The following is a 208978-nucleotide window of genomic DNA, read 5'->3' as shown; positions in this document are numbered from 1 at the left end:
CCGAACCCGGGTGATCTAACCATGGCCAGGATGAAGCTTGGGTAAAACCAAGTGGAGGTCCGAACCGACTAATGTTGAAAAATTAGCGGATGAGCTGTGGTTAGGGGTGAAATGCCAATCGAACTCGGAGCTAGCTGGTTCTCCCCGAAATGTGTTGAGGCGCAGCGGTAGTGGAAGTTTAGTCGGGGTAAAGCACTGTTTCGCCGCGGGCTGGGAGACCGGTACCAAGGCGAGGCAAACTCTGAATACGGCTAAAAAAACTACCAGTGAGACGGTGGGGGATAAGCTTCATCGTCAAGAGGGAAACAGCCCAGACCACCAGCTAAGGTCCCCAAATGATAACTAAGTGAGAAAGGAGGTGGGAGTGCATTGACAACCAGGAGGTTTGCCTAGAAGCAGCAATCCTTAAAAGAGTGCGTAATAGCTCACTGGTCAAGCGCTCCTGCGCCGAAAATGAACGGGGCTAAGTTATCTACCGAAGCTGTGGACAGTGAGCGTAGGCGAACTGTGGTAGGGGAGCGTTCTATAGGGGGTGAAGCAGTAGCGGCAAGCAGCTGTGGACTCTATAGAAGTGAGAATGTCGGCTTAAGTAGCGAAAATGTGGGTGAGAATCCCACACCCCGAAACCCCAAGGTTTCCTCCGCAAGGCTCGTCCGCGGAGGGTCAGTCAGGACCTAAGGCGAGGCTGAAAAGCGTAGTCGATGGACAACGGGTTAACATTCCCGTACCGATTAATGATTGTGCCGGAGAACGGAGAAGGTCAACGTCAGCTGGATGTTGGTTACCAGTGCAAGCAGTCGAGGCGATGAGAGGTGGTGAAAACACCTGGAGCTAAGACGCGAGTCCCACCTCCCACGGGAGGGAAGTGGCGCTGATCAAGCTTCCTAGAAAAGCCCGAACCACGTTAATCATTAATTGCCTGTACCCGAAACCGACACAGGTGGGGAAGTAGAGAATACTAAGGGGCGCGAGATAACTCTCTCTAAGGAACTCGGCAAAATGACCCCGTAACTTCGGGAGAAGGGGTACCCTCGCAAGAGGGTCGCAGTGAATAGGCCCAGGCGACTGTTTACCAAAAACACAGGTCTCCGCCAAGTCGTAAGACGCAGTATGGAGGCTGACGCCTGCCCAGTGCCGGAAGGTTAAGGAAGTTGGTCAGGACTGAGCTTGTCGAAGTCTAAAGCTGACGACCGAAGCCCCGGTGAACGGCGGCCGTAACTATAACGGTCCTAAGGTAGCGAAATTCCTTGTCGGGTAAGTTCCGACCCGCACGAAAGGCGTAACGATCTGGGCACTGTCTCGGAGAGAGACTCGGCGAAATAGGATTGTCTGTGAAGATACGGACTACCTGCACCTGGACAGAAAGACCCTATGAAGCTTTACTGTAGCCTGGAATTGGCTTCGGGCTTCGCTTGCGCAGGATAGGTGGGAAGCTTTGAAACTCTCCTCGTGGGGAGAGTGGAGCTAACGGTGAGATACCACTCTGGCGAGGCTAGAATTCTAACCCTGACCCCTGATCGGGGCGGGAGACAGTTTCAGGTGGGCAGTTTGACTGGGGCGGTCGCCTCCTAAAAGGTAACGGAGGCGCGCAAAGGTTCCCTCGGTCCCGTTGGAAATGGGACGATAGAGTGCAAAAGCAGAAGGGAGCTTGACTGTGAGACCCACAAGTCGAACAGGGACGAAAGTCGGCTTTAGTGATCCGACGGCACCGCGTGGAAGGGCCGTCGCTCAACGGATAAAAGTTACTCTAGGGATAACAGGCTGATCTCCCCCAAGAGTTCACATCGACGGGGAGGTTTGGCACCTCGATGTCGGCTCATCGCAACCTGGGGCTGAAGTCGGTCCCAAGGGTTGGGCTGTTCGCCCATTAAAGCGGTACGTGAGCTGGGTTCAGAACGTCGTGAGACAGTTCGGTCCATATCCGGTGTAGGCGTAAGAGCATTGCGAGGAGCCTTCCTTAGTACGAGAGGACCGGGAAGGACGCACCGCTGGTGTACCTGTTATCGTGCCAACGGTAAACGCAGGGTAGCCATGTGCGGAGCGGATAACCGCTGAAAGCATCTAAGTGGGAAGCCCACCTCCAGATGATTGCTCTCATGGCATTAAGCCAGTAAGGTCTCGGGTAGACTACCCGTTGATAGGCTCTAGATGGAAGCTCGGTAACGAGTGCAGTCGAGGAGTACTAACCGACCGAGGGCTTGACCTGATTCTTCTTTCACCACTTTTTTCCTAGCTTTTGCAGTCTTGAGGGTTCTACCCTTCCTGGTGTCTTTAACGTGATGGCACCACTCCGATTCCATCCCGAACTCGGTTGTGAAACTTCACCGTGGCCAAGATACTTGTCGGGTTGCCGACTGGGACAATAGCTCGATGCCAGGATTATTCTTTCCTACCCCTCAATCTCACCAGATTGGGGGGTTTGGCTTTTAGGCTAATTATAATACCAATTCCAAAATCTGAAACCGGTTCTCAAAGGGGCAAAACTGTCAATGAATGACTGAAGGCATTCCCAATCACTTTTTGGAAAACCATGTTCCAAGAGCCCAAACGCAATCCCGAAGCTCCACCTTTTCGCCGCAGTCGAATTTGGTAAGCTAAGACGCATTTAAAGCGCTTATTCTTAAGATTAGCCGAATCTCCCCCAATCCCTTTACTGTTGCCTCTTGCCTCTTGCCTCTTGCCTCGTCTCAACAAGCAATTTAAATGCGCGGGCAGCTTATTAAACATTTGCCATCAATCTTCAGGGGGAGCATCCCACTTGTGCAATAAGTATAAATGCTTAAGCGACCAACGAAGCTACGCCTGGGGCTATAGCACCATTGAGATAAGCACAACGGAGCTTTAAATATTGTGGCACATTTTCCGCTTTCCACTGCGCTCCTACAATTTTCATCCGAGAGCTAATCTGCTTAATCGTTGACTCGACACTGCCTGAGCCGATACAGATTCCCAATTCCTGATCCAAACCGTAATCAGGTTAAATTAAAAATGGATTTTAGGTTCGATCCCCCCTGCCCCCCTTGATAAGGGGGGTGCCGATAGGCGGGGGGATCTGATAATTTTTAACGCCTACCTACTTAATAGGTTTTTAAGAACCAATAAATCTCACTTTTTCTACTCCTTCAATCATCTCTAAAGCCAATTGTGCAGAGGTAAATGAGCTACTATTGTCCACTTGTTCTTTAATCCTGTCAGTAAGTGAATTGATATCTATAACTCTTTTTTCTGAATCTTTCCAAGGAATATTATCAACCTTTTTGTCAATTTGCTGACCATCTAAGTTTTTTAATTTTTTGTAAAAGGTTTTATTCTCATCATCCGAGTCTAGTCCAAAATGTAAGGTTTCTGGTTTTTGGTGAATATCTACCGTTTTGATCTCCCCCTTAAATAAACAAATCAAAACATTAGCGGAAAGACGTTCCATCCGTAGTAATTCAATCTTTTTTGTATCATCTTCATTATAACCATCAACGAGTAAACTTGGCCAACCTGACACCACATCTGAACGGAGTAAGAAACCAGTTACTATGGGGTAATTGTTAACAGCAGGATTTGTTTTATTTTCTTGATCGTGTTTATGATCTGATGTAGTTACTCGACCAATACTAAATGCTCCATCTAATAAGCATTCTATCCAAAGGGAATCAAGATAGAAGAAACGAATTGATTCTACAGGTAACATAAGTTCATCGGGAACGAGATAATTAAAGGGTACACCTTTAAGAAGACTTAAATCTTCAAACCAATTATAAATACTCTCAGGAAGTTCTGTATTAGGTTGATTGTAAACGGGTAAATGAGTTTCGATATTTTGTATATTTTGTCTATGAGTGCGTTTCCAATTATAGAGACTAACGGATAAATTTTTACTCTGTAAAGCGAGTAATCTTCCTAATTCCCAAGCAGCAGAGTATGAAACATCAAACATACCATTATCAGGATTATATATGATTAATTCATCTGCGGTACGAATGGGTAAGGTGCAGAAACGTTGAATCCTGTAATAAAACTTTACATTGACAAGCATAATACCCCTATAACATCAAATTTTAAATTGAATAGACAATCCTCCGGAACCAGTGTACATAGCTAATATGTTGACACATGAAACTCTGTAAATAGCGCAGTTTGTCTAATAAGCTTTTCCCAAATCCTTCTTCAATATCTATTAGCTGTAGAATCAGATAAGCGATAATGCAACTATAGATCTGTAGGCGGATTCCGTTCTCGTTTTTAGTGATTAGATTATCCAACTTTAGATGCATTTTTAAAAATTTCCACAGCAGTTCTATTTGCCATCTTTGGATGTAAATTTCGGCAACTTCTTCATTACTAACTGCTCCTTCTCCTTCTAGAGGTAAATCTGTCGCCAGCCGAAATTCTGTTTGACTTTCTAGGTCGCAAAAAGCGACTACTCTTACTTCTATTTGTCTTTTATCTTTTCCGAGTTTACACTTGCCATTTTCGAGCATCTCTAGGCTAATATTATTTTTCACTCTCAAGACAAAATGCTTGTCACTACTCTCTAATAATTCGGTGATTCTTTGATTAGACGCAAATCCTCTATCCATTGCTCCAACTCCATTTACAGGAATTGCTTCTATCGTTTTTCCTCCTTCTTTTGAGTCATGACCTTGACCAAAATGGATGAGTATTCCGACCACCTCTGTTGTGATACTATTAAGACCAGAGAATAGTTTTACTTGATGCCATCCCTGGGACCATAGTAATTTACTGGTTAAGCTAATTATTGTTGAGTCAATAGGAAATAAAGCTCGCGCATTCTCTATTCCTTTTTTGGCAACTAAACGCTTATTTAATTCGACAATGACTTTCTCAAATGGACTTGTTTCTCTAATTTTGCTTGCCTTAGAAAATGTGGATAAATTTACATTAATTCCTTGAAGTACCATTCTACTGCATAAGTCCCTCATACTGACGATGCTTTTATCTAAAGCAAAACCAATCCAACAGGACAAAAATGTAAAAGTATCTAAAGCGGGGTAGTCATTTTTAGGCAGTGGTTTGAGAAGCTCTTTTATGAGTTTTGAAAAATTCGTCATCAGGGCAAACTCCCTATTGTGAGGGGAATAAGTTGTCTAGATTCTATCTATAATAGCATTTTTTTTCTGACTTTTCTCAACGTTCAACACTTCTGGGTAAGGTGATGTTATTGTTAGGGTTGTTTCCTGTGATTAAAGGACTATGATACCAAGAGAAGGTTTTCCCTCCTTGTCGTAAAAAATGGGGTAAGGGAACATAACCCATAGATAGATATTTTTCCGCTTCAGTATTATTAACTTGAGGCAATCTTAGGGTACTAGGTTCTCGGTTAAGATTGGTCAAAAGTCCTTGAAAACTTTGCTTTTCATCAACACAAGAAAAATTCCAACTTTTTAGACTAACTAAACGAATATTATCATTATCTCTTGCTCCCTGAAAATCAAACCCATTATTATTATAACGTCCTTCTAAAGAAACCAGATGGACGATACTTCTGCCGTTTTTTTTGGGGAGTCTATTACAAATAATAACGGCTAATTCATCGCCGATTAATTTTCCTTGCTCATCTGTTCCTTGACGAACATGAGCAAGATAAGTTAAGTCTTCTTTAGTGGGTAAAATTTTTTCTAATAACTGTTTCTGGACATCAATAATTATTACTTTATCGTCTTCATGTTGTCCACTTTCTAGGCTAAAATTAGGAAATTTAGCAGTATAAATATTAATATCTTTTAAGGTTTCTAGGGTAATAATTTTGGATTCGGGGTTTTCTGTTTCTTCAAATAATAATAAAGCTAACCAAGCAGTATCATTATTATTACTAACAGATTGACGTTCCCAAGGTAAGGTACTACGGTTTAGGATAATATGGGGTAAAACATTGGAATGTTCTCCTAAGCTACCATCAGGGGGAAATACAGCGTGGATGTCTGTAGGTTTTAATTCAAAGCGTTCTCCTGATACAGTAAAACGAATAGGTTTAGTTTTCTGGTTTGTTGTAATATCTGTTGTAAAAGTAGTTCTAGGTATTTTTGCTCCACTTTCTATGGTTTGTGTAACAGTAATTTCATAGTCACCATCTTTTAAAGCTGGTTGATGATACTGAATAAATTCAATTTTAGTGGGTTCAGTTGTGGTGGTTTCTGGCATTTTTGACTCCTTTAAATAATAATTAATTAACTAAAACCCCAATTTTAGGTGAACCTAATAAATTGTCGGCAATTGTTGCACTGAGATCAATTTTTTCACTGTTTAAATTTAGTGCTTTTAGTAAATTTTCTCTAGAGTTTTTGACTGCGTTATCTACAATAGTGCTACTAATGTCTTTAGTGGTTTCCTCCTGAAAAGTGCTAATTGTTCGCCAATGATAAGCATTATTAATTGAAGTAGTGCTAAATTGTAATTCACTGCGATTAATGGCTTGGGTTGCACCTGGTTCTGGTTGTTTTTTAGGTTTAATTTCTAATCCAGATAGGGTATTTTCAATAAATTGATTACCATTCAAACTAGGGGTTAAAGATTCGCCCCAAAGTGCGACGGGAACTTTTTTAAATAGGGGACTACAAGCAAAATCTTCGTCAAATTCTGCTGAACTTAGAGACTTGCCATCTCTCGTTACACTAATCGTTAAGGTTGAGGTTAATTGACCAGGAGTGACCGCCATGGGGCCAATGCCAAATTGGGTATTAATTCCCTGAGTATTAAGATTAACATGACAAGTTTTAATGGGAATTACTGAATTAGTGACTAAGCATAAATCTTTGGGATTAATGATCCCTAAATCTGTTTTATCATCTTGATTAACTTTTCTGACTAAACCCTCTTTAACGGCAATGGTACAAATAGCATCAGCAGCAGGGAGAAAAGAGGTTTTAAACTCATTCCAGTCAATGGCTGTGGGTGCTTGCGAGGCACTGCTACCAAAGCTCACATCAAAAGAAATAATCCAAAGATGAATATGGGCAATACCTGTAAATTCGGGTCCCCAGATGTGTAAATCTGCCCCTAATTGAACAGTAATATGCTGAGTCCCGAAAAATTGGAAAGTATAGGATACTCCCATATCAACATAGATAGAAATATCGTAGTGATAGGGTTTCCAAGACATGAGAAAGTCTGCCCCGGCGTTAAACCAAGCACTCAGAGGACCACTATTCCAAGTGGCTTGGAGGTGTCCCCCTGCCATAATAGCGGAGGGAGTTAGAGCAAAATAAGCATCGGCTTTGAGGAAAAGTTCTGGGCTAACTTGCCAATTAAGCCCAAGGCGAGGAACTTTCGGATAATGGTCTGGGACTTTAAAGAGGGGATGATAACCCCCTAAAGTGAGGACAAAATCCCCCTCATGGACGTTAGGGGCAAACCAGCCATAAAAGGCAAAACCTCCGGTGAGATGACAAGCTTGGGAAAGGATATAAGAGTTAGGAGTCAGTTGGGCAATAATACCGAGGAAACCTTCGGCGGGCAGGAAACTGGCTTTGAGGGCAAGTTGTACCTCGGCAACAGGGGTTACGTCTGCGCCTACGTTTGCAGGGGCGATGAGGGTGGCTAAACCCAAGATATTCAGTTCAAAGCGGTTGCCAAAGGCGATGGTAAGCAGAACAAAGGCATCAATGGTTTTGAAGGAGTTGAATTTAACGCCAATGGCGAGGAATATTTGCCCAGTTTCGGGGGGGATATAGTCTCGGAGTTTGGTTAGTTCTCCTGTGAGTCGGGCGGCTTGGTCTGAGTTAGAACCCTCAGCCGGAGGAGGGTTAACCGCTTCGGCGACGAGGGGGAAGGTGGCAACTTGGTCAATGGTGGGGACTTTGAGGGCGCGGTTATAGCCAAAGCCGGCGGCTAACCCGGTGACGAAGAAGAAGGAGGGTCCACCGATGGGGTAGTCGAGGAGGGCGTAGATAAAGAGGGAGGGATGTCCTTCAAAATAAGCATAGGACCCAATGGCGGAAAGTTTGAGGGCTTTGCCTTTGACGTTAAATTTGATAACGGCGGCACCGTCGTATTCGTCTATGCCGTTTCGGGTAGTTCTGAGGAATGCGCCTCCTATTTCTAGGGTGTCGCTGCCTTTGTAGTCGATGCCGATGCCTTTAAGGTCAAATTTGGGGTCAAATTGATTGAGGGGGGAGTTAACGCCAAGTCCATCGAGGGAGAGGGAAAGTCCAGCTAGGTTAAGACTAGCATCTAATAAAACCCAGATTTTTGAGTCTTGGTATTTCAGACCAATTCTTTGAAAGTGGACGGGACCCAAGCTTTTTTGCAGTGTAAACCATTTGGTACTATCACTAATTGGGGTGGGAATAGAGGAAGGGGTGACGACTGGGGGAGAAAGGTTATTATCCCGTGGGGGGGTTGTTCCTTCTATTTGACCCGTCTGTTTATTGATGGTGATGGGGAGTTCTAATTGTTGGATTTCGCTTCCGAATTGAAGCGAGGGGATAAGGTCGAGACGTTGGTTAATATCGGTGGTGGGTAGTTTAATGCCTCCGTCGGTGTATAAAGTGTTTAAGGTTTGTAGTTCTGGGGCTGTAAAATTCGCTTTAGTTACTAAGACTTGTAGGGAAATTTTCAGGGTTTCATTGGGAGGAAATTCCCGTCCAACTAAGGGCAGGTTAGAGAGGTTAATGCCACCATCAATATTTAAACCGAAGAGAAAATTAGTTAAGGTTTGTTGTTTAGAATAGGCAAATAAAGCATCTTTTAGTCTGATTTCTAGTCCTTCTGGTATATCCTCTTTTAACTGAGAATCAATATAACCAATTAGGTCTTTAACTTTTACCGTCTGGTCATCATGGTAAGCAGCGAGGAATTTGGTAGAGGTTTGGTCAGTATCGAAAATGAGGGCAAATTTTAAGCTACCAATGGTGATATGCCCATCAAAGTGTTTTTTATAGGAAAGATCTAATTGTCGGAGAATATTAATATTGACCGTAATATCTATATTTTGATGATCAATAGGAAATTGAGACTCACAGGTAAAGGTAAAATCTTTAGTTTTTGTGTTAAATGATACTCCAATATTTTCAATAATTAAGTCTGATACAGATGAAGGTAGGGTTGTATCAGTACCAAATTTTCTAGCTAACTCGTTAATCAGTCTTCCTAAATGAATTTCGTTTCCTGTTGCTGTTTTACCTTCAAATTGCCAGCCATTACCCCTATTTTCTGGAGATTTAGCAATGATAAAAACACTAACATCTACAACCATCAAACTAGCTGTGATTGAACCAGAAATACTATTACCTGATTTCGTTAATTCTAATTCAAGTTCAGCAATTGCTATTGAACTACTAGCAATTTTAAAATCCCAAACATCTTGAATAATTGTATGAATACTATATAAACTTTCACTGGGATAAGCAGTCAAACTCAATTCTGTAATATCTAGTTCAGGAAAATCGTCTGCTTTAGCAAAATAATGCTCAATAAGAGCCTTCAAGCTAATGTTACTATTGCGATCTAAAGAACCAGCAAATTGAAAGTCAGGTAATTGTGTATAAAGATTTATTCTAGCACCGAGAAATGTAATACTGCTGAGTAGTGATACATAAATGATTTTCTTTAAATTGAGATCAAAAGCAATAGTAATATCATCAATAGATATTGCTCCTAGATCAAGATTATTGAGTCCATTCTCGACCGAGTTTTTCAGGGAATCTTTGCCAATAAAATGTGCTAAATCCAATAAGCCAGGCAAAACATTTCCTTGATTAGGAATAATCGTTATTATCCATAAGTTCCCATCTTGAAAAGGGATACTAATTTGATAATCTTGCCCTATATTGAGAGTTGCATAAATATTTCCTCCAAATACTAAAGAAAGTTCATTCCCTATAAAATTGTATTTGGATTGAATAACTATACCCATATTTTTCAGGGTAATTATTTCTGGGATAACTTCCCAATCCTTAGTAGATGTCTCACTATTGATATTAATTAATGTAGGAAGTTCATTTTTAAAACCAAACTCTAGACTTAAATCTTTAATCAAAACAGAGTTAAATAATTCTTCTCCAAGTGGTATAAAATTAACCAAATGAGAATTAGTTGAAAAATCGGCAATTTCTTGAATTTGAAATGTTTGTAATGATTGTTGAGCAAGAGAAAATTCTAAGTTAGAATTTTCTTTCAAATCACCAACAATAATAATATTTTTTTGGTTAATACTGATTTGCCCAGTAATCCCTAGTTTTGCACTTAAAGGGGTATTGGGCTGAATTTCAGTAAAGATTAATGATAGATTTATATTGCTCAGTTGTTTTTTATTTAATCCTTTAACTCCCCATTTTTCCTGAATGTCTCCTATGACAGTTAATTGTTTATCGGCTAGTAAAATCTTGACATTATTAATGAGTAATTGTTGTTGAGGTAGAGTCTCTAAAAAATCAATTAAATTGCCCGAATCAAGTAAAGATTTTATGAGTAAAAGGCTCCCTTGCGATATAGCATCGGTTAGGTTTTTGTTGAGTTGATTCAGTGTTAAAAAATCTGCCATCAGTTTTAAGCTCCAAATTGTATAGTTATAATTTTTTATTAATGAACTCTAGACTGAGCCACAGGACCGGCATCTTGCCAATGAACGGTAAAATTGTTATTACTTGTAGCACTGTTGTTCGACTGTTGGTGAGAGACTGTTATTTTTAAATGCTTACCTCCTACAGGTCCATCAGGATACCCTGGAACCTCGGCAATATTAGCATTGAGAACAGCAGCAGCAGGACGACTAACAGTGGCGCCCAAATCGCTTTCTCCAGTTAAATAATAGTTTAATAACCCATTGACCATTCCGTTATGAACGGAGATAGCTTCTATTGCATTAATTCCCGCTTGATGGGGATGTCCAAATTGATTTTGAGGACCATTAGAAATAAAAACTGCACAAGGTTTCAATCGGTTAATAAATGCTGGCGAAGTTGAGGTGGCAGCACCATGATGACTTAATTTGAGAGCATGAACACGTCCTGCAAAATCGTTGGTAGGGTTCAGGATTGTGTCAAGTGCATTTTCCTGATCCTGTTCCGCATCTCCTCCAATAAAATATTTAAAGTTATTGAACTGCACCAAAAAAATCAGACTTTTTTTATTTTTGCGGCTCTCGTCTGTGCCTCCTATCGCACCAACTAAAGCCGCGTTTCCTTGGCGATATTGATTAGCAGCAATACATCTAATGGTAGGTGCACCAGGGGGGATTAACGCATTTCGATTGATATCGATGGGATTTCCATTGACATCCCAACTACCGTGGTTTCGCTGAGGAGGAGGAAAGATAACTCCTCCTGCATTATAATTGCCATTTGGATCATAATTTCTCTCTATATCATACCGATTGGCCCCTATCCACAATATCTCTTTTCCTATTAACCAGTTAGGCGGTTGCCAATTGGCATTTCCTCCAGCCGTATTGTTAGAATCTACAAAAGCAGTAACTCTCTTTCTATTTCCACGAGAATATATAGAATTACGATAGAGGATATATGGGTTTTCTCTATTGGGTCTGTGGTCCAATCTCTCATCATAGGGACCGAGATTAAATGCCGGAATATTCCCAGGTTCTCCTTGGTCAAAGATAAAAGTGTTGTCATACACATTACTATTCCTTAAAAGCAATGCACGTAACCCATTAAAATGATCTGCGTCATAATGGGTTGCTACCATGACATCTAATTGCTGAATTTGTGCCGTGTTAGTCAGATATTCATGAACAGTAGGGGAATGATTAAAACGACCTCCATCGATTAATGCCGATCTAACAGTTATGGGACTGACTGACGGACACAAGTGGGTCAAAACCTGACAAGACAAGGGTTGCCAAAAAGAAAAATATCTGGGTAGATAGGGAAAAAGCAAGAATCCCTACAAGATGAAAACCGAGAACAGAATCTTCTCCCAAGTTTATTCCTATCTAGAACAAGGAAGCCGATTTGTGGATAAAAGACATTTAACCGTCCTCAGTTGGATGGTGACAGCCCTACTCAGTAGTCAAAGTCTCAATCAAGCCAGATGGGAACCCTTTGTACAAAGCAGAGCCGAACAAGCCAATAGTTATCAGAGACGGTGGAATCGCTTTTGCCAGAATGGAAGAGTAGCGGTGGAAAAGATATACATCCCCTTAATATTGAAAGCCATCGAGACTTGGAAGGAGAAGGGGGAAAGACTTTATCTAGCAATAGATACCACTCTGTTGTGGAATCAATACTGCTTTGTCTATCTAGCGGTGGTCTGCGGGGGGAGAGCCGTCCCCTTGATGTGGATGGGATTAGAACATGGTAGTGCCAGCCTAGCTTTTGAGAAATACGAACCCTTGTTGGACAGAGCCAAAGGCTATCTTCAGGGCTTTGAGAATGTCATGCTGTTAGCCGACCGAGGCTTTGCCAATCAGCAATTAATTCAATGGCTCAGGAAAAATACTTGGCATTGGTGTCTTCGCTTACCTTGCGATACCCTCATTTACGGTGTTCGCCGTCGGGGTTTTGGCTATGAGGTCAGAGAACTCTATCCTCCCAAACGGCAAGCCTGCTTTTATCGCAACGTTCAAGTCTGGCAGGAGGCTAGAATCACTGCTCATCTTGCTTTAGCCTCTGTTCCAGGGGTTAAGGATAATTGGGCAATTCTGAGCCATGAACCTCCTACCCTTGACACCTTCTGGCAGTATGGTCTTCGTTTTCCCATTGAACATCTCTTTCTCGACAGTAAATCGGGCGTTTTTGACGGGGAACATTCTCGTGTTCGCTCTGCTGCTTGTTTAGAACGTCTCTATCTCATTGTTGCCATTTCTATTCTCTTTGCTACTTTAACTGGCATGGCGGTTCAACAATCTGGCTCTCGCCGTCAGGTTGATGCTCATTTTCGGCGTGGTTTGAGTTATTTGAAAATTGGTTTACGTTGGCTGGCGGGAGTTGTTCATAAGGCGCGTCCCTTCTTGCGACTTGACCACTTATTTTCTGTTGACCCTTTTCCCTGTTTTGCTTCTCGCAAAGCTCGTCAGGATTATTATGGCAAAATTACCTTTTCTTTTATTCAGGAGTTTGAGGCTTTCACATAACAGTACTTGTCTTTGTATTGAAAAATGTGTCCGTCAGTCAGGAAACAATCTCCTCGCTGATATGAGCAATATTCGGATTTACGTCTCTTTTTCTATTAAAATAAGGAACTATGCTCAAATCTGCCATCGCCTCTACAACTAGGCGCTCTCTTTTCAGATAGAGAGCATCCAAATGAATAGGAATCATTAAAATACTATTGACCATGTTCTCATTAGGATTACAAGCATTTATTGTTGCTCTGATTCTAATATTTTAAGGGTAGCATCCCACTTTTTCAATAAGCAATTGTACTTAGATGCGAAATACTTATATGGCAAGCCTTTTCGGGAGTTCATAGATTTTCAACGGTTCTTTAAATTGTGTGATTGGAACCAGAATCGTTACTACAAAAGCCTTCTTACCCTTCTGAGCATTTGTACTTATTACATAATTGGGATGCTCCCAATTCTAAGGAAGCATCTCATTTATGCAAGTGAGTGATTATACTTGTCTCTAAAACTGGTTTCTAGCAAGGCTTTCAAAATAGCTTGACATAAAACCTGATTTAGGGGTTACAAAGTTGAGATGCTGCCAATCAGATTGATTTTTTCGGGTGCATCTCACCTTGGCAGAAATACCGACAATCAGCAATTATCAGTCACTCTTAAACTGCTATAAATGTATGACAACCGCGTGTAAGCATCCCACCGAAAAGCTAATGTGCGGGGGGGGTTGGAGGGTTCTACCCCCCAAGAGCCAAGATTGAGTGATAAAATCGCAAGTAACGACCAATTTTGGCAGAGAGTTTCCCTTTAAAAATCCCACCTCAACATGAAAAATCAATTATCTCAGCTTTATGAAACTGATTTTAATTTGTGGCTTGAGCAAACCGTAAACCACTTAAAAAAGGGCAATTTACAGGCCCTTGATTTAGATAACTTAATCGAAGAAATATCCGATATGGGACGTAATAATAGACGGGAGGTATTCGGCCGTTTAAAAGTTCTCTTGATGCACTTACTTAAATGGCAATATCAACCGGAAAAACGGACTAATAGCTGGATAAATACCATTGATGAGCAAAGAGAACAATTAGAGCTTATTTTCAGGGATAGTCCTAGCTTAAAACCCTATTTAGCCGATATTTTCGCAGAATGTTATCAAAAAGCAGTGCGAGGGACGGTAAATGAAACTAATTTACCAAAAGAAACTTTTCCGGTTGATTGTCCTTTTACCCAGGAACAGGTTTTAAATTGGGATTATTTTCCTGAAAATAGCTTTTGAACAATGGATATAAGTACCTAAGCAAAATTAATTACACATATAGCAAAGAGCGGGATAGTTAGGACATAATAGAGAAAAAGAAATGAGGAGAAGCTTTCATGGCAGCACCCTATAGTGATGATTTAAGACAGAAAGCAGTGAGTGCCGTAGAGCGAGGGGAGAAAAAAAGCCATGTCTGTCGCACCCTCAATATTAGTCGTAATACATTAGACCTATGGCTGAAACGGAAGAAACAAACTGGGACGGTGGCCGCTAAAACTAACTATCGTCGAGGGCCGAAGCCCAAAATTGACGATTTAGAAGCCTTTCAAAAGTTGGCCGAACAATATGGGCATTTGACCCAAGAAAAAATGGCGCAAAAATGGGCTAACCCAGTCAGTAGGATGAGAATTGGTCAAGCGCTCAAAAGAATTGGATTTACTAGAAAAAAAAAACTTATGGCTACAGAGAAAGAGATGAAGAAGCCCGAAAAGAGTTTCTCCAAAAAATCAGAGGTTATGCCCCGGAAAGATTTGTCTATATTGATGAAGCTGGAATAGATAACACCATCGATTATCCTTATGGATATTGTCACAAATCAGAAAGATTTGAGGCTTTAAAGTTAGGTCACTGTAGCGAACGAGTTAGTGTGATCAGCGGTTGGTGGCGTGGTTCCACGATCGCGCCAATGGTGTTTGAGGGGTACTGTAATACAGAGTTGGTGTGTGAGTGGATAGAACAATTGCTATTACCCGAACTACTACCCGGTCAAATTATCATCATTGATAACGCCAGTTTTCATCCCAAAGAGAGAATCAAAAAATTGTTAGCTAAAGCGGGATGTGAAGTGCTATTTTTACCCGCCTATTCTCCAGACCTCAACAAAATTGAAAAGTTCTGGGCTAGATTGAAAAACTATGTTAGTCAGATTATCAATGATAGTGAAAACCTTGTGGATGCTGTGAGTAAAGCCTTCAGGCATCTGTCCTAACTAACTCGTTCTATGCCATATCTAACTACCTTTTGCATGAGTGCCTTTTGCATGAGTGCCTATCCTAACCAAGAAGTTAATTTTGTCCTATTACTTAGCAGTTTTATGATAAAATTGCCCTGCTGTCAAGACTGATTTTTTTCTTGCCAAATAGTTAAAGCCATTTGATGAACAGATCGCCAAGGTAGATGATGCTGACGGGCAATTGCGGCACAATCTTCGTATTCTGGTTGTACGGTAATCGGTTGATTAATTGACTCTTTGTAGGCAACTTTTAGCCGAATTTTACCATAGACAGTATCGATCGATTGTATCTCTCTTTTTAAGATCGATCGCTCTTGAATCGTCCTTCTAATGCCTAAAGTTGTGGTTTCCTGAAAGATCATATTTTCACAAATAGCAATTTTATCCAAGCCACAAATTACTGTCAAGAGTATCCCTAAACGAGATTTTTTCATAGTAATTGCTTGACTAAATACATCTAAAGCCCCTGCTTGTAATAAAGCCTCGCTTAAGTAGGCGATCGCTTGCGGATTTAAGTCATCAATTTGAGTTTCTAAAACTGCCACGGTTTCGCTTTCATCTAGCTTTTCCGGTGTTTTTTTCCCTAACCAAAGCCGGACAAGATTGGGAATCGGTAAATCTTTTGTACCTGCCCCTAAACCGACCTTTTCTAACTGCATTTTCGGCGGTTTACCGAAACTTTTAGCTAAAGTTGTCACAATAGCTGCCCCCGTGGGTGTTACTAACTCCGCTGCGATGCCATTACTATAAATTGGTACTTGTCGCTGACTAAACAATTGTACTACTGCTGGCACAGGAACCGGTAAACGACCATGGGCGGCCTGAACTGTACCGCCGCCGGTGGGTAGGGAAGAACAGTATAATTCACTCACCGATAGCCAATCCAAACCCAAACAAGTCCCGACGATATCAATAATGGCATCGGTTGCCCCGACTTCGTGAAAATGCACCTTTTCCGGTGCGATCCCGTGAACGGCTCCCTCTGCGATCGCAAGTTGTTGAAAAACCGCTAAACTCCATTCTTGGACTTTCTGGGGTAAATTTGCCTGTTTAATTAAATTTTCAATCTCTGGTAAATGACGAGCGGGGGTATGATGATGATGGTGGTGATGATCAGCGGACTTCTCGGCAGTGACATCGACGTGAACCTTAGTAGCAATTTGACCGCGACGATGCACTTTTTCGGCCCTTAACTGATATTCATTCTCAATTCCTAAAGTTTTTAGTTGTGCAATCAGGTATTCTAAGGGGACTCCTAAATCTACTAATGCCCCTAAACACATATCCCCGGCGATTCCCGTGGGACAATCCCAATAGGCGACGATTTTGCTATCATGGCTACTATTTACTCTCTCCATCCCGAAAATCCCCAGCAACGTTCTATCCAAGAAATCTGTCATGCCCTTAAAAATGGGGCAATTATGCTTTATCCTACCGATACTGTCTATGCGATCGGTTGCGATCTCAATGTGAAATCCGCCGTCGAACGAGTTCGCCAAATCAAGCAACTATCTAATGATAAACCCTTGACGTTTCTCTGTTCTTCTTTGTCGAATATTTCCGAGTACGCAGTGGTCAGCGATTATGCTTATAAGATTATGCGACGAGTCATACCCGGTCCCTACACTTTTCTCTTACCGGCGACTAAATTAGTGCCGAAAGTGGTGATGAATCCGAAGCGGAAAACCACCGGTATCCGGGTTCCCGATCACGTTATCTGTCGCACTATTCTCGAAACCCTAGAAAATCCCATTATCTCTAGTTCTGCCCATCTTCCCGATCAGGAGGGGGATTTTCCCACCAAGGGATTAGAATCCGCTAGGCTATTCGATGCCCTCGATCATATAGTTGATTTAATTATCGAAGATGGTTCGGCTCCCGGTTCGGAAGTGTCAACAATTGTTGATTTTACCGGCGATCAACCGGAGATTGTGCGTCAGGGTTTGGGTTGGCTGGAATTACAACAATGGTTATAACAAAGGCAGGGGGCAGCAGGCAGGAGGCAAAAGGCAAAAGGCAAAAGGCAAAAGGCAAAAGGCAAAAGGCAAAAGGCAAAAGGCAAAAGGCAGCTTTATTCTCCCATCTCCCCACACCCCACACCCCACACCCCACACCCCACTGATAACTGATAACTGATAACTGTATCGGTTATTGCGACTTTTTGTTTCCTGAAAACCGCCTTGTGTAAGTCAAGTTAGTTGCTTAAGATAGAGACAATCGCAGTCAGAGAAAACCTCTCAAGGAAATTATTACTATGGCTTTCACTCTTTATTCTCCCTTCCTGGAAATTAATTCTGTCCAACGTCAAATCGATCAACTTTTTCAAGAAGTATTACCGACAACTTCATTGGTGTCTCGTCCCCCAGTGGAAATCTCCGTTAACGAGGATTCCGTGGAATTAAAAATCGAATTACCCGGTATGGATATTAAAGATATCGATGTGGAGGTTAGCAAGCAAATGGTGGCTATTAATGGGCAACGTGAATGCGCTGCCGAGGTAAAAAACAGCGAATTTTATTATGGTAAATTTAGTCGCTTGATTACCCTGCCAGTAGAGGTGCAAAATAGCCAAGTTACCGCTAACTATCAAGACGGTATTCTTTATCTCACCCTCCCGAAAGCGGCGACAGAAAAAAATAAAGTGGTTAAAGTTAATCTTGGTTAGATGAGAAAAAGACTGGAGAATTTCTCCAGTCTTTGGTTTTATTTGTAGTTCCCAAATGTTAATGGGGTTCTTTGCCATTTAGGTTGACGGGACGGGGCTGAATAACACCAAAACCGCCGTGATTGCGTTGATAGATAACGTTGATTTCGTTAGTGTCTTTGTTGCAGAACATAAAGAAATCGTGATCAACTAATTGCAATTGTGTTAGCGCTTCCTCAATAGTCATCGGTGGCATGGCAAAGTATTTCATCCGCACTACTTCCGCGGGTAATTCGGGAGTGCGATCACCAATTAGGCTATCATCTAAGGGTTTCTCTTGCACCACCTCGCTAGTTTTAACGGTGGCGTTGGTGCGATGATCCACCAATCTTTCTTTATACTTGCGGAGTTGACGAGCGATTTTATCAGAAACTAAATCAATACTCGCGTATAAATTTTCGCTTCCTTCTTGAGCGCGAATCACTGTTCCATTAGCATAAACCGTTACCTCCGCTTTGTGGCGATCGGGAATGCGTGCATTCTTTTCCACGGAGAGGTGAACATCGACCTTTGTGGTTATGCCGTTAAAATGTTTCACCGCTTTCTCCAGCTTTTGTTCCACATAATCATGAATAGGTTCGGTGACAGCGATATTATTGCCCTGAATCAATAGCTTCATACTCACTACTCCATCTAAAAATTTTGCTATGGACTGCCCACATCAACTATTTTTAAGGGATGTTGATGCCAGGAATTTAATCCTCAAAAAAACTGCTCGATCACGCTGTTGATTGAAAGTCAATTAGAGGTCACAGTCTAGATATTGTCGGTGTTCTCGTTCTCTTTTTTTTGTCGGATCGCGCGGAAAATTCATCGGGTCGAGCGCCTATTTGCAACTGGATTTATCTACCTCTATTCTAACAAGTTTCTCTAAACCTTCTCTTAACAGAAATGCGAAGTTCTGTTAACTTTCATTTAAAGAAACTGATTTTTGCCGCCAGCAAGGGAATCCAGTGATTGTTTCTCCTGTGGGACGGTTAACCTCGGAATAGATGGGATAACCCTAGATTAGCACTTAGTATTCTCCCCAACATCTATATCTTCCCTTCTTTTAATTTTCCTTTGCGCTCCTTCACATTTCTTAAATAATTTGACAAATCTCGCAATAAATGCTCAAAAAATACCTCGTCTCTGTGGGCTAAAAATTCGGGCAATTACTCCCTATGCTCTCGTGGCCACAGCGATCGCTGGTGGCGGCGAGAATTGCTAATCCCGACTTACCCGATATCCTGTTACTACTGGAACATCCCCCCGTTTATACTCTCGCCACTGACTCAGATGTTAAGTTTGTTAAATTTAATCTTGACAAATTTCCAGCACGATTAAGAGCGATCGCTTGTTGCTTTTTTCCATAGACTTCTTACATAATTAATTTTTGAGAGTTCAAAAATGGGAAAAATAAGCATGAAGTTGCAAAAAATCTCTAAATAGACTCTTTAATTGATTATTGTTTATTCTTAATTCTCCTGACTACTGACTACTGGCGACCGACTCCTCGAATAATATTCACTCCCTGTTCAATGGCGGTACTAATAGCACGGGATAAATTCAGGGGATTAATGAAATCATCATTACCGTAGGCAATAGGAATATTAATTACAGTGGCGTTAGAAGCAATTCCTTCTACGGGTGGGTGAATCAGGTTGACCGCAAATAGTGCTGATAATATGATTCGCATGGAAGCGTAAATAGAGACTAGCCCGAATGTTTTCATCTGGGATTGCTGCCTCTATCATTCCCCCTTTGTCTTCATCACTTTTACCGCTACTTTCTATCTCTAAAAAAGCTTGTAAGTGTTGGGGATCGATCAGAAATTCTTCCGCCCAATAGGGATGAAGACGGGTAATATTTGCTCCTTGAAAACAGGCTCGCTCTAAGTCAATCGGTCGATCAAGAACGGCGATTTTGATGCGTGGATCGCCTTTGGTCTGGGAGCGGAGAGCAGTCATTCTGGGGATAGCATTGAGATCGGGCATAGTTTTTACAGATTTTCAAGAACAGTTATAGAATAAAAGTTAGATAACAAAAATAGGGGAATTAAAGATGAGTTCAATGATCCAAGCGGTACAAGCCTCAACCACAATTCAGGAACCTTCGACCACGGTGTATTGCGCTTCCCATTTACCTGATCAAACCCAACTCCCCGATCAAGATGGAAGTTTTGTGAAAAACTATCAAGAGCCTCCCCAAGCAGACCTTTTAACGGATACTATTACACCCCTTTTAGAACAATTACATCCTGATGGTAATTACTGTCTGGGTCGAGATTGTGGGATTTATTGGCGATTGCCAGAGCATCCAGAATCTCTAGAAAAGGGTGCTGTTGCTCCCGATTGGTTTTATGTTCCCCATGTCCCCACGACTATTGATGGTCAAGTTCGCCGTTCCTTTGTGATGTGGAAAGAAACCATTGAACCGGTCATTGCCTTAGAATTTGTCTCGGGCAATGGTGAAGAAGAACGGGATAAAACGCCTGTTAAGGGTAAATTTTGGCTCTATGAGCGAGCGATTCAAATTCCTTTTTATGGAATTTATGAAGTTAACAAGGCCCAGATCGAGATGTACCAGTTAGTTAATGGTCGTTACCAAAAAATGACTCCTAATCAGCGCGGTCATTAGACTTGTTGCTCCCATAAGAAAAAGCCGAATGAATTGTTTTGTGAGAAGTTCAGCTGGCTTCTCCTTTTAATTAATGCTTATGCTGCCGCACCCATAAAAATTCCATAATCCACAAGCCGTTAAGATTAATTGAGCATCAAAATTAGCTACACGATTCCTATAAATATCGGAAACTGCACGGTATCTTTTCACCCCAGAAAAAGCATTTTCACCCACAACTCTTTCTTTGGCTAGTTCTCGATTTTCTTGTTTTTGTTCTGCTGTTAACTCTCCTCCCTTCGGTTTTTTGTGGGGCAAACGGATATTTACATACTGTTTTTGCACTCCCTGAAATCCTGAATCAACCAAGACTGGGATTTGAGCAGGGATGCCGCCAATTAAGTCTTCTTGTTCTTGTATCTTTTTATCATGGGTTTTTCCGCGCTTTCCTAGGGGTTAACAGCAAAATCCTCTTGTCTTCTGCACTAGCTGCTAGGTTTTTTCGGGTGCATCGCTTTTTCTTTCCTGAGTAGTTCTCTTTCTGTTTTTCCGCGTCTTTGGGACGAGCTATCGGTATGAAGGTCCGAGGGACTATCACTTCTTTCACCTCTGGAAAATGTTGGATAAATTCCTCGAGCCTCTCGATTTTTCTAAGGGGCAGTACCTTTTTTTCTCCTAAAACCTTTTCTAAAATTGGTTGTAGGCGATGTACCCATCTATTCGCTTGTGAGCGGTCAAAATCGAACCATACTGCCGCCAAGTCAAAGGTTGGATAGCACTTGAAGTAAAACAGGATATAGAATAATTTCTCTTTGATGCTTTGCAATCTAGCTTTCCTGCCAGCTCCGATTTTTCTTTTTCTTGCCTTTTCCCTGTTGTCTGCTTCCGCCAAATACACCTGTTCAAATTTCTCTAACAAGGTCTCAAACGCTCTTCTATTGAGTCCTGTGGTCGCTCTCAAGAGTCTATCTTGATGCAATATTCGGCCAATGTTCAGCATTCAAGGGGATATCCAATCATTGTTTCTTCCCCATTATGCCACTATTACGCAACAAGTCTTTTTATCTCAAATGTCGGGGTGAAGACCGTTCGGCTGAGCTCACGGCCGAAGCCCTCGCGCTTAGCGCGACGGGATGGAACCCAGACCAATATACAACAGCACTTCGACACATTTCGACAGGCTCAATGTAAAAGCTCAGTGGCCACACTTCGACAGAGCTTCGGTGGCCACTAAAATCTTGACAATCTATGCTGTATAGGTTAATACAAAATAAGTTGTTTGAGGTCGATAAACAATGATTATCCTAGAAATGAAAGCAGTGGTCAAACCAAGTCAGTGTTCTGCCATAGATGAAGCTATTCGTACAGTACAATTCATCCGTAATAAGGCTTTAAGCTGACAGGGGGACAAGAGAGCTGAAAATCTTGTGTAGCCCAAGATACAGAACATCGACTCCAAAAAAAGATAGGTCATATATAGTAAATATGACCTAGAGAACAAAAATGATAACGCGATGTGCAACTAAAAACGACAGAATCAGGGTTCCAGAGGATACTTTATCTCTGCTAATTTCTGAAAGCCTTGTAAATCAAGACTAAAAATATAGTTGCACATCGCGTAATGATAAGTGAATTATACCAGAAAGTGTTAGAAAATGAACTGGGGCGAGCCAGATATCTACTGTTGTTAATGATAGTTGTAACCTTGCAAATATTGAAGCAAGCCAAGTTAGAGATATTAGCTGAAGCACTACCAAGGGGGTAATTGGGCAGAGTGCCATGAACCGCTTAATCCAAGTGCGGGTCGTCTCTAGGCGATAGCTCAGGCTAGGGGGTAGCCAGCCATCGGGTTTTTGGCGGTTAAACCTTTTCTTACGGTAACGAACGTTCCGAGAACGAAGACTGCTTCGGAAACCTGCTCGTTTAGCTAAGGATTCTTTGATTTCAAAGCCTCGATGCTTTAATTCCATGGGAAAGATAATATCTTCTCCGCATTGGATAGCAAAGTCTGTCCAGACGGCTCCTGGGTCGATTTTGAGAATGTATTCCTTGGTATTAGGGCTGTCTATGCCCTGGTGATGAACGATAGCATAAGGATAAGTGCGAAAGGTAGCAGCCTTCCCTTTGGCTTGGAGTTTTCTCCCTCTAGCTGGATGGATCATGTCTAAAGGGCGTTTGTTGGCATCGAGTTGGAACACGTAATTTGGCATTTCTGCTACTCCATTTCTGGGTTAGGTTGGCTTCGACAGCTTAAGGGCTTGTTGATAGCTTTTGGTGTTCCACCTGCTAATGGGCGATGTTCCTTGACCGACGCTTGAGACTAGCTAATCTCATTGGGTCGTGACCCTTAAGCGGCTACATCTAATGATGTGATCTGGCGTGAGAACATAACAGAATTATTCCGTTATGCACCGGATTGCTCCGATTTAGCGCTCACTCTCGATCAGGGGCTGTAAATTGATATCCATCTTGTCTGATTTAGGATAGCGGAATTATTAAAAATTATTAAGTATTATTAAGAGTTATTCTCTGGTAAATATGCAGGATACCTCACCAATCTTAATTGTAGAGTTTTTTGGCTTTTATGGGTTAAGCTAAGACGCATCTTAACCGCCTATCCTTAGATTAGCTGAATCTCGCCCACCCCCCTTGCCTCTTGCCTCTTGCCTCGTCTCAACAAGCAATTTAAATGCGCGGGCAGCTTAATAACTTCAGACTCTGACTTTTTTCCTTGATTGAAAGAAATAGGGGTTTCTCGTTATCCGCAATATTTTTTAAAATTTATGGTCAATTCTTAATAAAAAAATTACAGAAAAGTTCTATCTATAAGTCTAAGTTTGCCATTTTTTGATAGTGATCGCTCTTGCCAAGCTTCTATAATAGTCTTCTAGAGGCTAATAGATAGAAACTCGCTGTTTATTCAAGCAAGAAAATTTAGAAAGAAGATAGGAGATAAATACCCTTAAAATTAATTAGCAGGAGGAAATATTACCAATTAAAGGTTCGCTGCTATGAAATTCCGTCAATTGATGCGGGCAACAGAAAATAAATACAATCGGCTGCTGGCAAATCTAGTCTTGCTCTACATTATTTACCCATTTTTAGTATATCTACCCCTGGGAGATTTGCTGATTTTCCTTTTCTTCTCCCTCTCCCTGATCATCGCCGTCTATCAGATCGATCGCAGTAAATTGGCTTTAAGATGTAATATCGGTCTGTTTTTGATTGCCCTCCTCCTGCGAGCATTCAGCAGGATTATCCCTATTTATAGCGATTTCAACCGTTGGTTCGATCTGTCTAGTACATTAATTTCTCTAGCTTTTATTAGTTTATGCGTGTACTCAATTTTACGAGAATTAATCATCGCCGAACAGGTGACATCCGATATCATCAAGGGGGGAATTTGTGTCTATTTTCTCTTAGGATTTTTCTGGGCATCCGCTTACAGTATTGTCCAGATTTTCGACCCCGATGCCTTTAGCTCCGCCGCTAAAACCGTCAACCAGGCGGATATAATTCATTTCAGTTTTACTACCCTGGCCACGGTTGGCTACGGTGATATAGTTCCTACCAGTAAAATCGCTAGAGTTCTGGCCAATTTAGAAGGAATGACTGGAGTTCTCTATCCCGCCGTTTTTATCGCTCGTTTAGTCAGTTTACACAATGGTCGTTAACCAAAACAATCCATCGCCTTGGAGAATATTAGATGATTATGCGTCGCTTTATCCCGATTCTTTCTTTACTTTTGCCTTGGGTCACTGCCGCAGGAGTCTTGGCGGAAATACCGACTCTATCCCAGGAAATCCGCCCAAAAACGGCAGAACAGGTGATCGAGCAACTCTGTGCTAATTTAACCAAACAGCGATCGTTCACCGTCAATATGGATGTCACCTATGACGATGTACTCGACTCCGGGGCGAAAGTTCAGTACAGTGCCTATCAAAACATCTGGGTAGAGAAACCCGATCGCCTGCGCTCGGACTACACTGGGGATGAACGAGTTACCCGCTTTTTTTACGACGGTAAAACCTTCACCCTCGCGGATCTGGAACGGGATCTATACGTCACGAAACCAGCACCGAATACTCTAGATGAAGCCTTAGACCAAGTAGAGCAAAGGTACGGAATCACCATTCCCATGTCAAATCTAGCAGCCAACGATCCCTGTGCGGCTCTCATGGCCGATGTCAGACAAATTATTTTTATCGGCAACAACATGGTCAATGGTGAACAAATGTATCACCTGCTGCTGATCGGTAGCGATCGCGATTATCAAATCTGGGTCACGCAAGATGCCACCCCCCTACTGAGGAAAGCGATTATCACCTATAAAACTCTACCCGGTTCACCCCAGTACACGGCAATATTATCCGACTGGAATTTTAGTCCCACTACACCCGCCGATACTTTCACTTTCCAACCGGGATCAGAGTCGATCGGTATCGAACTTCTACCCGCTAGGGATAATCAATCCCAGCCATAAAGCCCGTTCATAAGATGCGATCGCTTGTCGGTATTCCCCTAAATCAGCGTTTTGATATACTTTGAATATCTAACGAATTCGAGGTGGGATCATGAAGTCGCAGATTGGACGCTGGGGTAATTCTTTAGCGATTCGGATTCCCAAGTATGCGGTGGCGGCACTGAACCTCAATCCTAAGGACGTTGTTGAATGTTCTGTGGAAAACGGAAAGCTAATAATTGAGCTAATTCAAGCCTTGCCTGAGTTAAGCCTAGAAGAACTACTGGCTGAGGTTGTTGAATCACCTGAGCCGGAAGTGGATTGGGGACGGCCGATGGGAGAGGAGGTTTGGTGACATACATTCCAGAACGTGGAGATTTCGTGCGGTTGAGCTTTGACCCACAAATTGGCCATGAGCAAATGGGTAATCGTCCAGCACTGGTAGTAAGCCCTATTGATTTTAATCGCAAGATTGGTTTTGCCTTTGTCTGCCCAGTGAGCAATAGGCAACGCCAGAACCCTTTCTACGTCAAGATTCCAGATGGAGAGGCGGTGACAGGAGTTATCATGGTAGAGCAACTGCGATCGTTGGACTTCCGAGCGAGAAAAGCGAGCCTTATCGGCAAGTGTCCAGAACAGTTGCTCCAGGATGTTCTCAGAAGAATTAAGCCGATTCTGTTCTGATCGGGACATTCTCAAAAGCCTTAGACATCCATTGTAGCTATCCCTCTCGCTCTTTACTCAAAATTAAGTAGCTGGTTATAATTAAATTAAAAATGGATTTTAGGTTCGATCCCCCCTTAGTCCTAGAGTTGATTCATAGTAGGGTTGATTCATGAATCAACCCTACCCTTAGTCCCCCCTTGATTAGGGTGGTGTCTGATAATTTTTAACGCCTACCTACTTATCGAAAATGTTCCCGCCAGAGTGTGTCTAGAAACAGGAGAGCGTTTTTTTGCACCAGAAACCGTCGAACGCTTACCTAAAATGTCGGATGAATGCCCCCGCTAGATTTTTCGACAAGATACTAACTAAAATTAGCGGGGGATGAAATCCGACCAGAATATCAACCGCGAAGCACAATTTTAATTCTACCATTTGTAGGTAAACTGTGTTATACTTAATTTATCTAAGGTCGAGAATTAATCAATGCTAGTCGTAGAAGCCAAGTTAAAAAATGGGACACCAGAACAATACCAAAAACTTGATGAAGCTATTAGAACTTCTCAGTTTGTGCGTAACTCTTGTGTTCGTTATTGGATGGACAATCAAGGAACAACCCGCAATGATCTCCAAAAACTTTGCTCGGTACTAGCTAACAATAAAGAGACACCATGGGTAAATAAATTAAACTCTCAAGCACGTCAATCTGCTGCTGATAGAGCCTGGCAATCAATTACTAGGTTTTACCAGAATTATCATGCTAATATACCAGAGAAAAAGGGGTTTCCTCGGTTCAAAAAGCATAGTCGTTCTGTTGAATACAAACTAACAGGCTACAAACTCTCTGATGATCGACGTAAAATTAAATTTACCGATGGCTTTAAAGCAGGAGAATTTGATTTATGGTGTAGTCAAAAGACCTTAGTTTATTATTCAGAACAACAGATTAAACGGGTAAGAGTTGTTAGACGTGCTGACGGTTATTATTGCCAGTTTCTGATTGACGTAGAACGGCAAGAATACCATAAACCAACGGGACAAATAACAGGAATTGACTTAGGGTTAAAAGAGTTTTATACCGACGCTCAAGGCAATACTGTAGAGAATCCACGTTATTTAAGAAAGTCAGAAAAACGACTGAAAAAAGCACAAAGGAGATTATCCAAAAAGTTTCGTCAAGGAAAGAAACAGTCTAACAACTATCACAAGCAACGGATAAAAGTAGCCAAGCTTCACCTGAAAGTATCAAGACAACGTAAAGACAAAGCAATTAAAGACGCTTTGGCGTTAGTCCAGTCTAATGATTTGGTAGTCTATGAAGCTTTAAAGGTAAGAAACTTAGTCAAAAACCGTAAGCTTGCCAAGTCGATTTCTGATGCTTCTTGGTATCAATTCACCGAATGGTTGAATTATTTTGCCAAGATTTATCAGATTGTTTGTGTTGCTGTTCCTCCCCATTTTACTAGCCAAGATTGTTCAGTTTGTGGTACGAGAGTTCAAAAAACCTTAAGCACTAGAACTCATCAATGCCCCAATTGTAAAACAGTCTTGGATAGGGATCATAATGCAGCCATCAACATTCTTAAAAAAGGGTTGAAATATTTGGGAAATCATCTCAATGCCTCGACTTCGCTCGGCATTGACACTGAGCGAAGTCGAAGTGTCAACGGTACTGTTGGGCAAACAGAAACCGACCCAAACGCCTTGGGAGAGTCCGGTCTCTGGATTCTTAATGGAGACATTGAGAATCTAAGCTGTCTCGTTGAACAAGGAATTTCCGATAGTGATAGGTCAAGAATCCCCCGTCACAGCGTAGCTTGACGGTGGGAGTATGTCAAAGAAAATAATCTGGGAAGATAAGCAGCCAAGGCGAATAAAAAAATCAAGGAGTCCGGGCTATGAAAAGAGCTTTATGTCAAAACTTATGTGTTCTTGCCGCCCTCCTCTTGGGTACAAGTTTACTGGTAACGGATTATGTGGACGCTCGCGGTGGCGGTGGTGGCGGTAGTCGTGGCGGTGGCGGTGGTAGTCGTGGCGGTGGTGGAGCTTCCCCACGGGTTAGCCGCAGTAGTGATCTGCAAAACCGAGGCAATTTTAGTAATCGTTCCCAACCCTCTAGAGATTTTTCTGGAAGACAGGGGGAACGGCAAACCAGTCAACAAACCCGTCAAGGGGAACGCACGGAAAGACAGGGTGAACGGCAAACCAGTCAACAAACCCGTCAAGGGGAACGCACGGAAAGACAGGGTGAACGGCAAACCAGTCAACAAAACCGGCAGGGGGAACGCAGCGAAAGAACCGATATCCGTCAAGGGGAACGCAGCGAAAGACAGGGTGAACGGCAGCAGCAGGTTGGTGATCGCCAACAGAACCGTCAGAACTTTATTGACGATAATCGCAACGGTTACTGGCGTGGTGGCGGTTGGTACGGTGGCGGTTATTATGTCCCCCCGGGTTGGGGTTGGGTGGGGTTAACCACTGGCTTAGTCATCGGTTCAGCGCTCGCTACTCTCCCCCCCTACTACAATACCGTCTATGTGGGTTCCACTTCCTACATTTACTCGGACGGCATCTATCTTCAGCCTAGCGGTAGTTCCTACACGGTGGTGGCCCCTCCAATCGGTGCGATTGTCACCTATCTTCCCGACGGCTGTACCACAATCACGGCTGACAATACACTTTATTACAATTGCAGCGGTATTTACTATCGGCCCCTGTTTGAGAATGGTTCTACGGTTTATCAGGTGGTTCGCTTCTAATCGGTTTCTTCTTCATCAATAATTGCCGATCGATCTAATAATAATAAATCTCGCAGGCGATCGGTATCTAATTCTGTTAACCAATTTTCCCCAGCATCTACGGTTTGTTCCGCTAATTGTTTCTTGCTTTCGATCATCTCATTAATGCGTTCCTCTAGAGTTCCCGTACAGATGAATTTATGTACCTGAACATTGCGTTTTTGTCCGATGCGGAAAGCGCGATCAGTGGCCTGATTTTCTACGGCAGGATTCCACCAACGATCGATATGAAAAACGTGATTAGCGCGGGTTAAATTTAATCCTGTTCCCCCCGCTTTGAGGGAGAGAATAAAAATCTTTGGTCCTTGGGGATCATTTTGAAAGCGCTCGATCATTTCTACCCGATCTTTTGCTTTAGTAGAACCGGAGAGAAATAATATTTCCTCGGCTAATTTTTTCTGGAGATGGGTTTGTAGGAGTTTTCCCCACTCGGCAAATTGTGTAAAAATTAAAGCTCGATCGCCTTCTGCTATCACTTCCTCTACCATGGCTTCTAAACGTAATAATTTTCCCGATCTTTGACTGGTTTCTAAACTATTTTCTTTCAAAAAATGGGCGGGATGATTACAAATTTGTTTTAGTTGCATTAGCAAGGTTAAAATTAATCCATGTTTCTGAATTCCTTGAGTTTCTTCAATTTTCTGGAGGGTTGTCTCGACTAATTGTTGATAAAGTTGTCCCTGTTCTTTCGATAAACCACAAAAAATATTCATTTCCTGTTTTTCTGGTAAATCTTCAATAATATTTTTATCGGTTTTTAATCTCCGTAAAATAAAGGGACGGACAAGGGAACGCAAATTATGCAGGGATTCTTGATCGCCGTATTTTTCAATGGGAAGGGCAAAACGACGCTGAAAAAAGGCTTGAGTTCCTAAAAAATTGGGATTGAGAAAATCCAAAATTGACCATAATTCTGTCAGGCGATTTTCTACGGGAGTTCCCGTTAAGGCAATCCGAAATCCTGCGGGTATTTTTCGCACTGCTTGGGATTGTTTAGCCGTAGAGTTTTTAATATTTTGAGCTTCATCTAAAACTAAACCTTGCCATTGTACTGCTTCTAAACTGGACAGATCGCGATAGATTAAAGGATAACTGGTAATAACAACCGATTTATTTTTTACCTCTTGAGCAAAAGCTTGACCTTTTAATCTTTTTTCGCCATGATGCACAAAAACGGCCAGGGTGGGAGCGAATTTTCTTAATTCATGTTCCCAGTTATTGACCACAGAAGTGGGAGCCACCACTAACACAGGATTAACTAACATATCCTGTTCTTTTAATGCTAGTAAAAAAGCGATTAATTGCGGGGTTTTTCCTAAACCCATATCATCGGCTAAACAAGCACCTAAACCCCACTTTTCTAGGAAAGCTAACCAACTAACTCCCTTGATTTGATAGGGACGTAATTCCCCCTGAAATTCCCGCGGTGGGTTGATTAACTGAATAGCTTGATTGTTATTTAAATTATCAATTAATTCCTTTAATGCTCCCTCCGCTTGGAAATTGACTACTGGCAGTTTAGCAATTAGATTATTATCTCCTGAACTCAAGCGCAGGGCATCTTCCACCGAGAGATTAAGGGGAGCGATGGTATTATTTAAAATTGCCTGAGCTGCTTTGACATCGCTGGGTTGTAGGATTAACCATTTGCCCCCCACTTCCACCACTGGCGATTTTTTCTCTAATAACTTATCAAAATCTTTTTTCGATATTTCCTGTTCCCCTACCACTAATTTAAGCTGAAAGTTTAACAAACTGGTTAAACTTAATCTTTCTCCTTTTTTGGGAGTTACACTGGCAGCAATCTTAATTCCTAATCTTTGTTCATGACTACCAGCAGTTAAACCCGTTGGCAAAATTACCCCTAATCCCTGCTCTTGCAATTGCCAAGCGATCGAGCGAATAAACTGATAAACTTCGATCGAATCAAGAGAACATTCCTCTGGGTGTCTCTGCTCTAAACTAATTCTAATCGGTTCGTACAATCGCGCCGCTAATCCCAATCCTTTTAAGAGAATTTCCTGAGGATTATTGACAACTCTTTGATAACTATGATAACTTTCTTTGCCCTCTAACCAAATCAACTTGGCACTAATGAGAAATTCTTGATCATCTAACGCTTGTAAATAATAGGTGAGTTTCCATACTGTTCCTAAACTGGGAGGTTGTAAAGATAAACAGACACGGTATTGATTCTCGATTAATTGGCGATTATTGCCATTAACTAAACTTTCTTGGATAGGAAACACCCAATTATTATAAGCATTTTCTAGACGCTGTAAATTCTTGGCTTCTAAAGCAATGTCATGACTATCACCGCTTAAAGATTGTAGCCAGGGTTTCACCATCAATGAGGGGGAAATGTTAACACTACTATCTATCTTTTGTCGCAAACGAGCATCGACAATATTTTTCAAGCAATCGAGAATAATTGTTTGTGGTTCGCTATTTTCTTGATAGGCAAGACAAACCGGGGGGATGGTTTGGATAAACTTAGCTAAACGAGTGCGATCGATGGTACTATCCAGCAGGGGATACCAGCAACTTTCACCCTGATTTATTCCCGCTAAAAATTTCCCCCTTGCTAATAAATCTAAACTCCAACGGTGCAAATACAGCCAAAATCGTAGATCATTGCCGATAAATTCGGCCTTAGCTAGGGGTAATTTCTCCCATAACCGCACTATCATCCCCGCAGAAAAAGTTAATCCCGATACCTGCCATGGTTGCCAAGACAAGGATTTAGCTGTGGGTTCGAGAATTTGCCCCGACAGGAGCGGTAAAAAATATTTTTTCCTGGGGGGAGAATAACTAGGCAGACTGAGCTTGATTGATTCTGGAGAATACCGGTCAAGCTGAGGGAAAAATTTTTCGATAAATTGGGCTAATTGCCCCGATTCTAGACAAAAAGGATGATTTTCCTTTGTTTCACTTAATTCCTTCCCTTGCCACTGTTCACCCCAAAGAAAAAAAACACTATCTTGCGAACCAATCAGCCAATTACCGTGTAGAGTAGTCATTATGAAATAGGGAAATTCCTTTAAAAAACTTGCTGTTGAAAAGGTAACAAATCTCGATTTTGTCGCTTCTTCTGACGTTAAGAGCCTCTAATCTTCTATTTTAGTTGACAAGGGCTGATTTCTCAAGCAAAATCTAGTTCAGCGATTAGCCCCGATCGAATGGGTATTATCAGTAATAATAAATAGAGTTATTTTTAAACTATGTACAAATTGATCGCCCTAACCCTCGCCCTCAGTCTTCCCCTTAACTTGTCCCTAGTTGGTCAGACGGAAGATTTAAACCACCTACAGCAATTATTATCCACCCGAAAATGTCCCCAATGCGATCTGAGCGGTTCGGGGTTAGTGCAATCGAATCTAGTCGGGGCAAAATTAAATGGGGCCAATCTCGTCGGGGCCAATCTTAGTCAAGCTAATTTAAGTGGGGCGGATCTGAGTGGGGCAAATTTAACTGGAGCCTCTCTTTTTGGTGCTAATCTGACTGGAGCGAACCTAACTGGCGCAATCTTGACGGGTGCGGATTTAAGAGGTGCTTATCTCAATAATGCTAACCTCGACAACACCAAACTAGATACTGCATACGTGCAGGGTGCGGTGGGAATTCCCAGTAGTGCCGGTACTCCTGAACTATTCTACGGTCTAGGAATGGTGGAAGGAAAACAGGGACGCACCAGCGCCGCTATAGAAAATTTTAATAAGGCCTTGACAATTAACTCGGAATATGCTCCAGCTTATCTGGCCCGGGCTATGGCTCACTATCGTCTGGGACAAAATGCGCTAGCAGCCCAGGACGCTCAAATGGCTTCGACTCTCTTTCAACAGCAAGGTAACACCCCCGGTTACGAAGCAGCAGAGAATTTTATTAAAGGCATGGAAATCGCCCTAAAACCGCGAGAACAAGGTGGTGGCAACGCTCAATTAGACCAAATGGTGCAGGGGATTGGTTCTCTGCTTTTACAGTTTGTTTTACCCGCTTTGGGACTGTTTTAATCCTCGTCCGCTGGCTCTTCTAAATGTTCCGAGACCGCATAATAAAGGTCAAGAACATGATGATCGGCAAGGCGATAAAAGACTCTCCGTCCCTGTTTTTGGTATTTAACTAATCTTAAGGCTCTTAGGGTTCTTAACTGGTGCGATACGGCCGATTCACTCATCCCTAAGTCGTCGGCTAAGTCACAAACACATAATTCCTGTTTGGCTAAAAGCGATAGAATTCTTAGGCGGTTGGCATCCCCCAAAAGGCTGAAAAATTCGGCCATTTTTTGGGCTTTTTCTAGTTCTAATCCCTGCAAGTGCTGGAATTTCCCCCCTTGGTGATGGGATTCCCCACAAACCGGTGCTATTTTCTCTATGGCCATGTTTTTTCCCGATCGGTTATCAATTCCGATACTTTTCCCCTTCTTTCCAATACTAGGGTTTGCTGAAAGGTTTTTAGATTTATTCAGCAAACCCTAACTAAATTTAACCGCAACCACAGCCCTTGTGTCCACAGCCTTTCTCGTTAACGTGACCATCGGCACAAGCTTGGCAACAGTAGTATTTATCGTTTTTTTCGATGGCATCGGCGATCGATACTACACACAAACAGGATTCACAAGCACACTTCATGGTGGTGACAGCGATCATGGCTACTACCTCTGAACTTCTTTACTGACTTTAGTATAACATCTGAACAGATGTTCATGGATTGAATAAAGTTAAATTTTTCTAAAACTCAGACAGGAAAGTTAGGGCAGTTATCTCAAGGGTGAGGTGGGAAGTTCTCCTTGATGTTTTTAGACGCGGAACAGCCTACCAGCGATCGCCAGCCTCATAAATTGCTAAACGTCCGACTCCTAGATCTAATCCGGGGGAATTCTCTCCGGGGGGATAAGCAGTAATTCCAAACTGATAGACACCACCATAATCGGGATTTCGTACTGGTTTCAGACCGATGGAAACGGTATTACCGGGGGGGACAGGAGGATCAAAAATGACCGTGATCGTCTTAGTCTTGGGGTCAAAGGTAGTGGATTTTAGGGTTAATTTTTCGCCTCGCTGATTGCGATCGCCAAGAAAAGCAAAGGTTTGATCGAGAAGAAAAGCAATAGTTTGAATATTAGGCTGCTGTTGTAGGGTTACTTTGCCCAAGGGCGCCCCGAGGGACGGCGGTAGAGCGATGGTAAGATAGTATTTTGCCCCCCAAGTACGCACGGATTGGAAAGTAGCGAAGAAATTAACCAGAGTGGGAGAACTCTCAAAAAATATTCTGCCATCGGGAAATTGTCCTGCGAGGGAAACAGAAGCATCAAAAGCGAGTATAGCAATCAAAGCGAGCTTATACAGACTTTCAATCTGTTTTAAAGGCAAAAAAGGAATTTTCAAAGCAAAAGCTACTATAAAATATTGATTGTCAAGGGGAATTATACCAAATTCACTTAACCCTCAACCGCTGCCATTATCAGTGATCAGTGATCAGTTATCAGTGATCAGCTGTTTTCTCCCCACTCCCCCACTCCCCCACACCCCACACCCGTTCGGACCTCGGCGTGAGCTTTTGTCGAACGCTGAGCTCACGGCCGAAGCCCACACCCCACACCCCACTTCATAATTCCCCAACCCCCAACTTGCAATGTATCTAGAACACCTGCACCTTCACAGTTTTAGAAATTATGCCGAACAGTTGCTAAAATTCGAGTCCAAAAAAACAATATTATTGGGCAATAATGCTCAGGGAAAATCCAATTTACTAGAAGCGATCGAACTTTTGGCGACTCTCAAGAGCCATCGAGTCAGCAAGGATCGGGATCTGGTGCTAGAATCGGACTCAGAGGCGAGAATTTTTGCTAGGGTTAATCGTCTTTATGGCGCATCAGAATTAAGTTTAATTCTCCGTTCTTCCGGTCGTCGCACCGTGATCCGTGACCGTCAACCCCTGCGCCGTCATCTCGATTTTTTGGGCGTGATTAATGCGGTACAATTTTCTAGTCTCGATCTGGATTTAGTGCGCGGTGGTCCGGAAGCTCGCCGAGATTGGTTAGATACTTTGTTAATTCAATTAGAACCCCTATACGTTCATATTTTACAGCAATATAATCAGGTTTTACGACAAAGGAATGCCCTCTTAAAAGAGATTCGTAAACAGGAATTAGAGGGGAAAGTTTATGGAGATTTATCCCAACTAAAACTCTGGGATTTACAACTAGCAGAAACCGGTTCAAGAGTAACGAGAAGAAGGGCGAGAGTCCTGCAAAGATTAATTCCTTTAGCCCAAAAATGGCACGAAAGTATTAGCGGAAAAACCGAACTTTTAGAATTACAATATATTCCCAATGTGCCTTGGGTAGAAGATGATGTCAATGGGGTACAAAGGGCTTTTTTAGATAAGATTGAAACCCGTCGTTTGGCAGAGAAACAACTAGGGACATCGGTAGTCGGTCCGCACCGGGATGAAGTGGATTTTTTAATTAACCAAAACCCCGCTAAATCCTACGGTTCCCAAGGACAACAAAGAACCTTAGTTTTAGCCTTGAAATTAGCGGAATTACAGTTATTAGAGCAGATTATCGGGGAACCTCCCCTACTACTCCTCGATGATGTTTTAGCGGAATTAGATATCGAACGACAAAATCAATTATTAGATGCGATCGAAGACCGTTTTCAAACTTTAATTACCACCACTCATCTCAGTTCTTTTGAGTCCCGTTGGTTGCAATCTTCCCAGATATTTTCTGTCAAAAAGGGGCATATTTTTTATTAGCCTATAGCCTCTCTTTATTTTGCTCTTTGTCTGTATAAACCGATAATTCGATCCCCCCTCAATCCCCCCTTATTAAGTAGGGTTGATTCATGAATCAACCCTACTATCAATCAACCCTACTATCAATCAACCCTACTATCAATCAACCCTACTATCAATCAACCCTACTATCAATCAACCCTACTATCAATCAACCCTACTATCAATCAACCCTACTATCAATCAACCCTACTATCAATCAACCCTACTATCAATCAACCCTACTATCAATCAACTCTACGCTTATTAAGGGGGGTGTCTGACAGTTTTTAACACCTAACTACTGAATAAAACAGGCCTGCGGGCCTGTTTTATTATTAGATTAAGAATAATTAAGCCTACCTAATCTCGCGGACTACCGGCTTACCGTCGATAATTTCACCGACGAGAATCAGATCAGCAACCCCGACAAATAAACCATTTTCTAAAACCCCCGGCATATTATTAATAGTTCTTTCCAAATCAGCCGGATCATCGATACTATCAAATTTAACATCGATAACTAAATTGCCTTGATCTGTCACCACGGGGCCGGCTTTTTTCACTCCCATGCGGAGGGAAGGTTTACCACCGAGGGCCTCCAATTTCAGCATCACCGGAGTCATGGCCATGGGTAACACTTCCACCGGCAAAAGAAAAGTCGATCCCAGCTTATCCACCAGCTTATTGCCATCCACTACCACGACGAAAATATCGGCGAGACTATCGACAATTTTCTCCTGAGTATGGGCAGCACCGCCACCTTTAATCAGGTTTTTCTGGGGATCCACCTCATCGGCCCCATCGATAGCGATATCCATCTTCACGATGACATCGAGGGTAGTGAGGGGAATTCCGTACTTCCTGGCCAAAACTTGCGCTTGAAAAGAAGTGGGAACCCCGACAATATTGCTGATTTCCCCGCTTTGCAGTCTAGCGCCCAGATATTCGATCGCGTAGGCCGTCGTTGAACCAGTTCCCAATCCCACGACTGAATTAGATTGAACTAGATTAGCGGCGGCCTTACCGACCTCCTGTTTCATGATAATGACCGGATCGATTGCTGTCATGATGCACACTCCTAAAAGCGATGTTTTGAACCTCTTAGTTATCGGTCATCCGTTGCCCTCTTGTCAATGGAATTAGGGGTTAGTGGCCTGAGCTGCTAACATTTCCTTGAGTTTAGCCAATTCATTGGCCCAACGGGGATCTGGCTGTAAAGCGTCACCATCGCTGGTAACTTTCGGGGCATTATTGCCACCCCGTTCAGCCTTGCGTTTTTTGCCGCCACCACCGCCACTGGATTTGCGCGGTGCTGCCGTCGTCGGTTTCGGAGTTGGTCTTTCGACTTTTTCTGGGGTTTCTACGCTGGCCTCCGGCCCTTCTGCTTCTTCTCCTTCTTCTTTACCTCCCTTGCTGCGGGGGAGAGCTTTCTCGATTTTGATCGGGTTTTCCATGAAGGATTGACCGTTGTATTTTTCGATAAACTGGTCGGCTAGTTCATCGCTAGGGACGGTAACGAAGGCAAAACCGCGACATTTGCCAGTTTTGCGGTCTTTGATGACTTTAGTAGTGATCGTATCCCCTTCATCGGCAAAAAGCGCCTGTAATTTTTCGCGCTCTACGGATTCTTTGGGCAAATTACCAACGTATAGACGAACGGACATGATGGATTCCTCCAAGTATAGGTTGATGTAAAAACTTGTGCGACATTCCGTGCCTGTATCCTGATTTTTTTAAGGCAAACAGAGCTAGGGAGAATTTTTCCCAGCGATAAGCTTGTAGTTTCTGCACGATAGCGGCTGTGGCCGTCAATTTCGACTATCCTTAACGATTTCAACGAGAGGGACGGAATCTAGGGGTTACGTTTTTTAGCTGTTAACAGGGCTAACCATTCAACTTACCCGATTTATGTCACTCTCTTCGATTATTACAGAATGTTTACACAATTTGTCAAATATTTTCTCTCGCTCCGGGCTGCCATGGAAAAAAATAAGTATAACTACTTAGGTATTTGTTCACAGTAAGCAAAATTTTATTAAAACTCTTGCTAAATGTATCATTATATGCTTCTTTGCTTTTGGCGGCGGGGTATCCTAGCTAACAGGAGGAAAAAAGCAAAACCCTCTCTACAGATACATTGACACTTTGTCAAGTATTTGTTACATTAGTTAAAGAAAAGAGGTGATACCAATCACCCATCTCGCTTGTTATCAACCACTGTCTTCATCGAGGAGGAACACCATGTCTCAACCGATCGAACTTTCCTTAGAACAACAGTTCAACATTCGTTCTTTTCAGACTCAGGTAGAAAAAATGAGTCAGGAGCAAGCGCAGGATTTCCTGATCAAGCTCTACGAACAAATGATGGTCAGAGAAAATATGTACAAAGCTTTTCTCAAACACCAGTGGGGTCTAGATTCTAATCCCTGGGCCCCCCAGTAACTCATTTCACCCCTGCGGGCGACCTCTTTCTCCGGCTGGGTTTCTGCGGAAACGAGCTAGGGATGCGGGGCGCATTTCTTCACCTTTTTAGCTATTCTTAGGGAAGAATAACCGAATTGCTAGGGGTTAATTTATGTTCGAGCGCGCTTTGATCTGTACAGATCTTTTCGATGGTCTCCATCGTCTTGTCCATTGTGTGCCACACTTAGCCCTGAGCGGCTTAAAACAAGTTATCTTCCTCCACAGTATTCCGGTTTGGGAACAACCCACCCTAGCTGCCGTAGATCAAGGAAAAATTGACGCGGCTAAAGAAAAATTATCCCCAGCTTTAGCAAATATTCCCGACGGTATGACAGTTAGTCTGGAAATCTCTAACCGTCGTCCCGTGGATGCCGTGCGGGAAATCCTCGCCCATCATTCTATCGACGTGATTTTGATGGGAAATCCCCGGCGCGGCGCTGTCCAAGAAAAATTATTCGGTAGTACCAGTTTAGCGATCGCAGGTATTACCGATATTCCGCTGCTGATTTTCCGACCGCAATTATTATCAGTTTATACTCACGATGAATTAGCCCTGCGCTGTCAGCATCTCTGGAAACATTTATTAATTCCCTACGATGGCAGTCCCGACGCGATTTATCTAATTGAACAGATGGAAAAATACGCTCAAACCCGCGCCCCTGGGTCTTTTGAGCAATGCCTCCTCGTCCGGGTAGTGGAAAATATCAGTCGCGATCCCGGTGTCACCGAATCTCGTTTAAATGATGCCCGTCGGGAATTAGAATCGGTGCAAGTGCGACTAGAAAAACTCGGTTTGCAAGTACAGAGCCAAGTGCGACAAGGAACACCTGTATTAGAAGTTTTGACGGCAGCAGAAGAAGATGACATCAGTGCCATCGCTGTGGCCACCTGCCATCGTTCCAATATGTTGGAATGGTTAGCCGTGCGTCGAATTAATGAAGATATTCTTCATCAACTGTGGTTCCCCTTATTATTTTTCTCACCGAAGGGATAGACTGGAAAAAAGACCCTCTTGGGGATAAACCACAAAGGCATAAAGGACACAGAGAGGAAGACAGATTCGAACGCTAAAATCTATCACACAAACGACAAGAGAGCCGAAAATTTTTGGGGAAAATTAACTTAAGTAAGTAGTTATAATTAAATTAAAGATAGATTTTGCCTCTGATCTCCGCTGCCCCCCCCTAGGGTTGATTCATAGTAGGGTTGATTCATAGTAGGGTTGATTCATAGTAGGGTTGATTCATAGTAGGGTTGATTCATAGTAGGGTTGATTCATAGTAGGGTTGATTCATAGTAGGGTTGATTCATAGTAGGGTTGATTCATAGTAGGGTTGATTCATGAATCAACCCTACCCAAACTCCTTGATAAGGTGGGGATCTGAAAACTTTTAACAACTACCTACTTAACTGCTCGATTAATCCGACAACTTTAGCCTTAATTTCATCGCGAACTCGGCGAAAAGTTTCGATGGGTTGACCATCGGGATCATCAATTAACCAATCCTCGAAAATTTCCTGTAAAACCCATCCTTCCGGCAGATTGACACCGCAACCACATAGGGAGATAACGGCATCGTAATCTTCAGGATTAAAATCCCTAATTGATTTGGAAGTTTGGTCAGTAATATCGATACCAATTTCCCCCATAACTTCGATTGCTCCGGGGTGAACTTTGGCCGCTTCTAATCCGGAACTTGTGACGGCAATTTTACCCGCGCCCAAAGTTTTAGCGAAACCTTCGGCGATTTGGGAACGACAGGAATTTTTTCTACAGGCAAACATAACTTTTTTCATGATTTTAACTCCTAGAAATTGATTTAATTAATAGCTTTATGGGCAATTGTGGCTATTTCTTGGGCGGCTTTTTCTTTCCTTTCACTATAGCGATCAGTCAGATAATCTACCTGATCTCGCAGGAGAATGGTAAACTTATAAAGTTCCTCCATCACATCAATAACCCGATCTCGATAGGGGGAATCTTTCATCGTGCCATCCTCGTGAAACTCCTGATAAGCTTTAGCCACAGAAGATTGATTAGGAATAGTAAACATTCGCATCCAACGACCAAGAATTCGCAAAGTATTAACCGCGTTAAAAGATTGGGAACCTCCGCTTACTTGCATGACTGCTAAGGTGCGGCCTTGGGTAGGTCTAACCGCACCAATACTTAAGGGAATCCAATCAATTTGGTTTTTGATGATGCCACTAATATTGCCGTGAAGTTCGGGAGATGACCAGACTTGACCCTCAGACCATTGACTTAATTCTCGTAATTCTTGCACCTTGGCATGAGTATCGGGAACACTGCCATAAATCGGCAATTCACGGGGATCAAAAAAGCGCACTTCTGCCCCAAATTCAGTGATAATTCTGGCCGCTTCTTCTGCTAATAAACGACTGTAGGAACGTTCCCGCAAAGAACCATACAGAAAAAGAATTCTCGGTTTGTGAGTCGATTGGATCATGGTGAATAATTATTTATAAGAACTCAAGCAACGAGGATCGAGAAGGGTGGCTTTTTCTGGATCTCTGGGAAACCAAAAGGCGGTTTTTTTACAGAATTCTACCAACATTAACATCACAGGTACTTCAATCAATACCCCCACTACTGTCGCTAAAGCAGCCCCCGAATTCAATCCGAATAACATCACCGCAGTGGCGATCGCTACCTCAAAATGATTACTAGCACCAATTAAAGCAGCGGGAGCGGCATCTTCGTAAACTAAATTGAGTTTGAGAGCGGCCACATAACTAAGAAAAAAAATCAGATTAGTTTGAATAAAGAGGGGAATAGCAATCAGGAAAATATGCAGGGGATTACTGACGATTAAATCGCCTTTGAAAGCAAAGAGGAGGATTAAGGTTAACAATAAGGCAGTGATTGCCACAGGACTGAGATAGTGAAGAAAACGCGATTCAAACCAGGCCCGTCCTTTATGTTTAAAAATCCAGTGACGGCTATAGATACCAGCAATAAGCGGTAAACCAACGTAGATTAACACAGAAAAAACAATGGTCTGCCAAGGGACTACAAAATTATTAGCCGCCAGTAACCATTTACCTAGAGGAGCGTAGAGAAAAAGCATCGCTAGGGAATTGACTGCTACCATAATTAGGGTATGACCCTGGTTACTGTAAGAAAGATAGCCCCACATCAAGACCATGGCCGTACAGGGTGCAATTCCTAGTAAAATAGCTCCAGCAGTGTAGGAACTAGCTAAACTTACCGTCTGTCCTCGGATAATCTCCGTTTGACTCAACCAAGGCAGAAACAGCCAGCCGAGAAAAAATTGAGCCAGCGCCACCATGGTAAAGGGTTTGATCAGCCAATTAACCACTAAAGTTAAAATAACTGGTTTGGGAGTACGGGCAGCCCGAAGAGCCTGAGAAAAGTCGATCTTAACCATGATCGGATACATCATGAAGAAAAGACAGATGGCGATCGGAATAGAAACGTTATAGATACTCATGGCATCTAAAGTCTGCGCTACGTCCGGAAATAACCGACCGAGGGCAATTCCCGCCAAAATACAGAAAATAACCCAAAGGGTAAGATATTTTTCAAAAACACTAAGGCTACCACCAGCTTTGGCGGCTTTAGGATTGATTTGATTAGTCATCGCACAAAGGTGGAAAGGGAATAATGGGAGATTGGGCAACCCATCTTTATTATTTCAAAAAAAGTTGATATGTCAAGGGTAAAAGCCATTTATAAAGCTTTAATATTTCTAAAAATCTTGATTGGTTACTGATTTTCCTCACAGAAACGAGCGGGGACGAGGGCGGCAAAACGACGATATTCCGATAGATATTCTTCTAGGAGAAGAAATTGAGATAGATTCAGGCTGTAGTAGATCCAACGACCCTCTTGACGACTACGGACTAAATTGGCTTCTTTTAGCGTTTTTAGGTGAAAAGATAGTTTAGATTGGGCGATATCGAGATGGTCGCGCAGTTCACAGACGCATAATTCCTGATGTCGCAACAGTTGCAGAATTTGCAGTCGCAGGGGGTCAGAGAGTGCCTGAAAACCAGTATAAATCTGGGTTAACGAGTCGGGAGATGTGGCCAGAGAGTTGAACATTGAGATTGCCCCTAGTGGGAAGGAAATAGGAAAGCGGGAAAATTCAGAATTGCAACAAAACTTTATGTATTTTTGTATCGAATCAGGAAAACCGGCGAATCATCCCCTGTATGATAGACAATGGTTTTGACCAGATTAGCCCTTAAAATCATTGTAGACAGGTTAGGAGACATCATGGAATTATTTGCGGCTCTCAATTTAGAACCCATTTTTCAACTCACCTTCGTGGCGCTAATCATGTTAGCTGGCCCCTTTGTCATTTTCCTACTAGCTTTTCGTGGTGGCGACCTATAAAAACCGCCTCCCCCCATTGTTATTCGTGCTTTTTTGACTTCTCTCCTCTTTAGGGAGAGATTTTTTGTCTAAAAGACAGGATCTTGATCGGAAAAGCTATAAGCAAAAATTATTTATTGACTCCAGAAACTTGAGAATATTTAAATTAACATTCCGCAATATTTACAAATTCTTAAAAATTAATTGAGAAAGATTTTTATTTAACAACGATGTTATGATGGTAACAGCGATTTTACTGAATTTCACAATGGCTTATCCTTTGCTTTTTTGGGCAGCAATGGTTGAAACCCTTACCACACCTAGAAGGTAATCCTCATTAAGACAGGTAAATGAGTCAATTTCACCCACAACGATGATCTTTTTTTTGTGTAGTTTTATTGCAAAAAAAAAGTTTTTTTGACAAAAAGCACAAAGTGTGCTGCTGTCAACGGACTTCGTGGGTGTTGAGGGGAGAGAGGAGCGGGGGTGTGGGGAGAATAAAGCTGCCTTTTGCCTCCTGCCTCCTGCCTTTTGCCTTTTGCCTCCTGATTATTGATTACTGATCACTGATCACTAATTACTGATTGGGTGTCACCTTATCAATAACCTTGAGAGTGCCGTCATCCTTAACAGTCCAGACATCGTAACTACCGACCACATCGCCATTTTCATCGATATCCACATTGCCACTGGCCCCCTGATAGTTAATATCCTCGCCTTTGCGAATCATTTCCATGGCTTGACAAGCATCGGTTACTTCCGTCCCCGGACCGTTAGCCACCTCACGAATCTTGCTTTGAATCCCTTCACCTGTGTTAGATTTAGCCGCCTCGGCTGCTAACATCAATAAAATCGCCGCATCCCAAGTATGGGGAACAAAAGCGGTGACATCCTTGCCGGTTTTTTCTTTCCAGAGAGTCGTAAAAGCGCTTAAAGCTTGACCGTCGGCCCCAGGGACCGTGCCTAGGGCGCCAGCAATAATTGACTTACCATCGGTTCCTTTCCCCACCTGTTTGGTGAAATCTTCCGAATAAACCCCATCGGTGAGGAGGACGGTAACTCCTTTGGTCAATCCCTGTTTATAGGCCGCTTGTAGTAATAAACTGCCCGTTTCAGCGTAAAGGACTGCCGCTACAGCATCCGGTTGGTTAGCGAAGGCAGCCGCCGCTTCACTATCGAGAGTGGCAGCTTTCGGGTCATAACGGACGGGATTTTGCTTATTAGTGATAGTGCCGCCTAATTTATCGAAAGCGCTCACGAATTCCCGTTCAAATCCGACTCCGTAATCGTTATTGATCACGACGGTTCCCACATTTTGAAAACCCTTTTTCTTAGCTAGGGCCGCTAAAGCTTGAGCTTGGTAGGTGTCTGGGGGAGCCGTCCGCGCCCAAAAACCTTGAAAATCGCCTTTTTTCGCCCTGTCAGTAAATACGGGACTGGTGCTACCCGGAGAGACTAACATAACTTTATTTCTCACCGCCACATCGACGGCTGCTCCCGAGACGCTACTGGCAAAGGAACCGATCACACCGGCTACTTTATCCACCTCCGCTAGTTTCGTCATCGCTGAAGCACCGGCGGCGGGGTCGGTTTGGTCATCTTCTTTCACGAGGGTGACGGGTTTGCCATTGACTCCACCACAGGCATTGATAGTCTCCACCGCTAGGGCGGCTGCTTCGGGCATATTTTGACCAATAGCGGCTAAATCTCCGGTAATGGGCAGTAAGGCCCCTAATTTTAAGCCTTGATCACTGGGGCCAGTGGTGGTGGGACTAGAGGCAGTGTTATCTGGGGTTTTGGCATTATTACAAGCGGTTAAAAAATTAGCTAAGAGGCTGATGCTCAGGGTTAGGGCTAGGGGCGATCGAATATATCTCTGCATGGCAGTAAAATCAAGGATGAGTCAAGGTTGCAAGACTGAAAGGCCCGGACTGGGAAAATTCTAATCGATGTTAGCATTCTCTTAAAATCAAACAGGTTTCCATCTTAATTAGATATTGATGGAAAAAATGGCTAATTTGTTCGATCTATGCCGTCGGGTGTGGGGAAGTGGGGAAGTTTTTTCAGTGTTGCCAAAGGCACGGCGTAGCCGTCCAGTAAACAGTAAACTGAAAACGGTTCTTTTTGTTTGTGTTAGGCAATAAACAGGGCTATAAGGGATAAAACCCTTATATATAAAGACATTGATGCGATCTTTGTCAATTGTTTTCCCACTCTAACGAACTAATCAATTAAGTCTCTTGCCAGATAAGGATTTAGTCGATTTATGCCACCCGATCGAACTATACCAAGTAACGAAGAATCCTGAAAACTCGCATCTGATAACTGGTAACTGATAACTGGTAACTGATAACTGAAAACCCCACTTAGGAAGCTTTGGCTAAAATGGTCTTCTGGTTTAAAAACTGAATCGCCGTTTGGTATTGACTATCTTTTTCGGTGCCGATTTCCTGATATGTGATCGGTTCCTGTGCCACCACTTGATCGGGCATAATTCCTAACTTATGAATATCATGGTGGCCGGGAGTTTCATATTTCGCCACGGTAATCGCTAATCCTGCCCCATCGGGTAACTCGAATAGGGACTGAATTAATCCCTTACCGAAAGTCTTTTCTCCCACTAAAACCCCCCGTTGATTGTCCTGTAATGCTCCGGCTAAAATCTCGCTGGCACTGGCGGTTCCCTGATTGACTAAAACGACTAGAGGCGCATCGGTTAAAGCATTGCCAGCAGCGGCAAAACTGTCGGCAATTCCCTCACGATTAACCGTGTAAACAATCGTTCCCTGATTAATCCACATCCGGGCGATTTCTATACCCGCTTGCAGTAAACCACCGGGGTTATTTCTTAGATCTAAAATATAACCCTTGGCTCCTTGTTTTTGTAGGTTCGTCACTGCTTCCGAGACTTCTTTAGCAGCGTTAGCACTAAATTGATTTAAGCGCACATAACCGATGGGCAAGGAACTAGAATTTTTATCCAAAACCGCTACCACTGGACTTAAAGAAATGCGTTGACGGGTTAAAGATAGGGTTTTTGGTTGACTTTTTTGATCGGGAAGAATCACTAAGGAAACTTCTGTTCCGGGGGTCCCACGCATTTTGGCCGCCGCTGCATCGAGAGTTAAAGTAGTGGTATCGATGCCATCAATAAACAAAATGCGATCGTGGCTAGTCAAACCAGCAGCCTCAGCAGGAGAACCGGCAAGGGGGGCAACCACTTCTAAGTAACCATTGTCGGGATTGATATTAATTTGCAGTCCTACCCCCGATAATTCCCCCGTGGTGCTAATTTGTAGGTTATGGTATTGATCCGGTCGCAAGAGACGGGTAAAAGGTTCATCGAGAGTGGCTAACATCTGTTCGATCGCATTATAGGCCGCCGTCCGATCGTTGAGGGGTTTTTTGATGAATTGTTCCCGCACCTGCCACCAGTTTTGATGATTAAAGGTGTCATCATAATAAGATTGGTTGACTAATCGCCAAGATTGTAGTAGTAATTTTTGTTCTTCGCTAAAGGCGGCTGCTGTGGGTGTCCATGCCATCCAAGTTAGACAAAACCAAAATCCCACCAATAATCCCGCCCACAACGATTTTTTTCTCATCTTGCTTCTCTTATAAATCCAGTGCTGATCTGCTGATTATTTTCAGTATAGTCTTTTCTCTGAAATCGATTCTTATCTGGTAACTCTTTCCCTTGAAGGCATTCCCATAAAAAAGAGGGTAGTTATGGTTAACTACCCCAAAAAATTCTACTAGATCGGCGCTATTAAGCGATCGCTTAATTGTTCAGCCACTAGACAGCCACAACTTTTTTGCTGACTTGGGTTAATTGCCCTTTAGCATATTTGGCTGCGTAGTCATCGAGGGACATTTGTTTGATTTTGCTGGCGTTACCGGCGGTACCAAATTGTTGATAGCGATCAGCACAAACTTTCTGCATATAGGTGATCGAGGGTTTCAGGAAGAAACGGGGATCAAACTCTTTCGGGTTGCTGAATAGTGCTTCCCGAACTGCGGCGGTAATTGCTAAACGGCAGTCGGTGTCGATATTGATTTTACGCACACCACTCTTGATGCCTTTTTGGATTTCTTCCACGGGAACACCGTAGGTTTCAGGGATAGCGCCACCGAATTGGTTGATTAATTCGAGGAGATCTTCAGGAACTGAGGAAGAACCGTGCATGACCAAGTGAGTATTGGGTAAGCGGCTGTGAATTTCTTCAATGCGGCTAATAGCGAGAATTTCGCCGGTGGGTTTGCGGGTAAATTTGTAAGCGCCGTGGCTAGTACCAATAGCTACTGCTAAAGCATCTACTTGGGTTCTTTCGACGAAATCCACCGCTTCATCGGGATCGGTTAACAGCATCGAGTGATCTAATTCTCCCTCAAAACCGTGGCCATCTTCCGCTTCTCCTTTACCGGTTTCTAAGGAACCTAAACAACCGAGTTCTCCTTCCACACTAGCACCGATCGAGTGGGCAACTTTTACTACTTCAGCAGTAACGTTAACGTTGTACTCGTAGGTGGCGGGAGTTTTAGCATCCGCTTCTAAGGAACCATCCATCATGACACTGGTGAAACCGTTACGGATCGCCGAGTAGCAGGTGGCGGGTTCATTACCGTGATCTTGGTGCATCACGATGGGGATATGAGGATAGGTTTCCACCGCGGCGGTGATCAAGTGACGCAGGAAGTTTTCCCCTGCATATTTGCGCGCACCGCGAGAAGCTTGTAGGATAACGGGGCTATCGGTGGCTGCCGCCGCTTGCATGATCGCTTGGATCTGCTCCATATTATTTACGTTAAAAGCGGGGATGCCATATCCGTTCTCAGCCGCGTGATCCAACAATAACCGCATGGGGACGAGTGCCATATCCTTTACTCCTTAATCTATTTCTTGTTTTTTGTCTCTTTAAATTCAAGAAAGTTAATTCTCTTACCTGTTAATCTTAAGATAGTTTTTACACTTTGACGATCCCCAAAAAAAATTTTTCCCAGTTTCGTCCTAAGATGACCACAATCTCCGTTGCGCTGGTCCCTTAAGTAGTTCGTGTGTATCAAATAGCAGCCGGGGAATCGGCAATTTTTCCGGGCAGCGAGGTAAACAATCGCCGCATTCAGTACAATTATTCGCCTTGCGTCCGGGGAACCAGTGACCGGCATTTTCCAGCATTCGATAGCGATACTGGCCAAAATCGGTCATTTCGTAAGCTACTGCCAGATTCCGCAGTCTCAACACTTCAGGGATATTAATATTTTCGGGACAGGGTAAACATTGATAACATTGGCTACATAAATCTGTAGCCAATTTATCGGTTAAATGTGCCTCTAAACGTTTAAAAACGGCAATTTCTGCCGCATCTAGGGGCTGATCTCCTTCGCATACGTTGATAATTGCCTCTAATTCCTCTGGTATCGCTGCCCCGACGCTGAGGGTAGTAATGCGCGGATCGCTCAATAAAAAGCGATAATTTAGCTCTAGGGGTGAAAAAGGGGCGCATAATTCCTCTAGCTTCTTAGGAGGTCTGTGGAGACCACCTCCCTTATCAGCAGGGGAAATAATAAACACACCCATGTCCTTTGCTCTGGCTAAAGCGATCGCCGGTTGCTGTCTTTGCCAAAAAAAATAGTAATGGATATTGACAAAAGCGAAGAAATCTGTATTGATCGTCTCCAGAATAATTTCTAGGGGTGCATGGGTAGAAAAGCCAATATGACCGATTTTTCCAGCCTCTTGGGCCATAAAAACGGCTTTCATGCAGCCTTGCGGGTCTTTAATCCAGTTTAAATGCTCGCGGGTGTTAATACCGTGAATTGCTAGACAATCGAGGTAATTTAATTGTAATCGTTCTAGGGATTCGGCGATCGCTTTTTCCATAGTCTGGCGATCAGCAGTGGGAACCAATTTCGTGGTCAGATAAACCCGCTCCCGCACCCCTTGACGCTGCAGGTAGCGACCGAGAAAAACTTCGCTATTACCGTAACCTCTGGCCGTTTCTAGGTGATTAATCCCCAATTCTAAGGCGCGATCAACTGTTGCAGTAAACACCGACTCTGAGGACAAACAGCGCATTGTCCCCAGGGAAAACAGCGAAAATTGCCAATTAGTACGGCCAAATCGTCGATAACGCATTGATTCAGTTATCAGTTATCAGTTAGAAGCTTTTGAAGGCAAGAGGCAACAGGCAAGAGGCAAAAGACAGAATCTGACAATTCTCCTACCTAAAAAGAAGGTTAGAAACTAAGCACATCAAAGCTTTTAGCTTAACCAATTAGGTCTTAGATTCGGCCCTTGTTATCAGTTACCAGTTAGAAGGTATTGGGGGATGGGGTGATGGGGTGATGGGTGTGGGGTGTGGGGAGCGCCGGAGATGGGAGATCCGGAGAATAAATAAAAATAATCTCCTGACTACTGACTCCTATCTCCTATCTCCTGACTACTGACTCCTATCTCCTGACTCCTATCTCCTGACTCCTATCTCCTGACTCCTATCTCCTGACTCCTATCTCCTGAATTTTCACTGATCACTAAAATCACCGCGACGTTGGATTAGGTCTGAGGGGCTAAGATTGGAGACGAAATTGCGAAAAGCTTGACGTTCCTGCTCATCCGCGTCACGATCGACAGGGATAGAAGCGGAAGCGATCACTTCTTCCATTACCCAGACAGGACTGTTGGTACGCAGGGCAATGGCGATCGCATCACTGGGACGACAATCGATTTCTTTTTTGACTTCGCCGCGCTGGAGACAGAGAACAGCATAAAAAGTATTATCTTGGAGAGAATGGATGATAATCTTTTCTAAATCCATGTCCCAAGCTTTAAAAATATTAACGATCAAATCGTGGGTGAGAGGACGAGGGGGTTTTTGTTGTTCGAGGACGGTCATAATGGCCTTAGCCTGATCTTGTCCGATGTAGATAGGTAGGGCGCGACGCTCGGAACCATCCTTCAGCAGTACAATGGGACTGCGAGTGATAGCGTCTAGGGCAATTCCAGCGACTTTCATTTCGATCATGACTATGGCTTCTCCAAGATAGAGATTCAGCTAGGGAAGGAGTGGGAAAGCAACCTGAATAATATAGTGCTTCGCTACACTCACAGTATGCCCTAAGATGGCAGAGATTAGCCTCATCTTTAATGAAAAAAATACATCAGCTGCCGTCAGGCTTGAATCAGTGATCAGTGATCAGTAATCAGTAATCAGTGATCAGTGATCAGTAATCAGTAATCAGTGATCAGTATTCTCCGAGTCGGGAGTCAGTATTCTCCGAGTCAGTATTCTCCGAGTCAGTATTCAGGAGATTGCTTTTATTTATTCTCCGGCGCTCCCATCTCCGGCGTTCCCCACACCCCACACCCCACACCCCACACCCCACACCCCATCACCCCACACCCCATCACCCCATCACCCCACTTCCCACTTCCACATCTGCCCATCTAAATTACTTAATTTGTGCTATGATAATAGTTTTGGGATAAATTTAAATAGGAGCAGACTGTCTGTATGTCTCGTTATAGAGGACCGCGCTTGCGCGTTGTGCGTCGTTTAGGGGAATTACCCGGCTTAACCCGTAAAAATGCCCGTCGTGCCTATGCACCCGGGCAACATGGCCAGGCCCGCAAAAAACGTTCAGAATATGCCATTCGTCTAGAAGAAAAACAAAAACTGCGTTTTAACTATGGTGTCAGCGAGAAACAATTAATTCGCTATGTCCGCAAAGCTCGCCGGGCTACCGGTTCCACCGGTCAGGTGCTGCTGCAACTCTTAGAAATGCGTCTGGACAATACTGTTTTCCGTCTCGGTATGGCCGGGACAATTCCGGGGGCGCGACAATTAGTCAATCACGGTCACGTCACTGTTAACGGTAGAGTTGTGGATATTGCCAGTTATCAGTGCCGTCCGGGTGATGTGATTGGAGTTAGAAATCAAGAGCGTTCCCAGGATCTCGTCAAAAGAAATATGGAATACCCCGGTTTAGCCAACCTGCCGAGTCATTTGGAATTTGACAAAAACACCCTCGTGGGCAAAGTGAATGGCGTTGTGGAAAGAGAATGGATTGCCCTCTCGATTAATGAACTGTTAGTAGTGGAATACTACTCTCGGAAAGTCTAGGAAAAAAGCCTTTTCCAGATACCTTGAGGACGCAATTGGCAGCGTCCTTATTTTATTCGCTAAATTTAGTATTTTTGATTGTATATAGGGCTGGCTGAATATCAGTGTAACCCTTGCTATAAAAGGGTTTTGCGACTTTTTTAGTCAAAAAAGTGCCAGAAACAAACGTTGAGAAATCGAAATAATTGTGCCTCCCTACTTAGAAGCTGTTTGAAAAGTTAAAGGAATGCCTAACCAGCTTGAGATTTAGGCTTTAATCGTCGAACCATTAAATGTACCATAGCAGCAAGTGCGAAACGTTTAGGCATGAAATAGGGCTGAAATGCCTGAAATAACCGGCTAGTAAGGTATTCAGTCCCCCGACTGAATCTAAAAGGTCAACCCTGACCAACCTTATAACTGTTTATATGTCCCGACATTTAGTATCACCCGATACCAAACTAGGCAAGGGGACTCAAGGTCAATACACTTGTAATAAATCTCTACAAGTTGAGAGTAACGGCGATAGCCACCCCCAATCTCAGAAATCACAACTCTGGGATTGAAGCGGGGAACGGAAGGCCACAGAGGTGTAACCTAACACCAGAAACGAGACCACTGCCAACCATCCAAGATTAGGCGTGAGCCGAATGTCCGACTTGAACCATCGTAAATGCTAAGCAGTGAAATAGGTTGACACACTGCGTTCAAAGAACAAGGGGAAAAGTAAAAGACTAGACTTGTTGCTCCCATAAGAAAAAGCCGAATGAATTGTTTTGTGAGAAGTTCAGCTGGCTTCTCCTTTTAATTAATGCTTATGCTGCCGCACCCATAAAAATTCCATAATCCACAAGCCGTTAAGATTAATTGAGCATCAAAATTAGCTACACGATTCCTATAAATATCGGAAACTGCACGGTATCTTTTCACCCCAGAAAAAGCATTTTCACCCACAACTCTTTCTTTGGCTAGTTCTCGATTTTCTTGTTTTTGTTCTGCTGTTAACTCTCCTCCCTTCGGTTTTTTGTGGGGCAAACGGATATTTACATACTGTTTTTGCACTCCCTGAAATCCTGAATCAACCAAGACTGGGATTTGAGCAGGGATGCCGCCAATTAAGTCTTCTTGTTCTTGTATCTTTTTATCATGGGTTTTTCCGCGCTTTCCTAGGGGTTAACAGCAAAATCCTCTTGTCTTCTGCACTAGCTGCTAGGTTTTTTCGGGTGCATCGCTTTTTCTTTCCTGAGTAGTTCTCTTTCTGTTTTTCCGCGTCTTTGGGACGAGCTATCGGTATGAAGGTCCGAGGGACTATCACTTCTTTCACCTCTGGAAAATGTTGGATAAATTCCTCGAGCCTCTCGATTTTTCTAAGGGGCAGTACCTTTTTTTCTCCTAAAACCTTTTCTAAAATTGGTTGTAGGCGATGTACCCATCTATTCGCTTGTGAGCGGTCAAAATCGAACCATACTGCCGCCAAGTCAAAGGTTGGATAGCACTTGAAGTAAAACAGGATATAGAATAATTTCTCTTTGATGCTTTGCAATCTAGCTTTCCTGCCAGCTCCGATTTTTCTTTTTCTTGCCTTTTCCCTGTTGTCTGCTTCCGCCAAATACACCTGTTCAAATTTCTCTAACAAGGTCTCAAACGCTCTTCTATTGAGTCCTGTGGTCGCTCTCAAGAGTCTATCTTGATGCAATATTCGGCCAATGTTCAGCATTCAAGGGGATATCCAATCATTGTTTCTTCCCCATTATGCCACTATTACGCAACAAGTCTATTGTGTACGGATTTTTCGGAGAGCATAGTAATCTGACACTTTCCAGTCAACAGGAAAGTTTTCGCTGCTAAAACTCCACGTCTTTTGATTTTTTAATAGATCAGAAAAATGAGCAAGTTGGTCTTGCAAGTCTGTAAAAGAGCCGATATTTGTGCTTAAGGATTGTCCTTTCCATTGCCGAACTCCTTGTGCTGCGCTAAAAGGAATCGGATAAGCCTTAACTTTTCCTTGACCAGGATATGCATACTCCAAAGTCTTTTCCGCTTTATTTGGAGTAAATACGATTAAATCATCCTCAGAAGAAAATTGATAGGCAAAACAAGTCCATTTCTCACCATTTGAATTCCCAATTATTTGACCGATCAGTATTCCTATATAATATTGAGAGTATGGAGGTTCTGGAGAGTCTGGTGGCTCCGATTCCCAGAAAAACACACAAAAGATACTAATTTGTCCAGAAGGGAATAAAATGGGCATACACTTCGTTGATACTGCAAAAGCAGAGTAATTTTTGCTCAATGGGTCGAAGTCAATTTTCTCCAAAAAAGCAAAAAAATGTCGTGAGGGTCATCTAACAAAGTAATACTCAGAGTCCAATCATTATCATAAACAAAGCCAAGACCCAATTCGCAATCTCGAAGAAAACCTACCTCGACCCATTTCTTATAAATAGCTCTTGCGTTATCACTAAGGCGAGCAATCGCATTCTTCAATTCTTTCATGGAGAATGTTGTGCTTTCTGCCAGTTTAGCCATCTGTGATGAGAATGAATCAGCAATACTTAAAAAATCGAGATCGCCAACCTTCAAACCTACATCATGGGCGTAGTAATATATTTTACGCAAAGCATCAAAGTCTTGAATAACAGTGCGAAATCGTAGCAAATCCTCAGATTCCTGTGTAGAATCAATGCTATTCAATGAAGCTATTGATAACCAGGGAAATAAATCACTCCAGTTTGCTATCCAAACACCCAGTGGCGTATATTGACCATCGTTCGTATTAGATGTGGTTTCAGCTAATGCCAGAAAATTGGAGCTAATTGCTTCTATCAGTGGCTCATCCACACTATTTTCACGAATATTACTTGGTCCTATAGACGGAAAAGGTGTACTAAGGTGATTTCTGCTCAAGAAGATACCTGATAGATTAAAATAGGGGAAATGGCGAGTAGGAAAGAAAAAAATGGTGTCTATGCCAGAAGATACAGCCTTAACCCCCTCTCAAATCGAAGACTTACGTTTTGCAGCTAAAAAGATGACGGGAGCTTCTCGGCGAGCCTTTCAAGGGAGGATTTGTCAAAAGTATTTTGAAGGGAATGCCAGAAAAACGGAAAAAATCTTGGGTTGGGGGCTCCCGAGCAGTCCAATGGGGATTAGAAGAACAAAGAAGCGGAATAATATGTGTTGGGCGACAGTCAACTCATAGTGGAGCGAAAAAATGGGAAGAGAAACAACCCGAAGCTGCCGAGTCTTTAAGAAAAATAGCCGAGTCATACGCACAACAAAATCCAACATTTAATAACCCCATTGCTGATACTCGACTGACGGCTTCTGAGGCGAGAAAACAATTAAAATTATTGGGATATAAAGAGAGTCAAATTCCTTGTCTAAGCACAAGGGCAGTGGTGTTAAATAGAATGGGCTATCGGTTAAGAAAAGTAGTAAAAGCTCAACCTAAAAAAAAATCCCAGAAACCGATGCTATCTTCTTAAACTTAAAGAAAAGAGATGAAGAAAATTCGGAAAAAGTGAAGCGGATTAGCATGGACTGTAAAGCGACAGTAGAACTGGGAGAATATTACCGTGGCGGCAAAACCAGAGGAAATAATCAGGCTCAAGATCATGATTTAGGAGAAAAAGAAAAATCTATTCCCTGTGGCATTGTTGATGAGGATAAGGGACAACTTTATCTTAACTTTGGAGGTTCTTAAAAAACGAGTGACTTTATGGTAGATAGTCTATATCAATGGTGGGAAACCCTGAGGGAAACCGAAAAACAAGCAACAGAAATTATTCAAATAAAAATGGATAATGGCTTAATGGGACTTAAACAAATTTTAAGCCCAAACAAAGCCTAAACTGGCTTTGTAAGCGGCAAACACATCCAGATTCTCGGTCAGCCACTCAAAGAAACGGAAAGACATCGCTGTCCGAAAAGCTTCCAAGGCTTCCACAAAAGTGTTTAAAGGTCGATTCGCCCACCGCCTTTGCAATCCCCCAGTTAACTTATGCCACAAGATAAATGTATAGGCACAAAACCCCAAGATAAAATGACGAAGTAAGCTTCGTTTATCCCTGACTTGATATTCTCTTAACCCTAACCATCCTTTGGCTTCTCGGTAGAATACTTCCACCCAATTTCTTTCGGTGTAAGTCCTCACTATCCACGACGCTGTTACTGTATCTGCCTCAACTACATTGGTCATGAAATAGTCCACCTCTGTAGCTTTTTCAATTGAACTTGCATTCATGACGATAGCCAAGTTCCTTTCTCCTTCTAGTTGAGATATTTTCGCTCTGAATACCGCTACCCAAACCGGTTTTTCTCGCTCTAGCTGAATAGTTATTTTCTCAAAATCCCCTTCTGATAAGCTTTTTGCTAGTTGCTCAAGCTGGATTTTTTCTTCTCCACCCCCTTCTTTTTCAATAATTACTTTTCGATTTTTGGCTACTCCTCCTAAGTATTTTAGCTTTCTTTCTTCTAGGGCTTTTAGAAAACTCGTGTTGTTGCCATAGCCAGCATCAATTAACACAATTTTCGGTCGATAGCCTCTGGTTAAGCTCCGGTCAATTAAATCTATCGCTATCTCTGGTTTCTTCTGAAATTCTTTGTCTTCTTTCCCCTCCTTTAAAGAACTAGCGTGTTGATAAATTTCAATGTCTAGCGGTACACTTTTTTTGCCGTCATAGAGATGAGTAGTTACGGCGACTATTCCGTTGTCTGTGGGAGCCAATTTCTCCCAGGTACTGCCTCCCAACTCCGGCGGTCAGATTGCCGCTTTTTCGATGTCCTAAGTCATCGACAATCAGGGAAAATCCTCGGGGGATTTGCGTCTGGCGGCATTGGTTCATCACTTGCAAGCGACATTCATTTACCTGACGGTCTGACCAGGGCGATTCGGTCAAAAAGTGATGTAATCGGTTATAAACTACTCCGACGGCATTATTGGCCATTTGAGGGAGGTTTTTCCTCTCACTTTCCCCTAATAATCCTCCTAAATATTGTCTGAAGCCGTTTTTTTGCGCTTCGTTTTTGAAGCAATTGTCAAACCGTCCACACCATCGGTCAAAGCAGGGGGGCATCGCTAGGGGTTGTCTCTTTCATCGCCGATTTCTCAACGTTAAGTGCTTATTCTGTAACGATTATACTCGATTGGACTTTTGTTGAGCGTTTAAGTCCCATTATACCCTCAGTTATCTTTTGTTATCGTTTGAGTCCCGTTAGCGGTAGCGTAACATGAGCCGGACACTTATTCTTAGTTGTGCTTCGCTGTTCTGTGCTCGCCTTTGTTTCATCCCTTCGGTAAAACCGACGATCTTCACCCGACATTTGAGATAAAATTTTGTTACGAGCATTCCACGAGCAATTTTTGCTCAAGATACAATCGAAATAGCCGGGCTGCCATTGGGCTAAAAGTTAAGCAAATTTAAGAGATAGCCATTTCAGAAAAAAATGTGTGATCGATAATGTTGATCTTCCCCAGATAAGAAGCGAGTGAAGATTAATTGTTGAACCGAGCATCAGAAGCTATCTCTACAGGAGGAAATGTTAGAAAGTTATCCCAGAAGGGGAACCATCACTATTGACTTATCTATTTCCTATTGCTTGTCTTCATTTAGTCATCTAACAGCAAGGGATGTAATCTCATTCAGGGGAAAAAGTCGCTATGAACCACCAAATAGAAACCCCTATCCGCTCACCTTCTCAAGCTCGATTCCGTTCACGGGAAGAACGCATCCAGATCGGTAAATCCCTGCGGGAGCGATTGCCGCGTTCTAGCCACGCTATCTGGCAACCCCCCGCAGCCGGTCGGGAGCCGATCGAGATCATCGAAGCATCAAATCGGGGGCGATTACAGGAATTGATTCCCATCCGCTACGGGCGTATGTTGCGGAGTCCCTTTACCTTCCTGCGCGGTTCCGCTGCTTTGATGGCCTACGATCTGGCCACCACTCCCAAAACCGACGTTATCGTGCAGGCCTGCGGAGATTGCCACCTCTTGAACTTCGGATTTTTTGCCACCCCCGAACGCAATTTAGTCTTCGATATTAACGATTTCGACGAAACCCTGCCCGCACCTTGGGAATGGGATCTCAAGCGTCTGGTGGTCAGCTTTGTCATCGCTGGCAGGGATAGCGATCTATCCGATCGAGAATCGAAGGCGGCGGCGATCGATTGCGCTCGTTCCTATCGGGAACACCTGCGGGAATATTCTCGCCTCAGTCCGTTAGAGGTGTGGTACACGCGCATAGGAGTGGAACAGGTGATCGAGATGGCCCCCGACGAAAAGACGCGGAAGATACGGGAACAGATGATGACAAAGGCCCGCGAGCGCATCATCGAACATCTCTACCCCAAGATCGTCACCCAAAGCGGGGGACGCAATCGCTTTGTCGATCAGCCGCCCATTCTCTACCATGTCAACGAACCGGATTGGGAGACTCTCGTGCGTGAGGGTCTGGAAGACTATCGCCAATCCCTGCCGGAGGAACGCCGGGTCCTGTTCGATCGCTACCAGTTAGAGGACTTTGCCCTGAAAGTGGTGGGCATTGGTAGTGTCGGCACCAGATGTTATATCGCCCTATTGTTCTCGGAAGATAACCATCCCCTCATCCTACAAGTTAAGGAGGCTTGCCCTTCGGTTCTGGAACCCTATACCGCCAAGAGCCAGTATGAAAATCAGGGACAACGGGTGGTTACAGGCCAGAGATTGATGCAATCCTCTAGCGACATATTTTTAGGCTGGACCCAGGGAAGACGGGGCAATAACTTCTATTTACGGCAACTGCGGGATATGAAGTTTTCCCTACCCATTGAGGGAGTATCGGCCGTCCAACTGCAACGCTACGCCGAGTTCTGTGGCTGGACCTTGGCCCGCGCCCACGCCAAATCTGGAGATGCGGCCACCATTAGCGGTTATTTGGGGAAAGGAGATCAGTTCGATCTAGCGATGGGAGAATTTGCGAGCGCTTATGCGGAGCAGACAGAACGAGATCACGCCGCTTTGGTGGAAGCGGTCAAAACAGGACGGGTCGAGGCTTTGGTAGAAGAAGATTTATAGCATTAAGCTATCAGCCTGTTATTTCTCGACCTTACAATGGGCGCAAGCGTTGCGCCCCTACATTGCACCTGGTGTGATTGGTGGGGAAGTTCAGCCTGAACTTCCCCATACATATCTACTACAATAGCCGAACACCCTTATCCATCAATGGATACACCCATTAACTTTTCTTAATGTACCCATGTTTATTGTAATATTTTTTTATTGACAGGGATGGAGCATATTTGCTAGGCCAGAATGATAGCCATATATATAGAAAAAGTTCCGGCTCTTCGTTACTCTTTATGCTAAATTAACATACAAAATGCCAAGATAACATACATTTCAATTTTATCTAAAATGTTTTGGGAGCCTTAAATGGGATAAGCTAAAACCTCACTTAGAAACAGCCCAAGAGCGCACTTCTCCTAAGGTTACTGGAGTGCGATCGCTGACATCAATGGTAAAGCGAAAAACTCGTTTGGCACGCAGACCATTTTCGGGATCAAAGAATTTTAATTTCACATCCCAGCATTCACTTCCGTAGCGACAGAAGGGGCTTTTTTCTACTTCAATACTGTGTAGTTCCATTCCCATCGCTACTGCTTGGGAGAAGGTTTGTACGGCTTGAAAAGCGTTAGTAGCCGCAAAATTTAAAGCGCGATCGCGGGCGATTTGTCCGACATTGCGTAAGTCATAATAAATGCGATTTAAGAAACTGGTCAGAGAACGACGCATCCTCGCTTCATCGGCGATTTCATGTTCTGCGCTAACAGTTTCTAGCGCTGATTCAATGAGAGTATTAACTTTCCAGCCATACATTCCCCGGGGACTATTAACCTTGATGACGGGAACAATTTGACCAGAAAAAAGTCTCACGGTTTCCTCGGTCAGCATACCAGGTATACTCACCCTTTCCACATAATCTTCGTCAGCTTCTGGCAATATTTGACCCGCTAACATATATTGCATGACTTGATAAATCTCGGCGGCAAAAGCTCCCACGGGTTTAATTGCATAGATGGGAGTTAGTTCTAAATTGACTGTCCAAATTAAAGACTTAGTTTCTGATAGATTACTTTCTAAATAATCTACCATTTGCCGCGCATCGTAGGGATTGGATGGTAATTCAAGATTATCGATCGTGATGGTTGGCATTAACTGTTTAAAGGTGTCCCGACGCGCTTCTGTGCCGAAGTCATAACCTAAAGTTCCTAACACATAAACCAGGTTTGACCGTTGACTAGGAGTAATGCTTGCTTGACTAGCATTGATCAAGTTTGCAGAAACAGGAGTTGTGACAGCGATATTTGATGATACTTGATTAAGATTTGTGTTTCCACTAACCAGATGGGAATTGAGTTTTATTTCAGATTCCTTGACTAAGGGCTTTTTAAGCTGTTCTAGGTTTTCAATTGCTTGTAATTCTCTTAAAAGAACTTTGGCTGTAGCCGGTCTTTTTTCGGGATCAAGGGCAATTGTCGCTGCAATTAAATTTTTAATGGGTAGTGGTGCATCAAGTTTTTGTAGTGCAGCTAAAACATCTTCATAATTAGACAATTCAACATCAGTCAAACAATCTAACACTAAAATGCCAAAGGCAAACACATCTCTAGTATAGCTGTTTAGCCCATTACCCGGTTCAGGAGGAACATAAATACCTCGCCCAAGTTTCAACAGAGAGACTAAGGTAATATTACTATTATCGTTATTGTCAATTTTCGTGGAAACGTTAAAATCAGCAAGCTTGACATTACTTTGATTGTCAATAAGAATATTTGTCGGATGAATGTCTCTGTGGATATAGTGATGACGGTGACAAAATTCCAGACCTTCAAGAATCGGTAAGGCAATATTTATATAAAAGTCATGCCAATCTTTATAGGGATAAACTTGAAGATAATCTTCTAAATTCCAGTCCATCCATTCAAGCACCAAAAACTCATTATCTGTATGTTCATCAACACCATAATCAAGCAGTTTGATAATTCTAGGATGTTTTAACTCTGTGAGAGCTTGTATTTCTCTCTTTAAGGCTTCATTTGCCATCTCCTTACTCAAGGATTTGAAAAAAGTTTTATTACCAGTTGCTAGTTGTTCCTCCAGATTTAGTTGATATACCTTAATAGCAAGATTTACGCCGGGGTTAGTTGCATCAACAGCTTTATAGATTTTAAAACTTCCCGTTGCTATAGGTTGTGGATCTAAAATGTATTTGCCACTGAGTATAGGTGAGGTGATGGCGTTTTCTGTTATTGAACTGGGTAAGCTTGATAATTTTTGTCCGGTAATTAATTCGTAAGCACCCGCAATATTAATTTTTCCTAATAAACAGCGTTCCGGTTCTTCTACTTGATTAGGATCGCAGGGGATGGCACTATTAATCAAGGCGGCTCTTACTGCTTCTGCATCGGGAGATAACCCCTGTTCTAATTGTAAACTCATTAATAAAGCGGCTGTTCCTGTCACAATGGGAGCCGCGCAGCTAGTCCCTTTTTTGCGGATGGGGTCATCGGTTCCGGGTTGAGCGCCTAAAATATTCTCTCCGGGAGCGAGAATCCCTTGAGTTGCATATTTACCACCAAAATTACTAAATTTAAATGGCTCTCCCGTATCTTTCATCGCTCCCACTGTTAGGACATTTTCTAATACTGCGGGAACACACCAACACTCTCCTTTATCATTACCTCCGGGGGCAATCACTAGGATATTATTAGCTTGAGCCTGACGAATTGCTTTATCAATAAATTCGTGAGCTAATCCGCTTTGAGTTGGGTGACAAGCGGCACAATGGATAATATTAACTCCCTGTTCAATCGCGGTACTAATTGCCCTAGAAAGATTGAGGGGATTAATAAAATCTTCGTTGCTATAGGCGATGGGAATATTAATTACAGTAGCGTTAGGAGCAATCCCTTCTACTGGTGAATCTGGCTGTCCACAAATGGTGCTGATAATATGGTTAGCATGGAAGCGCAAATGCAAACTTTCACGGATGTTTTGATCGGGGATTGCTTCTTTGAACAGATCCTCTTTTTCTTCTTCACTTTTGCCACTTTTTTCTACATCTAAAAACGCTTGTAAGTGTTGCGGATCGATGGGAAATTCTTCCGACCAATAGGGATCAAGGCGGGTAATATTTGCTCCTTGGAAACAGGCGCGGTCTAAGTCAATCGGTCCATCAAGAACGGCGATTTTGATGCGTGGATCGCCTTTGGTATGGGAGCGAAGAGCAGTCATTCCGGGGATAGCATTGAGATCAGGCATAGTTTTTGCAGGTTTTCAAGAACAGTTATAGAATAAAAGCTAGATAACAAAAATAGGGGAATTAAAGATGAGTGCAATCACCCCAACGGCACAACCCTCAACCACAATTCAGGACCCTTCTGCAACGGTTTATTGCGCTTCCCCTTTACCCGATCACACCCAACTCCCCGATAAAGATGGAAGTTTTGTGAAAAACTATCAAGAGCCTCCCCAAGCAGACCTTTTAACGGATACTATTACACCCCTTTTGGAGCAATTACATCCTGACGGTAATTACTGTCTGGGTCGAGATTGTGGGATTTATTGGCGATTGCCAGAGCATCCAGAATCCCTAGAAAAAGGTGCTGTTGCTCCCGATTGGTTTTATGTTCCCCATGTCCCCACAACCATTGAGGGTCAAGTCCGGCGTTCCTTTGTGATGTGGAAAGAAACCATTGAACCGGTTATTGCCTTAGAATTTGTCTCTGGCAATGGTGAAGAAGAACGGGATAAAACGCCTGTCAAGGGTAAATTTTGGATCTATGAGCGAGCGATTCAAATTCCTTTTTATGGAATTTATGAAGTTAACAAGGCCCAGATCGAGATGTACCAGTTAGTTAATGGTCGTTACCAAAAAATGACTCCTAATCAGCGCGGTCATTATCCCATTGTTCCTCTCAAGGTAGAGTTAGGAATTTGGCAGGGGGAATACCAAAATCAATCCTTTCCCTGGCTTCGCTGGTGGGATGGGGAAGGTAACTTGTTGTTAACTTCCCAGGAATCTACTCAACAGGAACGACAACGAGCCGAACAGGAACGACAACGAGCCGATCGCCTAGCGGAACAGTTGAGGGCCTTGGGGATAGAACCTGAAGATTAAGGGCAATACCTTGGATGTCGCTGTTGGGTTGTCCGAAGATGAGGCTGGCAATATGGGTTCCGTGGGTGGACATTTGCCAGGCGGTGGCTTGATGCTGGACGAGGGTGGGTAAACGGGTTAGAGCTGCCCCCTTGAAGCAGGGATGGTCGGTATCAACTACACCATCGAGAATGGCGACGGTTATTTCTGATGCGCCTTTGGTTTGTTTTTGTAGTTCTTTTAATCCTGGAATAGTTGGGAGGTTAGTCATTAGTAATTTTCTCAGCTAGTTGTAATAGTTTTGGCGAGGCTAATTGAATTAAAATGCTATATTTCACTATTAATTATCTCCTAGCTATTCCTAATTGCAAAACCTCTAAAACCTTGGCTAAGTCACCGGCTAGTAAAGCATCCCTATCTAACCATAATCCAGGGAAGATCTGGGAACAAATTATCCCTTCTGAGTTCGGTTCAAGTTTAATATATTCTTCATTTGTTAATCTAAACCAATCAAATTCTCCATCTTCGACTCGCCAGACTAGATATTCTTGCACTTGGTTACGGCGATAAACATTAAGTTTTTGATGTAAGTCAAGGGAGACGGTACTCGCTGCAATTTCGACGATTAACTCTGGCGCACCTTCGACATAACCATCCTCACTAATCGTTGATTGTCCACCATTTTTAATTCTTAATAGTGCATCGGGTTGAGGTTCATTGTCTGCATCAAGACGAACCGTACAATTATCACCTAATTGCAGATTCGGGGTGAAGGCTTGATACAAACCTAACCAGGTGATAATCTGAGCATGAGGTTCACCATGGTTCTTAATTCTTAGGGGAGAAGCCATAATATAAACAATTCCTTCAATCAGTTCTGCCTTTTTCAGCTTTGGCATAGCATTATATCTACGCTCAAATTCACGACGAGTAAGCTTGTCCCCATTTTCTAGGCGTGGAATGGTTAATTGAGGAGAAATTGTTGTAGTTGCTATCATCTAGGGGTTTCCTCCGGTCAAAAAAGGGGTAATTCTAAAGTAAATCCGGGTAAAACATCCTCCCCGGATAAGGTGGTTGGTAATGAGACGATTTCTACTTCCTGATTTTGGCGATAGATGGCTACCTGTTGACTAATGGGATCAATTAACCAACCTAGTCTTAAGCCACTGACGAGATATTCCTGCATTTTTGCTTGGAGTTGACTTAAAGAATCAGTGCGCGACCTTAATTCTATCACAAAATCAGGACAAATTCTCGCAAATTTTTCTTGTTCTTCTCGGGGTAAAGCTTCCCAGCGTTGATTAGCAATCCAAGCGACATCAGGGGAACGTTTACCACCCTTGGGTAAGGTAAATATAGTGGAAGAACTAAACACTTTACCCAGTTTTGTTTGACGATTCCAAATAACCAAATCGGCGTTTAAATCTGCTTCTCGATTTCCACTAATAGCACCAACAGGCGGCATAATGATTAATTCTCCTTCGGCATTTTCTTCAATTCGCCAATCGTCGTTATTATGGCAAAGTTGATAGAATTGCTCATCGCTTAAATTTACGGATTTTAAGTTTAAGGTAATGGGTTCGACGGTAATCATGGGGGTTAATTTGCCTAATTAAATACTTGAGAAACTTTTAAATTAAGTTGACCAAATATAGAAGATTTTACTAAGTCATCACTGCTAAAATTACCAATTTCTGCATAAGTATCTCCTTTTAATTCTAAGACTAAAATAGTTTGAGTTTGAGGATCAACTATCCAGTATTCAGGAATCCCACAAGCTTGATATTGGCTTCTTTTAGCGATGTAATCTCTCTCTCTTTGGATTTCCCCCGGACTAACCACTTCAATGACTAATAAGGGGGGTGACATGGAAAGAAGAATCGTATTTCTCTGGGAGAGTAATTGAATATGTTCTTCTCGAATAATGGTTAGGTCAGGATAACGGTTTTTCGGTTCACCTCTCACTTCTAATTCTAAACCATGTCCTCTGACTCTATCTGTTCCTAGCATCAAAGCAAAGACTAGAAAAAGACGATTAGCAATTTGAAAGTTAAGTCCTGATTCTGGTGGCATTTCTACCAATTCTCCGTTAAATAATTCATAAGATTCCTCTGAATTATCCTCATATTGTAGATATTCGGCAAAGGTTTGAAAGCGGGGTTTTGTGATTAACATAAAATTTACTCCGTTTTAAAGAATTTAAATATGCCCAGAAAACCTCGAAATCTTCAAGCTGGTTATTCCTACCACGTCACCACAGGCTGCAATAACCGAGAGTTCAAACTATCCAAGCGGGAATGCCTGGAGGTATTTCTTTATGCCATCAAGAAGGCTTTAGACAAACACCAGTTTCAGCTTTATGCTCTCTGTATCATGTCTAATCATCTCCATTATCTGATCGAACCTGCCCAACCAGAAGATTTACCCAAAATTATGCACTTTCTCAACTGGTACAAGGCGATGTGATCCCCCCGCCTTCGGCTTCCCCCCTTATCAAGGGGGGCTAGGGGGGATCGCACAGGACACTTTTGGGAAAAACGGTATTTTTGCGATGGCTTCCCTCCTTCCGATAAAGAAAGGGCATTAAATACCTTACGTTACATTCTTAACCGATGATGGCTTAACTCAATGGCATCCTGCTTTTCTTAAACTTGGTGACAGCCTAGAAGAATGCGCCAGAAAGTACAAGGGCTTTTGCCAGAAGTACAAGCCAAAGGAGAAGAACACCGCTATCCGATAACCCTGGGGAAGTAAGCTATTGGCACGGGTTCATCTCCCTGAACCTAAGTCTTCTAGCACTCGTGAGTCAAGGAAAAGGGGGACCGAGAAGAGAAACAACCTCTGCTTCCCTGCTCCCGGGGCTTTTTCACCGATGCCCGGTATCCGAAACTCCCGAATTAACTAGGATTGTGCGTCAATTCCAAGGGAGCAACCGTGCGCCTTGGCAAGGAGAAAAAGACTTTTGACCTGATTTGAGGTTCGTGCTAGAATCAAGGGGACTACTCCGCGTCGTCTCCCGCAAAAGGTATGCGCCGATTGACCCATTGCGGAGCGATCGCATTGCCATCACGAGAGACGGTAGCGTTATTTTCCCGTTGGACAGGAGCAGCGTTACGAGGGGTCAGTTTTTTGGTTTTCATGGGGTATATCCTCCAATGATGTTAATTAATTTAATCAAGCGGCCTTGACATCTTCTTGTCAATAGTTTTCCGTGAAGTTTTTGTGAAGTTTTTGTTAAGCTTAAGCTTAAATTTCCCCGAAGAAAACCCCCACCAGATGCTATTGGGGAACGGGGAAAAATGATACCCTTAGATGGATGCGATCGCTTTTTTAATTAACATCAAACATATAATCCCGAAAATGCGATTAAGATAAAATTAATAAACCTGATCATGAGTACCAATATCAATTAGAATAATTACCTCTTTTTGCTCCTTATCATTAGTTTCTGTTGTTTCCAAAGAAAATACAATTCTACAATCATAACCACAAGAACAAGCTTTTAATCCTAATAATTTTCCTTGTAATGAATGAGTAGCTAACTGAGGTGTAAAAATATCTTCTTGCATTAACTTTAATGTTTCAATAATTTTTTGTTCAAGTTGAGCATTACGCTTGACAAATTTACGAAATGATCGTTTAAACTTCTCTGTTGCAATAATCTCTTTCATTCATCTTCTGTTAATTTGGCTTTTAATTCATTAATAATATCTTCTAAGGGTTGAGGTTTTAATTCTCCTCTTTGAAAAGCCTCCCTTGCTTCTTTAGCATTTTGGGCTATTTCTTCTCGATAGGATTCTATTATTTGATTTTTGATGATTTCTATTAACATTTCTCTCTGTTCAATCGGTAGTTGATTAACTGTTATAAGAGCTTGTTCTAATGTCATCATAATTGATCCTCTCTTGATTTAATTTAAGTAATAAGTTTAACTGATTGGCATCTTGAAGATTAGAATAAGCAATCCGATTATTGATGCTTTCTAAATCTTCTTTAGCAGAAACGTTGAATCCTGTAATAAAACTTTACATTGACAAGCATAATACCCCTATAACATCAAATTTTAAATTGAATAGACAATCCTCCGGAACCAGTGTACATAGCTAATATGTTGACACATGAAACTCTGTAAATAGCGCAGTTTGTCTAATAAGCTTTTCCCAAATCCTTCTTCAATATCTATTAGCTGTAGAATCAGATAAGCGATAATGCAACTATAGATCTGTAGGCGGATTCCGTTCTCGTTTTTAGTGATTAGATTATCCAACTTTAGATGCATTTTTAAAAATTTCCACAGCAGTTCTATTTGCCATCTTTGGATGTAAATTTCGGCAACTTCTTCATTACTAACTGCTCCTTCTCCTTCTAGAGGTAAATCTGTCGCCAGCCGAAATTCTGTTTGACTTTCTAGGTCGCAAAAAGCGACTACTCTTACTTCTATTTGTCTTTTATCTTTTCCGAGTTTACACTTGCCATTTTCGAGCATCTCTAGGCTAATATTATTTTTCACTCTCAAGACAAAATGCTTGTCACTACTCTCTAATAATTCGGTGATTCTTTGATTAGACGCAAATCCTCTATCCATTGCTCCAACTCCATTTACAGGAATTGCTTCTATCGTTTTTCCTCCTTCTTTTGAGTCATGACCTTGACCAAAATGGATGAGTATTCCGACCACCTCTGTTGTGATACTATTAAGACCAGAGAATAGTTTTACTTGATGCCATCCCTGGGACCATAGTAATTTACTGGTTAAGCTAATTATTGTTGAGTCAATAGGAAATAAAGCTCGCGCATTCTCTATTCCTTTTTTGGCAACTAAACGCTTATTTAATTCGACAATGACTTTCTCAAATGGACTTGTTTCTCTAATTTTGCTTGCCTTAGAAAATGTGGATAAATTTACATTAATTCCTTGAAGTACCATTCTACTGCATAAGTCCCTCATACTGACGATGCTTTTATCTAAAGCAAAACCAATCCAACAGGACAAAAATGTAAAAGTATCTAAAGCGGGGTAGTCATTTTTAGGCAGTGGTTTGAGAAGCTCTTTTATGAGTTTTGAAAAATTCGTCATCAGGGCAAACTCCCTATTGTGAGGGGAATAAGTTGTCTAGATTCTATCTATAATAGCATTTTTTTCTGACTTTTCTCAACGTTCAACACTTCTGCTTCTTTAGCTGTTGAAGATATTAAAATAATGGTCATAATTTAATATCCACAATTCTGAAGATTGTTTGCTTTTAATCTGTTGATGACTTCTCTACCATCAAAACTTTCCCCACGTTTCAACTCTTGCACCCCAATCATGACTTCCCGTTTCAATTCTTCAAATCTTCCTCGGTAAATTCTGTCTCTTTCTGCCAATAAACGCAATCCCTCTTCAATAACGGCTAAATCATCTTGATATTTTCCTGTTTTAATTTGTTGAGCAATCAAATCTTCTATTTCTGGTGTCAGTTGGATAGTGTTCATCGCTTCTCCTAATTACCGTGCTATCATCCTGATCGAGTATTATAGCGCAGCCTTTTTAGCATCTTATAGTTTTAACAGATTTTGGACAGACTGCCAGATAGACTGGTTCATCTATCCGAATCTAAGTCTTCTAACACTCGTGAGTCAAGGAAAAGGGGGACCGAGAAGAGCAAAAACCGCTGCTTCTCTGCTCTCCCTGGTCCAGTCATAGTAGGTTGATTCATGAATCAACCTACTATGAGAGCAAAAACCTGTACTCCCCTGCTACCCCCCCTGCTCCCCTATTCTACTTTTGTTATAGATGAAGAAAAAGCTTGATTGGCCTGAGCATAAGTTTTTAACGCCACAGACATTTGTTCTTGTGCAGTTTCTCCCTGGGATTGAAACCAAGCAAAAGTTTCTGCATCTATTTCGACTTTTACAGTAACAATATCTTCCGGTAGTCGCAATTGTGCTTTAACCCAAAAATCTTCTGATAGTGGAGGAATATCAGAAGTATCAATATCCTCATCTTTCATCCCATCAATTCTACTCCAATCTGTTTTTGAGATATTGCTCATAATGTTTTCCTTCGTAAGATAATGCTTTTCTTAAGGATATAATGCGAATTGTTTGAGCGTCAGGTTCAGTATAGACAATAACAACGACTCGTCCATCTAGTAAACCAATAGCCACAAAGCGAGTTTCTCCATAATTCTCTCGCTCATCCAATTCAACAACCATTGGTAAGTTAAAGATACGATAAGCGTCGGCGAAGTCAAATCCATGTTTAATAAGGTTGCTTTGATTTTTGCGTTCATCCCATTCAAATTTCATATATTAATCGTAGCCAAATTGGAGCAGCGTTATGGAGGGTCAGTTTTTTGGTTTTCATCATGGTGTATCCTCCATAATTTTACTAAGTCAAGTTGTACCAGTTCTTTTTTCCCGAGTCAAGAGTTTTTCGGTGAAGTTTTGTTAGGTTTTTGTTAAGTTTAGATCAGCTTAAATTTCCCGAAGAAACCCCCAGCCGATGCTACTGGGGAGCAGGGAAGAATGACACCCTTAGATTGATGCGATCGCTTGCTTAATCAACATCAAACATAGCATCTAAATCTCTATATCCACTGACTACTCTTGCGATTTCAATTCCGGTTTCAAGAGGGAAATAAAAGATCAGATAATCTTCTACTGAAAAACTTCGTAATCTAGGGATTAACTCATCGCGCCTACGTCCCAGATTGGGGAATTTAGCTAATTTTTTACAAGCCTGTTGGATTTTTTCTTTTAAAATTCTAGCAGCTTGCGGATTTTTCCCAGCCAAGTAACTATTAATTTGCTTTAAATCCAATCTAGCTGAGGGTGAGAAAATAATCTTTGACATTATTTCTGACTCATCGGGAAACCCTTAGCCTCTATTTGTTGTAAATCCTCTTCTAATTCTGAAAAAACCTCTTCGGCATTAATTCCTTCCTGTCGTCTTAATTCCTCAACGCCAATCATAACTTCCCGTTTCAATTCTTCAAATCTTCCTCGGTAAATTCTGTCTCTTTCTGCCAATAAACGCAATCCCTCTTCAATAACGGCTAAATCATCTTGATATTTTCCTGTTTTGATTTGTTGAGCAATCAAATCTTCTATTTCCGTTGTCAGTTGGATAGTGTTCATCGCTTCTCCTAATTACCGTGCTATCATCCTGATGGAGTATTATAGCGCAGCCTTTTTAGCATCTTATAGTTTTAACAGATTATACAAGACTTGTCACACCCCCCAGCAAATTACCTGATCGATCAAATCTTGACTGATGCCAAAAAAAATCAGAGAATTAAAACAAATGCTCAAAAAAGCTGGATTTATTGATTTTCCGGGAAAAGGCAGTCACAACCATTGGTTACACCCTCTATATGCAGGGAAAATCACTCTCTCGGGAAAAGACGGAGCGGATGCTAAACGTTACCAAGAATCAAGAAGTCAAAAATGCCATTGAAGAGGTCAGGAGAAAAGAAGATGAAAAAACTTAAATATAGAATAGTGATTCAGTGGTCTGATGAAGACAATTGTTATCTAGTTGGCTTACCCGACTTTCCAGGTCAAAAATGGCGAACTCATGGTAATACTTATGCTGAAGCTGTGAAAAATGCTGAAGAAGTCCTAGTATCTCTGATGCAACTTTATCAGAAATTAGGGGAATCTTTACCTCATCCTGAAATAACTAGGGTTTGCGGCAAAAAGTTTGTTGGTGGGGTTAGGAGTCGGTCGTCAGGAGTCGGTCGTCAGCACCGTCCGCTCGACTGAGCGTTCGACAAAAGCTCACGCGGCTCGACAAAAGCTCGCCGAACGTCCGAAGTCTCGCCGAACGTCCGAAGTCTCACGCCGAGGTCCAAACGGAGTCAGGAGTTTCAGGCTTTGTTGCCCTCTTTCTTTGTACGAGTTAATGTACTATTAAAAGGATAATGCAAGGTTTTTGAAGGTCACAATCCTATTTTCGCAGCATGAACATCGGATTTTAACAGGTCAAAAACCTGGCGTTGTCAGATCAGAATATGAAAGATGCAATGCAATCCTTGCTATCAAAGTAATTTCAGTTCCAAGCTGATTCGGATCATCTTTCAATTTGACAACGCCAAAAAAGCTTTATTTCACTCAATAACCCAGGAGTTATATAAATGTTTATTTTTGACAATAAAACCGATATTTTAATTGATTCTCAGGAATTAACCTTTAAAAGTGAATATTTTTGTGACTTTTCTCGCTATTTTCAGAATCGAGAATTTGTCAACGGAGATGCTTTACAACTCAGTGGTGATCATTTTGAAGGGTATCTTTCAAGGATCATCATCGATGAAGTGATGTTAGAATTATCGCAACGTAATTGTTTAATAAATGTTGTGGGAGTAGTCCATTCTAAAATGTGGGTTTTTGCGATTCCTATTCACGTGAATTCCGTCTTCTTCCAAAATTTGTACTCATTAGAAAATAACTATCTTGGGATTGTCCCCCCTAAATCAGAAATTTCCATTTTTCAACATCCCTTTTCCAATCGTTTTCAGCTTTACGTTCATGATAATTATCTGCAACAATTGTGCCAAACTTTAGAGTTACCAGAAGCGAAAAAGTTTTTAAATTCTTCCGCTTCTTCTATTGTGATTTGCCCATCGGAAAAAATTCGTCATCTCCAACAATCTTGTCATCAACTTTATCAAATGCTATTTAATTTAGATCGTCAACAAATATCTGGGAAAAGAAAAGCATTAAGATTGAATTTTGTCAGTCAAAAATTAAAAGAAGAAATTGTCAAAGATTTTCTTTTGACTTTAGCAGTAACCAAAGATATTAAAATCCCTAAAAACGCTATCAGACGCACCTCTATCCTCAAAAAAGCAGAAGAAATGATGAGAAAAAATCTGCGTTCTGATCTGACTATTCCAGCGATTTGTCAAGAATTAAAAGTAAGTCAACGCACCTTAGAATATATATTTAAAGACTTCTATCAAATGTCTCCTTACAATTATTTTAAATTGCTTCGTCTTAATGCTTTACATCAATCTCTTAACCAAAATAATCAGACAAAATTAGTTTATGAAATTGCCGAAGAATTAGGTTTTTTTCACCGAGGATATCTGGCCTCTGATTATAAAAAACTGTTTGGTTACTTCCCCTCGGAAACCTAAAAAAATAGTAGGGGTAGAAATCAGGATTATTTTTAGATTTATCTGGCTTATTTTTGATTTAGCGGCTCTCCCGCACTTGTTTGGCAGGGGCGTATATTGTACGCCCTTTCTTCGATCCCATAACCTCAAGAGAGCCATTAATAATTAGCCCCATCGAGATTAATTTACTTAATTCCCACTAAAAAAGTTGTACCGATCGCCATAATTGCCAATCCGATGAACTTGCTAATTAGAGTTGCTTGCTTGGCTAATTTTTCCTTGATGACACCGCCAAGGAAAAAAGCTCCAGCTGCGATCGCTAATTGGATGACGGTAAAACCGATTAAATAGGCAACTAAAGCGGCAACTCGCGCCCCGATAATTGATTCTCCGTAGGCATAACCGTGGAAAATTCCCGCGATCATTGCCAGAGTTGCCAGAGCGATCGTATAGAGATTAGAATGAGTTTGTAAACCTTTTTTCAGGGTTAAAATCACGCCAAAAATCACCACAGAAAGGGCAACAATCCCCTCAGGAAAAAGTAAATTTATTTCCTGTAAATGAATGCCCGTGCCGATTAAAGTGGCAATTGCAAAAGCGATCGGAATCAATAAACCCTGTTCCATCCCCACAGCAATTAAACCACTAGCCACCACAAAAGCTAAATGATCTAAACCGATAACTGGGTGAGCTAAACCCGATAAAAATCCGTTCCAAAAATTATCAGGAGTTTGCCCTCCCATAGCATGATGGGCGAGGGTTTTGCTGGCAAAAATTAACAGGAAGAGAGGGACAATAGTTAATATCTTTGTCCAGCTTTGACGAAAAATTATCTTCATTGATTACCTCAAAATTATGATTCGGAAACCCGCGCAACAATCGCCCGATGTCGGGGACTGGTGGGGGTAATGATCGGTGTTTGAAACCCCGCTTCAACTAATGCCCGTTCGATATCGAGAGTAAAATATTGATCGAGATAGGGTTCGGTACTCTTGAGTAAGGTTAGGACATAAGGGGGCATTTTTCGATAAATTTCCGAGCGCGGATTCATATCCATCAGCGTCAAATAACCCCCCGATCGCAATAAACGACGCGCTTCGGCGAAAATTTCTCTAGTAGCCTGTTGGGGTAGTTCGTGGAACATTAAAAACGACGATACCAGATCGTAGGACTGACTGGGTAATTGAGTTTTTTCCGCGGCTGCGTGTTGCCATTGAATCGTCTTTTGTTTTTGTTGAGCTTGGTATTGGGCAACGGCTAAATAGTAGGGAGAGAGATCTAACCCAGTTACCCGCGCTTGAGGATAAGTATCTTGCAGTGCGAAGCTGCTCATGCCGACACTACAGCCTAAATCGACAATATCGTTAATTTCTGCCTTGATTTGCTCCTTCAATATCCGGTGATATTCCCGTCGCAATCGCGGATCGCCGTCAATCCCCGCCCCGGGCCAGATGGTAGAATGGACAGCATAGGCGGCAGATTCTACCTCAAAAGCTGGCAACCAGTCTAAATTGCCCTTTTCGTAAGCGTGGAAAGAACAAACGTAGTATTCGGGATAGACGAGATCGGGATTTTCTACCGCTTGCAGTTCCCGACTCCAATCCCTTTGTTGCCATTGTTTGACGGTTTCTCGCCAAGGTACGCCTAGTTTTTCGGCTCTTTTAATCATCATATTGCGGGCCTGATAGCGAGCGATGTCAAAAAGCGGTTTTATGGCGAGAATACGGTTAACTAGACCAGAAACAGGATTAAAGGAGGCCGGAACGGGTGTAACTGTCATAGAAAAGCTTCGATCGTAAATTTTCCCTTTCTCATCTTATAACAGTGATCAGTGATCAGTAATCAGTAATCAGTGAAAAAACAGCACTGTCACCGCCATTTAATACTGCTCGGTTAATAAGTAGCTGGTTATAATTAAATTAAAAATGGATTTTAGGTTCGATCCCCCCTGCCCCCCTTGATAAGGTAGGGTTGATTCATGAATCAACCCTACCCTTGATAAGGGGGGTGTCTGATAATTTTTAACGCCTACCTACTTACCACTGACTGAAAACTCAAATCTGATTACTGTTTACTGACAACAGCAAAAAGCTCCCTAACCCCCCATCTTGCCAATTTTTATCATGAGAACAATCGCTGAAATCAACGACAAGATCGCTAAAAAAACGGCTGTAGTCTGGACAGTAGAGGAATTAAAAAGCCGTGTTACCGAGATGGGAATTAAGGAGGTTTTTTCCCAAGTAGATGTGGTTTGTACGGGAACCTTTGAACCGATGGAATCGTCGGGGGCAATTATTAATTTAGGTCAGACGGATCCGCCGATAAAAATTCGTCAATGTTGGTTAGATGGGATTCCTGCTTATGCTGGTTTTGGGGCGGTGGATTTATACTTAGGAGCCAGTGCTATTAGTGATCTAGCGGCCAAAAATGAGAATTTAGAGGGAGAAAATCCCGAAAGGGGCGGCGGACATATTATTGAGGATTTAATCGCTGGAAAATCGATTCAATTGCGCGCTGTCGGCCAGGCCACCGATTGTTATCCTCGCACTTCTTTTGAAACGATTATTTCTAAGGATACTATCAATCAATTTTATCTTTTTAATCCTCGCAATCTCTACCAGAATTTTATCGTCGGAGTCAATGGGGGAGAGCGGACTTTATATACTTATTTGGGACCACTACAGCCACGATTAGGTAATGCGGTGTATTCTAACCCTGGAGCAATTTCTCCCCTGTTAAATGACCCCGATTTAGAGGCTATAGGCATCGGTACGCGCATTTTTTTGGGAGGAGGAATCGGTTATATTGCTTGGGAAGGAACCCAACATTTTCCCCTGCAAAAACGCCTACAAAATCGAACTCCTATTGGCCCCGCTTCCACCTTAGCCTTAATTGGTGATGCTAAACAAATGAATGCTCGCTGGGTGCGGGGTTGTTATTTCAAAAATTATGGGGCTTCTTTAATGTTAGGAGTAGCAGTACCGATTCCGATTTTAAGCGAGGAAATCGTTCGACATTGTGGGGTAAAAGATGAGGAAATTGTCGCTCCAGTGGTGGATTTTTCCATTCCCCGGCGAGTCCGTCCTACCTTTGGTTTAATCACCTACGCTAAACTAAAAAGCGGTCGGATTATGATCGAGGGAAAAAGTGTTAGGGTGGCTCCTTTGGCCAGTATTTCCCTGTCCCGGGAAGCCGCTTTAGAATTAAAAGCACTAATCGAATCGGGAGAATTTACCCTCACGGAACCCGTGGCAAAAATTAATCTAGAGCGGACTTTTATCCCCCAGGATCGTTGGGGCGGAAAATTATCAATTGAGTAAAGCCTAAAGATATTATCCAACAAGGTTTTTAGATTTATTCAGCAAACCCTAATTATTCATACTAAATCCGTCGAGTATAAGCTACATATCAGGAGAGGCACTCTTGCAAGTGGAGTGACTCTGAAATTATTACAGATGTATTAGCAGCTGCGTGTAAGCATCTCACCGAAAAACTAATGCGCGGGGGGTTTGGGGGCGGCACTTCGACACGCTCAGTGACCGCGCCACGCCCCCAACGGGGGGTTTGGGGGGTAGAACCCCCCAAAAGCTTGGATTGAGTAATCAGATCTGAAGTAATACTAAATCCCTTGAGTATAGGCTACATATCAGGAGAGGCACTGAGTGGAAAATAGAAGCTGAAATAACGCCAATTCCTCAATCAGAATATTCTCATGCTTGGCGGTCCAACTTTGTCATCAGGACTGCCGACCGTCTCCGTTAACGGCCCAAAAGATTGGCAATATCAGCACATCCCCCCGGAATGGTTGCGCGGGACTTTTCCCCACACCAACGACAACAATAGTGACGTTGTTCCTCGCTCATGTTTTTCACCCCGGTAAAATTGACATTTTCTACCACTGCTCCCGTGTGTTCTCCGCTGTCATAATTGGGGGGAACGGTACGACTGCGGGGGGTAGCATTTTCTAGGGAACCATAAAATAAACGCATCCCTTTCATATCTGCCCCTCTTAAATTAGCTTCGTAGAGAATTGTCCGCGATAAATTTGCTTTCACCAAATCGCTATAACTTAAATCGGCCCGCACCATATTCGCTTCGCTTAAATCCGTCCAGCGCAGATCCTGCCCGGAAATGTCGGCCCCGGCTAACATTACTCCCAAGTGTACTACTCTTGTACCGAACTCTCGATCCTCCGCATAACCCCCTTCCCCGTCTAGAATTGGTCGGCCTAGATAACGATCGCGTTTAATCGGTGATAATAGCCGCGATTGACTCAAAAAACGCAGTATTTTCGCTTTTCCGGAGGCATCGACACTGCTGAGGATGGAAGCGGTGCGACCTTCTGCGATCGCTCTTTCCTGGGGCCAATCTTCTAAAAATCCCTCCTCATCCAAGGCTAAATCGGAAATCCCTTGAAAATAGGAATCGATCGTCTGTTGTTGGGTAATGCGATTTTGTTGTATGGTTAAATCCTTAGAAATAACGTACTGTTCCCAGGCCACATAGACGGCTAACACAGCAATCATAATCTGTCCCAGGGCCCCCACCCACTCGGCCCAGGAACCGAACTCATCGTATTTAAAACTGTCTAACCATCGCAATATGCGCTCGTAAACTCCTAAATATTTCCCTAATCCGGCCAGAGCAGCTATAAAAACTATAAAAGCGAAAACCGTCTGACGTTCAGAGGGGGTGAGATAATGGGCGATCCACTGGCGAATAGAGGGTAAAATCACCTGTAAAGATATTAATATCGCTACTATCGCCCCAGAAAAGCCTAACCAGTCCCAGCTAAAGACCAGGCCGATGGTCATCACCATCAGGGGGGCCAGTAGTAACCCCGCGTTACCCGGTCGAAGATCTTTTAATACTAGGATGCGCTGACGCACGGGATTACGCGAAGATAAAGAGGAGACGTATTCGGAAGCATCGGGGGGCGATAAACTGGTTTTACCGTTATTTTCGGGGTTATCAGCCCTATTTTCCGCGGCGAGTTTTTCTGGTTCTTTGCGATCGCTCATATTAATCCTTGTCAAGAGAAAATAATTCCACACCGAAAACTGAGGCGAAAACTCTCGATAAATCTTGTTGTACTTGCATAAGACTAATATTAGGCAGAAACTGCTGTAAACTGCCCACGGGTTTATTAGCAATCCCACAGGGAATAATCTCGGCAAAACCGCTTAAATCTGGACAAACATTGATGGCAAAACCATGATAGGTAATCCAATGACTAACTTTAATACCGATCGCCGCTATTTTATACCCTTCTACCCATACCCCCGTCAGGCCCGCGATTCTTGCCCCCGACAATCCATAAATAGCGATAGTTTGCAGGATGACTTCTTCTAATTGTCGCAAATACCAGTGTAAATCCTGCTGATAATAGCGCAAATTGAGGATCGGATAGCCCACTAACTGCCCCGGACAGTGATAGGTGACTTCGCCTCCTCGCTCGATTCGGTACACTTCTTTGTCGGTTTTGTCAAGATTAAATTTAATAAACTTAATATCCGAACCGGTACCGAGGGTGTAAACGGGGGGATGTTCCAGCAGCAGCAGCACATCAGGTAAGTCGGGATTAGCGATTCTTGCCTCCACCAGCGATCGCTGTTGCGACCAAGCGCGAGAATAGGGAGTAATTGCCTGAATTTTTAGCCCACAGAGACGAGGTATTTTTTGTGCATTCATCGAGAGATGTGATCGGTCAAATTATTGAAGAAATGTGGAAGAGCGCCAAGGAAAATTAAAAGAAGGGAAGAATAGATGTTGGGGAGAATAATAGGCGCTAATCTAAAGTTATCCCATGTATCATCTCTTGGGATCAGTATCCTCTAGTTTATCCTCATCAGCACCAAAAAAGCACCAAAACAAGTTCAATCCTTGATTGAGCAAACCCACCAACAGGTTATTGACCCTAACACTCAAAGAAATGTTATCGAGTTAATCGAGAAGATTATTATCTACAAATTTCCGCAGAAAAGTCGCCAGGAGTTAGAAGCTATGTTTAATCTCACGGAATGGAAACAAACCAAGTTTTATCAAGAAGCCAAAGAAGAGGGAAAACTTGAAGGGAAACTTGACGGGAAACTTGACGGGAAATTGGAAACAATTCCCCTTCTCGTTAGGTTAGGACTTAATCAAGAACAAATTGCGCGGGAATTAAATTTAAAAGTTGAGATTGTTCATCAATTTATTACCAATCAGAACAACTAAAACTTTTGAGATATTGCTTCGGGGAGGGATTACTTTTCCCCAAAAGGGAGAATCTCTCAATCTCCCCTCGCAATGACAATCTTTCTTTCGGTATCCTGGATAGTTCTGGTAGCAATAGGTGAGAGTAGGTTGACGCTCCCCGAAGCGCTCATGCTCCCGATTCCCTGTTCATCCAGTTACCTTATTTATTAGGCTTTCACTTAATAGACAGTGGGGAGTCTGTAGTCGGGCTTGAATTTCTGTCCGCGGCTCGACAAAAGCTCGCCGAACGTCCGAAGTCTCGCCGAACGTCCGAAGTCTCGCCGAACGTCCGAAGTCTCGCCGAACGTCCTGACAGTATTGGCTTTGCGAAGAATGTTGATAGGGGCGTTTTCATCTCTATCCAAGACACACCCACAAGAACAAATATGTGTTCTTACAGATAATGTTTTCTTGACAATATTGCCACAACTAGAACATTGTTGGCTAGTATATTGTGGATTTACCGCTATCACAAACTTCCCGTGTATTTTCCCAAAGTAGTCTAACCAATTGGTGAACATTGACCAGCTTGCATCTGAAATAGATTTAGCAAGCTTAGGATTTTTCACCATATTGGACACCTTCAGGTCTTCATAGACTACCAAATCGTTAGATTGGATTAACGCTTTTGCTGTCTTTACGGCAAAATCTTTACGTTGTCTAGAAACTTTTAAATGAAGGCGAGCTACTTTAGATTTCTGTTTTAACCTTTTTTGGCTTCCCTTTTTCTTTTTCGAGAGTTGACGCTGTGCTTTTTTCAAGCGTCTTTCTGCTTGACGAAGAAACCGAGGGTTATCAATTTTATCCCCATTAGAATCGGTTAAGAAATGGTTTAAGCCTAAATCAATGCCCACTTCTTTCCCCGTAGAGTTAAAGGGTTCTACTCGCTCAATGTCTAAGACAAATTGACAATAAAAGCCGTCTGCTCGTTGAATAAGCCTGACTCTCTTGATTGTGTATTTATCGAGAATCTCACGGTTAAAAGTGCCAATTAGCTTTAATTTTACTATCCCTGTTTTATCCGTGATGTGGATCAACTTTTTGTCTTCTGTTAGCTTCCAACCAGAAGTTTTGTACTCTACAGACCTTGAGAACTTTTTGAATTTAGGATAGCCTTTTTTAGCTAAATCCCTTTGGCAATTGTCGGAGAAACCGGATATATAAAACCAAGCTCTTTCGGCACTTGCCTGACGAGCCATAGAGTTGAGTTTACCAACAAAAGGTAACTCAAGATTTTGGGTTAAATCTGTGACGAAGCGGCACAAAGTAGCATAGTTTACTTTGTCTTCTTTGGTAGAGTCCATCCAAAATCTTAGACACTTATTCCTAATAAACTGTCCCACTCTTATAGCCTCTTGAATGGCTATTTCTTGGTGTGAATTGGTTTTTAACTTAAACTCTATGACTCGCATTGATTCGACTTTTCAATGTGTTATGCTATGATTATAGCAACTCATCGTACAAAGTATCAAGAGGGTGAAAACTAATTATTTCAAGACTCCTAGGGCTACCTTTAATCTCACTGTTCACATAGTTCTCGTGACAAAGTACCGTAGAAAGGTGTTTCAGAAAGAGCATTTAGAGTTTTTGAAGGTAGCCTTTCATAACATAGCCGAGAAATGGAATGCGAAGGTAATAGAGATTAACGGAGAATCAGACCATGTTCACATTCTTTTAACTTACCCCCCTCATAAACTGTTAAGTGGATTAATAGCCAACTTAAAGTCAACCTCTTGCAAACTAATGTGGGACAGTTTTTCTGACCATTTAAAAAAGATATATGGTCAAGACAAGAGAGTTTTGTGGACAGGGGCATATTTTGTGGCTAGTTGTGGCGGTGTCACAATAGACCAACTTAAGAAATATGTAGAGAATCAGGATTCCCCTGAATATTAGCTGTGCTTCGTGTCACTGAGCCTTGACATTGAGCCTTGACATTGAGCCTTGACATTGAGCCTTGACATTGAGCCTTGACATTGAGCCTTGACATTGAGCCTTGACATTGAGCCTTGACATTGAGCCTGTCGAAATGTGTCGAAATGTGTCGAAATGTGTCGAAGTGTGGACACTGAGCTTTTACATTGAGCGTGTCGAAATGTGTCGAAATGTGTCGAAGTGTGGACACTGAGCTTTTACATTGAGCGTGTCGAAATGTGTCGAAGTGCTGTTTTATACTGGTCGGTTTTTCATCTCCGAGGTGAAACCGAGGGTTCCTTCAAACCGACATTTAAGGTAAACTTCTAAGTATTCTTCTAGTTTTGTTGGCTCTCCTAGACTGGTTATAGCAAATTAGTAGTTTAAATGAGCTTAACCCCTTAAATAGCCTGGAATCCGACAAAGCAAAAAGCTTTTTTTATTAAAATTGCTTTTTTGAATTCTGGCAAGCCTTACTTGGCAAGGCTTGCGTGGATTATTTTGTACTAATATATCATAACTACTCTAGAAGAGCCGTTTTGTTAATTTATTTTGGCAAAATTTCTCTCTTTTTAGTTAGGGTTGGCTGAATAATGGTAAAACCCTTTTAAAATAAGGTTTTTGGCGTTGTCAAATTGAAAGATGATCCGAATCAGCCCGGAACTGAAATTACTTTGATAGCAAGGATTGCATTGCATCTTTCATATTCACGCGATGTGCAACTAAAAACCACAGAATCAGGGTTCCAGAGGATACTTTATCTCTGCTGATTTCTGAAAACCTTGTAAATCAAGACTGAAAATATAGTTGCACACGGGGTTATTCTGATCTGACAACGCCACGCCCTTTTTTTGCCTATCAATTTAAAAACTTGCGTTTTTTGGATCATCTTAGCATAGAGGACTGAGTAGTATTGAGTTACAACAAAGTTGATTTGTTAATTTTGTCCATCAGTGTAATCCCAGTTAAATCTCTCACTTTTTTCCGTTATCAATTACTAAGGAGATTTCGATGGCTAAACAATATATGCCCCTTGAAGATTGCTCTGGGGCTGCGGTATTGGGTGGAGAAATTCCTCAATTACGTCCCCCAGGGTTTTCTGATGACTCAAAATCTACCACATTTAGCTATACCTATTATCCAGGGGTATCAGAAATTTACGAGGCTGTTGCTCCTAATATTAGCACTCGTTTCTATGCGATCGAAGCAGCTATTGATTTCTCCAAAGCTAAAGGGGAATTACAAGCTGTTCTGATGGCGCACGGCGGATATTTTGGTGAACACAGTTTCTACATCTATCAGGGAAAACTATGTTATGTCTATAACTGGTTAGGGCAGCAACAGAAGATCACTTGTGATCTTCCTCGTCTTAGTGGCGAGGTGACACTCAAAGTTGAATTTGCCAAACCAAAGATAATCGCCCCTTCAGATGAAAAGTTGGGTGACAGCACGATAGATAAGATGAAACTGTATATTAATAACATCGAACAAAATGTCGATATTATCAGAACTTTCTCAAATCATACTCCTAACTTCCTAATTCGATATAAACACGAGATTCCTGGCGAGTTTCAAGGTGCGAGGTTGCGAAGAATTATGATTACCATTACCAATGATGTAGTGCGATAAATGATGAGCAATCGTCAGCTTTTTGCTGTGATCAGTAAACAGTGAACACTAATCAGTGATCAGTAAACAGTAATCAGTGAAAAGACAGTAGTGGGACTTAAACACAGAACCGAATTTTTTTAGCTATAATCAAGTCATAGTAGGCTTTCACGTCAAAATACGCCCATGGGAGAAACGACCCCATCCGCTATGCCGCCCTGCTTCGAGAGATGGTGCGCTAGATTCGATGACTGTTTCAAAAACCAGTCGCAAAAAAATGGCTTCCGACACTATTTAGGCGGATTATTAGGAGAAAGCGAGCGAAAAAACCTAACCCAGATGGCGGATAACTCGGTGGGGGTGGTTTATCACCGATTACATCACTTTTTAACCGAGGCTCCTTGGTCGGCGACGCAAATTAACCAACGTCGTCTGGAAGTGATGAACAAATGCTCGCAGACTAGGATCGGCGTGGGCTTCACGATGATTCTGGATGATTCGGGACATCGAAAAAGTGGCAATTTTACCGAGGGAGTCGGAAGACAATACCTCGGTGAGATCGGCAAGACAGACAACGGAGTAGTGGTAGTAACCACCCATCTCTACGACGGGAAAAAAAGCTTACCCTTAGACATCGAGATATATCAACCGGCATCTTCTCTACTATCGGGAAAAGAAGACGAAGAGTTGAAAAAGAAACCCGAACTCGGACTCGAATTAATCGACCGAAGTTTAAAGCGAAAATACCGACCGAAAATTGTCTTGATAGAGGCGGGGTATGGAAACAACACGCCGTTTCTGAAAGAGTTAGAAAAGAGAAAACTAAAGTATTTAGGAGGAGTGGCTAAAAATCGAAAAATTATCCGAAAAACGGAATCAGGAATCGAGGAAGAAATCAGTCTGGAGAAATTAGCAAAAAGCTTGAAGCCAGAGAGTTTTACCCCAGTAATTCTCTCAGTTGAAAAACCGAAAACCCTGTACGTATTTATTGTTTCTGCTCGCATCGCTTCTTTAGAAGAAGAGAGAACTTTTGCCATCGTCATGAACGCGAGTTCTTGGGAAGAAGCGACGGACATCGATTATTTTATCACGAATGTCCAGGCGGAAAAAGTAACCCCGCAGTGGGTAGTAGAAACTTACTCGCCAAGAAATTGGGTAGAAGTTTTCTATCGAGAGGCGAAAGGATGGTTAGGGCTAAGAGAATATCAGGTTCGCGAGAAAGAAAGCCTTCTTCGCCATTTTATCCTGGTGTTTTGTGCCTACACTTTTATTCTCTGGCATCACTTAACCGGGGGACTACAAAGGCGATGGGCGAATAAACCTTTGGAGACATTTACTGATGCTTTGGAGGCTTTTCGTACAGCGATGTCTTTTTGTTTTTTCCCTTGGCTAACGCAGAATATTGATGTCTTTTCCGCTCACAAAGCGGCTTTGGGCTACATTTGGGCTTGAAATTTGTTTAAGTACCAGTAGGAAACTTCTATTTAATACTGCACACTTAAAACTCAAATCTGATAACTGATAACTTACCCACTGATAACTGATAACTGATAACTGATAACTGTCTCCCGTCTCGACTAGGAAATTAATTTTGCACGACTACTTATTTAGCCGAGCGAGCTAAACTTTTTGGCTGAGTTAAAGCTGAAAGTAAACGACACAGGGAAAGGGAGGCTCTCTCTCAACAAATTTGGCGGGCTATTTCCTTGAGTTGACACCAATGATCCTATGCACCCAAAATGTAATATAGATATTTCTACAAAATTGAGATGCACCCATTCAAGATTACCCTTCAATCCAAAGTAACGGAACTAAATCATCGACAAAGCACGATAAGTCCGCAAAATCATGAGGATATTGATTAGACATTCTCTTAAAATCATGTTCTGGGATTGTTCTCATTTTTACCCCAGCAAGTTTTTGAAAATTTGTTACTGATTTAATCTGTTTATAATTATTGGTAGGGGTGATAGAGATTATTACTCCATTACAAGCCATTTCCCAATGATTATTATAGGAACGATTCTGACGAGCTAGGGCTTTTTGTCCGCGACTGCCTATTTGAAACTCTTCTGGCCCCCTGATTCTTCCCCAAGGTTTTCTTCTAATCTTAAAACTGGTATTTATATGATTATTTTCTTGAATAAAATTTTTAATCTTTGCGGCTGTACCTTTCGGAGAACAATCTGTCCAGTCATATTTCAAATGAATATGTGGTAGCTCTTGAGAAGTTTGTGGTTTAAACCCAATAATGATTAATCGTCGAGAAAATTCCCTGAGAAAATTTCGGAAGACTAACTCTGATGGTACAATTTGTGGAGATTTAACTTGTGTTCTATTTAGCAAAGGTTGAAAATGTTTAATTAGATATAGTTCAATTTCATTTAATTCTTCATTATTGCAAACTTGCCAAGCTATTCTTACAGGATAATCTTGATTAATTTCTTGTAATTGATATATACGATGGTGATTTTTCCAGCGAGTTAAAAGATTAACTGCTTGACCAATATAAAGAATTCTATTTTGAGAATCGATAGCAAAATATATGGCCGAACAATCAGGAAGTTGATTTAAATTATCTAGTTCTACTGAAGACATTGCCAAAGGATCGAGCAACATAAACCTAGTCTTATTTTATTTTCAAGATAATAATTTTCTGTAATTGCTATCAATTATAACTCATTGTTCGCTTAATTTTTTAAGGCAAGGGTTTTAAAATTGCTGTAACCTTTATCCTGTATGCTTTTTAGCGAATAAGATAAGCAGAAAAGTGGCGATTCCTTAACCTCAAAATGGTCTTTTTGTACTAATAAATATTCGAGTAGAACGCTCAATGCGTTTGCTAGACTGCATTTGAGACAATTTATCAAATTTTCGGTTCCAGAAATGAGCGAAGGGTGAGTGATAAAATTCATGTCAGCGAAGAAGTCCGTCAAGCTGTGGGAGAAGAAGGAGCCTAAGATAGTTTATTTACATCCTTACTCTCTCGACTTTACCTCGATTGAAAACTATTGAAAACTTTTGCCCAAAAGTCAAGTCTATCTTGGGAAAATTACAACCGAAAAATTATCGAGACTTAGACAAGGCTCTCGAAGAAGCTTTTAAGGCAGTCTCCAAGAAAGACACCCGTAATTGCTGCAATCACTATTGTCATTATACCTCATCTGTCCGAGAAAGGCTGTAAGTATTTATAAAGTAAAATTTAAAATAAATAATGTCGTCGGTTGGTAGAGCTAAAATACTATATAAGATTTCAGGGAGTGTGGGCGGAATTATTCTAATCCCGATACCTGACAGGACTCCACCGAGAATTAACTATTTTTTAGAGCCAGAAAATATAATGACAGAAATTTGGGGTTCCCTATTTATTTTTTTAGTCTGTCCCATAATCGGGGGATTGCCTCTGATCGATTGGATAAATTATCTAGTAACTGGACGTAAATTATCCCAATTAGGGACCGGTAATATCGGTGTAACTGCCGCCTTTTATCATGGGGGTAAATTGGTGGGAATTTTGGCGGTAATTTCGGAAGCAGCCAAGGGAATTATCGTTATTTTTCTAACCCGTTTCTTTTTTCCCACCGGCTCCACTTGGGAATTATTAGCTTTAATTGCCTTAGTCGTGGGGCGCTATTGGTTAGGAAAAGGTGCGGGAACTACTAATGTTTTCTGGGGATTAATCGTTCACGATTTTGTCGCTGTTTTTCTCACCTCAATCATTAGTGGGATTAGCTTTACTATTTTTCGAGAAAAATCTACGGGTAGATTGGTAGGATTATTTTTATTAGCTTTAATTCTCACCTTGCGCCGTCCCCACGATTCAGGTTATATTATAACTGCCATTGCTTTAGCCTGTCTATTAGGGGCAATTTTTCAAAAAATAGCCGACGATTTAGACTTACCCGAAGCAAGTGTTAACAATGAATCAAAAACTATGTTTCGTTTTTTTCGTGGAGATCGATCGATCCAAACTCTTGATGACAATCTGACGGCTTTAAAAGTGGGACAAAAAGCCGCCACTTTAGCCTATCTTAAGCGTGCCGGTTATCCCATTCCTAGGGGTTGGATTTTACCACCGGGGGATGATCCACAGCCGTTAATAGAATCTCTTCATCCTGATATTAATCATCCCTTAGTCGTGCGCTCTTCCGCTATTGGAGAAGATAGTGAAACCGCTTCATCTGCGGGACAATATACTACAATTCTTAACGTCATCGATCAAGAAAATTTAGCGGCGGCGATTTTAAGTTGCCAAACCTCCTATAATAGTCCTAATGCTGTTAATTATCGACTTGATCGAGGTCAAGAAAACACGGCCATGGCTGTGTTAATTCAAGAACAAATTCGAGGAGTTTTTTCGGGGGTTGCCTTCAGTCGTGATCCGATTAATCCTCTCAGTTTAGATGTGGTTATTGAAGCTTTACCCGGAGATGCCACCAGAGTTGTATCGGGAAGAATCACCCCCGAAAGTTATCGAGTCAATTTAGAAGAAAATATCATCATCGGAGCGGGAGATATTCCCCCTGCTATTATTCAACAGGTAGCTAATCTTTGTCGGCAATTAGAAACCCTTGATCATGGCATTCCCCAAGATATAGAATGGACTCATGACGGACAAAAATTATGGTTATTACAGTGCCGTCCTATCACCAATTTACAGCCAATTTGGACAAGAAAAATCGCGGCGGAAGTTATACCCGGGGTGATTCGTCCTTTGCCTTGGTCAATTAATCGCCCTTTAACCTGTGGAGTTTGGGGAGATATTTTCCGGTTAGTTTTAGACAAAAAAGCCCTCGATTTGGACTTCAATGAAACGGCGACTTTACACTATCAAAGAGCTTATTTTAATGCTTCTTTATTAGGAACAATTTTCCGTCGTATGGGATTACCTCCAGAAAGCTTAGAATTCCTGACCAAAGGGGCAAAGTTTACCAAACCACCTTTAACGGCAACCTTGGCTAATTCCCCCGGTTTATTAAAACTTTTAGGACGGGAATTACAGTTAGAAAAAGACTTTAGCCAAGATCAAAAAAACTATTTTATCCCGACGCTCGAAAAAATTAACGCTACTTCCCTAGAAGCTTTATCTTCAGGGGAGATTTTAGAGCAAATTGAGGAGATTTTAACCGTCTTAAAAAAAGCTACCTATTATAGTATTCTTGCCCCTCTTAGCTTCGCCTTGCGTCGCAGTATTTCCCGAGTACCTTTTGAGAAATTGGATAACTCCCAAGCACCAGAAATAGCCTCAATGCGATCGCTGTTTGAACTGAGAAAAAATACGCTCGATCGAGATTTTGACTCAGCTTTTTCCCTCTGGTTAGAAACCTACGGTTATTTAAGCGAAGTAGGAACCGATATTTCGATACCGAGATGGCGAGAAAATCCCCAAGAGCTGCTACAACTCCCCTTAGATAGTCCGGGTAATAATAGCCATAAAAAAGTTAAATCTTCCCATACTGTCCAAAAAAGGTTAAATATCAAAAACCAAGGGACTGAAATTTACTCCCGTCTTTTAGCTCACCTACGCTGGCATTTTCTTGCTTTAGAAACCCTCTGGTTACAGCAGCAAATATTATCGGAGACGGGAGATATATTTTATCTAAATTACTCAGAAGTTACCCAGTTGGGTCAGAATAATAAAATCGCCAATCTTAACCAGATTATCTGCCAGCGTCGCCAACAATTCCAAGAAAACTCTCAATTAACCGATATTCCCTACATCGTTTATGGACAACCACCGAAAAGAGAATTTTTAGTTTCAAATTTAACTGCCAAAAAACGCTTACAGGGAATTGCCGCTAGTGGGGGGACAGTGGAGGGACGAGTCAAAATTATGCCAACCCTACAAAATCTAGAAATTGCCCCTAATACTATTCTCGTTATTCCCTATACTGACTCGGGATGGTCCCCTTTATTATCCCGGGCTGTGGGCATTATTGCCGAGGTGGGGGGACAATTATCCCATGGTGCTATTATTGCCAGAGAATACGGAATTCCGGCGGTTATGGATGTGCATCATGCCATGAAATTGTTAAAAGATGGTCAATTAATTCGTCTCGATGGCAGTCAAGGAATTATTGAAATTCTCTAGGCATTAGGGGACAGGGTGTGGGGTGTGGGGTGTGGGGTGTGGGGTGTGGGAATTATGAATTATGAATTATGAATTATGAATTGGGGGAGACCACTTCGTGCGCGTTGCGGGGGGAAGTGGGGAAATTGAACTAAAACCCCAAAACCCCAAAACCCCAAAACCCCAACACCTAAAACCTATCTCCCGACTTCTGAATACTGACTCGGAGACTCCTATCTCCTGAATACTGACTCCTAACGCAATGTTGGTCAAAGATAAGCAAAAATTATCTATTGACTCTACAAACTTGAGAATATTTAAATTAACATTCCGCAATATTTACAAATTCTTAAAAATTAATTGAGAAAGATTTTTATTTAATAACGATGTTACAATGGTTACAGCGATTTTACTGAATTTCATAGTGGGGTACTCTGTGCTTTTTTGGGCAGCAACGGTTGAAACCCTTGCCACACCGAGAAGGTAATCCTAACTAAGACAGGTAAATGAGTCAATTTCACCCACAACGATGATCTTTTTTTTGTGTAGTTTTATTGCAAAAAAAAAGTTTTTTTGACAAAAAGCACAAAGTATGATAATCCACCAATGGATTTCTAGCCGCAAACAGTAAACAGTAATCAGTGATCAGTAAACAGTAATCAGTGATCAGTGAAAAGACAGTAGGAAACTTCTAGGAAAATTAGGTAATTTACCAGATGAAAATGGGTAAAACCCTACACCCTACACCCTACACCCCACGAGAAACTTTTTGCCGCAAACCCTACTTAACATCTTCCTCAACAGCCAACCCCTAACGCTCCTTTTGCCGAGATTATCTGCTATTTTCCAATAAAAACCTTCTTTCGGCGCGAACAATTGCCTCTCTAGTGGCTAAAACTGCCTCCCTATCCACCGAAAGAGAAGTCACACCCCAAGCAATCAGATCATCGATAATTTCAGGATACTGGACGATGGCCATACCGCAAACGGAACAGGGAATCTGTAAAACTTTTGCTTGAGTGATAATTTGTTTTAAAGCTGCCCTGACTGCGGGATGACGGGCGTTAAAATATTCTGAGAAATGTTCTCGATCGCTACCTAAAAGTAATTGAGTTAAATCATTAGTACCAATAGCGATTAACTGTACCCCCGCTTGCACATAATCCGCTAATTGAAAGATTACCCCCGGTACTTCCACCATTATCCCCAATTGGAAAGAAGGGACTTGAGTGAGTAAAGCCGATTGTACCCGTTGCCGGCAAAAAATAAATTCCTCAACCCCGCGGACAAAGGGAAGCAGTAAATTAATATTGGTGGCGCTGGTGGTTTGTACCCGTCGTAAAGCTTGCAATTCCAGATCGAATAGAGTCGGATCTAATATATAACCATGGGTTCCCCGACTGTCTTTAGTCGAATGTTGAGCATCAAAAGAACGGTAAAATAAAGGCTTAGGCTGGATACTAAGGGCAAATTGTGCGATTAAATCACTTAATCTCTCGAGCAATGCTTCTTGATGCTCTGGCGTTAACCATTCTTCTAGATTACGCTGAGAAAGTAACTCTAAAATCATCCATTCTGAGCGCAATAAACCGATCCCATCAATAGGCAGTTCTTGGATTCCGGCAATACTTTCAGTTTGACTGAGATTAACCATCAAACGGGTAGCAATTGCCGTGCCGTCGGTTTCTCTGGGGGGTGGAGGGGGTAAGGAAATCTGTTCCTGAGATGCTAGAGAAATAATTCCCCTCGTACCATCTACTAAAATTATCTCGCCTGAGCGGATAATTTCCGTGGCATTTTTCACCCCGACAACGGCAGGAATGGCTAATTCCCGGGCTAAAATGGCTCCATGGCTAGTTAATCCCCCCTGTTCCGTGATCATTGCCCGAATTTGGCGTAAATGGGGCAGTTTTTTGGGAGGTAAATTAGTAGTAACCAAAATGCAATCCTGAAAATTTGCCTCTGGGGAGTCGAAATTGCTGATCACTTTTGCCACTCCCGATGCCAACCCTGGGGATGCCCCTAATCCTCTTAAGGGATAATGGCAGGTAGTAGCGGTGATTTCCTGACTGTGACAGTTAAGAATATAAATTTGACCATCCAGCATCATCAGCCATTCTATGCTGGTTAACGTCGGTTTTTCCGTCAGCAGAGATTGAGCCAGCTGACAAAGGCGATCGAGGGCGAAATTATCTAAACAGTAGCTTTCCTGTAAACTGGGTGCTAATAATTGTGGTACGAGCAGATTACTGTCACTATTGAGATAATAAGCCCTGGATTTATTGCCTAATTGCCGACTGCGTAATTGACCAGAGCGATCGATAATGTAGGTATCCGGTGCCACTTCTCCATTAACTAAACTGTGTACTAAACCCCAAACCGCCTGAATTTTCCAGTTATCCTCATTAATCAACAGATTTCCCGCACAATTAGCCGGTAATAACGGTTGTACCAGTAAAGATAATTGAATGTTTTCTAAACCAATTCCCATTTTTCGCCAATAAAATAGACTTCTGGCGGTGAATAACTCCGCCCAAGCTTGTTTTAGGGCATTTTCTAGATTATCTGCTTTAATTCCACTGATTGGGGCGGAAAATAAACCGAGAGTTCGCCGAGCCAGATTAGCTGGTAGGGAAAAGCGCCATACTAGGGTATCCATGGATAATTGTGCCACGGCCGCCCCTAGTTCTTCTAACCAGAGAGGAGGAATTTGCGCTTGTAAAATGGCCCGCCGACTCTCTTTGGCGACTAATTGCAGAGCTTTGGCGTCATCTACGTCTAAATAGAGGGAAGACTGCGGAAAATCAGTCAGAAACGAGTCAGCATTGTTGATAGTTTCCAAAAATTCCGCGAAAATGCGGTTAAAAATGGCAAATCCCCTGATAATTGGGTATCCTCGCTGGTGTAATTCACTGGCAATAAAAGCTTTTTCCCCCACCAGGGGGCGATCAGAAGCACTAATGCGATCGAGCCAGCAGAGAATGGTCACGGGATTTATTAAGAATGGTGAAAGGATTATAAAATCATTGTGTGATTTTTGTAATTTTTTAGTTCTATCTGCTAGTTTAACTCACCGTCACTATCTTGAGGATGATCTGGGGTGTGGGAAGTGGGGAGTGGGGAGTGGGGAGTGGGGAAGTGGGGTGTGGGAAGAACAAAGCTGCCTTTTGCCTTTTGCCTTTTGCCTTTTGCCTTTTGCCTTTTGCCTTTTGCCTTTTGCCTTTTGCCTTTTGCCTTTTGCCTCCTGCCGACCGCCTCCTGACTACTGACTCCTATCTCCTTAGCTGATAAGATAGGATTCGGACAATATTCGATCGCTGCGAGAAATTCATGGATACACCTGCGAAAGTTTTGTTAGTGGATGACGAACCGGGGGTTCGTGAATCTGTGCAAGCATATCTACAGTACGGGGATGACTTCGAGGTAAGAACTGCTAGTAATGCTAACGAAGCCTGGGATTTACTCAATCAAGAAATTCCGGAATTAGTCATCTCCGATATTATGATGCCGCAGGTGGATGGCTATCAGTTTCTCAAGAAATTGCGCGAAGATGCTCGTTTTCAGACAATTCCCGTGGTTTTTCTCACTGCTAGGGGGATGACGAGCGATCGCATTCAGGGTTATAATGCCGGTTGTGATGCTTATTTATCCAAGCCTTTCGATCCCGAAGAATTAGAAGCATTAATCAAGTCTTTAATCGAGCGCCGTCGTCAATCCTTGCAAGCCACCAGCGAAAACGCTAGATTAGAAGAAATTGCCCGAGATATCCGGGAATTAAAACAGCAGGTGGGACAACAGAACACTTTTACTACTACTCCCCCCCCGATTAAAATTGACCTTACCCCCCGGGAACAAAGCGTTTTAGATTTAGTAGCGGAGGGATTGATGAATAAAGAAATTGCCAGTCGTCTAGAAACCAGCGTCAGAAACGTAGAAAAATACGTCAGTCGCTTATTTAGCAAGACTGGTACTAATAGTCGCACGGAATTGGTACGTTTTGCCCTAAAACACGGTTTAACCAGTTAATATAGCAGCTAAGGACAAACTAGCGGGCAACTCTCTTCTTAGAAATATCCCTTGGGGAAAAAGGCAGATGACAAGCAACTGAATTACCGATGGAAAACCAACTTTTGCAGCGAATCACCCTCGATTTAAATATCTGTCATGGCAAACCTTGCCTTCGAGGATTGCGTTATCCTGTTGAATTTATCCTAGAATTACTTAGTTCTGGCATGAGTATCGAAGACATTTTAGCCGACTACGATGATTTGGAACGGGAGGATATTCTAGCCGCGTTATTGTTTGCCACTCGGTTGACTCAGGTAAAAAGTATCTACCAAATTGCACCATGAAGTTTTTAGTCGATAAAATGCCACGACAGATGCAGAAATTAACGCTCTTTCAATTCAACAAAATCGTATTGTTATTACCAAAGACACAGATTTTCTCGATTCATTTTTAATTAGTCAAGAACCTTATAAGCTTCTGCTAGTGACTGCGGGTAACATTACAAATGTCGAATTAGAAGCATTATTTCAGAATAATCTAACCCAAATAGAAGCACTTTTTACTCAACATTCGTTAATAGAAATGAGTCGCAACTCAATCATCGTTCATCATTAGTAGTAGGACAAGCTGAAATTAGCTTTAAGTGCTTCACGAAAGGAATAAAATCTTTATCTGAAAAAAGCAGCGGAAGATTATTTTCAATACAAAAGGAAGCAATAATAACATCAGCAGTTTTCCTAATAGTTATCCCCTTCTTGCGTAACTGGCGATAATTGTCCGCGCTTTTCAATGCCATTCTCAAACCTAGTAAATCATAAATAGTCAATGAAGTTAGTAAGCGATAGGCTATTTGATAATCCTTATCACTCCTAAAACCTTGGAGAACTTCGGTGAGAATAATAAGCTGCCCGCGCATTTAAATTGCTTGTTGAGACGAGGCAAGAGGCACTCTTGCAAGAGGCAACAGTAAAGGGATTGGGGGAGATTCGGCTAATCTTAAGAATAAGCGCTTTAAATGCGTCTTAGCTTATCACCAATAGCTATCGGCTCAACTCCCAGCAGTAAATCAATCCAAACACTGGAATCCACAAGAATCATTGATTGTGCCTCATTTCCTCAAGGTTTCCTTCCCATTTAAGCTTACCTTTAAAGGCTTTAATTTTCTCCTGTTGTTTGAGCCGAATCAAAGTCTTAAGACCCAATTCAACAACTTCTTGTTTAGTCTTTAAACCAGTAGCTTTAAGAGCATCAGCCATGAGTTGGTCATCAATGATAATGTTAGTCATCATCCTATCCCTAGTTGTGTGTAGTAGATTGTTAATATACACATTATATAGGGTTTGCTGAATAAATGTGAGATGTAAGCAAGGTAGAGATTTTGTGGCTTTTCTCGCAAAACAGGTGCAAGATTGTGAGAGAATCGTCGTTCAAAATCTTGCGTCTTTATCGGCCCGCGTCCTGTAGGGGCGAAGCATTCGGACAATAACCTATCGGTGAAACTGTAGATTTTCGGCGTTGTCAAATTGAAAGATGCTCCCAATCAGCACCGGAACGGAAATTACTTTGATAGGAAAGATTACCCTGCATCTTGACAATTAGTGTTTAATGAACGAATAGTGCCGATAGTTGGGCTTAAGTGGGGAACAAGACTTGCCCTGAGCCAAGTCGAAGGGGTCGCTCGATTTAGCAGTGGAATTAGCCCTAAAATCGGCGTAGGGCTAATTCATGAATTAGCCCTACAATCGGCGTTGTCAAATTGAAAGATGCTCCGAATCAGCACCGGAGCATTGCATCTTTCCTATTCTGATATGACAACGCCAGATTTTCTATCCGAATGCTTCGCCCGTACTTTTTGCCGCATACCCTATTTAGGAGAAAACTGCTCGATTCAATAATTTGAGCCAAAACCCAATATTTTTAAAGACATCGGTGCAGTTTCCCGCAAGTATCGCTCATTTTTGATAGACAAAAGTTATTGCTGTCACCCCCAACACAACTTTACTGTCCCACTCGCCAAATTTTGATAGTTTTGTCACCACTCCCACTAGCTAAATAGCGGCCATCGGGACTATATACCACTGACCTAACACTACCAGAATGACCAGTAAGGGTACGCAATTCTTTTCCGGTCGCTACTTCCCAAATTTTGATAGTTTTGTCACCACTACGACTAGCTAAATAGCGGCCATCGGGACTATATACCACTGACAAAACCCCTTCAGAATGACCAGTAAGGGTACGCAATTGTTTTCCCGTTGCTACTTCCCAAATTTTGATAGTTTTGTCACCACTACGACTAGCTAAATAGCGGCCATCGGGACTATATACTACTGACCAAACCACATTAGAATGACCAGTAAGAGTACGCAATTGTTTTCCCGTTACTACATCCCAAATTTTGATAGTATTGTCAACACTCCCACTAGCTAAATAGCGGCCATCGGGACTATATACCACTGACCTAACCCCGCGAGAATGACCAGTAAGGGTACGCAATTGTTTTCCCGTTGCTACCTGCCAAATTTTGATAGTTTTGTCACTACTCGCACTAGCTAAATAGCGGCCATCGGGACTATATACTACTGACCTAACCCAGTCAGAATGACCAGTAAGGGTACGCAGTTCTTTTCCGGTTGCTACCTCCCAAATTTTGATAGTATTGTCATGACTCTGACTAGCTAAATAGCGGCCATCGGGACTAACCATTGGTTCAACAAAGCTACCCATAAGGCTATGGGTAGGCAATTGTTTTCCCGTTGCTACTTCCCAAATTTTGATAGTTCTACCCCCGAACCAGTTGTTCACACTACGACTAGCTAAATAGCGGCCATCGAGACTATATGCTACTGATTCAACTGAGTTAGAATGACCAGTAAGGGTTTTCTCTAAGAAGCGAAGACTAGATAAACCAGATATTAATAATTGAGGACTAGCAGGAAATTCGTCATATTTAAAATAACCGTAAACTTGGGTTATTCCTATCCCTAATAACAAAACGCCACCAAGAGCATTCATTCTATTTCTCAGATTATTATTTTTAACCGGTTGTGCTGGTGTTTTTTTGGGTACAGGTACGGGTGAAACTGGCGGAGAAGAATTAATCTTAGGAATAACTGGCGATTGTTTTTGAGTTACAACAGGCTGCGGATTTGGTGGTGGAGATGTTATAGTAGGAGTTATAGGAGGTAACTTTAATTGCCGTTCAATCTCATCTAAACGTTGTAAAATAACCCTAGTATTAGCCGGTCTATTCTTTGGCAATCTTCCCATCAACTCGTCAATAAAATCCAACAATAACGGGTGAATATTTTCCGTTTCTTCTCGCCAAGGTAAAACATCATTAATCGGATCATAAATTTCTAAAGGATGTTTTCCGGTTAATAAATGCACAAAAGTTCGTCCTAAAGCATGAAAATCTGATTGAATCACTGCTTGACCATGTTGTTGTTCATTGGGGGTATATCCGGCTGAGGTAATACCTGTCACCTGTTGACCTTTTACCTTTTGATGATAGGTTTGGGTTTCTTCCCTTGCTGTGCCAAAATCAATTAACACCAACTCGCCACTATTCCGCATCATGATATTAGGAGGTTTAATATCTCGATGCAGCCAATTCTGTTGATGAATTTTATCGAGAATTAAAGTAATTTCTCTCAGCCATTTTAAGGCTCGTTTTTGACTTAAAATATCATACTGGTTTAGCCACTGTTCTAAATCAATACCCTCCACTTTTTCCATAACTAAACAGTGTAATATTTTCCCTTCTCTCGTGGAATATTGAAAATAGGCATCTGCTCGAGGAACACCGGTGACATTTTGACGACTCAACTCTAATAAAACGTCATATTCCCGTTTAAATAATTCCACTGCTTTCGGTTGATTATTCCATTTTTCTTGTAATACCTTGAGGATTTTGGCTGTAAAACCTTCAAAAGCCTCATAAACAATGCCAAAACCGGTCGTATCACTCAATAACCGACTCACCCTATATTTACCATTTAACAACAATTGAGAGCCGCAACTTTGACAGTAACGAGTATTCGAGTTATTATTACTCGGATGCCCTGGTTGAGAACAATCGGGATTAATGCAGTAACAGGGTTTCATCTCGGCTATCAGTTATTTTATTGAGTGAATAATTGAAAGTTTTCCCTTACCTGTCTTTGAAGGCATTTTATCATAAGTAAGTAGTAGTAGTAACGCACCAAATTAAATTAATGATAGGTGTGGTGCGTTACGACGGATTGTTAGATTCAAGTTTAAGCAGAGATTGTCGCCGTCTAACGCACCCTACATTTTACTAAACTGGGATGAGCCACTCTTGAAAAAGGGGACAATTATTAATTATTATTAAAAGTATATTTACTAATTAACCAAAATACCAGTGAAACTAGCTCAAGCTCAGACGATATTAACAGACACTTTAACCGTATTTTGGGGAGAATGGCTAGATTTAAGGGCGAGAGTCCTTCAGATCGCCGCCACAGGTTTAGTTTCTCCCCTAATCTATATTATCGGTTTCGGGTTGGGGTTGGGAAGCGCCCTCGATCGCTCGATGAAACCCTCGATCGGCGATTCCTATCTAGAATTTATTTTACCCGGAATGGTGGCCCTGTCCTCAATGGCGATCAGTTTCGGGGGAACCACCTTTTCCATCTGTGGCGATCGCTTATTTAGTAAAACCTTCGAGGAATTATTATTGCTTCCCGTCCATCCCCTCTCATTATTTTTAGGCAAAGTTTTCGCGGGGATTTTGCGCGGTGTAATGACTTCTGCATCAGTGATTCTCGTTGCTATCTTATTTACAGGAAAATTTGTCAGTTTTCTCAATCCCCTCTTTTTATTAGTTTTAATCTTAAATTGTGCCGTCTTTGCCGGTTTAGGGGCAATTGTCGGATTGCGAGTTACATCCATCGAAAGTGTCGGTCTGTATAATAACTTTTTAATCGTGCCGATGTCTTTTTTAGGAGCAACTTTTTTCGATCCCCAAACCTTACCCTGGGCATTAAAAATTATTGTTTATGCCTTGCCCCTCACCTATGCTAGTCTGGGATTAAGAGCCGCAGCCTACGATATTAATCAATTTCCTTGGTTCGCTATCCCCATTTTATTAATCGTCGCTATTCTTCTCTCGATTGTCGGTGCTTATCAATTCTCCCATCAACGGGATTAAATCAGTTATCAGTTATCAGTGGTCAGTTATCAGTTATCAGTTAAGTACCTAAGCAAAGTTAATTAAACATATCTAACTACCTCTTGCCTATTGCCTATTGCCTTTTGCCTATTCTAACCAAGAAATTCATTTTGCACAACTACTTATCTCCTGACTCCTTTTTCCCTTGAATAAATATATCCTTTTTTATAAACCCTACGATGTATTATGTCAGTTTACTGATGAAAATGGGCGCTCGACTTTAAAAGATTATATTCCCATCCCAAATATCTATTCTGTCGGTCGTTTAGATAGGGACAGCGAGGGATTATTATTACTCACAGATAACGGTCAATTACAGCATCGTTTGGGTCATCGTCAATTTGCTCATCCGCGCACCTATTGGGTACAAGTCGAAAGAATTCCAGACCTAAACGCTTTAGAAAAATTGCGTCAAGGTCTTCCTATTCAGGATTATCGCACTCGACCGGCAATAGTTAATTTACTAGATTTTGAACCAGATTTACCCCCGAGAGAGCCACCGATTCGTTATCGAAAATCTGTTCCCACCGCTTGGTTAGAAATTACCTTAACTGAGGGAAGAAATCGTCAGGTAAGACGGATGACGGCTGCCGTTGGTTATCCCACTTTAAGATTAATTAGAACAGCCATTACTATTGACAAAAACAATAAATTATGCTTAACAGGATTACAACCCGGTCAATGGCGAGAAGTGACTGAAAAAGAGAGAAAAGCCTTGGAAAGGTTATAATTTCTGTAAGTAACCTTGATAACCAAAGTTGAATGTATATTTTGGAACTTGATCAAATGACCCACAATTATCTATAATCGTGAATATTAAACCTAAGACAAACATGAAAGTTAAAATTAAAAATCTTGGCATTTTAAAACAGGCAGAATTCAGTCTAGGCGACCTCACAATTATCTGTGGTGGTAATAATACAGGTAAAACTTATGCTACCTACGCTTTATTCGGTTTTTTAGACAATTGGCGAAGACTATTAACGGGGCCAAGATTTGGACTCAAAGAAAAAATTGAGCAACTACTTTCTGATGGTGTAATTAGTCTCGATCTACAGGAGTATGTTCAACAGTGTGAAAGTATTATTACTACAGGTTGTCAAAGATATGTTCAACAAATACCTGAAGTTTTTGCGGCTAACGAGGAGAGGTTTAAAAATGTTGATTTTCAGATAGAATTAAATTTTGACAATATTCAATTTCAAGATAAGTATGAAAAGAAAATTAGTACAGCAATATGGGAAATTATCTCGATTAGCAAACCTGAAAATGAGCCTTATTTATCCATTGCATTATTAACAGAAACAGAAACAGAAAAAATAAATCTGGGAGGTGATTTTCTTGAATATATCGAATATATCATTTCCAACAGCATCCAAGATATAATTTTCTCTCAGTTTTTTCCCAGGCCATTTATTGCTAGTGCAGAAAGGACAGGAGCGGCAATTTTTCGCAAAGAGTTAAATTTTGCTCGTAATCGTTTACTGGAAGAAATTAGTAAAAATAGCAATTTTAATCCTAGGGAACTGTTATTTAATGTTTCTCAGGATTATGCGCTACCAGTCAAAAAAAATGTAGATTTTACTAGACAAATAGAAACAATTGTCAAAAAAAATAGCTTTATCGCCGAAAATCATCCCAGTATTTTAGAAGATTTTGCCGATATTATTGGTGGTCAATATATGATTACTAGCAATGATGAACTTTATTACATTCCTAAAGGAAAAAAACTTAGACTATCGATGGATGAAAGTTCTAGTGCTGTACGTTCTCTTTTAGACATTGGCTTTTATTTAAGACACGAAGCTCGAATCGGAGATTTGTTGATAGTAGATGAACCTGAATTAAATCTCCATCCAGAAAATCAACGCCGTATCGCTAAACTTTTCGCTCGACTGATCAACATTGGTATTAAAGTTTTTATCACTACTCACAGTGATTATATTATCAAAGAAATCAACACATTAATTATGCTTAACCATAATAAACCACACCTGAAACAAATTGCCGCAGAAGAAGGCTATAGACAAGAGGAATTATTATCGGCTAATCAAGTTAAAGTCTATATTGCTGAAGAAGATTCAAAGATGTTGAAAGGACAAAAAAGAAAAACCAAATTTAACACTTTAACTCCCGCTAAAATTGATCCAGAAATGGGTATTGAGGCGCGCAGTTTTGATACTAATATCGAAAATATGAATCGTATTCAAACGGCTATTATTTGGGGTGAGGAGTAATGTCTGATATTGCTATCCTCAAAGAAATGATTAGCAAGTGTGCGATAGTAGAGTTGGAATATAAAAAAGAGTACAAACGAGATAGTTATTTACTGAAACTGATAGAAAATCAAGATAACTATTCATTTGTGATTAGTGGAATGCCTGAACCCGATCGAGTTATTGTGATCAAGCTAGATGAGTTTTTTGATGTCCGCAAAATTTTTACTGGTAATAAAGGTGAATGTAAGCGTGCAGATTTTATAATTATCGCTAATACCCCTACTGAAAAAGTTATCCTTTGTTTGGAAATGAAGAAAAGCAGAGATTCTAATTCATCGATAATTAAACAATTAAAAGGAGCCGAATGCTTTGTCTCCTATTGTCGTGAAATCGGACGCTTATTTTGGAATCAACCCGATTTTCTTCAGGACTATCAATATCGCTTTGTTAGTATTAAAAATATCAGTATTTCTAAAACAACCACGAGCAGCCGTAAACCTTCTCAAAAAAGTGAGATTCACGATCAACCAGAAAAAATGTTAAAAATTTCTGCTAAAGCGAAGCACTTTCAAGAATTAATTTAGTCCTATAGCTTGACATTATGACTGATTTAATCTCGATCGAATAACGATCTTTTGCCGAGAGTGCCGAAAGAGCCTTATCGATGCTCATTTTTAAAAACTTCAAACACCTGCCGGCTGAAATATTTTAACTTATCAGCCACCTTAGGAGAAGGTTGATAATTGCCGACTAATTGCCAATTTTCCACCGTAGATAGTCGCCAAGCGGTTCCTTGATGGTTAAAAGCCTGCATTTCTAAGCCAATCAAACGCTGATGCTGATCCTCGCTATCGAGATGAAAACGAATTTGTACCAGAATACTGCGCCCTTGAATTCTGGGACTCCAACCGGGAAAATGGAAAGCGATATCGATCGAGTCGGGATCCGTTAACTCCCTTGTGTGGGGATCATTGCGCCAAGGTTTCAGATCTGCCTTTGCATCGGGGAATTGTTGTTTAAACAGGTTGACGAGTGTGGCGATCTTCGCCGTTAATTCTAATCCTTTTGCCTGTTCCGACGCATTCATGCTCACCTCTGATAATTGCTTATAAAGTAACTATTTATACAGTTTAGCCCTGCTTTTTGCGACTATTGGAACAATTATAACGATATTTTCTCGATCGAGTCCAAAATGCCGCACCTGTCAATCAAGATAGCCGCCACCAAAAAGACAAAATCAAAACTAAACTAGAAAAGAGGATAATCGACAGGAACAGTATTTTCTATGAATCCCCAAGAGTCTCTATTACAATCGATCGAAAAATTAGGCTATCGGGTTACGGTGGGTGATGTGGCGGCAAAATCGGGTTTAGAGATTAACGCTGCACAACAGGGATTATTAGCTTTAGCGGCGGAAGCGGGGGGACATTTACAGGTAGCAGATACGGGGGAGATTATCTATCTTTTCCCTGAAAATTTTCGCTCAATTCTTCTGAATAAATATTGGCAATTGCAGTTAAAAGCTTTCGCCAGTAAAATCTGGCAAGTAGTTTTTTATGTTATTCGCATTTCCTTTGGCATTGTTTTAATTATTTCGATTTTAATCCTCTTGTTTGCTATCCTAGCGATCCTGATAGCCTCAATGTTCAAAGATAGTGACTCAGATAACAATTCTGGAAATAACAACATTAATATTAACTTCTTTCCCACGGACTTTTTCTGGATTTTTTATCCCGATTTTGGTAATAACTACTACGAAAAAAGAGATAGGGAAGTTAAGGCAGAAAAACCCCCTAGTAAGATGAATTTTCTCGAGGCAGTTTTTTCTTTTCTTTTTGGCGATGGCGATCCTAATTTTAATTTAGAGGAGAGACGCTGGCAAACTATCGGTAAAGTAATTCAAAATAATCGTGGCTCGATTATCGCTCCACAAATTGCCCCCTATCTCGATAGTATTACCCCTAGTCAGGAGGAGACAGAAGACTATATACTCCCAGTTTTAACTCGCTTTAATGGGTTGCCGCAGGTGTCCGATCGAGGCGATATTATCTATTATTTTCCCGATCTACAGGTGACAACCAAAGAGAGAAAATTACAAACAGTTTCCCCCTATCTAAAGGAAAAACGCTGGAAGTTTAGCGAAGCAGATAGTGGTCAAATTATCTTAGCTTTAGGTTTAGGGGCGGTTAACTTTATCCTCGCTTTAGTTTTAGGATATTTGCTCAACAGTGATAGTGTTGATTTGAGCGGTTCTCTGGGGTCGATAGTCACAGGTATCTACGGTTTTCTCCTCAGTTATGCCGCTGCTTTTTTGGGGATTCCCCTCGGTCGTTATTTCTTTTTGCAGTGGAGAAATGAGCGGGTGAATCAACGCAATCAAAAGCGAGAAAAAAGAGCAGATCTATTAGCCCAAAATAATCCTGAATTAGAGCAAAAACTGGCCTACTCTCGTCAATTTGCTGACCAAAAAGTGATTAGGGATGCTGATATTAGTTATTCTACGGATCAAGACTATCTCGAACAAGAGATCGAGCGCTCCGATAAAATCGATCGAGAATGGCAAAAACGCTTAGAATCGCCCGATTAAGTAGCTGGTTATAATTAAATTAAAAATGGATTTTGCCTTTAATCCTCCCTTGATCCCCCCTTGATAAGGTAGGGTTGATTCATGAATCAACCCTACCCTTGATAACGGGGGTGTCTGATAATTTTTAACGCCTACCTACTTAATCGCTTTTGCTGTGTGGGAGGTCATTCTGTTATTCTGACTTGAAAGTGGGAAGTGGGAAGTGGGAAGTGGGAAGAAAAAAGCTGTCTCCTGTCTCCTGAATCCTGACGACCGACTCCTAACCCCAGCAACAAACTTTTTGCCGCAAACCCTAACTTAAACGATCGAGAGTGCGATACTGAATTGCTTCGGCAACGTGGGAACTTTTCAGCATTTCACTATCTCCTAAATCGGCAATGGTGCGGGCAACTTTGAGAATGCGATCCATTGCTCGGGCCGATAAACCCAATTTTCGGATTGCCCCTTCTAAAATATGGCGACTGCTATGATCAAGAGCGCAAAAACGCCGCAAATGCTCGGAATTCATCTCCGCATTAGAGCGAATCCCCGTATTCTGAAAGCGATCGCTGGCCTTTTGTCTGGCCCTTTCTACCCGTTGCCGCACTTGCTCAGAAGCTTCTCCCCGACTCTCTTGGGTCATTTCTTCCGGTTTCAGGCGATTTACCGTCACTTGTAGGTCAATACGGTCTAAAAGCGGCCCCGATAATTTCGCCCAATATTGTTCCCGTTGTCGCGGTGAACAGCTGCAGGGTTGCACCGAATCGCCGTAATAACCACAGGGACAGGGATTGGTGCTGGCCACCAGGGTAAAACGGGCTGGAAAAGCGACGGAAAGACGAGTGCGAGAAATGCTCACATAACCATCCTCTAGGGGTTGCCGGAGATATTCCAAGACACTGCGCTTAAATTCCGTTAATTCGTCCAAAAATAAAATACCACGGTGAGAAAGGGAGATTTCTCCCGGTCGGGGATAAGTGCCACCTCCCACCAGCGCTGCCCCGGAAGCGGAGTGATGGGGACTGCGAAAAGGACGCTCGCGCACCAGGGAACCTCGATCTTTCAGTAATCCGGCGACGGAATGAATCTGGGAGACTTCTAGGGATTCGCCAAAGGTAAGCTGGGGCAGAATACCGGGTAAACGTCGCGCTAACATGGTTTTACCGCTGCCCGGCGGCCCGACAAAAATTAGGTTATGACCCCCAGCTGCGGCAATTTCCAGGGCCCGACGACCAATGGCTTGGCCTTTGACATCCTTGAGATCGGGGAGATTTACCTGCGATCGCCCAAATTCTTCGGCAGCGTTAAAAGTCATCGGTGAATAGCGATCGGGTTCATTTAAGAAATTTACCACTTCCGATAGATGACGAAACCCATACACTTGTACGCCTTTGACCACGGCCGCTTCTTTGGCATTATCGGCGGGAACCACTAAACCCTTAATCCCCATTTTTTCGGCAGCGGCAGCAATGGGTAAAACCCCCGCCACGGCACGCAAACTACCATCGAGGGATAATTCACCTAAAAAGAGAAAATCCCCCAGTAAATCGGCTTCTACCTGTTCGGAGGCTCCTAAAATGCCGATACTAATCGGTAAATCATAAATCGGCCCCTCTTTGCGGATATCGGCGGGACTTAAATTGATGACAATTTTGCGGATGGGAAAGGCAAATCCGGCATTTTTTAGGGAAGCTTTTACCCTTTCTTTCGACTCCTGCACGGCGGTATCGGGTAAACCCACCACGGCAATTCCGGGTAATCCCCCCGATACATCCACCTCTACCCCGATTTTAATGGCATCAATGCCGATAATTGCCGCACTCCAAACCCTTGCTAACATTTTGGCTCAAGTAAAAATAAAGTGAGTTCTTAGGAAAATGAAACAGGATGTTAGGCTAGTTTTCCGCATAAAAATGATTTTATCTGGGAATTTACCCAGAAAATCAGCCTATTTATCGGGATAACCTAGCCAGAAAAGCTGAGAGCTTAATGGTATAGTTAAAAAAAAAGCAATTTGTCTATGAGCGAGACTATTTTTAGCAAAATTATCCGGAAAGAAATTCCTGCCTCGATCGTTTATGAAGATGATCTGGTTCTCGCTTTTCGAGATGTTAATCCCCAAGCACCCACCCATATCCTCATTATCCCCAAAAAACCGATTCCGAAACTAGAGGAAGCCAGCGACAGCGATCGCGATTTATTGGGACATTTGTTACTAACTGTTAAAAAAGTGGCCGCCGAGGCTAAATTAAGTCAAGGTTATCGAGTGGTGATCAATAATGGGGAACATGGGGGTCAAACCGTCGATCATCTTCATGTCCATCTCTTAGGCGATCGCCCAATGGCTTGGCCTCCTGGCTAAAACCGTCTTATTTTCCCGCATTTTTGGGGAATTTTAGAGCTAGAAGCGTTCTTTTCCGAGTCGGTCTTCTCGATGTTAAACCCATGAATAGGTCTATTTCTGTGATCGCCTTGTCCAGCACCCTGCTGTTATTTCCCTTCACCACCGCGACTCTCGCTCAATCGGAATGCTTTCTCCAAAGAGCAGATGGACAACACATAGATCTTAGCCGTCTCTGTGGCGGTTCATCCAGAAATAGGAAAAATTCCCCGCAAGTTTATCAGCTACCGATTCAACGCCGGGTTAACGGCATTCCCACGGTGATGGTGGTTTTTAATAACCGTCACTATTATGAAATGCTTTTTGATACGGGAGCTAGTGGCATCGTCCTTACCGATGCCATGGCAAAAGCGATGAAAGTCAAACGGGAAAGGGAAGTACTCGCTCATACCGCTGGCGGTGTCGTTACGGTTTATCTTGGTCGCATTAATTCTGTTAAAGTTGGCGAGGTGGTTTTATCTAATCAGATTGTTGGTATTTCTCCCCAAATGGAAGGATTAGGACTCTTGGGACAAACCTTTTTTGGTTCCTATGATGTCACGATCAAAAAAGATGTGATCGAATTACGTTATCGTTGATAAGTAGCTGGTTATAATTAAATTAAAAATGGATTTTAGGTTCGATCCCCCCTGCCCCCCTTAATAAGGGGGGTGTCTGAAAACTTTTAACACCTACCTACTTAGTCTCATGGGAAAAATGCTCGCTTTTCTGACTCTAATCTAAAGTTCCTCGCTGTATTTGTTCCCGTTCGATCGCTTCAAATAGGGCCCGGAAGTTGCCTTCTCCAAAACCTCTGGCGGCGTGACGTCGCTCGATTAATTCAAAAAAGAAAGTCGGCTGAGAAAAAATTGGTTTAGTGAAAATTTGCAGTAAAGTCGGCTTTTCCGGGAGGGAATAACTATTTTGTTCAAAATCGATGAGAATTTCCCTTTTTTTAATTTCTGACCATTCCCAATCAGCAATATTAAAATCTTTCTTTTGATAGTTAATTTGTTGATAATAACTGTCGGGAACTGATAAAAACTCTACCTTTTTTTCTCTTAATTTTTGAGTTAAGTTTACAATATTTTCTGTTTTTAAAGCAATGTGTTGAATACCAGATTTTTGATTAATATCTAAAAATTCTTGAATTTGAGAACTGTTACTATCTGGTTCATTAATCGGTAATTTTAATTCAGTTTCGGGGTGAACAAGTACCTGAGAATAAAGACCAGAACGCTCCGTTTTAATAGTAAAAGCTTGCCTTTTTTTAAAGCCTAAATTTTCCTCATACCAATTGGATGTTAACTCTAAATTACCCTGAAAAACATTTAAAACTAAATGATCAATTGCCAGAATATCCTGATTATATTGTTCCCTACTATCATACTCAATCAGATTAGGATCGGCTAAAATTGGCGTGATTCCCTGTCTTTCAATCAACGTATGTTTGAGATCAGCAATGCTAGAGATTTGACAGCTTTTTATCTTACCCCTAGCCAAAACAGTTTCCTCAATAAAAATGTCCTGTTTAATTCTCCTAGCTAAACTGTCTAAATCCTCTACTTGAAAAGCTACATCCGCCACCCCTTCAGGATATTTACTTAAAAATTCCGCCACGGGACTAAGGGAATTTAAGGGAGAAGATAAGATAAAAATAATCTGTTTAGTTTTATCTTTTTGGATGCCATTGCCAACTATTTCCGTGTGCGTGTGGAGATTAACTAAACTTGCGATCGCTTGAAAATCCATCACCCGCACAAACCAATCTCGCCATTTTTTGGCCGATTCTACATAAAAATGAATATGATCAATAAACATAGATAAAGTCAAAAAAGCGGTTGAGTGTTAGTAAGTGGGGAGTGGGGAAATGGGGAAATGGGGAAATGGGGGAGTGAGGAGATAGGGTAATTTCAACTAATACCCCAAAACCCCAACTCCCTAAAACCCCAACTCTCAACTCCTGACGACCGACTCCTGACGACCGACTCCTGATGACTAAAAAAAGAGATGACTATCGGGTTGAATATTAATTTCCATGGGGACAGCTTGGGGTTCAGCATTCATGGCAAAATAGATAGCATCGGCGGCGGTTTGAGCGGTTAACATTTTAGTGCGATCAACTTTTAAGCTCACCTGATCCCAAAAAGGAGTATCGACACCACCAAAATAGAATAAAGTCATTTTAATACCATAGCGTTTTAACTCATCAGCCAAACATTTACTAAAACCGACCACCCCGTACTTAGAAGCACAATAAGCGGCAGCCATAGCCATAGAATGCTTACCCAAAATTCCCACCACATTACAGATATGACCGGCCTTATTTTCCTTCATCACATTAGCGGCAGCCTGACAGGTATAAAAACTCCCCTTCAGATTGAGGTCGAGCATTTTATCTAAATCTTCCGGCGTGATTTTATTATATTGTTTCATCACACCGGCTCCGGCCGCATTAACCAACACATCCAACCGGCCGTAATGGGAGACAATTTTTGCCATCAAAGTTTCTACCTGAGTGGGATTGGTGATATCCGTCGGCACAATTAAAGAGGGACAAGACAACTCACTGGCTAAATTAGATAAATTATCGGCATTTCTGGCCACTAATACGAGTTTATGACCATTAACAGCTAGTTTCCGCGCTAAAGTGGCACCGATACCCCCCGTAGCGCCGACAATCAGGACAACTTTTTCGCTCATAATTATTTATAAATTTTTACAAATCTTATTGTAAACTGTTCCAACCGGAAAATCATCGCCAGAGCCAACCCCTTGATTAAGGGTTAACCAACTTCTGATAGGATAAACCGTGACAATGTAAAGAAATTTTTATGACTGTACTGACCGAAGGAATCGCGCCCCACGGTGGGCAATTAATTAATCGTATTGCTACCGCTGCCGAAAAAGCAGAATTTCTGGCCCTAGCTGAAAAACTACCGCGAGTTTCCCTAGATGAACGAGCGCTCTCGGATTTAGTTATGATTGCTATTGGTGGTTTCAGTCCCCTCAAAGGCTTTATGGAACAGGACGACTACGAAAAAGTCGTCGATGATATGCGTCTAATCAATGGTTTACCCTGGGCAATTCCCGTGACTCTTTCCGTTAGCGAAGAAGTGGCGGATCCCCTCAAAGAAGGCAACTGGATTCGTTTAGATGACAGCGAAGGCAACTTTGTCGGAGTCCTAGAACTAACCCAAAAATACCGTTATAATAAAGCCCACGAAGCAGTTAACGTCTATCGTACCGACGACCAGAAACACCCCGGGGTAAAAGTTCTCTACGAACAGGGAGAAATTAACCTCGCAGGTCCAATTTGGTTACTTCAGCGCGATCCTCATCCCCAGTTTCCCAAATATCAGATCGATCCTGTGCAGTCGCGCAAAATGTTCCACGAAAAAGCTTGGAAAACGATTGTCGGTTTCCAAACCCGTAATCCCATCCACCGGGCCCACGAATATATTCAAAAATGCGCCCTAGAAGTGGTAGATGGTTTATTCTTGCATCCTCTTGTCGGCGCTACCAAAAGCGATGATGTGCCGGCCGATGTGCGGATGCGTTGCTATGAGATCATGATGGATAAATACTTCCCCCAAGATCGCGTTATTCTGGCTATCAACCCCTCAGCTATGCGTTACGCCGGCCCCCGGGAAGCAATTTTCCACGCTATTATCCGTAAAAACTACGGTTGTACCCATTTTATCGTCGGTCGTGACCATGCCGGAGTCGGGGACTACTACGGAACCTACGATGCCCAGTATATCTTTGATGAGTTCGAGCCGGGGGAATTGGGAATCGTGCCGATGAAGTTTGAACACGCTTTCTACTGTACCCGCACTTCGGGAATGGCAACCACCAAAACTAGCCCCAGTTTACCTGAAGAAAGAATCCACCTTTCGGGAACGAAAGTCCGGGAACTGCTGCGCAAAGGAGAATTACCACCTCCGGAATTCTCCCGTCCAGAAGTAGCTGCCGAATTAATCCGCGCCATGCAAGGATCTTGACATCCTCGCCGCCCTAAAAGTGCGGCGATTCCTAAACCTCACGATTTAAGTTTCTGCTTCCACCACCGTCGCATACCACAGTTAAAAAACCATGTACTGTCTTACACAGAGTCCACAGACTTTCGCCCCATTTCAGAAGCCCGATTCCGTGTGTCCCACGGTACGTTGACCGCCTATAGCTTCTTGTACTTGTTGCGCGCGACTTTTTACCCGGCCAAGCTTTTCTGGTCGGAACCCCCTAAGCCGAGTTTTCAAGGCTTCGGCCGTGAGCTCAGCCGAACGGTGCTGCGCCGTCCACTTGGTTTTCGAGACTGGCCTTTTAATTCTAACGTAAAGCCGCCGTAGAACGGCGGGGTTTCAGACCCAAAATTTCCGATGAACATAACTAGGCGAGAATTGATCCAGCAGACAGGTTGGGGGTTGCTGACTTTGGCGATTAGTCAAGGGACCCTTAACCGTCATTTGGCCGCTCTCGCCACCCCTAATCCCCGAAAATTGGCTCTTTTAGTCGGTATTGACCAGTATGGTGCGAATATTCCGCCGCTGCCCGGTTGTCTTACCGATGTGGAGTTACAAAAAGACCTTCTCCGTTATCGTTTTGGCTTTCAGGATGCTGATATAGTAACTTTAACAGGACAAAAAGCCAGTCGAGAAGCGATCGAAGCGGCTTTTTTAGAACACCTGATCGCCCAAGCCAGGGCGGGAGATGTGGTAATTTTTCACTTTAGCGGTTATGGCAGTGTTGGGGCCCGAAAAGAGGTTTTTATTACTGCGGATGGGGCAGAAAATGCTTTACTTAAGGAAAATATCCTGCTGATGGCTCGCTGTCTAGCTACGGATAAGTTTAGCTTGATTTTTGATAGTAGTCATCTCCCCCAACCTCAGCCCTATCTCGGTAATCTCCGCATTCGTTCCTATTCTAGAACCATTACTGATCCTAACCCCGCCGAATTAACTTTCGCTGCCGATATTAAAACCCGTTTTAACCTCAAAAATAAGCCTAGTAACGGCGTTATTCTCGCTGCCGCTAAACCAGAGCAAATCGCCCTGGAATTGAGCGGTAATAGCCCCAATGCTGGCTTATTCACCTATGATCTCACTCAGTATCTCTGGCAAGTTTCCCCCAGTCCGACAATTGCGATCGCTTTTCCCCATCTCCGTAATCTCGTCGCTAGTCACAGCAGTGAACAACAGCAGCCGGCAATCCTAACCAGTAATCAAAAAAATAATTCTGCCCCGCCCTATCATACAACGTCAGAAACGTCAAGGGGGGGCGCAGCAATTGTTACAAATCTTATTGATGAACGCACCCTAGAAGTCAATCTGGTCGGCCTGCCCTTAGAAATCCTAGAAAATTACGGAATTAACTCCTGTTTGAGCTTTATTGAGGCGACTGGGGAGGAAATCAGCCTACAAATTCTCTCCCGTCAGGGTTTAAAAGCGAAAGCGCAATTATTATCCCCGGCTGCTTCCCTAGAAATAGGACAGATTCTACAGGAAAAATTGCGGGTTTTTCCGAGTAAAATCGGCTTAATCGTCGGTTTGGATAGTAACTTAACCCGGATTGAACGGGTAGATGCCACCAGTACCTTTGCCAGTTTGCCCGATGTGGCCGCCGTGGTTAATATTGGCGAACAAACGGTAGATTGTATCTTAAGTCGAGTTGGTGGCGAAGAAACTGGCAATTATCAGTTATTATCTGCCAATGGCTCCCTAATTATCGGTAGTTTAGGGGCGGCCAACGAAGCCATTAAATCCGGGATTAAACGACTGCAATCGCAACTAGAAACCCTGCTGGCCTGCAAATTGTGGCACTTGTTGATCAATCAAGAATCCTCCGGTTTAGCCGTCATTGTCACCCTGGAAAGCCTCGATCAAACCTATATCTCCACGGTACAAACCCAAAAAATTGTGGGTAGCAGGGGGAATAATACCGCTAAAAATGACTTAATTCTGCCCGTCGGGACGGAAATTCGCTATCAAATCGAGAATCAAGAAGAACAACCCCTCTACGCACTGATCCTTGTCCTCAACAGCGATCGCCAACCGCTTTTATACTGTTCCTGTTCAGAAACCCCCGATAATTTCAGCAATTCCAGCCCATTAGCCCCCTTTGTCGTGGCGGCTAAAACCAAGGCCACCATCCCCAATGACCGCCAAGGGCATTGGAAAATTAGTCAAGCCAAGGGCATCAGAGAGAATATACTGATCCTCAGTCGCCATCCTTTCCCGAAAACCTTGACCCTTCTCAATGCCACTCAAAGCCTCAAGGGAGAAGCCACCCCACTGCTCACCCTGACTAACCCCCTAGAAATAGCCAGAGCTTTCTGGAGCGATCTAAAATTAGATTTAGGTCTAAAAATGGATAGTTCTGGCAGTGTAATTGATGAATACGCCTTTGATCTAGGAACTTGGTCAGGTTTCCGGTTTATTTATCAAGTTATCGACTAAATCGATAGAATGATTCTATGGAATCCTTAAAAAGAAAAGGTTAAAATCCTAACACAGCTACCCCTAAATTTCCCGATGAATCTTCTGCCCCGGACAACCCAAAGCCGCCTCAAAAAAATCCCACAAATTCCCAGCGTTTGGGAAGGAGATCGTCGTGCTTTATCCTTATCCGAGAGAATGCCCCGGGCCACCCTAGAACCAAATCAAGAAAGCGGTGGCGAGTGCGTGATCTGGGTGGACGGCAGCGAGGGCTGTGTACGCGCTATGGAAGTAGTTTCCCCCGAAACTGGACCGGAGGCCATGGTGAGAACCTTAATCCGCGCCATCGAAACACCCCAAAATCCCGCCCGGCCAGCCAGACCGAAAAAAATTATCGTCCGCGATCGAGAAACACAGTTTTTTCTGCGCGGGGTACTGCAAGATCTCGATATCACCATCGATTATGTCCCCAGTTTGCCCCTGATCGATGATCTCTTTCGCGGATTCGAGGAATTCCAAAATAACCGCCCCCCGGCAATTCCCCCCGCTTGGCAGTCCGCTTTAGTGAAAACCGCTCACGAAATTTGGAAAGCTGAACCCTGGTCCTGTTTAGCTGACTACGATATATTGGAAATTAAGCTCGATCGCCCCGATTTCCCGAATCTTTACGCCTGTGTCATGGGAATGCTCGGTCGGGAATACGGAGTCATTCTCTATCGTTCCCTGGAATCCCTCAAACAATTCCGCCAGTCCGCTTTAGCAGAAAAATCGATGGAAAGATTAGAAAAAGCCTTTCTTTCCCAAGATTGTTGGTTTTTAAGCTATGAATTGGCCGATGATGACGAGGAAGATGACGAGGATGACTACGATCTGGCCTCGGCTGCTCCCTCCCAGATTCATCCGGTTTTCGGCAGCGTGCATCCCTACGAAGGTATTCGCCCCTATTTGGATGAAGAAGAAGCAATCACGGTATATTTAGCTTTAATGGCTCTGTTGCGCTTTTTTAAAGGCAATCAATCCGCTTTATCCGAAGAACCGATCGGAGAATTACAGCGTCGTTTTCGCATTCCCCTCGATCCCGAACAAGCAAAAGGGGAAACCGTGGCGGTGACGGTAGCCACGATGCCCGATCTATGTGCGGAATTTATGCAACTCTTAGAGGACGACGACGACGACGATGATGAGGATGATGAGGATGATGAGGAAGAATCCGTACTCAAGGAGAATCTCGTCCCTGATAATGCACATCTCAGTCTGGGAATGGTTCCCTGGCAATTATTAGATAAAATTCGCAGTCGTCCAAAAATCCATTATCAACCCCAATCCGTACCAACAAAAGGAGAGGGTTTCCCCGTGGTGATGATCCAGACCTCCCGACCGAAAGCCAAGGAACTGATCGAAAAAATCGAACAAGCTGGCGGTTTGGCGGCTATTGGTTTTAACCCCGGCGAAGATCCCCTCGAAGATACCCGTTATGATCTCGGGATTCTGAAAATGGCTAACGGTGATCTCTATCTGTTTGGGGAATTCGAGCAAGATGATCCCGACCACCGTAATGCTCGCCGCAATTGGCAAAAACGCATCAAAAATACCGAGGGTTATTGTGGTTTGATTGTTGCCATGGGGGTAACTGGTTCCTCCTGCGGTAATCCCCAATTAAACGATATGTTAGCCCTCTACGAGGCAAAATCGATCGATAGTAAAGATTTAGACTTGGGAGTTTTGACTCTTATGCCTCACTTCGGTTAATTTGAACGGGCAGCGGCGGAGCTTTTTCAGTGAACAGTAATCAGTGAACTGAAAACTCTGATCTGATCACTGAAATCCCCAAAATTAAGCGACAATGTAAAGTAAGGTAAAACTTTCTGGACAAATTCTTATTATGGTGTTATTCGGATTCGGAAAAAAATTAACTTTGCCCACGGCAAGGGAGGCCCTACCCGGGCGATCGGAAAAAATGCCCGTACCTAGCACCCACTACGTTAACGGTCATCCTTTGCAGCCCCCCTTTCCCGCCGGTATGGAAACCGCAATGTTTGGTTTAGGCTGTTTTTGGGGAGCAGAGCGGAAATTTTGGCAATTAGAAGGTGTTTACACCACGGCCGTAGGTTATGCGGCTGGTATCACCCCCAATCCCACCTATCAGGAAGTGTGTACCGGCATGACTGGGCATAATGAAGTGGTCTTAGTGGTCTATGATCCCAGGGTGATTTCCTACGAACAACTGTTAAAGGTTTTCTGGGAAAGTCATAATCCCACCCAAGGAATGCGTCAGGGTAATGATACGGGAACCCAGTATCGATCGGGTATCTATACCTATAGTCCCCTGCAAAAGCAATTAGCGGAAAAATCTCGATCGATCTACCAAGAAGCCCTCAATAAAGCGAACTACGGTCAGATTACCACGGAAATTCTCGACGCACCTGAATTTTATTATGCTGAAGTTTATCATCAGCAGTATTTAGCTAAAAACCCCGGCGGTTACTGTGGTTTAGGGGGAACGAAAGTGGAATGTCCGATCGCTCTTGATCTGAAGTTAAATTAAGTAGGGTTAGCCGTCAGTGATCAGTTATCAGTTATCAGTTATCAGTTAAGTAGTCGTGCAAAATAAATTTCCTAGTGAAGAAAGGCAAAAGGCAAAAGGCAAGAGGCAAGGGGGGGTTAGATATGTGTAATTAATTTTGCTTAGGTACTTATCAGTTAAGCTGTTCATAATTCAGATCACAAAATATCTTTTCTTTTTTGCAACCAATAGGTAAGGAGAAAATAAATAAGGGAATGAAGAATTAACACTCCCCAATTCAAGAACAAATTATTGAAAGATAATTGATAAACTTGATTGGCATCCTCAAAGGGTAAAGGGAAATTAAAACTATTTTGTTCTTTCGCTTCTGCAATCATAGCTTCCACCTCTACTAATACCCCGTAGGCACCAATTGACCAGCGACTAATCATCAACCATGATAGATATTTTCCCAAACCTTCTAAGCTAAATAATACCCCTGCAAAGATAATCTGAGGAATTAAAATTAAAGGTAAGGCGCTATTTGCTTGGGTGATATTACTAACGCCAGCAGAAATTAATAAACCGAGATTAATCGCCGCAAATATAGTTAAAAATGTGGTAATAAAACAGCCAGTTAACCAGGTCATTAATTCTGGTTGCGGGTCGGTAAATCCCCAAAATATTACGCAGGTAATGACAATTGTTTGCAGAAAAGCTAAGACCGCTAAAACCAGAATTTTTGAGAATAAATAGGGTAATAATCCCAGATTAACTAATCTTTCTCGCTGATAAATTGCCGATTCTTTGACAATTTCCTGTAGGGAACAGGCAAAACCTACCCACAATTGCGCGCAGGTAAAAACAAAGAGAGTTTTTAAGGCTAAAGGTGCGGATTGGATAGCCTCATTAAAACTGGGATTATCCCCCAAAAATAAAGGATTTTTGTCCCCTAAAACCACGGACATTAAGAAAATTCCGATCGGGGCGGTTAATAGGTATAAAATTAAACTAAATTGATCACGGATAATTAACTGGCTATAGCGTTGACATAAAACCTGTAGTTGTTGCCAAAAAGATTGTTGAACCTGTTGTGGTTTACTATTATTTTGCTGAAATATTTTACCGATTCTTGCTTCAATATTATTTTTGTAGTAGTCGGATTGTTGGAAACGTTGGCATTCTTGCTCAACTTTTTCGCTAGTTTCCAGATGAATATAAATATCGGCAAAATCCCCCTGAGGTAAAGAGAAAAAATTTAAGGCCTCCCCCGGAGAACCAAAATAACATAAATTGCCCCCTTGACCAAGAAAAACTAATCGATCGCAGAGATTGATATTATTAGTAGCATGGGTGACTAGGAGAATTGTTCTGCCTTCTTTGGCCAATTTTGCCAGCAATTCCATCATCTTTTTATCTAAACCGGGGTCTAATCCCGAGGTGGGTTCATCTAAAAAGAATAATTTGGGATTGGCTAATAATTCTACCGCAATACTCACCCTTTTTAATTGACCACCGCTTAAGTCTCTGACTAAAGTATTTCTTCTTTCTAATAATTCCACCTGCTGCAGGGTTTTCTCGATCACTTCTTGGCAATTAAGATCGGGAGGTAGCCTTAATTTAGAAGCGTAATATAACACTTCTCCCACAGTTAAATCCCTGTGGACGATATCGTATTGGGGAACATAACCGATTTGGGTGCGATAGATATTAAAATTCTGGCGCAGCTCTTCCCCATTCAGATAAACAGTTCCCGAGGTGGTGGGTTCAATTCCCAATAAAGTCTTTAATAAAGTCGATTTTCCCGCACCGCTTCCCCCGACAATCGCCACTAATTGACTCGGTTCGATCGGTAAGGAGATATGATTGAGAATTATCAAAGGTTGTTTCTTTTTATCCCGCACCATCCTGACGATATTTTCGGCATCCAGACGGATATTATCCCCCGTATCTAATAAAACTAATTCATCTCCCTGCAACCGAAAACTATAGGGGCCGATTCTCACTGTACAACCGTTGGTTAGAATGGCACTACCCGATACTTTTTCTCCGTCGATAAAGACTCCATTGGTGCTTTTGTCGTAGAGAATATAACGATTTTGGTTATCGCTGTCGATAATCGCGTGTTGTCGGGAAATTGTCGGTGCGTCTAAAACCACAGTAGCAGCATTATCTCGTCCTAAAACTACACTGCGATGGCCGAGGGAAACCGATTTAAAAGCGAAAGATTGGCTTTTTACCGGTTGGTTAGGATGATAATAGGTAATCTTGACCGAATTTTTGACATCTTGACCGATATTAATCTCATCCCCATTTCGTAAAAGATAGCCCTCTTTGGGAGTAATGACGCGATTGTTGATAAAAAGTTGATTGGAACTAGGATTAGTCCCGTCTCCATCGTAGATATAGTAATCATCTCCCTGACGACGAAAACAAGCTTGTACTCGACTCACCACCGTCCAGTGTTGGGGAACAACTAAATCCACCTGTTGACCATCCCGCCCCAATTTATAATTAGGACGACTCAGATTAATAGAAGGCAGAAATTCTCCCTGATTGTTAAGAATAATGTAGGGTTCTTGACTAATAACCGTTTTAATGGTGGGAGAATTGGTCATAAAAAGTTGATCGGTGGGTGGCGTTCGCGGGGGACGGTAAGAAGCTAAGATAGAATTAAGGTCTCGATCGCTACTGTTAACCTCAGAGTCTGGAACGAACTCTAGAGATCATGTTAGTAAAACTTCTTAGGATCGATCGAGCTTGTCTAAATTCCTATTCCTAAGACCTATCCACAGGTTATCGTGCTGTTAGACGATGGTTACAACTCCTATTTCTCCTACCGCCAAGGTTTCTAAAGTCGAAGGTATCAAAGAACGCAGTAATTATCTACGAGAACCTTTGGCCAGTGAACTCCTCGAAGATACAACCCATTTTACCGATGCGGCGGTGCAGATCCTCAAGTTTCACGGTTCCTATCAACAGGATAATCGCGACAATAGAGCCAAAGGTCAAGAAAAAGACTATCAAATGATGTTGCGTACCCGCAGTCCGGGGGGTTTTATTCCCGCGCAACTATATCTTACCCTCGATAGTTTGTCCGATCGCTACGGTAACAGCACTTTACGGGTGACAACTCGCCAAGGCTTCCAATTACACGGCATTTTAAAGAAAAATCTCAAAGCTACCCTCGGGGAAATTATCCGCAGTATGGGATCCACTTTAGCGGCCTGTGGTGATGTTAACCGCAATGTCACCGCACCGCCAGCCCCCTACAAAAATCGCCCCGAATACGGCTATGCTTGGGAATATGCCAATAATATCGCCGATTTGCTCACTCCCCAAACTGGCGCTTACTACGAAATTTGGCTCGATGGCGAAAAAGTGATCAGTGCAGAAGAAGCGCCAGAAGTCAAGGCATCGAGACAAAAAGATACAAATGGCATTAACAAAAACGATCCCATCGAACCGATCTACGGTCAACATTATATGCCCCGTAAGTTCAAGATCGGTGTCACCGTGCCGGGGGACAACTCCATCGATATCTACACCAATGACCTCGGTTTGGTGGTGATTACCGACGCAAACGGTCAATTACAGGGTTTTAACATCCTTGCCGGGGGTGGACTGGGAAGGACCCACAATAAGGAGGAAACTTTCCCCAGAATGGCCGATCCGATCGGTTATGTGGACAAAGAAGATGTGTACGATCTGGTAAAAGCGATCGTGGCAACCCAAAGGGATTACGGTGATCGCGGCGATCGTCGTCATGCGAGAATGAAATATATCCTCGAAGAATGGGGAGTAGAGAAATTCCGCAGCACTGTTGAGGGTTATTTCGGCCAAAAAATCGCCCCCTACCAACCCCTCCCCGATTGGAAATATCAAGACTTTTTGGGATGGAATGAACAGGGAGACGGAAAATTATTTTTTGGTCTTTCTGTGGAGAATGGCCGGGTCAAAAATGAAGGCAGTTTTCAGCTAAAAACCGCCTTAAAAGTGATTATCGAGCGTTTTCAGTTGCCCATGCGCTTGACGGCTAACCATAATATCATTCTCTACGACATCGAACCCCAGGATCAGCAAGCGATCGAGGCGATCCTGAAAGAACACGGAATGATCACCGATCCCGCCGAAATTGACCCTTTAACCCGTTATGCCATGGCCTGTCCCGCTTGGCCCACCTGTGGATTAGCGATTACTGAGTCAGAAAGAATTTTACCCAGCGTGATTGAACGCATTCGCACCCTGCTTAATCGCTTAGGATTAAGCAAAGAGCAATTTGTCATCCGCATGACAGGATGTCCCAATGGCTGCGCGCGTCCCTATATGGCAGAATTAGGATTTGTGGGTAGCGCCCCCAACTCCTACCAACTCTGGTTAGGGGGAACGGCCGATCAAACTCGACTAGCGCGCCCCTATTTGGATAAAATGGCGATCGATGATCTAGAAAAGGTCTTAGAACCGATTTTCGTTTACTTCCAACAGGATCAACAAAATAACGAAACCTTCGGAGAATTCTGTCATCGAGTCAATTTCCCTGCTTTACAAGCATTTTCAGCCACCTACACACCTAAAATGACCGAAACTACCACCACTGAATCAAAACCCAAACGCGTCCGTAAAAATCAAAACCGTGTCAGCGTCCCCGATGATATGTTTGTCCGTCTCAAGGAAGCTTCGGAAACGGAAAAACGGCCGATGAATCAAATCATCAATGCGGCACTAGAGGCCTATTTCAGTCAAAAATCCTAATCAGTTATCAGTGACCAGTTATCAGTGACCAGTTGCCAATTGAAGAAAATTAACTTTTGGGAGTTATCGGGGAAGATTACCAATAACTCTTAATTCTCGTATATATCCTCAGTCTATGCTTAAAAATGATTGGATTAAACTCATTAACGCTATACGTCTCCGCAAGCTCTCCTATAGTGGCGAAGATGGCGAGCTAAGTTATTATTGTCAGTATCAAAAGAAGGAAAATGGGACAAGATCGTATATAGATGATAATGATGGGGTTAATTATAAACATGAAGAATATAACTTTAGCATAAGTGAGAAAAATCCTAATTATAGTAACGGTTCACAGCAGATATTTAGACTTACCTTTATTTATGGGCATGAAATACATCCTTGTCGTCCCAAATTAGCATCCTATCCCTTAGAGAAAATCATCAAATCCCATTCTCAAGAAGTTTTTGTCCCTCATATTCGCATATTGGGGTATGGGGGGGGAGCTTTTGGGAATAGACCCAATAGTTATTCTCAGGATTTTCTTTATAAAAGTGGTTTCTATGCTGCCGCTTTTCTTTATGCGTTTGATGTGCAAGAGCCTCGTTTACAGTTAATCGAACGAGAATGGATAGTAATTGATTAACAGATGGGATATTCAGATTTTTCTGTCTATTTTATGAATGCGCGAGTTATCCCAGTAAAATTGCCAATACCTAAATTTATTGAGCCGCAAAAAATGCCAGTTTTAAAATTAGCCGAGGCAGTAGAGATAACTGATACTTGGAGTTTTTATTCCTCATCTTCTGATGATTATGCAGAAGTTGCCAGAAGTTTAAACGAAATTAGAAAAGAAATTAGCTCTCAGAATAATACTGATTGATTTATCGCTGAACTTCCCCCATAATTATCTACTACAATAGCCGAAAACCCTTATCCATCAATTGCTGGCTTGTCAAGTTTTTCTGATTTGTTAAGTTTTTAGTATTTATGTATGGGGGAAGTCCAATTATAATAACTATCACCTAACACTTTGATTGTTGCGAGATAGAAAATAAAAACTGATCGTAAGCTCGATTAATTTTTTGCATAATTTTAATCGCCATGGCCGAGGAATTGTGATCGGGGTGATACTGACGAGCAAGCTGATAATATCTTTGTTTAACTTCTGGCCAACTGGCATTCTTAGAAACTTCTAAAACCTCCCACCAATCCTCGGAATCAGGGGGTAATATTTCTAATTTTTCTAATATTTCTGACCATATTTTTACCTTACCTCCATAACTACCTGTAATTAAAAATTGACCATCAGGACTAAATTTTAAGGGAGCAGTTACCCGTAAAGTTTTAATTAATTCTCCAGTTTGTCCTTGCCAAATTTTAATTTCTGTTCGGGAAGCACTAGCAATTAAATGACGATGAGGATTAACAGCAATACTGATAATTGCCTGCTCGTGTGCCTGCCAACTTTTAATAATTTCTCCTGTCTTGATATCCCAGATTTTAATCGTTTTATCCCCACCGCCACTAATTAGATATTGACCATCATTACTAAAAGCTAAACTGTTAACGGCTGCCCTGTCACCGATAAAAGTTTGATAAGCATAGCTATGATCAAATCGCCATAATTTAATAGTTTTATCATCACTACCACTAGCAATAATTTGGCTATCAGGACTAATAGCGCAGGTATTAACTGCCTCCTCATGACCAATTAAAGTTCGCTTTAATTCTCCTGTATAATAACTCCAGATTCGCAGAGTTTTGTCATTACTAGCACTAACAATAAATGTTTCATTGGCAGCAAAAGCTAATTGTAAAATTACACCATTGTGGCTATCAGGAGCATTGACACGAGCGAAAAAACTACTTTTATACTGCTTAGTTTCTAATTGCCACTGACTAATTCTGCCATCCAATCCACCAGCAATAATCGATTTACCGTTAGGACTTATAGCCAAAGTTTGGATCGGCTCATTAACTCCCACAAAGGAATAAATTAATTTACCCGTTTCTCGCTGCCAAAGTTTTATGGTTTGATCTTCTCCCGCACTAGCGATAATTTTACCATCAGGGCTAATATCGATCGCTCCAATATTTGCCTGATGACCTTTAAGAGTTTGGAAACACTGCCAAGATAAATGCTCTGGAATAGTAATTTCTGTAGAATATAACTGTGGATTTTCCTGAACAGATACTGCTGCTGACAGTTGCTGTAATTCTGCCTCTAGATTTTCATATTTTCCCGTAACTTCTTGCCAAAATAAAGCTTCTTCGTACTCTCTAGTAATGCGATCAAAAAATTCTAGATTGTCATAAAAATTATTGTCGGAGTAGGTGGGAGATAACATTTTCATCAGTCCATAGACTCCTAACCCGGCTACCCCACCAGCGATCGCCATAGAACCGACACCAACAGCGAAAGCTGTACCTTTAACTGCGACTCCCACACCCCCCAAGGTAGAGTAGATACCGATTCCGCCAAGGCTTCCCATCCCCAAAGCTAACCCCACGGTGCGATCGTTTGTTTCTAGTCCTTGCAGACTGGCATAAATTGCCGAACTTGTCAGGATGCCCATCCCCGTCATTCCCACTAAACCGACGCTTATCCCGCCAAATCCGCCGACTAAGCCGATATTTCCCAGATAAGCAGATAAATTGGCTCCTGCGACTCCACCGATGGCGGGAACAACAAAATCAAGCTTTTTAGCCATATTTTTGCGAAATAATGCAGTTAGTCCTGGCGTTTCTCCTCTAGAGTGTAGCCTAGTTTAGAGCCAATTCAAATCTGAATTGCATCACTATCTGATCCTATTTCATAAAATACCTCAAAGGGGGTTCGATGGTCAAGACATTTTCGGGGACAATTGTTAATTAACCCGACAACTTTTGCCACTTTCTCCCATTGGGGTTCCTAGACTGATTAGAGAAAATTAGTAGTTTTAATGAGCTTAAAAACTTAGATAGTATGGAATCGAATAAAGTAAAAATATTTTTGGTTAGAATTAATAGACCTGCTGCCAAAGTAAGTTCTCGAACCGCTATCGGGTCAAAATATCTAAAATCACAGATAAATTTGACATAATATTAGGTTTTATGAATAGTATAGTTGTCTCTTGTCTTTTTTCTCCTCCTGTCTCGGATTATCCTCACCTTTTTTGATTTTTACAGGAGAGCTTTTGATCTCAAACAGCCAAGCTAACTCGATACAATAAAAATTAATGGCAGTAAGGAGATAAAATTTATGGCTGAGTCAAAAAGCTGGGATTTTCAGAGATTTTGGCAAACTCTAGACTATTTTGATAGTATTCCCCTCTGGAGTTGTCTGCAAAGGCTGCTCGGTTTCGGGGAAGATAAAAAAATTCAGCTAACAAATGAGCAAGCAATGAAGACTATTTTAGTCATTGGTGGGGAAAATGCGATCGGTAGAAAGGTAATCACTCAACTACAGCAGCAAAACTCTCAAATTCGCGCTTTAGTCGATAATATTGATGATGCTCGTCAAGTATTCGGCGAAAATGTCGATTTATTCGCTCTGCAAACCCCGCAATTATTCACGGGGATTGATGAGATTATCTACTGTCAAGGGGAGAATAACCGCCATAGTTTAGCTAATTTACTCGATTTACTGAAAAATACCGGTATAACCGCCGAAAAAACCCTCTTTGACTTTAGCAATCCCAGCAGTGATATTAAAGAAATCTGGGGTGCGGTGGATGATGTGGTAATGGGAGGAGTGAGTGAGAGTCAGATAACCCTAACCGGAGGACGCTCGCTCTTTTCTGGTATCGTTAGAACCGAAAATAACGGCGGTTTTGCCTCAGTTCGTACCAGAAACCTGAATCCTCCCCTAAATTTATCTAACTACGAGGGGATTGAATTAGAGGTAGAAGGGGACGGAAAACGCTATAAATTAATTCTGCGTTGTGAAGGACGTTGGGACGGCATCGGTTACTGTTATTCTTTTGATACACTTGATCGCACCCAGCAAAGGATTTCTATTCCCTTTCGCGATTTAATCCCAGTAGTGCGCGCCAAAACGATGAGAGATGCAGTACCCTTTGATAGCAGTAGCGTCTATGCTTTGCAGTTAATGCAGAGTAAATTCGAGTACGATGGGGCCTTAAATCCCCGTTTCTTTCCGGGGTTATTTGCTTTAGAAATTGTCACAATTAAAGCCTACGGTGGCAAAAACCGCTTAATTATCGTTAAGGAAGGAGAAATCGCCGAAAAAAGCCTTTTAGATGCCAGTGGTTATCCCTACGAAGCGATCGATTCTGCTCAGATTTTCGCTAAACTTAATTAATTTATATAAGCTTGCATCTCAAGTTACACTACAGAACATCGGGTTAAGATCATGACTATCGGGAGCATAATTAAGGAGGTATGTTCATGAGTGAACAGAATCCCTACGAACAACTTGGGGTTACTGAAGAATCCTCTTTTGAAGAAATTCAAGAGGCCAAACAAAGACTGGTGCAACAGTATCAGAATGATAGCAAAATTGTCGAATCGATCGAGGCGGCCTACGATTCTGTCCTCATGGATCGACTGCGGATGCGACAGGAGGGTAGAATTAAAGTTCCCGATCGCATTCGTTTTCCCGAACGTCTGACGATTCCGGTGGAAAGTAAACCGGTTACTAGCGGCAAATCTCCTAACTGGTGGCAAAGCTTAATCGATACACCTTCTGCACAGGATATCGGCGTACCAGCAGTGATTTACGCTTGTTTAGGAGCAATAACCCTGTTAGTTCCCGATCCCAGTGGCTCCCTCTTACCGCTGCTCTTAGCTTTTGGCGTTTTCGTTAATATCTATTTTTTCAACCACAAAGAAAAACGTTTTGGCCGCGCCTTGCTATTCACTCTCGCTGGTTTAGTGCTAGGAGTCGCTCTGGGAGCGGGATTAGTCAGTTTAGCGGCCAAGGCTGATTTGAATATTTTCGCCGATCGCCAAATTTATGCGCTCGTCACTTTTCTGATCTTTTGGGTGATTAGTAGTTTTTTCCGTTAACCAATCGCTCGTAGGGAGCCTAAGATCACGTCCACTGCTTCCCCAAGGTTATTGACGATATAATCAGGCTCGTAGCTCTCTAAACGGGAACGGCTGCGAATCCCCGATAATACGCCAATAACCTTAATATTTTGGCTCTTAGCGGCGGCAATATCCGCTTCCGTATCCCCCACCATCCAAGTATCGGCAGCCGCTGGCAGTTCTTTAGCGGCCTTAGCCATAAGCAGGGTTTTGTCGCGCACGTCGTTGGTTTTGGTGTAATTGTTATTTAGACAATAACGACGATTAGCGGCGAAAAAACGACCGATATCGTAGCGATTAAAGGCATGATCTAGCTCGGATACCCGTCGCATCGTCATCACGACTAAATCGATCTTTAACTCTTGGATTTTCTGGAGAGTTTCCAAAGAACCAAGCACCGGGCGATCGTGGACAAGATAGGGTAAAGTATGAACAGTTTGACGACGAAGATGGGCAAATTTCCGGGCCTGATCTTCATCTAATCCTGACATTTCCCCGATACGCTTCTCAGAAACCTGATCCCGTTTTAACTGCCAGAATTCCGCTTTCGATAATTCCCCAATAATTTGACCTTTATAGGCGGTTTTCTGTAAACAGTATTGATAAACTTGGTAATATCGCTCCGATACGTCCATTATCGGGCCGTCAAAGTCGCTAATTAGTCTCAACATCGTTCTAATACTTCTCGCTTTATTAATTTTTATATACAAGTTACCCTAGAGTCTTGACAATTACAAGGGTTTTGTCGGGAAAAAGATTAGGGAAGTGGGAAGTGGGAAGTGGGGTGTAGGGTGTGGGGTGTAGGGTGTGGGGTGTGGGGTGTGGGGGGAGATGGGGAAATTTCAACTAATACCCCAAAACCCCAACCTCCAACCCCTCACTGTTTACTGATCACTGATCACTGATGCTTCCCCTTCCCTAGTCTGGACGGTTAGCTTAAAATAAATGTAAGGATATGTAAACTTTCGTAACTATCTCGCCAATTGGCTAACCAATGATCCCAACAACTTCTTTATTCGCACCCGTTGACGATGATCTCCGTCTTTTGACCGATAACTTAAAAAACCTCGTCGGCGCTCGTCATCCCATTTTAGCGGCGGCAGCAGAACATTTGTTCGAGGCCGGTGGTAAACGCGTTCGACCGGCGATCGTGTTGTTAGTCTCCCGCGCTACTATGTTAGACCGGGATATCACTCCCCGTCATCGTCGATTAGCGGAAATCACGGAGATGATCCACACTGCCAGTCTCGTCCATGATGATGTGGTAGATGAGGCGGAATTGCGCCGCAGTGTTCCCACCGTTAACAGTTTATTTGACAATCGTGTGGCGGTTTTAGCGGGAGATTTTCTTTTCGCTCAATCCTCTTGGTATCTAGCTAATTTAGATAATTTAGAAGTGGTAAAATTGCTCTCGGAAGTGATTCGCGATTTTGCTGAAGGGGAAATTCAACAGGGAATTAATCGCTTTGATACCAGTATCTCCTTAGAAGCTTATCTAGAAAAAAGTTACTACAAAACTGCTTCTTTAATTGCCAACAGTGCCAAAGCAGCTGGGGTATTAAGCGAGCAATCGGCCGAAGTTAATCATCATTTATATAATTATGGTCGTGATTTAGGATTAGCTTTTCAAATCGTCGATGATATTCTCGATTTTACCTCCCCCACGGAAGTATTAGGAAAACCCTCTGGCTCCGATTTGATCAGTGGTAATATCACCGCTCCTGCTCTCTTTGCCATGGAGGAAAATCCCTATATAGAAGTGTTGATCGAACGGGAATTTAGTCAGGAAGGAGACATCGAAAAAGCTCTTGACTTTATTCACTCTAGCCAAGGTATTCCTCGCTCAAAAGAATTAGCTAATCAATACGGACAAAGTGCCTTAAAACACCTTGACTGTTTAGCTTCTTCTCCCTCAAAAGATGTGTTAATTGAGCTAGTGGATTACGTTTTGAGCCGAATTTATTAGGGAATAATAGTTCTCGCCGTAGCAATAGTCCAAGCATCGACTAATAATAAAAATAGGGTGAGAGTAAAAAGAATTCCATACATCCAAGGCTGAGAAAGGGGGCGAATATCGGTCATATCCAGGTTAGTTTTTTCCTCGATTATTTTGACCATGCGATTAAATCCCACTACTCGCATCGGCAATAAATAGGCTTTTTCTGCGGAGCGATCAAGGAAATAATAAACTAAACCACCCTGTCCCGTACTGCGACATTTAAGTTCTTTTATATCTGTCCAATTTAACCACCAACCAGAGCGAAGAAAAGCGGGAAACCATTGGGGATAGGTAACTTGTATCCCTGTCTCTGATAAAATCACTCTTTCACTTAAAGCTCCGTATAAAGCGATTAATCCTAAGCTAATTCCTACCCAAAGAAAATTGGGACTAACAGGGGAATTAGTGACTTTTGCTAAAAAGGGTAAAGGGATGGTTAACGCCACATATAAACTTAATAAAGTTACCCGAATTATTGGTGATATCCGAAAAGTTGTTGTCTCGTTCATTTGATAACCTTAATCAGTAAACAGTAAACAGTGAAAAGAAGGCTCCGAACTTGCCACTTAATACTTTAACACTTTAATACTTAATACTGCTCACTGATAACTGATAACTGATCACTGATCACTGATCACTGATAACTGATCACTGAGTCTCCCTGTCCCCAAAAACCATCGTATTTAGTCACTTCGATATCACCAAAAACTTTGACTTGACAAGCAAGACGACGGTTATTATCGGGGTTATGGGGAGGTAAAGAAAGACGCGCTTTTTCCTGCCAATTGATAGCAGAAACTTCGCCCACAATTGCCACCGCACAGGTCCCACAGCTGCCGATGCCGCGACAATTGATTAACTTGGAACCGCCGTTATACAAAGAAATGTCATGTTTTAATAATACGCGACGGAGATTTGCACCTCGATCGCAGGTGATTGTTTGACCGTAAACTGTTATTCTAGGCATTAGGGGCGTGATTTTAAGTCGCTACAGTTATTAATTAATATTAACACTTATTGACTATTTCTATGAACAATGGTAAGCGCATTTGGGTCTATGACACTACTCTCCGGGATGGGGCCCAGCGAGAAGGTATTTCCCTCTCCCTAGAAGACAAAATTAAAATCGCCAGGGAATTAGATAGAATGGGTATTCCTTTTATCGAAGGCGGTTGGCCGGGCGCAAACCCAAGAGACGGTCAATTTTTCTGGAAACTGCACGAAGAACCCCTAAAACAAGCGGAATTAGTCGCTTTTTGTTCCACTCGTCGCCCCCATATCGAGGCCCGGGAAGATCCGATGTTAACCGCCATTCTCGCCGCTAGAACCCGTTGGGTGACAATTTTCGGCAAATCTTGGGATCTGCACGTCACAGAGGGCTTAAAAACCAGTCTGGAGGAGAATTTAGCCATGATAGGAGATACGATCGAGTATCTACGCTGTCAGGGAAAACGAGTCATTTATGATGCCGAACATTGGTTTGATGGTTACAAAAATAACCCCGAATACGCCCTTTTAACCCTCAAAACCGCCAAGGATGCCGGGGCCGAATGGTTAGTTTTCTGTGATACCAACGGCGGCACTTTACCCCAAGAAATCGCCCCGATTGTGGAGAAAGTGCGGGAGCAATTGGATATCGATCCTGATGATGAAAATGCGCCTCAATTAGGCATCCATGCCCATAATGACGCGGGAACCGCCGTAGCCAACTCCTTAGCGGCAGTTAACGAGGGCGCACGCATGATTCAAGGCACAATTAACGGTTATGGGGAACGCTGCGGCAATGCCAATTTATGTACTTTAATTCCCAATCTTCAGTTAAAAATGGGATTTTCTTGCCTAGAAGAAAATCAATTAGGCCGATTGACGGGAACTAGCCGAAAAATCAGCGAAATGGTCAATTTAGCCCCGGATGATCATGCTCCCTTCGTCGGACGCTCCGCTTTTGCCCATAAAGGCGGCATTCACGTTTCTGCGGTGGCGAAAAATCCCCTTACCTACGAACATATTAATCCAGAAGCGATCGGGAATCAGCGCCGCATCGTCATTTCTGACCAATCGGGATTAAGTAATGTGTTAGCGAAAGCGCGCAGTTTTGGCATCGATTTAAATAAAGATGATCCCACCTGTCGGCAAATTCTGGAACGTTTAAAAATCTTGGAAAGTGAGGGTTATCAATTTGAGGCAGCCGAAGCTAGTTTTGAGTTATTAATGCGGGAAGCTTTGGGACAGAGAAGCCACCTTTTTGAATTAAAAGGATTCCAAGTTTATTGTGATATGCTCCGGGATAGTGGTAATGCGATCGCTACAATTAAAGTACGGGTAAAAGAGGAAGATTTATTAGAAGTGGCCGAAGGTAACGGGCCGGTGGCTGCTTTAGATCGGGCTTTAAGAAAGGCTTTAGTCAAATTCTATCCCGAAATTGCTAACTTTCACCTGACCGATTATAAAGTGAGAATCCTCGATAGTGGTTCGGGGACGGCAGCGAAAACTAGGGTTTTAATCGAGTCCAGTAACGGTCAACAAAGATGGACTACCGTAGGAGTGTCTAGTAATATTTTGGAAGCTTCCTATCAAGCAGTGGTGGAAGGAATTGAATACGGTTTATATCTGCTGCAAAACAATAAACTAGAATTATCGGGTCAATTTTGTCCTTTGGGGATAATTTAGAGAACAGTAATCAGTAATCAGTAATCAGTATTCAGGAGATTATTTTTATTTATTCTTCCCATCCCCCCACACCTCACAACCCACTTCCCCACTTCCTGCTCCCCTTTCTGGGATTGAATGTTTCCTAGGATAATAATCTAGTGACGACAGAATTTTGCCAACGACGAGCTAGGGCCCGCAGATACATATTAACGGGAAACTGATAATATTCGATCATTAACCAGAGTAAACAAATAGCATGGCAAATAAAGGTTAAAATCGACCAAAATAGAGGCACCCATGACAAAGGACTCCCCTCGACCGGAGGAAAAAGATAGGCTCCCGTAGCCACAATTGCTGTGGGAAAAATCACAAATCCTAAACCGATAATTAAGTAAAAACCTGCCATCTCCATGCCTTCTCTCGGTAAACCCTGCCAATACTTACCATTCCAATACCAAGTTAAGGGTAATTGACTATCGGCCATTTTTAAAACCTGTTGTTCTAAATTAGCAGTAAAAATGTGTTGACAAAAGTTACAAGCATAGGCTTCCATTAGGGGTAAAGTGGCGATTTTACCATGGCGACAGACGGGACAAGAATAGGTATCATGATAGTTTAATCGGGTTGGCTCGGTCATGGTAATGTGAGTGAGAGTAAAAAAGGCAATTGCAGATAATTAACTTTTCCCTATTGATAACGATTGAGTTATGCGGCGCTCGCCAACACTATGGCTCATTAGTATCAAACGGGTTCAAATCTTGTGGATGAGTTATGGTAATACTTGATATACCCGCAAAATCACTGGGATTAAAGGTCAACAGATGTGTAATTTCATTGGCAAGCATAGCCGCAACGAGACGAACATCATGAGTGCGTTTACCCATCACTCTGTTAGTTGTGACTAAGTTCAGCCAATTTGTAAAAATCTGCCGAGATTCTGCCAAGACTGGAAAACGAGCGAGAAGTTGATCTATCATGCTTCTGGTTTGTTCTACAGACCAACCCAAACCATTGACTTCAGTTGGTCTGGTGGCAACAACCCAAAACTCAATTATTACTTGTGTCGCAAGGAAACATTCATCTGATTGCATGAGCAGACGAGAAACTGCATTGGTTGCCAGCTTATGCTGTAGGTCGGAACAATTGCACAATCGCATAACAATATTAGTGTCAAGTAAATATCTCGTCATCATTCGTAAATACTATCGCGACTAAAGGCTTCATCTCCTAGACTCGGACTATCTTTGGGAAGTTGTAACACCCATTCACGCAATTCCCTAGCTCTCTGGGATGGTGTTGCTCTTTGCCAAAGCGGAACAGACGATGGGACTTGTCCAGACTGAAACTCAAGGTCGGCTATGAAATCAGCAATCTTTTTCAGTTGATCATCGTTTAGTTTATCTAATTCTTTCTTAAGATCTTCTCGCAGCATAGGTCGGTTTTGAGAAAATAGACACTCTCTATAGTAACCGATATGCTCCTAGCCGTTTGGCTCAGGTGCTTGTTTATACGATCGGCTCTAAATAATCTCCCTGATTAGGCTAGACTCAAGTTGCCAGCTTAAAAAGTCTCTGGTGGTAATGCTAAATCTCGTTATTACAGACTGATTATCTATTTCTTCTTTTGCCTATTGCAAGAGTGCCTATTGCCTCTCCTGATATGTAGCCTATACTCAACGGATTTAGTATGACATCTAATTCGCCTTGATTAAGGATAACTAATTAAGCAAGATTGGCAGGAATTGTCCCCAGTTTTTGCAGTTGTTTTTCAATATTAGCCTTTAATTGGGTCCGGGAGATTTCTTTTCCTGTTTGAGCGGTGTGTGCATTTTCCAGAAAAATAATACTATCTACTTTTTCTACGGCAAATAATTGGAATAAAAGATGGGTTACGGGAATCAGGAGCGTTGATAGGGGTGAATTAGCAGTATTTTGAGCAGATAGGGCCATTTTTTCCGTAGCAAAGGCATAGATCACCCTTTTTTCCTGTTGCGGCTGCTGCCGATGGGCTAAAGTGGTTAGTAACCAATCACCCTGGCTATTCTGAACTACATAGTATTGTAAATGTTTTAACTGTCTAGCAAAAGCTGCAAGGACGGGATTAACCGCTTCTTCCATGACCACGGTTGCCAGTCCATAATTGACCGCTTCTCGACTTAAAATATGCAGTTGGGCCTTTAATTTCATGGCTAATAATGTCTATAAACTAATCGATGGCGATGACATTCATACCTTGATTCGCCAAGGCCATTTAAAATTGTCGTCGTGAAAAGATGAGGATGGAGATACCCAATAATAGACCAGTATAAACGAGACTGTAGAGGGCATTACCGATTAAGACATCAGCACTAGGGAGCAAACCATAAACGGCCTCGTTTCTAAAATTTAATCTCTCCAAATCTGGGAGAATTAGATAAATATTTTGGGTGATAGCGAGAATATTGGGATTTTTGCTGATTATACCCAATTGGATCAGATCTTTGCTGATGTGACCCATGAGATAGACCCCAAAAGTCATTAACGTGGCTAAAATTGAACTGGTAAATACCCCAAAAGCGATCGCCAGGGCTGCGATCAGAATTAATTCCAAACCGAGATAGAAAACCGAGACAATCAGGGGTAAAGCTTGAAAAGATACTTTCATCCCCAGCAACATCAGCAGGTAAATCACCAACATTACCCCCAACATCACCGCTAAAACCCCAGACAAACCCAAGTGTTTACCGAGGATAAATTCGGCCCGACTCAGGGGTTTGGGAATCAAAACTAAAATAGTTCTCTTGTCAATTTCCTGATTAATTAGCCCTGTACCCACAAAAACCGCGACAATTACCCCTAATAACCCGATAGCGGCTAATCCCAAGTCAAGAAAGATTTTCTGATGGGTTCCTATCGCAATTTCTGGTAATAAACGCCAAGCGAAGGCCATCAACAAGGCAAAAAACCCGATAAAGTAAAGAATGCGATCGCGGATAACCTCGCGAAAACCATTAGCTGCGATCGCCCAGATTCTCAGGATGCTGATACCCATAGCCTTTCATCAAAATAATATCTATCTTTCCTTTTGAGATTACCCATTTCCGTGACAAAAGTGGACTTCCTCTAAAAATCAAAAATTGTCACGGTTGGTTAGCAGTCCCTAGGGATAACTGGGTGTTGTTAAATTAGCTAAAAAAGCAGCTAATCCTTACTGTTCCAGTATTACCTTATCTTTGTCGAAATCTACCATCAAGAATCAGCCTAGGATAAATTGATCTCTAATAACCCCGGTGGTGGCGAGATCTCGATGCGTGCCGCTTTCAGATCCACCAGTGGCACAATTTCTTTGACAAAGGGAACCAGGACCGTGGCTTTTGAGTCGGAAGAAGGGCTTTTTTTCTTGACAGAGGCGAGATTTGCTTCTAGTTGCACTGCTAAAATGTCATTACCAGCCCAGAAAATATCTACTACAACCCCGATTTTTTCTCCTGTCAGGTGATGATAAACCTCTAAGTTTACTAGCTCACTAACATGATATTCATCGGCTTTTAGGCGAGGTTTTTCTAGTTTATTCGCCCATAATTTATATCCGCGCAAAGCTTCAGCTTGTTCCCGATTTTCAACCCCCTCTAACTTGATAACATAAATATTTTTGCCCGGTAGATCACGTCCCCTGAGCAGAGTAATTTCTCGGATTTCTCCCCCTTTTGGCCCTTGTATTCCCCTAATACCTCGCTTCTGAAAACGTTCGGGAAAATCTGATACCGATAAAACTCGCAATTCTCCCTCCAGTCCCTGGGGTGCTACTATTGTCCCAATTTCTAGCCAATTTTCTTCCATTGTCTCGACATTTTTTGCTATAGCTTTCCCTAGTATATAGCCTTTTTTGTCTCGCTCCTAGATTAGACCTCTTGTAAAAATCAAAAATTGTTGTTAGGGTTAGGCTTCGGCCGTGAGCTCAGCCGAACGGAGTCAGGAGTCAGTAGTCAGTAGTCGGTCGTCAGGAGAATTAAGAATAATACTAAATCTGGTTATTAAAGACTGATTATTTATTCCCCTTTTTGCATGAGTGCATGAGCAGAAAACGGGTTTCTCCGAGAAACCCGTTTTCTGTGCGTTACTTAAAAGTCCTGGTAAGGTAAAATTTTTAGTTGACCTCTACTCCTGACCATTTTTTGACTTTTTACTGGTGGCTTTTTACTCAATTATGACTATTTGGCAAGCGGATTTTTATAAATCTTCATCTTCCTCCCCTCTTGAGACAGTCTGGCAATTGTTAATTTACGATCCTCTCGGTCATCTTATTTATGAAAATTCCTGTCCCCAATCCCAAGCTAATAGCGACTGGTTAACCCAACAGTTACAGCAAGCTTGTCAAGTCTCCTCCCCAGAAATTATCCAAGTTTTTCGCCCCCAATGCGCCAATTTATTTCTCCTCGCCGGTCAAAATTTACAGATCAAAATTGAGTTAACCCGTCACGTTAATGCCCTGAAAAAACAGCTAGAATTACGCCAAATCTCCATCAATATCGACTCCCCTCCACCGCAACCCCTACCAGACCAATTTTTAGGTCAAGAGTGGCGTTTTGCTCGCTTTCCCGCCGTTGATTTAGTCAACTTTTTTGGCGATCGCCGAATACCGATTCTTTCCCTACCAGAGGCCTTTTCTCCCTTAAAATTAGGTTTAGCCTCCACTTTAATGATCCCCGGTGTGGTTATTACCGGTGGTAAAAAATCTCTGGCGATCGCTCGTTGGTTGGAGGAAATTAACCCGGTATTTATCGATCATATTCCCACAGAAAGGGGGCGATCGGGCGGTTTAGTCTTGGAATCGGGTCTAAATGAGCGTTGGATTTTCCTAACCTACGAGGATGAAGATGTAGCCCGGGCAGCCAATGTTTATCAAGCAACCAAACAGGAAAGCCAAGGTTTGCACTTTCTCCTGATACAACCGGATGATTCTGGTCGCACTTTTACCGGCTTTTGGCTACTGAAACAAGTTTAACCCCCAAGCTGTCCCCAAGAGGCAAAGAATACCCGCTAACCCCGCTAAAGGTTGGTTATAGATACCTTTAACCCAAGCTAACCCAGAATCGCTGTAAGACATCAATTCGGCACTGTCTAGCAAGGCCAATCCCCATACCCAACCGCTATGAAGTCCCCAAGCTAATCCTAAACTACCATGATCGATCGCCCGCGCCCAGACCAGAACCATGCCCATCAGAAATAAACCGGGTAGTTGCGGCAGCGTTTGCTGACGCTCCCAAAGCAGGTGCAGCAGGGCAAAAATTAGGCTAGAAATGGCTCCCGCCACCCAAAAACCGTATTCTTGGCTTAATTGGCTCAAAAAGATGCCCCGAAAGATTAATTCCTCGGTAATACCCACCCAGAGGGCCACTATCAACAGGGGTAAACTCAAGGCAAAAGCACGAGTTAGATTTTTGGGCTGCCAATGTACCCAGGTCAAAATCCCCTCTAGGAAAAAAATTATCCCTAATCCCACCACTGCCAGGATTAATCCTTTAGTTAGGGAGATAAATAGGGAAAATGACCAAATTAATCCGTAATTATCGAGGCTGCTCCCCTCTATCTTTAATAATCCCCAGATAACTAAGGGAGCCAAAACGTAAAGAGAGGCCACCAGGGGCAATTTCTGCTCAGGTTTTGTCCCTTGCAGCGGTTGCCATCCCAAACGACTCCCTAAACCAATGGCAATGGGCAGCCAGAGAATTAACCAGGCCAACAGGAAGATAATAATTTTGATTAAGGCAGCCATGTCCATTGTCAATTAGGTGCTAAGGAAGTGGGGGTGTGGGGTGTGGGGTGTGACCCCCCCAACCCCCCCGACATCGGGGGGGCAGGGGGGGTGTGGGGTGTGGGGTGTGGGGTGTAGGGTGTAGGGTGTGGGGTGTGGGGAGAAGGGAGAATAAATAAAAATAATCTCCTGTCTCGGAGTCTCCTGTCTCGGAGTCTCCTGTCTCCTGATGGCTAAAACAACAAACCCTCTAGGGACAGAATAACTGTGGAACTTTGCTCTGGAAAAGCCTAGCTCCCACAAAAATCCATCCCTAGGGGGTTGCGAAAAAGAACAAAAAGTGCTTAGGGAAAACCCCTCGAGTTGATAAAAGAGGCGGTCAGGGGTTAGAATTAGGGATAAGAATCTATATTGTCTTTTTGGTCGGTCTTGTCAAAACTAGCCCTTTTGACTGCCGATTTTTTTTGTCCTTATCCCTACTCCCTAACCTATTTAAGCTTCTACCGGTTCTTCTGATTCCGTTTGTTTGAGGTGGATGTGCTTGTAGCCAAGTTTGATTTCAAATTCATCCCCGGGCTGCAAGTTCATTTGTTCGGTATAGGTGGAACCGATGACGATTTGACCATTTTTATGGACACTAACCCGGAAAGTGGGTTCGCGGCCGCGGCCATCTTTAGTCCCTTCGGGATCGAGGGGAACCCCTTTTGCACCTAAAACAGCATCGTAAAAGTCGGTTAAATTGACCCGAACTTGACCATCTTTACTTTGGGAGTAGTAACCACAACGTTTTGCCGTTTCGCGACGGGGTAAGTGGGATAACTCTTTGACTTTTTGTAGTAGAGCTTTCCCGGTTAGGGGAGTAGGAGAGATATCACTCATGGTACTTTTTAATGTTCCTTGATTTTTGACTGACTGTCAATTAAGTTTACACTGACAAATTGATCATACCAAAAATCTCGCCAAAAATGTCTAGAGGGGAATAATAAATTTTTTAAAACTGATGGTTCGGTGATGACAATCGTGCTAAGAAGACCCCAGACTAGGTAGTAAGTGTAAACCTTGTGGGGGAGAGGAAATTTTTGGTCAAGACTCTGGCAATTTTTGGTCGGGTGCGAGGAAAACAGGAGGAGAAAGTAAGGACATAAAATGGATTAAGCTATACCTAGCAAGGAATTGAGAAACTATACTTGTGGTTGGAGTTGGCAAAAAAGTAATGACCCAGAGCAGTAAATCCGGGGTGATTAAACTGTTTTCGATCGACTTCCCCATCTATCATTAGGCCTAGATACCCACCCCTTGGCTCAACCGACCAGGGCAAATCTTAAGGATTAATTACCATTACTAGCTCCCCCTTGGCCCGTTAACATCGATTATCCTGAGTATTAGGAGTCCCTCATCCCCGTGCCGAGTATGGAAGTTTATTTTAAAATTCTGCGTCAACGACCCAACGACACCCCCTACCTAGAAAATTTTACCCTAGAGGTGGAGGCGGGAAATACAATTCTCGACTGCCTTAATCGCATCAAATGGGAACTTGATGGAACTTTGGCCTTTCGCAAAAATTGCCGCAACACAATTTGTGGCAGCTGTGCTATGAAAATTAACGGTCGTTCGGCCCTGGCTTGTCAACAAAATATCGCCAGTGAATTAAACCATTGTAGCCAAAAAGATGCCGGAGAAATTCCTGAAATCACGATCGCGCCCCTAGGCAATTTACCGATTATCCGGGATTTAATCGTTAATATGCAACCGTTTTGGGACGATTTAGAAAGGGTTGAACCTTATATTAGTAGTCAAGCGCGCACCATTCCCGAACGAGAATTTCTGCAAACTCCAGAAGAAAGAGCCAATCTCAATCAGATGGGTAACTGCATTATGTGCGGGGCCTGTTATTCGGAATGTAATGCCAAGCAAGTCAATCCCGATTTTGTCGGTCCCCACGCTTTAGCAAAAGCACAGCGCACCCTAGCAGATTCCCGCGATGGTAATCAGGAAAGTCGCCTAGAACTTTATAACCAAGGCACCGCAGGGGTTTGGGGTTGTACCCGTTGCTATTTCTGTAATGCGGTTTGTCCCATGGCAGTGGCCCCCATGGATCAGATTAGTAAAATTAAACAGGAAATACTCGCCCGCAAGTCGGACGATAGTAGTCGTCCCATTCGTCACCGGAAAGTTTTAGTGGAATTAGTCAAAGCAGGGGGATGGGTTGATGAACGCAAATTCGGCCTCTATGTGGTGGGCAATTATTGGCGCGATTTACAGGGTTTATTAAGTATTGCCCCCTTGGGATTGCGGATGATTGCTAAGGGTAAATTTCCCACTTCCTTTGAAGCTTCCGAGGGAACCGAGGAAGTGAGAGGTTTAATTACTGCCATTCAAAATTCTCGCTCTTGATCACTCTCGATAGTTAGAGCAATTTTCAGATGTATTATGAGCTATATTCTATTTGACTGGAGAACCCCTTATCATGTTCGATCAAGATAGTATCCGTGGTTTTTCTGCCCTAATCACCCTTGTGGGAGTCGCTTCTAGTTTGGGTTTTAGCTTCAACGCACCGGCTTTCTCCCAAGCTACCTCTAACAATTTACCTTTACTCTTAGCCCAAAAAAGCGAAAAGGTGCGAGTAGCGGTTTTAGACTTCGATTATAGCGGTCTCAGTAATCCCCAGTGGTTAACATTTCTCAATGGTGGGGCCAGTGGTGTCAGCGATATTCTCGTCAATAAATTGGTGGAAAGTGGTCGCTATACAGTCATTGAGCGCAGTCGCATTGATGCTGTCCTCAGAGAACAGAATTTCGGGGCTTCGGGACGGGTAGATGCCGCTACCGCTGCTCAAATCGGGCAAATTTTGGGGGTAGATGTGGTGATTATCGGTTCGATTACCCAATTCGATTTACAAAAAAAACAATCCGGTGGCTCGTTTATTATTTTTAGCACTGCCAAGACAGAAACCGATGCTTTTGTCAAGTTGAATGTCCGGGCAATTAATACCACCACGGCCGAAATTATTACCACCGCTCAGGGAGATGGTACTGCCAATCAATCCGATGGTTCAACCGTGGTTTTAGGAGTTGGGGGTGGTTCCCAAACCTCCAACGAAGGGAAATTACTCAGTATTGCCACCGATAAGGCAGTGGCGCGGGTGGTGGATAATCTCAATGATAAAGCCGACCAAATCGCCGCTACACCTCGCTCGCTCCCGACTGTCACCGCTTTAGTGGCTGCCGTGGCGGGAAATCAGGTAATTCTCAATAAAGGTACGGGAGAAGGTTATCGTGTCGGTTTACGCATTTCCATCGAACGGACGACTCAAACGGTCAAGGATCCGCAAACGGGTAAGGTTATCCGTCAGATTACTCAACCGATTGGCACTCTCGAAATTGTCGAAGCTGATGGTCAATCTAGCGTCGGTCGCATCATTACCGGTAATGGTTTTAAAGTCGGTGATTTAGCTAAACCCATTCGTTAGTTATGAATTATGAATTGGGGAAGTGGGGAAGTGGGGAGATCGGTAAACTTAAATCTGATAACTGATCACTGATAACTGATAACTGATTACTGATAAGTGAACACTCACGAAAATTTGAAGTTATTTGACACTCCCGTCGCACTAAGCGCTTCGGGATTCTTAGTTCAACGAGTCCACTTAAATTAGATGCCTTGCGTTATCCAACCCAGAGGTGGTTCTCTCCCTAAGCGTTACTTTTCGTATGCCCTACGATAGTCCCCCTTGCCCCCCCCGACGTCGGGGGGGGGCAAGGGGGGGGTACAAAGTTTGCTTGAATTGAAACGTTAGCTTCAAATACTGCTTTGTCTATTTCCTGTAAAGATTTTACATCACGAGCAGGGGGAAACTAGAACTATTGAGTAGAACCCCATATCTTTAATTGTCAAGGTGCAGATAGCGTAGTGGTTAGACTACATGGGTTTTTAAAGCGGTTGATTACCCTATCCGCTCTACTTACATGGTAGCTATTTGGCCTGAGTAGGTCAAGACCCTTACAAGAAGAAGTTATTCGAGATTTTGTCAGGAGACTGGACGCTTATTTTTAATCGTGCTTCGTGTCACTGAGCCTTTACGTTGAGCCTTTACATTGAGCCTGTCGAAATGTGTCGAAGTGCTGTTTTATATTGGCGCTTGGTTTCATCCCGTCGCTTTTAGGGACGGGATGAAACCCCGACATTTGAGATAAAATTTATAATCGGAATCCCTTGGATATTCCCTAGACCAGAGCGATTAACGAAAACTATCAAAAAATGGTACAAGATCAAAAACCCACGGTGATCATTACTGGGACAACTTCTGGAGTCGGTCTCTACGCCGCTAAATCCCTTGCTCAAAGAGGTTGGTTTGTGGTTATGGCCTGTCGGGATATCCCGAAAATGGAACAGGCTGCCAAGGAATTGAACATTCCCCGGGATAACTACTGTATTGAATTTATCGACCTCGGTTCCCTCGATAGCGTCCGGCGCTTCGTTAAAAATTTCCGGGCCTTGGGCAGACCCCTAACCGCTTTAGTCTGCAATGCCGCTATCTATCTGCCTTTGCTCAAAGAACCCTTAAGAAGTCCCGACGGTTATGAATTGAGCATGGCCACCAATCATTTAGGTCATTTCCTGTTGTCAAATTTGCTCTTGGAAGATCTAAAAAATTCCCCTTCTCCCGACCGCCGTTTAGTCATTCTCGGCACTGTCACCCATAATCCCGATGAATTAGGCGGTAAAATTCCTCCTCGTCCCGATTTGGGCGATTTGGAGGGGTTTGCCAAGGGTTTCAAAACCCCGATTACTATGGCCGACGGCAAAAAATTTGAATCGGTCAAGGCCTACAAAGATAGTAAGGTGTGTAATGTTCTCACCATGCGGGAACTGCACAAACGCTATCACCAATCGACCGGAATCACTTTTACTTCCCTCTATCCGGGTTGTGTGGCCGATACACCCCTTTTCCGCAACCATTACCCCTTTTTCCAGCAGTTTTTCCCCTGGTTCCAGAAAAATATCACCGGTGGCTATGTTTCCCAAGAATTAGCCGGGGAAAGAGTCGCTATGGTGGTGGCTGACCCCGAATACCGTCAATCTGGTGCTTACTGGAGTTGGGGCAACCGTCAGAAAAAAGAGGGTAAATCCTTTGTGCAAAGGGTTTCTCCTCAAGCTCGCGACGAGGAAAGAGGGGCAAAAGTGTGGGAATACAGCGCTAAATTAGTCGGATTAGCCTAATTTCTGATTTTGAGACTAAAAAAGGACACAAGTTAACTTGTGTCCTTGTGGAAGCGGGGAGCGCCGGAGCAGCAAGAAACAATCCATAACTGGGTTTTTAAAGTTTGATTGGCAGTTAATGATATTATTAAAAACGGATTTGGTATTATTCCGATTTTACTGTAAGCTTTTGCCAATCTTGACGGACAAGATTAGTAAACTTTCCTCAATGATCACTTGATCGGTAAAAATTTTTAAGTCAGAAAATTCAAAAATTGCTGGATGACAAAAGCATTAGACAAATCAATAAAAAATGCCCCCACCAAAGGAACAATAATAAATGCTTGGGGAGAAGCCCCAAAATTTTCCGTTACTGCTGTCATATTTGCGATCGCTGTGGGAGTTGCCCCTAGAGTTAAACCCAAATAACCGGCGCAAACTACTGAAGCATGATAGTTTTTTCCCATTACGGGAAAGACCAGTAAAACAGTATAAATAATGCTGAGTGAGAACTGCACTAATAACAGGATAGCAATCGGTCCGGCCAAATCGATCAATGTCCATAATTGTAAACTCATCAAGGACATTGATAGGAATAAACCGAGACTAACATCAGAAATTAAGGCTAAAGAGGGCGTATTAGCGGGCCAAGGAAAGCGTTTCAATAGCAAAGGTACGGTATTAGTCAGGATAATTCCTGCCAATAAACAGGTGACAAAATCCGGTAATTTTAAACCAAGGGGAGTTACCCAGTAGTTAATCTGATTACCTAAACCGATAGTTAAACCAATCACCAAGATTGAATGGAGCATTGTATTGTAATCGATATTGACATTCCTCTGGCTTTGTTTAATTCCCACCGTTAAATCTTGGTCCTGATTATTGGCTCGCAGTCGATTTCTAGTAATTAACCATTTAGCCACCGGTCCGCCAATAATTCCCCCTAAAACTAGCCCAAAAGTAGCACTGGCTATACCGATTTCTGATGCTTTGGCGATGCCATAATTATCACGAAAAATAGAAGCCCAAGCAATGGCAGTCCCGTGACCGCCACTCAAAGAAACGGAACCAGCAATCAAACCGATGCGTAAATCCAATCCCATCACTTTTGCCACTCCTAACCCGGCTAAATTTTGTAGAATGAGATAAACCACCGCGGTTATCAATAAAATTAGCAAGGGTTTCCCCCCTTGCAGCAGGGTTTTTAGTTTTGAGGACAGCCCGATAGTAGTAAAAAAAACGATTAACAGGGCATCCCGAACATTGAGGGTAAATTCGATTTGCCATTTAAAAACAGCAAAAAATAGACCGAAAAATAAGGAAGCTAAGACACCACCAGCAACGGCATCAGGAATGTTATAATCTTGTAGAAATTTGATATTTTGGCTTAAATACTTACCGAGATAGAGGACTAGAATAGCAATAATAATTGTCTGGCGTTGGCTAAATTGATAAATTTCCATTTTCTTAATCTTAGTTCTCCAAGATGGTTTACTTAAGTTTAGTCCTAATTTTCAGTAACAGCCTTATCTGTAAGAAAGCCGCAATGAAAAAAGGACACAAGTTAACTTGTGTCCTTGTCGGAGCTAGGAACTTAATTTTTATTTAGTGTCGGAGAATTCCGCATCGATGACATCATCGCCACCACCAGCACCACCAGAGGGGCCATTGTTATTGCCACCGGTGGGATTGCTAGGGGCTGCTTGCTGATAGATACGGGTACCGATCTCGTAGAGGACTTGTTGTAATTCCGGTAGGGCTACTTTGATCTTACCATCATCCTCTTGAGCGATCGCTTCTTTCAGTTCTTTAATCAACTTTTGGGCTTTCGTTTTCTCTAATGGGGGAACCTTATCGCCTAACTCGAATAACTGCTTCTCAGCTTGATAAACCAGGGAATCAGCTTGATTTTTGCGTTCAATGCGTTCGCGACGTTCTTTATCAGCCGCGGCGTTCGATTCTGCCTCATTTACCATGCGTTCCACTTCATTTTGCGGCAAGGTAGAAGCGCCGGTGATGCTGATCGATTGTTCTTTTCCTGTACCTTTATCCTTAGCGGTGACATTTAAAATACCGTTAGCATCGATGTCGAAAACCACTTCGATTTGAGGCAGACCACGAGGAGCGGGAGGGATGCCATCGAGTCGGAAAGTTCCCAAACTCTTGTTATCTCTGGCTATTTCCCGTTCCCCTTGCAGGACGTGGATTTCTACGTTAGTTTGTGAGTCTACTGCCGTAGAGAAAACTTCCGATTTTCTGGTGGGGATAGTGGTATTGCGGGGAATAATCCGCGTCATCACACCGCCGAGGGTTTCCACACCCAGAGACAGAGGAGAAACATCAAGCAGAAGAATATCTTTGACTTCACCGGCAAGAACACCACCTTGAATAGCGGCACCCACAGCTACCACTTCATCAGGGTTAACGCTTTGGTTAGGCTCTTTGCCCAGAACTTGTTTAACTAATTCTTGAATGGCGGGAATCCGGGTTGAACCACCGACGAGAACCACTTCATCGAGGGCAGATTTATCGATTTTGGCATCACGGACGGCATTTTCTACGGGACGCCGACAGCGATCAATTAAATCGCCACAAATTTCCTCAAATTTAGCTCTGGTTAAGGTAGTATCTAGGTGTTTTGGTCCTTCGGCGGTAGCGGTGATGAAGGGCAGGTTAATTTCCGTTTGGGTAACGCTAGAAAGCTCAATTTTGGCTTTTTCCGCCGCTTCCGTGAGACGTTGCAGGGCTTGTTTATCTTGACGGAGATCGATTCCTTCAAATTTTTCGAATTCTTCGGCTAAATAATCAACGATTTTTTTATCGAAGTCATCACCCCCGAGATGAGTATCTCCAGAGGTAGCGAGAACTTCAAAGACACCATCACCCACTTCCAGAACCGATACGTCAAAGGTTCCCCCACCCAAGTCAAAAACGAGAATGGTTTCGTTAGCTTTTCTCTCTAATCCGTAGGCAAGAGAGGCGGCGGTGGGTTCGTTGATAATGCGGAGAACTTCAATCCCGGCAATTCTCCCCGCATCTTTGGTGGCTTGACGTTGGGAGTCATTAAAATAAGCAGGTACGGTGATGACTGCTTGGGTAACGGTTTCGCCGAGGTATTTACTGGCATCTTCCACCAGTTTCCGCAGTACCTGGGCGGAAATTTCTTCGGGGGCGAATTGTCTGCCCTGGGCCGGACAGTCTAATTTAACGTTGCCGTTGCCGTCTTGAAGAGCTTTGTAGGATACTTCTGTGGCTTCCTTGCTAACTTCGTTGAATTTCCGGCCGATGAAGCGTTTGACGGAATAAAAAGTATTGTACGGGTTCATTACCGCTTGACGTTTGGCGATTTGTCCTACTAGGCGCTCGCCATTTTTGGCGTAGGCGACGACTGAGGGCGTTGTTCTAAATCCTTCGGCGTTGGCGATAACGGTGGGTTTACCCCCTTCCATAACCGCGACGCAGGAGTTAGTCGTCCCTAAGTCAATTCCAACTACTTTTCCCATAATCTTTGTGCTGCTCCGATACAACTATAGTGAATTCTAGAATCGGAACTGTACTCGGTTTTTAGGCGATACCTACCCCTATCAGTTCCTTCGTTATCTCTATAGTGCAAAATAACCCCGCTTTCTCGATAGTGTAGGTATCCGAACCTTTTTGGTAGTATTACAGTAGTCGGTAAACCTCCGGTGAAAGTGAAAAATTCTCCTGGGGGCAGTCTGAACGAGTAATTTATACTAAATCCTGTTTAAAAAGTATAGGATAGTGGGGTGTGGGGTGTAGGGTGTAGGGTGTGGGGAGAAACAATTCATAACTTGGGAGTTAATCACACTATTAAAAACGGATTTGGTATTAGATAGTCAACAGCTTATCCTCTGGTGCTAAAATACGATCGCCGATAACAATTTATCTAAATTTATCGCAGAATCTCCATTGCCTTATTGTCTTGGTTGTATCCGCTTTTTATCTGATTATTTCATAAAAAATATGACTTACGAAACTCTGGAACTTTCCACACCGACACCGATTTTATCTTGGGCGGGGCATGAATTGGGACCCCAAGAAACCCAAATGGCCAAAAATGTCGCTTCCCTACCTTTTGTTTATAAACACATTTCTTTAATGCCCGATGTTCACTTGGGTAAAGGTGCTTTAGTCGGTTCGGTTATTGCCACCAAAGATGCCGTAATTCCCGCCGCCGTCGGGGTCGATATCGGTTGCGGCATGGCTGCCCTAAAAATGCCTTTCACCGGTGAACAATTGCAGGGAAAACTTAAAAAAATTCGCCTCGATGTGGAGGCGAATATTCCCGTCGGTTTTGCGGAAAATAAAGAAGTGGATCGGGAAGTAACTAAATGGCCAAAATGGGCGGAATTTAAACAGATTCATCGAGGCGTACAAAACCTAGAGAAAAAAGCCCTTAAACAAATGGGTTCTCTGGGGGGTGGTAATCACTTTATCGAAATTTGTTTAGATACAGACAATCAAGTTTGGTTAATGCTCCATTCCGGTTCTAGAGGTATTGGTAATCAACTGGCCCAATGTCATATTGATACTGCCAAAGAGTTAGCCAAACTAGCAGAATGTAAATTACCCGACCTCGATCTGGCCTACTTTGTCGCCGGTACAGAAGAATTTGCCGCCTACTGGCACGATCTACAATGGGCCCAGGAATATGCCCGTTATAATCGGGAAATTATGATAGCTAGATTTAAACGCATTGTTGAAAAACATCTAGCGGGAGGCAAACCAACTAAACCCCTCTTAGTAGTTAATTGTCATCACAATTATGCCGAAAAAGAAATTCATTTTGGGGAGGAGGTTTATGTCACCCGAAAAGGAGCCGTCCGCGCTAGAGAAACCGATTATGGTATTATCCCCGGTTCCATGGGAGCGCAATCTTATATTGTCAAAGGCAAAGGGGAACATAATAGCTTCTGTTCCTGTTCCCACGGGGCTGGGCGCTTGATGTCGAGAAATCTGGCTAAAAAAATCTTTACTCTTGATGATTTAATCGCCCAAACCGAAGGGGTTGAATGCCGCAAGGATGAGGGCGTTATTGATGAGATTCCGGGAGCTTATAAACCGATCCAACAGGTGATGAATCAACAGGCTGATCTCGTGGAAATTGTCGCCACTCTCAAGCAGGTGATGTGTGTCAAAGGTTAACAAATCATGGCAAGAGCGATCAATTTTTGTCGTTTTTTCCCTAGCATGAAAAAGATAGGAATCGATCGAGGATTATAAGCGATGAGTCTGACTATTGCTGCCGAATTAGGGCAAATTCCCGCCCATCATCTCAATATCATGGGCTATGTGGATGAATCCGCCGTTAACGGCCCCGGCTGTCGGGCGGTGGTCTGGGTACAGGGTTGTTCTCGCCAGTGTCGGGGTTGTTTTAATCAAGCTTCCTGGTCCTTCGAGATCAATCAATTAATTACTGTTGAGTCTCTAGCTGCCAAAATTTTGGCTAATCCCCGCAATAGAGGCCTAACTTTCTCCGGAGGTGAACCTTTTTGGCAAGCAAAAGCCTTGACAGAATTAGCTAAATATGTTAAGGAAAAAGGCTTAAATGTGATGTCCTTCACGGGATTTACGATCAAACAATTGCGCTCAACCCAAGCACCGCCCCACTCTCAAGAATTATTGGCCCAGTTAGATATTTTGGTGGATGGGGCCTATGTGGAATCCCTGGCTATTCATTCCCCCGATTCTCCCGTTTCTTCTAGCAATCAACGGATTCACATCCTCAATCCCGCTTGGGAAGATCAGATTAATTGGGCATCGGATCAAGTGGAAATTCATATTCTCAAAGACGGAACCCGAATTTTTACGGGATTTTGGGGACAGATTATTTCTTGATCGGGCCCAGAATCAGTGAACAGTAATCAGTAAACAGTAGTGCGAAACGTTTAGGCATGAAATAAGGAGCCATAGACCTGAAATAACCGCTTGACCGACCTTATAACTGTTTATCTGTCCCGACGTTTAGTATCACTCGATACCATTTTTCTTTATTCTTGGCAGGTATCTTACCCCCCCTGCCCCCCCTGCCCCCCCGATGTCGGGGGGGCAGGGGGGGTGGGGGGCAGGGGGGGGTTAGGGGTGAGGGCAATTAACCATCTCTGCCATTACTTGTGAAAAATGGTAAGCTAAGACGCATTTAAAGCGCTTATTCTTAAGATTAGCCGAATCTCCCCCAATCCCTTTACTGTTGCCTCTTGCAAGAGTGCCTCTTGCCTCGTCTCAACAAGCAATTTAAATGCGCGGGCAGCTTATCACATCTGACAACTCACATCTGATAACTGATAACAGGGCCGAATCTAAAACCTAATTGGTTAAGCTAAAAGCTTTGATGTGCTTAGTTTCTAACCTTCTTTTTAGGTAGGAGAATTGCCAGATTCTGTCTTCTGCACGAGTGCCTGTTGCCCCTTGCCTTCAGAAGCTGATAACTGATAACTGAAATCCCCAACCCCCAACCCCGATCGAGAAAAAATTTTTTTGTACAGGGAATCCTTAAAATAGAAAGGGGACACAAAACCAAGTTGCCGGTATTTTTTCCCTGGGCATGGTGGCGCAGTTTATAGAATTTAGCTGGAATTTATGAATCATTTTCTGCATTCTTTCACTGTTTTTCCTGATTCTGCCCGAAAATCTCGCTCTTACTCCCTAGGTAAACTTCGACGACCGTTAATCTTCCTGTTTACCGTTGGTTGTCTGACTAGCGTGGTCGGTTATCGTTTCTATAATCAGCCGAAATTGGCCGTCGGGACTATTTCTCCAGTCACAATTATCGCCCCCGAAGATGCCCGTTTTGAAGACCAAGAAACCACCGCCCTCAAACGCCAAAAAATTCGGGCTGGACTGCTTCCCCGGCTGAAAAGAGACCCCCAAACCACCGCCCAGATTGAGCGATCGCTGCGGGACACTCTAGGGCAATTAAGTCAAATTAGCCCAATTCTGCGAAAAAATTCCATTTTAATGGGCAGGACTATTTCTGACGCCACAATGGAAACGCTGCTCACCTTTTCTGCCGCTCAATGGTCAACTCTACAAAGCCGCCTCAACTATGAAGAATCTTTTACGAAACTCTTGACAAAAGAGCAGGAATATGCTATATACGAAATCCAAGCCTATGGTCAGCGCGTGGCGAAGGGGAAATTTGAGCAATTTATCGATCGATTAGGTCAATTACGGCAAATAAAGGAGCAAACCAGCCAAAATTATCGGCATTCCAGCTTAAATAAACTCAAATACGCCGATCTGATCGCAGTGGCCCAAATGGGCGATCGAGAGTGGCAAAACCTAGAAACAGCCATCCTGCAAGCGGAGCGCCGGATTTTGGTACAGGGCATTCCCCCGGGGATTTCCACCAGTCACCTACAGGATACCATCGCCGTGCAGATTAGCAGCGATCGCCTCACCCGTCGCCAGCAGTCTTTAGCCGAAAATATCCTTCTGGCAGCCCTAGAGGGACAAACGAACCTGATAGAAGATCGGGAGGCAACCAAAGAACAAGCCACTAAAGCGGTGGAAGCGGTAGATATGGTCATGTCTAACGCCCAAACTGGTCAAATTATCGTTAAAGCAGGTGAAACAATTACTCAAGCTCAGTTTGTTCTCATCGATGGCTTTGGTTTGAGCGAACGGGGCATTAACTGGATGGGTTTAGGGTCAACGGCAATCCTTGTCACCAGTGCGATCGGCACTTTTTGCCTCGTTGCCCAGCGTCTCCATCGGCCTCTGCGTCACCGGGATTTTCTTCTCTTGGGTTTACTAAGTTTTACCACACCGATCCTAGCGATCGCCAATATTCCCTTTACCAATCTGGCCGCCGTGGGTTTATTAGTCAGCAGTTTCTACGGCCCGACTCTGGCCGTCACCCAGGTCCTCTTAACTGCCGGTCTTTCCCTATTCAGCATCCAAGGTATCAGCGCCGATTTAATCGCCGGGACGATAGGGGGACTATTAGCGGCTATGATAGCGGGAAAATTGCGCTCCCGGGATGAATTATCGCTGCTAGGGATGGGAATCGGAGTCAGCCAAGGGGGTGTTTATCTGCTCACTTACCTAATCGTTAGCGCCACGGCCAGCACGATCATCTATACTCTACTACCCACGGCCCTCGTCTATGGTCTATCGGGGATAGCTTGGACGGTAATCGCCCTAGGATTATCCCCCTATTTGGAACGCTGTTTCGATGTGGTCACTCCCATTCGTCTGGTGGAGTTGTCCAATCCTAATTGTAGTTTGCTCAAACGTTTGGCCACGGAAGCACCGGGTACTTTTCAACATACCCTTTTTGTCGCCTGTTTAGCTGAAGCGGCCGCCCGAAAACTGCACTGTAATGTGGAATTAATTCGCACGGGAACCCTCTATCACGATATCGGGAAAATGCACGATCCTCTCGGTTTTATTGAAAATCAAATGGGTGGCCCGAATAAACACGATGAAATTAACGATCCCTATGTCAGCGCCGAGATTATTAAAAAGCACGTTAGTGAAGGGTTAGTCATGGCCCGCAGACACGGTTTACCGCGAGTGGTCCGCGATTTTATTCCCGAACACCAAGGCAATCTCTTAATTTCCTATTTTTATCAGCAAGCTTTGCAAAAATCCGCCCAAAATGGTCAAGAATTCGTCGATGAGGCGGCCTTTCGCTACGATGGTCCGATTCCCCAATCGCGAGAAACGGCGATCGTCATGTTAGCCGATAGTAGCGAGGCCGCTTTGCGATCGCTGAAGGAGGCCTCCCCAGAACAAGCCATGGATATGATCAAAAAGATTTTTCAGGCCCGATGGCGCGATCAACAATTAGTAGATAGTGGTATTCGTCAGGAGGAATTACCAATTATTGCCGAGGTTTTTGTGCAAGTTTGGCAACAATTCCACCATCAACGCATTGCCTACCCGAAAGCAGTTTTAGAAGTCTCCTCAGCCAAAAAAATATGAAAAAAGATACTTGGCTAAATCAGTTACAATTTCTCTACGAACAAGATGAACATCTCTGGTTGACTGAAACAATTAAACTTCTCAAGGAAAATCGTCTAGCTGAGTTAGATATTCAACATTTAATCGAGGAGTTGGAGGCTTTGAGCAAACGGGATAAAAATCGAGTTGAGAGTTTTTTAAGACAGATAATTATTCATCTTTTGCTCTGGCAATATTGGTCAGAAGAATTTGAATTACATCATCGGCATTGGCAAGGAGAAATAGCTACTTTTAGAGTGCATCTAAATGGATATTTAAGTACAAATTTAGAAAAATATCTCCTAGATAACCAAGAAAGAATTTATCAAGATGCCGTTTTTATTGTCGGGCAAAAAACTGAAATATCTCCTCACAATTTTCCTCTAAATTGTCCCTATTCTCTCGAACAAATGCTTGATAGGCATTGGTTGCCAGAGCGAAATTAGTTAAATCCCACAGCTAAAAATCAAGGATAATTACCAAAATGCTACTAATTACTCTCAACGAAAATACTTTATCTTTATCTCCTGGCAGTCAAGTTATTTTTACCCATCAGACTTGGGAAGATTACGAAAGATTGCTGAGTTTACGTCTCCAAAAAACCTATCCCAAACTCTATTTTAATCGCAAAACTCAAGAAATTAGGCTTATGTCTCCTTTACCAAGTCATGGCAATCGTGTTGATACATTAAGGGATTTAGTAAAAATTATCCTCCGTCGCCAAGGCAAAGACTGGCAATGTTTTGATCCGATTACCTTGAAAATGCCGGGGGAAGCAGGAGTAGAACCAGATACTTGTTTTTATATTGATAATAGACAGGCAATTTTAGGCAAAGAGAGAATTGATTTAACTGTCGATCCTCCTCCCGATTTAGCTATAGAAGTGGATTTTACTTCCCTGACTGATGTAGAGGCTTATCAATTGTTGAAAATACCCGAATTGTGGGTTTATCGTCGGGAAGAATTAAAAATATATCTGTTAATAGAAGACAGTTATCAAGAAAGCGAAAACAGTCGTCTCTTTCCCGATATAAATATCAAGAAACTTTTTCCCTATTATGTAGAATTAGGCTGGAGCCAAGGTTCTAGTCTTGCTTTACGTCAATTTGAAGCTTTAGATAGGGCTTGCTGAAAAAGTTTGTTGGTGGGGGCAGGGTGTGGCCCCCCCAACCCCCCCCCGACATCGGGGGGGTGGGGTGTAGGGTGTGGGGTTTTACCGATTTTGAGGTAGTCAGTTACCTAATTTTCAGGGAAAAAGCACCTGAATTTTCCCCCCGATCACTCCAATGGTCGGCACTTTTTGAGGTCAAAAAAGTCTAAAAGCCTTATCCAACAAGGTTTTTAGATTTATTCAGCAAGCCCTAGATAATTTTAGTTAATAATCAATGCTGGTTATGGTGGTTTTCTCAACTAGACTCAGTGAGACTAACGATTAGAAGTCATTCCAGCCTGTTAGTAATTGCTCTTGGGTTTCCTGAACAAGTTTTTGAATTGGCGTTGTAATAAACAAGAGAGCGGCTTATATTACCCAAAAAATCTCCACAGACAACATCAAATAAATTTATTTTTATCAATTCAAATACTAAGTAGTCGTGCAAAATTAATTTCCTAGTCGAGACAGGAGACAGGCTTCGGCCGTGAGCTTTTGCGTTCGACAAAAGCTCACGCCGAGGTCCGAACGGAGACGGTCGTCAGGAGACGGCAGACGGGAGACGGGAGACGGGAGACGGGAGACAGCTATTAGGGATCGGATTTGAGTTTTCAGTTCACTGTTTCCTCACACCAGAAGTCTGACGGAGTAGTGGCTTAGATGTGTAATTAATTTTGCTTAGGTACTTAGAAGAAACAACTCTAGCAGTTATCTTAAGGGTGAGGTACGAAGTCTCTGGTTTTAGGAAACACTGGAACTAGAGATGATGCTAAATCCCGTAATACTTCGTCATTACCACAATTTAGGCATTTTGTCAAAAAAAATTTGACTTTGCAACAAAACTACACAAAAATTAGATCAACGTTGTTAGGGAAAAAAGGGATAATTGGCGAAAGTGTTTGGTTTGGCTAAAAGGGAAAGTCTAGATTTAGCAATGGTTTCAAGGCAAGCTAGACCTTGAAAACTCCAAAAAAGCACAGAAAAATCCACCATAGCATAATGCAAAATTATACCAGAATCGCTGGAAGTATTGCCACCTCGTCAATAAATAAAAATTATTCTCAATAAATTCTTAAGTAAAAATAAATATTACCAATTGTAAATTTAAATATTTTTAAGTATTGAAGGTATTTACATATAAAATACTGATCATTTTGACCCGATCGCCTCTAACTTGTCCCTGCCCACAGCAATCACAGGATAGATATACTTGATACTGTCATAATCTGAGATTTATTAAACTTCTGAAATCGGAGAGTGAGCAAGGAATCAAGTTCTTTTTATGTTTCATCCCAAATCCGTTTTTAATAGTATAGAGTTCTTGCATAATTAATTTTTGATAGTTCAAAAATGAGAAAAATAGGCATAAAATTGCCTAAAATCCCTAAATAAAGCATTTAATTGATTAATGCTCATTCTTAATTCTCCTGACTTGAAAGAGGGTGTAGGGTGTGGGGTGTGGGGAAGGAAACCTCTTTCATCTGTGGGGGTGAAAATTTTTTCATCGGGACTGACTACTGACTACTGGCTCGGAGACTCCTCACCTAAGGTCAGATTTTTGATTTTTGCCAGAGGTCTTATGATTAACTCCTAAGTTATGGTGTTTCTTCCATCTCCCCACTTGTCACTTCCGTTCGGACCTCGGCGTGAGCTTTTGTCGAACGCAAAAGCTCACGGCTGAAGCCCACTTCCCACTCTCCTACACTTTTTAAACAGGATTTAGTATAATCTCATACTACTCCTAATCACTTCTTCTCTCTTGACAATGACCTTAAAAACCGATCACGGTAAAAGCCATCCCGTCGGTGCGACTGTCTTGGCTGATGGTGTCAACTTCTCACTATTTTCTAAGTATGCCACTGCCATAGAATTATTATTATTTGATGATACTAATTCTCCCGTACCTAGCCGGACTATTCTCCTCACCCCGCAAACAAACCGCACCTTTTTCTATTGGCATATTTTCGTTCACGGCATTGGAGTCGGTCAAGTGTATGCTTATCGAGTCTATGGTCCGGATAATCCGGCCCGGGGTCATCGCTTCGATCCTGATAAAGTAGTTCTTGATCCCTATGCGAAAGCGATTGTCGGTGCGGAAATTTATGATCGACAAGCTGCCAGCGAAAAAGGCGATAATTGCCATCGAGCTTTGCGGGGTCTGGTAGTGGATCCGAGCCGCTACGATTGGGAAGATGACGCACCGCTACGCACTCCCTACTCTGCCAGTTTTATCTACGAAATGCACGTCGGTGGCTTTACTCGTAACCCGAATTCCGGTGTTAGCGAGGAAAAAAGAGGTACTTTTGCGGGATTAATCGAAAAAATACCCTATTTGAAAAACCTAGGCATTACTGCCGTGGAATTGTTACCGATTCATTACTTTGATCCCGCTGCGGCCATGCCGGGGTTAACTAACTATTGGGGTTATAGCACGATCGGCTTTTTTGCGCCCCATGCCGGCTACAGTAGCGATCGCTCACCGCTCGGTCCTTTGAATGAATTTCGCGATCTGGTGAAAGCGTTACACAAAGCGGGGATCGAAGTGATTCTCGATGTGGTTTTCAATCATACCGCCGAGGGAGACGAAACCGGGCCGACTCTTTCCTTGAAAGGTATCGATAATCGCACCTACTACATCCTCGATGCGGTCGATAAAAGCCTCTATAGCAACTATACCGGCTGTGGTAACACCCTCAAGGGTAGTCATCCGATTGTTGGCAAAATGATTCTCGATTGTTTGCGCTATTGGGTGTCGGAAATGCACGTCGATGGTTTTCGCTTTGACCTAGCGGCCGTATTATCGCGCAATGTGGACGGGGAACCGATCCTGCAAAAAGGTTATAACATGATCTGGGCGATCGAATCGGATCCAGTCTTAGCCGGGACAAAATTAATCGCCGAAGCTTGGGACGCGGCAGGATTGTATAGTGTCGGTCAATTTGTCGAATTTGCCGATTGGTTTTCCGAGTGGAATGGTCCTTTTCGCGATGATGTGCGCGCTTTTGTCCGGGGAGATACCGGCATAGTCACGAAATTAGCGGCGCGGATTTTAGGAAGCCCCGACATATACCACAGACCTGACAACGATGTCAATAGAAGTATAAATTTTGTTACCTGTCACGATGGCTTTACCCTTAACGATCTAGTGTCCTACGACGAGAAACACAACGAGGCTAACGGTGAGAAGAATCGGGACGGTTGCAACGATAATTTTAGCTGGAATTGTGGGGTAGAAGGGGAAACCAATAACGAGAGGATTAAAAACCTGCGACTGCAACAAATAAAAAATCTCTTAACGATCCTGTTCATTTCCCAAGGAACACCTATGCTGTTGATGGGGGACGAAGTGCGACGCACCCAAAAGGGCAACAATAACGCCTATTGTCAGGATAACCAGTTAAGTTGGTTCGATTGGAGTGCGGTAGAGCAAGAGTTCGATCTTTGGTGTTTCGTAAGGAGACTGATCGATTTTAATAAAAAATTAGCTCTTTTCCGTCAGGAAAAATTGCTAGAAGTCACCTATACCAGTCTCGAACCCCATCTGAGTTGGCATGGCGTACAGTTGAGTAAACCCGATTGGTCGGAAGATTCCCGCAGTTTAGCTTTTTCCCTGCGTCATCCCAAGGCGAACGAGTATTTACACATTATGCTCAACGCTTACTGGGAATCTCTCGACTTCCAGTTACCCCCCCTATTCCCAGAGGAAAAATGGCATCGCGTCATCGATACTGCTTGGCAATTGTCCGAGGCAGCCTGTGATTTAGATGCCGCCGCCGCTATTGAATCGGAAACCTATCGGGTGCAAGCGCGTTCGGCGGTAGTTTTAATCGTTAAACCAGTATAACAAGGGGAGAGATATTGCCCGATCAACCGATGTTGAATGCTTTAACTAATGAACAATGGCATCAATTCAATCGTCAAGTGGAAAAACGTTATTTATTTGCGGAGCAATAGCTGAAATGATGCGGCTTTCATTAGCGAAACGGGTATCGATTCTCTCTTTGTGTTTAATGGGTTTTTCCCTGCCTTGGACCGCATTCAGCGTTTCACCAGTACAGGCGAACCTAGAACCGAATGCGATCGCTATTGGTGATCCCGTCCGAGAAGAAAAGCAAGCTCGGCAGTTAGTACAATGGTTGGGAACTAAACAATACGACAAGGTGATTGCAGCTTTGTCACCCCAACTAAAACCCCTCTGGACTGCCGAAAAACTGCAAAAGGTCTGGGAAAGCCAAGTAACTGACCATACTGGACCGTTTAAGCGCATTGTCAAAAGCAAGCTACTCGATGCTATCAATGCCAATCTGGTGATTGTCACCGTTGAATTTGAGAAAGTTACCGAAGATGTGGTAATTACCTTTAACCGGTCTGGTCAGGTGGTTGCCGCCGATTTTCCCGAATTTCGTAGTATTTCTGAGATTGGCACTGCTTTTGTCACGTCCTTGGTCAACAAAGACTACGGCCTGGCCCGAGGTTTTTTACATCCTCTCCTGAAAGCTGAGGTTTTCCCTACCAGAGTACAAGGCGCTTGGGAGAATTTACTTAAGCGTACCGGCCCCGTGCGTCGGATCGTGGGAACTCAGGTCAGAAAAGGTGCGGATACGGACGGTGTGGATTTGGTGTTGGTGACGATTCAATTTGAAAAACTGACGGATACTTTAATCCTCGTTTTTGATGATCAAAAGCAGATTGTCAACGTGGATTTCCCTTTAGGCAATTAGTAATCAGCCGAAATTACCGCGTAAATTGAGTTGGAGACGATAAGTTATGTTAGATAAAATCGAAGTTCCCATCGAAGCGATCGCAGCTAGGGAGATTCTAGATTCCCGCGGCCGTCCCACCATCGAAGCAGAAGTGCTGTTAGAATCGGGGGCAATGGGTTTGGCCCAAGTCCCCAGTGGCGCTTCTACGGGCAGTTTTGAAGCCCACGAATTGCGCGACGATGATCCCCAGCGTTACGGTGGTAAGGGTGTCCTAAAAGCGGTTCGCAATGTCCACGAAAAAATTGTCCCGGTTTTGGAGGGGATGAATGCTTTCGACCAAGCTAGTATCGATTTAGCTATGATCCATCGCGATGGCACGGCCAATAAACGAGAATTAGGGGCTAATGCTATCCTAGCCGTCTCTCTCGCTACGGCCAAAGCAGCGGCGGCGGATCTGGGATTGCCTCTCTATCGTTATCTCGGCGGTCCGATGGCCAATGTGCTACCCGTCCCGATGATGAACGTGATCAATGGTGGTTCTCACGCTGATAATAACGTCGATTTTCAGGAGTTTATGATCTTCCCCATCGGGGCCGATTCTTTTAAGGAAGGTTTGCGTTGGGGGGCGGAAGTATTCGCCGCTTTGGGTAAGGCCTTGCACGAACGCAAATTACTGACCGGTGTGGGCGATGAGGGCGGTTATGCTCCTAATTTGGCTTCAAATCAGGAAGCTTTGGATATTTTAATCGAATCGATCGAACGTGCTGGTTATAAACCGGGGTCGGAGGTGGCTTTAGCTATGGATGTGGCCGCCAGTGAATTCTATAAGGACGGTCAATACCTCTACGATGGTTCGGCACATTCTCCCGCCGAAATGGTGGATTTTTTGGCCAGTTTAGTCGATCGCTATCCGATTATTTCTATTGAAGACGGTTTACACGAGGAGGATTGGGATAACTGGAAATTATTGACCGATAAACTGGGGGCGCGGATTCAGTTGGTGGGCGATGATTTGATGGTGACTAATCCTATCCGTCTGCAAAAAGCGATCGATCTGGGTATTGCTAACTCGATCCTGATTAAACTCAATCAGATCGGTTCTTTGACGGAAACCCTACAAACGATCGCCCTGGCTACCCGTCACGGTTATCGTTCTGTCATCAGTCATCGTTCCGGAGAAACGGAAGACACTACGATCGCAGATCTGGCGGTGGCTACTAATGCTGGACAGATTAAAACTGGTTCTCTCAGTCGCAGTGAACGGGTGGCTAAGTATAATCGCTTATTACGCATCGAAGAAGAATTGGGCGATCGGGCGGTGTACGCGCCGAAAGTCGGTTTGGGTCCAAAATTCTTGGCCTAAAATTTGAAAAAAGTCTTGCAGTGATCGAAAAAGGGTGTTATACTAAAAATACTGATAACTGATAACTGGTCACTGACTATTGTGGTACTTCGCTGAAACCCTTTTCGGCGAAGTATTTATTTTTGGCCTTTTTTTTGCACAAAGGTATGATTTTGGGATCAAAGGTGTTATAGTAAGGATACTGATAACTGATAACTGGTCACTGACTATTGTGGTACTTCGCTGGAACCTTTTTCGGCGAAGTATTTATTTAAGAGGGTGTTGACCAGAGAGAGGACGATGGGCGCACCGATAAAAGCCACTAAACCCTTAACCGCAAATCCGGGGACGAGGATCGAGGCTAACCAGAAACAAAAGCCATTGAGAACAAGGATAAAGCCACCGAGGGTGAGAATAGTAATCGGTAGGGAAAGTAGCCCTAGAATCGGTTTAACCAGTCCGTTGACTAAACCAATAACTGCCCCCGCAACCATGGCCACAATAAAGCTATCGACTTTAACGCCGGGGAAGATAATATCAACCACTAATAAACTAAGGGCAGTGGCAAGAATATTTAAAAGAAGGCCGATCATAAATTTCTCCTTAATGTTTTCGCAATCACCCCCATTTTATGGCAACTTTAAGGAGAGCAAGCTTAATTTGACACTCCCCCGCTAACCGCTCGCGCGGTGTAGCAAGGGATTCTTGATTCATAGGCTCTTGACTAGATCGAACAGATTTAACTGAACGACCCCCGCCAGACCGCCTCCGCAAGGGTTTTCTAATACGGTCAGTCCGACCGCATTTTTTCCTCGATTCTCGATTACTTTTGCTGATGCTGTATCTCTCGGTTCAATGTGACCGCAAGAATCACACCGGTGAACTCTTTCCGATAACGACTTTTTGCCGGTAATCGCGCCACAATTCGGACACTCCTGGGAAGTTCCGTTTTTATCGACTTTAAGATAATATTTTCCCCGTTTCCAAGCGACAAACGGTAGTATCTCGTTAATAAAACTACCGATACCCGAATCTAGAGATTGTTTTCTGACGATACCCCTAGACCAGGAAACGAAGTTAATATCCTCAACGAAGATATTATCAGCAAAATCGCAAAGGTAATGACTTAATTTAAAGTGCCAATCTCTACGAGTATTAGACACTTTTTCGTGTAATCTTGCTATCTTCTCCTGAAGTTTTAACCAATTGTTCGAGCCTTTGACTTGATGTTTCAAGCGTCTTTGTAGCAATTTAAGCTTACTCTGTACTTTCAACAAAAATCGAGGGGCTTTGATTAAATCTCCTCGTGAAGTAGCGACAAAACTTTCAATTCCCGCGTCAATTCCTAAACAGGTCTTCCCCACTGTCATATCGGGAACTAATTCCGGAGATTGGAAGGAAACCGAAACGTAAAATCCCGACGCTTTTTGGATAATTCGAGCTTGTTTAGGCTCGAATCCGGACGGGTATTCTCTAGATTGCCTGATTCTAATTTTTCCTAATTGTGGAAAATTCAAGCATCCATCCCCTAGAAAGTTTTTTGACAGCGCAGGAAAAACCAAACTCCGCATCTTTTTCTTAAATCTAGGAAAGCCGAAGCCTTTCGATTTCATCTGGTTAAACGCCTTATCTAAAGTTTTTAAGACTTGCTGTAAAACTTGAGCGTTAACCGTCTTTAATATCGGGGAAACTTTTTTAGCTTCCGTTAGATTTTTAGCTTGAACGAAGTAATTTGGATAGGGTTGATCCGCAGGAATTATGTACTCGGAAACTAGCGAACAGTGATCCGCCAGACACTTTCGAGAGTTTAGCCAGTCTTTTCGCTCCGAGAGCGCGTAATTATAAACGCTCTTACAAACATCAAGAATGTGGACGATCTCCCGTTCCTGTTGCCTGTTTACCTTTAGTTTGTACTGGTAGGTAAGCGTTATCACTGTCGTTTGTTTCGTGATGTAAAATTAAATTCTAACACTTACTGCCTAATATGTCAACCGATTACAATCATGGATTTCGCTCTGTTTACAAACTTACTGCTCATGTTGTATTTGTCATCAAATACCGACGAAAAGTTATTAACGATGAAATCTTAAGTAAGTGGTTATAATTAAATTGAAGATATATCCCCCCTTGATCCCCCCTTGATAAGTAGGGTTGATTCATGAATCAACCCTACCTTGATGAGGGGGTGTCTGATAATTTTTAACGCCTACCTACTTAGTCCGACTTAAAGAAATCTTGGCGTCAACGCTGACGAAATGGGAAAGCGCATTGCTTGATTTTAACGGTGAATCGGATCACGTTCACCTGATTATCGATTACAAGCCTGACATCGCTTTATCCAAGTTAATTGCCAATCTTAAAACAGTTAGTAGTCGCTTAATTAGAAAGGAATTTCCGTACTTAGCGGCAAAGTATTTCTACAACAAACCCTATTTTTGGACGGGAGGTTATTTCGTGGCCAGTTGTGGCGGCGTTACTGTCGAACAACTAAAAAAATACGTCGAGAACCAAAACTCCCCAAAAGTGGAAACGCTACCGCGTTAGTTTTATTCTGGTGGCGATTCATCTCTCGTTAACCGCTACGCAGTTTAACGGGAGATAAATCGCTCCATTGAGATAGAATTAAGATTCACTAAAGTCTTTTTGAGGTATGGACAATGTTTCTTCGCCTAGTTTGTGCGTTTTTTTTGCCGCCCTTAGCCGTATTTTTGACCACGGGACTGAGTTTAGCCTTTGTTATTAACATTATCTTAACTTTAATCGGTTATGTCCCCGGCATTATCCACGCTTTCTGGATTGTCTCCAAAGAAGCCGAGAATTCCTAGTTAGCACCCCAGGAGATGCCAGTTTTTCTAGTCGCTGCATTAGACATCTCCAATAATGAAGATTTTAGCTGGGTGGATCAGGCTTCTAGCCTGATTTCTGGAGAGGTATATTACCCGCGGTTAATAGGACAAAATTAACCGGACATATCGAACGGAGTCTTTGATCTAGATGCTTAAAGACTGATTGAGGATAAAATACCTAGTTTCAATGGACAAGAGCTTATCTAATGGCAAGGAGAGAGTTAAACGGCTCTCTCCTTAATTATTGCTATTCGTCGTCGTCGCTGGCGCCAACTTGCTTGAGATGAATATGTTTTCTCCCCAAAGTAATTTCAAATTCATCTCCCGGTTTGAGTCCCATTTTTTTGGTGTAGGCCGAACCGATTAGGAGATTATTATTGGATTGGACACTGATCCGGTAGCTGGCCGAGCGCCCACCTCGTCCGTGGCCATTGGCACTGCTATCTAAGTCAATTCCCTCGGCATCGATTAAAGCATTGAGAAATTTCATCATATTAACGCGTTCAATACCATTTTTTGTCATGGTATAGTAGCCGCATTCCCGGGCTTTTTCTTCTTTGCTGAGGTTGCCTAGCTGTTTAACTTTCTCAATTAGTTCGAGGCCAGTCAGGGGTTCTGGATTGGTAGTTTTGTTCATTTAAGTTCGCGGCAGATAAGTAAAGGTTAGGGTCATCAAGGCTAGTCGAGGAGAATTGCTTCCCCTGACCAGAAACAATCGGGTTACGATTGATCTCTACACTCATCTTACACGGTATAAACTAAAAATTATCACTTGCTTGAGGAAATTGATTGTAATGGATTACACTCTATCTCTCGATCAAAATCTTAACGGAATTTATCAATGTTGATCGAGATGCTGAGTTAGGGGAGGTTAGCCTTTCTGTCATCAATGAGGGCAGGGGGTAGGATAGAGATCAAGAGGTAAAAATGAGGGATAATGAAGCTAACAACTAGGGGTCACTATAGTGTTAAAGCCTTGCTGGATATTAGTTTACAACCTAGAGGAACTCCAGTATCGGTAAAATCGATCGCCCTACGTCAAGATATCCCGGCCGCTTATCTAGAGAAATTGCTGATAGAAATGCGACGAGCGGGGTTAGTTCGTTCCTTTCGGGGAGCGCAAGGGGGTTATCAATTGGCCAGGCCGGCAAATCGTATCTCGTTGGGGCAAATTTTGGAGGCGGTGGGAGAGACGATCGAGCCATTATCAGGTTATCATCCCAGGGACGAACAGGCAGAAGATTGGGTGACATTTACTATCTGGAAACACCTACACGAGAAATTAAAAGAGGCCCTGGGTAAGATTACCTTAGCGGATTTATACTACGATGCGCGTAGCTGGATCGCCGCTAGGGGAGAGGAAACCAGCTTTATTGTTTAGTAGTTTAGAAGTTATGACAGGAACAACTCAAGCAAAGATTTATGGGGGAGGTTGTCACTGTGGAGCGATCCGTTTTCAAGTGGCGATCGAGCATGATCAAGCTCTAGACTGTAATTGTTCGATTTGTCAGAAAAAAGGTTTTCTGCATCTGATTGTTCCTTCAGCACAATTTACCCTCCTAAGCGGTGAAGATTTCTTAAGTACCTATACATTTAATACCCACACAGCCCAACATTATTTTTGTCGTGTTTGTGGTATTCATCCTTTCTATCGTCCCCGCTCCCATCCTGACGCTATAGATATAAACCTGCGCTGTTTGGATGGCAATGTCTTAGGCGATTTTCAGATCCAGTTCTTTGATGGGGCTAACTGGGAAGACAATATTGAGAAAATTCGGGATATAGATGGCAAAAGGGAGTAATGGTGAAGGAAACGGCAACGGAGATCATTTTAGTATTAGGGGCGGTTTTAGATTATCTGATCGGCGATCCTTGGGGATGGATTCATCCGGTGCAGGTGATGGGGGCGATTATTGCTGTTGCCACAAAAGTTATTCTTAATTGGACGCAGGAAAAAATTTGCCAACGTTTAGGGGGCATAATTCTGGGACTAGGTTTAATTATCTTGGCCGGGGTCTTAACGTGGCTAGGAATCCAATGGTTAGGTCAGGTCAATTTGCTGCTGAGTTGCTTAGTACAAATGATTCTCCTGGCTAGTTGTTTAGCCGGCAGAAGTTTACGCCAGGCTGCCGAAACCGTCATCGCAGCTTTACAAGCTGAAAATATCACCCTAGCTCGTTGCCAACTAAGTTTATACGTTGGTCGCGACACAGATAATCTCAGCCGCGAAGAAATCCTCCGCGCCCTATTAGAAACTGTCAGTGAAAATGGTGTGGATGGAGTTACCGCGCCGCTTTTTTATGCCCTTCTCGGTGCTTTTCTGGGGGTGGGACCAGTACCCCTCGCTTGCGCTTATAAAGCCGCTAGTACCCTCGATTCGATGATTGGCTATCGTCGGCCACCCTACACCCATATTGGCTGGTTTAGTGCCAAAAGCGAGGATGTTTTCACATGGCTACCCTGTCGTTTAACGGTCTTAACTCTCGCCCTAATTTCGGGCCGGCCGGGGCGAGTTTTAAGCATTTGTTGGCGCGATGCCCGTCGGGATCCTAGTCCTAATTCCGGTTGGAGTGAATGCGTCTATGGGGCGATTTTGGGGGTGCAATTGGGGGGTAAAAATCAATACCGGGGACAGATTGTGGAAAAACCTTTATTGGGCGATAACCTCAACCCGATTACCGTCAAAACCGTCGAACAGGCTTTGAATTTAACTCGTACTTGTGTATTACTCTGGTTGGCGATCGCTGTTAGCTGCTTAATTGCTAGAGATTTTGCTCAATTTTAGCGACCACAGGCGACGGCGTTGACGGGATTGACGCTGCCAGTAACGGATAATCAGGGAGAAGGTCAAGAATAGGGATTGTAGTATCTGTATCTGTCCGCAGAGACGTTGATAGTTTTGTCGGAGATAATAGGTTTTCGCCCCAGCGATAACAATATATTCCGGGGCGGGGTAAAAAATGTGGTGTAAACGTCGTTCCACCCGGTTTAAAATTTTGGTCACTCGCCCTAAAATCCGCCGCAATTGCCACAATTTCCAGACTAGAAAGCAATTAAATAAAGTTAAGCCTAGATTGAAGCCGAGGACAAAAAAGAACATGATCGAGGCGATGGTCGAGTTATGCCAATTTTAGCCTAGATTCCCCACTTCAAAGTGTAGGGGAAAGAAATCTAAGACTAAATCTCGTTTAAAAGGTCGCCTTAGCGTCCGAGGGCGTGTAATCCGTTAATAATTTCGGCACAGCGCTCGGTAACTGCCTGTAACGCTTCTCTTTTGCTAGAAATCGGTGGCGGCAGCACTTCCCCGATGCGAATAGTTAAGGGGATACTATGGGGAAAAGAAGAACCTTTTTGAAAAATCTTTTCTGTCCCCCACAAACTGACGGGTAACAGGGGAACTCCCGCTTTAGCGGCAATCATCGCCGCGCCTAGTTTTGGTTGATGGATCAATCCGTCCTCGGTGCGGGTTCCCTCCAGAAACAATCCCACTGCCCAGCCCGCTGCTAAGGCTGCCATCGCTGCCCGAATTGCGCCGCGATCACCACTGCCCCGTTTAACGGGATAGGCCCCGTAAAGAGCGATCGCCTGTTTTAAAATCGGGATGGTAAATAATTCTTCTTTAGCCATATAAGCTACGGGACGACGCACGGCACAGGATAATAGGGGTGGATCGAAGTAACTGGCGTGATTGCAGACGATAATCAGAGGATGACGCCGGGGGACATTTTCCACTCCGTAAACGCGACCTCGAAAATAGCCGTGTAGGGTGGGGCTAACGAACGACCATTTAAAGAGATGATATAAAACTAAACTGGCAAAAGGTTCTCGCTCTTGAGGCTGGTTCATGACTGACAACTGTTCCCTAGACATGGAAAAGCCCTTGGGAGTCTTGCCGTGTTTCGACCCCAAGGACTTTGCTTTCTTCTCACTCCTCACACAATTAAAATGTATAGCAATTTATGGGTTAGGGAAAGGTTAAGGGTGCCGCTTTCTTAACTGGCATAATTACTTACCTAGGGTTTGCTGAAAAAGTTTTTCCTCGGGGTAGGGTGTGGCCCCCCAACCCCCCCGACATCGGGGGGGTTGGGTGTGGGGTGTGGGGTTTTACCGATTTTCAGGACGTTCGGCGAAGCTCAGTCGAGTGGACGGTGAGCTTGTCGAACCGCCGTGGTCAATTACCTCATTTTCGATGGTAATTGATTTTGCTTGGGTACTGAAAAAAGTTGGGTTAAAATATAAAGGCCAAATCTAGTCAGAAAAAGAGATTTTTTATGGAAAAACAGGTAAATTGTGCTGTAGATTGCCTAAATGGTTGTATTTTAGGCGATAAATGCCCCAATCAAGCTCATGCCGCCGAAGCAGCTAAATTTATTGCCGAAACTTCTTTGGACAAGATGTTAGAAATGGCAGAAGCCGCTAGACTAAAAAAACTGACGCAACCGACCCAATGGATTATTCCCGATGATTTCTAGGGTTTAGGCCGGGGAACGGGGAACGGGTAAGAAAGTCGCTGTACCTTACTACTCCCAATAGCACTATATCAGTTTTTTCCACTGTTAACCGATAACTGTTGACTGAATAAAAGGCAGACAAGCAAGCATTTTCGGTTATTGAGAATTTTTTCTTTTCGTGGCTTTTTGTTTGCTGGTAGGGAGTAGGGGAGCGGTTAATTTTTCATAAAGTTCAAAGAGGTATTCAATACGGTTTAATTCACTGGTAAAGGGTTGGGGACGATAACACAAATCAACAGCTTTGTCAAGTTTTTGGTGAGCTTTGAGCAAGTCGGGAGGCATGGTTAAAGGATCATATAAATCCGCAAGGCTACTATCAGGATATTTTACCCTAGTATCTAGCACAGCTTGAGCGCAAGTTTCGACGGTTTGTTTTTGTTTGTCGGTCGCCGTTTCAGGAAAAGGAAAATTATTATAAACAATATCTTTTGAGTAACGATAATCACTTTTTAATCTTCCACACACATATTTAACCCATGCCATGTGCATTTCTGAAGTAAGAATACCAAATAAATATAAATCGCCGTTCGGAATAGCTTGACAAGTATCACTAACGATATTATCAGCCGTAAAAAAGCCAATGGGAATGTATTTTCTATTTTCTGACGTAGTTCTAGGTACAAGAATATAGTCTGATTTTGGTTGCGTTATTTGTCGAAATAAACAATGATAAGAATAGTTTCGGGTTGAAGCTGCAATACTTTTTGATCTGAATTGCTTCACGGCTTCCACACGCTCCAAAATTTCAGGTATATTCTTGAGTTCATTGGGTTTAATATCGAGTAGCCACAAACACCATTTTTTACCACCATTTAAAAATTCTCTAGCACTAATAAAAGGTCTGATAAATTTAATTAACAAAGGATTTTTTGAGACAAGAGTATTTTTTTCTTCTTCGGATAAAATAAAATTACCTCCATCTGTTGGCTTATTTCCATACATCATATTAGGGACATTACAGAGAGGATATTTTCGATTAAAAACCAGAATATTGTTTGCATTGATTAAGTAAGGATTAATATTTTTGGCTTTTATTAAAAGCGGCTCACTGGTTATAGTCTGATAGTCGAATATATATTTTTCATTAGCTTCAAAACTAGCAAATCCAATAATCACACAATGAACCGCAGCATTACCTTTAGCTTCATTACTCCATTTGAAAGTTCTATGGGCAAAATGAATACTGATATTAAATTCGTTTATTAAAACATTCCATAAGATAGATGATTGTTCCCCTTGAGAAATAGAATTAGTCGCCACTAATCCCACCTTAATTTTTGTGTTTTGAATAAATTGAGCAGATTTATAAAACCATGCTGATACATAATCCATAACCCCTGATCCAATGATTTTATCAAGAACTAGCTTTAAGTCTTCTTTTTGATCAAAATTTTGGTAATGATGCCCCACAAAAGGAGGATTTCCTAAAATAAAATTGAGCTTCTCTTTTGATATAAGTTCTTCCCAATCAATCCGCAAGGCATTTCCATGAACAATCTTTGCCGCTTTCTTTAATGGTAAACGCACAAAATATTGACCAAAAGTATTACTAACTTTAACATTCATCTGATGATCAATTAACCACATCGCCACCTCTGCCACCCTCACCGCAAACTCATCGTATTCAATACCAGCAAACTGATTTACATCCACCTGAATAATGGTACTAATATCTGTTACTAACTGCCCCGTTTTATCTAACTCCTGTAATACCAAAATCTCTAAATCGCGTAACTCCCGATAGGTAATAATTAAAAAATTGCCGCAACCACAGGCAGGATCGAGAAAATATAAATTAGCAATCTTTTTCTGAAATTCTAGTAATTTATTGCGATTGCCTTTAACCTTCTCAAATTCTCTGTATAAATCATCTAAAAATAACGGTTTAATCACCTTTTGAATATTTTTCTCGGAGGTATAATGCGCCCCTAAATTGCGTCGTTCTTTTGGATTCATTACCGCTTGAAACATAGAGCCAAAAATAGCAGGAGAAATTTTTCCCCAATCAAAAGCACAAGCTTCTAATAACATGACTCTCATCTTGCTATCAAAAGCCGCTAAGGGTAATGACTCCTCAAATAACTTGCCATTTATGTAGGGAAATTGAGTTAAATTCTCATCGAGATTTTTTAATCTTTTTTCTTCTGGTGTATTCAAAACCTGAAAAATAGCATCAATGTGCATCGCCAAATCACTGCCATCTTCTTTGGTATGTAGATCAATATATTCCCAGAAAATACCCTTATTAAAAATACCCGTATCATCGGCAAATAAACAAAATAATAAACGCACTAGATAAACTTCTAAATCATGCCCCATATAACCAATTTCTTTGAGGCAATCATGAAGTTTTCCCATTAACTCGGCCGCTTGAATATTGACGGGATCTTCGTCTTTATAAACTCGCTTTTCGTAACCAGCAATAAAATCAAATAAATGAACGTTATCAACAAAATTACTTAATTCAAATTCCCATTGATTGCCCGAATCTAAATCATATAATTTAAACCTTTGAAAATCCGAGACTAAAATATAACGCGGTAACTCATGTTCCTTTAAATTGGGAAAATAATCCTTAGCCTGTTGTGGGGCTTTTTCTAAATCTTTCCCCTTCGATTTATGCTCAACTAAAATCGTCCCTTTCCAAAGTAAATCAATAAAACCCTGTTTATTATCGGCTTTTTTTATCGGTTGCTCAAAACTGGCCACCCTACGCCGTGAAATGCCAAAGACATTAAAAAAATCATTCCAAAAAGACTGAGATTCTGCTTTTTCTGAAGTCTCTCCTTCCCACTCTTTTTGAAAAGCGATGGCGCGATTTTTAATTTCATTCCAACTTAAAGGCATGGTTTTAATTCCTTCCCTACCCCCCTACGAGTCTGGGTAGGGACTCTGGCACATTCGTGGAAATAATCTTGATTAAGGTCTCTGGTCTTGATTTTGGGGATAACTGGGGAATAGATCTCTGGGGAAATCCTCGGCACTTAAACAGGTTTGTAAAGCTTGGGAGGGGTTATTTTTGTCCACATCACGACTGACAGCGATAACGCATTCGGAAAAGCGCCCCGGTAATAAACTTTGACGACAGGAATCTAAAATCTGTCTAGAAATCCCTAATTTATCGGGTTCCTTGGCTGTTTCTGTTTCCGTTTGTTTGGGGGAATTAGCGGCAAACAAGGGGGCAGCGCGATGGATATCGACCACACAATTACCTAGGTCGATGGGACGACGCACTTGAAAACAAGCTTGCAGAGCCAGATTACCATCGATCGGAGTTTTGGATTTAATCATCACCACACACCGGGATAATTCTTTAGGAATTAATGCTTCTGAACAAGCGGTGGCGGCATCTTGGGGACTCACTCCCGTGCGGACAATCTGACTGATACAGGCACTAAATTGATTATTGTTGCCAAATGCGATCGCTGTTCGGTTCATTTCTACTAAGCCAAGGGAAATAGTAGCGATTGCGCTCCAACTAGCAATTTTTTTAATATGGTTTTTCATTGTTTGCTCACACCCAAGATTTTAAGGCTAACTCGCCCTGATCTTAACAGATTCACGGGCAATGGGGGAATGGGGAATGGGGTAGGGTTGATTCATGAATCAACCCTACCTTGAATCAACCCTACCTTGAATCAACCCTACCTTGAATCAACCCTAGGGAGATGGGGGGATAGGGAATGGGGGAATTCAACTAATACCCCAAAACCCTAAAACCCCAACCCCTAACACCCAAGAGCCACAATTAGTATTCTGGTACAGTGGAATCGACTTCGCGACTCCAGGCGCTGATACCACCTTTGACGTTAATTCCTTCGATACCTGCCTCTTTGAGGATAGCGAGGGCTTTAGCGGAACGTCCCCCCATCTTACAATGGGCGATGAGACGATAACCGTTGACTAATTCCTTAATTTTGGGAATTGCCGAACCATTTTCGATATCGGGTAGGGGAATTAACACCGAGTTGGGAATCTTAGCGATTTGGTACTCGTTGGGATTACGCACATCGATGAGAATGTAATCATCGGCATTGCTGTCAAGTAGGGTTTTTAACTCTACTACGGTCATTTCTGTCATGTTTTGCTGTTCTGCTGCTTCTTGTGCTTTCGCTTGCGGGATACCGCAGAATTGTTCGTAATCAATTAGTTTTTCAATGACGGGACGGATGGGATTCGGGCGCAATTTTAACTCGCGGAATTTCATTTCCCAAGCATTGTAGAGCAGTAAACGACCACTGAGGGTATCCGGTGCGCCGAGGATAATTTTAATGGCTTCTGTGGCTTGAATTGTGCCGATTACTCCGGGTAAAACCCCTAAAACGCCGCCTTCCGCACAGGAGGGAACCATCCCCGGTGGTGGTGGTTCGGGATAGAGATCGCGGTAGTTGGGACCACCTTGGTAGTTAAAAACGGTTGCCTGTCCTTCAAAGCGGAAAATTGAGCCATAGACGTTGGGTTTGTCGAGAAGAACACAAGCATCATTAGTCAGATAACGGGTGGGGAAATTATCCGTCCCGTCGATGACTACATCATAGGGGGCTAAAATGTCAAGGGCATTTTCGGAACTTATGCGGGTTTCGTACAAATCCACCTGACAATAGGGGTTAATTTCTAGAATTCTGTCCTTAGCGGAAACAATTTTCGGTTTGCCTACCCAAGAAGTGCCGTGAATAATTTGACGTTGCAGATTGGAACTATCGACGATATCGAAGTCAACAATACCGATTCTACCGATGCCAGCCGCCGCTAGATAGAGTAAAAGCGGGGAACCGAGTCCCCCGGTGCCGATGCAGAGAACACTGGCGGCTTTTAGTTTTTTTTGACCTTCTAAGCCCACTTCGGGCAGAATAATGTGTCGAGAGTAGCGTTGAACCTCCTCTTGGGAAAGTTCGATCGCCGCGAGATTAGGATTTAGCATAGATTGGGTAAATAGTGAAACCTCACTCGATTCGGGCAAGAATTTCGTCTCAGCACGGTTTAGAGACAAAAATCAGGAAGACTCGATCGCTTCCTGGATTTTCAATTCTGTCTATGATTATGATAGTGTGAGGGTCTGGCTCCGTGTTGTTAATATTAGTTAACTTTCCCCTGCTACTTGGGCGCGGTATTCACTAGCGGAGAGGGTATCAGCCAAGGCAGTATCGGGATTTTCTACCCGCACTTTTAATAACCAACCCTCCCCGTGGGGATCATCGGCAATTAATTCGGGGGAGTCAATCATCGCTTGATTGCGATCGACTACGGTTCCCGAGACGGGAGGATAAAGATCTTCTACCGCTTTTACCGATTCAATCGTGCCGAAACTACTACCTACTTCCAGTGCCTCTCCCAATTCGGGCAATTCTAGAAACACGATATCACCCAATTGATCGACGGCAAAAGCACTAATTCCCAAGGTAGCGATTTCACCTTCGAGTCTGACGTATTCGTGGGTTTCTAGGTATCTCAAATCCTCGGGATATTCCAGTTCCATCGTCTGTCTCTAAATATTTACAGCATCAGTTAGTTTACTAGATCTCTTGGGGAAAATGTTGATCGGGTGGGGATGTTTTATACTAAATCCTGTTTGAAAGGTATAGAGAGTGGGAAGTGGGAAGTGGGAAGTAGGAAGTGGGAGTGGGTTTTTAAAGTTCTTGGGAGCGTCAATTATGTTAAATCCCATCTTAGAGCCTCGTGGTGGCGAACATCAAACCATAAGAGCCTTTTTTGAGCCAAAAACCATCGCTGTGGTGGGATTTAATCGCCAAAATCCCCAACTCGATCGCACTCTTTTAAATAATCTCCATCATAATCCCGGTCAGCGCCGCCTTTATCTAGTTAATCCTCACCCCGAAAACTGGCTCGATCTTCCCAGCTATAGCAGTTTACCAGATATCCAGGCGGCGATCGATCTGGTAATTATCACCGCCCCCGCTCCCGAAATTCCCGCTATTATCGCCCAATCTGTCGAAAAAAAGGTTAAATGCGCCCTGATTCTCTCCACGGGTTTTCGGGAAACCGGCCAGATGGGGGAAAATTTACTCAGGGAAATTAAAGCGATCGCTGGTCAAAAATTACGCATCATCGGTCCCCATAGCTCAGGAATCAGCAATCTCAGCCAAAATCTTAACGCCACCTTTTCCCCCATCCTGCCGAAAACCGGTTCAATTGCCCTGATTAGTCAAAGTGGGGCGATCGCTGCTGCCGTGCTTGATTGGAGTTTAAGCGAAAATGTCGGTTTTAGTCACTTTATCTCTCTCGGAGTTCTTTTAGATGTGGATTGGGGCGAATTACTCTATTATTTGGGAGACGATCCCCAAACCAAAAGCATCGTTATCTACCTGGAATCCCTGAATAATGCCCGCTCTTTTCTGTCCTCGGCCCGAGAAGTTGCCCTAAATAAACCAATTATCGCCATTAGTCGCCACAGTACCGACTTTGACCCCACCGCTCTTTCCCATGCGGGCAAATTGACCAGCGATCAGCTAACTCTCTCCGCTGCCTTTGCTCGCTGTGGCATTGTGGAAGTACAAAGACTGGCCGATCTCTTGAATATCACGCAAGTTTTAGCGAAAATTCCCCGATTTCCCCGGGGAAAACGCTTGACAATCATCAGCAATGGTGTTGCTCCCGCTCTTTTAGCGGCCTCGGCTTTACTGGCGGAAGATGGACAACTGGCAACCCTTACCCCCGCAACGATCGAGCAACTAGCTCCTCTTTTTCCCGCGGATATTGTCCCCCAAAATCCCATCGATCTGCGTCGCGGCAGCGATCCCGATAGCTACGCTCGCGCCCTAGAGATCGCTTTAGCGGATGCACATACCGACGCGGTGTTGATGATTCTCTCGCCTCGCTTTAACACCGATCTGCGAGCAATTGCCCGTAGCATCGCCTCAATCGCTCAAAATAGCAAAAAACCCATTTTAGCAAGTTTGATGGGGGGAGAGGGCATTGCAGAGGGAGTAGCGTTATTAAATCAGCAGGGTATCCCCACCTATCGCTATCCCGATTCGGCGGCCCGGGTGTTTAATTTGCTCTGGAAATATGAGGAGAATCTGCGCGGTCTTTATCAAACGCCAATTTTAACCAATTCTCAGGAAAATGGCTCCGATCGAGTTTTAGTGAGCCAGATTATCGAGCAAGCAGGGGATAGAACAATTCTCAGTGAGCCAGAGTCTTTGGATATACTGAAAGCCTATGGAATCCCTGTTATTGTCACTAAAATCGCCCAAAGTGCCGCAGAAGCAGTTAATCTCGCTGAATCTCTCGGTTATCCCGTGGTGATGAAACTGCATTCCCAGACGATTATCCATAAAAGCGCGGTGGGTGGGGTACAATTGCCGCTTTTTTCCCCTAGGGCAGTGGTGCAAGCGTATCAGGCGATCAAAGCTAATGTTAGCGCACAAGTGGGTCCGGAGCATTTTCTCGGGGTGAGTATTCAACCGATGTTAGAGATCGATCGAGGATATGAGTTAATTATCGGCTCTAATTACGATGATCAGTGCGGACCGGTGATAATTTTCGGTACTGGCGGCCGTTTAGTCGATATTTTTCAAGATTACGCCACCGCTCTACCTCCTTTAAATACTAATCTCGCTCGCCGACTTTTAGAAAAAACCAAGATTTATCGGGCTTTTCAGGGACTAAATGGGCTTAAATCGCTTAATTTAGCGAATTTGGAGCAAATAATCGTTAAATTTAGCCACCTGGTTAGTGAACAACCTCGCATTAAAACTATCGATATTAATCCCTTTTTTGCCGATTCAGAGCAATTAATCGCTCTTTCCGCCTCTATCCTTCTTCATCATCCAACTACTCCCCCAGAAAAGTTATCTCATCCGGCGATTCGTCCCTATCCCGAACATTATATAGGGCTTTGGACGACGAAAAGAGGCTTAAAGGTGCTAATTCGTCCGATTCGGGCAGCAGATGAGCCTTTAGTGCGACAATTTCACCATTATCTCTCGGAAGAAACTATTTATTATCGTTATTTTCATCTTGTCAATCTCGATCGCCAAACCGCTTATGATCGTCTTACGCGCATTTGTTTTATTGACTACGATCGAGTAATGACTTTAGTGGTAGAGATTAATAAAGATCAGACGGAAGAGCCAGAAATTATCGCTATAGGACGCTTAAATAAACTGCACGGCGTTAATGTGGCGGAATTTGACCTATTAGTTAGGGATGACTATCAAGGTCAGGGCATTGGTACTGAATTACTACAGCGTTTGGTCACTATTGGCAAAAAGGAAGGATTAGAGGGAATTGAAGGGGAAATTTTAAGGGATAATCGCGCTATGCAGATGATAGCCGCTAAAGTGGGGTTTTCTCTCTATAAAACTGCCGATTTTGTCAAAGCGGAACTTGAATTATGAAGCCTTTTTGACCAGCTGATCAAGCAATGGCCAGATAAATTTTGGCCAACTTATGATAAATTCTCACAAATTAAATTACTTTCATGGTGATTGATCAGATTAGCCTAGTTATTGTTTTCCTTCCTAGAGGCTGAATCGGTAGTTGTCCTGAAGGTAGTATAACAGCATAAAAATAGATAAATATAAATTTAGTTAACTGAATCTCCCTTATCTTTAAGTTTTCGATGCCATTTCATCATTAACCCTCCTTGATTAAGAAGATGATTCAATAGGGATTGTTCATCCTTCAATCAACTTGCTCCCAGAGCTTTTAGGGTTTCTTGCAGCATTTCAGCGCGAGAGACATTACCCTGATCTTTCAATAATTGTAGGCCTTTTTGCCAAATCTCGATCGCCTCATTATAACTACCGAAAACTATATAAGCAACCCCTAGATTTTGGTAAATAGCGGGATTATCGGGGTTTAACTTGAGAGCTTTTTTATAAGCTTTAATCGATTCTGGTAGCCGGTGCAGTTGCTTGAGAACCAGTCCTAAATTATAGTAACCATCGGCATACCTAGGATCAATTTCTACGGTTTTCTCAAAGATAGATAAGGCAGTTTCGTAGTTTTCTGCTTCGTATAATAGCCCACCGAAATTATTATAAGCACCCAGTTTTAATTGATCTAAAATTGGCTGCTCGATTGCTTTGATAAAATGATCGGCTGATTTCTTAAATTCATCCACTGAATAATAATAATTAGCGAGATGATAATATAACTCGTATAAAATATGCGGATTAGAGCCATGGCATTTTAAACCATGTTTAAGCAGCTTAAAACCCTCTTTATCCCTGCCAATCTTCAGATATAACCCTCCCAATTTACTACACACATAGGGATCGTGGGGATGTTGTTTATAAAAGCCCTCCATCGCTTTTCTTGCCCGTGCAAACTTATCTAAGCTGGCTATTTTATCGACGGTGTAACCGTAGTGAAAGATAGCAATTTCTGGCAGTTCAACTATTTTCCAATTAGGCTCTTTTTTTAATAAGATGGCCACATTATCATCAATAATTGAGTGATAGGGACGGGTAAAAGTGACTTGAGGATGTCGGCGAAATAGCCTGGAAATTAGAGAATAAGGTGATTGTACGGCTCCGATTTCATGGCGGATTAAATTAATGACTAAATTTTCCTCTTTTTCGATTGCTCGACGCATTTTCGGTACGATAGCCGGATTTAATTCCTCATCAGCATCAAGGACTAAAATCCAATCGCCAGTAACATATTTTAAAGCCTCATTTCTGGCATCGGAAAAATTACCCTGCCAATCGTAGCTAGGAACTATGGCACCGTAACTTTTAGCAATAGCGATCGTATCATCGGTCGAACCTGTATCCATAACGATCATCTCAGCCACCACCTCTTTCACGCTATCCAAACAGCGCCGGAGATTTTCGGCTTCATTTTTGACAATCATGCAGAGACTAAGTTTAGGCATAACTTTACTCACTCTAAGGGATAGCAGCTAATCAATAACCCACTGATTACCGCTCACCGATTATTTATTATCCTCCGAGTCTACCTTAAACCGTTCTACCGAAGAAAGCAGCTCTTGCGAGATACTAACCAATTTTTGCAGAGAACCCGCCACCCGTTGGGATTCTTGGGAAGTTTCCTGAGCGGTTAACTCCACCGACTGCATAACTTGGGCGACATGGAGGGAATTATCCCGTTGTTTGACCGTATCGGCGGTAATTGAGCGCACCAGCATATCAATACGGTTAGAAACTTGGATAATATCTTTTAGGGACTTCTTCGCCTGTTCCGAGCGCTCGGTGACATCTTTAACCTGTAGAATCCCCTCCGCCATCGCCTCCACTACCTTTGCCGTTTCCTCTTGAATTTGCAAAACTATCTGTTCAATTTCCTTAAGAGATTTAGCGGATCTATCGGCTAACTGACGCACCTCATCGGCCACAATCGCAAAACCCCGGCCCGTCTCTCCTGCTCGCGTCTCTTGAATCGAGGCATTAACAGCCAATACATTAGTCCGCGAGGCAATCTGAGAGATTACCGCCACAATTTTCGATATTTCCTGCGCCGCTACCGCCAAACGCTTCACTTTTCGCTCCGTTTCCAATACTGTCTCGCGGATTTGCCTAATTCCCGCCCCGGTTCTTTCCACGCAATCATCCCCCTCCAGGGCAGCAATCGAGGAAGTGCGGGCGATTTCTTCGGCTTCTCTGGCGTTTTCTGCCACCCTTTGAATTGAGTCGGTCATCATCTGTACCAAATCAAGGGTTGCGGCCAATTCCTCCGCCATCCGCAGGGCTTCGCTGGACTGCTTGCGGGCGAAAGATTCACTATCGGTTGTACCCTGATTCACCTGTTTGGCCGCTTTTTTCACCTGTCGGACAATTTCGCGCAAGTTTTGGATAGTCGAATTAAAAGCATCAGCCACCGCACCTAAAACATCGGCGCTTACCTCGGCTTCCACTGTCAGATCCCCCCTAGCGGCTCCTTCCACATCATCGAGAAGTCGAATCACTTGCCGTTGTAGGTCTTCCCGTTCCCGTTCCGTTTCGGCGGCGCGGCGTTGGGCTGCCCTGGTGGTAGTAACCACTACCCGGGCTACCTGATTAAAACGATTGGCCAGTTGACCGAATTCATCTTCCGAGTAGATCGTCGCTTTACTGTTAAAATTACCTTCCGAGAGATGATCGAATTGGCTTTGCAGATCGTTGAGACTGCGCTTAATCTGACTAATTAGCAACTGTAGGCCTAGCCAAGTCACGGCAAAGGTTCCCACACCCGTTACTAACATCTTGGTAAGGATAAGTTGACTAAAGGGGGAAAGGCTGGCTGGGGCTGGTTTCGGGGCAACTTTTTCGGTTTTTTCCTGACGATTTGGGGCCGGTTTGGCAGCAAATAGAGAAGATAGCCAAGAGGTGATACTAACAGCAAAAATTAACACCACCGGGGTAATGCCCGCTAAAGCCGCTAAAATTAGTTGCTTTTTGCCTAAAGAAGCATTGACGAAAAAGGCTAATTTGCCCGGATTGACTTCCACCACTGGCTTGAGCAAGCGCTCGGAAGCGGCGGGGAGATGACCATCTCTCTTATCGTCGGGTATGTTTGGACGGGAAGGATTAAAACTAGGCTCTCCCACACCAGAACTGGCATTAAGGGGTTCACTGGGTTCGGTGGCCAAACCACCACTTAAAGCTTCCTCTCCCGAACGGGTAAATAGGTCTGAATCTCCTAGACCGTGGGTCATACCCGTCGCACCCATTCGGGAAAAACCGTCTAAATCCTCATCATTGCGTTTTGGTTCCCTAAAATCTCTGGTGTCCTCCTCCTCGTATTTTTTTTGAGTGACTCTGCGCTGATTACGGCCAGTTTTTGCCGCTTGTCGGTGGGTCGGTTCCGGGTCAATGACAAAGGTGCTTTCCCCTATAGTGTCGGTAGAGGATAACTCTGCCACCGTCGGCCCGCCGATATCCCCCTCATTGAAAAGATCACTATCCCCATCCATGCCTTCATTTTGCCAATCGGGGTCAGCCGCTTGCGACTCCCCAGACCGAGAATTGCTCAAACCTTGACCCGGATCGAAGTCGGCCTCGCTGTAGGCAATGGCTTCCGTAGCAGCGATCATAAAATCTTCATCCTCGTCTTCAAAAGGCAATTGCCGAATCCGATCAAGACCCCGTCGAGCATAATCCACCAGATCGGAGCGAGTGGGGAAATTTTTAGCCAATTGCAGCACCTTTTCGTAACGTTCCCTGGCCAAGCTGTATTGTTGTAGTCCTAGATGAATGTGACCCTGTAAAAGGATGACATTAGCATCCTCGGGATACTTGGCGATCATGTCTTTGATAATCACGGCGGCATCCTCAAGGTTGCCCTGGCAATAGGCGCTGTTAGCCTGTCCATAGAGTTTTGCGTATTCTGTCCCTGACGGCATTTGCCTCTCCCCTAGTAAAGTTAAAGTGGTGAAGTAGTTAGTAATTTCCCGAAAGAATGGCTATAAATCATCATCATCATCTGCTGCTACTTTTTTGAGATTTTAAGCCGCCCAACGGGCAGAACGGAGTAGGGCCAGATGATCGAGTAGTCTTAAGGTTTTTGGGGATTCTTCGCCCAGAATCCACTCTCCCCGCACATAGGGGGCGATCTGATCGGGAATGCTGGCGGCACTACCTAGTTTATTTAGGTCAAGCCATTCCATATCTCCCAAACGTTCCACCGCTAAACCGAGTATCGTTTCCTGTTCTTCGATCGCAATTACGGTAATTTCGGCTCGTTCGGTGTTTAAGCGCTTGTTATCCCCCAAAAATTGTCCTAGATCCGCCACCCAGATCACTTGACCCCGGAGATTGATCACGCCGAGGAGCAAGGGTGAAGCATTGGGCATGGTGGTAATGCGATCAATTGGTTGCTGCATCACCTCGCGAATGCCCACGGCACTAAGGGCAAACTCGTCCTGAGAGGGTAGATAGAATCGCAAGTGCAGTTCACCGACGGGAGGAGGAGCGTTACCGGCAAAAAAATCAGCGTTGTTAAGCATTGCTTTTGTTCTCTTGCAACTATATGGTTCGGGCGGCGTTTTTAGCTGTCTTGACCTATACCATAGCTAGACTGTCCGCGGCGAAGGCAATTTTATCGGCGCAGCAGTTGTTTAATAGTACCAATGAACTCAATTGGCTCAAAGGGCTTGACAATGTAGGCATCGGCTCCGATTTTCATGCCCCAATAGCGATCAAAAACTTCTCCTTTCGAGGAACAGATGACCACCGGGACATTTTGGGTTTTTGGATCCGACTTGAGACGACGACACACCTCATAACCATTCATCTGGGGCATGACGATATCGAGGACGACTAAATCGGGATTAACCCTCTGAATATGTTCGAGTGCTTCTACCCCATCTTTGGCGCTCGTGACCTTAATGCCGCTCTTGCGGAGTAGATCACAGATCCATTCCCGTTGCGTTTGGCTGTCTTCTACCAGCAATATTTCACTCATAACTCCCTACCTAGCTAGGATCGCAAGGACAACAATAGATAAATAACGCGATGTGCAACTATATTTTTAGTCTTGATTTACAAGGCTTTCAGAAATTAGCAGAGATAAAGTATCCTCTGGAACCCTGATTCTGTCGTTTTTAGTGGCACATCGCGTTAAATATGCCCGATAATAGTTCCCGTTGACCGGATGCTCCGAAATTGCTCCCATTTTTGCCTCCAAAACAATCTGAAATTTATGACGGGCTTTCCCTCTAAACAAGGACTTGATTGACCCTTTCGGGCTTCATCTCTATATTATATTTCCCAATTCCACTGTCAAAAACGACTAGCCAAAGGAATTTTTTTCAGCTATCAGTTATCTTGAAGCCGTCAGCCGCTACTCCGTCAGCTTTTTCTCCCGTCTCCCCACTCCCCACCCCCCTATCCCCCTGAACGTATTTTTCCAGCAGCAGTAATAATTCATTTTCGCTGAAAGGTTTGCTTAAATAATCGGTTGCCCCGACCATTTTGGCTTTTACCCTTGCCAGCAGACCCTCTTGACTGGTTAACAGAATGATCGGGGTATGCCGCAAAGTTTTGGTTTGTCGCCAGAGATGACAGAGTTGATAACCGTCTAGTTTGGGCAGGGCGATAGCGCAGAGAATGAGAGCGGGTTTGAGCGCTACAGCTTGACCGAGATATTCTAGGTTATCACCCAAAATACTACAGGAATAGTTATAATTTTCGCAAATAATCCCGACTTTTTCACGAATGCTGGGATCGTCATCGATGAACAGAATCCGAGGTGAGGGGATTAGTTTTCCCTGGCTATCTCCCCCAGAAGTTCTCAGGTTATCCACCAGACGCAACCAGCCCCTTTGGGCGTAGGGATAAAGATTGCGGGCAATTGTTATCGGTTCTCGCTTTAAATAGCGCGATAGTTGCCCTAGGGTGAGGCGGCGTTTAGCCCATTGACTGAGATTACTTTCGGCCCGGCAAAACCAATTCTAATTCTTCCGGCTGGCTGAGAGTGATCAACTGGTTGAGGTGTTGGCTCTGGGGATAAAATTGTGGCCACTGTTGCCTTTGTCTGGCAATTTGGGGAATTAAGGGGCTGATTTCTCGTAGGAGAGGAAGAGCGATCGCCGTCCCCCAACTAAAGCTAAAGTCACCTTTTGGTAAACTAAACAAATCGAAAAGGGTTTCGAGAATCATCGCCGTCAAAATTTCTCGACCTCGCTGGGGAGTTAAGCTATTCTTGGCTATTAATTGCCATAGATAGGCGTATTCAGGGATATTGATGATTTCTCTCCGGTTATCGTCCCCTAGTTCTTCTCTAACTTTGATTCTGTCGGGATATAAATAATCTTGCCAACGGGTGAGGGGAAGAGTGCCGGACTCGCTCCCGTTGGCAATTTGACCGTTGACAAAAAACAAGAACCATCCTCTCCCTGCACAGGCAAGGGCGGAGGCTTCAATTAATAGTTCTCCTGTTCTTTGTCCTAATTCAATCAATGGTAAGATACTGCGAGTGTCAATCTCATTTAAGCTTCCTTGCATAATTTCTCGGAATCTCCCCCACCAGACGCTATTTCTTTTAGTCCAGGAGAACTTATTCCCTCCTCTTGTCACTAACAATGGATATGATAAGCTAATTGTATAGCAGTTTTCATCAGAATGAGGCATGGGCAAGGGGCTTAAACCCTTTGTTAGCAAAACTTGTCGATACCTCAGTAACGTGAAAAGCACTATAGCAGTTTTCATCAGAATGAGGCATAGGCAAGGGGCTTAAACCCTTTGTTAGCAAAACTTGTCGATACCTCAGTAACGTGAAAAGCGCCATAACATATTTTTCAGTAAGCTTGACTGCATTCAAACTGTACTGGGCAATTTTCAGGACAAAATTCCTAGCTTCTTCGCCTTGCTTCTGGCTTTCATGGTGTCTTAACCGATCATTTAGATGGGTGGTCAGCTGATTCAAACTTCAGCCAGAGGAGAAAAGAGGCAGAAAACACGAGCCGATTGATGAGCTTGACTGGCGATTTTTTTGAGACTAGGACAGTAAGTTTGCCCTGAAAAATCTTCAAAAAATTTCTTCTGGGTAAAAGGGAAAATTGAGAACAAATGTATGTATCAAAAAGAGAAACTATCTCAAATGACAGAAACTAAAAATTTTTAGGGATCAGATGGGTAGACTAAAACCATAGAGGGGCTGCTCCTAGCCTTGAGCGCCAAGTCTCTCTAAAACCAATTACAAAAACTTTTATGATAGAGGACTACTACTCGTGCTATACCTTGCAGAAGTAAAAAAACAGACTAAAGGTTTTATCGGCGGTTACAAAATCGAATTGAAACTATTGGCTTGTCAGCATAACGATCAGACGTGGAGTGCCATACCGGGGAACGATACCCTAACCTACGATGAAACTAACTCCAGGGGTGAAGGCGCGCTTCTCTTGGTGAATTTGAGCAATAATCGTCAACTGCAAGGAAACCCAGAATTAGCGGGAGCGGAGATGGTGCGGCAACTGCAAAAGATTTCCCGTTTGATGGAGCGCAGCAAGGAAGATCAAGAGAAAATCGAGCAGTGGAAACAATCCCTCACCTATCAAAGCGAGATTCTCAACCGCCAGAAAATGGAAATGGAGGCAAGAATTGAGCAAATTGAGCAAATAGAGGCAGAATTCCAGTATTTAGATCACCAAAGACAAGAACTGGAAACGCTAAAACAACAATTAAAGGAGCAACAGCGAAACCTGGAAGAAGGACAAATAAATTTCAACTCCTCCCCCAATCTTTCCCCAGAACAAGAACAATTTATTCGCTCCCTAGCGGAACGTTTAGCTAATAATCACGACCAGGGCAATTCTCCCTCACCAATTCTCCATTCCACTCTTGAATCCGTGCAGGGACAACAGACAATTTTAAATAGTTGTTGGCAGAGTTTAGAGGAGCAGAAAAAAGCGATAGAAGATCGTCAGGTCGCCAACGAACAAATGCTCAATCATCTCGAACAAAGCTCTAGGGAATTACAGATGAGTCGCAGTGCTTTGGAAACAGCTAAAGTACAATTGCAAATACAAGAAACTATTCTGAGTCAAAAACAGGAATTATTCGAACACCTTAACCTCACCCTACAAACCACTGATTCTAACCGACAAATGCTTCTTCGTCTCGCCCAAGGGCAAGACCTAGATTTTGATGGTAAAATCGATCTAGAAGCTCTTGAAAAAATGCCTTTAGAAGAATTGGAGAGCTTAGTTAACAATTTACAAACAGACCTCGATCGCTTGGAAATTTTTGTCAACGACCAAGAGGAAGAATTAACTCTCCAATCCCAAACCGTGGAAGAATTAGAAGCAAGAATGGCCAGAATAGATGAATCTGAGCGAGCCAATTTCGCGGAAGAATTAGCCGAGGAACAGGAAAGAAAAGGAATGCTGACGGAAACTTTAGTTGGACAAAGACGTAATCTTCGGGAAAGGCAAGCTATTCGCTCTCAACACCTGAAAATTATGCAACGGAGACAGGGAATTTTATCCCCAGAAGATGCCCAAAAATGTAGTTTTGAACCAGTGTTAATTCTGTTGGCTGATGATTATCAAAATAATCTCGAAGAAAGTCAACGCTTAGCAGCAGAAATCAAGCGACTACAAGAGGATTTACAAAAAACCAGAGATAGTATTGACGGTCAATGGTCGGATTTAGAGCAAAAAACTCGTGAATTTGAGGAACAGGAGCGACAATGGCACGATGCTAATCTGGCATTATTGCGCTTAAAAACTCAGGTACAACAGTACGAAACTTTCCTGCAACCCGTGCAGGATCATCTCGATCAAATCCGTCAAAAACTAGAAACTATCTCCCAGTGGTTGACACCTATGGAATCTAATTCACCCTATTAACAGTTAGGCTTAATGGGGGCTTCTTGAACAGATAATACAGGGCAATCCAGACAAAGATGTCGCTGTTTTTGCCGATGACTTTTATAGCTTTTTATCTATGAATAAAATAATTTATAGCAATTTAACTCTATAGCGGTAAGCGCTTGAGTGAGATACAGACCAAGCTTTGCCTAGCATGGTTTATAGCTTGTGACACTGTACCTAATACGACTGCACACCGCTATAAGCTAGTGAGGTACACATATTTTTCTTCCCTTTTGACTTTTGCCGTTCGGCTGAGCTCACGGCCGAAGCCTCTTGCCTTTTGCCTAAAACCCATAACTTTTGTACCTCAGCAGACTGAAAAACGCTATAGGTTAGATGTGGTATAGACTAGGATTAGTAATTTATACTCAGATAGTTATGAGACAATCCGATCGAGAAATAATAATTTTAGCGGCTGTGGCATCCCTCTTGGCAGTGGTGGCGGAAGTAGCGATCGCTTTTTAGATAAAAAAAACTGATTTATGGGGTTAAAGTCTGGCAAAATTGGCAATCAATGACTAGGAAAGATATCGATAGAATGCTTGTAACAGTGGTGCCAATTGCGATCGCCTCGATGAAGGAAATTAAAGCATGAGTATTAGTGTAACCGGTCAGGTAAAAAGAATCGAAATAGGCACAGGAACTTGGGCATTAATTGCTGATAACGGTCAAACCTACGAATTAATGAACCCTCCCGCCGAATTAACCCAAAAAAAGGCAAAAGTGACAGTTATGGGTGAAATTCGTTCAGATCTGATGACTCTGGCCATGATCGGTCCAGTTTTACAAGTGACCTCCTTTCAATCCCTGCCATGAAGCCGCAAAATACTGCTTAAAAACGGGCAAAAACTACTTTTTAAGCTTGTAATCTCGAAAAATTGCCGTAATTATCCCTCACATATCCCAGAAAGAAAAATTGTCAAGAAGACCCTAAAGGTTGATTTTTTCGAGAATAATCTCGAAATTTTGAATAATCATACTACAATAGACAGCAACTTTGTCTTAGGAACATCGGAATACCTAAACCGATCTGTCTGATTGGTTTAACTCGTAGTTACCTAAGTTGGCGTGAGGAGTGGACTGAATGAATTTGCGCGATAATGCTTTAACGATTCTGCAAGAAACGAGTCGAACTTTTTATATTCCCATAAGTCGTTTACCGGATCGTCTGCTCGAGGCGGTAGCCTCAGCTTATCTCTGTATGAGGGCGATCGATGAAGTAGAAGACCATCCCGACCTAGATAACTTCAGTAAATCGCAGATATTAAGACAAATTAGCCTGAATTTACAAGCAGGTACTGAAAATTCCACCAAAGAGGACTTTGCTTTTGGCTTAGTCCATCGGGAGATTTTGCCAGAAGTAACCCTGAGAATTGGAGAATGGGCCCTGTTAGCACCGGATTCGATCGCCCCCCGGGTCTGGGATGCCACGGCGGCCATGGCCGATCGCATGGCCTACTGGGCTGGGAATAACTGGGATATTCGCACAGAAATAGAATTAGATCAATATACCTTTAGTGTGGCCGGTGCCGTGGGTTTATTGCTGTCTGACCTCTGGAATTGGTACGATGGCACTCAAACTAATCGCAGTTATGCCATCGGTTTTGGTCGGGGTTTACAAGCGGTTAATATTGCCCGCAACCATGGCGAGGATCTGCGCCGAGGGGTAAGTTTTCTGCCCCAGGGTTGGACAATTGGTGATATTCATAATTATGCCCGTCGTAATCTGAAATTAGCCGATTATTACACTCAATCGCTGCCGAAAGGGCCAGCACTTGATTTTTGTAAGATTCCCCTCGCTTTAGCCCATGGCACTCTCGAAGTCCTAGCTTTAGGTAAGGAAAAACTCAGTCGCAGCGATGTCATCGCTTTGGTACAACAAATTACCCGATAGAAGAAATCACAATTAGGGTTGGCTGAATAAATCTAAAAACCTTGTTGGGTAAGACTTTTAGACTTTTTGTCAATCAAAAAGTACCGGACTGGGAGTGATCAGGGGGAAAATCCCTGGACTTTTTCCCTGAAAATTAGGTAGTTGACCACCTGAAAATCGGTAAAACCCTACACCCCACACCCCACACCCCACAGCCTGCCCCCAAGAAAAACTTTTTGCCGCAAACCCCAATTAAAATTGCCCACGATCGCTCTTCCCAAGTCAGGAATCACAAGCGTGGGCAAAAAACTGCCGGAGTTCAGTAACTTAGAACAAACCGAGAGTTAAAGATATATCGATGGGGAAAGTGGCACCAATACCTAACCAAATCGTGACCACAGTACCAAATAGGAAGATAGCGGTAGCGACGGGACGACGGAAGGGATTTTGGAATTTATTGACGCTTTCAATAAAGGGAACTAACATCAAGCCTAGGGGAACGCCGGCCATGCAAGCGATACCTAAGAGTTTGTTAGGAAGAATACGGAGAATTTGGAAAACGGGATAAAGATACCACTCTGGCAGAATTTCTAGGGGAGTAGCGAAAGGATCGGCAGGTTCACCGATCATGGTGGGATCCATAATCGCTAAACCGGTGCAGAGTCCGATCGTACCGAAGATAACCACCGGGAAGACATAGAGGAGATCGTTGGGCCAAGCGGGTTCACCGTAGTAGTTGTGACCCATACCTTTAGCCAACTTAGCGCGCAGAGCGGGATCGCTGAGATCGGGCTTTTTTAATGTGGACATGGATAATGTCTCCTAAAAATGATTTCGGATCGACAGAGATATTTTTCTGAATTATAGAGGCCCAGAAATGCCTTGTTTACGGATCATCAAGAAATGTAGCAACATGAAGACCGCGATCGACCAGGGTAGTACAAAGGTATGTAAGCTGTAGAAACGGGTTAAAGTTGCTTGACCGACGCTTTCGCTACCGCGCATCAGGGTGACGAGTTGATCACCGACGACGGGAATAGCAGCAGGTACACCGGAAACAATTTTAACCGCCCAGTAACCCACCTGATCCCAGGGTAAGGAGTAACCGGTGACACCGAAGCTAACGGTGATCACGGCCAGGACAACCCCAGTGACCCAGGTTAATTCCCGAGGTTTTTTGAAGCCACCGGTCAGGTAAACGCGGAAAACGTGCAGGATCATCATTAAGACCATCATACTGGCAGACCAGCGATGGATAGAACGAATTAACCAGCCAAAGTTAACTTCGTTCATGATGTACTGTACCGAGGAGAGGGCCTCTGCTACGGTGGGTTTGTAGTAGAAGGTCATGGCGAAACCAGTGGCAAACTGGATCACGAAGCACACAAGGGTGATACCACCAAGACAGTAGAAGATATTAACGTGGGGGGGAACGTATTTGGTGCTGATATCATCAGCGATCCCTTGAATTTCTAAGCGTTCCTGAAACCATTGATAGGCTTTAGAATCCGTTACTTGTTTGGTAAACATCGCGTAACCAGTAAGAAAAATGAAAGATTTAAGGTTTGACCTTTAAAAAATGTAACACAGTTTTCAGGGCTAATTCTCGCTCTTGTCAGGTTTCTCCACCGGTGGGGAGCAATCGGCGATCGCTGTCTGCCAAACCGCTAACTTTCTAAAATTTCCCTTAAAATGTCTCCTAGACTACAAAAAATCGGGCCAATTGTCCGACACTGGGAATAGGTAAGGTATGGAATGAGGTCAGCGTGCTATTAAATACCTACGATCCCGAAGGCTTCTACGACGAACTATTCTTGGATGATGGTCAACCTCGTCCCCACGCGTCCCCTTTAATCAAATGGTTGCAGAATCTGCCGCCCCGAGAACTTCAACAACACCGGGAAACCGCTCAGTCGGCCCTGTTTGAATTGGGGGTGACTTTCAATGTCTATAGCGACAATCAAGGGGTGGAAAAAATCTTTCCTTTTGATATTATTCCCCGAATTGTCTCGGCTGAGGACTGGGATTATTTAGAAAGAGGACTGAAACAACGCATCAAAGCTCTCAATCTTTTTCTCTCCGATATCTATAATGACCAGTTAATCATTAAAGATGGCATTATTCCCCCCGAATTAATCGCCTCGGCGACGGGATTTCTTAAACCCTGTCTGGGACTGAAACCCGCTGGAGGTATCTGGTGTCACATCACGGGGACCGATTTAGTCCGCGATAAAGATGGTCAATGGTACGTTTTAGAGGATAATTTGCGGGTTCCTTCCGGTATTTCCTATGTCCTGGAAAATCGTCGGGTAATGAAAAGCACTTTCCCCGATATTTTCCAGACAATGAATGTTAAACCGGTGGATGATTATCCTTCCCATCTGTTGGAAACTCTCCTCAATTTAGCCCCAGCCCAATTACCTAATCCCACCGTGGTGGTTTTAACCCCCGGAACCTATAATTCTGCCTACTTTGAACATTCTTTTATCGCCCAACAAATGGGGGTAGAATTGGTGGAAGGGCGTGATTTAGTCGTCTTTGATGGTTATCTACAAATGAAAACCACCAAGGGATTAAGACGGGTAGATGTGGTCTATCGTCGCCTCGATGATGACTTTTTAGATCCAGCGGTTTTTCGTCCCGATTCGATGTTAGGTGTACCAGGGTTATTAAAAGTTTTCCAGGAAGGTCGCGTCGCTTTAGCTAATGCCCCGGGTACGGGAGTCGCCGATGATAAGGTTATTTATGCTTTTGTCCCCGATATGATTCGTTATTATCTGGGAGAAGAAGCGATTTTAAATAACGTTCCTACCTATCTTTGTTGGCGAGAAAAGGACTTAGATTATGTCTTAAATAATCTCGATAAGTTAGTTGTGAAAGCCGCTAATGAGTCGGGAGGTTATGGGATGTTAGTCGGTTCTCAAGCTACCCCCGAACAAAGGGCAGAATTCGCCCCACGCATTGCCGCTAATCCCCGCAATTATATCGCTCAACCGGTGTTAAGTCTTTCTAGGGTTCCCACTTTAATTGACACGGAAGTTGAAGGTCGTCATGTGGATTTACGTCCCTATATTCTCCATCGTGGCGATGAAATTTATGTGCATCCCGGGGGGTTAACTCGCGTGGCTTTGAAAAAGGGTTCTTTAGTGGTTAATTCCTCTCAAGGTGGTGGCAGTAAAGACACTTGGGTTTTAACCAAGTAATCAAGACAATAATCAAAATTTTGCTGGGTTACGGCCAAAATTAAATCATGAGTCGAGTGCATAAATTATTTTCGCCCAATCCACCCTACCCTTTTCACTTTTTCCTGGTTAATTATGCTTAGTAGAGTTGCCGATTCAATTTATTGGTTAAATCGCTATATTGAACGGGCAGAAAATGTCGCCCGGTTTATGGATGTTAACCTTAATTTAATGTTAGATGTACCTACCAGTGTTTTGCAACAGTGGGAACCTTTGGTTTTAACCACGGGAGATTTAGAACAATTCAAGAAACGTTACGGCACAGCCACCGCAGAAAATGTGATCAATTTCTTGACATTTGACACGGAATATAGTAGTTCAATTATCTCTTGTTTGCGCTGGGCGCGAGAAAATGCTCGGTCAGTTCGCGAGATTATTTCTTCGGAAATGTGGGAACAGGTTAATGGTTTTTTCTTAATGGTAAAAGATGCTTCCTCTTACCATCCTCAAACTACTTTACCGAACTTTTTTACCCAAGTTAAATTGGCTAGTCACCGTTTTGCAGGGGTGATGGATGCAACGATGACTCATAATGAAGGTTGGCATTTTGGCGTTATGGGAAGATTACAGGAACGCGCCGATAAAACCGCCAGAATTCTTGATGTTAAATACTATTATCTCTTGCCTTCCGCTCAATGGGTAGGAACTTCTCTAGACCAAATTCAATGGATTGCTTTACTGCGGTCGGTGAGTGCCTACGAAATGTATCGTAAATGTCAACGACGGATTACTCCTAGTGACGTGGCCGAATTTTTAATTCTTAATCGAGAATTTCCTCGTTCAATTCACTTTTGTCTGCGGGAATTAGACCACTGTTTGCATCAAGTTACAGGGACTCCTATAGGAACTTGGGGGAATTCGGTAGAAAGAAGTTTAGGGCGACTTTGTGCGGAAATGGGTTATCTAACTATCGAGGATATTATTGAAATGGGATTGCATGAATTCCTCGACCATATTCAAAAAAGAGTTAATGATGTGGGAACAAAAATGACAGAAACTTTCTTTGTTTTTAATCCTGAACTTGCCTCACCTCTGCCAGTAAATAACTTTCAATATCAATCCCAATTAATAACTTAATGCGTTATCACATTCGGCATCAAACTAACTATTTCTATAATCAACCCGTGATTTTATCGCCCCATCTGCTGCGCTTGCGACCAAAATCCGATGGTGGGCAAACTTTACGAGAGTTCACGCTCAAAATTAACCCGGAACCTTTAACGATAACTAATATTATCGACCTCGATGGCAATTCTTGTTTACAAATTTGGTTTAATCAACCGACGGAAGAATTATTGATTGATGTGGTGAGTGAAGTGGAAACCCATGGGGTTAATCCTTTTCAGTATTTGTTGGAACCTTGGGCGACCTGTTTACCCTTTGATTATCCCATTTCTCTCCACAGTCAATTACAACCCTACAGACAATTTTATGGGTTAGCTAATGACCCTGATGTGGCAGCATTAGCCCAGGAAGTTATGCAGGAAACCGAGGGACAGGTGCTATCTTTCCTGTTTAATCTTAATGACAAAATTTACCGAAATTGTCAGCAAATTATTCGTCTTACCGGGGAACCCTATCTACCCGGAAACACTTGGAAAAATAAGCAGGGTTCCTGTCGCGATTTTGTGGTTTTATTTATGGATGTGTGTCGCTGTGTGGGATTAGCTTCCCGTTTTGTCAGTGGCTATCAAGAAGGAGATTTAGACCAAGGAGAAAGACATTTACACGCTTGGGTAGAGGTGTATTTGCCGGGGGGCGGCTGGAAAGGCTATGATCCTACCCATGGATTAGCGGTGAGTGACCGTCATATTAGCCTCGTTTCTAGTCCAATTCCCCGTTATTGCGCGCCGGTAGAGGGAAATGCTCGACCGGTTAATCTCGGTCATCAAGTGATAGAATCTCAGCTATCATCGACAATTGCAATCGATTTGTTATCTTGAGGAGGATTTTTTATGGCTAAAGGATTTGGCACAGCAACAAAAGGACATTTAGGCTATGTTTTATTGTTGTGTCCTACTGCTAATACCTATGCGGCTAATTATAGTTTAGATGGGGAAGGAGAGGAGTTTATTGGGGTTACTAATAGGTTAGAAATGGCGCAAGTTTGGACTTAAAACAGTGCGGTGCGTGAGGCAATAATCAAATATGGATATTTTTTGATTGAACAGTTAGAAGAAACTCCTAAAGTAAATATTCAGATTAGAAGTTTAAAGCGTTTAGCCAACGGCAAGTTGGTTACGGAAGTGTTAGAGGAGTTAACTTTTGAACAAAATTCGGCTTCTCCTAGATAGAAAGCCATTTAAGTAATTTTCTATGGAGAGTTAAATTATGTCGTCAACTGCCTACGAAACTGATTATAATCAATGGCTAAAAGAGACGGTAAAACAGTTACAAGAGCGTAATTTTGATCAGGTGGATTTGGATAATTTAATTGAAGAAATCGAGAGTATAAGGAAAAGTGATAGACGAGCTTTAATGAGTCTGTTAACCCGTCTTATCGAACAGCTTTTAAAGCTGGCTTATTGGCAAGAAGAAAAAAAACGGTCAGGTAATCATTGGGCGGCAGCAATAGTCAATTTTCGCGCCCAAATTCAGCATCGTTTAGAAGATAGTCCCAGCTTACGGCCAGAATTAGCAGCTATGTATGATAAAGTTTATCCAGTGGCGATTAAATCAGTTTCTCAGCTTTTTTCCCTCAATTCAGACGCTCATATATCCCTCGAACAAACATTAGATGATAATTGGTTTCCCCCGGCTGAAAAATAGTTCTTAACTATAAAAACTGATGGCCTTACCCTCATACTTATTAAAACTTAAATTTTAGGGTAAAAAAAGAGGAATATAATATCAGGCAGTCAAATTAAGGATATTTTCTGGATGAGAATCTTAACATCTACTACTATTGCGGTTTCTCTCTCTTTATCCCTTATCAGCCCCAGCTTTGCCGTTAGCTTGGTAACTAATCGTGCCGACCTCAAGGGTAATGATTCCATCGATTGGTCGAGTCTTGGCAAGGTTTTAAACCCTTTTAACCCTAATTTCGCTGATTTTCTCGGTTTTTCTTTTTCCGGTACTTCCGCCGGAGGATTGGGCTTAGATGTAGATATTAATCCGATAAATCCGCCGATTACACCGCCTTTTGTCTTTAAAACGGCTCCTATTCCGCAGGGCATCCCGACTAACTTTGCTAACGGTGATTTTCTCTTGTTTACGGGGCTGCAGTTTGGTCTATTTCCCGCTCCTGGCAACCCAGGCCCGATTTCGATTAGCTTCGCACAACCGGTTAGGGCTGCTGGAGCGCAAATCGCTGTGGATGATGAGCCGAACTTTGTTGGTACTATCAAAGCATTTGATATTAATGACAATCTTTTGGATAGTTTTAGTGTCAATGGTACATCTTCTACAGTACTGGATAATTCTGCCATTTTTCTGGGGGTAAAAAGTGCGTTGGCCGAGATTAGCCGCATTGAATTTAGTAGTGATTTTAATAACCGCGCCATTGGCATTAATACTCTCAGTATCGATAACCCTGCCATTCCTGAACCATCCCTGACAATAGCTCTCCTCGTTATGGGTTCGGGTTTGCTGTGCCTGAAAAAAAGGCTATGATAGTGGAAAAGACGAGCCTAATTTTGATGGGAAAATTAAGTTCGACTTTCTAAAAGCTGTTATCTCCACAGAATTGAATGAATTGTATAATTTAGAGTCAGTCAGGCTGCATCTAATATTTGTGACTCTCTTCCACTTATGATGATAAGCAGAAGTTATTAAAAGAGGGCGAGCGCAATTCGCCGCTACAATTGGGATAGGTTAGCCTCGGTAAGCTCTACTGCATTTCAACCCTGTACCGATAATTTTAGTAATAATGTTCAAACTTCCTCTCTGGAACCCCAGCACTTGCCACTCCTTACCCACGACTATAAAATTAGCATCCATCTTGCGGGGGTATTACCCTTGTTAATACCCCCTATTTTTGGTCCGATATAGTGTTAAGCTTCTCCTGTGATTGATAAACCCTCTACCCAAACGTAGGGACAAACACCACTGGGAGTAATAACTGCTTCCGGTTCCAGATAAACAATCGATTTCAGCAGTGTTAAAATATCCCCGGCTACGGTAGCGGAATCGATGCTAACGCGCTCATTTTTGTTAACTAACCAACCGTCAAAGGGCAAAGAGAAGGAACCTTGTAGAGAATTAACTCCTGCATGAAGTGCCTGTAAACTATCAATTAAAACCACATTTTCTGCTGTTTCCAAAGAATAGCTCTTTGGTTGATTAGCACTAGCAAAAACGTGATAAAAATGGGGACTAACCGTTACTTTTGCCCCAATGTTACCGTTGCCAGTCGGTTCCGCATTCATCCGTTTAGCGGTAATCGTGCTATGGAGAAAATTACTCAAAATCCCCTCTTTAATTAATTCCACACGACGGGTGGGAGTGCCTTCACTATCAAAAGTTTCTGCGGCAACATTAGCTGGATGGAGGGCATCATCACACAAATTTAAGGCAGTAGCGGCGATTTGTGTTCCTAGGGATTCAGGAGTAGAAAGACTCTGTTTATCAAGGACATTTTGGGCATTAAACAGATTAGAAAATGCTCCCATTAGACTCAAAAAGGCGCGGGGGGCAAAAACCACCAAATATTTACCCGTGGTAATCGGTTGATAGTCCAGATGGCTAACAGTTTTGGTAATCGCTTCCTCGATGCAACCATCGATATCTAATTTTTCCAGCCCCGGACTAACCCGAAAAGCACCAGCGCTGCGGGGTTTTTTGCCTTCCTGTTCGGTTTTGGTGTATAAATACACGCTGGCATAACTACGCGCTTCCTGACGCATTGCCCCGTCGCTATTGAGATAAAAACGTCTGACCTGCTGTTGTCCCAAACCGTTATAGGGAACACTGGCAATAGCCGGATGGGCCGCTAGTAAGGATTTTTCGGCGGCTAATAACTTATCGACGAGAGTGGATACAGGTGCTTGATTAGACATTTCGCTGGCCACTTCTGTGGTAGGTGCGGTGGCAGCGGGACTAAAATCGGGGACATTTTCCTTAACCCCAAAAAAGCTGGCTTCTTGGGCGGTTTTCAGGGCTAATTGCAGTCCCACCGGGTCCACATCGGTGGTAGAGGTGACACCGACTTGATTATCCCGATTCCAGACGCGAACGATAACGCTGGAACGATTGGAAGCTTGTACCTGTTTGGGTTCCCCTTGAAACACATCCACATCGGTTTCATCGACAGAAGAACCATAGATGTCGTATTTAGCAATTCCTAAAGCTTGGGCGCTAGAATTAGCGATTTGGGCGATATCTTCAACTTTTGGCATAGATTTGGTCAGAAATGAGATGAATGTAGAATTGAGCGGTCAGCCATCAGCAGTCAGCTAGATAAAAGTGATATTTATCAGAAAAATGGCTGATTAATTGAAAAACAAAGAACTCAAATCTGAAAACTGATAACTGAAAACTGATAACTGGTAACTGATAACTGAAGAGAGATTGGGCCAAGTGGTGACAATAAAGACGATAACGGCAGCCGTGGCCAGCATAGCTTTGGCAACGTGACCGATAACCGTACCGACGACGATACCGACACAGACTTTTAGGGATTGTTGCAAACGGGGGGTTAATTCCAAATCGCGACGATAGGCGTATTCTCCCAAAAAAGCCCCCACCACAGGACCGACAAATAAGCCGATAATCGGGCCGCCAATGGGTAAAGCGGGTAAAAGCCCGAATATTCCCGCTAATAAACCCACTACTAGCCCGATTTGACTCCAATTGCTCGCCCCAACTTTTTGGGCGCCGAGATAACTAGCGAGGAATTCCACCCCCAGACTGAGGAGAAGGATAACAAAGGCCACGGCTAAAGCGACCCCCATCCCCGCGAATTTGGTCACAAAACCCCACACCACCATGGCGATTAAAATCAAACTCATGCCGGGGACAGCGGGCAGCAGTTCGCCAATTATCCCCACTATCATGATGGCGATGAGGAAATAGTAGAGAATCACTAAAGCCATGATTAACGACCGCCAACGGTAATAGAATCGACTTTTAAATGGGGTTGACCAACGGTGACATAAACGCTACCACTGACGGAACCGCAAAAACCCGCCGCTAGTCCTAAATCTTGGGAACACATAGAGATTTTATTCATAATCTCCTTAGCTGAACCGATTAAAGTCGCGCCTTTCAGGGGTTTAGTCAGGTTGCCATTTTCGATAAGATAGGCCTCCTCGACGGCGAAATTAAATTCCCCGGTCGCCCCCACACTACCACCGCCCATTTTTTTGCAATAAATGCCTTTATCGATGGAATTAAAGAGATTATCGAGGGTATATTCCCCGGGGGCGATGTAGGTATTCCGCATCCGACTAGCGGCGGCATAGGTGTAGTTTTGACGGCGACCGCTACCTGTGCGCGGATGGCCGGTTTTAATTGAACCGGTGCGATCGGCAATGAAGTTTTTTAGGATACCATTTTCAATTAGGAGAGTACGCTGGGCCGGCATTCCCTCATCGTCCATATCGATAGTACCGAAAGCTTTATCGGATAATCCTTCGTCCCAAGCCGTCAGATTTTCGTGGGCGATTTTTTCGCCTTTTTTATCGAGAAAGGGCGTGGTTTTTTGCTCAATTTGCGTAGTTTCTAGCAAATGGCCGCAGGCTTCGTGGAAGATAACACCGCCAAATTCATTGGCCATGACGATGGGATAACTGCCAGATTCTACATAGTCAGCGTAAAGCATTTTACCCGCCGATTCGGCCACTTCTGCCGCCGATTCCTCGGCATTCCACGTCCGCAGAAAATCGGGATTACTGGTACTACCCACCCGTTTACCAATGCTAGAACGATTAGTCCCATCGGCACAGAGGAGATTATAGCCCACCGATTGGGTGAGGCGAATATCCCGGGCAAAAGTGCCGTCACTAGCGGCAACTAAAATTTCTTGCCAATCGCGAAAATAAGCGGCGCGACGAGATTGGACGTGAGAGGCTTTCTGATTGAGTTGAACGTTAGCAGTTAGGAGAATATCACCCATTTCTCGCAAAGAACTGCAATTATTCAGCCAAATATCTTTATTTTTGACCGTGGCATAATCCCGGAACATTTCCAGATTGATTTCGGGAATATAGGCGTTAGGACTGGGTAGGTTTAAACCGAGAATCGATAAACCTTTTTCTAGGGCATTTTTTAAGCCTTGGAAGCTTAAATCGTTGGTACTGACATAACAATCAGCTTTACCGCGAAAAAGGCGGATTCCTGCCCCTGTAGATAGTTTCGGTGAGAGACTGGTGATGGTGTCATCTTCGGCTAAACAACTGATATAGTTGACTCTTTCGAGGAAAAATTCGATAAAAGTTGCCCCGGCAGCCCGTCCCAGTCCCAGGAGAGTGGACAAAGGAGCCGCCCAAGAGCTATCAAAGCGCTCCAGACTAGGATTATATTTCAGGGTGGGGAGTTCTTTGGAGATGAGTAGAGTGGGTGACATAAAGCTCGTTTATCAGTTAATCTGCTGGTTTCTAGTCTAACAGTTCCCAGTTTTTTCCGTATTGGGGTGGGTTAGCGTGGCCCAACCCAGCTAAATTTTTCTCCTTCATATCTCTTAATAAAAACCTTGATTCGATCGCTGATCGCCCGCAAGATTAAAGAAAGAGCGACTCAGGATCAAAATAATGGCCACAGCGACACAATTCTTAAACATTTCTGACTTGACAAAAGATGATTATTGTGTATTCGGTTTAGCGATTTGTTTTCTTAAACGGGAGGGAGAATTAGAAAAAGTGGCGGTGTTAGAACCGATTCCCTCGGCAGCCCTAGAGGCAATTGTCAAAGGAATTCCCACTTCCTACGAATTTGCCCGCGCCATGGCTTTAGGAGAGGTTTTTCAGGACGATAATCCTCAAATACCCAGTAATTTCCCCGATAATGCCCAATTATGCGAGAATTTTGTCGAAAGGGCGATTGCGGCCACTCGCACCTACAAAAATCAACCCCACCTGCAAGGGTTAATCCCCTTGGGCAGCCAAAAAGACGATTTAAACTTTTCCCTAGAGAAAAAACGCATCTTGAATGCTGTTCATGTCGTGCGGACGGAGGATAACGTCAAACAACATTCTCACACCCATAAGGTTTTGTAATCAAGGTTAGTTCGGGTTAGGGAAATTTTGCCGTTTTCCCTGATTCCGAACTCAGGTTATGGCAGTTATCTTAAGGGTGAGGTGTCAAGTTGTGATTTTGAGGAGTTGATGCCCAATTAAGTAGGGAGGCACAATTATTTGTAGGATGGGTTAGCGGTAGCGTAACATGAGCGGGCGTTGGGTTTCATACTTCAACCCAACCTACGTTCATCTAAAAAGATTATAATTTGTTTTCTCAATTTAGGATTAGTAAACCATGGCAAGTATAGAAACATTATTAGCAGAAATTATTAAGGCTGCATCTCACATTTGCAGAAATAGCGACAATCGGCAATTATTGGTGAATCTTAAATTGGTACAAGTATATTAACAACTGCGTGTAAGCATCTCACCGAAAAGCAAATGCGCGAGGGGTTTGGGGGGTAGAACCCCCCAAAAGCTTGGATTGAGTCATAAAATCGAAAGTAACGCCCAATTTTCAAAGAGAGGTTCCCTTTAAAAACCCCAACTTAGTAGATTTATAAAAATGAGATGCACCCAATTATTAAGGCAATGCTACACATAAATTTTTGCTGACTGAATAAATATCTTCAAACAAATAATTCCATTGATGTTCTAGGTGTCTAGCAATGTGGTAAGCAAGCAAAGGTGGGACAGCATTACCAATTAGTTTGTAACCATCCGTAGCCGAAAGTGAATATTTTCCATCTCCCTTGTTTTGTTGACGCACAAATTGAAAATCATCGGAAAAAGTCTGTATTCTCGCACATTCCCGCACAGTTAAACGTCTCATTTTTAACCCTGCTTCTAACTCATTAACTATCTTTACCCCTAATTCTAAAGATAATCTCCTAAATTCAATATTGCCGTGATGTTCCGAGCGAATAGTCGGACCTAAACCCTGTAAATTAACCTCGATTTGTCCCTGAGTTTTACCATAATATTTAGCTTTTGAATAACTTTTTTGTGAGAGGTCAAATAACTCATCTTCCGGTTCTGCTAAACCTGATAATATCTGACCCACTGTACTGTAAGTTTTAACTTTATGGGTTGGAGGCGGAAAAATATCATTATTTTCTAGATGTCCTATCGCTGTTGCTTTTAAATAGGTTTTATTTAAACCGATAAAGATAATTCTTTCCCTAGTTTGGGTAATTCCGTAATCGGGAGCAAAGAGAAGTTTAGGGATAACTATATATCCATCTTTACCAATGGCACTAAAATCATCTTCAATTATATCTTTAAGATTAGCCAAAGAGATTAAACCTTTGACATTTTCAGCAATAAAAACTTTAGGTAAGGTTAATTCAATAACTCTCTTCATCCAATAATAAAGTTTTCCGCGATTATCCTGAAAACTATCTTCACTCTCGTCTAGTAGTTTACCCGTGTGACTTTTGTGAGAATTAAACCCCTTTCTTTTTCCTGAAACACTAAAATCTTGACAGGGAAAACCTCCCGTTACTACATCGATATTACTGGGAAACTGAAACTCTCCTTTTTCTGCTTGTTTGACTAAATCTACAATACTCCCCAAGTGAAATACATTCTTTTTACACCTTTTTTCAAAGTAGGGAATCCAAGCATTATGAGCAGCTTTAGTTATATCATTAGCAAAGACAGTTTCAAAAGTAGTGCGCGGTAGTTTTAGCCATGGTTCCCGTCTTTCTACTATCCAATCTTGATGAATATTTTCATTAACACAGTCTTGGTGTACCCAAAAACCTCCCTCTAATCCTAAGTCCATTCCCCCGCAGCCAGAAAAGAGGGATAAAACTCGCTTTTGTTGCCTATTCATCACTATTGATTAAATGAGTAATTCAATAATATCATACTGATAATCAACTCGATCGAAAAGGATTAATTAAAGTTAGTTGATTGGATATTATTAACCCATCCTGCATATCTTCAGAGTAAAGAATACTAGCATCGGATGCTAAGGCACTAGCTACAATTAAACTATCCCAAAAAGAAAAACTGTATTGAGTGCGGAGTTCAGAGGCTCTTAAAATAATATTGCGATCAAGTTGAATAACAACACATCCATCGTAAAATTCTTGGATAATTTGTCTAATTTGAATTTCACTTATTTTAGCTTTTTTGGATAAAACAGCGCAAACTTCATTAATAATTTGCGTACTGATTAAGATATTTTCCCTGCTAGTTAAAGCGTTCGCTAGATTGCGTTTTCGCATTTCTTCAGCATCGTTACACTCTGGGTCTATTAAAAGACGGTATAGCCAGATATTAGAATCACAAAAACAAAGAGAATTGGTCATAATTATAGCTGATGAATTTCTTCCCGATTTAATTGACGAATACCTTTAACAGCAACGGGATTTTGAGTTAATTGGGCAATGATTCCAGTGGTTGATACTTTTTTATTTTGTTTGATCACAATAACTTGAACTTCGCTGTCTTCCCTCAAGTCCTGTTGGTATTCTTCGGGAATTTCGATGATACCTTGTTTGATTTTGGCTTTAAATTCCACTGCATTTAACATATTGTTGCTCTCGAGCGACTGTCTATAAGATTAATTATAGCCCTCTTCTGTCAGTGGGAAGTGGGAAGTATGGCTGTACCGTTGACTGTATCTAGAGTAGTTTATTGGTTTTACATTGCTTTAGCTCAAGCTCTGTAAGACTTTTAGCCATAGCTACTATATTTATAGGGGGGAAGTTCAGAAATAAGGCAAATTCGTCAATCAGAATATTTTCATGGGCGGCGATAATCTGCTTAACCCGAACTCAGGTAAGTAGTCGTGCAAAATAAATTTCCTAGTGAAGATAGGCAAGAGGCAATAGGCAATAGGCAAAAGCTTTATCGAAATGTGTAATTAATTTTGCTTAGGTACTTAATATTAAAATTTATTTTGCTAATTACTTTTTGGCTATTCTTTGCTGTATAATGGCGGCATTGGTATCTAATAGACAAGGTTCTCTCGACTCTTGCCTGTTGTGTGAGTTGTTCCCTGACATAATCTAGATGTTTCCATCTCTAGGGCTGGTTAGCTCGCACAATCCAAGCGAGTTGATTGGTCTAGTTGTACTTAGGACAAAAGAAAGACAATGGCTAACCCGATTTTTTTCGATATATTTGACGGCAATCTCCTCGACAATAACATAACTAACGGTTTGAACTCCGATGATCTTATCGTTCTTGATAACGGTAATGACAGTTCTGACGGTGGCGCTGGTAATGATTTAATCTTTGGTAATGGGGGCAACGACACCCTAGTGGGGGGCGCGGGGATAGATACCCTCAACGGCGGTGACGGTAATGATGTTATCACCTCCGATGGCGACGGCGGAATCTATGGGGGCGATGCAGGTAACGATACCCTCTTTTCGGGAATTGGTAACGAAACTATGGACGGTGGCGCTGGCATCGATACCATCGACCACACTGTCTTCGGTGGTAACTACGTGTTCAATATGGCCACTGGGTTAACCAACTTTGGCGGTGAAAGCTTCATCAACTTTGAAAACGCCAATATGGGTGCCGGTAACGACTCGGTGACGGGTAATGCCTCCGCCAACATAATCAACGGCGGTGCTGGCAACGACACCCTAGTGGGGGGCGCGGGGATAGATACCCTCAACGGCGGTGACGGTAATGATGTTATCACCTCCGATGGCGACGGCGGAATCTATCGGGGCGATGCAGGTAACGATACCCTCTTTTCGGGAATTGGTAACGAAACTATGGACGGTGGCGCTGGCATCGATACCATCGACCACACTGTCTTCGGTGGTAACTACGTGTTCAATATGGCCACTGGGTTAACCAACTTTGGCGGTGAAAGCTTCATCAACTTTGAAAACGCCAATATGGGTGCTGGTAACGACTCGGTGACGGGTAATGCCTCCGCCAACATAATCAACGGCGGTGCTGGCAACGACACCCTAGTGGGGGGCGCGGGGATAGATACCCTCAACGGCGGTGACGGTAATGATGTTATCACCTCCGATGGCGACGGCGGAATCTATCGGGGCGATGCAGGTAACGATACCCTCTTTTCGGGAATTGGTAACGAAACTATGGACGGTGGCGCTGGCATCGATACCATCGACCACACTGTCTTCGGTGGTAACTACGTGTTCAATATGGCCACTGGGTTAACCAACTTTGGCGGTGAAAGCTTCATCAACTTTGAAAACGCCAATATGGGTGCTGGTAACGACTCGGTGACGGGTAATGCCTCCGCCAACATAATCAACGGCGGTGCTGGCAACGACACCCTCGAAGGTGGTTTCGGTCAGGATACCCTTACCGGTGGCGCTGGAAATGATTTCTTCAGGCTCACGGAAGTGTCGTTTATATCATTGCCCCCCGGCCCAGCTAATCCCCAGAGCCGTGATCTGATCACCCTATTCTCCGTAGCCGATGACACGATCATTCTGGCGGACAGTCTTGACAGCAGCTTCGCCTTTTCTCCGGGGGCGATCACGGGTCTGAGCTTTGTTGGTGGTAATGTGCCTGGAAATGTCCTTAACGCTGGCTGGTTCTTCGTGGGGAGTCCCGGCTGGAACCCAACAGACCTGTCCGGCATCTACTTTACCCCTAGCGACGGCAACATCTTCTATAACCCTGACTCAACCACAGCCGGTAGTTACCTAATTGCTAATGTTGGGACTGCGGCGATGACTAATGCTGACTTCGTTTACGGGGTGTAAGTCTCAGCTAGGCATCACAGCAGAACTAGGCCATATCCCCCGCCTTTAGCGGGGGTTTTTTGTCGGACACCCATCATTCAGTCACTAAAAATCCCAACTTTAACAGCGATATTAATCCTTTAAAAAACAGCATTATTTTTGAGTATGTATTAACCAGGGAACCAATCTTCATCAACAATTTTCTCAATTGTCCAAGGACAGTCAACTGGTAAAGTTAATCAACTTTTGCGGCTCGCTTTTCCCAGTGCTTTTTGATAACAATAACCAAACCGTTCTAAGGCATGATTGTAGATTACCTGAGAGCGAAACAGCAAGCTCAATTCCAACCTGAAATTATCTATCTCGTCTGTCCAGTGGGGTAGGTAGTAAGGATGCTTCCAGTAGGCGTAAAATCTACTCCTCGGCGTGAGATTAATGTTTAGTCGGATGGAAGCATCAACACCATAATAGCCAGAAATTACTGTAATTTGATGGGCGGAGTCGGACTCGAACCGACATGAGGGGCTGCCTCGCCACATTTTGAGTGTGGTGCGTCTACCAATTTCGCCATTCGCCCTTGGCATTAGCTTTATCATTATAACCCATTTTTGGCCCCTTTAACAAATTGTGATAATCGGGGGAACTAGCCCAACGATCGATTTCTCGCGCACGCAGGACGGGGAGGGGATGGGTTAACTGTTGGGTTTGCAAACCCTTTAACATTTCGCCCATTTCCGAGGCGCTGACGGCATCGTAGGACTTGGCCTGATCGATAAAAGCCTCTAAATTTAATAAAGGTGCGAGACTGGGGGAACCTCCGGCTAACTTCATTAACACCGACATGACGATTTTTGGGTCTTGAACTGCCAATAAAGCCGCTCGATCGCAGCTAAACTCGGCGCAGCGCACCCATGCTAACATTCTCTCCTGTAGGGATCGTGCTAACATTGTCCCCCAATTGGGCAGTAATCCCGCCGCTAGGACCATAATATTGGCTAAAGTGAGATAAACGCCGTGTTCACATTTGAGATGACCTAATTCGTGGGCCATTACCGCTTGAATTTCTGCGGGAGTCAGCATTTCGATTAGGGAAGTGTGCATCACCATAAACGGTTTTTTGCCGCGCATGGCGAAGGTATAGGCGTTAGGAACGGGGTTTTGTTGAATGTATAATTGAGGTGGTTCTAAGTCGAGAACTCGGCAAGCTTCTAGGAGTAGATTATGCAGGTCGGGTAATTGTTTTTCCCCCACCAAAACACTAGCAGCAATATTATTTAAGTAAAAGAATTCCTCAGCGACGGAACCTAATAAACTTCTCACGGCTATATCTAACCCAGGCAATTGTTTAAGGGAATTAGTGGCCTCTAGGTCGATGGGATGCCGAAAATCATTGGCTTTTAAGCCGAGTAATAACTGTTTTGATAATTCCATATTCTTATTCATTTAACCAAACTTTAACGCGTTCTAAACTTTTCCAATCGGGTTTTCTAGCTAAACCATCGGCGATATTTTCATCCACTTCTTGGCGAACTTCTTTGTTTAAACTAATTAATTGTTGCACCAGTTCGATATGTTCCCTAACTCCGGCGGTTTTGGTTTCCAACATAGCTAAAACCAAATTGATCCGGTTTTGGGGGGAAACTTTATCGAGTTTAACGGCTTTTTGGGCGGCTTTTAGGGCTAATTCCGGTTTATCGGTGAGCATATATAACCAAGCCAAACAGGACCAAACGACGGCATTTTTAGGAGTGCGATCGCTTAATTGTTTAAATTCCGGCAATAAACTGGCGGCGCTTTCTCCCTGTTGGTAGCGTTCTAAACCTTGTTCGAGGGTAAAATTGGCGATTTCTGTCATTTTCAGCTAGGGGGTTAATCAAGGAGCAAATCTAACGGTGATCGGCGTATTACACTGTTTTAGTACAATTTGCCTTTATTTAGTATTCTAGCAAAATTTGTCCCCTTGTCAGCAAAATTTTAAAAGACGATGCCGCGTTCTCGCCAGATCATCAATAGGCCACTCATCGAAACGAATAGCATCACTGCTTGTTTAAATTGCTGGGGACTCATTTTTTCTAAAACTTTTTGTCCTAACCAATTGCCCGGCCAGGCCGCTAATCCTAATAATAAACCGTAACCGAGAAAGGGCAGATGTAAAACTCCAAAAGCTGCGTAGGCGATTAATTTGGCCACATGAACTACTACCATGTGAACGGATTTCGTTGCCACCATTGGTTCTTTAACTAGCCCATAGTTGATATAAAACAGGTTCATCATCGGGCCGGTACTACCGACTAATCCTGAGAGGAAAGCGTAGATAAATCCCGAGGGCATAAAATACCAAGTTTTAATCTCAAAAAAAGGATTTTCTTCTTGGGGAAATAATTGTTTAAGCGAGGAGAAAACCAGAAAAATTCCCAAAACTAGCGGCAACCATTTGAATTGTAAATGGGCAAAGACAAAAGCGCCGAGGGTAGATCCGATAATTGCCCCGGGTAAATACCACACCGTCGAGGGCCAGTCAATGGCGCGCCAATACATTCCCATGCGTTGGACATTACCGATTAGCATCCCCGTGGTCAAAACTGGAGGAATGACGGCAGCATCGAGAAACCAACCTAAAACGGGGAGTAGAATCAGGGGGCTGCCCCCACCAGCAAGGCTACTAAAAAACCAAGCTAGACTACCTGCCAACATCAAGGTAACAATGATCATCGAGTTGTAAAGTTAATTCACAAAGAGTTACTTAATCTATTATGATATCTTCTTTTGGGTCTTCATCGGTATAATGCCATTCCACATTGGGCATAGCCTCGAAAGCTTGCCGGACGTAATCTTCCCAGAGTTTCCGCATTTTGGCTAGGTAGGGATCTCCTAGGCGCAATTGTAACTTATGACGTAGGCTTAGGCTATTAGCTTCATACATACTCAAATAGATAGGCGGTCCGACGGAAATATTCGATTTCATGGTCGAATCGATGGAAAGTAAGGCACATTTAGCCATTTCCTCTAGGGGTGTATCATAGGTAATAGTGCGATCAAGAATCGGTTTACCGTATTTAGTTTCACCTATCTGTAAAAAGGGCGTTTCTTTGGTGGCTTGAATATGATTTCCTTGGGGATAAATCAGGAATAATTGCGGTTCTTCTCCTTTAATTTGTCCCCCAAGAATAAACTTACATTTAAAATCAATATTATCTTTTTCTAGCCAAGTTCTTTCCCTAGCTTGTACTTGACGACTTTTATCACCGATATAGTGGGCGATATCGTAGAGATGAGTCAGAGAATGGAGATTTTTATCCTCTTGATTGTGCAGATCTCTTTTTAGTTCGTGAATCACTCCTTGGCTAATCGATAAATTGCCCGATGTACAGACCATAATTACTCTTTCTCCCGATACCGAAAAGTCAAATAATTTCCGATAGGCCGAGATATAATCGACTCCCGCATTCGTGCGAGAATCCGCCCCCATAACAATGCCAAAACGATTGATAATTCCTAAACAGTAAGTCATTTTCAGTAAACAGTAATCAGTGAACAGTAATTAGTAATCAGTAATCAGTAATCAGTAATCAGTAATCAGTAATCAGTAATCAGTAAACAGTAAACAGTAAACAGTAAACAGTAAACAGTAAACAGTAAACAGTAATCAGTAATCAGTAATCAGTAATCAGTAATTAGTAATTAGTAAACAGTAATTAGTGAAGAGTGAAGAGTGAGCGGTGAATAATATCATTTAAAGCTTAAAACTTAAAACTTAAAACTTTAATCTGATAACTAATCACTGATAACTGATAACTGATAACTGATAACTGATAACTGATAACTGATAACTAATCACTGATAACTGATCACTGATAACTGAATTAAGCCATAACCATACCACCATCGACGTTAAAGACTTGACCAGTGATATAAATAGCGGCGGGATCGGCGGCTAAAAAACGCACCATTCCGGCGACTTCTTCCGGTTTTCCATAACGGGAGAGGGGAATATATTTGAGAATTTCATCTGCTTTGAGGTCATGAGTCATATCAGTTTCAATAAAGCCGGGGGCCACGGCATTAACAGTGATGCCTCGACTGGCAAATTCTTTGGCTAAAGTTTTCGTTAAACCGATAACACCAGCTTTAGCGGCGCTGTAATTAGATTGACCCGGATTACCCATCAAACCGGATACAGAAGTGATGTTAATTATGCGGCCGCTTTTCTGTTTTAACATCAATTTACTGACGGCGCGAGTGCAGAGAAAAACTCCGGTTAAATTGAGATCGATGACCGCTTGCCAGTCTTCTAATTTCATTCTTAACATCAGGGTATCCCGGGTAATACCGGCATTATTAACTAAGACATCAATATGACCGAATTTTTCCTTGGTACTGTCCACTAAATTATCCACTTCTTCGCTTTTAGCCACATCTGCTTGTAGTGCTATTGCCTTTCCCCCGGCCGCGGTAATTTCTTCGACAACGGCATCGGCAGCACTGCTAGATTTAGCATAGTTCACCACTACAGTAGCACCCTGGCTGGCTAATTCCAAGGCGATCGCTTTACCGATCCCTCGCGAGGCCCCAGTTACTATGGCTACTTTGTCTTGTAAATGCTGGCATTCTGCGGGTAATAGTTTCATAATTTTCTGCATTCCCCAAATAATCGTCAAATCTCAAGAGAAAACTCTGTACTGATAACTTTGCTCAAAACACTTCATTATCTCACAAGCGGGTTAATCTGACCGCAGAAATCCTCAATCGCGATCGCTTTGTCCCGACTTTCCTGTATAGTATCAGGGAGAATTGGCCGCCACTAATTGATCGAGTTGTTGCTGCATCAAATAACAGACTTTCTCATAACATTCGCGTACATAACGGCGGTCCCGGGCCGCTTTTTTGCCGTAACGTTCAAAAATAATTGGGGGACAAACCCGCGTCTGTATCGATACGGGTAAGGGAATATTCGGCAAGGGACCGATAGCTAATCCCCAGGGTAAACCGAAATAGATGGGACAGGTCCCGGGGTCAATACCGAAGGGCCAAGGCATACCCTGTTTATGCAATTCTTTTAATTGAGGATAAATATCGTCGAGGACAAACAGGGTCGAGTGAGCGCCGTGGGAAATGGCGGGAATAATCGGCACTTCGTACTGTAAAGCTAGTTTAACAAAAGCTAGATTACCGGCAAAATGAATTTTATTTCTTAAACTGTGGGGACGGAAAACATCCGTAGCACCTCCTGGATAAATTAGTACACTAGCACCACTATTCAAAGCGGCGATCGCCATTTTCGGATGAGCATGAATGGCCCCCATTTGGGCCACTAGATGCGCTTGGGATGGAAAAACTCGCCAGACTCGCGAATCCATCAAACCATAGACTAAGCGATCGCTGCCAAAGCGTTGAAACCAATCATACATCATCATAAACATATCGGGAGCCGCTAAACCGCCGTTATGGGAGCCGATGAATAATACTTGTCCTGAGGGGGGAATATTCTCCCAACCATCGGTTTTGACGCGAAAATAATGGTGATAAAACCAATCCAGAAGGGGGACAAATTTTTCGATCACCTGCGGATCGCGATCCTCTAATGACCAACCCGTGAGGGTATCAACAGGGGCCTTGGCTGCTTGTAGGGATAATTCGGCAAAAGTGGCCGTAGATGAGACAAAAGAGCTAAAAATCTGCATTGATGCCAAGGGGATAATTTGAGCGCATCTTATTATCGCAAATTTCGCTTAAAAAACCCATCGTTTTAGAACGGCTTTCCTCGATAATTCTATCATTTTTAATGTCTAATCTTCACAGTTGAACCAATTTTTATCTAATAATTGCTCTAAACTGTAAGGACATTCTGAGGGAAAATCGCCAGAAAAACCAGTTTTTTGTTGAACATAATCGAAAGCATCCTGATAGATTATCGGTAATTCCTCAGCCAAATAATTCTGTAAATTCGTCGTTAAACATTTTCTTAATTGCGTGCGAAAACTGATAATTTCCGCTCGCCAATGATTCCGATTTATTTCTGCTTCTGTTGTCCAATATTGTAAAAGTAATAAATGCCTGATCACTTGTTCAAGTAAGCTACTGACTCGGTTTTTATCTCTTTTACTCAAGCTTTCTAATTCCTCAATTAAATGGATTACATCTAATTCATCTAAGCGATTTTCCTGGAGGAGTTTTATTGTTTCCTCTAACCAAAGATGTTGATCAATTTCGTAAAGTAGAGGCAGGGTTTCTCCTCCCTCTACTTGCCAGGGATTCTGATTTAAAGTTTTCATTGGGTTGTTGGCGGTTTTTAATAGGAAATAAGCACCCTCATATATATATTATGCCACTTTCTCCTAATTTTGATAGTGACACGGGAAAAATCACCGTCCCGCCAATTCTCGTTCATAGTATCATTAGTGCATAGCCAATTTTGTAGGGTGCGTTAACGTAGTGTAACGCACGTCTTTACTGACTCAAGCTATTAAAATATGTCGGATGACTTAAAGATTGGGTTTAATTTATAACTCTACCCAATTCTCTAAACTTAATCCTTCAACCCTCAATAAATCACTGCTATTATAAACAACAATTAAACTTTTAACTATAGCAGTAGCAGCAATTAAAATATCTTCTGTTTGTATGGGTAATCCTCTTAATCTAAGATGAGCATGAATTTCGGCTGCTTTTTATAAAATAGCTAAATCATCTAATAAAATAATTTGATAATCCTGAGAAAGTTTGTTAAATCTTTCTCTTTGTTTAGGTGCAGCAACTGCCAACAATCCCCTCTTAATTTCAAAATAAGTAATGCAACTGATAAAGATACTTTTTCTTTGAGCTTTGACATCTTCAATTTTTTGATAAACTTTAAGATCACGCTTAATAATCAAAGAAACGATATTAGTATATAACAAATAACTCATAATTACCTATTTACGCTTAATTGCTTCATCGAAAATAGCCATTTGTTCAGGAGTAAAATCGCCGCCAATTTTTGACAGGATTTCTGTGGACATAATAAAGCTACAATGCTCTTTCAATTCTGCCTCTGACATAGTGTTAAATTCCTCAAAAGGTAAATTTTTTTCAAATAATTCAACCAAATGTTTCACTATTTCTGAACAATTAAGCTCCTCTTTAAAGAAAGGACGATCTTCCATTAAAATAGAAACAACTTGCTCAATTCTCTTAATCATCGATTTTTGTCTGACATCAGTTGATAACATATTTATGCCGCCAGTAAATTTTCAATAATATTTATCAACTGCCAATATATCAAGTTTCTCGTGGTTATGCAACATCGTGAGTTCGATCTCGAATAGATCCCCGTAACGGTGTCTTGAGTGGGATGTATCACCATTCTCATCCGATGGTGATTTCTACCATGTCCAACCTCTTTGGGGTGAAGATGTCTTTATGGTTAAAAGACCCCAAGGGACGCACCTTGTCAGACGAGGACATATCACACTATCCTTATGATAGTAGTAACCTTAGCCGAAACCATGAAAACAATTAGTTTTAAAACCCATGTAGGAGAAGATGGAACATTACAAATATCTTTACCGCCTGAACTTAAAAACACAGATTTAGAAGTTACCTTAGTTTATCAGCCAATATCTCTAAAAGAACAAGAAGAAAAAACTACATTTAGCCAATGGCAAGAAGGCTTTTTTGAAGAAGTAATTGGCGGTTGGGAAGGTGAATTATTAGTAAGAGAAAAACAGCCAGATTATGAGGAAAGAGAACAACTACTATGACTTATCTGTTAGATACAAATGTTTGTATTAAGCTACTTAATAATAGTAGTTTGGCTGTTACTCATGAGTTAGCAAAACATCAGCCAGACGAGATTTATTTATCTACTGTGGTACAATTAGAATTATATTATGGGGCTTACAAAAGCAGTAGAAAAGAGCAAAATTTAGCAAAGCTAGAGCGTTTCTGTAATCAATTTAGTATTTTACCTTTTGACCAAAATTCTGCAATGGAAGAATTCGTTCTCAATTAAATCAATTAGGTATTCCTATCGGTGGTTATGATTTACAAATTGCAGCTCTTGCTATGGCTAATGAGTTAATTTTAATCACTCATAATATCCGTGAATTCAGTCGTATAGATGGTTTAAAATATGAAGACTGGGAGATTTAATTATGGCTAATACTATAAAATAACGTAAAATAGCGTTAAACTAGCTATAATTTTTGATACAGTATTAGCAGGATCTATTTAATTAAAAAACCTGCCTTTTGATGATTGACATTTCATCAACAATTTCACCAAATCTTTCGTGTTTGATTCTGATTCTTTCTCTGACTCGATAAACTTGACCATTGCTAGAATTAAAAATATCATAAATAAATGATGTTTCTGTTGGATCTTGACCGTAAGAAGAACACTTAAAAGCAATTTCTAATGAAGAAATAAAGCCTCTATATTCGACCCAATCTTCTTCTTGACAAGCTTCTATATAAGATAATTTATCGGATTTTAGATCGTATGTGAAATATCCAGTATCTACTGAACCCCAGTTATTAGCTAAATAGTATCGAGCTAAAATATAATTATTTTTTATATCGAAAGATATGGGTGTGAATATTATATATCCAGGAAATTTTTCTGAACGTAATTCAATCTTTTTTATTTCATTATTATTTTCAATAATAATCTTAATAGATAGAGTTTCCCTGTCCGTTGCTGGTTCACAAAATCCCGATGTATTTGTTTGATCTTCATCTTTTCCTATTCTTCTTAAAAACCCTTCAAAATAAACTTTTGTGCTAGAGTCATTTGATGCTAATTTTTCTGATTGATAGATCAATTCAACTACTCGATTACAATTATCTCCTTCCAAAGCTCGAATAGGAAAAGAAGCCTCATTCTGAGTATATCCATGACTAACCGTCGATAAAAAAAACGTCATAAATATTGCATTGCTCAAAATAGTTTTGTTCATATCATCTCAAGACAAATGTTTTTTCCTATTGATTAAGATAATATTTGAAGTTTTTTATCTAAGTGTTAATAATGACTGGTTGTGGTAATTGTAACACAGACAGACACCAAAGACAACTACTATAAAATAACTTTACATTTCTTTTATCACTTTTGGAAAATGCTATCCTTGTAGATGGGAAAAAAGAGCTAAAAATCTCCATTGATGACAAGTTGATAATTTAAGCGCATCTTATGATAGTCTAAATATTTTCTTAAAGATGGCAGTAGGAAAGAGCGATCAAGAATGATTAAGGATAAAAATCAGCAAACCTATAGAGACCCTAGTATTGTCGGTTATTATGCCCAATTAACCGCACTACAGCCAGCAGAAAAGACAATTTTAACCCTGCTGCAAGAGCGTTTATCAACCATGAAAATGCTTGATTTAGGGGTAGGTGCGGGACGGACTACGAAGTATTTTGCCCCTCTTGTGGGAGAATATATCGGTGTTGATTATTCTGCGGAAATGATCGCCGCTTGTCGTCAAAAATTCCCCCATTTAGTCTGGCAAGTGGCCGATGCTAGAAATCTAGAACAATTTGCCGATAATTATTTTGATTTTATTCTCTTTAGTTTTAATGGCATTGATTATATTTCCCCTGCTGACCGTTTTCTAGTTTTAGAGGAAATTAGCCGCATCGGTAAAACTGGCGGTTATTTTTGTTTTTCTAGTCATAATCTTCAGGGAATTATCCCAGAATTTGATTGGAAAAAAAAGATTAGTTTCAATCCTTTTAGTAGCTATGTAAATTTAGTCCTCTGGGTGATTTTGCGGGCCTGTAATCCCTCTCTTAGCTACCAACAGTTATTGACTGCTGACTATGCAATTATTCGGGATGAACCCCATAATTTTCGTCTCCAAAATTATTACGCCACCCCCAAAGAACAATTAAGACAGTTAAGGTCTTACTTTCAAGAGATTAAAATTTATTCTTGGAAAACCGGTCAGGAAATTAAGAGCGAACAAGAGTTAAATACTAATCTTGATCATTGGCTTTATTATCTCTGTGTTCTTCCCTAATAAGTAGCTAGACACAATTAATTATACATATCTAACTACCTCTTGCCTCTTGCCTGTTGCCTCTTGCCTATCCTAACCAAGAAGTTAATTTTGTCCCATTACTTATTATCCCGCTTTTTTGGGGGATATTGAAGTAATGCTTGGGCAAGATAATGACCGGTGTAGGATTTTTCACATTTAGCCACGGTTTCCGGTGTTCCCACCGCGATTAATTCTCCTCCCTTGTCCCCTCCTTCCGGTCCCAAATCAATAATCCAATCGCTACAGCGAATCACGTCGAGATTGTGTTCGATGACGATAATCGAATTACCTTTATCGACCAATCTTTGTAACACATCTAAGAGATGATGCACATCATAAAAAGATAATCCCGTAGTCGGTTCATCGATCAAATATAGGGTTTTTCCCGTGGCCCGTCGGGATAATTCGGCTGCTAATTTCACCCTTTGCGCTTCCCCACCGGATAAAGTGGGGGCGCTTTGACCGAGTTTACAGTATCCTAAACCCACATCCACAAGAGTTTGTAATCTGGTGGTGGCCCGGGGGACATTTTCAAAGACTTTTAATGCTTCCTCGATCGTCATATCTAAGACATCGGCGATCGAATAACCTTTATACTTAACCTGTAGGGTTTCCCGATTATAACGCGCCCCTTTACACACATCACACTGCACATAGACATCGGGGAGAAAATTCATCTCGATGACGTTTACCCCTTGGCCTAGGCAAGCTTCACAGCGTCCTCCTTTAACATTAAAAGAAAACTGCCCCGCTTTGTAACCTCTAGCTTTTGCTTCGATGGTTTCGGTGAAAATCTCGCGAATAATGTCAAAAACCCCCGTATAGGTGGCAGGATTTGACCGAGGAGTGCGTCCTATCGGTGATTGGTCAATGACAATTACTTTATCAACCGCGTCCAATCCTTCCACTTTATCTAACTCTTTGGGGAAGGGAGTTAAACGGGTTAAATGATGTTGTAAAGCTGGATATAATAACTCATTAATTAGGGTGGATTTGCCCGAACCAGATACTCCCGTAATCGAGACTAATTTTCCTAAAGGAATCGTTACATCAATATTTCTTAGGTTATTTTGATGGCAATTTTTTAAGACTAAAGCATTACCATTCCCATACCTTCTTTGGGGGGGGGTTTCAATAACTTTGCGTCCCGATAGGTAGGCCCCTGTTATCGATTTTTTCGACTTTAAAAGACTTTTAAAACTGCCTTGACAGATGATTTCTCCGCCATGAATCCCCGCTTTCGGACCGATATCGACCAAATAATCAGCTGCCCGAATCGTTTCTTCATCGTGTTCGACAACAATTAAAGTATTACCTAAATCTCGCAATCTTTGCAGGGTTTCTAACAGTTTACTATTATCTCTTTGGTGTAATCCGATGCTAGGTTCATCGAGAACGTATAATACTCCCGTTAATCCCGAACCGATTTGAGTGGCTAATCGAATTCGTTGGGATTCTCCCCCGGATAAAGTCATCGCTGGTCGATCGAGGGTAAGATAATCTAATCCCACATCGATTAAAAATTGTAGTCTCGCTTTGATTTCTTTGAGGGCTAATTCCCCAATTAATGCCTGTCTTGGGGTTAAATGACAATCATTAATTCTCTGCAAACAATCCCGAATGGGAACTCCGGTAAAATCCGTGATCGTATATTGTCCTAAACGTACCGATAAAGCTTCCGGTTTTAATCTTTTTCCGTGACAAACTTCGCAGGTTTGGTTAACAATATATTTCTCTAGTCTTTGTTTAATAACTTCCGAGGTGGTTTCTTGATAATTCCTATCTAAGATATTGATAACTCCCGCAAATTCTCGATAGTAACCGCGACCATTATCGTAACGGTAATCATCTTCAAAATAGATCGGTTCTTTACTCCCATAGAGAATGATATCTTGCTGGGTTTTTGTTAGTTTCTGCCAAGGGGTTTGAATTTCAAAACCTAAAGCTTGCCCTAAACCGTAGAGGAGAGAAAGATAGTAGGAATTATCCTTATCTGACCAGGGGGCAATAGCAGAATATACCGGTTGTTTCGGGTCGGGAATGACTAAATCTGCCGAAAATTTCCGTAAACTGCCCAATCCGTGACAGTTGGGACAAGCACCATAGGGAGAATTAAAAGAGAATAAACGGGGGGATAATTCTTCCATAACTGCCCCGTGTTCGGGACAGGCAAATTTCTCGGAAAAGACAATTTCTTTGGTAACTTCGGGATTATCTTCGTTATTCTCATCGAGAATTTCCACAATCGCTACACCATCGGAATGCTTTAAACAAGTGGTTAAAGAATCCACTAATCTTTCCTGTAAACCCTCTTTTTTGATCAGGCGATCAATAACAATTTCAATATCATGAAGATGTTTTTTATCTAACTCGATGCCCTCGGATAATTCTACTACCTTGCCGTCAATCCGCACCCGGGCAAAGCCTTGGGAGGCTAAACTAGAGATTAATTGCTTATGAGTGCCTTTTTTGCCGCGAATTACTGGGGCTAAGATTTGAAATCGGGTTTTATCGGCTAATTCCATCACTCGATCGCACATTTGATCGATGGTTTGGGGGGCAATATTGCGATCGCAATGGGGACAATGGGGTTCACCGGCACGACCGAACAATAAACGCAAGTAATCGTAAATTTCCGTTACAGTTCCCACACTAGAACGGGGATTGTGGGAAGTGGATTTTTGGTCGATGGAAATAGCCGGACTTAAACCCTCGATCGCATCCACATCGGGTTTATCTAATTGTCCTAAAAATTGGCGCGCATAGGCGCTGAGGGACTCCACATAGCGGCGCTGTCCCTCGGCAAAAATAGTGTCGAAAGCGAGGGAAGATTTGCCCGATCCCGAAACTCCCGTAAAAACAATCAACTGATTGCGGGGTAATTCGAGATCAACATTTTTGAGATTGTGTTGTCGGGCGCCACGGATACGGATTGAGTCAGTTTGAGCCATCGGACGGTGCTAAGTAGTCCTAAACAATCATAGCTTTGACGAATGGGTTTCAGCTACTAAGTAGGTAGGTGTTAAAAATTGTCAGACACCCCCCTTATTAAGGGGGGATTAAGGGGGGATCGGCACCCCCCTTATCAAGGGGGGAAGGGGGGGGAGCGAAGGCAAAATCTATCTTCTATTTAATTAAAACCACTTACTTAGAAAACCAGTCTTCTATCATATCAGAAGATTATCGGGGTTAAACCGCTCGTTCGAGAAACTCGCGCATATCTCGATCGGCCCCAGGACAACAGCTATGACTCGCTTCTTCTTCTAAATGGGCTAAAACTGGGCAAT

General features: G+C 42.8%; 195 protein-coding genes, 1 tRNA gene, 2 rRNA genes and 11 pseudogenes (2 of these 209 only partly in view). 96 read left to right on the top strand and 113 right to left on the bottom strand.

The window, feature by feature from the left end; translation table 11 throughout:
• A 23S ribosomal RNA gene (locus tag RAM70_RS09685) occupies positions 1–2206 on the top strand; it begins 694 nt to the left of the window's first position.
• 55 nt (positions 2207–2261) lie between these two features.
• Positions 2262–2379, top strand: a 5S ribosomal RNA gene (gene rrf / locus RAM70_RS09680).
• Positions 2380–3088: 709 nt separating this feature from the next.
• On the opposite strand, the gene RAM70_RS09675 is transcribed toward rrf, so the two are convergent.
• The 5 genes from RAM70_RS09675 to RAM70_RS09655 form a co-directional block, all read right to left on the bottom strand.
• Positions 3089–4027, bottom strand: a complete 939-nt coding sequence (locus tag RAM70_RS09675; protein ID WP_312673482.1) for a hypothetical protein — start codon at positions 4025–4027, stop codon at positions 3089–3091.
• Positions 4028–4049: 22 nt separating this feature from the next.
• On the bottom strand, positions 4050–5066 hold the full coding sequence (locus tag RAM70_RS09670) for an IS4 family transposase (RefSeq protein ID WP_288016859.1): 1017 nt from the start codon (positions 5064–5066) through the stop codon (positions 4050–4052).
• 73 nt (positions 5067–5139) lie between these two features.
• Positions 5140–6153, bottom strand: a complete 1014-nt coding sequence (locus tag RAM70_RS09665; protein ID WP_312673480.1) for a hypothetical protein — start codon at positions 6151–6153, stop codon at positions 5140–5142.
• A gap of 22 nt (positions 6154–6175) precedes the next feature.
• Entirely contained in the window at positions 6176–10492 is a 4317-nt protein-coding gene (locus RAM70_RS09660; protein WP_312673478.1) for a DUF6603 domain-containing protein, read from the bottom strand.
• A gap of 38 nt (positions 10493–10530) precedes the next feature.
• A complete protein-coding gene (locus RAM70_RS09655) occupies positions 10531–11652 on the bottom strand; it encodes a ComEC/Rec2 family competence protein (RefSeq protein ID WP_072024805.1) in 1122 nt (373 codons plus the stop codon).
• Positions 11653–11857: 205 nt separating this feature from the next.
• Between RAM70_RS09655 and RAM70_RS09650 the strand changes: the two genes are divergently transcribed.
• Positions 11858–13039 (top strand): transposase, encoded by a 1182-nt coding sequence (locus RAM70_RS09650; RefSeq protein WP_287999792.1) that lies wholly within the window; start codon positions 11858–11860, stop codon positions 13037–13039.
• 37 nt (positions 13040–13076) lie between these two features.
• Here the strand turns inward: RAM70_RS09650 and RAM70_RS09645 are convergent, their stop codons facing one another.
• Positions 13077–13244, bottom strand: coding sequence for a hypothetical protein (locus tag RAM70_RS09645; protein ID WP_312673476.1), 168 nt, complete (start codon positions 13242–13244; stop codon positions 13077–13079).
• Between the two features lie 606 nt (positions 13245–13850).
• Between RAM70_RS09645 and RAM70_RS09640 the strand changes: the two genes are divergently transcribed.
• The 3 genes and pseudogenes from RAM70_RS09640 to RAM70_RS09630 all read left to right on the top strand — a co-directional run.
• Positions 13851–14303, top strand: coding sequence for a DUF29 domain-containing protein (locus RAM70_RS09640; RefSeq protein ID WP_045358596.1), 453 nt, complete (start codon positions 13851–13853; stop codon positions 14301–14303).
• A 98-nt stretch (positions 14304–14401) separates the two neighbouring features.
• Positions 14402–14842, top strand: a complete 441-nt coding sequence (locus tag RAM70_RS09635; protein ID WP_312672026.1) for an IS630 transposase-related protein — start codon at positions 14402–14404, stop codon at positions 14840–14842.
• Positions 14788–15273 (top strand): annotated as a pseudogene (locus RAM70_RS09630) (IS630 family transposase); the annotation flags it as partial. The gene RAM70_RS09635 and the pseudogene RAM70_RS09630, both read left to right, overlap by 55 nt.
• A 125-nt stretch (positions 15274–15398) precedes the next feature.
• On the opposite strand, the gene larC reads toward RAM70_RS09630, so the two are convergent.
• Positions 15399–16655: a nickel pincer cofactor biosynthesis protein LarC gene (larC, locus tag RAM70_RS09625; RefSeq protein ID WP_072024806.1), complete on the bottom strand. Its 1257-nt coding sequence runs from the start codon at positions 16653–16655 to the stop codon at positions 15399–15401.
• Here larC and RAM70_RS09620 point away from each other — a divergent pair.
• Positions 16632–17273, top strand: a complete 642-nt coding sequence (locus RAM70_RS09620) for an L-threonylcarbamoyladenylate synthase (protein ID WP_045358598.1) — start codon at positions 16632–16634, stop codon at positions 17271–17273. The two genes, larC and RAM70_RS09620, sit on opposite strands and share 24 nt — an antisense overlap.
• A 278-nt stretch (positions 17274–17551) precedes the next feature.
• Complete coding sequence (locus RAM70_RS09615; protein WP_045358599.1) at positions 17552–17962, top strand: Hsp20/alpha crystallin family protein; 411 nt, start codon at positions 17552–17554, stop codon at positions 17960–17962.
• Positions 17963–18020: 58 nt separating this feature from the next.
• Here the strand turns inward: RAM70_RS09615 and hpf are convergent, their stop codons facing one another.
• Positions 18021–18620, bottom strand: coding sequence for a ribosome hibernation-promoting factor, HPF/YfiA family (hpf, locus tag RAM70_RS09610; RefSeq protein WP_045358600.1), 600 nt, complete (start codon positions 18618–18620; stop codon positions 18021–18023).
• 486 nt (positions 18621–19106) lie between these two features.
• On the opposite strand from hpf, the pseudogene RAM70_RS09605 reads away from it, so the two are divergent.
• Positions 19107–19311: pseudogene (locus RAM70_RS09605) on the top strand (lipoyl(octanoyl) transferase LipB); the annotation flags it as partial.
• A 297-nt stretch (positions 19312–19608) separates the two neighbouring features.
• Here RAM70_RS09605 and RAM70_RS09600 read toward each other — a convergent pair.
• Positions 19609–19977 carry a S8/S53 family peptidase gene (locus RAM70_RS09600; RefSeq protein ID WP_238567785.1) on the bottom strand — a complete coding sequence of 123 codons (369 nt, stop codon included), beginning with the start codon at positions 19975–19977 and terminating at the stop codon, positions 19609–19611.
• Positions 19978–20044: 67 nt separating this feature from the next.
• Between RAM70_RS09600 and RAM70_RS09595 the strand changes: the two are divergent.
• A pseudogene (locus RAM70_RS09595) lies at positions 20045–20617 on the top strand (Uma2 family endonuclease); the annotation flags it as partial.
• Between the two features lie 69 nt (positions 20618–20686).
• On the opposite strand, the gene RAM70_RS09590 reads toward RAM70_RS09595, so the two are convergent.
• Entirely contained in the window at positions 20687–20989 is a 303-nt protein-coding gene (locus RAM70_RS09590; protein WP_312675872.1) for a transposase family protein, read from the bottom strand.
• A 37-nt stretch (positions 20990–21026) separates the two neighbouring features.
• Positions 21027–21518: a helix-turn-helix domain-containing protein gene (locus RAM70_RS09585; protein WP_312673442.1), complete on the bottom strand. Its 492-nt coding sequence runs from the start codon at positions 21516–21518 to the stop codon at positions 21027–21029.
• Positions 21519–21894: 376 nt separating this feature from the next.
• On the opposite strand from RAM70_RS09585, the pseudogene RAM70_RS09580 reads away from it, so the two are divergent.
• Positions 21895–21993, top strand: a pseudogene (locus RAM70_RS09580) (transposase); the annotation flags it as partial.
• A 201-nt stretch (positions 21994–22194) separates the two neighbouring features.
• Here the strand turns inward: RAM70_RS09580 and RAM70_RS09575 are convergent.
• A complete protein-coding gene (locus RAM70_RS09575) occupies positions 22195–22809 on the bottom strand; it encodes an RRXRR domain-containing protein (RefSeq protein ID WP_052426697.1) in 615 nt (204 codons plus the stop codon).
• 801 nt (positions 22810–23610) lie between these two features.
• On the opposite strand from RAM70_RS09575, the gene RAM70_RS09570 reads away from it, so the two are divergent.
• From RAM70_RS09570 to RAM70_RS09545, 6 genes are all read left to right on the top strand, one after another.
• On the top strand, positions 23611–24273 hold the full coding sequence (locus tag RAM70_RS09570; protein WP_312673471.1) for a potassium channel family protein: 663 nt from the start codon (positions 23611–23613) through the stop codon (positions 24271–24273).
• A gap of 32 nt (positions 24274–24305) precedes the next feature.
• Complete coding sequence (locus RAM70_RS09565) at positions 24306–25082, top strand: DUF2092 domain-containing protein (protein ID WP_045358605.1); 777 nt, start codon at positions 24306–24308, stop codon at positions 25080–25082.
• Between the two features lie 91 nt (positions 25083–25173).
• A complete protein-coding gene (locus RAM70_RS09560) occupies positions 25174–25416 on the top strand; it encodes an AbrB/MazE/SpoVT family DNA-binding domain-containing protein (protein WP_312673469.1) in 243 nt (80 codons plus the stop codon).
• On the top strand, positions 25413–25745 hold the full coding sequence (locus tag RAM70_RS09555) for a type II toxin-antitoxin system PemK/MazF family toxin (protein ID WP_312673467.1): 333 nt from the start codon (positions 25413–25415) through the stop codon (positions 25743–25745). The genes RAM70_RS09560 and RAM70_RS09555 overlap by 4 nt, the downstream gene beginning before the upstream one ends.
• 465 nt (positions 25746–26210) lie before the next feature.
• Complete coding sequence (locus RAM70_RS09550; protein WP_045358607.1) at positions 26211–27545, top strand: RNA-guided endonuclease InsQ/TnpB family protein; 1335 nt, start codon at positions 26211–26213, stop codon at positions 27543–27545.
• 77 nt (positions 27546–27622) lie between these two features.
• Positions 27623–28483 (top strand): DUF6515 family protein, encoded by an 861-nt coding sequence (locus tag RAM70_RS09545; protein WP_045358609.1) that lies wholly within the window; start codon positions 27623–27625, stop codon positions 28481–28483.
• Here RAM70_RS09545 and RAM70_RS09540 read toward each other — a convergent pair.
• The gene (locus RAM70_RS09540) at positions 28480–31542 is read right to left on the bottom strand and encodes a sll1366 family intein-prone helicase (RefSeq protein WP_312673464.1); all 3063 of its coding nucleotides are present in this window, start codon (positions 31540–31542) and stop codon (positions 28480–28482) included. The two genes, RAM70_RS09545 and RAM70_RS09540, sit on opposite strands and share 4 nt — an antisense overlap.
• A 201-nt stretch (positions 31543–31743) precedes the next feature.
• Here RAM70_RS09540 and RAM70_RS09535 point away from each other — a divergent pair, with 201 nt between their 5' ends.
• On the top strand, positions 31744–32532 hold the full coding sequence (locus tag RAM70_RS09535) for a pentapeptide repeat-containing protein (protein ID WP_045358611.1): 789 nt from the start codon (positions 31744–31746) through the stop codon (positions 32530–32532).
• Here RAM70_RS09535 and RAM70_RS09530 read toward each other — a convergent pair.
• The 3 genes from RAM70_RS09530 to RAM70_RS09520 form a co-directional block, all read right to left on the bottom strand.
• A complete protein-coding gene (locus RAM70_RS09530; RefSeq protein WP_045358612.1) occupies positions 32529–32900 on the bottom strand; it encodes an ArsR/SmtB family transcription factor in 372 nt (123 codons plus the stop codon). The genes RAM70_RS09535 and RAM70_RS09530 overlap by 4 nt on opposite strands.
• Positions 32901–33003: 103 nt before the next feature.
• Complete coding sequence (locus RAM70_RS09525) at positions 33004–33168, bottom strand: metallothionein (RefSeq protein ID WP_072024807.1); 165 nt, start codon at positions 33166–33168, stop codon at positions 33004–33006.
• Between the two features lie 165 nt (positions 33169–33333).
• Complete coding sequence (locus tag RAM70_RS09520) at positions 33334–33906, bottom strand: DUF2808 domain-containing protein (RefSeq protein ID WP_045358613.1); 573 nt, start codon at positions 33904–33906, stop codon at positions 33334–33336.
• 247 nt (positions 33907–34153) lie between these two features.
• Here RAM70_RS09520 and recF point away from each other — a divergent pair, with 247 nt between their 5' ends.
• Positions 34154–35281, top strand: a complete 1128-nt coding sequence (gene recF, locus RAM70_RS09515; protein WP_002797623.1) for a DNA replication/repair protein RecF — start codon at positions 34154–34156, stop codon at positions 35279–35281.
• A 377-nt stretch (positions 35282–35658) separates the two neighbouring features.
• On the opposite strand, the gene rpiA is transcribed toward recF, so the two are convergent.
• Both rpiA and RAM70_RS09505 read right to left on the bottom strand, forming a co-directional pair.
• A complete protein-coding gene (rpiA, locus tag RAM70_RS09510) occupies positions 35659–36369 on the bottom strand; it encodes a ribose-5-phosphate isomerase RpiA (RefSeq protein WP_002800674.1) in 711 nt (236 codons plus the stop codon).
• A 72-nt stretch (positions 36370–36441) separates the two neighbouring features.
• A complete protein-coding gene (locus RAM70_RS09505; RefSeq protein WP_045358614.1) occupies positions 36442–36966 on the bottom strand; it encodes an RNA recognition motif domain-containing protein in 525 nt (174 codons plus the stop codon).
• Positions 36967–37543: 577 nt separating this feature from the next.
• Here RAM70_RS09505 and RAM70_RS09500 point away from each other — a divergent pair.
• Positions 37544–37744, top strand: a complete 201-nt coding sequence (locus RAM70_RS09500) for an NblA/ycf18 family protein (RefSeq protein WP_002739006.1) — start codon at positions 37544–37546, stop codon at positions 37742–37744.
• Positions 37745–37877: 133 nt separating this feature from the next.
• Positions 37878–38759: a universal stress protein gene (locus RAM70_RS09495; protein WP_312673453.1), complete on the top strand. Its 882-nt coding sequence runs from the start codon at positions 37878–37880 to the stop codon at positions 38757–38759.
• A 404-nt stretch (positions 38760–39163) separates the two neighbouring features.
• Here the strand turns inward: RAM70_RS09495 and arsC are convergent, their stop codons facing one another.
• The 4 genes from arsC to RAM70_RS09475 form a co-directional block, all read right to left on the bottom strand.
• Positions 39164–39562, bottom strand: a complete 399-nt coding sequence (gene arsC, locus RAM70_RS09490; protein WP_150978491.1) for an arsenate reductase, glutathione/glutaredoxin type — start codon at positions 39560–39562, stop codon at positions 39164–39166.
• Between the two features lie 23 nt (positions 39563–39585).
• A complete protein-coding gene (gene arsH, locus RAM70_RS09485) occupies positions 39586–40233 on the bottom strand; it encodes an arsenical resistance protein ArsH (RefSeq protein ID WP_287999682.1) in 648 nt (215 codons plus the stop codon).
• Between the two features lie 9 nt (positions 40234–40242).
• Positions 40243–41388, bottom strand: a complete 1146-nt coding sequence (arsB, locus tag RAM70_RS09480) for an ACR3 family arsenite efflux transporter (protein WP_045358618.1) — start codon at positions 41386–41388, stop codon at positions 40243–40245.
• A 125-nt stretch (positions 41389–41513) separates the two neighbouring features.
• Positions 41514–41852, bottom strand: coding sequence for an ArsR/SmtB family transcription factor (locus tag RAM70_RS09475; RefSeq protein ID WP_002802329.1), 339 nt, complete (start codon positions 41850–41852; stop codon positions 41514–41516).
• A gap of 174 nt (positions 41853–42026) precedes the next feature.
• Here RAM70_RS09475 and psb30 point away from each other — a divergent pair, with 174 nt between their 5' ends.
• A complete protein-coding gene (gene psb30, locus RAM70_RS09470; protein WP_002736367.1) occupies positions 42027–42146 on the top strand; it encodes a photosystem II reaction center protein Ycf12/Psb30 in 120 nt (39 codons plus the stop codon).
• 556 nt (positions 42147–42702) lie between these two features.
• Here the strand turns inward: psb30 and RAM70_RS09465 are convergent.
• From RAM70_RS09465 to RAM70_RS09445, 5 genes are all read right to left on the bottom strand, one after another.
• Positions 42703–44007 (bottom strand): ABC transporter substrate-binding protein, encoded by a 1305-nt coding sequence (locus tag RAM70_RS09465; protein WP_045358620.1) that lies wholly within the window; start codon positions 44005–44007, stop codon positions 42703–42705.
• Between the two features lie 484 nt (positions 44008–44491).
• On the bottom strand, positions 44492–45730 hold the full coding sequence (ctpA, locus tag RAM70_RS09460) for a carboxyl-terminal processing protease CtpA (protein WP_312673446.1): 1239 nt from the start codon (positions 45728–45730) through the stop codon (positions 44492–44494).
• A 191-nt stretch (positions 45731–45921) separates the two neighbouring features.
• Entirely contained in the window at positions 45922–47001 is a 1080-nt protein-coding gene (gene fba, locus RAM70_RS09455) for a class II fructose-bisphosphate aldolase (protein ID WP_045358622.1), read from the bottom strand.
• 132 nt (positions 47002–47133) lie between these two features.
• Positions 47134–48261: an aldo/keto reductase gene (locus RAM70_RS09450; RefSeq protein WP_312673443.1), complete on the bottom strand. Its 1128-nt coding sequence runs from the start codon at positions 48259–48261 to the stop codon at positions 47134–47136.
• A gap of 385 nt (positions 48262–48646) precedes the next feature.
• Positions 48647–49147 (bottom strand): bifunctional nuclease family protein, encoded by a 501-nt coding sequence (locus tag RAM70_RS09445; protein WP_045358624.1) that lies wholly within the window; start codon positions 49145–49147, stop codon positions 48647–48649.
• A 489-nt stretch (positions 49148–49636) separates the two neighbouring features.
• Here RAM70_RS09445 and rpsD point away from each other — a divergent pair, with 489 nt between their 5' ends.
• Positions 49637–50245 carry a 30S ribosomal protein S4 gene (gene rpsD / locus RAM70_RS09440; protein WP_002798058.1) on the top strand — a complete coding sequence of 203 codons (609 nt, stop codon included), beginning with the start codon at positions 49637–49639 and terminating at the stop codon, positions 50243–50245.
• Between the two features lie 783 nt (positions 50246–51028).
• On the opposite strand, the gene RAM70_RS09435 is transcribed toward rpsD, so the two are convergent.
• The 4 genes from RAM70_RS09435 to RAM70_RS09420 all read right to left on the bottom strand — a co-directional run bounded on the left by RAM70_RS09435 (position 51029) and on the right by RAM70_RS09420 (position 53134).
• Complete coding sequence (locus tag RAM70_RS09435) at positions 51029–51331, bottom strand: transposase family protein (RefSeq protein ID WP_312675872.1); 303 nt, start codon at positions 51329–51331, stop codon at positions 51029–51031.
• A gap of 37 nt (positions 51332–51368) precedes the next feature.
• On the bottom strand, positions 51369–51860 hold the full coding sequence (locus tag RAM70_RS09430) for a helix-turn-helix domain-containing protein (RefSeq protein ID WP_312673442.1): 492 nt from the start codon (positions 51858–51860) through the stop codon (positions 51369–51371).
• Positions 51861–51998: 138 nt separating this feature from the next.
• Positions 51999–52478 carry a hypothetical protein gene (locus RAM70_RS09425; RefSeq protein ID WP_152606991.1) on the bottom strand — a complete coding sequence of 160 codons (480 nt, stop codon included), beginning with the start codon at positions 52476–52478 and terminating at the stop codon, positions 51999–52001.
• A gap of 38 nt (positions 52479–52516) precedes the next feature.
• Positions 52517–53134, bottom strand: coding sequence for a hypothetical protein (locus tag RAM70_RS09420; RefSeq protein ID WP_152606992.1), 618 nt, complete (start codon positions 53132–53134; stop codon positions 52517–52519).
• 185 nt (positions 53135–53319) lie between these two features.
• On the opposite strand from RAM70_RS09420, the pseudogene RAM70_RS23130 reads away from it, so the two are divergent.
• Together RAM70_RS23130 and RAM70_RS09405 are read left to right on the top strand one after the other, a co-directional pair.
• Positions 53320–53933: pseudogene (locus tag RAM70_RS23130) on the top strand (ISAzo13-like element transposase-related protein).
• A 15-nt stretch (positions 53934–53948) separates the two neighbouring features.
• Positions 53949–54080 (top strand): hypothetical protein, encoded by a 132-nt coding sequence (locus tag RAM70_RS09405; RefSeq protein ID WP_312673437.1) that lies wholly within the window; start codon positions 53949–53951, stop codon positions 54078–54080.
• Here RAM70_RS09405 and RAM70_RS09400 read toward each other — a convergent pair.
• Positions 54060–55327 (bottom strand): annotated as a pseudogene (locus RAM70_RS09400) (IS701 family transposase). The gene RAM70_RS09405 and the pseudogene RAM70_RS09400 sit on opposite strands and share 21 nt — an antisense overlap.
• Before the next feature lie 562 nt (positions 55328–55889).
• Between RAM70_RS09400 and RAM70_RS09395 the strand changes: the two are divergent.
• Complete coding sequence (locus tag RAM70_RS09395) at positions 55890–57284, top strand: DUF2252 domain-containing protein (RefSeq protein ID WP_312673436.1); 1395 nt, start codon at positions 55890–55892, stop codon at positions 57282–57284.
• A gap of 375 nt (positions 57285–57659) precedes the next feature.
• Here RAM70_RS09395 and RAM70_RS09390 read toward each other — a convergent pair whose 3' ends face one another.
• The gene (locus RAM70_RS09390) at positions 57660–60530 is read right to left on the bottom strand and encodes a PatA/PatG family cyanobactin maturation protease (RefSeq protein WP_312673435.1); all 2871 of its coding nucleotides are present in this window, start codon (positions 60528–60530) and stop codon (positions 57660–57662) included.
• A gap of 67 nt (positions 60531–60597) precedes the next feature.
• On the opposite strand from RAM70_RS09390, the gene RAM70_RS09385 reads away from it, so the two are divergent.
• A complete protein-coding gene (locus RAM70_RS09385) occupies positions 60598–61389 on the top strand; it encodes a Uma2 family endonuclease (RefSeq protein ID WP_312673433.1) in 792 nt (263 codons plus the stop codon).
• Here the strand turns inward: RAM70_RS09385 and RAM70_RS09380 are convergent.
• The 4 genes from RAM70_RS09380 to RAM70_RS09365 form a co-directional block, all read right to left on the bottom strand.
• Positions 61292–61639: a S8 family serine peptidase gene (locus tag RAM70_RS09380; protein WP_288000519.1), complete on the bottom strand. Its 348-nt coding sequence runs from the start codon at positions 61637–61639 to the stop codon at positions 61292–61294. The two genes, RAM70_RS09385 and RAM70_RS09380, sit on opposite strands and share 98 nt — an antisense overlap.
• A gap of 73 nt (positions 61640–61712) precedes the next feature.
• The gene (locus RAM70_RS09375) at positions 61713–62366 is read right to left on the bottom strand and encodes a Uma2 family endonuclease (RefSeq protein WP_045358634.1); all 654 of its coding nucleotides are present in this window, start codon (positions 62364–62366) and stop codon (positions 61713–61715) included.
• 17 nt (positions 62367–62383) lie between these two features.
• The gene (locus RAM70_RS09370; protein WP_045358635.1) at positions 62384–62962 is read right to left on the bottom strand and encodes a Uma2 family endonuclease; all 579 of its coding nucleotides are present in this window, start codon (positions 62960–62962) and stop codon (positions 62384–62386) included.
• A 14-nt stretch (positions 62963–62976) separates the two neighbouring features.
• Entirely contained in the window at positions 62977–63543 is a 567-nt protein-coding gene (locus RAM70_RS09365; RefSeq protein ID WP_045358636.1) for a Uma2 family endonuclease, read from the bottom strand.
• Positions 63544–63573: 30 nt separating this feature from the next.
• Between RAM70_RS09365 and RAM70_RS09360 the strand changes: the two genes are divergently transcribed.
• On the top strand, positions 63574–63834 hold the full coding sequence (locus tag RAM70_RS09360; protein WP_080754260.1) for a transposase: 261 nt from the start codon (positions 63574–63576) through the stop codon (positions 63832–63834).
• A 533-nt stretch (positions 63835–64367) separates the two neighbouring features.
• Here the strand turns inward: RAM70_RS09360 and RAM70_RS09355 are convergent.
• The 9 genes from RAM70_RS09355 to RAM70_RS09315 form a co-directional block, all read right to left on the bottom strand.
• The gene (locus tag RAM70_RS09355; protein WP_072024809.1) at positions 64368–64508 is read right to left on the bottom strand and encodes an anacyclamide/piricyclamide family prenylated cyclic peptide; all 141 of its coding nucleotides are present in this window, start codon (positions 64506–64508) and stop codon (positions 64368–64370) included.
• A 237-nt stretch (positions 64509–64745) separates the two neighbouring features.
• On the bottom strand, positions 64746–65039 hold the full coding sequence (locus RAM70_RS09350) for a type II toxin-antitoxin system RelE/ParE family toxin (RefSeq protein ID WP_045358637.1): 294 nt from the start codon (positions 65037–65039) through the stop codon (positions 64746–64748).
• On the bottom strand, positions 65036–65260 hold the full coding sequence (locus RAM70_RS09345) for a hypothetical protein (protein ID WP_045358638.1): 225 nt from the start codon (positions 65258–65260) through the stop codon (positions 65036–65038). The genes RAM70_RS09350 and RAM70_RS09345 overlap by 4 nt, the downstream gene beginning before the upstream one ends.
• Positions 65261–65431: 171 nt before the next feature.
• Positions 65432–66448, bottom strand: coding sequence for an IS4 family transposase (locus RAM70_RS09340; protein WP_288016859.1), 1017 nt, complete (start codon positions 66446–66448; stop codon positions 65432–65434).
• A 131-nt stretch (positions 66449–66579) separates the two neighbouring features.
• Complete coding sequence (locus RAM70_RS09335; RefSeq protein WP_045358639.1) at positions 66580–66843, bottom strand: ribbon-helix-helix domain-containing protein; 264 nt, start codon at positions 66841–66843, stop codon at positions 66580–66582.
• 281 nt (positions 66844–67124) lie between these two features.
• On the bottom strand, positions 67125–67403 hold the full coding sequence (locus tag RAM70_RS09330; RefSeq protein ID WP_045358640.1) for a hypothetical protein: 279 nt from the start codon (positions 67401–67403) through the stop codon (positions 67125–67127).
• Positions 67372–67659 carry a BrnT family toxin gene (locus RAM70_RS09325; RefSeq protein WP_045358641.1) on the bottom strand — a complete coding sequence of 96 codons (288 nt, stop codon included), beginning with the start codon at positions 67657–67659 and terminating at the stop codon, positions 67372–67374. Before RAM70_RS09325 ends, RAM70_RS09330 begins: the two co-directional genes overlap by 32 nt.
• A 250-nt stretch (positions 67660–67909) precedes the next feature.
• Entirely contained in the window at positions 67910–68206 is a 297-nt protein-coding gene (locus RAM70_RS09320) for a type II toxin-antitoxin system RelE/ParE family toxin (protein WP_045358642.1), read from the bottom strand.
• Positions 68206–68490 carry a ribbon-helix-helix domain-containing protein gene (locus RAM70_RS09315; RefSeq protein ID WP_045358643.1) on the bottom strand — a complete coding sequence of 95 codons (285 nt, stop codon included), beginning with the start codon at positions 68488–68490 and terminating at the stop codon, positions 68206–68208. The genes RAM70_RS09320 and RAM70_RS09315 overlap by 1 nt, the downstream gene beginning before the upstream one ends.
• A 136-nt stretch (positions 68491–68626) precedes the next feature.
• Here RAM70_RS09315 and RAM70_RS09310 point away from each other — a divergent pair.
• From RAM70_RS09310 to RAM70_RS09300, 3 genes and pseudogenes are all read left to right on the top strand, one after another.
• A pseudogene (locus RAM70_RS09310) lies at positions 68627–68843 on the top strand (type II toxin-antitoxin system HicA family toxin).
• Complete coding sequence (locus RAM70_RS09305) at positions 68830–69117, top strand: type II toxin-antitoxin system HicB family antitoxin (protein WP_238567790.1); 288 nt, start codon at positions 68830–68832, stop codon at positions 69115–69117. Before RAM70_RS09310 ends, RAM70_RS09305 begins: the two are co-directional and overlap by 14 nt.
• Positions 69118–69488: 371 nt before the next feature.
• Positions 69489–70493, top strand: a complete 1005-nt coding sequence (locus tag RAM70_RS09300) for a helix-turn-helix domain-containing protein (RefSeq protein WP_312673424.1) — start codon at positions 69489–69491, stop codon at positions 70491–70493.
• Positions 70494–70657: 164 nt separating this feature from the next.
• Here the strand turns inward: RAM70_RS09300 and RAM70_RS09295 are convergent, their stop codons facing one another.
• Positions 70658–71311, bottom strand: coding sequence for a HupE/UreJ family protein (locus tag RAM70_RS09295; RefSeq protein ID WP_312673422.1), 654 nt, complete (start codon positions 71309–71311; stop codon positions 70658–70660).
• A gap of 14 nt (positions 71312–71325) precedes the next feature.
• Entirely contained in the window at positions 71326–72252 is a 927-nt protein-coding gene (locus RAM70_RS09290) for a methyltransferase domain-containing protein (protein ID WP_312673420.1), read from the bottom strand.
• Between the two features lie 343 nt (positions 72253–72595).
• On the opposite strand from RAM70_RS09290, the gene RAM70_RS09285 reads away from it, so the two are divergent.
• A complete protein-coding gene (locus RAM70_RS09285; RefSeq protein WP_288002646.1) occupies positions 72596–73792 on the top strand; it encodes a homocysteine biosynthesis protein in 1197 nt (398 codons plus the stop codon).
• Between the two features lie 88 nt (positions 73793–73880).
• Here the strand turns inward: RAM70_RS09285 and RAM70_RS09280 are convergent, their stop codons facing one another.
• From RAM70_RS09280 to lipB, 3 genes are all read right to left on the bottom strand, one after another.
• Positions 73881–74108: a hypothetical protein gene (locus RAM70_RS09280; protein WP_238567793.1), complete on the bottom strand. Its 228-nt coding sequence runs from the start codon at positions 74106–74108 to the stop codon at positions 73881–73883.
• A 122-nt stretch (positions 74109–74230) separates the two neighbouring features.
• A complete protein-coding gene (locus tag RAM70_RS09275) occupies positions 74231–75493 on the bottom strand; it encodes a pentapeptide repeat-containing protein (RefSeq protein WP_045358648.1) in 1263 nt (420 codons plus the stop codon).
• Position 75494: 1 nt separating this feature from the next.
• Positions 75495–76163 carry a lipoyl(octanoyl) transferase LipB gene (gene lipB, locus RAM70_RS09270; RefSeq protein WP_045358649.1) on the bottom strand — a complete coding sequence of 223 codons (669 nt, stop codon included), beginning with the start codon at positions 76161–76163 and terminating at the stop codon, positions 75495–75497.
• Positions 76164–76313: 150 nt separating this feature from the next.
• On the opposite strand from lipB, the gene RAM70_RS09265 reads away from it, so the two are divergent.
• A complete protein-coding gene (locus RAM70_RS09265) occupies positions 76314–76688 on the top strand; it encodes a DUF2887 domain-containing protein (RefSeq protein WP_312675866.1) in 375 nt (124 codons plus the stop codon).
• Positions 76689–76888: 200 nt separating this feature from the next.
• Here RAM70_RS09265 and RAM70_RS09260 read toward each other — a convergent pair whose 3' ends face one another.
• Positions 76889–78121 (bottom strand): RNA-guided endonuclease InsQ/TnpB family protein, encoded by a 1233-nt coding sequence (locus RAM70_RS09260; protein ID WP_080754261.1) that lies wholly within the window; start codon positions 78119–78121, stop codon positions 76889–76891.
• Between the two features lie 64 nt (positions 78122–78185).
• On the opposite strand from RAM70_RS09260, the gene tnpA (RAM70_RS22930) reads away from it, so the two are divergent.
• The 3 genes from tnpA (RAM70_RS22930) (at position 78186) to RAM70_RS09250 (ending at position 81683) form a co-directional block, all read left to right on the top strand.
• Positions 78186–78605, top strand: coding sequence for an IS200/IS605 family transposase (tnpA, locus tag RAM70_RS22930; protein WP_045358650.1), 420 nt, complete (start codon positions 78186–78188; stop codon positions 78603–78605).
• A gap of 1029 nt (positions 78606–79634) precedes the next feature.
• The gene (locus RAM70_RS09255; RefSeq protein WP_045358651.1) at positions 79635–80252 is read left to right on the top strand and encodes a hypothetical protein; all 618 of its coding nucleotides are present in this window, start codon (positions 79635–79637) and stop codon (positions 80250–80252) included.
• 165 nt (positions 80253–80417) lie between these two features.
• A complete protein-coding gene (locus RAM70_RS09250; protein ID WP_312673416.1) occupies positions 80418–81683 on the top strand; it encodes an IS701 family transposase in 1266 nt (421 codons plus the stop codon).
• A 333-nt stretch (positions 81684–82016) separates the two neighbouring features.
• Here RAM70_RS09250 and RAM70_RS09245 read toward each other — a convergent pair whose 3' ends face one another.
• A complete protein-coding gene (locus RAM70_RS09245) occupies positions 82017–82829 on the bottom strand; it encodes a GIY-YIG nuclease family protein (protein ID WP_312673414.1) in 813 nt (270 codons plus the stop codon).
• 742 nt (positions 82830–83571) lie between these two features.
• Here RAM70_RS09245 and RAM70_RS09240 point away from each other — a divergent pair.
• Complete coding sequence (locus RAM70_RS09240) at positions 83572–86322, top strand: glycerol-3-phosphate acyltransferase (protein WP_045358654.1); 2751 nt, start codon at positions 83572–83574, stop codon at positions 86320–86322.
• A gap of 811 nt (positions 86323–87133) precedes the next feature.
• On the opposite strand, the gene RAM70_RS09235 is transcribed toward RAM70_RS09240, so the two are convergent.
• Positions 87134–89290: a putative PEP-binding protein gene (locus RAM70_RS09235; protein ID WP_312673412.1), complete on the bottom strand. Its 2157-nt coding sequence runs from the start codon at positions 89288–89290 to the stop codon at positions 87134–87136.
• Between the two features lie 341 nt (positions 89291–89631).
• On the opposite strand from RAM70_RS09235, the gene RAM70_RS09230 reads away from it, so the two are divergent.
• The 3 genes and pseudogenes from RAM70_RS09230 to RAM70_RS09220 all read left to right on the top strand — a co-directional run.
• The gene (locus RAM70_RS09230) at positions 89632–90327 is read left to right on the top strand and encodes a response regulator transcription factor (protein WP_002795661.1); all 696 of its coding nucleotides are present in this window, start codon (positions 89632–89634) and stop codon (positions 90325–90327) included.
• 89 nt (positions 90328–90416) lie between these two features.
• Entirely contained in the window at positions 90417–90653 is a 237-nt protein-coding gene (locus tag RAM70_RS09225; RefSeq protein ID WP_002752166.1) for a DUF433 domain-containing protein, read from the top strand.
• A 34-nt stretch (positions 90654–90687) separates the two neighbouring features.
• A pseudogene (locus RAM70_RS09220) lies at positions 90688–90924 on the top strand (DUF5615 family PIN-like protein); the annotation flags it as partial.
• On the opposite strand, the gene vapC reads toward RAM70_RS09220, so the two are convergent.
• The 3 genes from vapC to RAM70_RS09205 form a co-directional block, all read right to left on the bottom strand.
• Positions 90908–91225: a type II toxin-antitoxin system VapC family toxin gene (vapC, locus tag RAM70_RS09215; RefSeq protein ID WP_045358657.1), complete on the bottom strand. Its 318-nt coding sequence runs from the start codon at positions 91223–91225 to the stop codon at positions 90908–90910. The pseudogene RAM70_RS09220 and the gene vapC overlap by 17 nt on opposite strands.
• A 178-nt stretch (positions 91226–91403) precedes the next feature.
• Positions 91404–91598, bottom strand: a complete 195-nt coding sequence (locus RAM70_RS09210) for a type II toxin-antitoxin system VapB family antitoxin (protein ID WP_002752171.1) — start codon at positions 91596–91598, stop codon at positions 91404–91406.
• A 709-nt stretch (positions 91599–92307) separates the two neighbouring features.
• Entirely contained in the window at positions 92308–94416 is a 2109-nt protein-coding gene (locus tag RAM70_RS09205) for a protein kinase domain-containing protein (protein ID WP_312673406.1), read from the bottom strand.
• A gap of 277 nt (positions 94417–94693) precedes the next feature.
• On the opposite strand from RAM70_RS09205, the gene RAM70_RS09200 reads away from it, so the two are divergent.
• From RAM70_RS09200 to RAM70_RS09185, 4 genes are all read left to right on the top strand, one after another.
• The gene (locus tag RAM70_RS09200) at positions 94694–95482 is read left to right on the top strand and encodes an ABC transporter permease (protein WP_287999187.1); all 789 of its coding nucleotides are present in this window, start codon (positions 94694–94696) and stop codon (positions 95480–95482) included.
• A gap of 166 nt (positions 95483–95648) precedes the next feature.
• A complete protein-coding gene (locus RAM70_RS09195) occupies positions 95649–96233 on the top strand; it encodes a pseudouridine synthase (RefSeq protein WP_002751273.1) in 585 nt (194 codons plus the stop codon).
• 103 nt (positions 96234–96336) lie between these two features.
• Positions 96337–97740 (top strand): AAA family ATPase, encoded by a 1404-nt coding sequence (locus RAM70_RS09190; RefSeq protein ID WP_312675864.1) that lies wholly within the window; start codon positions 96337–96339, stop codon positions 97738–97740.
• Positions 97740–98306, top strand: coding sequence for a hypothetical protein (locus RAM70_RS09185; protein WP_190381712.1), 567 nt, complete (start codon positions 97740–97742; stop codon positions 98304–98306). The genes RAM70_RS09190 and RAM70_RS09185 overlap by 1 nt, the downstream gene beginning before the upstream one ends.
• Before the next feature lie 74 nt (positions 98307–98380).
• Here the strand turns inward: RAM70_RS09185 and RAM70_RS09180 are convergent, their stop codons facing one another.
• Positions 98381–98809, bottom strand: a complete 429-nt coding sequence (locus tag RAM70_RS09180) for a Tery_1686 family protein (protein WP_002743840.1) — start codon at positions 98807–98809, stop codon at positions 98381–98383.
• Positions 98810–99007: 198 nt separating this feature from the next.
• Here RAM70_RS09180 and RAM70_RS09175 point away from each other — a divergent pair, with 198 nt between their 5' ends.
• Positions 99008–100309 carry a hypothetical protein gene (locus RAM70_RS09175; protein ID WP_045362031.1) on the top strand — a complete coding sequence of 434 codons (1302 nt, stop codon included), beginning with the start codon at positions 99008–99010 and terminating at the stop codon, positions 100307–100309.
• Positions 100310–100601: 292 nt separating this feature from the next.
• On the opposite strand, the gene RAM70_RS09170 is transcribed toward RAM70_RS09175, so the two are convergent.
• On the bottom strand, positions 100602–102128 hold the full coding sequence (locus RAM70_RS09170; RefSeq protein ID WP_045362034.1) for a YifB family Mg chelatase-like AAA ATPase: 1527 nt from the start codon (positions 102126–102128) through the stop codon (positions 100602–100604).
• 180 nt (positions 102129–102308) lie between these two features.
• Between RAM70_RS09170 and RAM70_RS09165 the strand changes: the two genes are divergently transcribed.
• Together RAM70_RS09165 and RAM70_RS09160 are read left to right on the top strand one after the other, a co-directional pair.
• Positions 102309–102650 carry a histidine triad nucleotide-binding protein gene (locus tag RAM70_RS09165; RefSeq protein WP_002803707.1) on the top strand — a complete coding sequence of 114 codons (342 nt, stop codon included), beginning with the start codon at positions 102309–102311 and terminating at the stop codon, positions 102648–102650.
• An 83-nt stretch (positions 102651–102733) separates the two neighbouring features.
• Positions 102734–103267, top strand: coding sequence for a retropepsin-like aspartic protease family protein (locus RAM70_RS09160; RefSeq protein ID WP_045362036.1), 534 nt, complete (start codon positions 102734–102736; stop codon positions 103265–103267).
• A 136-nt stretch (positions 103268–103403) separates the two neighbouring features.
• Here RAM70_RS09160 and hppD read toward each other — a convergent pair whose 3' ends face one another.
• Complete coding sequence (gene hppD / locus RAM70_RS09155; protein WP_045362038.1) at positions 103404–104489, bottom strand: 4-hydroxyphenylpyruvate dioxygenase; 1086 nt, start codon at positions 104487–104489, stop codon at positions 103404–103406.
• A 177-nt stretch (positions 104490–104666) separates the two neighbouring features.
• Complete coding sequence (locus RAM70_RS09150; protein ID WP_045362044.1) at positions 104667–105371, bottom strand: SDR family oxidoreductase; 705 nt, start codon at positions 105369–105371, stop codon at positions 104667–104669.
• Between the two features lie 131 nt (positions 105372–105502).
• Here RAM70_RS09150 and sat point away from each other — a divergent pair, with 131 nt between their 5' ends.
• The 4 genes from sat (at position 105503) to msrA (ending at position 111647) form a co-directional block, all read left to right on the top strand.
• Positions 105503–106672 carry a sulfate adenylyltransferase gene (sat, locus tag RAM70_RS09145; protein ID WP_045362047.1) on the top strand — a complete coding sequence of 390 codons (1170 nt, stop codon included), beginning with the start codon at positions 105503–105505 and terminating at the stop codon, positions 106670–106672.
• 375 nt (positions 106673–107047) lie between these two features.
• A complete protein-coding gene (locus tag RAM70_RS09140; protein WP_312673392.1) occupies positions 107048–109123 on the top strand; it encodes a caspase family protein in 2076 nt (691 codons plus the stop codon).
• A 75-nt stretch (positions 109124–109198) separates the two neighbouring features.
• Positions 109199–110851: a DUF6930 domain-containing protein gene (locus tag RAM70_RS09135; RefSeq protein ID WP_312673390.1), complete on the top strand. Its 1653-nt coding sequence runs from the start codon at positions 109199–109201 to the stop codon at positions 110849–110851.
• Between the two features lie 133 nt (positions 110852–110984).
• On the top strand, positions 110985–111647 hold the full coding sequence (gene msrA, locus RAM70_RS09130; protein WP_312673388.1) for a peptide-methionine (S)-S-oxide reductase MsrA: 663 nt from the start codon (positions 110985–110987) through the stop codon (positions 111645–111647).
• A gap of 176 nt (positions 111648–111823) precedes the next feature.
• On the opposite strand, the gene RAM70_RS09125 is transcribed toward msrA, so the two are convergent.
• Positions 111824–114223, bottom strand: coding sequence for an ATP-binding cassette domain-containing protein (locus tag RAM70_RS09125; RefSeq protein ID WP_312673386.1), 2400 nt, complete (start codon positions 114221–114223; stop codon positions 111824–111826).
• A gap of 196 nt (positions 114224–114419) precedes the next feature.
• Between RAM70_RS09125 and sir the strand changes: the two genes are divergently transcribed.
• From sir to RAM70_RS09110, 3 genes are all read left to right on the top strand, one after another.
• On the top strand, positions 114420–116357 hold the full coding sequence (gene sir, locus RAM70_RS09120) for a sulfite reductase, ferredoxin dependent (protein WP_045362058.1): 1938 nt from the start codon (positions 114420–114422) through the stop codon (positions 116355–116357).
• Positions 116358–116472: 115 nt separating this feature from the next.
• On the top strand, positions 116473–116979 hold the full coding sequence (locus RAM70_RS09115; RefSeq protein ID WP_242017294.1) for a hypothetical protein: 507 nt from the start codon (positions 116473–116475) through the stop codon (positions 116977–116979).
• Positions 116980–116982: 3 nt separating this feature from the next.
• Positions 116983–117216, top strand: coding sequence for a hypothetical protein (locus tag RAM70_RS09110; protein WP_242017293.1), 234 nt, complete (start codon positions 116983–116985; stop codon positions 117214–117216).
• Positions 117217–117358: 142 nt separating this feature from the next.
• On the opposite strand, the gene RAM70_RS09105 is transcribed toward RAM70_RS09110, so the two are convergent.
• Complete coding sequence (locus RAM70_RS09105; protein WP_312673383.1) at positions 117359–119047, bottom strand: WD40 domain-containing protein; 1689 nt, start codon at positions 119045–119047, stop codon at positions 117359–117361.
• A 68-nt stretch (positions 119048–119115) separates the two neighbouring features.
• Positions 119116–119220: pseudogene (locus tag RAM70_RS23080) on the bottom strand (IS30 family transposase); the annotation flags it as partial.
• Between the two features lie 357 nt (positions 119221–119577).
• On the opposite strand from RAM70_RS23080, the gene RAM70_RS09095 reads away from it, so the two are divergent.
• Positions 119578–120639, top strand: coding sequence for a CIA30 family protein (locus RAM70_RS09095; protein WP_312673382.1), 1062 nt, complete (start codon positions 119578–119580; stop codon positions 120637–120639).
• Positions 120640–120725: 86 nt separating this feature from the next.
• Positions 120726–121346, top strand: a complete 621-nt coding sequence (locus tag RAM70_RS09090) for a CPP1-like family protein (RefSeq protein ID WP_045362069.1) — start codon at positions 120726–120728, stop codon at positions 121344–121346.
• Here the strand turns inward: RAM70_RS09090 and RAM70_RS09085 are convergent.
• A complete protein-coding gene (locus RAM70_RS09085; protein WP_045362074.1) occupies positions 121343–122038 on the bottom strand; it encodes an HAD family hydrolase in 696 nt (231 codons plus the stop codon). The two genes, RAM70_RS09090 and RAM70_RS09085, sit on opposite strands and share 4 nt — an antisense overlap.
• Positions 122039–122361: 323 nt before the next feature.
• On the opposite strand from RAM70_RS09085, the gene sds reads away from it, so the two are divergent.
• Positions 122362–123333: a solanesyl diphosphate synthase gene (gene sds, locus RAM70_RS09080; RefSeq protein ID WP_046661468.1), complete on the top strand. Its 972-nt coding sequence runs from the start codon at positions 122362–122364 to the stop codon at positions 123331–123333.
• On the opposite strand, the gene RAM70_RS09075 is transcribed toward sds, so the two are convergent.
• Together RAM70_RS09075 and RAM70_RS09070 are read right to left on the bottom strand one after the other, a co-directional pair.
• Positions 123330–123875 (bottom strand): hypothetical protein, encoded by a 546-nt coding sequence (locus tag RAM70_RS09075; protein WP_312673381.1) that lies wholly within the window; start codon positions 123873–123875, stop codon positions 123330–123332. The genes sds and RAM70_RS09075 overlap by 4 nt on opposite strands.
• 125 nt (positions 123876–124000) lie before the next feature.
• Positions 124001–124333 (bottom strand): 2Fe-2S iron-sulfur cluster-binding protein, encoded by a 333-nt coding sequence (locus RAM70_RS09070; RefSeq protein ID WP_002797420.1) that lies wholly within the window; start codon positions 124331–124333, stop codon positions 124001–124003.
• A 62-nt stretch (positions 124334–124395) separates the two neighbouring features.
• Between RAM70_RS09070 and cimA the strand changes: the two genes are divergently transcribed.
• Positions 124396–126036: a citramalate synthase gene (gene cimA / locus RAM70_RS09065; RefSeq protein WP_312673380.1), complete on the top strand. Its 1641-nt coding sequence runs from the start codon at positions 124396–124398 to the stop codon at positions 126034–126036.
• A gap of 124 nt (positions 126037–126160) precedes the next feature.
• Here the strand turns inward: cimA and RAM70_RS09060 are convergent, their stop codons facing one another.
• The 6 genes from RAM70_RS09060 to rimM form a co-directional block, all read right to left on the bottom strand.
• Positions 126161–126655 carry a hypothetical protein gene (locus RAM70_RS09060; protein WP_312673379.1) on the bottom strand — a complete coding sequence of 165 codons (495 nt, stop codon included), beginning with the start codon at positions 126653–126655 and terminating at the stop codon, positions 126161–126163.
• Between the two features lie 88 nt (positions 126656–126743).
• On the bottom strand, positions 126744–127211 hold the full coding sequence (locus RAM70_RS09055) for a type II toxin-antitoxin system VapC family toxin (protein ID WP_002801782.1): 468 nt from the start codon (positions 127209–127211) through the stop codon (positions 126744–126746).
• Positions 127208–127450: a hypothetical protein gene (locus tag RAM70_RS09050; protein WP_002775464.1), complete on the bottom strand. Its 243-nt coding sequence runs from the start codon at positions 127448–127450 to the stop codon at positions 127208–127210. The genes RAM70_RS09055 and RAM70_RS09050 overlap by 4 nt, the downstream gene beginning before the upstream one ends.
• A 289-nt stretch (positions 127451–127739) precedes the next feature.
• Positions 127740–128204 carry a hypothetical protein gene (locus RAM70_RS09045; protein WP_104396044.1) on the bottom strand — a complete coding sequence of 155 codons (465 nt, stop codon included), beginning with the start codon at positions 128202–128204 and terminating at the stop codon, positions 127740–127742.
• A gap of 64 nt (positions 128205–128268) precedes the next feature.
• On the bottom strand, positions 128269–129048 hold the full coding sequence (locus RAM70_RS09040; protein WP_312673374.1) for an ABC transporter permease: 780 nt from the start codon (positions 129046–129048) through the stop codon (positions 128269–128271).
• 209 nt (positions 129049–129257) lie between these two features.
• Entirely contained in the window at positions 129258–129836 is a 579-nt protein-coding gene (gene rimM / locus RAM70_RS09035) for a ribosome maturation factor RimM (protein WP_312673372.1), read from the bottom strand.
• 367 nt (positions 129837–130203) lie between these two features.
• Between rimM and RAM70_RS09030 the strand changes: the two genes are divergently transcribed.
• Positions 130204–131001: a Tab2 family RNA-binding protein gene (locus RAM70_RS09030; protein ID WP_312675862.1), complete on the top strand. Its 798-nt coding sequence runs from the start codon at positions 130204–130206 to the stop codon at positions 130999–131001.
• Here the strand turns inward: RAM70_RS09030 and RAM70_RS09025 are convergent.
• Together RAM70_RS09025 and RAM70_RS09020 are read right to left on the bottom strand one after the other, a co-directional pair.
• On the bottom strand, positions 130984–131778 hold the full coding sequence (locus RAM70_RS09025) for a CPBP family intramembrane glutamic endopeptidase (RefSeq protein ID WP_312673370.1): 795 nt from the start codon (positions 131776–131778) through the stop codon (positions 130984–130986). The two genes, RAM70_RS09030 and RAM70_RS09025, sit on opposite strands and share 18 nt — an antisense overlap.
• Before the next feature lie 465 nt (positions 131779–132243).
• Positions 132244–132630: an AbrB family transcriptional regulator gene (locus RAM70_RS09020; protein WP_002734386.1), complete on the bottom strand. Its 387-nt coding sequence runs from the start codon at positions 132628–132630 to the stop codon at positions 132244–132246.
• A 531-nt stretch (positions 132631–133161) separates the two neighbouring features.
• Between RAM70_RS09020 and RAM70_RS09015 the strand changes: the two genes are divergently transcribed.
• The 3 genes from RAM70_RS09015 (at position 133162) to RAM70_RS09005 (ending at position 136971) form a co-directional block, all read left to right on the top strand.
• Entirely contained in the window at positions 133162–134145 is a 984-nt protein-coding gene (locus tag RAM70_RS09015; RefSeq protein WP_045362108.1) for a succinate dehydrogenase/fumarate reductase iron-sulfur subunit, read from the top strand.
• Between the two features lie 73 nt (positions 134146–134218).
• Positions 134219–135220, top strand: a complete 1002-nt coding sequence (locus RAM70_RS09010) for a CsgG/HfaB family protein (RefSeq protein WP_045362111.1) — start codon at positions 134219–134221, stop codon at positions 135218–135220.
• Between the two features lie 788 nt (positions 135221–136008).
• Complete coding sequence (locus RAM70_RS09005; protein ID WP_045362113.1) at positions 136009–136971, top strand: protochlorophyllide reductase; 963 nt, start codon at positions 136009–136011, stop codon at positions 136969–136971.
• Between the two features lie 233 nt (positions 136972–137204).
• Here RAM70_RS09005 and gltS read toward each other — a convergent pair whose 3' ends face one another.
• Positions 137205–138413, bottom strand: coding sequence for a sodium/glutamate symporter (gene gltS, locus RAM70_RS09000; protein ID WP_045362115.1), 1209 nt, complete (start codon positions 138411–138413; stop codon positions 137205–137207).
• 138 nt (positions 138414–138551) lie between these two features.
• Positions 138552–140453 carry a molecular chaperone DnaK gene (gene dnaK, locus RAM70_RS08995; protein WP_045362117.1) on the bottom strand — a complete coding sequence of 634 codons (1902 nt, stop codon included), beginning with the start codon at positions 140451–140453 and terminating at the stop codon, positions 138552–138554.
• Positions 140454–140934: 481 nt separating this feature from the next.
• Between dnaK and RAM70_RS08990 the strand changes: the two genes are divergently transcribed.
• From RAM70_RS08990 to eno, 9 genes are all read left to right on the top strand, one after another.
• Positions 140935–142116 (top strand): RtcB family protein, encoded by a 1182-nt coding sequence (locus RAM70_RS08990; RefSeq protein ID WP_045362120.1) that lies wholly within the window; start codon positions 140935–140937, stop codon positions 142114–142116.
• An 81-nt stretch (positions 142117–142197) separates the two neighbouring features.
• Positions 142198–142809 carry a 4Fe-4S single cluster domain-containing protein gene (locus tag RAM70_RS08985; RefSeq protein WP_045362123.1) on the top strand — a complete coding sequence of 204 codons (612 nt, stop codon included), beginning with the start codon at positions 142198–142200 and terminating at the stop codon, positions 142807–142809.
• A 741-nt stretch (positions 142810–143550) separates the two neighbouring features.
• Entirely contained in the window at positions 143551–145899 is a 2349-nt protein-coding gene (locus RAM70_RS08980; protein WP_312673363.1) for an HD family phosphohydrolase, read from the top strand.
• Positions 145896–146363: a DUF29 domain-containing protein gene (locus RAM70_RS08975; RefSeq protein ID WP_045362131.1), complete on the top strand. Its 468-nt coding sequence runs from the start codon at positions 145896–145898 to the stop codon at positions 146361–146363. The genes RAM70_RS08980 and RAM70_RS08975 overlap by 4 nt, the downstream gene beginning before the upstream one ends.
• Positions 146364–146401: 38 nt before the next feature.
• Positions 146402–147049 carry a Uma2 family endonuclease gene (locus tag RAM70_RS08970; protein ID WP_045362134.1) on the top strand — a complete coding sequence of 216 codons (648 nt, stop codon included), beginning with the start codon at positions 146402–146404 and terminating at the stop codon, positions 147047–147049.
• Positions 147043–147237 (top strand): hypothetical protein, encoded by a 195-nt coding sequence (locus tag RAM70_RS22925; RefSeq protein ID WP_045362137.1) that lies wholly within the window; start codon positions 147043–147045, stop codon positions 147235–147237. The genes RAM70_RS08970 and RAM70_RS22925 overlap by 7 nt, the downstream gene beginning before the upstream one ends.
• A gap of 1595 nt (positions 147238–148832) precedes the next feature.
• The gene (glgX, locus tag RAM70_RS08965) at positions 148833–150911 is read left to right on the top strand and encodes a glycogen debranching protein GlgX (RefSeq protein ID WP_312673361.1); all 2079 of its coding nucleotides are present in this window, start codon (positions 148833–148835) and stop codon (positions 150909–150911) included.
• A gap of 115 nt (positions 150912–151026) precedes the next feature.
• The gene (locus tag RAM70_RS08960; RefSeq protein ID WP_045362143.1) at positions 151027–151788 is read left to right on the top strand and encodes a DUF3887 domain-containing protein; all 762 of its coding nucleotides are present in this window, start codon (positions 151027–151029) and stop codon (positions 151786–151788) included.
• 46 nt (positions 151789–151834) lie between these two features.
• Positions 151835–153133: a phosphopyruvate hydratase gene (eno, locus tag RAM70_RS08955; RefSeq protein WP_150975603.1), complete on the top strand. Its 1299-nt coding sequence runs from the start codon at positions 151835–151837 to the stop codon at positions 153131–153133.
• Positions 153134–153339: 206 nt separating this feature from the next.
• Here the strand turns inward: eno and RAM70_RS08950 are convergent, their stop codons facing one another.
• Positions 153340–153705, bottom strand: coding sequence for a phage holin family protein (locus RAM70_RS08950; protein WP_045362149.1), 366 nt, complete (start codon positions 153703–153705; stop codon positions 153340–153342).
• Positions 153706–153822: 117 nt separating this feature from the next.
• Positions 153823–155046: an RNA-guided endonuclease InsQ/TnpB family protein gene (locus tag RAM70_RS08945; protein WP_312673358.1), complete on the bottom strand. Its 1224-nt coding sequence runs from the start codon at positions 155044–155046 to the stop codon at positions 153823–153825.
• 50 nt (positions 155047–155096) lie between these two features.
• Here RAM70_RS08945 and RAM70_RS22920 point away from each other — a divergent pair, with 50 nt between their 5' ends.
• The 3 genes and pseudogenes from RAM70_RS22920 (at position 155097) to RAM70_RS08935 (ending at position 155937) form a co-directional block, all read left to right on the top strand.
• Positions 155097–155216: a transposase gene (locus tag RAM70_RS22920; protein WP_341853637.1), complete on the top strand. Its 120-nt coding sequence runs from the start codon at positions 155097–155099 to the stop codon at positions 155214–155216.
• A 95-nt stretch (positions 155217–155311) separates the two neighbouring features.
• Positions 155312–155656 (top strand): annotated as a pseudogene (gene tnpA / locus RAM70_RS08940) (IS200/IS605 family transposase); the annotation flags it as partial.
• Between the two features lie 113 nt (positions 155657–155769).
• Positions 155770–155937: a YqaE/Pmp3 family membrane protein gene (locus RAM70_RS08935; RefSeq protein WP_002757335.1), complete on the top strand. Its 168-nt coding sequence runs from the start codon at positions 155770–155772 to the stop codon at positions 155935–155937.
• Positions 155938–156205: 268 nt separating this feature from the next.
• On the opposite strand, the gene RAM70_RS08930 is transcribed toward RAM70_RS08935, so the two are convergent.
• On the bottom strand, positions 156206–156595 hold the full coding sequence (locus RAM70_RS08930; RefSeq protein ID WP_002798186.1) for an AbrB family transcriptional regulator: 390 nt from the start codon (positions 156593–156595) through the stop codon (positions 156206–156208).
• Between the two features lie 300 nt (positions 156596–156895).
• On the opposite strand from RAM70_RS08930, the gene RAM70_RS08925 reads away from it, so the two are divergent.
• Genes RAM70_RS08925 through cbiB form a run of 3 tightly spaced genes read left to right on the top strand, consistent with a single transcriptional unit; the run spans position 156896 to position 158743 of the window.
• Positions 156896–157339, top strand: coding sequence for an Rrf2 family transcriptional regulator (locus RAM70_RS08925; RefSeq protein ID WP_272077535.1), 444 nt, complete (start codon positions 156896–156898; stop codon positions 157337–157339).
• Positions 157287–157760: a GFA family protein gene (locus RAM70_RS08920; RefSeq protein ID WP_080754349.1), complete on the top strand. Its 474-nt coding sequence runs from the start codon at positions 157287–157289 to the stop codon at positions 157758–157760. The genes RAM70_RS08925 and RAM70_RS08920 overlap by 53 nt, the downstream gene beginning before the upstream one ends.
• Before the next feature lie 2 nt (positions 157761–157762).
• Positions 157763–158743, top strand: coding sequence for an adenosylcobinamide-phosphate synthase CbiB (gene cbiB, locus RAM70_RS08915; protein ID WP_080754353.1), 981 nt, complete (start codon positions 157763–157765; stop codon positions 158741–158743).
• Here cbiB and RAM70_RS08910 read toward each other — a convergent pair.
• Positions 158714–159058 carry a hypothetical protein gene (locus tag RAM70_RS08910; protein WP_024969212.1) on the bottom strand — a complete coding sequence of 115 codons (345 nt, stop codon included), beginning with the start codon at positions 159056–159058 and terminating at the stop codon, positions 158714–158716. The two genes, cbiB and RAM70_RS08910, sit on opposite strands and share 30 nt — an antisense overlap.
• A gap of 101 nt (positions 159059–159159) precedes the next feature.
• Positions 159160–159828 (bottom strand): lysophospholipid acyltransferase family protein, encoded by a 669-nt coding sequence (locus RAM70_RS08905; protein ID WP_045362166.1) that lies wholly within the window; start codon positions 159826–159828, stop codon positions 159160–159162.
• Positions 159829–159962: 134 nt separating this feature from the next.
• Here RAM70_RS08905 and RAM70_RS22915 point away from each other — a divergent pair, with 134 nt between their 5' ends.
• Together RAM70_RS22915 and RAM70_RS08900 are read left to right on the top strand one after the other, a co-directional pair.
• Positions 159963–160154: a hypothetical protein gene (locus RAM70_RS22915; RefSeq protein ID WP_376750911.1), complete on the top strand. Its 192-nt coding sequence runs from the start codon at positions 159963–159965 to the stop codon at positions 160152–160154.
• A 75-nt stretch (positions 160155–160229) separates the two neighbouring features.
• Positions 160230–160430, top strand: coding sequence for a hypothetical protein (locus RAM70_RS08900; RefSeq protein WP_045362169.1), 201 nt, complete (start codon positions 160230–160232; stop codon positions 160428–160430).
• A gap of 135 nt (positions 160431–160565) precedes the next feature.
• Here the strand turns inward: RAM70_RS08900 and RAM70_RS08895 are convergent, their stop codons facing one another.
• The 4 genes from RAM70_RS08895 to gcvH all read right to left on the bottom strand — a co-directional run bounded on the left by RAM70_RS08895 (position 160566) and on the right by gcvH (position 165945).
• Positions 160566–163316: a DNA methyltransferase gene (locus RAM70_RS08895; RefSeq protein ID WP_312673343.1), complete on the bottom strand. Its 2751-nt coding sequence runs from the start codon at positions 163314–163316 to the stop codon at positions 160566–160568.
• A gap of 72 nt (positions 163317–163388) precedes the next feature.
• Positions 163389–163976 (bottom strand): hypothetical protein, encoded by a 588-nt coding sequence (locus RAM70_RS08890; protein ID WP_312673341.1) that lies wholly within the window; start codon positions 163974–163976, stop codon positions 163389–163391.
• Between the two features lie 241 nt (positions 163977–164217).
• Complete coding sequence (gene moeB / locus RAM70_RS08885) at positions 164218–165390, bottom strand: molybdopterin-synthase adenylyltransferase MoeB (RefSeq protein WP_312673339.1); 1173 nt, start codon at positions 165388–165390, stop codon at positions 164218–164220.
• A gap of 159 nt (positions 165391–165549) precedes the next feature.
• A complete protein-coding gene (gcvH, locus tag RAM70_RS08880; protein ID WP_002737085.1) occupies positions 165550–165945 on the bottom strand; it encodes a glycine cleavage system protein GcvH in 396 nt (131 codons plus the stop codon).
• A gap of 175 nt (positions 165946–166120) precedes the next feature.
• Here gcvH and RAM70_RS08875 point away from each other — a divergent pair, with 175 nt between their 5' ends.
• On the top strand, positions 166121–168829 hold the full coding sequence (locus RAM70_RS08875; RefSeq protein ID WP_312673337.1) for a bifunctional acetate--CoA ligase family protein/GNAT family N-acetyltransferase: 2709 nt from the start codon (positions 166121–166123) through the stop codon (positions 168827–168829).
• 290 nt (positions 168830–169119) lie between these two features.
• Here the strand turns inward: RAM70_RS08875 and RAM70_RS08870 are convergent, their stop codons facing one another.
• The 6 genes from RAM70_RS08870 to RAM70_RS08845 all read right to left on the bottom strand — a co-directional run bounded on the left by RAM70_RS08870 (position 169120) and on the right by RAM70_RS08845 (position 175381).
• Positions 169120–170313, bottom strand: a complete 1194-nt coding sequence (locus RAM70_RS08870) for a glycosyltransferase (protein ID WP_045362181.1) — start codon at positions 170311–170313, stop codon at positions 169120–169122.
• A gap of 60 nt (positions 170314–170373) precedes the next feature.
• Positions 170374–172779 (bottom strand): methyl-accepting chemotaxis protein, encoded by a 2406-nt coding sequence (locus tag RAM70_RS08865; protein WP_045362185.1) that lies wholly within the window; start codon positions 172777–172779, stop codon positions 170374–170376.
• A 102-nt stretch (positions 172780–172881) separates the two neighbouring features.
• Complete coding sequence (locus tag RAM70_RS08860; protein WP_045362187.1) at positions 172882–173382, bottom strand: CheW domain-containing protein; 501 nt, start codon at positions 173380–173382, stop codon at positions 172882–172884.
• Between the two features lie 92 nt (positions 173383–173474).
• A complete protein-coding gene (locus RAM70_RS08855) occupies positions 173475–173840 on the bottom strand; it encodes a response regulator transcription factor (RefSeq protein ID WP_045362189.1) in 366 nt (121 codons plus the stop codon).
• Positions 173841–174186: 346 nt separating this feature from the next.
• A complete protein-coding gene (locus RAM70_RS08850) occupies positions 174187–174681 on the bottom strand; it encodes a response regulator (RefSeq protein WP_288000892.1) in 495 nt (164 codons plus the stop codon).
• Between the two features lie 121 nt (positions 174682–174802).
• Positions 174803–175381 carry a DUF4388 domain-containing protein gene (locus RAM70_RS08845; RefSeq protein ID WP_072024918.1) on the bottom strand — a complete coding sequence of 193 codons (579 nt, stop codon included), beginning with the start codon at positions 175379–175381 and terminating at the stop codon, positions 174803–174805.
• A gap of 725 nt (positions 175382–176106) precedes the next feature.
• Here RAM70_RS08845 and hmpF point away from each other — a divergent pair.
• The 4 genes from hmpF (at position 176107) to RAM70_RS08825 (ending at position 179644) form a co-directional block, all read left to right on the top strand.
• Complete coding sequence (gene hmpF / locus RAM70_RS08840) at positions 176107–177726, top strand: pilus motility taxis protein HmpF (RefSeq protein ID WP_045362192.1); 1620 nt, start codon at positions 176107–176109, stop codon at positions 177724–177726.
• A 360-nt stretch (positions 177727–178086) separates the two neighbouring features.
• A complete protein-coding gene (locus RAM70_RS08835; RefSeq protein WP_274518365.1) occupies positions 178087–178215 on the top strand; it encodes a hypothetical protein in 129 nt (42 codons plus the stop codon).
• Positions 178216–178341: 126 nt separating this feature from the next.
• On the top strand, positions 178342–178566 hold the full coding sequence (locus RAM70_RS08830) for a hypothetical protein (RefSeq protein ID WP_045362195.1): 225 nt from the start codon (positions 178342–178344) through the stop codon (positions 178564–178566).
• Between the two features lie 268 nt (positions 178567–178834).
• Positions 178835–179644, top strand: a complete 810-nt coding sequence (locus tag RAM70_RS08825) for a squalene/phytoene synthase family protein (protein WP_045362197.1) — start codon at positions 178835–178837, stop codon at positions 179642–179644.
• A 306-nt stretch (positions 179645–179950) separates the two neighbouring features.
• Here the strand turns inward: RAM70_RS08825 and petD are convergent, their stop codons facing one another.
• On the bottom strand, positions 179951–180433 hold the full coding sequence (petD, locus tag RAM70_RS08815) for a cytochrome b6-f complex subunit IV (RefSeq protein WP_002738373.1): 483 nt from the start codon (positions 180431–180433) through the stop codon (positions 179951–179953).
• 51 nt (positions 180434–180484) lie between these two features.
• A complete protein-coding gene (petB, locus tag RAM70_RS08810; RefSeq protein ID WP_045362199.1) occupies positions 180485–181153 on the bottom strand; it encodes a cytochrome b6 in 669 nt (222 codons plus the stop codon).
• A gap of 236 nt (positions 181154–181389) precedes the next feature.
• On the opposite strand from petB, the gene RAM70_RS08805 reads away from it, so the two are divergent.
• The 7 genes from RAM70_RS08805 to RAM70_RS08775 all read left to right on the top strand — a co-directional run bounded on the left by RAM70_RS08805 (position 181390) and on the right by RAM70_RS08775 (position 186477).
• Positions 181390–182826, top strand: coding sequence for a circularly permuted type 2 ATP-grasp protein (locus RAM70_RS08805; protein WP_123231114.1), 1437 nt, complete (start codon positions 181390–181392; stop codon positions 182824–182826).
• Between the two features lie 114 nt (positions 182827–182940).
• A complete protein-coding gene (locus RAM70_RS08800; protein WP_045362204.1) occupies positions 182941–183942 on the top strand; it encodes an alpha-E domain-containing protein in 1002 nt (333 codons plus the stop codon).
• Positions 183942–184808, top strand: a complete 867-nt coding sequence (locus tag RAM70_RS08795; protein ID WP_312673329.1) for a transglutaminase family protein — start codon at positions 183942–183944, stop codon at positions 184806–184808. The genes RAM70_RS08800 and RAM70_RS08795 overlap by 1 nt, the downstream gene beginning before the upstream one ends.
• Before the next feature lie 12 nt (positions 184809–184820).
• Positions 184821–184982: a hypothetical protein gene (locus tag RAM70_RS08790; protein ID WP_312673327.1), complete on the top strand. Its 162-nt coding sequence runs from the start codon at positions 184821–184823 to the stop codon at positions 184980–184982.
• A 42-nt stretch (positions 184983–185024) separates the two neighbouring features.
• Positions 185025–185159 carry a hypothetical protein gene (locus RAM70_RS08785; protein WP_312673326.1) on the top strand — a complete coding sequence of 45 codons (135 nt, stop codon included), beginning with the start codon at positions 185025–185027 and terminating at the stop codon, positions 185157–185159.
• A gap of 37 nt (positions 185160–185196) precedes the next feature.
• Positions 185197–185634: a DUF29 domain-containing protein gene (locus RAM70_RS08780; RefSeq protein WP_002783069.1), complete on the top strand. Its 438-nt coding sequence runs from the start codon at positions 185197–185199 to the stop codon at positions 185632–185634.
• A 111-nt stretch (positions 185635–185745) separates the two neighbouring features.
• Complete coding sequence (locus RAM70_RS08775) at positions 185746–186477, top strand: hypothetical protein (RefSeq protein ID WP_045362220.1); 732 nt, start codon at positions 185746–185748, stop codon at positions 186475–186477.
• Between the two features lie 380 nt (positions 186478–186857).
• Here the strand turns inward: RAM70_RS08775 and RAM70_RS08770 are convergent, their stop codons facing one another.
• The 3 genes from RAM70_RS08770 to RAM70_RS08760 all read right to left on the bottom strand — a co-directional run bounded on the left by RAM70_RS08770 (position 186858) and on the right by RAM70_RS08760 (position 190369).
• Positions 186858–188201, bottom strand: a complete 1344-nt coding sequence (locus RAM70_RS08770; RefSeq protein ID WP_312673325.1) for a TldD/PmbA family protein — start codon at positions 188199–188201, stop codon at positions 186858–186860.
• Between the two features lie 93 nt (positions 188202–188294).
• Positions 188295–188897, bottom strand: coding sequence for a DUF456 domain-containing protein (locus RAM70_RS08765; protein WP_190381297.1), 603 nt, complete (start codon positions 188895–188897; stop codon positions 188295–188297).
• Positions 188898–188899: 2 nt separating this feature from the next.
• Entirely contained in the window at positions 188900–190369 is a 1470-nt protein-coding gene (locus RAM70_RS08760) for a TldD/PmbA family protein (RefSeq protein ID WP_012266273.1), read from the bottom strand.
• 184 nt (positions 190370–190553) lie between these two features.
• Between RAM70_RS08760 and RAM70_RS08755 the strand changes: the two genes are divergently transcribed.
• A complete protein-coding gene (locus RAM70_RS08755) occupies positions 190554–191018 on the top strand; it encodes a hypothetical protein (RefSeq protein WP_045362229.1) in 465 nt (154 codons plus the stop codon).
• Between the two features lie 544 nt (positions 191019–191562).
• Here the strand turns inward: RAM70_RS08755 and RAM70_RS08750 are convergent.
• Genes RAM70_RS08750 through RAM70_RS08740 form a run of 3 tightly spaced genes read right to left on the bottom strand, consistent with a single transcriptional unit; the run spans position 191563 to position 193521 of the window.
• Positions 191563–192816 (bottom strand): DNA cytosine methyltransferase, encoded by a 1254-nt coding sequence (locus RAM70_RS08750; protein ID WP_045362231.1) that lies wholly within the window; start codon positions 192814–192816, stop codon positions 191563–191565.
• Between the two features lie 43 nt (positions 192817–192859).
• Positions 192860–193297, bottom strand: a complete 438-nt coding sequence (locus RAM70_RS08745) for a PIN domain-containing protein (RefSeq protein WP_080754352.1) — start codon at positions 193295–193297, stop codon at positions 192860–192862.
• 2 nt (positions 193298–193299) lie between these two features.
• Complete coding sequence (locus tag RAM70_RS08740; RefSeq protein ID WP_045362236.1) at positions 193300–193521, bottom strand: hypothetical protein; 222 nt, start codon at positions 193519–193521, stop codon at positions 193300–193302.
• A gap of 565 nt (positions 193522–194086) precedes the next feature.
• On the opposite strand from RAM70_RS08740, the gene RAM70_RS08735 reads away from it, so the two are divergent.
• Positions 194087–195694 carry a calcium-binding protein gene (locus tag RAM70_RS08735; protein ID WP_312673320.1) on the top strand — a complete coding sequence of 536 codons (1608 nt, stop codon included), beginning with the start codon at positions 194087–194089 and terminating at the stop codon, positions 195692–195694.
• Positions 195695–196165: 471 nt separating this feature from the next.
• Here RAM70_RS08735 and RAM70_RS08730 read toward each other — a convergent pair.
• The 10 genes and pseudogenes from RAM70_RS08730 to RAM70_RS08685 all read right to left on the bottom strand — a co-directional run bounded on the left by RAM70_RS08730 (position 196166) and on the right by RAM70_RS08685 (position 202881).
• Positions 196166–196250: transfer RNA gene (locus RAM70_RS08730), tRNA-Leu, on the bottom strand.
• Positions 196229–197116, bottom strand: coding sequence for a M48 family metallopeptidase (locus tag RAM70_RS08725; protein WP_190357145.1), 888 nt, complete (start codon positions 197114–197116; stop codon positions 196229–196231). Before RAM70_RS08725 ends, RAM70_RS08730 begins: the two co-directional genes overlap by 22 nt.
• Positions 197109–197528: a tetratricopeptide repeat protein gene (locus RAM70_RS08720; RefSeq protein ID WP_312673319.1), complete on the bottom strand. Its 420-nt coding sequence runs from the start codon at positions 197526–197528 to the stop codon at positions 197109–197111. Before RAM70_RS08720 ends, RAM70_RS08725 begins: the two co-directional genes overlap by 8 nt.
• Before the next feature lie 119 nt (positions 197529–197647).
• On the bottom strand, positions 197648–198385 hold the full coding sequence (locus RAM70_RS08715) for a sulfite exporter TauE/SafE family protein (protein ID WP_312673318.1): 738 nt from the start codon (positions 198383–198385) through the stop codon (positions 197648–197650).
• A 31-nt stretch (positions 198386–198416) separates the two neighbouring features.
• A complete protein-coding gene (locus tag RAM70_RS08710) occupies positions 198417–199184 on the bottom strand; it encodes a proteasome-type protease (RefSeq protein ID WP_002782847.1) in 768 nt (255 codons plus the stop codon).
• Between the two features lie 352 nt (positions 199185–199536).
• A complete protein-coding gene (fabG, locus tag RAM70_RS08705; RefSeq protein WP_002782849.1) occupies positions 199537–200313 on the bottom strand; it encodes a 3-oxoacyl-[acyl-carrier-protein] reductase in 777 nt (258 codons plus the stop codon).
• A gap of 141 nt (positions 200314–200454) precedes the next feature.
• Complete coding sequence (locus RAM70_RS08700; RefSeq protein WP_045362246.1) at positions 200455–201354, bottom strand: lysophospholipid acyltransferase family protein; 900 nt, start codon at positions 201352–201354, stop codon at positions 200455–200457.
• A 105-nt stretch (positions 201355–201459) separates the two neighbouring features.
• Positions 201460–201945, bottom strand: a complete 486-nt coding sequence (locus RAM70_RS08695) for a DUF29 domain-containing protein (RefSeq protein ID WP_287999788.1) — start codon at positions 201943–201945, stop codon at positions 201460–201462.
• A gap of 228 nt (positions 201946–202173) precedes the next feature.
• A pseudogene (locus tag RAM70_RS08690) lies at positions 202174–202578 on the bottom strand (PIN domain-containing protein).
• 6 nt (positions 202579–202584) lie between these two features.
• A complete protein-coding gene (locus RAM70_RS08685) occupies positions 202585–202881 on the bottom strand; it encodes a hypothetical protein (protein ID WP_002804618.1) in 297 nt (98 codons plus the stop codon).
• Positions 202882–203157: 276 nt separating this feature from the next.
• Between RAM70_RS08685 and RAM70_RS08680 the strand changes: the two genes are divergently transcribed.
• Both RAM70_RS08680 and RAM70_RS08675 read left to right on the top strand, forming a co-directional pair.
• Positions 203158–203412 (top strand): hypothetical protein, encoded by a 255-nt coding sequence (locus RAM70_RS08680; RefSeq protein WP_045362322.1) that lies wholly within the window; start codon positions 203158–203160, stop codon positions 203410–203412.
• Positions 203409–203663, top strand: coding sequence for a type II toxin-antitoxin system VapC family toxin (locus RAM70_RS08675; protein WP_312673313.1), 255 nt, complete (start codon positions 203409–203411; stop codon positions 203661–203663). The genes RAM70_RS08680 and RAM70_RS08675 overlap by 4 nt, the downstream gene beginning before the upstream one ends.
• A 222-nt stretch (positions 203664–203885) precedes the next feature.
• Here the strand turns inward: RAM70_RS08675 and RAM70_RS08670 are convergent, their stop codons facing one another.
• The gene (locus RAM70_RS08670) at positions 203886–204608 is read right to left on the bottom strand and encodes a hypothetical protein (protein WP_042790633.1); all 723 of its coding nucleotides are present in this window, start codon (positions 204606–204608) and stop codon (positions 203886–203888) included.
• A 285-nt stretch (positions 204609–204893) separates the two neighbouring features.
• Here RAM70_RS08670 and RAM70_RS08665 point away from each other — a divergent pair, with 285 nt between their 5' ends.
• Positions 204894–205670, top strand: a complete 777-nt coding sequence (locus tag RAM70_RS08665; RefSeq protein ID WP_108935313.1) for a class I SAM-dependent methyltransferase — start codon at positions 204894–204896, stop codon at positions 205668–205670.
• A 98-nt stretch (positions 205671–205768) separates the two neighbouring features.
• On the opposite strand, the gene uvrA is transcribed toward RAM70_RS08665, so the two are convergent.
• Both uvrA and cysE read right to left on the bottom strand, forming a co-directional pair.
• Positions 205769–208642 (bottom strand): excinuclease ABC subunit UvrA, encoded by a 2874-nt coding sequence (gene uvrA / locus RAM70_RS08660; protein WP_312673307.1) that lies wholly within the window; start codon positions 208640–208642, stop codon positions 205769–205771.
• Positions 208643–208880: 238 nt separating this feature from the next.
• Positions 208881–208978: the 3' portion of a serine O-acetyltransferase gene (gene cysE / locus RAM70_RS08655; RefSeq protein ID WP_045362264.1), read on the bottom strand. 676 nt of this gene lie beyond the right edge of the window; 98 of the gene's 774 nt are visible here — the last part of the coding sequence; the start codon falls outside the window, past its right edge — the gene reads right to left on this strand; it ends in the stop codon at positions 208881–208883.

Source organism: Microcystis wesenbergii NRERC-220, assembly GCF_032027425.1.
GTDB lineage: Bacteria > Cyanobacteriota > Cyanobacteriia > Cyanobacteriales > Microcystaceae > Microcystis > Microcystis wesenbergii_A.
Note: the sequence above shows the minus strand (reverse complement) of the source record. Positions and strands in the feature narration are given on the sequence as shown.

Coding starts and splice junctions, on each gene's coding strand:
- RAM70_RS09675 (WP_312673482.1), bottom strand. CDS start 4,027: ATGCTTGTCAATGTAAAGTTTTATTACAGGATTCAACGTTTCTGCACC.
- RAM70_RS09665 (WP_312673480.1), bottom strand. CDS start 6,153: ATGCCAGAAACCACCACAACTGAACCCACTAAAATTGAATTTATTCAG.
- RAM70_RS09660 (WP_312673478.1), bottom strand. CDS start 10,492: ATGGCAGATTTTTTAACACTGAATCAACTCAACAAAAACCTAACCGAT.
- RAM70_RS09655 (WP_072024805.1), bottom strand. CDS start 11,652: ATGGTAGCAACCCATTATGACGCAGATCATTTTAATGGGTTACGTGCA.
- RAM70_RS09650 (WP_287999792.1), top strand. CDS start 11,858: ATGAAAACCGAGAACAGAATCTTCTCCCAAGTTTATTCCTATCTAGAA.
- RAM70_RS09645 (WP_312673476.1), bottom strand. CDS start 13,244: ATGGTCAATAGTATTTTAATGATTCCTATTCATTTGGATGCTCTCTAT.
- RAM70_RS09640 (WP_045358596.1), top strand. CDS start 13,851: ATGAAAAATCAATTATCTCAGCTTTATGAAACTGATTTTAATTTGTGG.
- RAM70_RS09635 (WP_312672026.1), top strand. CDS start 14,402: ATGGCAGCACCCTATAGTGATGATTTAAGACAGAAAGCAGTGAGTGCC.
- RAM70_RS09620 (WP_045358598.1), top strand. CDS start 16,632: ATGGCTACTATTTACTCTCTCCATCCCGAAAATCCCCAGCAACGTTCT.
- larC (WP_072024806.1), bottom strand. CDS start 16,655: ATGGAGAGAGTAAATAGTAGCCATGATAGCAAAATCGTCGCCTATTGG.
- RAM70_RS09615 (WP_045358599.1), top strand. CDS start 17,552: ATGGCTTTCACTCTTTATTCTCCCTTCCTGGAAATTAATTCTGTCCAA.
- hpf (WP_045358600.1), bottom strand. CDS start 18,620: ATGAAGCTATTGATTCAGGGCAATAATATCGCTGTCACCGAACCTATT.
- RAM70_RS09600 (WP_238567785.1), bottom strand. CDS start 19,977: ATGCCCGATCTCAATGCTATCCCCAGAATGACTGCTCTCCGCTCCCAG.
- RAM70_RS09575 (WP_052426697.1), bottom strand. CDS start 22,809: ATGCCAAATTACGTGTTCCAACTCGATGCCAACAAACGCCCTTTAGAC.
- RAM70_RS09570 (WP_312673471.1), top strand. CDS start 23,611: ATGAAATTCCGTCAATTGATGCGGGCAACAGAAAATAAATACAATCGG.
- RAM70_RS09565 (WP_045358605.1), top strand. CDS start 24,306: ATGATTATGCGTCGCTTTATCCCGATTCTTTCTTTACTTTTGCCTTGG.
- RAM70_RS09560 (WP_312673469.1), top strand. CDS start 25,174: ATGAAGTCGCAGATTGGACGCTGGGGTAATTCTTTAGCGATTCGGATT.
- RAM70_RS09550 (WP_045358607.1), top strand. CDS start 26,211: ATGCTAGTCGTAGAAGCCAAGTTAAAAAATGGGACACCAGAACAATAC.
- RAM70_RS09545 (WP_045358609.1), top strand. CDS start 27,623: ATGAAAAGAGCTTTATGTCAAAACTTATGTGTTCTTGCCGCCCTCCTC.
- RAM70_RS09540 (WP_312673464.1), bottom strand. CDS start 31,542: ATGACTACTCTACACGGTAATTGGCTGATTGGTTCGCAAGATAGTGTT.
- RAM70_RS09535 (WP_045358611.1), top strand. CDS start 31,744: ATGTACAAATTGATCGCCCTAACCCTCGCCCTCAGTCTTCCCCTTAAC.
- RAM70_RS09530 (WP_045358612.1), bottom strand. CDS start 32,900: ATGGCCATAGAGAAAATAGCACCGGTTTGTGGGGAATCCCATCACCAA.
- RAM70_RS09525 (WP_072024807.1), bottom strand. CDS start 33,168: ATGATCGCTGTCACCACCATGAAGTGTGCTTGTGAATCCTGTTTGTGT.
- recF (WP_002797623.1), top strand. CDS start 34,154: ATGTATCTAGAACACCTGCACCTTCACAGTTTTAGAAATTATGCCGAA.
- rpiA (WP_002800674.1), bottom strand. CDS start 36,369: ATGACAGCAATCGATCCGGTCATTATCATGAAACAGGAGGTCGGTAAG.
- RAM70_RS09505 (WP_045358614.1), bottom strand. CDS start 36,966: ATGTCCGTTCGTCTATACGTTGGTAATTTGCCCAAAGAATCCGTAGAG.
- RAM70_RS09500 (WP_002739006.1), top strand. CDS start 37,544: ATGTCTCAACCGATCGAACTTTCCTTAGAACAACAGTTCAACATTCGT.
- RAM70_RS09495 (WP_312673453.1), top strand. CDS start 37,878: ATGTTCGAGCGCGCTTTGATCTGTACAGATCTTTTCGATGGTCTCCAT.
- arsC (WP_150978491.1), bottom strand. CDS start 39,562: ATGAAAAAAGTTATGTTTGCCTGTAGAAAAAATTCCTGTCGTTCCCAA.
- arsH (WP_287999682.1), bottom strand. CDS start 40,233: ATGATCCAATCGACTCACAAACCGAGAATTCTTTTTCTGTATGGTTCT.
- arsB (WP_045358618.1), bottom strand. CDS start 41,388: ATGACTAATCAAATCAATCCTAAAGCCGCCAAAGCTGGTGGTAGCCTT.
- RAM70_RS09475 (WP_002802329.1), bottom strand. CDS start 41,852: ATGTTCAACTCTCTGGCCACATCTCCCGACTCGTTAACCCAGATTTAT.
- psb30 (WP_002736367.1), top strand. CDS start 42,027: ATGGAATTATTTGCGGCTCTCAATTTAGAACCCATTTTTCAACTCACC.
- RAM70_RS09465 (WP_045358620.1), bottom strand. CDS start 44,007: ATGCAGAGATATATTCGATCGCCCCTAGCCCTAACCCTGAGCATCAGC.
- ctpA (WP_312673446.1), bottom strand. CDS start 45,730: ATGAGAAAAAAATCGTTGTGGGCGGGATTATTGGTGGGATTTTGGTTT.
- fba (WP_045358622.1), bottom strand. CDS start 47,001: ATGGCACTCGTCCCCATGCGGTTATTGTTGGATCACGCGGCTGAGAAC.
- RAM70_RS09450 (WP_312673443.1), bottom strand. CDS start 48,261: ATGCGTTATCGACGATTTGGCCGTACTAATTGGCAATTTTCGCTGTTT.
- RAM70_RS09445 (WP_045358624.1), bottom strand. CDS start 49,147: ATGATCGAAATGAAAGTCGCTGGAATTGCCCTAGACGCTATCACTCGC.
- rpsD (WP_002798058.1), top strand. CDS start 49,637: ATGTCTCGTTATAGAGGACCGCGCTTGCGCGTTGTGCGTCGTTTAGGG.
- RAM70_RS09425 (WP_152606991.1), bottom strand. CDS start 52,478: ATGCCCATTTTATTCCCTTCTGGACAAATTAGTATCTTTTGTGTGTTT.
- RAM70_RS09405 (WP_312673437.1), top strand. CDS start 53,949: ATGGTAGATAGTCTATATCAATGGTGGGAAACCCTGAGGGAAACCGAA.
- RAM70_RS09395 (WP_312673436.1), top strand. CDS start 55,890: ATGAACCACCAAATAGAAACCCCTATCCGCTCACCTTCTCAAGCTCGA.
- RAM70_RS09390 (WP_312673435.1), bottom strand. CDS start 60,530: ATGCCTGATCTCAATGCTATCCCCGGAATGACTGCTCTTCGCTCCCAT.
- RAM70_RS09385 (WP_312673433.1), top strand. CDS start 60,598: ATGAGTGCAATCACCCCAACGGCACAACCCTCAACCACAATTCAGGAC.
- RAM70_RS09380 (WP_288000519.1), bottom strand. CDS start 61,639: ATGACTAACCTCCCAACTATTCCAGGATTAAAAGAACTACAAAAACAA.
- RAM70_RS09375 (WP_045358634.1), bottom strand. CDS start 62,366: ATGATAGCAACTACAACAATTTCTCCTCAATTAACCATTCCACGCCTA.
- RAM70_RS09370 (WP_045358635.1), bottom strand. CDS start 62,962: ATGATTACCGTCGAACCCATTACCTTAAACTTAAAATCCGTAAATTTA.
- RAM70_RS09365 (WP_045358636.1), bottom strand. CDS start 63,543: ATGTTAATCACAAAACCCCGCTTTCAAACCTTTGCCGAATATCTACAA.
- RAM70_RS09360 (WP_080754260.1), top strand. CDS start 63,574: ATGCCCAGAAAACCTCGAAATCTTCAAGCTGGTTATTCCTACCACGTC.
- RAM70_RS09355 (WP_072024809.1), bottom strand. CDS start 64,508: ATGAAAACCAAAAAACTGACCCCTCGTAACGCTGCTCCTGTCCAACGG.
- RAM70_RS09350 (WP_045358637.1), bottom strand. CDS start 65,039: ATGAAAGAGATTATTGCAACAGAGAAGTTTAAACGATCATTTCGTAAA.
- RAM70_RS09345 (WP_045358638.1), bottom strand. CDS start 65,260: ATGATGACATTAGAACAAGCTCTTATAACAGTTAATCAACTACCGATT.
- RAM70_RS09335 (WP_045358639.1), bottom strand. CDS start 66,843: ATGAACACTATCCAACTGACACCAGAAATAGAAGATTTGATTGCTCAA.
- RAM70_RS09330 (WP_045358640.1), bottom strand. CDS start 67,403: ATGAGCAATATCTCAAAAACAGATTGGAGTAGAATTGATGGGATGAAA.
- RAM70_RS09325 (WP_045358641.1), bottom strand. CDS start 67,659: ATGAAATTTGAATGGGATGAACGCAAAAATCAAAGCAACCTTATTAAA.
- RAM70_RS09320 (WP_045358642.1), bottom strand. CDS start 68,206: ATGTCAAAGATTATTTTCTCACCCTCAGCTAGATTGGATTTAAAGCAA.
- RAM70_RS09315 (WP_045358643.1), bottom strand. CDS start 68,490: ATGAACACTATCCAACTGACAACGGAAATAGAAGATTTGATTGCTCAA.
- RAM70_RS09305 (WP_238567790.1), top strand. CDS start 68,830: ATGAAAAAACTTAAATATAGAATAGTGATTCAGTGGTCTGATGAAGAC.
- RAM70_RS09300 (WP_312673424.1), top strand. CDS start 69,489: ATGTTTATTTTTGACAATAAAACCGATATTTTAATTGATTCTCAGGAA.
- RAM70_RS09295 (WP_312673422.1), bottom strand. CDS start 71,311: ATGAAGATAATTTTTCGTCAAAGCTGGACAAAGATATTAACTATTGTC.
- RAM70_RS09290 (WP_312673420.1), bottom strand. CDS start 72,252: ATGACAGTTACACCCGTTCCGGCCTCCTTTAATCCTGTTTCTGGTCTA.
- RAM70_RS09285 (WP_288002646.1), top strand. CDS start 72,596: ATGAGAACAATCGCTGAAATCAACGACAAGATCGCTAAAAAAACGGCT.
- RAM70_RS09275 (WP_045358648.1), bottom strand. CDS start 75,493: ATGAGCGATCGCAAAGAACCAGAAAAACTCGCCGCGGAAAATAGGGCT.
- lipB (WP_045358649.1), bottom strand. CDS start 76,163: ATGAATGCACAAAAAATACCTCGTCTCTGTGGGCTAAAAATTCAGGCA.
- RAM70_RS09260 (WP_080754261.1), bottom strand. CDS start 78,121: ATGCGAGTCATAGAGTTTAAGTTAAAAACCAATTCACACCAAGAAATA.
- RAM70_RS09255 (WP_045358651.1), top strand. CDS start 79,635: ATGGCTAAACAATATATGCCCCTTGAAGATTGCTCTGGGGCTGCGGTA.
- RAM70_RS09250 (WP_312673416.1), top strand. CDS start 80,418: ATGGGAGAAACGACCCCATCCGCTATGCCGCCCTGCTTCGAGAGATGG.
- RAM70_RS09245 (WP_312673414.1), bottom strand. CDS start 82,829: ATGTCTTCAGTAGAACTAGATAATTTAAATCAACTTCCTGATTGTTCG.
- RAM70_RS09240 (WP_045358654.1), top strand. CDS start 83,572: ATGACAGAAATTTGGGGTTCCCTATTTATTTTTTTAGTCTGTCCCATA.
- RAM70_RS09230 (WP_002795661.1), top strand. CDS start 89,632: ATGGATACACCTGCGAAAGTTTTGTTAGTGGATGACGAACCGGGGGTT.
- RAM70_RS09225 (WP_002752166.1), top strand. CDS start 90,417: ATGGAAAACCAACTTTTGCAGCGAATCACCCTCGATTTAAATATCTGT.
- vapC (WP_045358657.1), bottom strand. CDS start 91,225: ATGCGCGGGCAGCTTATTATTCTCACCGAAGTTCTCCAAGGTTTTAGG.
- RAM70_RS09210 (WP_002752171.1), bottom strand. CDS start 91,598: ATGATGACTAACATTATCATTGATGACCAACTCATGGCTGATGCTCTT.
- RAM70_RS09205 (WP_312673406.1), bottom strand. CDS start 94,416: ATGAAACCCTGTTACTGCATTAATCCCGATTGTTCTCAACCAGGGCAT.
- RAM70_RS09190 (WP_312675864.1), top strand. CDS start 96,337: ATGAAAGTTAAAATTAAAAATCTTGGCATTTTAAAACAGGCAGAATTC.
- RAM70_RS09185 (WP_190381712.1), top strand. CDS start 97,740: ATGTCTGATATTGCTATCCTCAAAGAAATGATTAGCAAGTGTGCGATA.
- RAM70_RS09180 (WP_002743840.1), bottom strand. CDS start 98,809: ATGAATGCGTCGGAACAGGCAAAAGGATTAGAATTAACGGCGAAGATC.
- RAM70_RS09175 (WP_045362031.1), top strand. CDS start 99,008: ATGAATCCCCAAGAGTCTCTATTACAATCGATCGAAAAATTAGGCTAT.
- RAM70_RS09170 (WP_045362034.1), bottom strand. CDS start 102,128: ATGTTAGCAAGGGTTTGGAGTGCGGCAATTATCGGCATTGATGCCATT.
- RAM70_RS09165 (WP_002803707.1), top strand. CDS start 102,309: ATGAGCGAGACTATTTTTAGCAAAATTATCCGGAAAGAAATTCCTGCC.
- RAM70_RS09160 (WP_045362036.1), top strand. CDS start 102,734: ATGAATAGGTCTATTTCTGTGATCGCCTTGTCCAGCACCCTGCTGTTA.
- hppD (WP_045362038.1), bottom strand. CDS start 104,489: ATGTTTATTGATCATATTCATTTTTATGTAGAATCGGCCAAAAAATGG.
- RAM70_RS09150 (WP_045362044.1), bottom strand. CDS start 105,371: ATGAGCGAAAAAGTTGTCCTGATTGTCGGCGCTACGGGGGGTATCGGT.
- sat (WP_045362047.1), top strand. CDS start 105,503: ATGACTGTACTGACCGAAGGAATCGCGCCCCACGGTGGGCAATTAATT.
- RAM70_RS09140 (WP_312673392.1), top strand. CDS start 107,048: ATGAACATAACTAGGCGAGAATTGATCCAGCAGACAGGTTGGGGGTTG.
- RAM70_RS09135 (WP_312673390.1), top strand. CDS start 109,199: ATGAATCTTCTGCCCCGGACAACCCAAAGCCGCCTCAAAAAAATCCCA.
- msrA (WP_312673388.1), top strand. CDS start 110,985: ATGGTGTTATTCGGATTCGGAAAAAAATTAACTTTGCCCACGGCAAGG.
- RAM70_RS09125 (WP_312673386.1), bottom strand. CDS start 114,223: ATGACCAATTCTCCCACCATTAAAACGGTTATTAGTCAAGAACCCTAC.
- sir (WP_045362058.1), top strand. CDS start 114,420: ATGGTTACAACTCCTATTTCTCCTACCGCCAAGGTTTCTAAAGTCGAA.
- RAM70_RS09115 (WP_242017294.1), top strand. CDS start 116,473: ATGCTTAAAAATGATTGGATTAAACTCATTAACGCTATACGTCTCCGC.
- RAM70_RS09110 (WP_242017293.1), top strand. CDS start 116,983: ATGGGATATTCAGATTTTTCTGTCTATTTTATGAATGCGCGAGTTATC.
- RAM70_RS09105 (WP_312673383.1), bottom strand. CDS start 119,047: ATGGCTAAAAAGCTTGATTTTGTTGTTCCCGCCATCGGTGGAGTCGCA.
- RAM70_RS09095 (WP_312673382.1), top strand. CDS start 119,578: ATGGCTGAGTCAAAAAGCTGGGATTTTCAGAGATTTTGGCAAACTCTA.
- RAM70_RS09090 (WP_045362069.1), top strand. CDS start 120,726: ATGAGTGAACAGAATCCCTACGAACAACTTGGGGTTACTGAAGAATCC.
- RAM70_RS09085 (WP_045362074.1), bottom strand. CDS start 122,038: ATGTTGAGACTAATTAGCGACTTTGACGGCCCGATAATGGACGTATCG.
- sds (WP_046661468.1), top strand. CDS start 122,362: ATGATCCCAACAACTTCTTTATTCGCACCCGTTGACGATGATCTCCGT.
- RAM70_RS09075 (WP_312673381.1), bottom strand. CDS start 123,875: ATGAACGAGACAACAACTTTTCGGATATCACCAATAATTCGGGTAACT.
- RAM70_RS09070 (WP_002797420.1), bottom strand. CDS start 124,333: ATGCCTAGAATAACAGTTTACGGTCAAACAATCACCTGCGATCGAGGT.
- cimA (WP_312673380.1), top strand. CDS start 124,396: ATGAACAATGGTAAGCGCATTTGGGTCTATGACACTACTCTCCGGGAT.
- RAM70_RS09060 (WP_312673379.1), bottom strand. CDS start 126,655: ATGACCGAGCCAACCCGATTAAACTATCATGATACCTATTCTTGTCCC.
- RAM70_RS09055 (WP_002801782.1), bottom strand. CDS start 127,211: ATGATGACGAGATATTTACTTGACACTAATATTGTTATGCGATTGTGC.
- RAM70_RS09050 (WP_002775464.1), bottom strand. CDS start 127,450: ATGCTGCGAGAAGATCTTAAGAAAGAATTAGATAAACTAAACGATGAT.
- RAM70_RS09045 (WP_104396044.1), bottom strand. CDS start 128,204: ATGAAATTAAAGGCCCAACTGCATATTTTAAGTCGAGAAGCGGTCAAT.
- RAM70_RS09040 (WP_312673374.1), bottom strand. CDS start 129,048: ATGGGTATCAGCATCCTGAGAATCTGGGCGATCGCAGCTAATGGTTTT.
- rimM (WP_312673372.1), bottom strand. CDS start 129,836: ATGGAAGAAAATTGGCTAGAAATTGGGACAATAGTAGCACCCCAGGGA.
- RAM70_RS09030 (WP_312675862.1), top strand. CDS start 130,204: ATGACTATTTGGCAAGCGGATTTTTATAAATCTTCATCTTCCTCCCCT.
- RAM70_RS09025 (WP_312673370.1), bottom strand. CDS start 131,778: ATGGACATGGCTGCCTTAATCAAAATTATTATCTTCCTGTTGGCCTGG.
- RAM70_RS09020 (WP_002734386.1), bottom strand. CDS start 132,630: ATGAGTGATATCTCTCCTACTCCCCTAACCGGGAAAGCTCTACTACAA.
- RAM70_RS09015 (WP_045362108.1), top strand. CDS start 133,162: ATGGAAGTTTATTTTAAAATTCTGCGTCAACGACCCAACGACACCCCC.
- RAM70_RS09010 (WP_045362111.1), top strand. CDS start 134,219: ATGTTCGATCAAGATAGTATCCGTGGTTTTTCTGCCCTAATCACCCTT.
- RAM70_RS09005 (WP_045362113.1), top strand. CDS start 136,009: ATGGTACAAGATCAAAAACCCACGGTGATCATTACTGGGACAACTTCT.
- gltS (WP_045362115.1), bottom strand. CDS start 138,413: ATGGAAATTTATCAATTTAGCCAACGCCAGACAATTATTATTGCTATT.
- dnaK (WP_045362117.1), bottom strand. CDS start 140,453: ATGGGAAAAGTAGTTGGAATTGACTTAGGGACGACTAACTCCTGCGTC.
- RAM70_RS08990 (WP_045362120.1), top strand. CDS start 140,935: ATGACTTACGAAACTCTGGAACTTTCCACACCGACACCGATTTTATCT.
- RAM70_RS08985 (WP_045362123.1), top strand. CDS start 142,198: ATGAGTCTGACTATTGCTGCCGAATTAGGGCAAATTCCCGCCCATCAT.
- RAM70_RS08980 (WP_312673363.1), top strand. CDS start 143,551: ATGAATCATTTTCTGCATTCTTTCACTGTTTTTCCTGATTCTGCCCGA.
- RAM70_RS08975 (WP_045362131.1), top strand. CDS start 145,896: ATGAAAAAAGATACTTGGCTAAATCAGTTACAATTTCTCTACGAACAA.
- RAM70_RS08970 (WP_045362134.1), top strand. CDS start 146,402: ATGCTACTAATTACTCTCAACGAAAATACTTTATCTTTATCTCCTGGC.
- glgX (WP_312673361.1), top strand. CDS start 148,833: ATGACCTTAAAAACCGATCACGGTAAAAGCCATCCCGTCGGTGCGACT.
- RAM70_RS08960 (WP_045362143.1), top strand. CDS start 151,027: ATGATGCGGCTTTCATTAGCGAAACGGGTATCGATTCTCTCTTTGTGT.
- eno (WP_150975603.1), top strand. CDS start 151,835: ATGTTAGATAAAATCGAAGTTCCCATCGAAGCGATCGCAGCTAGGGAG.
- RAM70_RS08950 (WP_045362149.1), bottom strand. CDS start 153,705: ATGATCGGCCTTCTTTTAAATATTCTTGCCACTGCCCTTAGTTTATTA.
- RAM70_RS22920 (WP_341853637.1), top strand. CDS start 155,097: ATGTCAACCGATTACAATCATGGATTTCGCTCTGTTTACAAACTTACT.
- RAM70_RS08935 (WP_002757335.1), top strand. CDS start 155,770: ATGTTTCTTCGCCTAGTTTGTGCGTTTTTTTTGCCGCCCTTAGCCGTA.
- RAM70_RS08930 (WP_002798186.1), bottom strand. CDS start 156,595: ATGAACAAAACTACCAATCCAGAACCCCTGACTGGCCTCGAACTAATT.
- RAM70_RS08925 (WP_272077535.1), top strand. CDS start 156,896: ATGAAGCTAACAACTAGGGGTCACTATAGTGTTAAAGCCTTGCTGGAT.
- RAM70_RS08920 (WP_080754349.1), top strand. CDS start 157,287: ATGCGCGTAGCTGGATCGCCGCTAGGGGAGAGGAAACCAGCTTTATTG.
- RAM70_RS08910 (WP_024969212.1), bottom strand. CDS start 159,058: ATGTTCTTTTTTGTCCTCGGCTTCAATCTAGGCTTAACTTTATTTAAT.
- RAM70_RS08905 (WP_045362166.1), bottom strand. CDS start 159,828: ATGTCTAGGGAACAGTTGTCAGTCATGAACCAGCCTCAAGAGCGAGAA.
- RAM70_RS08900 (WP_045362169.1), top strand. CDS start 160,230: ATGGAAAAACAGGTAAATTGTGCTGTAGATTGCCTAAATGGTTGTATT.
- RAM70_RS08895 (WP_312673343.1), bottom strand. CDS start 163,316: ATGCCTTTAAGTTGGAATGAAATTAAAAATCGCGCCATCGCTTTTCAA.
- RAM70_RS08890 (WP_312673341.1), bottom strand. CDS start 163,976: ATGAAAAACCATATTAAAAAAATTGCTAGTTGGAGCGCAATCGCTACT.
- moeB (WP_312673339.1), bottom strand. CDS start 165,390: ATGCTAAATCCTAATCTCGCGGCGATCGAACTTTCCCAAGAGGAGGTT.
- gcvH (WP_002737085.1), bottom strand. CDS start 165,945: ATGGAACTGGAATATCCCGAGGATTTGAGATACCTAGAAACCCACGAA.
- RAM70_RS08875 (WP_312673337.1), top strand. CDS start 166,121: ATGTTAAATCCCATCTTAGAGCCTCGTGGTGGCGAACATCAAACCATA.
- RAM70_RS08870 (WP_045362181.1), bottom strand. CDS start 170,313: ATGCCTAAACTTAGTCTCTGCATGATTGTCAAAAATGAAGCCGAAAAT.
- RAM70_RS08865 (WP_045362185.1), bottom strand. CDS start 172,779: ATGCCGTCAGGGACAGAATACGCAAAACTCTATGGACAGGCTAACAGC.
- RAM70_RS08860 (WP_045362187.1), bottom strand. CDS start 173,382: ATGCTTAACAACGCTGATTTTTTTGCCGGTAACGCTCCTCCTCCCGTC.
- RAM70_RS08855 (WP_045362189.1), bottom strand. CDS start 173,840: ATGAGTGAAATATTGCTGGTAGAAGACAGCCAAACGCAACGGGAATGG.
- RAM70_RS08845 (WP_072024918.1), bottom strand. CDS start 175,381: ATGCAAGGAAGCTTAAATGAGATTGACACTCGCAGTATCTTACCATTG.
- RAM70_RS08835 (WP_274518365.1), top strand. CDS start 178,087: ATGTGGTATAGACTAGGATTAGTAATTTATACTCAGATAGTTATGAGA.
- RAM70_RS08830 (WP_045362195.1), top strand. CDS start 178,342: ATGAGTATTAGTGTAACCGGTCAGGTAAAAAGAATCGAAATAGGCACA.
- RAM70_RS08825 (WP_045362197.1), top strand. CDS start 178,835: ATGAATTTGCGCGATAATGCTTTAACGATTCTGCAAGAAACGAGTCGA.
- petD (WP_002738373.1), bottom strand. CDS start 180,433: ATGTCCACATTAAAAAAGCCCGATCTCAGCGATCCCGCTCTGCGCGCT.
- petB (WP_045362199.1), bottom strand. CDS start 181,153: ATGTTTACCAAACAAGTAACGGATTCTAAAGCCTATCAATGGTTTCAG.
- RAM70_RS08800 (WP_045362204.1), top strand. CDS start 182,941: ATGCTTAGTAGAGTTGCCGATTCAATTTATTGGTTAAATCGCTATATT.
- RAM70_RS08795 (WP_312673329.1), top strand. CDS start 183,942: ATGCGTTATCACATTCGGCATCAAACTAACTATTTCTATAATCAACCC.
- RAM70_RS08790 (WP_312673327.1), top strand. CDS start 184,821: ATGGCTAAAGGATTTGGCACAGCAACAAAAGGACATTTAGGCTATGTT.
- RAM70_RS08780 (WP_002783069.1), top strand. CDS start 185,197: ATGTCGTCAACTGCCTACGAAACTGATTATAATCAATGGCTAAAAGAG.
- RAM70_RS08775 (WP_045362220.1), top strand. CDS start 185,746: ATGAGAATCTTAACATCTACTACTATTGCGGTTTCTCTCTCTTTATCC.
- RAM70_RS08770 (WP_312673325.1), bottom strand. CDS start 188,201: ATGCCAAAAGTTGAAGATATCGCCCAAATCGCTAATTCTAGCGCCCAA.
- RAM70_RS08765 (WP_190381297.1), bottom strand. CDS start 188,897: ATGGCTTTAGTGATTCTCTACTATTTCCTCATCGCCATCATGATAGTG.
- RAM70_RS08760 (WP_012266273.1), bottom strand. CDS start 190,369: ATGTCACCCACTCTACTCATCTCCAAAGAACTCCCCACCCTGAAATAT.
- RAM70_RS08755 (WP_045362229.1), top strand. CDS start 190,554: ATGGCCACAGCGACACAATTCTTAAACATTTCTGACTTGACAAAAGAT.
- RAM70_RS08750 (WP_045362231.1), bottom strand. CDS start 192,816: ATGAATAGGCAACAAAAGCGAGTTTTATCCCTCTTTTCTGGCTGCGGG.
- RAM70_RS08745 (WP_080754352.1), bottom strand. CDS start 193,297: ATGACCAATTCTCTTTGTTTTTGTGATTCTAATATCTGGCTATACCGT.
- RAM70_RS08740 (WP_045362236.1), bottom strand. CDS start 193,521: ATGTTAAATGCAGTGGAATTTAAAGCCAAAATCAAACAAGGTATCATC.
- RAM70_RS08735 (WP_312673320.1), top strand. CDS start 194,087: ATGGCTAACCCGATTTTTTTCGATATATTTGACGGCAATCTCCTCGAC.
- RAM70_RS08725 (WP_190357145.1), bottom strand. CDS start 197,116: ATGAATAAGAATATGGAATTATCAAAACAGTTATTACTCGGCTTAAAA.
- RAM70_RS08720 (WP_312673319.1), bottom strand. CDS start 197,528: ATGACAGAAATCGCCAATTTTACCCTCGAACAAGGTTTAGAACGCTAC.
- RAM70_RS08715 (WP_312673318.1), bottom strand. CDS start 198,385: ATGATCATTGTTACCTTGATGTTGGCAGGTAGTCTAGCTTGGTTTTTT.
- RAM70_RS08710 (WP_002782847.1), bottom strand. CDS start 199,184: ATGACTTACTGTTTAGGAATTATCAATCGTTTTGGCATTGTTATGGGG.
- fabG (WP_002782849.1), bottom strand. CDS start 200,313: ATGCAGAAAATTATGAAACTATTACCCGCAGAATGCCAGCATTTACAA.
- RAM70_RS08700 (WP_045362246.1), bottom strand. CDS start 201,354: ATGCAGATTTTTAGCTCTTTTGTCTCATCTACGGCCACTTTTGCCGAA.
- RAM70_RS08695 (WP_287999788.1), bottom strand. CDS start 201,945: ATGAAAACTTTAAATCAGAATCCCTGGCAAGTAGAGGGAGGAGAAACC.
- RAM70_RS08685 (WP_002804618.1), bottom strand. CDS start 202,881: ATGTTATCAACTGATGTCAGACAAAAATCGATGATTAAGAGAATTGAG.
- RAM70_RS08680 (WP_045362322.1), top strand. CDS start 203,158: ATGAAAACAATTAGTTTTAAAACCCATGTAGGAGAAGATGGAACATTA.
- RAM70_RS08675 (WP_312673313.1), top strand. CDS start 203,409: ATGACTTATCTGTTAGATACAAATGTTTGTATTAAGCTACTTAATAAT.
- RAM70_RS08670 (WP_042790633.1), bottom strand. CDS start 204,608: ATGAACAAAACTATTTTGAGCAATGCAATATTTATGACGTTTTTTTTA.
- RAM70_RS08665 (WP_108935313.1), top strand. CDS start 204,894: ATGATTAAGGATAAAAATCAGCAAACCTATAGAGACCCTAGTATTGTC.
- uvrA (WP_312673307.1), bottom strand. CDS start 208,642: ATGGCTCAAACTGACTCAATCCGTATCCGTGGCGCCCGACAACACAAT.